Origin of the sequence: Streptomyces sp. NPDC088707, from assembly GCF_044752725.1 — a bacterium.
Taxonomy (GTDB): domain Bacteria; phylum Actinomycetota; class Actinomycetes; order Streptomycetales; family Streptomycetaceae; genus Streptomyces.
In genome coordinates this window covers 283,585-512,673 of record NZ_JBIVLV010000006.1, presented here as the reverse complement: position 1 = coordinate 512,673, position 229,089 = coordinate 283,585, and the positions used below count along the sequence as shown (strand labels likewise).

Here is a 229,089-nt window from a genome sequence, read left to right as displayed (position 1 = left end):
GCGCGCGGAAGGCCACCGGCGGGATCGCCGCCGACCAGGTCGAGCGGGCGGTCCCGGCGCTCTCGTGGCGTGGTGTCAGCCGTGCGTCGCGGGGGTCAGCGGGGCCACGGGCGTCGCCTCGACCGAGCGGGCGGCGCGGTCGAGGGCACTCGCGAGGAGGGCCAGGTCGGTCGGCCCGTTGCCCAGCTCGCGGACCGGACGGCGGGTCGGCGGATCGCCCATCCGCTCCCACTCCAACGGCACGACGGTGGGGCGGAGCGTCGCCGTCCGGGGGATCCGGCCGGTGACACGGCCCGCTTGGAAGGGCGTCACCCGGCCGTCCGGATGGCCGAGGCGCCCGCGCCCGGCCGCCGGTACGTCCGGTCCCGCCGTCACCGGGGGCGCGTCGAGCACGATCCGCAGCCGGGCCCCGTGGGCCAGCTCCGTGTCGGCGGTCCGGTCGGGACGCGCGGAGGTCGCGACGAGGTGCACGCCGAGCCGCTCACCGTTCCGCGCGACGGCCTCCAGGGCCCGCACGACGGACCCGGCGGCGGGGCGCCCGGAGGCACCGAGCGCGGGAGCGACGAGGGCGTCGAAGTCGTCGACGAGAACGATGAGCCGGGGGAGGTGGGCGGGTGCGCCCGAGGCGCGCCCGGACCCCTGCTCACCGTCGGCGGGCCGGGGGATCCGCCCGGCCGTCTCCTCGCCGGAGGGCCGGGGCACGCGGCCGCCGGAGCGGTCGGCGGGGTCGCCGTCGCCGGGTCGGGGCACGCGGCCGCTCGGGTAGCCGCCGAGGTCACCGTCTCCGGGCCGGGACACGCGCCCGCTGCCGTGGCCGACGAGGTCCTCCGCCCCGGTGCGGGACACGCGCCCGCTCGGGCGGTCCGGGAGGTCGCCGTCGCCGGTGCGGAGGGTCCGGCCGCCGGAGCGGTCGTCGCCGTCCCGGCGCGGCAGGCGCCCGCTGGGCGTGTCGGTCAGGAAGGCGTCGGCGCCGGGCCGCGTCCGGGCGCTGGGCCGTTCGTCGAGCGAACCGTCCCCGGGCCGGGGCACGCGCCCGCCGCCCGGTCCGCCCCGGTCGTCCACCCCGGGCCGGGGCACCCGTCCACTGCCGTGGCCGCCGAGGTCCTCGGCCCCGCCACGTGACACGCGCCCGCTGCCGCGGCCGCCCAGGTCCTCCGCGCTGGCGCGGGCCACGCGGCCGCTCGGGCGGTCGGTGAGGTCGTCGTCGCCCGTGCGCAGGGTGCGGCTGCTGGGGCGCCCGGCCGGGTCATCGGATCCGGGGTACGCGATCCGCCCGCTCGGCCGGCCGTCGAGGTCGCCCGTGTACGTGATCCGGCCGCTCGGTCGGCCGCCGAGGTCGTCCGACGCGGGGTACGGGCCGTCCGTGCGGCCGCTGCGCGCGCTCGGGAGGGCGCCGACCGTGCCGTCGCCCGTGCGCAGGGTGCGGCCGCTCGGGCGGTCCGCGAGCTCGCCCGTGTCCTGGAGGCGGACGGTCGCGCGGGCGCCCTGGGGCACGGCCTCCGCCGCGCTCGGGGCGCGCTGGCCGATCAGCCGGTCGGCGGCGGTCGTCCCGCGCGCCCCCCTGCGGTCGGCGAAGTGGCCGTCGCCGAGCAGCTCCGCCCGGCGCTTCAGCTCCGCGCCCAGGGCCTGCGCGAACTCCCGCATCCGCACCGGGTCGGAGGCGACCAGGTGCTCCGTGACGTGCGGCAGCTCCGTACAGACCGCGAGTCCTTCGCCGCGGTCGCCGCCCGCCCCGTCCACCAGGAGCAGGCCGAGCCGGTCGGGGCGGCCGCCGGCCGCGAGGGAGGCGGCGATCGAACGGAGCAGCTCCGTCCGTCCGCTTCCCGCGGGTCCCTCGATCAGGAGGTGCGGGCCCTCGCGGGTGAGGTCCACGGCCAGTGGGCCGCGCGGCCCGGTGCCCAGGACAGCCGTGCCGTCCCCGGCGGAGGCCCAGCGGGCCATCAGGGAGGCGGGCGTGGCACGGGCGAGCCCGAGCTCGTCGAGGAGGCGGGACGACGGGGGCAGCGCGGCGGCACGCGCGCCGGGCGCCGCCGTCGTGTCCGTACGCAGAGGGGCGAGCGCGCGGCCGAAGCGCTCGGCCCAGGCGACGGAGACCGCGTCGACCACACCGACCGTGCCGTGGCCGGCGACCCGTCCGCCGGAGGTCCTGAGCAGCCGCAGCGCCGTCGCCACGTCGCCGCTGAGGAGCGCGGCGGCCCCGCACTCACGGAACGCGAGGGACGCGGCGCACGCCGTCTCGTAGGTCGCGGCCACCGGGGAGACCGGGGACGCCGAGGGCGCCTCGGCGAGGCACAGGAGGTGGATCCCGGCCGCGGCTCCGGCTCCGGCCAGCCGCGCCACGGTCTCGCGCAGGGCCGCCGAACCGGGGTCGCCGTCGACGACCACGACCGTCGTCGGCCCCTCGTGGCGGGCCGCCGCCTCGGCGACGGACGCGCGGTCGGCGCTGGGCCAGCCGGGGCCGAGCGGACCGTCGTCGAGCCGCCGGGTCAGCTCCGCCGTACGGGCCTGGGCCTGCTCGCGGTCGTACGCCAGGAGCAGCCGGCAGTCCTGGCCGTGGGCCGGACGGACGTGCGGGAGCCAGCCGAGCCAGCCCCAGGACCGGCGCCGCTCGTCCAGCGAGCGGTTCCGGTCGGCGCTGATCAGCACGATCTCCAGGTCGGAGGGGGAGTGCAAGGCGGCGAGCTGGGCGACGACCGAGCGGGCGAGACCGGCGAGCCGGTCGGCGGGGCCGGCGAGGCCCAGCGAACCGGCCTCCCGCAGTCCCACGGTGACCGGGACGCCGGAGAGGTCGGCGCGGTCCGTGGTGCCGAGCCGGACCACCAGGGATTCGGGGTGGTCCTGGCCGCGCTCCCAGAGCCGCGGGCCGGGACCGAGGGCGGTGAGCAGGACGGTGGCCGGGTCGGGCCAGGTGTCGGCCATCGGCGCGGGCGCGGGGGAGCCGTCCCGGGCTCCGGAGCCGAGCCGGGGGCCCGCGTGGGTGTCCGGTGCCGTGCGGGGGTCGGCGGCGGACACCGGGAGTTCCTCGCGTCCGCCGGTCAGGCGCCTGGCCCAGGCGCCGAGGCCCCGCTTGCCGCTCCCCGCGCGGGGGGAGCCGCCCGGGGCGGTGTCGTCGCGGGACGGGCGGGTCCTGCTGTGGGCCTCGCCGCCGCCGTCGGGCCCGTCGTGGCCGGGGTGGTGGCCCGCGTGGGCGTGGCCCGCGCCGCCGGAGTCCGTACCGCGATCGTGGGCGCCGCCCCGGCCGTACGGGTCGTCGTACGCGCCCTGCGGGGACCCGCCGAGCGGGACGCCGCGCGTCCCGCCGTGGGTGGTGTCGTCCACGGGGCCGCCGACGGCCGTGCGGGGCACGCCCGCGTGGGCGGGCCGGTCGCCCGCGGCCGCAGCCCGTCCGTCGCCTCCGGTCGGTGCCACGCGCAGGTGGCCCTCCCCGTCCGGGGCCGTCGCGCTCGCCCCCGTACCCCCGAGGTCGTCGCCGGGGCCGGTCAGACGGAGGGCGGACTCGCCGAGGCGCAGCAGCGCGCCCGGCCGGAAGGCGACAGGGCGGTCGCCGACCGGCGCGCCGTCGAGGGTCGTGCCGTTCGTCGAGCCGCGGTCGGCGACCGTGACCCGGCCGTCCTCGCCGACGGTCACGGTGCAGTGCGCGCGGGAGACGTCCGGGTCGTCGAGCGGTACGTCGGCGTCCACGGAACGGCCGATTCTGATCGCTCCGCCGTGCAGCAGGTGCACTCCGCCCGCGTCCGGGCCCGCCACCACGTGCAGCCGGGCCGCGGCGGCCTCGCCGACGCGGTCGTCGGGGCCGGGGACCTGGAGGGAGAGGACCGCGCCGTCGACCAGCGGGGGTTCGCCGAGCACACAGCGGCGGCCGTCGAGCCGCTCCGCGCCCGCGTAGAGCACGGTGGTGCCCGAGGCGGAGGTGTCGGGGCCGGTGACGGCGGCGGCGAGGTTCGAGGCCACGGCGGCCAGGGCCGTCCCGGCGGGGGCCGTGACGAGCACGTCGCAGGTACGTCCGGCGCCATGGCCGGCGTACGGCGCGAGGACGGTCAGCCGGATCTGCATCGCCGTCAGCGGTCCCTTCTGCGTGATGCCCGGCAGGGGAACCGCCCTGTGACTCCCCCCACCCGGCACGGACGCGTCGCCCGGTACAGGTCGGCACGGCGCGGGGGCTCCCGACCCCACCGATGCGACGTGCTGGAGGCATCCTCGCACCTGCCACCGACAACCCGCCCCCGGGTCGGCCGGAAGTGATCTTGAATGGTCGGCTGTGGACGCAAAAGTGCCTGGTTGAGCATGCCTTCGGAACATGCCCGGCAACCGTCCCGCCTCCGGAAGCGTCTTCTTTCGGACAGACCGGACCCACCGGGGCCCGGCCCGGCGAAGGCGCCCGTCGACACCGGCGCCGGCACGCGACGGCCCGCCCATGGCAGGCCGTCGGCAGGCCGCAGGAATCGGAATCGGCCTGTGGACGACCGGTCGGTACCCCGTTCGGCGGCACTAAAGTGGGTCGGACACCCGGACGGGTCACAACAGAGAACAGTGACCCCGGGAGCATCACCGGATCACCCCAGGACCACGATCAGCAGGGAGCGCGTGACGTGCGGCCTATCGGCAGCAAGTACCTGCTCGAGGAGCCGCTCGGCCGCGGCGCCACGGGCACCGTCTGGCGAGCCCGCCAGCGGGAGACGGCGGGCGCCGAGGCGGCCGTGCCCGGCCAGCCCGGCGAGACCGTCGCGATCAAGGTCCTCAAGGAGGAGCTGGCCAACGACGCGGACATCGTGATGCGCTTCCTGCGCGAGCGGTCCGTGCTGCTCCGGCTCACCCACCCCAACATCGTGCGCACCCGCGACCTGGTCGTCGAGGGCGATGTCCTCGCGCTCGTCATGGACCTCGTCGAGGGCCCCGACCTGCACCGGTACATCCGGGACAGCGGCCCGCTCACCCCGGTCGCCGCCGCCCTCCTGACCGCCCAGATCGCCGACGCGCTCGCCGCCAGCCACGCCGACGGCGTCGTCCACCGCGACCTGAAGCCGGCCAACGTCCTGCTCGCCGAGCAGGGCGGCCAGATGCACCCGATGCTCACCGACTTCGGCATCGCGCGCCTCGCGGACTCCCCGGGCCTGACCCGCACCCACGAGTTCGTCGGCACGCCCGCGTACGTGGCGCCGGAGTCCGCCGAGGGCCGCCCGCAGACCTCCGCCGTCGACATCTACGGCGCCGGCATCCTGCTCTACGAGCTGGTCACCGGCCGGCCCCCGTTCGCCGGCGGCACCGCCCTCGAGGTCCTCCACCGGCACCTCAGCGAGGAGCCCCGCAGGCCCTCGACCGTGCCCGGGCCGCTGTGGACGGTCATAGAGCGCTGCCTCAGCAAGGACCCGGAGCGGCGGCCGAGCGCGGTGAACCTCGCGCGCGGTCTGCGCGCGGTCGCCGCCGGCATCGGCGTGCACTCCACGCCCGCCCAGATCGAAGCGGCCGAGGGCGTCGGCGCGCTCCTCGCCCCGGACCCGGCGCCCGCGCCGGTCCCGCAGACCCCCGCGGCGGGGGCCGCCGACCCCACCCAGGTGCTGCCCAGCGGCGCCGGGATGCCGCCGCGGTACGACCCCGCGGGCGCGACGAGCGTCATGCCGACCAGCGGCTCGGCGGGCGCCGCCGACCCGACGGCCGTCATGCCCCCCGTACCGCCGCAGCCGCCGCAGTCCGGGCAGGGCGCGCAGTCCGAGGAGCCGCACCCCTGGCAGAGTCAGCTCCGCGCGGCCCGTGACCGCAACGAGCAGACGCAGGTGCAGTACCTGGACCCGAGCCAGGACCCGCTGCGCCGCCGCCCGCAGCGCCAGCAGCCTCCGCAGGACCAGCGGCCCGGCCAGTACGGGCAGCAGGGCCAGCAGGGCCAGCAGGGGCAGTACGGGCAGCAGCCGCCGCAGCCGTATCAGCAGCAGCGTCCCGCGCAGCAGCGGCCGCAGCAGCCGTACCCGCCGCAGCATCAGCAGCAGCACCAGCCGCAGCAGTACGCGCCGCCGCCCGCGCCGCAGCAGTACGCCCAGCCCCAGCAGCAGTACACCCCGCCGCAGCCGCCGCCCCAGGCCCCGGCTCCGCGCGAGCCGCGTCCGCCGCGCCAGCGCAGCGCCAACCCGGTGCGGATCCCCGGCCTCGGCTGCCTCAAGGGCTGCCTGGTCATGATCGTGCTGTTCGTGGTCGCGGGCTGGCTCGTCTGGGAGCTGACCCCGCTGCAGGACTGGATCGCCGAGGGCAAGGGCTACTGGGAGGCCATCGGCGACGGCATCTCGAAGGTGACCGACTGGGTGTCCAAGATCGGCGAGGCCACCGACTCCACCGGTGCTACCGGCGGTACGACCGGTCAGTGACCCCGTAGGACGACGCAATACTGCCGATTTATCGACTTCCGAGGGGTGATTTCCCCTCGGAAGTGACGTCCGGCGGCTGCGGACGCGTAACTTTGCACGCGAACCGCAGCCGCTGAGGGAGCAGTCTTGGCACGGAACATCGGCAGCCGCTACACCACCCACCAGATCCTGGGGCGGGGCAGTGCAGGAACGGTGTGGCTCGGCGAGGGGCCCGAGGGGCCCGTCGCCGTCAAACTGCTGCGCGAGGACCTGGCGTCCGACCAGGAGCTCGTCGGCCGCTTCGTCCAGGAGCGGACCGCCCTGCTCGGTCTGGACCACCCCCGCGTGGTCAAGGTCCGCGACCTCGTCGTCGACGGCAACGATCTGGCCCTCGTCATGGACCTGGTGCGCGGTACCGACCTGCGCACCCGCCTCGACCGGGAACGCAGGCTCGCCCCCGAGGCCGCCGTCGCGATCGTCGCCGACGTCGCCGACGCCCTCGCGGCCGCGCACGCCGCCGGGATCGTCCACCGGGACGTCAAGCCGGAGAACATCCTGCTCGACATGGAGGGACCGCTCGGGCCCGGCGGCGCGCACCCCGCCCTGCTCACCGACTTCGGCGTCGCCAAGCTGATCGACACGCCGGGCCGCACCAAGGCCACCCGGATCATCGGCACCCCCGACTACCTCGCCCCCGAGATCGTCGAGGGCCTCCCGCCGCGCGCCGCCGTCGACATCTACGCCCTCGCGACCGTCCTGTACGAGCTGCTCGCCGGCTTCACCCCCTTCGGCGGCGGCCACCCCGGCGCCGTGCTGCGGCGCCACGTCACCGAGACCGTCGTCCCGCTGCCCGGCATCCCCGAGGAGTTGTGGCAGCTGGTCGTGCAGTGCCTGGCCAAGGCCCCGGCCTCCCGGCTGCGCGCCTCCGAGCTCGCCACCCGCCTCAGGGACGTCCTGCCGCTGCTCAAGGGCATCCCGCCGCTCGACGTGGACGAGCCGGACGCGGAGCCGGCGCCGGAGCCGTACGAGGAAGACGCCTACGCGCCGGGTACGGGTGCGGGGGAGCCCGGTCCGCGCCGGGCCGCCGTCCCGCTCGTCCCCGGCGCCTCCGCCGACTCCAACCGCGACACCCACACCTCCATGCGCGTCCCGGCCCCCGACGAGCTCTCCGGCGGCCCCCTGGGCACGGCCCGCGCCCCGCGCCCCTCGGGGGGCCGCAGACCCGGCTCGGCCCGGCACAAGGCCGAGGCGGTCCGCAAGCGCCGGATCACCCTCACCCTCGCGGCCGTGGTGGCCGCCGGCGCCCTCGGCGCGGGCGGCTACCTGGCGGCCTCGGGGGACGCCGACACCCCACCGCAGGACTCCAAGCAGTCCTCACTGCCGTAACAGCGGCGGCGAGCCGTTACGCTGGACGCGTGGCAGTCGTCGATGTATCCGAAGAGCTGAAGTCCCTCTCCTCGACCATGGGGTCGATCGAGGCCGTCCTGGACCTCGAGAAGCTGAGGGCCGACATCGCCGTGCTCGAAGAGCAGGCCGCGGCCCCGTCCCTGTGGGACGACCCGGAGGCGGCGCAGAAGATCACGAGCAAGCTTTCGCACCTGCAGGCCGAGGTCCGCAAGGCCGAGACCCTGCGCGGGCGCATCGACGACCTCGCGGTGCTCTTCGAGCTCGCCGAGGAGATGGACGACCCGGACACCCTCGCCGAGGCGGAGACGGAGCTCGGCTCCGTGCGCAAGGCCCTCGACGAGATGGAGGTCCGCACCCTCCTGTCCGGCGAGTACGACGAGCGCGAGGCCCTGGTCAACATCCGCGCCGAGGCCGGTGGCGTCGACGCCTCCGACTTCGCCGAGCGGCTCCAGCGCATGTACCTGCGCTGGGCGGAGCGCCACGGCTACTCGACCGAGATCTACGAGACCTCGTACGCGGAGGAGGCCGGCATCAAGTCGACCACCTTCGTGGTGAAGGCGCCGTACGCCTACGGCACGCTCTCCGTCGAGCAGGGCACCCACCGCCTGGTCCGCATCTCGCCCTTCGACAACCAGGGGCGTCGCCAGACCTCCTTCGCCGGTGTCGAGATCCTGCCGGTCGTCGAGTCCTCCGACCACGTCGAGATCGACGAGTCCGAGCTGCGCGTCGACGTCTACCGCGCCTCGGGCCCCGGCGGCCAGGGCGTCAACACGACCGACTCGGCCGTGCGCATCACGCACCTCCCGACCGGCATCGTCGTCTCCTGCCAGAACGAGCGCTCGCAGATCCAGAACAAGGCCAGCGCCATGAACGTCCTGCAGGCCAAGCTCCTGGAGCGCCAGCGCCAGGAGGAGCGGGCCAGGATGGACGCTCTGAAGGACAGCGGCAGTTCCTGGGGCAACCAGATGCGCTCGTACGTCCTGCACCCGTACCAGATGGTCAAGGACCTCCGTACGGAGTTCGAGGTCGGCAACCCGCAGTCCGTTCTGGACGGCGAGATCGACGGCTTCCTCGAGGCGGGCATCCGCTGGCGCAAGCAGCAGGACAAGTAACCCCGGAACACGGCACGTTCGGGCCCCGCACCGTCCTGGTGCGGGGCCCGTCGTCGTTCTGGTGCGGGGCCCGTCGTCGTTCTGGTGCGGGGCCACTCGTCGTTCTGGTGTGGGCCCTCGTCGTTCTGCGCGATGGCCTCCGTCCGGTCAGCGGATTCGCTGACGCAAGCGGAAACGGGGGCGTCGGGGAGCTTTGTCGACAAGGGAACTGGCGGCGCGGGACCCGGAGTTCTGGGTTTACGTCACAGTTGCATCGTCGCATGTGGGACACGTGGTGATCTTTCGGGCATCGCACGCGCAACGACCTTGACGCTTCATCGGAAACTCGGAAGGGTGGCGTACTGGCATGCGCATTTCTGGGGCGCGTGCGAACGGGGGCGAGCCCAGTAGTGAGCCGCCTCTGCCGCGTGCCCCGAGCGCTGCCCCATGACGAGATGAGCTACTGGGGGTAGCAGCCAGATGACCAAGCAGATGCGAGTCCGTATCGCGCGCATCGCCGCCGGTGCGGTGATCGCGGCCGGTGCGTCGCTGACGGCGGCGGGTGCGGCTCAGGCCGTGGGCGCCTTCGGCGAGCCGGACCCGACGCCCACGTGCATTCCCGGGACTGCCGGTTGCGAGGAGACGACGCCTCCGACCACCGAGCCGCCCACCACGGAGCCTCCGACCACGGAGCCCCCGACGACGGAGCCGCCCACCACCGAGCCTCCGACCACGGAGCCTCCGACCACCGAGCCGCCCACGACGGAGCCTCCGACCACGGAGCCCCCGACGACGGAGCCGCCCACCACCGAGCCTCCGGTCACCGAGCCTCCGGCGACGGAGCCGCCGGTCACCGAGCCGCCGACCGAGCCGGAGCCGGGTGACACGGACGGTCCGGGCGAGACGCAGCCGCCGACCGACGAGGACGGCGGCAACACCGACAACGGTGACGCCGGCACCTGCACCGTCGACCTCGACGGCGCCGAGTGCGTGGACAGCGGCAACAGCAACACCGACACCAACAACGCCGGCTCGCAGCCCGTGCAGCAGGGTCAGGCGAAGGAGGAGCTCGCCGAGACCGGTGCGGCCGAGACCTCGTTCCTGATCATCGGCGCCGCGACCATGATCGCCGGTGGCATCGGCTTCCGTATGCTGCCGCGTCTCGTCGGCGGAGGCCGCGCCGCCGTCTGATCCCGCCGTGAGCGCGGATCCGTACGGCGTATGACGTACCGAGCATGAGGAAGGGCCGGGGAGCATCTCCCCGGCCCTTTCCCATGTCCTCGTGGCTCCGGCTCGTGTGGACGCCGTGCGGTCCCGCTAGACCGTACGGACCGCCGCGAGCAGGGCGATCGCAGCCAGCAGGGCGATCGCCAGCGTCAGCAGCATCGCGGGCGAGAGACCGCCTTGCGGGGTCAGTCGCTCCCGGTTCGCGCGGCAGACGGGGCAGCGGCCCTCGGCGACCGGGGCCGCGCAGTTGGCGCACACCAGTCGGTCGTAGGTCATGCGCTCTCCTCCTCCCGCACTGGGTTTCACACCAGGACAACGTCCGACGGGGTCCGGACGTTCCCCCTACCACTGTGCCAGCTCGACGGCGTTTCGGCGCGCCCCACCGGATCGCGACCGTTTCGTCCGCGAGGGCGAAAAGGATAAACGTCGCAAGCCGGAACCGCGACTGCGCGGGTCTTCCCCGGTCGCGTAAGGTCACGCACACCTACTCCCGGCCGACCGTGGTGCATCCGTGATCCGATTCGACAACGTCTCCAAGTCCTATCCGAAGCAGAACCGCCCCGCGCTCCGGGATGTATCCCTGGAGATCGAGAAGGGGGAGTTCGTCTTCCTCGTCGGTTCGTCCGGCTCCGGAAAGTCGACTTTCCTGCGGCTGCTCCTCCGTGAGGAGCGCGCCAGCCAAGGCCAGGTGCACGTCCTCGGCAAGGACCTGGCCCGGCTCTCCAACTGGAAGGTGCCGCACATGCGGCGTCAGCTCGGCACCGTCTTCCAGGACTTCCGCCTCCTTCCCAACAAGACCGTCGCCGAGAACGTGGCCTTCGCCCAGGAGGTCATCGGCAAGCCGCGCGGCGAGATCCGCAAGGCCGTGCCGCAGGTGCTCGACCTGGTCGGGCTCGGCGGCAAGGAGGACCGGATGCCGGGTGAGCTCTCCGGTGGTGAGCAGCAGCGCGTCGCCATCGCCCGGGCCTTCGTCAACCGCCCGATGCTGCTGATCGCCGACGAGCCCACCGGCAACCTCGACCCGCAGACCTCGGTCGGCATCATGAAGCTGCTCGACCGCATCAACAGGACAGGGACCACCGTCGTCATGGCGACCCACGACCAGAACATCGTCGACCAGATGCGCAAGCGCGTCATCGAGCTGGAGAAGGGCCGCCTCGTCCGCGACCAGGCCCGCGGCGTCTACGGTTACCAGCACTGAGCAGGTAGGGGACTCAACACACCATGCGCGCTCAGTTCGTGCTCTCCGAGATCGGCGTCGGTCTCCGGCGCAATCTCACGATGACGTTCGCCGTCATCGTCTCCGTGGCCCTCTCGCTCGCCCTGTTCGGCGGTGCGCTGCTCATGCGCGAGCAGGTCAGCACGATGAAGGACTACTGGTACGACAAGGTCAACGTCTCCATCTTCCTCTGCAACAAGGCCGACGCGGCCTCGGCGGCCAAGTGCGCCAAGGGCGCGGTCACGGCGCAGCAGAAGGAACAGATCAAGGCCGATCTGGAGAAGATGGACATCGTCGACACCGTCCTGCACGAGACGGCCGACGAGGCGTTCAAGCGGTACAAGGAGCAGTACGGCGACACCGCCATCGCCTCCGTCGTGACGCCGGACCAGATGCAGGAGTCGTTCCGGGTCAAGCTCAAGGACCCGGAGAAGTACAAGGTGGTCGCCACCGCCTTCGCCGGCCGGGACGGCGTCGAGTCGGTCGCGGACCAGCGGGGCATCCTGCAGAACCTCTTCGACCTGATGAACGGCATGAACATCGCCGCCCTCGGTGTCATGGGGCTGATGCTGGTCATCGCGCTGATGCTGATCGTCAACACGGTCCGCGTCTCGGCCTTCAGCCGGCGCCGCGAGACCGGGATCATGCGGCTCGTCGGCGCGTCCAGCTTCTACATCCAGATGCCGTTCATCATGGAGGCGGCGTTCGCCGGTCTCCTCGGGGGTGCGGTCGCCTGTGTGCTGCTGCTCGTCGGCCGGTACTTCCTCATCGACCACGGCATCGCGCTCGCGGAGAAGATGCAGCTCGTCAACTTCATCGGCTGGGACGCCGTCCTCGCCAAGCTGCCGCTGGTGATCGCCATCGGGCTGCTGATGCCCGCCGTGGCCGCTTTCATCGCGCTGCGCAAGTACCTGAAGGTGTGAGAAGACACCGCGGACGGTGAAGGGCGTCGTACGGGCAAAGCCCGTGCGGCGCCCTTGCCTTGTCCTAGAGTGGGCGCCATGCCGGCCGGCACCGACCATCTCTGTATCCGGCCCCGCGGAGTGCTCCGTGGGGCCGCCCTGACGTTGGTGTTCACCGGGGTGCTTGCCACCGCCGCCGCCACCGGCTCGCTGCCCCGGCAGGAGTCCGCCGTCGGACGCACGGGGGCGACCCTGCGCGCGGGGGAGGGGTCCCGGGACTCCGAGACGGTCGACAGCGCCGCCCTGAACCGCGCCGCGGCCGACGCCATGGCGGACGGCAAGTCGGGCAAGCAGGCGGCCGAGGAGTTCGTCAGCCGCAGCGGAGACCGCTGGGGCGCGGTGTACGACAAGAAGGAGTACGCCGAGTTCGAGCAGGCCCTCGACGGCACCTACACCGGTGTGGGGCTCTCCGCCGGCCGGGCCGCCGACGGCAGGGTCCGGGTGACCCGGGTGCAGAGCGGCGGCCCCGCCGCGCGGGCCGGGCTGCGGGCCGACGACCGGCTCGTCTCCGTCGACGGCCGCCCGGTCGACGGGCTCTCGGTCTCCGAGGTCGTCGCCCTCCTGCGCGGCGACGGCGTCCCCGGCTCCACCGTCGCCCTCCGGGTCGAGCGCGGCCGCGCGGCCTGGACCCAGATGCTGCGCCGGGCCAGGCTCGCCACGGACCCCGTCACCGTCCGGCGCCTCGACGACGGGACCCTGCTGATCCGGGTCGCCGCCTTCACCAAGGGCGCGGGCACGCGCGTGCGGGACGCGGTACGGGCCGCCCCGGCCGGCGCCGGCGTCCTCCTGGACCTGCGGGGCAACGCCGGCGGCCTGGTCGCCGAGGCCGCCGTGGCCGCCTCCGCCTTCCTCGACGGCGGTCTGGTCGCCACGTACGACGTGGAGGGCGAGCAGCGCGCCGTGTACGCGGAGGGCGGCGGCGACACCGGCAGGCCCCTGGTGGCGCTGATCGACGGCGGCACCATGAGCGCGGCCGAGCTGCTCACCGGAGCCCTCCAGGACCGGGGCAGGGCCGTCACGGTCGGCTCCCGCACCTTCGGCAAGGGTTCGGTCCAGATGCCGAGCGCCCTGCCGGACGGCTCCGTCGCCGAGCTGACCGTCGGCCACTACCGCACCCCGGCCGGGCACGCCGTCGACGGCCGGGGCATCACCCCCGACCTGACCGCCGGGGAACGGGCGGAAGAACGGGCGAAGACGGTATTGAGTGGCCTCGGAGGGGGCTCGTAGTGCGAAAATGACCGCACTATGGCAAAGGGACTCGTGAACGTGCAGGGCAAGCCTGCGAAGAAGAACCAGGACAAGGCGCCCGAGCGCAAGATCATCGCGCAGAACAAGAAGGCGCGCCACGACTACCACATCGTCGACACCTATGAGTGCGGTCTGGTGCTCATGGGCACCGAGGTGAAGTCGCTGCGGATGGGCCGCGCCTCGCTGGTCGACGGCTTCGTGCAGATCGACCGGCACGAGGCGTGGCTGCACAACATCCATGTGCCCGAGTACATGCAGGGCAGCTGGACCAACCACTCGGCGAAGCGGAAGCGCAAGCTGCTGCTGCACCGCGAGGAGATCGACAAGCTGGAGGCGAAGTCGCAGGAGACGGGTCACACGATCGTGCCCCTCGCGCTGTACTTCCTGAACGGCCGGGTCAAGGTCGAGATCGCGCTCGCCAAGGGAAAGAAGGAGTTCGACAAGCGTCAGACCCTGCGCGAGAAGCAGGACACCCGCGAGACGAACCGGGCCATCGCGGCGGCCAAGCGCAAGCAGCGGGCGGCGCAGGCCGGCTAGCGGCGCGGTCGCGGGTAATACGCTGGCGACAGTGCCCGTCGGTCACGTACGATGGGTCGTGCCCACCTCGCAAGGGTGCGCACTTTGAAAAATCAACATGGGGATGATCGGTTTCGACAGCGGATACCGATGCAGGGGAAGCGTGCCGAGGAAGCGGCAATGATCTCGTTAACCATATGTCGCAACCAATAATCGCCAACTCCAAGAGCGATAACTCCCGCTTCGCCCTCGCTGCCTAATTTTAGGTAACGACAAGAAGCCTCTGTGAGGAGCGTCAGCCCGGGGGTGGTCCCGACCCGGATCCTGGCGTCATTTAGGGATCTAAACCTCTCGCCCCGGTCACGGGGGTGAGAGGGAAATCAAACAGTGACTGAGCCCGTCGGAGACTTGTCCGCGTGATCTCCGGGGCTGAGAAACTCGTAGCGGACTGCGCACGGAGAAGCCCTGTTTCCGTACCGTTGGACGCGGGTTCGATTCCCGCCATCTCCACCGAGCGTCCGGGAGGCCAGCCCCTCGGACACCTCATCCCATGTGGGCGAAGGCCCGGCAGTCACCAGACTGCCGGGCCTTCGTCATGCCCGGACGCCCACCCTGGTCGCCGCGCAGAGCGCCAGCGCCACGGCGGCCGCGGTGGCCGGGACCAGGAAGCCGAAGGAGGCGAACGGGGCGTGGTCGGCGGCCCAGCCGCCGGTGGCGGAGCCGGCCGCGATGCCGCCGAGCAGGGCGGTCACGGCCAGCGTCATGCCCTCGTTGAGCTGGGACGCCGGGGTCAGGCGCTGCACCAGGCCCATGCCCGTCACCATCGTCGGAGCCGTCGCCATGCCCGCCAGGAGGAGCCCGGCGGCGAGGGCGAGCAGTGAGCCGGTCGAGGCGGCGAGCAGCGGCATCGCCATCAGGACGGCCATCGCGGCCAGGCAGGTGCGGAGCCGGACGGTGCGCTGGGCGCGGCCGTAGAGGAGTCCCGCCGCGCAGGAGCCCGCGGCCTGGAGGGCCAGCACCGGGCCGGCGACGGGGCCGTCCACGTACGCCACGGTCACCACCTCCATGGAGCCGAAGACCGCGCCGGTGGCGAGGAAGACCGCCAGGAGCGGGGCCATGCCGGGGACGCGCAGCGGGGAGCCCGCGGCGGTACGGGGCGAGACCGGCGGCTCGGTGGAGCGCTGGGCGGCGAAGATCAGGACGCCGGTGAGGAACAGGGCGGCGCCGACGAGGGTGCCGGCCTCGGGGAAGAGCGTGGAGCAGAGGAGCGCGGCGACGACCGGGCCGAGCATGAAGCAGAGCTCGTCGGTGGCCTGTTCGAAGGCGTTGGCGGTGTGCAGGGCGCCGCGGTCGCCCTTGAGGAGATGGGCCCAGCGGGCCCGGGACATGCCACCCGTGTTGGGCGAGGTGGCGGTGAGGGCGGTGGTGGCGAACAGGGCCCAGGCGGGCGCCTTCTCGTGGACGCAGAGCAGCAGCACCAGATGGCCGAGGACGGCGTAGGCGGTGGCGGGGACCGCGATCCGCGCCTGTCCGTACCGGTCGACGAGCCGGGCGATCCAGGGGGCGGTGAGGGCCCCGGCGGCCATGCCGGAGGCGGTCACGCCGCCCGCGAGGGCGTACGAGTCGTAGGCCGCCGCGATCATGATCACGGCGCTGACGCCGAACATGCCCATGGGCAGCCGGGCGATCAGATTGCCGACGATGAAGCCGCGGGCGCCGGGGACGGTGAAGAGGCGGAGGTAGGAGTTGCGGGGGGTGTGGGCGGGAGCGGGGGGCGGAGTGCGGCTGGGGCGGCTGGGGACGGCGGTGGGCCGTTCGCCGTAGCGGGGGGCGAGGGCCGGGCCCGCCGGGGTGAGGGTGAGATCCGGTTGCGGCATGGATCAAGACTCGTGGGAGGGGGCCGGGCCGGTCCAACACCTGTTCGGTGGTCATTCACGCATCTGTGTTGTTGAATGCGGCGATGCCCTCCCCGCCGCCCGCCCCGGCACCTTCCCCCGTGCCGGCGTCCGCCGCGTCGGTGCCCGCCGCTTCGGCGGCCGTCGCGCCCCGTGACATCGACCCCCGTCTCCTGCGCGCCTTCGCCGCCGTCGCCGAGGAGCTGCACTTCACCCGGGCCGCCGCCCGCCGCTACGTCGCCCAGCAGGCCCTCAGCCGTGACATCCGTCGCCTGGAGCGCGAAGTGGGCGCCGAGCTCTTCGTACGGACCACCCGGCAGGTCTCCCTCACACCGGACGGTGAACGCCTCCTTCCGTACGCACTCCGGGTGTTGGCCGCGCACGACGAGCTGACCGAGGCCTTCCTGGCCGCGCCCCGGCCGCTCCTCGTCGACCTCAACAGTCCCGGTCTCGCCCCCGAGAACGTGCTGCGGCGCGCCCGTGAACTCGCCCCGGACCAGGAGCTGATGGCCCGCTACGAGAGCGGACTCACCGGGGCCGTACGGGAGATGCTCGCCGGGCGGCTCGACACCTCCTTCGGCCGGTACGGCGGGCTCGACGCCGGGCTGCGGGCCCGGCTCGACTCCCAGTTCGTGCGGTACGAGCGGATGGCCGTGATCCTCCCCGACGACCATCCGCTGGCCGACCTGACCGAGGTGCCGCTCGCCGCTCTCGCCGGGGAACGGATCTACGCGGGCGCGGGGAACGACCGCACGCCCGAGTGGACCGACCTCGCCGCCCGGCTCTTCGCCGGGCGCGGCATCGAGATCGCCCCGCCCGCGCCGCTCGCCGTCGGCAAGGAGGAGTTCCGCCGCATCATGGCCAAGCACCGCCACCCGGTGCTCGCCGTCGTCGACTTCCCGCCCATGCCGGGCTGTGTGCTGCGGCCGCTCGTCGACCCCGTACCTCTGTCGCCCGTGAGCCTGGTGTGGCGCAAGGGGCTGCGGCATCCCGGTCTGGACGCGCTGCGGACCGCCGCCGCCGAGATCGGCGCCAGGGAGGGCTGGCACGCCCGCCCGGCCGGGTCCTGGCTGCCGGACGGGGAGCCGGGGCTGCCGGGTGCCTGAGGGGGAGCCGGGGCTGCCGGGTGCCTGAGGGCGGCTGCCCCGGGGCGGCACGCATCGGGACCCGGTCACGTCCACCGGTAGGATCCGGCGAGCCGAGCCCGGAAAGGGGGGCGCTCACAGGGGCGCCGCGCTCCGGGTGAGAGCAAGGTTCCGCTGACGTCACCTCGCGGCACCGGGCCGAAACGCGGCCTGCCTAGCGTCGGGGGCAGGTGGACCGGGGCTGTGGACGCCCCAGGACCCGACACCCGCGGAGGTACGACATGGGCGGCCGGTGGATCGAGCAGTGGGAGCCGGAGGACGAGACGTTCTGGCGCGAGAAGGGGGAGCGGATCGCACGGCGGAACCTGCTCTACTCCGTCATCTCCGAGCACATCGGCTTCTCCGTCTGGAGCCTGTGGTCGGTCATGGTGCTCTTCATGGGACCGCAGTACGGCGTCGACCCGGCCGGCAAGTTCTTCCTGATCGCGACCGCGACCTTCGTCGGCGCGCTGATCCGCATCCCGTACACCTTCGCCGTCGCCCGCTTCGGCGGCCGCAACTGGACGGTCCTCAGCGCGCTGCTGCTCCTGCTGCCCACCGGCTTCGCCTTCGCGGTGATGGAGCCCGGGACCTCGTACACCACGTTCGTCCTGGTGGCAGCCCTCACCGGCGTCGGAGGCGGCAACTTCGCCTCCTCGATGACCAACATCAACGCCTTCTTCCCGCTGCGGAAGAAGGGCTGGGCACTCGGGCTCAACGCCGGCGGCGGCAACATCGGCGTCCCCGTCGTCCAGCTCGTCGGCCTCCTCGTCATCGGCACGGCGGGCGCGATGCACCCGAGGATCGTGCTCGGCGTCTACCTGCCGCTGATCGTCGTCGCCGCCGTCTGCGCCGCGCTCTTCATGGACAACCTCGCCCCCGTGAAGAACGACACCGGAGCCGCGAAGGAGGCCGTCCGGTCCCGCCACACCTGGATCATGGCCTTCCTGTACATCGGCACCTTCGGCTCCTTCATCGGCTACAGCTTCGCCTTCGGCCTGGTCCTCCAGACCCAGTTCGGCCGCACCCCGCTCCAGGCCGCCTCGCTCACCTTCATCGGCCCGCTGCTCGGCTCGCTCATCCGGCCGATCGGCGGCTCCCTCGCCGACCGGCACGGCGGCGCCCGCATCACCCTGGGGACCTTCGCCGCGATGGCCCTCGCGACCGCTGTGGTCATCTACGCCTCGGTGGTCGAGTCCCTCACCGTCTTCCTCGTCGGCTTCATCGGCCTCTTCGTCCTCAGCGGCCTCGGCAACGGCTCCACGTACAAGATGATCCCGGCGATCTTCCTCGCCCAGGGGCACGGCAGGGGCCTCGCCGGAGACACCGCCGAGGCCTACGGGCGGCGGCTCTCCGGCGCGGCGATGGGCCTCATCGGGGCGGTCGGCGCGCTCGGCGGCCTCGGCATCAACCTCGCCTTCCGCCAGTCCTTCCAGACCTCCGGCACCGGCACGGCGGCCTTCGTCGCCTTCCTGGCCTTCTACGGGGCCTGCATGGTCGTCACCTGGGCGGTATACCTTCGCGCTCCGGCCGCGGCCCCCTCCACGGTCCCGGAGAACGCCGGGGACGTCACCGAGCCGGAGCCCAAGCCCGGCTACGCGAAGGTGTGATGTCCGATGCCCGGCGCGGACCGTAACGATCAGGAAATACGGGCGAACCGAGACCGTCACGCGTCCCCGTCAGGCTCTGACCCCATGGACGAGCAGCAAGAACAGGGCCCCGCCGGGCCCCTCGCCGGCTTCACGGTCGGCGTCACCGCGGCGCGGCGCGCGGACGAACTCATCGCGCTGCTGCGCCGGCGGGGCGCGGCCGTCGTCCACGGACCCGCCCTGCGCATCGTGCCCCTCGCGGACGACACCGAACTCCTCGCCGCCACCAAGGAACTCATCGGCCACGCCCCGGACGTCGTCGTCGCGACGACGGCGATCGGCTTCCGGGGCTGGGTCGAGGCGGCGGAGGGCTGGGGATGCGGGGAGGAGCTCCTCGCCGTCCTGCGGGACGTCGAACTGCTCGCCCGGGGCCCCAAGGTCAAGGGAGCCGTACGGGCCGCCGGGCTCACCGAGTCCTGGTCGCCCGGCTCGGAGTCCATGGCCGAGGTCCTCGACCGGCTCCTCGGCGAGGGCGTGGCGGGCCGGCGGATCGCGCTCCAGCTGCACGGGGAGCCGCTGCCCGGTTTCGTGGAGGCGCTCACGGCCGGTGGCGCGGAGGTCGTCGGCGTCCCCGTCTACCGCTGGATGCCGCCGGAGGACATCGGGCCGCTCGACCGGCTCCTCGACGGGGTCCTGGCCAGGGGCCTGGACGCGGTCACCTTCACCAGCGCGCCCGCCGCGGTGTCGCTGCTGTCGCGGGCCGCGGAGAAGGGCGTACGGGCCGAACTCGTCGCCGCGCTCAGGCACGACGTCCTCGCGGTGTGCGTGGGGCCCGTGACGGCGCTCCCGCTCCAGGCGGAGGGCATCGACACGTACGCGCCGGAGCGGTTTCGGCTCGGGCCGCTCGTCCAGCTGCTCTGCAAGGAGCTGCCGGCCCGCTCACGGGTCCTGCCCGTGGCCGGGCACCGGGTGGAGGTCCGCGGGCACGCCGTCCTCGTCGACGGGCTCCTGCGGCCCGTCCCGCCCGCCGGAATGGCCCTCCTCGGTCTCCTCGCCCGCCGCCCCGGCTGGGTGGTCTCGCGCGCGGACCTGCTGCGCGCGCTGCCGGGCGCGGGGCGGGACGAGCACGCGGTGGAGACGGCGATGGCGCGGCTGCGGGCGGCGCTGGGGACGCCGAAGCTGATCCAGACGGTGGTGAAGCGGGGGTACCGGCTGGCACTGGACGCGGTGGCGGACGCCAAGTACGACGACTAGACGACTGGCGGCGGGACGGACGCCTGACCCGTAGCGCCGGCGCCCACCGCGCCCTCGGCCCCGCGCGGGGCCGGCGCCTTCACCGCGCCCCGCGCGCGACCAGGGTGTGCCGCCGCCCTCGCGCGGCCCGCGGCTGCGCCTTCGCCGCCGCCACTCCTTCGGGGACGACTGCCCACAACGGAGGGCGGCGGGGCACCGCATCGGCGGAGTGGAGGGCCCCGACGCGGTGGGGCTGACGCACACAACGGGGTCGTCGGGGCTCGTGTCGGGCGGCGTAGCGTGATCTCGCCTGACACGGTGCCTTCCGGTGGCGTACGCTCGACGGCTGCCCAGTGCACGTCAGAAGGGGGCCTTAGGTGGCCGCGCAGGAAGCCGTGGACACGGTCAGAGACCGTGAGATCGGTGTCGAGCAGGAACATCTGGATCACGTCTACCGCCGACTGGAGGAGAAGATCCACGAGGCGGAGTTCCTGATGAACGACGCCGCCCAGCGGGGCCAGGTCGGCACGCCCGGCGCGCTCGCCGAGCGCGACGCCCAGGTCTTCCGGGCCGGCATCCACCTCAACCGGCTCAACAACGAGTTCGAGGACTTCCTCTTCGGCCGGATCGATCTGCTGGAAGGGAAGGACGGGAAGAAGGGCCCGGACGGGGCCTACACCTCCGTCGAGCCCGCGGAGGACGCCGTACGGCCCGACAACACCGCCGATATCGGCGAGACCCTCCACATCGGCCGGATCGGCGTCCTGGACTCCGACTACGCGCCGCTGGTCATCGACTGGCGCGCGCCCGCCGCCGCGCCCTTCTACCGGTCCACGCCGGTCGATCCCGGCCGGGTCGTACGGCGCAGGGTCATCCGTTCCAAGGGCCGCAAGGTCCTCGGTGTCGAGGACGACCTGATGCGTCCGGAGCTCCGGGCCACCCTGGAGGGGCGCGAGCTGCCCGTCATCGGCGACGGCGCCCTGATGGCGGCCCTCGGACAGGCCCGCAGCCACACCATGCGGGACATCGTGTCCTCCATCCAGGCCGAGCAGGACCTCGTCATCCGCGCGCCCGCCGCCTCCGTCACGTACGTCGAGGGCGGCCCGGGCACCGGCAAGACCGCCGTGGCCCTGCACCGGGCCGCCTACCTGCTCTACCAGGACCGGCGGCGGTACGCGGGCGGCATCCTGATCGTCTCGCCGACCCCGCTGCTCGTCTCGTACACCGAGGGCGTCCTGCCCTCCCTGGGCGAGGAGGGGCAGGTCGCCATCCGCGCGGTCGGCAGCCTCGTGGACGGCGCCGAGGCCACCGCCTACGACGACCCGGCCGTCGCCCGGATCAAGGGCTCCTCCCGGATGCTGCACGTGCTCCGCAAGGCCGCCCGAGGGGCCCTGGAGACCCCGCCGCCCAGGACCCAGCCCGAGCTGGGGGAGGAGGACGCCCCCGTCCCGGCGGGCACGCCGACGCGGCTGCGGGTCGTCGCCTTCGGCCGCCGTCTGGAGCTGGAGGCCGACGAACTGCGGCGCATCCGGCACAACGTCCTCGGCGGCACCGCCCCCGTCAACCTGCTGCGCCCGCGCGCCCGCAAGCTGCTCCTGGACGCGCTGTACGCCAAGTCGGGCGCGGTCGGCCGGCACAGCGACCCCGAGCTCGCCGCCGAACTGCGCTCCTCCTTCGACGAGGACGTGTCGACGGAGGACTCCTTCCTCGCGTTCCTCGACGCCTGGTGGCCCGAACTCACCCCGCGCCGGGTCCTCGACGCGATGGCCGACGAGCGCCGGCTCGGCCGCTGGGCCCGCCGGATCCTCAACCAGGGGGAGGTGCGCCGGCTCGCCCGCTCGCTGCGCCGCACGGAGCTGTCCGTCCACGACGTGGCGCTCCTCGACGAGCTGTACACCCTGGTCGGGACCCCGGCCCGGCCCCGTAAGAAGCGCGAGTACGACCCGCTCGACCAGCTCACGGGCCTGGAGGAGCTCATGCCCGTACGGGAGGAGACCCAGCGCGAGCGGGCCGAGCGGCTCGCCGCGGAGCGCACCGAGTACGCGCACGTGATCGTCGACGAGGCGCAGGACCTCACGCCCATGCAGTGGCGGATGGTCGGGCGGCGCGGCCGGCACGCCACCTGGACGGTCGTCGGCGACCCGGCGCAGTCCTCCTGGTCGGACCCGGACGAGGCCGCGGCGGCCCGCGACGAGGCCCTCGGGTCCCGGCCGCGGCGCCGCTTCGAGCTGACCGTGAACTACCGGAACCCGGCCGAGATCGCCGAGCTCGCGGCGAAGGTCCTGGCCCTCGCCATGCCGGGCAAGGAGTCGCCGCGCGCGGTCCGCTCGACGGGTGTCGAGCCCCGTTTCGTACGGGTCGCGGAGACGGCGGGGAAGCCCGATCTGGCCGAAACTGTTCGGTCCGAGGCGCGGCTGCTCCTGGAGCGGGTCGAGGGCACCGTCGGTGTCGTCGTCGCCATGAACCGGCGCCAGGAGGCGGCCCGCTGGCTGGCCGAGCTGGGCGACCGGGTGGTGGCGCTCGGCTCCCTGGAGGCGAAGGGCCTGGAGTACGACGCCACGGTCGTCGTCTCGCCCGCGGAGATCGCGGACGAGTCCCCGGCCGGCCTGCGCGTTCTCTACGTGGCCCTCACCCGGGCGACGCAGCAGCTCACGGTGGTCGCGGCGGCGGCGGACATGCCGGACGGCGCGGGGGTCCCGGACCTGCTGAGGGACTGACGGGGGTGGACCCGGCGGGCCCGGTGGGCCCGCCGGGTGCGGCCGCATCCCGCAGGGCGGGAGACGCCGATTTCAGGTCAACCTGTGGCGCTGGAATCACTGACCAGGGTGGTTTGTTAGCCTTGTCGTGGCACCGGCTCGATCCAAGCCCCCGGGCCCAACCTTCGTCCCTCAGAGGGACCACTTGCCGCGAGGCGAGCATGGCGGGTCGGTGCCACTTAGACGTATGTACGAAGTCGAGGTCCTCGTCACCCCTGGTGACGGGGGCCTCTTCTGTTTCCCCGGCGCTTCTCGTATGGTGGAAACTACTTTCCGAAAACAAAATGACCGCATTACCTGCTACCGGCAGGTAGGTGCGACCATCGGAGGGCGCCGCCGGGCAACCAGCCGGGGCGGCGTAGCAACGAAGCTCAGGGAAAGCAGAGGAACTCGGCCATGGCAACGGCGCCCAGCGTCTCGTACTCGATGACGGTCCGGCTGGAGGTTCCCGCGAGCGGAACCGCGGTCTCCCAGCTCACCACGGCGGTGGAGTCCCACGGCGGATCCGTCACCGGCCTCGACGTGACCGCCTCCGGCCACGAGAAGCTCCGCATCGACGTCACCATCGCCGCTACCTCCACGGCGCACGCCGACGAGATCGTCGCCCAGCTGCGCACCATCGAGGGCGTCGTCCTGGGCAAGGTCTCCGACCGTACGTTCCTGATGCACCTCGGCGGCAAGATCGAGATGGCGTCCAAGCACCCCATCCGCAACCGTGACGACCTCTCCATGATCTACACCCCGGGCGTCGCCCGCGTGTGCATGGCGATCGCCGAGAACCCCGAGGACGCCCGCCGCCTCACCATCAAGCGCAACTCCGTCGCGGTCGTCACCGACGGCTCCGCCGTCCTCGGCCTCGGCAACATCGGCCCGATGGCCGCCCTGCCCGTCATGGAGGGCAAGGCCGCCCTCTTCAAGCGCTTCGCCGGCATCGACGCCTGGCCGATCTGCCTCGACACGCAGGACACCGACGAGATCGTCGCCATCGTCAAGGCCATCGCCCCCGGCTTCGCGGGCATCAACCTGGAGGACATCTCCGCGCCCCGCTGCTTCGAGATCGAGGCCCGGCTGCGCGAGGCCCTCGACATCCCCGTCTTCCACGACGACCAGCACGGCACCGCCATCGTCGTCCTGGCCGCCCTGACCAACGCGCTCCGCGTGGTCAACAAGGGCATCGGCGACGTACGGGTCGTCATGTCCGGTGCGGGCGCCGCCGGTACGGCCATCCTCAAGCTGCTCATCGCCGCGGGCGTCAAGCACGCCGTCGTCGCCGACATCCACGGCGTGGTGCACGCGGGCCGCGAGGACCTGGTCGACGCCGCCCCCGGCACGCCGCTGCGCTGGATCGCCGACAACACCAACCCCGAGGGCGTCACCGGCACCCTCAAGCAGGCCGTGGTCGGCGCGGACGTCTTCATCGGCGTCTCGGCCCCGAACCTGCTGGGCGCGGACGACGTCGCCGCGATGGCGGAGGGAGCGATCGTCTTCGCGCTCGCGAACCCCGACCCGGAGGTCGACCCGGCCGCCGCGCGCCAGACGGCCGCGGTCGTCGCCACCGGCCGCTCGGACTTCCCGAACCAGATCAACAACGTGCTGGTCTTCCCGGGTGTCTTCCGCGGTCTCCTCGACGCCCAGTCCCGTACCGTCAACACGGAGATGATGCTGGCGGCGGCCACGGCCCTCGCCGACGTCGTCACCGAGGACGAGCTGAACCCGAACTACATCATCCCGTCGGTCTTCAACGACAAGGTCGCGGGTGCGGTCGCCGGAGCCGTGCGCAACGCGGCCAAGGCGGCGACCGGAAGCCCTGCGGCGACCGGGCGCTGACGGCGCGTCGCGATTCGCGGAGTCGTAAACCCGCCTTTAGGGTGGCTTTTCGGCTCCGCATGGTTTTCGCGGAGTCGACAGAACGTCACCACCACGGGGCTCTGGCGCTTTTCGTGTGACCCCAGGGGGTGCCGGATTGGCGTTCCCGCCGCTGGTGGGGGCAGGATGCGTGTTTGGGCGCGAGGGTCTGTCATTAGACCCGGGTCCGGGGACTGTCCGAAGGCCCTGGCAGCATCGGCTTCGCTGTACCCAATCACGCGGCTTCCGCCGCGTGGCACGCCTCACAGGCAAGAAGAACACGGGAGTAACAACATGAACCGCAGTGAGCTGGTGGCCGCCCTGGCCGACCGCGCCGAGGTGACCCGCAAGGACGCCGACGCCGTGCTGGCCGCTCTCGCCGAGACCGTCGGTGAGGTCGTCGCCAAGGGCGACGAGAAGGTCACCATCCCCGGCTTCCTGACCTTCGAGCGCACCCACCGTGCCGCTCGCACCGCTCGTAACCCGCAGACCGGCGACCCGATCAACATCCCGGCCGGCTACAGCGTGAAGGTCTCCGCGGGCTCGAAGCTCAAGGAAGCCGCCAAGGGCAAGTAAGGCCGACAAGGCCGCGTAAGGCAGCCTGGAGGCACAGAAAGGGCGGCCACCCTGTCAGGGGGTGGCCGCCCTTTCGTTTGCCCTTCAGAGGCCCGTTGACGCGGTCGGAGACCGGTGCACGCGCGCGGGGAGCGGGTCCCCGCGCGCGTACGCCCGGTCAGGCGCGTACGCCCGGCCCGGCAGGCGCGTACGCCCGGCCCGGCAGACGCGTACGCCCGGTCAGACCAGCGCGCTGCCCGGGAGCTCGACCTTGGCGCCGAGCTCGACGAGCTTCTCCATGAAGTTCTCGTAGCCGCGGTTGATCAGCTCGATGCCGTGCACCCGGGAGGTGCCCTGCGCCGCGAGCGCCGCGATCAGGTACGAGAAGCCGCCGCGCAGGTCGGGGATGACCAGATCGGCGCCCTGGAGCTTCGTCGGGCCGGACACGACCGCCGAGTGGAGGAAGTTGCGCTGGCCGAAGCGGCAGTCGGAGCCGCCGAGGCACTCGCGGTACAGCTGGATGTGAGCGCCCATCTGGTTGAGCGCGGAGGTGAAGCCCAGCCGGGACTCGTAGACCGTCTCGTGGACGATGGAGAGGCCGGAGGCCTGCGTCAGGGCCACGACCAGCGGCTGCTGCCAGTCCGTCTGGAAGCCCGGGTGCACGTCGGTCTCCAGGTGGATCGCGTTGAGCGAGCCGCCCGGGTGCCAGAAGCGGATGCCCTCGTCGTCGATCTCGAAGGCGCCACCCACCTTCCGGTAGGTGTTGAGGAAGGTCATCATCGAGCGCTGCTGGGCGCCGCGCACGTAGATGTTGCCCTCGGTCGCGAGCGCCGCGGACGCCCAGGACGCCGCCTCCAGGCGGTCCGGGAGCGCCCGGTGGGTGTAGCCGTCGAGGCGGTCGACACCGGTGATCCGGATGGTCCGGTCGGTGTCCATGGAGATGATCGCGCCCATCTTCTGCAGCACGCAGATGAGGTCCTCGATCTCGGGCTCCACGGCGGCGTTCGACAGCTCGGTGACGCCCTCGGCGAGCACCGCCGTCAGGAGCACCTGCTCGGTCGAACCGACCGAGGGGTACGGCAGCCGGATCTTGCAACCGCGAAGACGCTGGGGGGCCTCCAGGTACTGCCCGTCCGCCCGCTTCTCGATGGTGGCACCGAACTGGCGCAGCACGTCGAAGTGGAAGTCGATGGGCCGGCCGCCGATGTCGCAGCCGCCCAGGCCCGGGATGAACGCGTGGCCGAGGCGGTGCAGCAGCGGGCCGCAGAAGAGGATCGGGATGCGGGACGAGCCGGCGTGGGCATCGATGTCGGCGACGTTCGCCGACTCGACGTGCGTCGGGTCGAGGACGAGCTCGCCGGGCTCCTCGCCCGGACGGACCGTCACACCGTGCAGCTGGAGCAGGCCGCGGACCACCCGGACGTCACGGATGTCGGGCACGTTGCGCAGCCTGCTGGGGCCGCTGCCGAGCAGGGCGGCGACCATCGCCTTGGGCACGAGGTTCTTCGCGCCGCGGACGCGGATCTCGCCCTCCAGCGGGGTTCCGCCGTGGACGAGCAGTACATCGTGGCTGTCTGTGCCGGTCATGAATCTCGCGTTCCGGTGGGGTCCCCCCCGCGCAGCTAGGGGGAGGATCGGTCGGGTGGCCAGTGAAAAGGGTAAGGGGCCATGAGACCTCTCCTGGGTGCCCCGGGGGGCATGTCAGATGTAATGAATTCGGCACAACACCCTCTGTTCTCGTGATCTTGCGGAGCGTTACCGTCCGCTTGTCCCGCCCGGGCGCCGTCACGGGCCCGCCCCGTCCCCTCTGAACTGCGACGGTCGGCGAGTTCCGGACATCGCCTCCCCCGTACGGTCCGAGAGCCCCCGCGAACGCCGAAGATGCGGGATCATGTGTCGCATGACCGAGGTGTCCTCGCTCACAGGACGGCTGCTCGTCGCCACCCCCGCCCTCGCGGACCCGAATTTCGACCGCGCGGTGGTGCTGTTGCTCGACCACGACGACGAGGGCTCGCTCGGTGTCGTCCTCAACCGGCCGACGCCGGTGACCGTCGGCGACATCCTCGCGCCCTGGGCCGGCCTCGCCGGCGAACCCGGGGTGGTCTTCCAGGGCGGCCCCGTCTCCCTCGACGCCGCGCTCGGCGTCGCCGTGATCCCGGGTGACGAGGGGCCGCTCGGCTGGCGGCGGGTGTACGGGGCGATCGGCCTGGTCGACCTGGAGACCCCGCCCGAGCTGCTCGGACCGGCCCTCGGCTCGCTGCGGATCTTCGCCGGGTACGCGGGCTGGGGCCCCGGCCAGCTGGAGACCGAGCTCGGCGACGGAGCCTGGTACGTGGTCGAGTCGGAGCCCGGCGACGTCTCCTCGCCGCAGCCCGAGACGCTCTGGCGGCAGGTGCTCCGGCGGCAGCGCGGCGAGCTCGCGATGATCGCGACGTACCCGGACGATCCCTCCCTCAACTGAGGGCCCCGGCTTTCAGTACCCTTGGCCCTTATGAGCACTCTCGAGCCCGAGCGCGGGGCAGGTACGGGAACCCTCGTCGAGCCGACGCCGCAGGTGTCCCACGGTGACGGCGACCACGAGCGCTACGCCCATTACGTCCAGAAGGACAAGATCATGGCGAGCGCCCTCGACGGCACCCCCGTCGTGGCGCTGTGCGGAAAGGTCTGGGTACCGGGGCGCGACCCCAAGAAGTACCCGGTCTGTCCGATGTGCAAGGAGATCTACGACTCCATGGGCGCCGGCGGTGGCGACAAGGACAAGGGCGGCAAGGACAAGTAGACGTGTCCTGACGTCCCGGAATGTCGGGGGCGGCCCCCGTCACGCGTACTTCGGTACGGGTGACGGGGGCCGTTTCGTTTCCCGGCGCGCGGCCCTTTCGTTTCCCGGGGCGAGGCCGTGTCGCGCTCCGGTGCGCGGCCGTGTCGCTTTCCGGCGCGCGGCCAGGGCGCTTCCGGTGCGCCGAGCCGTTGCGCAGGGTGCTTCCGCCGGTCACGGAGTGGTTGAGGTGGTCGAGACCTCTTGTCGGGTCACCGGAGGCGCGCCTAACCTCACGCGTGTTGTGCAGAACGAAACGCGCATTGCGCATGTTGCAACGCACGCACGCATCCGGAGGGGATCCGTCATGAAGCTTCCTCGCGTCGCCGCCCGCCTCACCGCCCCGGCCGCCGCACTCCTGCTGGCCGGCCTGACCGCCACGGCCTGCGCGCCCCAGACGTCCGACGGCAAGGCCACGACGGACGAGAAGACCGGCACCCTGCGGGTCTGGCTCTTCCAGGAGGTGAGCAACAAGCCCAAGGAACAGGTCGTCGCCCAGGCCGTCGCCGCGTTCGAGAAGCAGCACCAGGGCGCGAAGGTCGAGGTCGAGTACATACCCGTCGAGACCCGCGCCCAGCGCGTCAAGGCCGCCTTCAACGACCCCAAGTCGGCCCCCGACCTCATCGAGTACGGCAACACCGACACCGCCGGATACGTCAAGGACGGCGGACTCGCCGACATCAGCGCCGAGTTCGGCGCCTGGGACGAGGCCAAGGACACCGACCCCACCGCCAAGCAGTCCGTCACCGTCGGCGGAAAGGTCTACGGCGCACCGCTGTTCGTCGGCGTCCGCGCCCTCTACTACCGCACCGACGTGTTCGAGGAACTCGGCCTCACCGCCCCCAAGAGCCAGGCCGAACTCGTCTCCACCGCCAAGAAGATCCGCAAGGCCAGGCCCGAGCTGTACGGCATCGCCGTCGGCGGCGCGTACACCTACGGCGCCATGCCGTTCGTCTGGGCGGCCGGCGGCGAACTCGCCACCGCGAACGGCGACGCGTACAAGGCCGCCGTCAACAGCGAGGCCGCCCTCAAGGGCATCAGCACCTACACCTCGCTCTTCGGCGACGACAACTGCCCGGCCGCCAAGTGCGCCCAGATGGGCGGCAACGCCACCGTCACCGCCTTCGCCTCCGGCAAGGCCGCCATGGCCATCGGCGGCGACTTCAGCCACGCCGCCGTCGAAGCCGGCACCGTCAAGGGCAAGTACGCCGTCGTCCCGCTGCCCGGCACCACCCCCGGCTCCATCGCCCCGGCCTTCGCGGGCGGCAACAACATCGGCATCCTCAAGAGCACCTCCCACCGCAGTCTCGCCGTCGACCTCCTCAAGTCCCTCACCGGCAAGGAGACCCAGGGCAGGCTCTTCGACGCGATGGGCTTCCTCCCCACGTACACCGACGTCCGGACCGCCGCCGCCCAGCGGCAGCCCTTCGTGAAGCCCTTCATCGACACCCTCGGCGCGGGCACCAGGTTCGTCCCGGCGTCCCCCGGCTGGGGCCAGATCGACGCCTCCCTCGTCCTGCCCACGATGTTCCAGGAGGTCGTCAGCGGCCGTAAGGACGTCAAGGCGGCGGCGGACGACGCCGCGAAGAAGATGGACGCGGCCTTCGCGCCGGCGGGCTGAGCCGCATGACGACCCAGCTCACCGCCACCGAGAAGCGGCCGGGTGCGACCACGCCCCCGGCCGCCCCCCGGCCGGCCCGGCGCGGCGGCCCCAGGGGGCACCGCCCCTGGACCCCCTGGCTGTACCTGCTGCCCGCCCTCGCCGTCCTCGGCGGACTCCTCGTCTACCCCGTCTACCAGCTCGGCCTGATCTCCTTCCTGGAGTACACCCAGGCCCAGGTCAGCGGCGGCGAACCGACCTCCTTCAAGGGCTTCGGCAACTACACGACCCTCTTCGCCGACCCCCAGTTCTGGCAGGTCCTCCTCGCCACCGTCCTCTTCGCCGCCGCCTGCGTCGTCACCACGCTCGCCGTCGGCTGCGCCCTCGCCGTCCTCCTCACGCGCGTGCGTGCCCTGCCGCGGTTCGTCCTGATGATGGCCGCGCTCGGCGCCTGGGCCACGCCCGCGATCACCGGCTCCACGGTCTGGGTCTTCCTCTTCGACCCCGACTTCGGCCCCGTCAACAAGCTGCTCGGGCTCGGCGACTTCTCCTGGACGTACGGGCGGTACAGCGCCTTCGCCCTCGTCCTCCTCGAAGTCGTCTGGTGCTCCTTCCCGTTCGTGATGGTCACCGTCTACGCCGGCATCAAGGCCATCCCGTCCGAGGTCCTGGAGGCCGCCGCCCTCGACGGCGCCTCGCAGTGGCGGATCTGGCGCTCGGTCATGGCGCCGGTGCTCCGGCCGATCCTGGTCGTCGTCACGATCCAGTCGATCATCTGGGACTTCAAGGTCTTCACCCAGATCTACGTGATGACGAACGGCGGCGGCATCGCCGGCCAGAACCTCGTCCTCAACGTGTACGCCTACCAGAAGGCCTTCGCCTCGTCCCAGTACAGCCTGGGCTCGGCGATCGGCGTCGTCATGCTGCTGATCCTGCTGGCCGTGACGCTCGTCTACCTGCGCCTGCTGCGACGTCAGGGAGAAGAACTGTGAGCGCCCCGACCGCTTTCCGCGTCCGCCGCCCCGGCCGCCTCGCCGCCGAGGCCGTCACCCTGCTCGTCGCGGCCGCCGTCGCCTTCCCGCTGTACTGGATGGTCCTCTCGGCCTTCAAGCCGGCCGGTGAGGTCCAGTCCACCGAGCCCCGGCCGTGGACGCTCTCCCCGTCGCTCGACTCGTTCCGGCGCGTCTTCGAACAGCAGGAGTTCGGCCGCTACTTCCTCAACTCGCTGATCGTGGCGGGCACGGTCGTCCTCGCCTCCGCGCTGATCGCCTTCCTCGCGGCGACGGCCGTCACCCGGTTCCGCTTCAGGTTCCGGACGACGCTCCTGATCATGTTTCTGGTCGCCCAGATGGTGCCGGTCGAGGCCCTCACCATCCCGCTGTTCTTCCTCATGCGGGACGCCGGCCAGCTCAACACCCTCGGCTCGCTGATCCTGCCGCACATCGCCTTCTCGCTGCCGTTCGCGATCTGGATGCTGCGCGGCTTCGTCAAGGCGGTCCCCGAGGCGCTGGAGGAGCAGGCCCAGATCGACGGGGCGAGCCGCACCCGGTTCCTGTGGCAGATCCTCTTCCCGCTGGTCTTCCCCGGCCTCGTCGCCACCAGCGTGTTCTCGTTCATCTCCACCTGGAACGACTTCCTCTTCGCGAAGTCGTTCATCATCAGCGACACCTCGCAGTCGACCCTGCCCATGGCCCTGCTCGTCTTCTTCAAGCCCGACGAGAACGACTGGGGGGGAATCATGGCCGGCTCGACCGTGATGACCGTCCCGGTGCTCGTCTTCTTCGTACTCGTACAGCGCCGCCTGGTCTCGGGACTTGGCGGGGCGGTGAAGGACTGACGCGATGACCACCGACGCGACGACCACCGACCCGATGACGACTGACGCGATGACCACCGACGCGACGACCACCGACTCGATGACGACTGACGCGACGACCGCCGCCCCGTACCCCGGCACGGACCTGATCCCGGCGCCGCTCCTCCAGGAGGTGCGCGGGGACACCCCCGGCCGCTTCCCGCTCGACGAGCTGACCACCCTCGACGCCGGACCCGGCACCGGGTCCACCGCCCGCTGGCTCCGTACCGTCCTCGGCGCCGCCACCGGCCTGCCGTTCCCCGACGGCCCCGGCCCGCACGCGATCCGGCTCCGCGTCAGCGAGGACGTGGAGCGGGAGCACGGCCCCGAGGGCTACCGCCTCACCACGGAGCACCCCGAAGCCGCCGTCGTCATCGAGGGCGGCGGCCCCGCCGGGGTGTTCTGGGGCGCCCAGAGCCTCCGCCAGCTGCTCGGCCCCGAGGCCTACCGCAGGGCGCCCGTGGGCGGCGGCGCGCGGGAACTCCCGTACGTCACCGTCGAGGACCGGCCCCGCTTCGGCTGGCGCGGTCTCATGCTCGACGTCTCCCGGCACTTCATGCCCAAGGACGACGTCCTGCGCTACCTCGACCTGCTGGCCGCCCACAAGCTCAACGTCTTCCACTTCCACCTCACCGACGACCAGGGCTGGCGCATCGAGATCAAGCGCCACCCCCGGCTCACCGAGGTCGGCTCCTGGCGGGCCCGCAGCAAGTGGGGCCACCGCGCCTCGCCCCTCTGGGACGACACCCCGCACGGCGGCCACTACACCCAGGACGACATCCGCGAGATCGTCGCCTACGCCGCCGAGCGGCACATCACCGTCGTCCCCGAGATCGACCTCCCCGGCCACTCGCAGGCCGCGATCTGCGCGTACCCCGAGCTCGGCAACACCGACGTCGTCGACACCGCCGCCCTGACCGTCTGGGACACCTGGGGCGTCAACCCCAACGTCCTCGCCCCCACCGAAGCCGTCCTGCGCTTCTACGAGGGCGTCTTCGAGGAGGTCCTCGACCTCTTCCCGGCGGCCGTGTCGCCCTTCGTCCACGTCGGCGGCGACGAGTGCCCCAAGGACCAGTGGAAGGCCTCCCCGGCCGCCCAGGCACGCATCAAGGAACTCGGGCTCGCCGACGAGGACGAGCTCCAGTCCTGGTTCATCCGCCACTTCGACCGCTGGCTCGCCGCCCGCGGCCGGCGGCTCATCGGCTGGGACGAGATCCTGGAGGGCGGCCTCGCCGACGGCGCGGCCGTGTCGTCCTGGCGGGGCTACGGGGGCGGGGTCGCCGCCGCCGAGGCCGGCCACGACGTCGTCATGTGCCCCGAGCAGCACGTCTACCTGGACCACCGTCAGGCGCCGGGCGGGGACGAACCGATGCCGATCGGGTACGTCCGCACCCTGGAGGACGTCTACCGCTTCGAACCCGTCCCGCCGGGCCTCTCGCCGGAGGCCGCCGCCCACATCCTGGGAACCCAGGCCAACGTCTGGACCGAGGTGATGGAGAACCGGTCCCGCGTCGACTACCAGGTCTTCCCGCGCCTCGCCGCCTTCGCCGAGGTCGCCTGGTCCGCGCTGCCCGCGCCGGAGGCGCGTGACTACCCGGCCTTCGCACGCCGGATGCACACCCACTACGCGCGCCTGGACGCCCTCGGCGTGGACTACCGCCCGCCCGCCGGACCCCACCCCCGGCAGCAGCGCCCGGGAGTCCTGGGACGCCCTCGGGAAGGCACGCCCCCGAACGTGTGAGGGACCCGACACCCCCCTTCACCCAAGAGCGGCGAAACGGAAGTTACCGTCACTCGACGGGGCGTCCCGGACGGAACAGTCCTTCGCGGGCCCTCGCGTCGGACCGCTCGGAAGATGTGCCAGAGTTGCCACGTCCGGCCTGTGAGCACGTACGGTACGCCCACACGCAGGCGCGACCGCCGGGCACATTCGGGGACCACCGGGACACCGGGAAGGGGCAGCGGGTTGACCACGCACGCACCACAGACGGCGCAGTCCGTGACGCTGCCCGCCTCGCTCGACGAGGCCGTGGCGGCGCTCACGGCCATGCCGGCCGCCGTCCCCGTCGCCGGTGGCACCGACCTGATGGCAGCCGTCAACAAGGGGCAGCTCCGCCCCGCCGGACTGGTCGGTCTGAGCCGCATCAACGAGATCCGCGGCTGGCAGTACCAGGACGGCCACGCACTGCTCGGGGCGGGACTCACCCACGCGCGCATGGGCCGCCCCGACTTCGCCGCCCTCATCCCCGCCCTCGCCGCCGCCTCCCGCGCCGCGGGACCGCCCCAGATCCGCAACGCGGGCACCCTCGGCGGCAACGTCGTCACCGCCGCGCCCACCGGCGACTCGCTGCCCGTCCTCGCCGCCCTGGAGGCCGACCTGGTCGTCCTCGGGCCGCTCGGCAGCCGCGAGATCCCCGTCTCCCACCTGCTCGCCGGCCGCGACCTGCTGGCCCCCGGCGAACTCGTCGCCTTCGTCCGCGTCCCCCTGCTCCACGCCCCCCAGGTCTTCGTCAAGGCCACCGGCCGGACCGGCCCGGCCCGCGCCACCGCCTCCGTCGCCGTCGTCCTCGACCCGGCCCGGCGCGGGGTGCGCTGCGCGGTCGGCGCCGTGGCGCCGATGCCGCTGCGCCCCCTGGAGGCCGAGCGCTGGATCGCCTCGCTGGTCGACTGGGACAACGACCGGGGACTGGCCCCCGAGGCGCTCGCGGCCTTCGGCGAGTACGTCGCCGCCGCCTGCATCCCGGACCCGCCGGGCGACGAAGTGTTGCCCCCGGCCGTACTGCACCTGCGGCGCACCGTCGCCGCACTCGCCCGACGGGCACTGGGGAGGGCACTCTCGTGAGCAACGAACAGCAGCGTCAGCAGCAGAACTCCGGCGGCTGGGAGCCGATCCCGCAGAGCGAGGGGTACGACGGGGACGCCACCGCGTTCGTCCAGCTGCCGCCCGACTTCATGCTGGACGGCGTCCCCCTGGAGGCGCCCGGCCACGGCTACGTACCGCCGATGATCACTCCGCTGCAGCCGCTCGACCCGGCGGCGACCGACCCGTCGGCGACGGGCACGTGGAACGTCCACCTGCCGACGCAGGCGGAGCATACGCAGTACTTCGACGGGACGGAGTACGCGGAGCGGGGCGGGTACGGCGAGCAGGCCGGGCAGGGCGGGTACGCCGACGGGCAGCGCGGGTACGCCGACGGGCAGGGCGCGTACGCCGCCGACCGGGCCGGGCACGCGGCCGGGCACGCCGGGCACACGGCCGGGCACGCCGGGCATACGGCCGGGCAGGCCGGGCACGCCGGGCACGCCGGGCACACGGAGTACGCCGAGCACTTCGAGCAGGACCCGCACGCGACGTCCGAGTGGCGCTTCACGGAGATGACGGAGGCGACGGCACCCGTCGGCTCCGGCGCCACGGGTCAGTGGGAGATTCCGGGCGTACCGGGCATGCCCGAGGTGGCCGAAGAGGCGGGCTCCGCCGAGGAGTCGGGCGACTTCGCCGCCTCGGCCGTCCGGCCGTACGCGGAGGCCCCGGCGACCCTGCCGGGCGGCGCCCCGGCCCCGTGGGCCGTGCAGCGGGAGCCGGCGGCCGAGCGGGTCGCGGAGCCGGGCGCGGAAGCGGTCGCGGGACCGACGGCTGAGGGTGTGGCGGACACCGCCGTCGCCGACGCGGGCGCCGAAGCCGGGGAGGAGCAGGGCGCGAGCCCGGCGCCGAACGGGACGGCGGAGTCGGCCGGGAGGGTGGCGGAAGCGGAGGCGCGGGGTCAGGACGGCGGGCCGGACGCGACCGAAGCGCCCCCCATGTCCGACCCGACTGATCTGTCCGACCTGTCCGCCCCGTCCGACCTGTCCAGTGCCTCGGGCCAGTCCGATGCGTCCCACGTGTCCCACGTGTCCGGTGCGTCCGACCCGTCCGACACGTCCGGCCGGGCGCCGGAGGCGGACACCGCCCCCGAGTCCTCGAACGCGATCCCCGCCGCACCCGCCGCACCCGACGCGGGCCTCGCCGCCTCCACCGACAGCGACGAGCACCCCCACACCTCGTACACCCTCCGGGTCAACGGCGCCGACCGGCCCGTCACCGGCTCCTGGATCGGCGAGTCGCTGCTGTACGTCCTGCGTGAGCGCCTCGGCCTCGCCGGGGCGAAGGACGGCTGTTCGCAGGGCGAGTGCGGCGCGTGCAACGTGCAGGTCGACGGCCGGCTCGTCGCCTCCTGCCTGGTTCCCGCGGCGACCGCCGCCGGGAGCGAGGTGCGGACGGTCGAGGGCCTCGCGGTCGACGGGGAGCCCTCGGACGTGCAGCGGGCGCTGGCCCGGTGCGGCGCCGTCCAGTGCGGCTTCTGCATTCCCGGCATGTGCATGACCGTGCACGACCTCCTCGAGGGCAACCACGCCCCCACCGAACTCGAGACCCGCCAGGCGCTCGCGGGCAACCTGTGCCGCTGCTCCGGCTACCGGGGCGTCCTCGACGCCGTGAAGGACGTCGTGTCCGAGCGCGAGGCGAGCGCCGCGGCCGCCGCGTCCGACGCTGGCGAAGAGCCCCGGGTCCCGCACCAGATTCCCCACCCGCACGACGGAGGCATGGCGTGAGCGACGCGATCACCGCCGTTCCCACGATCCCGGTCCTCGACACCCCCGGGACTCTGGGCCAGGAGCCGGCCGCGCACGGCCTCGGCACCTCGCTTCCGCAGGCCGAGGCGAGGGCGAAGACCGAGGGCACTTTCCCGTACGCCTCCGACCTGTGGGCCGAGGGGCTGCTCTGGGCCGCGATCCTGCGCTCCCCGCACCCGCACGCGCGCATCGTCTCCGTCGACACGAGCGCCGCCACCGCCATGGCGGGCGTACGGGCCGTGGTGACGGCCGCGGACGTGCCCGGCGCCGCGACGTACGGCCGTCGGGTCGCCGACCGGCCGGTGTTCGCCTCCGACCTGGTCCGGCACCACGGCGAGGCGATCGCCGCCGTCGCCGCCGACCACCCCGACACGGCCCGGCTCGCGGCCGCCGCGATCGCCGTCGAGTACGAGGTGCTCGACCCGGTGACGGACCCGGAGAAGGCGTTCGCGGCCGAGGCGCTGCACCCCGACGGGAACCTGATCCGGCACATCCCGCTGCGCTTCGGCGACCCCGACGCGACGGGCGAGATCGTCGTCGAGGGCCTGTACCGGATCGGGCGGCAGGACCCGGCGCCGATCGGCGCCGAGGCGGGTCTGGCCGTACCGCGCCCGGACGGCGGCGTGGAGCTCTACACCGCCTCGACCGACCCGCACACCGACCGGGACCTGGCCGCCGCCTGCTTCGGCCTTCCGCCCGAGCAGGTCAAGCTGGTGGTGACCGGCGTGCCCGGCGCCACGGGCGACCGCGAGGACCCGGGCTTCCAGATCCCGCTGGGCCTGCTGGCGCTGCGGACCGGTTGCCCGGTCAAGCTCACCGCCACGCGCGAGGAGTCCTTCCTCGGCCACGCCCACCGGCACCCCACCCTGCTGCGCTACCGGCACCACGCGGACGCGGAGGGACGCCTGGTGAAGGTGGAGGCGCAGATCCTGCTCGACGCGGGCGCGTACGCCGACTCCTCGTCGGAGTCGCTCGCGGCGGCCGTGGCCTTCGCCTGCGGTCCGTACGTCGTGCCGCACGCCTTCGTCGAGGGCTGGGCGGTCCGTACGAACAACCCGCCGTCCGGCCATGTGCGGGGCGAGGGCGCGATGCAGGTGTGCGCGGCGTACGAGGCGCAGATGGACAAACTCGCGGTGAAACTGGGCGTGGACCCGGCGGAGCTGCGCATGCGGAACGTGATGTCCACCGGCGACATCCTGCCGACGGGCCAGACGGTGACCTGCCCGGCTCCGGTCGCCGAACTCCTCTCCGCCGTACGCGACTTCCCGCTCCCTCCGCTGCCCAAGGACACCCCCGAGGGTGAGTGGCTGCTGCCCGGCGGCCCCGAGGGCGCGGGCGAACCGGGCGCGGTGCGACGGGGCGTGGGCTACGCGCTGGGCATGGTGCACATGCTGGGCGCCGAGGGTACGGACGAGGTCTCGACGGCGACCGTGCGGGTCCAGGACGGGGTGGCGACGGTCATCTGCTCGGCCGTGGACACCGGTTCGGGCTTCTCGACGCTCGCCCGCCAGATCGTGCAGGACACGCTCGGCATCGACGAGGTCCACATGGCTCCGGTCGACACCGACCAGCCGCCGGCCGGGCCCGCGGCCCACGGCCGCCACACCTGGGTCTCCGGCGGGGCGGTGGAGCGGGCCGCGAAGATGGTCCGTACGCAGCTTCTCCAGCCGCTGGCCCACCAGTTCGGCATGTCGACGGAGCTCCTCCAGATCACCGACGGCAAGATCACCTCCTATGACGGGGTGCTGTCGACGACCGTCACGGAGGCGATGGACGGCAAGGAGCTCTGGGCCACCGCCCAGTGCCGCCCGCACCCGACGGAGCCGCTGGACGAGGCGGGCCAGGGCGACGCGTTCGTCGGCCTCGCGTTCTGCGCGATCCGCGCGGTGGTCGACGTGGACATCGAACTCGGCGCCGTACGCGTCGTGGAGATGGCCGTCGCCCAGGACGTCGGCCGCGTCCTGAACCCGGCCCAGCTCGCCACCCGTATCGAGGCGGGCGTCACCCAGGGCGTCGGCGCGGCCCTCACGGAGAACCTCCGCACCGCCCGGGGCCTGGTCCGGCACCCCGACCTCACCGGATACGCACTCCCGACATCCCTGGACGCCCCGGACATTCGCATCGTGAAACTCGTCGAAGAGCGCGACGTCGTGGCGCCGTTCGGCGCGAAGGCGGCGAGCGCGATCCCGGTCGTCACCTCACCCGCCGCAGTGGCCTCAGCGGTACGCGCGGCGACAGGCCGCCCGGTCAACCGCCTCCCGATCCGCCCCCAGGCAGCGGTGGCCGTGCCCAATTCGTAACCCTGTGATGTCCGTTGCTTGTGCAACCCGGAGGTGCGCACTGTCGTCGTTCCTGACTACAGTGGACTTCTGGACTTGGCAGTAACGGCGGACGGTTGTTCGACGGGGGAGGAGCGCGGGCATGGAAGCCTACGTGGACGGGGGCGGGTACGGGATGCAGGCGATGAGTGCCGATGCGGTGCGCTACAACACCGAGTCCATGTCGGAGTTCAAGACGAGCATCGACGGTCTGATCGAGATGCTCACCTCTTCGGAGGCCGGCACGGGCAAGATGAAGGCCGACCCGCTGGGGCGCCTGAAGTTCGGCGGCGGTGGTGCGGCCTGGGGCGAGGCGAGCAGCATCTACACCTCGTACGAGACCGTCCTCGGGCAGCTGACGGAGCTCTCCGGCCTGCTGCAGGACTGCCTGGAGGGCCTCGGCATCGCGGTCGTCGCGTCGAAGGACGGCTTCGAGCAGATGGACGACGACGTCAAGCAGAAGATGATCAACATTCACCAGCGGACCGACGAAGCCAAGACGAAGGCGGACCGCGAGGCCGGGCGCATCCCGGAGACCGGGAACGACCAGACGGGCGACGGAGCCGGCGCCTACCGCTAGAGCGGGCGCGGACGGAATGTCGGGGACACGGGGAAGAGGCGAAGGATGAGGCCAGCAGAGGGTGGCGGCGGAGGCGGCGGCACCGATTTCACCTCCATGACGCACCAGCAGATGCTGGATTGGCTGGACGAAGCCAGCGAATCCGGCGTGAGGATCGCGGGCGACCGCCTGAAGGCGGCGGCCGAGAAGCTGCTGGAGATCGCGGACCAGCTCAAGAACCGCTCGACCCGTGTGGAGTGGGAGGGCGAAGCCGAGAAGGCCTTCAACGTGTGGGCCGAAGGCGTGGTGAGCTCGACCAAGTCGCTCAGCGAATACAGCGCCAACGGGGCCCTGGAGATGCACAAGACGGCATCGGCCATCGCCAGTGCCAAGAGCGCCATGCCGCGCTACACCTCCCACGAGTCCGCCAAGGCGAACCTGGCCGCCGCGCAGAAGTACCACAACGACCCCGACGCGGCGGGCGTCGCCCGTGACGCGCAGAGGTCGATCTCCGCCAAGGAGGACCTCCAGGCCATTCTGGCCAAGGAGGCGGAGACCAAGCGGGCGGCGGAAGACGAGATGCGCAAGCTCTCGTCCGCGTACTTCTGGTCGGGCTTCCACATGACGAGCGTGCAGCCGCCGACGTTCCCGCCGCCGCCGGGCGACTTCGTGCCGGCGAGCGCCGGCGAGCGCGGATCGGGGTCCACCTCCAGCGGCTACGCCCCGCAGGGCGAGCGGCACACCGTGGGCACCGAGCGGACCACGGGGCCGTCCACCCCCCACACCCAGCCGGACACCCGGACGACGCCCGAGACGACCATCCCCCTCCCGCCGTCCTCCACCAAGGACCCGTCGGGACCGACCCACGTCGTCCGCCCCGACGTGCGGCCCGACGTGCCCGTGGACCTCGGCATCGACAGCGTCGACACCAAGACGCCGCCGACCACGCCGACCGGACCCACGACGCAGACCCCGGGCACGCCGCCGCCGATCACCAAGCCGGACGGTAGCGCGCCTCCGTTCGTGACGACGCCCGGCCTGCCCCCGCTCCCGTCCAAGGGCGGCCAGGGAAAGCTGCCTCCCACCGGTCCCGTCACCGGCGGCATGCGCAACCCGCTGAACACCACGACCGGCCCGCGCGGCCTGCCGACCGGCCCCGGCCCGCTGGGCGGTCCTCGCGAGGGCATCAGCGGCGGCAAGGCCGTGCCCAACATGAACGGACGTCCCCAGACCGGACTTCCGCGCAGCACCGTCATCGGCACCGAGCAGGGCCGCAACGGCACGGGCATGGGCCGCGCGCCCATGGGCGGCGGCATGGGCGGCCCGATGGGCAGCGGCATGGGCGGCGGCCAGAACGGCATCACCGGGGGGCGTCGTCTCGCCGGCGAGACCGGCGGCATCGTCGGCGGCAAGGCGCAGCGCGCCAGTGCCACCGGCGGCAGCGCGCGTCCCTTCACGCCCGGCGGCTCCGGCCTCGTGCGCGGAGGCTCCACGCAGCAGCCCGGTGAGCGCGAGGAGACGAACGGAGAGCGTCCCGACTACCTGGTCGAGGACGAGGAGACCTGGCAGCAGGGGCGCCGCGTGGCGCCGCCCGTCATCGACTGATCAGCGCGAGGAAGCAGATGCGTACCAGCAGTATTCGTCGGAGCCGTGCCCGAGTCACCGCCTCGGCCGCCTTGGGGATGCTGCTGGTGGGCATCGCTTCCGTTCCCGCCCACGCGGAGGGCGTCCGCGACCGGCAGTGGCATCTGACCGCGATGGGCGCGGAGGAGATCTGGCAGCTCAGCACGGGCAAGGGCGTGACCGTCGCGGTCATCGACTCCGGTGTGGAGAGGCAGAACCCGGACCTTCCGGGACAGGTGCTCAAGGGCAGCGACCTCGCACCGGGAGAGGCCGGAGACGAGTTCACCGACTACACCGGCCACGGCACGAACATGGCCGGCCTCATCGCGGGCACGGGCAAGGCCAACGGAGGACAGGGCGCTTACGGCCTCGCCCCCGGAGCCAAGATCCTTCCCGTGCGCGTGCCCGGATCGGAAGGCGGCAAGGGAAGCCAGGCCGCGGCCGACCGCGAGTTCAACGCCGTCATGCCCAAGGCCATCCGGTTCGCGGTCGACTCCGGCGCGAAGGTCGTCAACATCTCGCAGGGTTCACAGGTCGGATCGCAGCAGCTCACGGATGCCGTGAAGTACGCCCTGGACAAGGGCGCCCTGGTCTTCGCATCCGTCGGCAACACCGGCGACAAGTCCAACAAGCCGGAGTACCCGGGAGCGACCCCCGGTGTCGTCGGTGTCGGCGCCATCGACGAGAAGCTGAAGCGTCTTCCCCTCTCCCAGTCCGGTCCGCAGGTGGACATGGTGGCCGCCGGCAAGGACACCGTCGCCGCTTGTGGCGGCGGCCGTGTCTGTACCTCCAGCGGTACCAGTAACGCCACCGCCCTCGCGTCCGCGACCGCCGCGCTCATCTGGTCGAAGCACCCCGACTGGACCAACAACCAGGTCCTGAAGGTCATGCTCAACACCATCTCCCCGCCGACCGAGGGCCCCAAGCGCAGCGACTACATCGGCTACGGTGCGGTCCGCCCGCTCCGTGCGCTGAAGACGCCCGGTGACCCCGGTCCGGCCGACGTCCGTCCCATCGACGATCTCGGCGAGGCCGTGACGCCGTCCGCCTCCGCCTCGGCGGACCCGGCCCCGGCGGAGTCCTCCGTCGCGCCCGCCCCCGCACCGGCCGCGACCCAGGCCGCGAGCGAGGGCGGCGGAAACACCGGCCTGTGGATCGGCCTCGGCATCGGCGCGGCCGTGCTGATCGGTGCCGCGATCGCCGTACCCGTGCTCCGTTCGCGGCGGGGCTGAGCCCGACCCCCCGCTGCCGGACGTCCGTAACTCACTCATGGGGAACCAGATGTCGTTCGACGAGGAGTGGAGCCAAGTCCGCGGCGAGACCGCGGCGATGAGGCTCAACAGCGTGCCCGCCGAAGGCGGCGGTGGTGGTGGTCCCAGTGACTACAAGGTGACGTCCGCCGATCTCAAGGCCATCGGCAACGAGGCCCAGGAGCTCTTCCACTGGTTCGAGCGGGACGCCTTCCACGCGGGCGCCCAGACGGACGCGGCGGCCAAGAGCCTTGACGGCGACGGGTTCCGGACCGGATCGGCGATGTGGACCATGTGGGACACCTGGCGCGGTCAGGCCGAGACGCTCCTCAGTGCCTGCGCGCACATCCACAACCACCTTGAGGACACCGTCATCAGCCATGCCAACCATGAGGAAGTTCTGGTCACGAACTTCTCCATGTCCACGATCGACGAACACTTCAACTGAGCCGACGCGCCTGCCAGTGGCTGACGAGGGAAACAGATGCTGAAGTTCGACCAGGTCCTCCACGCCCACCTCGCGAGTCTCAAGGAGGCCGTGACGGGTTGGTCCGAGACGGTGACCAAGCTGGAGAAGGCCAAGGAGAAGGCGGAGACGGGGCTTCAGGGCAAGGCCGACAAGGCGGACTGGAAGGGCGAGAACGCCGGCGTGACGCAGGCGTTCGTCCGGAAGACGGCCAAGGAGTTCGGCGACGCCCTGACCGAGGCGACCAGCATCCGCAACATCCTGCGGGACGCGGAGACCGAGTTCCAGGCCGCGAAGAGCGAGCTGGAGAAGCTGGTCGCGGAGGCGCCCGGCAAGGGCATGCGGATCGACCAGGACGGCGTGGTGAGTCACCTGATCCGCCCCGACAGCCGGGCCAAGAACTACGACGGTCCCAAGCCCGAAGCGGCCGACTTCGAGGCGATGAACGCGGCGATCAAGGCTGCGATCGCCCGCGCCGACGACGCCGACGACGTCGCTTCCCGCGCCCTGCGTGGGCTCGTCGGCAATGACCAGAACAACTTCTCCGGCACGCGGTACGACTCCCTCAAGGCCGCCTCCAAGGCGCAGGACGCCGAGGACGCGCACGCCGCCTACGAGCTGTACAAGAAGGGCGACGAGGCCACCCCGGCGGAGATCGACAAGCTCAACGCCCTCTTCAGGGCCAACCAGAAGGACCCGTACTTCGCCGAGAAGTTCGCCCTGGAGGTCGGACCGAAGGGCAGCATGGAGTACTGGGCCGACATGGGCGACCCGAGCGACGGCTCGCGCCTCGGTGTCGACCACCGGGACAAGCTGAAGGAGCTCCAGACGAACTGGAGCATGACGCTCGCCACCGCCACGCATTCCACCAGCCCCGAGATGGAGCAGTGGAAGGCCGACGTCATCAAGGCCGGCGGCGAGCCCATCCAGACGCGCGGCACCAGCCCGTACGGCTTCCAGGTCATGAGCAACCTGATGCGGGTCGGCGACTACGACGACAAGTTCCTCAAGGACTACGGCAACGGACTCGTCATCACCGAGCGGAAGATGACACACGACGGCCGGCTGCCCGCCGACCGCGCCTGGCACGCCATGGGCGGCATGCCGAGCCACCTGAACTGGCAGGGCGGCGACCTCGGCAACGACCCCATGATCGGCTTCATGGAGGGGCTCGGGCACAACCCGAAGGCGTCGACGGACTTCTTCAGCGGCAGCATCGACCTCACGCCGGAGAACTCCAAGGACGACAAGAAGATCGACCCGTTCGACTACTTCACCAAGGACCGCGAGTGGCCCGAGGAGCTCAACGACAAGGGTGACAGGACCAGGGAGCCCGGCTACAACGCGCTCGGTCACGCCCTGGAGTCCGCGACCACCGGCCATCCGTACGACGCCGAGACCGAGGGTCTCAAGGACGTGCGGACCAAGGAGAACGCGGAGGTCATGCAGAAGGTCGTCGAGCGGTACGGCAACGATCCCAAGTACATGCACGAGCAGCCGGGCATCGACGACAGCCTCGGCAAGATGGGCGCCGCCTACATCGACGAGCTGAACCGCTCCCTGGAGACGGACAGCGACACGACGATGGAGGAGAAGAAGAACTCGCCCTTCGGCAACAACGACGACAAGGGCAAGTCCCGCTTCGGTGAGGAGTTCGACACCGGACTGCTCTGGAACCGCGGCGACGCCGTCAACTTCATGGGCATCGTGTCCCAGAGCGAGACCGGCCACGCCACTCTCTCGGCCGCCGAGACGCTCTACACGACGAGCGTCCTCGACGAGGTCGGCCCCAAGCCCGGGTCCACCTTCGACGAGCGCGACCTCACCGACGCGCGCACCACGCTCCGTATCGGGTCCGAGGCGCAGGGGATCATGGACGAGTCCCGCATGGCGCAGATCGACAAGGACTACGAGAAGGACTCCGAGGAGCACAAGAAGGCCGTCGGCCGGACGACCGAATGGGTCAAGTTCGGCATCGGCGCGGCCGCCGCGGGCGGTGTCGTCGCACTGACCGGCGGTGCCGGTGGCGTACTCGTACCGCTGGCCGCCGAGACGGTGGGAGGTGCCGTGACGACCTTCATCGGCATGGAAGCCGACGACATGGCCGAGAAGTACGAGAAGGACGAGCTGCTCAAGAAGAAGTCCGACGACCTCAAGAACGAGGCCCTCGCCATGGGCAAGGAGAACTCGCTCCGCCCCGGCATCGCCTACGCGAACGCGCCCGGCTGGAGCGAGCGTGACCGCAACTACCTGGATGAGATGCTGGTCGACCAGGTCCGCGACGCCCGCCTGCACGCCCGGGACAACGCGCTCCCCGACCCGTACGAGAAGAAGTGACGCACATGCGGTCCGCGCTGACGCGACTTGGGGCGGCTGCGGCCGTGGCCGCCCTCCTCACGAGCTGCTCCGGGGGGAACGACGACGGCGGCGCCGGTACGAAGGAACCCGGCGGCCTGTCGGCAGCCGAGGTGTGTCGGGGCGGCTTCGCCGAGGACGCTGCCGCCACAGCGGCCCTGAAGGACGTCATGGGCGATGGCCGCTTCGGCGACGGCCTTGCGGAGTCGGAACCGGACAAGGCCCTCGACGAACTGCGGAAGGCCTCCCCGGAGCAGTGGGCCGAGTCCTACCGGCCGGAGTCGCGGCGGTACTGCTGGTTCTGGCCCGCCGGGGACGGAGGCGGCGAGAAGGACCTTCAGATCCAACTGAGCCCGGCTCGGTCGGCCCCGGGACTGAATCCGGAACACGCCAAGAAGGTGACCTCCTACGCCTCGGGGCTGCAGGCCTACGCCTCCTCCGGTTTCAGCAGGGTCTACTTCACCTGCCGTGTGAAGGCGCCCGCTCGCGAGATCGTCGTCGAGACGGTGGTGCGGGGGCCGGCCGGCATCCCGGACACGGATCTGGACCGGCGGACCCGGCTGGTCACCCTAGCCAACGCGGCGGCCCGGAAGGTCTCCAAGGAGCTGGGCTGTGAGAAGGACGGGCTCGCGACGGGCGTGCCCTCGCCCACCGCGCATCCGACGTCCTGAGAAGACCCTTCACTCCCTGCGATCCGCCGTACACGGGCTCGCACCGGCGACGGCGCGAGCCTGAGGCGACCTACACCCCGAGCACCGGAAGCGCTCCGATCCGGCCGCCCCGGGCGACGAAGACGCGGTTGCCGCCGCTTGCCAGCTGGTAGGTGCCCTGGCGCTCCATCTCGATGACGAACAGGCGCACGTGGGTGGTCTTGTGGACGACCTGGATGTGGCTGTTGTCCGGGGAGTGGAGCCAGACCGTCGCCCCCTCGACGGCCGGCGGGTTGACGGTTCCGGGGCCCGTTCCGTCCATGACCTCGTACCAGTCGGAGACGGGGAAGCGGACGTCCCGCATGGTGGAGTACCGGTAGGCGTTGTACCTGTTCATCGCGAAGACGAGATCACCGGTGGCGGTCGGCGTGCCCCACACGCCCGCGGTGCTGCCGGCCTCCTCCTCCCAGAGGAAGTCGCCGCGGTCGAGTCGGCGGGCCGTCAGTTTGCGGCCGCCGAAGTAGGCGGCGTTGTTGGCGCCGAGTGCCGGGGCCTGGCCGTCGGTGCCCTGGTCCTTGATCTCCCAGTCCGTCTCGCCCGTCGCCGTGTACAGGGCGGCGCAGTGGCCGTCCCTGCCGTGGATCACCAGCCGCTTCTTTCCCACGGCCGCCTTCGCGGGGCCGTGCGGGGAGCGCGGGGACGTCATCGGGCGGGTCCAGGTGGTGGCCAGGGTCCAGGCGTCGACGGCCCGCAGCTCGTTGTCCTTCGTCACGAGGTAGACGTGCGTGTCGTCCGCGGCGAGGACGTCTTCGACGTCGGACTGCGTCTGCCAGACGGGGGCGCCGGTGGAGGCGACGAACGCGCTCAGGACGCCGTTCCTGTCGACCCCGACGACGAGCCGGTCGGCGACGGAGACGAAACCGGCGTCCGAGTCGATGTCCTTGGCACGCCAGCGTTCCTTGCCGTTCGTGACGGAGAGGGCGAGGAGGCCGCCCGTCTTCGCCTGCACGATCACCACATCCCGTACGGGAAGGGGCAGTTCGCCCTCGGCCGCCATCACGTCGAACGGTCCCCACAGTGCCTTCGGGGACTCGCCCGGCTTCATGTCGATGGCCGAGACGAAAGCGGCCTCCGGGGTCGCCACTGCCGGGGGCACATCGGCCGTCGGGGACTTCGTACCCTCCCGGTTCAGCCACCACGCGCCCGTCCCGCCACCCGCGCCCAGGACCGCCACGCCCACGGCGGCGCCGGTGAGGAAGCGGCGTCGGGACGGTGAGCCGGACGGTGCGACGGTGTCCGCGGGGGCGGTCAGGCGCTTCGTGGCCGTCTCGCGCCGCTTGATGTCGTCGGCGAGCGGACCCTTGCGCCAGGCCCGGTCCGCGCCCTTCGGCGGGGCGAAGGCCTCCGCCACCTGCGGGGGCTGCGGGCGGTACGCCGGGTCCTTCGCCAGGCACGGCTCGATCAACTCCCGCAGCTCCGGCGGGACCAGGCTCAGTTCGGGAGTCCCGTGCACGACCTCGTACTGGACCGCGGGCACGTGCGCGCCGTCGAAGGCGCGCCGCCCGCTCGCCGCGTACGCGAGGACCGCGCCGAGCGAGAAGACGTCGGACGCCGGGCCGACCCGCCGGCCGAGGACCTGCTCGGGAGCCCCGTATCCCGGGGTGACGGGGATCTGGCCCGTCGTCGTCAGCGTGAGGCCGTGCTCGGGGCGGGCGATGCCGAAGTCGATGATGCGCGGGCCCGTGGAGGTGAGCACGATGTTCGCGGGCTTCAGGTCGCGGTGGATCAGACCGGCCGCGTGGATGTCGTGCAGCGTACGGGCGAGGTGGCAGGCCAGGGCGCGGACGGTCGGCACGTCCATCGGGCCGTACGCGCGGACCGCCTCGTCGAGCGTCGGCCCGGCGAGGAACTCGGCGGCGATCCACGGCCGCCCGCCCTCGGTCTGCGCCCCGAGAACCCGGGCCACGCCCTTGCTGGTGACGGCCCGCGCCATGTCGGCCTCGCGGACGAAGCGCTGGGCGAGGTGCTGGTCGTGGGCGAGTTCGGGCCGCAGGACCTTGACGGCCGCGGGAGCGCCGTCGCCGTCCCGTCCGACGTACACCTTGCCCATGCCGCCCTCGCCGAGGACGCCGAGCAGGCGGTACGGGCCGAGCCGGAGCGGGTCGCCGGTGGCGAGGGGCAGCGTGGTCACGAGTGGTCTCCGGGTCGGTGGGGGGCGATGTCGGCCGGTGGAACGGGGGCGGGCGGGGGAACGCTGGTGTGGTCCGAGGCTCAGGCCAAGGGGAGGGCCACGACGGACGACGCTCCCGCCCCGACGATCCGCTTCCGCTGCGCGTCGACGACGTAGCGGGTGGCCTCCGTCGGGAACACCCACGCCGAGCGGCGGGTCGCCCGGTCGATCGCGCTCAGGCCGCCCCGGACGGGCGCGTACACGTACTTCTTTCCGATCACCGGGACCGAGTAGAGATCCGGGGTCAGACTGCGGCCCGAGAGCGCCTCCGCCCAGCGCTTGGCGCCCTTGTCGGCGCTGACGACCACGAGCCCGCGGCCGGCCTCGTTCGCGTGCACGAGGCCGCCCGAGACGGTGGGGACCCCGAAGAAGGAGCCCTTGCCGTACTCCCACGCGACACCGCCGTCGGTGAGGCGCAGCGCCCGGAGACGGTCACCGCCGACGTACAGGTGCCGGTCGTCGGTGGCCAGCTGGCCCGGGATGAAGGACACGGACTCCTTGAGCGGAATGCTCCGCCGCCACAGTTGCCGCCCGGTGCGGAGGTCGCGCGCCTGGACGATGAAGGACTCCATGTCACCGCTGTTCTTGCCGAGCACCAGCCGGTCGCCGACGATCCGGGACAGCCAGCGGCGGGCGTTGGTGTCCGTGTGCGGATGCCGCCATGACACCTTTCCCGTGCGCAGGTCGACGGCGATCAGATGCCAGCCCGTGTCGCTGTCCTCGTCGTCCCTGCCGCCCACCCGGGACGAGGCGTAGAGCATCCCGCCCGCGGCGGTGAGGAGTTCCGTGCCGAACTGGGAGCCCTCGAAGCCCTTGAGCACGACCGTCCGGGCGGTCTTTTCACCGGTGCGGGCGGCCAGCGAGCGGATCTCCAGGGCGGACGCCCCCTCGACGGGATAGCTGGACGCGTAGAAGTTCGTACCGTCCGTGGTGATCTGCTTGGGGTCCGTCACCATCGACTCCTCCCACCGGACCGACCCGCTCTGCGGATCCAGCGCGCGGAACGTCGCCGTCTCCGCGAGCCCCACCACACCCCCGGCGAGCATCGGCATGACGCTCTCCTCGCGGTCCAGGGCGTCCCCCCGCCACAGCGCGGCGGGCGCGCCGTCCGGGGCGGTGGTGGCGGGGATCGCGGTGGGCCCCGCGGTGGGGGCGGCCGCCTTGGCGCCGTCCTCACCGTCCCGCGAGCCGAGCCACGCCCATACGCCGCCCCCCGCTCCCGCCACGCCCAGCAGTGCCGCGCCGCCCATCGAGAACAGCCGCCGCCGCGACAGCGGAGTGCTCGCCACCGTCTCCGCCACCGCCGAGCCCGCCGGGGCCGGCAGGCGGTGGGGGGCGTGGAGCCAGACGTCCGTGGCGCGGCGGGCGATGTCGGTGAGCAGCAGGGGCGGCAGGTGGTCGGCGAACTCGCCGTGCCCGTCGTGGAACCGGTCGATCAGCGTGCCCGTGGTGGGGCGGGCCGACGGGTCCTTCGAGAGGCAGGCCGTGAGGATCGGGAGGAGTGCCTCCGGTACGCCGGTCAGGTCGGGATCGGCGTAGCGGACGCGGTAGAGGAGGTCGGCGGCGGAGCCCGTACCGAAGGGTCCGTGGCCGGTCGCGGCGAACACCAGGACGCCCGCGAGAGCGAACACGTCGCCGGCGGGCGGGTGTTCCTGCCCGCTCGCCTGTTCCGGCGACATGAACGCGGGCGTGCCGGCCGCCGCTCCCGTACGGGTCAGACGGTCGTCGCCGGCCGCCCGCGCGATGCCGAAGTCGATGATCTTCGGTCCGTACGCGGTGACGAGGACGTTCGAGGGCTTGAGGTCCCGGTGCACCACGTCCGAGGAGTGCAGCTGTGCCAGCGCCCCGGCGAGCGCCGCGCCGAGGGCGCGGACCGTCGGCTCGGGGAGCGGGCCGCCGAGCGCCACCGCGTCGTCGAGCGGCGGGCCGAGGACGTACTCGGTGGCCAGCCACGGCGTCTCGGCCAGCGGGTCCGCGTCGACGACGGCCGCGCCGTGGCGCGCGCCGATGATCCGCGCCGCGTCCGTCTCCAGCCGGAAACGGGCCCGGAACGCCGGGTCGGTGGCGAGCCGCGCGTGCACGGTCTTCAGGGCGACGGTACGACCGCCGGGGGTGCGCGCCAGATAGACCGTGCCCATGCCGCCGGAACCGAGGCGGGCGATGAGTCGGTACGTGGCGACCGCGGCCGGGTCGTCGTGGGTCAGGGGCGACAGCATGGATGAGGTCCGTCGGGTCCGAGGGGCGGGAAGAGGTGAGGGGCGTGCTCGGGCTTCAGGCCCGTGCCGGCGCCGGGAGTTCGGCGGCGAGGAGCTCCGAGGACTGGCGGGCGAGCGCCGCCACCACCCGGCCCGGCAGCCAGCCCGGGGCGAGGAGCGAGCCGGCCGAGTTCAGGACCGTCCCGTGGGTCGTCGGCGGGGCGAGCGCGGTCAGCAGGGCGGCCGCCGTCGGCCGGTCGGCAGGGTCGCGGGCCAGGCAGGAAGCGATCACCGGGCGTAGGGCGGGCGGGAGTTCGTCCCGTTCGGGCACGGTGTGGCCGGTGGCGGCGTACGCGAGGACCGCGCCGAGCGCGAAGACGTCACCGGGCGGGCGCGGGCGGCCTCCCGAGGCCTGTTCGGGGGCGAGCGCCCCCGGGTCGAGGCCGGGCAGGCCGGTGCGCGGCTCGCCGTCGGCCGAGGCGGCCCGCACCGCGCCGAAGCAGGTCAGCCGGGGCCCGTCCGCGGTGAGCAGGACGGCGGCGGGGGACACCCCGGCGTGGGTGAGGCCCTGGCCGTGGGCGGCGGCCAGCGCCTCGGCGAGGGTGGCGCCGACGGCGCGGACGGCGGTCTCGGGCAGCGGGCCGCCGTGGACGGCGAGCGCCACGGGCAGCGGGAGCGCCGGCACGTAGGGGCTCGCGTACCAGGGGACTTCGCCGGGGCCGGCCACGCTCGTCACCGGGGCGACCCAGGGGCCGAGGAGGCGTCGGGCGGCGTCGGCCTCCACGGCGAACCGGGCGGGGTCGGTGCCGGGCAGCGGGGTGCTGAGCAGCACGGTGTGCTCGCCGTCCTCGGTGCGGGCCACGAACCGGCGGCAGGGCAGGACGGTACGGGGCGGATCGAGGCGGGTGATCAGCCGGTACGGGCCGATGCGCCGCGCGGATTCCCGCGGCGCCGCTTCCCGCCCTGCGGATTCGTGCTGCCGCGCGGATTCGTGCTGCGCGCGCGATTGCTCCACCGTTCGTGCCCCCGTCGTCCGTGCGCCCGCGGTGACGGGCGGGGACGAGCCTATCGAGGCGCGGAGGGACGCCCGAGGCGAGGGGGAGGGGAGGGAGCGTGCGCGAGAGGCGCGGCGGGGGTGGACCGCGGAGGGCGGAGGTCCGGGAAGTCCGGGCTGTCCGGGTTGCGAACGTGAAGCGGGCATGCGGTCGCCGTGAGGAGACCGCGCGTGCGGCTGACGGCAGGGCGATCGCCGGTGATTGCCGGTGAGCGGTGCTCCGGCGCGGATCCGGAGGGCGGCGATCTGCGCTCTCCGCGGGTGCGGAACTTGCTGGGGCGAATCCCCGGCCCCTCGTCCTTCGCAACGTCCCTTGGAGACCGTGATCGGATTCGAACCGACGTAACCGGCTTTGCAGGCCGGCCCCTCAACCACTCGGGCACACGGTCGTGTGGTGCAACGAGTACGACCGTAGGCGGGGGCCGGGAGGGGCTCAAGGGGTTACGGGGTCGTGCCATGCGACTGCAACAGCGCTGCCATGCGGCGTTCACAGTCGGGCGCGCCGGGCGCCTGCCCTGCGCCCTCCGGGCGCCTGCCCTCCGCGCGCCGGGCGCCTGCCCTCCGCGCGCCGGGCGCCTGCCCTCCGCCCGCGGCGCGCCCGCCCTCCACGCGCCGTACGCGCCCTTCGCGGGACGTCCGGCGTACGTCCAAGGGCTGAGTCGCTCCGAGACTCCTGACAGGGGTCATTTACCTCTTCACCTCTTACTCTGGGGGAATGAGCGCCCTCGAACCCCGCGACGTCGAGGCGGACGCGGAGACAGCCGCCGACGTCGCCCGGATACCCGGATCCCTTGCCCCGCACGACGTCGGCACCGTCACCGCCGTCACCGCCGTCGACAGCGTCGACAGCGCCGGCACCCTCGTCACCAAGGGGTCCGTCCTCGATCCGGCCCACCGGGCGCTCAGCATCGGCATGGTCTCCGTCGTCCTGCTCATCGCCTTCGAGGCGACCGCCGTCGGCACGGCCATGCCCGTGGCCGCCCGCGAGCTGAACGGCATCCCCCTCTACGCCTTCGCCTTCTCCGCCTACTTCACCACCAGCCTCTTCGCCATGGTCCTGGCCGGGCAGTGGTCCGACCGCCTCGGGCCGCTCGCCCCGCTCACCGCCGGCATCAGCGCCTTCGCCGCCGGACTGCTGCTCTCCGGGACGGCCGGCGCCATGTGGCTGTTCATCCTCGGACGGGCCGTCCAGGGGCTCGGCGGGGGGCTCGTCATCGTCGCGTTGTACGTGGTCGTCGGCCGGGCCTACGCCGAGCACCTCAGACCCGCGATCATGGCCGCGTTCGCCGCGAGCTGGGTCGTCCCCTCCGTCGTGGGACCGCTCGCGGCCGGAACGATCACCGAGCACCTCGGCTGGCGCTGGGTCTTCGTCGGCATCCCCGTCCTCGTCGTCTTCCCGCTGGCCCTCGCGCTCCCCGCGATCCGCCGCACCGCCTCCGGACCCGCCGACCCGACCGCCCCCGTGGCGCCCTGGGACCGGCGCCGGATCAGGCTCGCGCTCGGCATCTCGGCGGGTGCGGCGCTCCTCCAGTACGCCGGCCAGGAGCTGCGCTGGCTCTCCCTGCTGCCGGCGGCGGCCGGTATCGCCTTCCTCGTGCCCGCGGTCCGCGGGCTCCTTCCGCAGGGCACCTACCGGGCCGCCCGCGGTCTGCCGTCCGTCGTCCTGCTCCGCGGCATCGCCGCGGGTGCCTTCATCGCGGCCGAGTCCTTCGTGCCGCTGATGCTGGTCACCCAGCGGGGCCTGAGCCCCACCCTGGCCGGGCTCTCCCTCGCCGCGGGCGGCCTCACCTGGGCCCTCGGCTCCTGGATCCAGGCCAGGCCGTGGACGGAGCCGTACCGGGAACGGCTCGTCGTCCTCGGCATGGTCCTGGTCGCGATCGCTATCGCGGCGGCGCCGAGCGTGCTGATCACGGCCGTGCCGGTGTGGGTGGTCGCGGCGGCCTGGGGGCTCGGCTGCCTCGGCATGGGGGCGGTGATCGCCTCGACGAGCGTGCTGCTCATGAAGCTCTCCGCGCCCGAGGAGGTCGGCGCGAACTCCGCCGCCCTCCAGATCTCCGACGGCCTCTCCAACGTCCTGCTGCTCGCCGCGGGCGGCGCGGCCTTCGCGGCGCTCGGCGGCGGCGCGGTCGGCCACGCGGTCACCTCCCACGCCTCCACGGGCTCCCACCCGGGGGCCTTCGCCGCGGTCTTCCTGCCGATGGCGGGGGTCGCGGCGGTGGGCGCGTGGGTCGCGACGCGGCTGCACGCGACGCCGGTGCGGGCTGCTGACCGCAGGCGGCCGAGTGGCATGAGCTGATGGAGCGGCTCACGTGAGCTGCGTCCACCTCTCCGCCGAGGACGTCCTGGCCGTCGCCGAGTACGCGGTGGACGACCAGGTCGTCGTCGTCCGCGCGCCACGGAGCGCCTGGTCATCGCCGCGGCGACGGGTGAGACCGACGAGGTGAAGGTGATCTCCCAGGGGCTGCGCGCACTGATCGCCGACGACGTGAGCTGAGTCGCAACCAGGCGCACCCGCCTCGTCGCGTACGACGTTCCGGCCGGGCCGCCGGTAAGGTGGCCCGGTTGTCATATCTGGACGAGCGTCGAACCCGGAGATCGTGACTACTACCACCACTTCCTCCCATCACCTTTCTCCCGCCTTCCCAGGACGGGCCCCGTGGGGTACCGCCGGCAAGCTGCGTGCCTGGCAGCAGGGCGCGATGGAGAGATACATCCAGGAGCAGCCCCGTGACTTCCTCGCGGTCGCCACACCTGGCGCCGGCAAGACCACCTTCGCCCTGACCCTCGCGTCGTGGCTGCTGCACCACCACGTCGTGCAGCAGATCACCGTCGTCGCGCCCACCGAGCACCTGAAGAAGCAGTGGGCCGCCGCCGCCGCGCGGATAGGGATCAAGCTGGACCCGGACTACAGCGCCGGGCCGCTCAGCAAGGAGTACGACGGGGTCGCCATCACCTACGCCGGCGTCGGTGTCCGCCCGATGCTGCACCGCAACCGGTCCGAGCAGCGCAAGACCCTCGTCATCCTCGACGAGATCCACCACGCCGGAGACTCCAAGTCCTGGGGCGAGGCCTGCCTGGAGGCCTTCGAGCCCGCCACGCGGCGCCTCGCGCTGACCGGCACCCCGTTCCGTTCCGACACCAACCCCATCCCCTTCGTCACGTACGAGGAGGGGAACGACGGCATCCGGCGGTCCTCCGCCGACTACACCTACGGCTACGGCAACGCCCTCGGCGACGGCGTCGTCCGGCCCGTCATCTTCCTCTCCTACAGCGGCAACATGCGCTGGCGCACCAAGGCCGGCGACGAGATCGCCGCCCGTCTCGGCGAGCCGATGACGAAGGACGCCGTCTCGCAGGCCTGGCGGACCGCCCTGGACGCGAAGGGCGACTGGATGCCGAACGTCCTGCGCGCCGCCGACCAGCGGCTCACCGAGGTCCGCAAATCCATCCCGGACGCGGGCGGCCTCGTCATCGCCTCCGACCAGGACTCGGCCCGCTCGTACGCCAAGCTGATCCGCGAGATCACCGGCACCAAGGCCACCGTCGTGCTTTCCGACGACACCGGCGCCTCGAACCGCATCGACGAGTTCAGCGAGAACAACGACCGCTGGATGGTCGCCGTCCGCATGGTGTCCGAGGGCGTCGACGTGCCCCGCCTCGCCGTCGGCGTGTACGCGACGACGATCTCGACCCCGCTCTTCTTCGCCCAGGCCGTCGGGCGTTTCGTGCGTTCGCGCAGGCGCGGCGAGACCGCCTCCGTGTTCCTTCCGACGATCCCCAGCCTCCTCGGCTTCGCCAACGAGATGGAGGTCGAGCGCGACCACGTCCTCGACAAGCCCAAGAAGCAGGGCGAGGAGGACCCGTACGCCGAGTCCGAGAAGGAACTCGCCGAGGCGGAGCGGCAGCAGGACGAGGACACCGGCGAGCAGGACATGCTGCCCTTCGAGGCGCTGGAGTCCGACGCCGTCTTCGACCGCGTCCTCTACAACAGCGCCGAGTTCGGCATGCAGGCCCACCCCGGCAGCGCCGAGGAGCAGGACTACCTCGGTATCCCCGGCCTCCTCGAACCCGACCAGGTCCAGCTGCTCCTCCAGAAGCGCCAGGCCCGGCAGATCGCGCACAGCCGCAAGAAGCCGGACGACGAGGCGGATCTGCTCGAACTCCCCGCCGAGCGACGCCCTGTCGTTTCCCACAAGGAGCTCCTCGAACTGCGCAAGCAGCTCAACACCATGGTCGGCGCGTACGTCCACCAGACCGGCAAGCCCCACGGTGTGATCCATACGGAGCTCCGCCGGGTCTGCGGCGGTCCGCCGAGCGCGGAGGCCACCGCCGGCCAGATCCGGGAACGGATCAAGAAGGTGCAGGAGTGGGCCACCCGGATGCGGTGACCCCCGTTCCCACCACCCCGCCCCTGAGTGCGGCTGAGGCCCGTACGACAGCGTTCGTACGGGCCTCACTCGTCCCGCGGCGGCGGAACCGGTGAAGGAGCCGCGCAGGACCGGCGTCGGAGACCGGCCCCCACGGTCGGCCTCCGGGCCCTTCCACGCTACGTGCACGACAAAGCCGATCTTGTCCGCCAAAGTCCCGCATGCGACCGACGAAGGTCCCGAACCGTCTCTATTCGCTCGCCGGCGCCCGGATTCTGGACGAGGTCTTCCGCTGAGCGGAGCGGGTCGCTACTGTCCCGGCTCAAAAGCAATCGCCCCGTGGCAGCGCCGCCGCGGAGCGCAGCCGGTGTACCCCTTCCTGCCGGCGGCCTCTGACGTGCGTCGCCGACGGGACCGGTGACGCGACCCCCGTGAGAGCCCGCCGCCACTCACTCCGAAGGAGAGGGCGTCGTGACCGCGGAGACCTCCCAGACGCTCGACCGGGGACTCAGAGTCCTCAAACTGCTCGCCGACACCGACCACGGCCTGACCGTCACCGAGTTGTCCAACAAACTCGGTGTCAACCGGACCGTCGTCTACCGACTGCTCGCCACCCTCGAGCAGCACGCCCTCGTCCGCCGCGACCTCGGCGGGCGCGCCCGCGTCGGCCTCGGCGTGCTCCGGCTCGGCCGCCAGGTCCACCCCCTCGTGCGGGAGGCCGCGCTCCCCGCGCTGCGCTCACTCGCCGAGGACATCGGGGCGACGGCCCATCTGACCCTGGTCGACGGTGCGGAGGCACTCGCGGTCGCGGTCGTCGAACCGACCTGGACCGACTACCACGTGGCCTACCGGGCCGGCTTCCGCCACCCGCTCGACCGGGGCGCCGCCGGGCGCGCCATCCTCGCCGCCCGGCAGGGCGGGCTGATCGAACCGGGCTTCACGCTCACCCACGGCGAGCTGGAGGCGGGTGCGAGCGGCGCGGCCGCCCCGCTCGTCGGCGTGACGGGTGTCGAGGGCAGCGTCGGCGTCGTGATGCTCGCGGACGCGGTGCCGGAGCGGGTCGGGCCGCGGGTGGTGGACGCGGCACGGGAGGTCGCGGACGCGCTGCGCTAGAGCGCGCGGCGGCCCGGGTGCGCGGCGCGGGCCCTTCCGTGGCCGGCGCCGTCCTCGGGGGCGTGCCCTGTGCCCACGACCAGGGTGCCCGGTGGAGTCCGTTCGTGGTGGACCGATCTGCCCGTTCTGGTCGTGGTGATCAGGCCCGCCGCTCGCAGGGCCGCCGCGTGGGCCGAGGCCGTCGCGTTGCTGATGCCCGTGCGGCGCCCGCCGGCAGCCACCACTGGGTCTTCACCGACCACGCCGCTCTGGTGCCGCAGCTCGCGGCCGTCGGCCTGACGACCGCCGCCGGGCGGGCCGCGGTGGTCGGCGCCGTCGACCCCCGGGTCTCGGTGCCCGCCGTACGGAAGCTCGTACGGTCCTTCTTCGCCCGCCGCCTGCCCGTGCCCGGGGCTGTGCCCGCGTCCGTGCCGGTGCCCGGGCCCGGGCCCGGGCACGCGCCCCGCTCCGCGCCCCCGGCCCGGTGGGGGTGGTCGCCCCAGTAGATTGGGGACGTGCTCTCCAGTCTCTCCCGTCCCAAGGTGCTCGCGGTCTGCGCGCTGCCCGTCGTCGCGCTCTTCGCCGTCGTCGGACTCGCGCCGCTGCCCTATGCCATCGCGCAGCCCGGTACGACCGCCGACGTGCTCGGCAAGGACAAGGGGCAGGAGGTCATCACGATCACCGGCGCCCCGGTCCGGCCCTCCGAGGGGCAGCTGCGGATGACGACGATCGTCGCGACCGGGCCGTCCACGGACGTGGACCTCGGGGACGTGACCGACGCCTGGTTCCGTGCGGACCGGGCCGTCCTGCCGCGTGACTCCGTCTACCCCCCGGGGAAGTCGGACGCCGAGGTCGAGAAGCACAACCTCGGTCAGATGAAGGAGTCCCAGGACGCGGCCACGCTCGCCGCCCTCGACTACCTCGACGAGGACCCCGAGAAGGTGAAGGTCGACCTGCACCTCGCCGACATCGGCGGGCCCAGCGCCGGGCTGCTCTTCTCCCTCGGCATCGTCGAGAAGCTCGACGGCGACGGCGCCGGCGGTGACCTGACCGGTGGCCGGATCATCGCCGGCACGGGGACGATCGACGCGGACGGCTCGGTCGGCGCCGTCGGCGGGGTCTCGCTGAAGACCCAGGCCGCCGCGCGGGACGGGGCCACCGTCTTCCTCGTCCCGAAGGCCGAGTGCTCGGACGCCCAGGCCGAGCTGCCGAAGGGGATGCGGCTCATCCCCGTCACCGCGCTCAGCGACGCGGTGGCGTCCCTGAAGGCCCTGGAACAGGGGCAGGAGTCGAAGGTCCCGACCTGCTGACCGGTTCGGCACCGGCATCGACACCGGGCTCGCCACCGGACGGCGTGCCGTCCCCGGGGGCACCGTCCCCGGGCGTCCGCCCCGGCGGGGCGTTCATGCCCCGCCACGCCGGGAAGAGAAGCGGCGAGAGCGTGGCGAGGAAGTAGAGCCCGCCGATCCCCAGCAGCGTCGCCGTCAGGCCGGCGCGCTCGACGAGGAAGCCCGCCGCCAGGCCGCCCAGCGGGGTCGTCAGCAGCACCCCCGCGGTGCTCGCGCCCATGACGCGGCTGCGCAGGGCGTCGGGTACCTGCTCGTACATCACCGTGGTCAGGATCGGGTTGAGGACGCCGACGCCGAATCCGGCCGCCGCGAGCGTCACGAGCAGGGGTGCGGTGGTGTCGGTGAGCGCGGCCACCACGTACGGCGGGGCGCCGCCGAGCAGGAAGCCCGCCGTGAAGACGGCCCGGCGCGGGAAGCGCTGCCCGACCGCCCCGTAGAGCAGGGCGCCGGCCAGGGCGCAGCCGCCGAAGACCGACACGAGCAGGCCCTGGGTGGCGGGGCCGCCCAGCTCCTGGCGCGCGTGGACCGGAAGCAGCACCGAACTCCAGCTCTGGTTCAGGCCGTTGGTGACCATCACCATGACCGTGATGCCGAGCAGCAGCCGCGCGCGGAACAGGAAGGCGTACCCCTCGCGCAGATCGGACCGGTAGCGGGCCGGGGAGAGACGGGGTCCGTCCCGCACCGGCTCCGCCGCGGGCACCCCGCGCAGGCCCGCGGCGACCAGCAGCGCGGAGACGCCGAAGGTCGCCGCGTCGACGACCAGGACCGTGTCGGCGCCGAGGAACGCCACGAGGAGTCCGGCGATCGCGGCGCCCGTCATACGGGCCCCGCGCGCCACGGCGTCGTACAGGCTGGCGACCCGGGGGAGTGAGGTCCCGGCACGCCGGGCGAGATCGGGCACCAGGACGTGCCGGGCCATCTCCCCGGGTGCGTGGAAGAGGCCGGTGACGGCCATCAGGGCGCACAGCATCCAGAACTCCAGGACGCCGGCGCGGTGCAGCAGCGGGATCGCGGCGAGCGCGAGCCCGCAGACCAGGTCGGAGGCGATGCCGACCCGGCGGCGGCCGATCCGGTCGATGACCGGGCCGCCGGCGATCGCGGAGACGAGGACGGGCAGGGCCGCGCAGAAGGCGACGACGCCGGCCTTGCCGGGGCTTCCCGTGGTGTCGAGGGCGAACCACGGGACGCCGATGAGCGTGAGTGAGTTCCCCGTGATGGATACGGCGTTGGCGGTGAGGACGGTCGCGAGGGGGACCCGGTCCCGCTTCGTCGCGCCCTTCCTCGTCGTGCTCGCGCTCGTGCTCGTGCCTGCGCCTATCCCCGTGCCTGTACCCGTGCCCGTGCTCGCGCTCTCCCCGTCCGGCTTCGGCGCGTCCGCGTCGTGTCCCCCCGGAGCGGTCATGCGGCCAGGGTGACCGGGTGGCGGTGTGCGGGCGTGGCCAGACGCAGGCCCAACTCGACCAGCCGCCAGCCGAGTTGCACGCGGAGGGCGGGGCCGGGGATCCGCCGGGCGGTGGTGGCGGCCGTGCGGTGGAGTTCGGCGGCGTGCAGCTGATGGAGCTGGAGGTGAATGTCGGCGTGCATGACTCTGTGGTTCCTTCCGTCAGTTCTCGTGCTGCGGGAACGCGTGCAGATGGATCCGTACGCGCTCTGCGTCCGGCGCGTCGGCCTCCTCGATGTCCTTGTAGCTCGCGATGAGCGCGTGCATCCGCTTGTCGAGCTCGCGGAGTTTCTCGGGGGGCAGGCGCAGGGTGAAGTCGCTCATGTCGGACACGCCGATCCAGGCGTCGCCCCAGTCGTGCCGGGTGCCGAGGTAGGTGCTCAGCTCCTGGGTGTGGATGGTCGCGATCTCGTGGACGTAGAGGTCGAGGGCGCCGCGGACCTCCGGGTCCGGGTTCCGGGAGAGCGTCTCGTCGACGACCACGCCCTGCTGGCCGGCCTTCCACCACCGCTCCCGTCCCTTGCCGCGCGTCGGGTCGTCCTCGACGAAGCCGTGGGCCGCGAGCTGGCGCAGGTGGTAGCTGGTCGCTCCGCTGGACTCGCCCAGGCGCTCCGCGAGTTGGGAGGCGGTGGCGGGTCCGTGGGTGCGCAGGGCGCGCAGCAGCTGGATGCGGAGGGGGTGGGCGAGCCCGCGCAGGGTGCGCGGGTCCAGGGCTCGGGTCGGGAAACCTTCGGGCTCGGGCATGGTCCGAGCGTAGAGTTGCAAAGAACTAGTTGCAAGGGTTTCTTTGCAACTAGTTCTTTGCAGGCCCCGCCTCGTGCCGCCGGCCGCCACCTCCTCCGTGACGGCCGGCCGCCCGCCCTACTCCTGCGCGGCCTACTCCTGCGCCGCCTGCTCCACCAGCGGGATGATCCGCAGCGGCACCGGGTTCTCCATCACGATCGCCGTCGACGCCCGCACGATCCCCTCGAACGCCACCACCTTGTCGATCACCCGCTGGAGATCCGCGTTCGAGCGGGCGACGAGCCGGCAGAGCATGTCGCCGTGACCCGTCGTCGTATGCAGCTCCAGGACCTCCGGCACCGTCGCCAGATGCCCGCGCACATCCGCTCCCTGCCCCTGCTTGATCTCCAGGGTCGCGAACGCCGTCACCGGATAGCCGAGCGCCGCCGGGTCCACCTGCGGCCCGAAGCCCCTGATCACCCCGCTCGCCTGGAGCCGGTCGAGCCGCGCCTGCACCGTCCCCCGCGCCACCCCGAGCCGCCGCGAGGCCTCCAGGACCCCGATGCGCGGCTCACGTGCGAGGAGCGTGATGAGCCGGCCGTCCAGATGATCGATCGCCACAGCGGTCTCCCCATGGTCAGGATGTACAAGTCGCACGGCCATACTCGTCCGTCGCTGTGCAACATGACCAGTGGATCAGCGAACTCTTGCGCACCTTGCAGAACGGCGGGACATTGCTGCCATGACTGAGACCATCGATCACACCCCCTCCACCGCGCGGCAGGCCGATCCCTTCCCCGTGAAGGGAATGGACGCGGTCGTCTTCGCCGTCGGCAACGCCAAGCAGGCCGCGCACTACTACTCCACGGCCTTCGGCATGAAGCTCGTCGCCTACTCCGGACCGGAGAACGGCAGCCGCGAGACGGCCAGCTACGTCCTCACCAACGGCGCCGCCCGGTTCGTGTTCACCTCCGTCATCAAGGTCGCCACCGACCGGGGCCGCTTCCTCGCCGACCACGTCGCCGAGCACGGCGACGGCGTCGTCGACCTGGCCATCGAGGTGCCGGACGCCCGCGCCGCGTACGCCTACGCCGTCGAGCACGGCGCCACCGGCCTCACCGAGCCGCACGAGGTGAAGGACGAGCACGGCACCGTCGTCCTCGCCGCCATCGCCACGTACGGCAAGACCCGCCACACCCTCGTCGAGCGCTCCGGCTACGACGGCCCGTACCTCCCCGGCTTCGTCGCCGCCAACCCGATCGTCGAGCCGCCGGCCAAGCGCACCTTCCAGGCCATCGACCACTGCGTCGGCAACGTCGAGCTCGGCAGGATGAACGACTGGGTCGGCTTCTACAACAAGGTCATGGGCTTCACGAACATGAAGGAGTTCGTGGGCGACGACATCGCCACCGAGTACTCCGCCCTCATGTCGAAGGTCGTCGCGGACGGCACCCTCAAGGTGAAGTTCCCGATCAACGAGCCCGCGATCGCGAAGAAGAAGTCGCAGATCGACGAGTACCTGGAGTTCTACGGCGGCGCCGGCGTCCAGCACATCGCCCTCGCCACCAACGACATCGTGGCCACCGTGCGCGCGATGCGGGCCGCGGGTGTCTCCTTCCTCGACACCCCCGACTCGTACTACGACACCCTCGGCGAGTGGGCCGGCGAGACGCGCGTGCCCGTCGAGACCCTGCGCGAACTGAAGATCCTCGTCGACCGCGACGAGGACGGCTACCTGCTGCAGATCTTCACCAAGCCGGTCCAGGACCGCCCGACCGTCTTCTTCGAGATGATCGAGCGGCATGGGTCGATGGGCTTCGGCAAGGGGAACTTCAAGGCGCTGTTCGAGGCGATCGAGCGCGAGCAGGAGAAGCGCGGCAACCTCTAGCCGCCACGTCGCACGGCCAGGGCCCGGGGTCACCCCCGGGCCCTCACCACGCGCGCCGCGGCGTGACGAGCACGCCCCCCGAGCCGCCGCCCACCCGCTTCCGCCGGCGCTTGCTTCCGCCGGCGCGACGCGCCCACCCGTGGGCCGCGAGGCCGGCTCGCACAGCGGGGGGCGCGCGGGCCGGTGGGACCGGCTCGCACGGCGAGGGCGCGCGGGCCGACGGGCCCCGGTCCCACGCGGTGGGTCTGCGGGCCCCGGCCACCCGATCCGGCGGGTTCCGGCCCACGCGGGGGGTGGGCCGGGGCGCCGCCCCCAAGAGCGCGCTACTCCCGCGGTGCCGTGGCCGCCCGTGCCCCCGCCACCGCTGCCGCCGCCCCCGTCGGTTTCGGCGCCGTGCCCGGACCCGCCTCTCGTCCCCTCACCGGAGTCGACTCCGGCTCCCGCTCCGGGCGGAGTTCCTCCGGGAGTTCCGTCGACGGCTCGCCGAGCGCCGCCAGTGCCTCCTCCGCCCTCGGCGCGAGCAGCGGCGAGAAGCGCGGGTTGATCCGCAGCGCCTCCGCCACGTGCCGCCGGGCCGGGCCGTGTTCCTTCAGGGCCCGTTCGATCTCGCCCCGGTGGTACGCGAAGAGGGCGCTCCGCAGGCCCTCCTCCGTGGCCCGTGTCGCGTACTCCAGCGCCTCCTTGGGCTGACCCGCCCGGTACAGCGCCCACCCCAGCGCGTCCGCCACCCGCACCGAGCGGTGCCCGCGCGCCCACTCCGCCCGCATCCGGGTGACCGCCGCCGCCGCGTCGCCGTGGTCCGCGTCGAGCAGGGCGAGGGCCACCTCCCCGCCCGCCCAGGTCCCGGCCCGCAGCCGCTCGTACAGCGCCCGCGCGTCTCCGTTCAGGCCCAGCGACTCGGACAGCTCCCCCGCCTCCAGGACGTATTCCGGCAGCGGCAGCCGGGCCAGTGCCGCCCGCCAGTCCCGCAGCGCCTCGTCGGTGCGGCCCAGCGCGGCGAGCGCCCGCGCCCGGCCCGCGAGCGCGGGCCCGTGGTCCCGTACCTGCGTCAGCGCCGCCCCGAACCGCGCGAGCGCCTCGTCGGGTTCGCCGCGCTCCCACGCCAGGTCCCCGAGCCGCGCCAGCGCGGCCGCCTTGTCCGGGGCCGTCTCGGCGAGCGCCACCGCGTCGAGGGCCGCCGCGTCGGCGTCCTCGCGCCAGCCCCGGTCGCGGTAGGTCTGCGCGGCCCGCGTCCGCACCATCGCGCCCGCGTGGAGCCCCGCCAGGCTCTCCATCGCCTTCTGGGCCGCCTTGTAGTCCCCGAGGCCGTTGTACGCGTCCATCAGGACCGGGTACGCGGGCCAGCGGCGCGGGTCCGCCTTCCGGACCTTCTCGCCCCACTCCTTGGCCGACTTCCAGTCGCCGCGAGCCCCGGCGAGCGCCGCCAGGCCCAGCTGCGCGGCCGTGTTGCCGCGTGCGGCGGGCCGTTCGGCCAGCGAGCGCCGCAGCGCCTGCTCGGCGCGCGGATAGTCCCGTACGTCGCCGAGGCGCGCGCCCCGCTCCGTGTACGCGGCGCCGAGCTCCGCCCAGGACGCGTCGTCGTCCGGGTGGTCGCGGAGCCACTCCTCCCGGTCGGTGATCAGCGCGGCCAGGTCGGGGAGCGCGGCCTGCGCGCCCGCGTGGGCCGCGAGCGTCGCCCGCTCCGCCGGTCCCGGCGGGGGCGGCGGCCCCTGGTCGAGGAGCTCGGGGACGTATAGGAGTGCCGTGGCCGCGAGCACCGCGCCCACTCCGGCCGCGAGGACCGTCCTCGACACGTTCTGCGTCTTCATGGCGCTCACTGTGCGCCCGTCCGCACCTGTACGAAGAGCACACGAAGCGCCCGCCCCGGCGGGTTCACACCGATGGCCCCGGGTGCCACGCTGGAGACATGGACGATCTTCTGACGCGGCTGCGCGCCGGGCTGCCCGCCGAGGCGCTGCTCACCGATCCGGACGTGACCACCTCGTACGCGAACGACATGGCGAGCTTCTGCGAGGCCGGCACCCCGGCGGTCGTGGTGCTGCCGCGCACCGTCGAGCAGGTGCGGCACGTCATGCGCACCGCGACCGAACTCCGCGTCCCCGTCGTCCCGCAGGGAGCCCGCACGGGCCTCTCCGGCGGCGCCAACGCCTCCGAGGGCTGCATCGTGCTCTCCCTGGTCAAGATGGACCGCATCCTGGAGATCAACCCGGTCGACCGGATCGCCGTCGTCGAGCCGGGTGTCGTCAACGCGGTGCTGTCACGGGCCGTCGCCGAGCACGGCCTGTACTACCCGCCGGACCCGTCCAGCTGGGAGACGTGCACCATCGGCGGGAACATCGGCACGGCCTCCGGCGGCCTGTGCTGTGTGAAGTACGGGGTGACGGCCGAGTACGTCCTCGGCCTCGACGTCGTCCTCGCCGACGGCCGGCTCCTGACCACCGGCCGCCGCACCGCGAAGGGCGTCGCCGGCTATGACCTGACCAGGCTCTTCGTCGGTTCGGAGGGCAGTCTCGGCATCGTCGTCCGTGCCGTGCTCCAGCTCAGGCCGCAGCCCCCGGCGCAGCTCGCGCTGGCCGCCGAGTTCCCCTCCGCGGCGGCCGCCTGCGCGGCCGTCTGCACGATCATGGAGCGCGGCCACACCCCGTCGCTGCTCGAACTCATGGACCGCACCACCGTCCAGGCCGTCAACAGGATGGCGCGCATGGGTCTGCCCGACACGACCGAGGCGCTGCTCCTGTGTGCCTTCGACACCCCCGACCCGGCCGCCGATCTGGCCGCCGTGGGGGAGCTGTGCGCGGCGGCGGGCGCCACCGAGGTCGTTCCGGCCGCCGACACGGCCGAGTCCGAACTCCTCCTCCAGGCACGCCGGCTCTCCCTCACGGCCCTGGAGACGATCAAGTCGGCGACGATGATCGACGACGTGTGCGTGCCGCGGACGCGACTCGCCGAGATGCTCGCCGGCACGGCGGCGGTCGCGGAGAAGTACGACCTGACCATCGGGGTCTGCGCGCACGCCGGCGACGGCAACACCCATCCCGTCGTCTGCTTCGACCACACCGACGAGGACGAGTCGCGGCGCGCCCGGGAGTCCTTCGACGAGATCATGGCGCTCGGGCTCGCGCTCGGCGGCACGATCACCGGCGAGCACGGCGTGGGCGTCCTCAAGAAGGAGTGGCTGGCACGGGAGCTGGGGCCGGTCGGACTGGAGCTCCAGCGCGGGATCAAGGCCACCTTCGACCCGTTGGGGCTGCTCAACCCCGGAAAGCTCTTCTGACCCGGGGGACCCGCGGGGTCGCAGGGGTACGGGGCTCACAGCTCGCCGTCCTGCGACTCGTCCGACGGCCACGGGTCGCGCAGCCACAGCTCGTCGGCGATCACGGTGGTCGCCAGGAGTTCGGCGAGTCCGTCGTCGATGCCGAGCCGCTCGGACTCGGTGCCCGGCGGCACCGCGCGCAGGGTCCGCTCCAGCCAGGCGGACACCTGCGCGGAGGGGGCTTCGAGGAGGGCGTCGCCGTCGGGGGAGGAGAGCGCCATCAGGACGACGCTGCGGCCGTCGACCTTCGTCGGCCAGATCCGCACGTCGCCGTGCCCGCAGGCCCGGAACACGCCCTCGACCAGGAGTTCGCGCGCGAACGTCCAGTTGACCGGGTGGTCGGTGCCGATGTGGAACGTGATGTGGACGGCGTACGGGTCGCCCGTGCGGTAGGCGAGCCGGGCGGGGACGGGGACGGCACGCTCGGGCGAGAGCACCAGCTTGAGTTCGAGTTCGCGCTCGACGGTGGTGTTGTCGGTGTTCTGCATGGTCGTACTCCCTCTGGTCGGACCGGCCCCGTGCGGGCCTTCACCGGGAGAGAGCGGGGTACCCGCGGCTCATTACGCGACTTCGGGAGGTTTTCTCGGGAAGTTTTTTCCTGGAGGTGCGTCCGGGCAGGGGAGCGGGCGCATGCCCCGGCCCGAACATCACCGGGAGTGATCGATTCCGGTACGTGTCCCTCTCGAAGGCCGGCTTTCTCCCGGGCTCTTTGTTCCCTCGGGGACGTTCTTCGTTACTGTCCTCCTTGGGCGCGGCACGCCCGGCACGCGGCCGCGCGGTTCAAGGGCGTTGTGACTGAACGGAGTCGGGGCAGTGGCTACTCCTCCTGGAGGCGGCGGAGAGGTACCGCAGGCGGGGTACTACCCGGACCCGTCCATTCCCGGATACATCCGGTACTGGAACGGGGGAGCCTGGGTTCCCGGTACGAGCAGGCCCGCGCCCACGGACGGTGAGGTTCCGCCGGGTCCGCCGGCCTCGGCGATCCCGGCCGGCCCGATCCTGGCCTCCGGCCCCGCGCCGGCACCGGCCGCCGCGCAGCCGGCCCGGACCGAACCGGAGCCGCTCCCGCCGCATCAGCCCGCGCAACACCAGCCGCAGCAGCGCCCGTCGCGGCAGAACCAGCCCCACCAGCTCCCCGAGCAGCAGCTCCCCGAGCAGTCGTACCAGCCGCGGTCCGCGCCCCCGCTCGAACCCGCACGCCCCGCCGCAGCCGTACCGGCGCAGGACCGGGCGACCGCGCAGGACCGGGCGCCGGCGCAGCTCCCCGCGCAGGACCGGGCGCCGGCGCAGCTCCCCGCGCAGGACCGGGCACCCGCCCCGGCCCCCGTACCCGCCGTGGAGGAGACCGGACCCGTCTTCTTCGACGAGGAGCCGGCCCCCGCGGAGCCCGCCTCGGCCTGGCAGGCGGACACCTCCCGCCAGACCGGCTTCGGCGGCGACCTCGACCAGAGGGTCTCCTGGGGCGCGCCCCGGACCCCCGACCCGCGCACCCCGGCGGACTGGCCGGTCGCCGGTGCGGGTGAACCCGAGCCCGAGAGCGCGGCGCGGTCCGCCGCCCCGGCGACGGACCCCCGGGCCACCGGGGGAGCGGCGCGCCTCGGTGGGATGCCGGTCACGCCGATCCCCACCCCCGCTCCCGCGCCCGCCGCGGCCCCTCAGCAGCCCCAGCCGGCCCCGCGGGCCCCCCGGCCCCAGCCGACTCCCCAGCCGGCCCCCGAGCCCGCCCCGGCGGCCGCCCCGGCACCCGCGCCCGGCCCCGTGCACCAGGCGCCCGCTCCGGCCCCGGCGCCCGCCACCCCCTCCTGGGCCCAGCAGGCCCAGCCGCAGGCACAACAGCCCCAGCCGCAGCCCCAGTCCCAGGACCCGCAGCAGCCCGTCGTCCCCTGGAAGCCGCCCGTCGACGACCTGTTCGTCCAGGCGGCCCGCGCGCAGGCCTCCGCGCGCCCCGCCGGTCTCGGCCGGAGGCTGATCGCCCGGCTGGTCGACACCCTCGTCCTGGGCGCGCTCGTCGGCGCCGCCGCCTTCCCGTTCGTGACCGCCGCCCTCGACCACATCGACGGCAAGATCGACGCGGCCAAGCAGTCCGGCGTCACCGTCCAGGTGTGGCTGGTCGACGGCACGACCTCCGTGCAGTTCGGCATCGCGCTGGCCGCGTTCTTCGTCATCGGCGTCCTGTACGAGGCGCTGCCCACCGCCAAGTGGGGGCGCACGCTCGGCAAGAAGCTGTGCGGGATCGAGGTGCGGGACATCGAGGCGCACCAGCCGCCGAGGTTCGGGGCGGCGCTGCGCCGCTGGCTCGTCTACAGCGTCCTGGGCCTCCTGGCCGTCGGCGTCCTCAACGTCCTGTGGTGCCTCTTCGACCGCCCCTGGCGGCAGTGCTGGCACGACAAGGCGGCCCGCACCTTCGTGGCGCGCTGACCCGCCGGCCGTCGGCCCCCGGCCTGACCGGGCGGTCCCCGGCGGCCGGGGGTCCCCCGAACGGGCGGTGATTCCTTGCGGGGGCGCCCGGCCCGGGATGCACTGCCCCCATGAGCACCGACCAGCCGCCGCCCGGCCAGCCGCCCGAGGAGGACCCGTTCCTCAAGAGGCCGCAGGAGCCTCCGCCGCCCTCCGCAGGCCAGCCGCCCCCGGCCGGACCGCCCCCGGAAGGGCCTCCGCCCGGGGGGCGTCCGCCGGGCGGTCCGCCGCCGGAAGGCACTCCGCCGGGAGGTCCGCCGCCGGGGAGCCCGTACGGACCCACGGGCGGTTCGCCGTACGGTCCCTCGGGCGGCTCCCCGTACGACAGCGCGCCGCCGCCCCCGTACGGCGGCTACGGCGCCGGGTACGGAGGGACCGATCCGCTCTCCGGGATGCCGCCGCTCGCCGAGTCCGGAAAGCGCATCATCGCCCGGATCATCGACTGGCTGATCATCGCGATCCCCCTGGCGATCATCGGCATCCCGTTCAAGATCTACTCGCGGGCGACCGAGGACGGCAACGACTTCGGCGACACGGTCAACAGCCTCAACGGCGGCAGCCAGCTGGTCTTCCAGCTGATCACGATCGTCGCGTTCGTCGCGTACGACACGGTGATGGTGGCGAAGAACGGCCAGACGCTCGGCAAGAAGTGGATGAAGCTGCGGGTCGCGATGCTCAACGACGGCTCGACGCCGCCGATGAGCCAGTCGCTGCTGCGCGCGATCGTCCTGTGGCTGCCCGCCCTGATCTGCTGCGCCTGCCTGTGGCCGCTGCTCCTGCTGATCCTGATCCTGGTCGACAAGCCCTACAAGCAGGGTCTGCACGACAAGGCGGCGAAGACGGTGGTGGTCTCCGTCCCGCAGTAGCCGAACCGGCGTCGTCCGCGCGGATCCGGCGGAGACGGCTTTTTACGGACGAGGTGTCACGAACCGGTCCGGGTGTCGACTCCCGCGCCCACGCGCGCGGTCGGTACCCGGGCCTCTTCGTGCGCGGCGGGTGCCGGAGTCGGTGCGGCGGTCTTGACGCCGGTCGTGCGCAGGGGCATCGTCACGGCCACGAGCAGTCCGAGCAGCAGGCCGGCGAGGCTGGTCACCGTGATGCCGAGCGTGGTCGTCGTACCGGAGAGCAGCAGCAGGGCGACGGTCGCGAGGACGACGGTGGCCGAACCACAGGTGAGTTGCGCGGCGTTCGGACGCTGCATGACACGTACCGCCCTCTCAGGACAACGGTTCGACTCTAAGGCCGTGGATGCCCGGGCGGAACCGAAGTAAGCGTGACCTCACCCACGATGCGGGGGCACGGGGGGCGCACGGAGTCACGGGTCATGTGAATTTTCCCCGTGAGGCGCCTGCTGATCGTCCGATAATCGGAATTCGGCTCCCGCATAGTGCAGTTGGTATGTGCAAGTCAAGATCTGTCTTTTCTTGTCTCCCTCCGGTCGAATGTCGTCACTTGTGACGCGCGACCCGCCGGACGGACACCCCACCTTCGGTCCGAAGCGCGGGCGCCGGGGAGGACATATCAAGTGACCAACAGACGACGGGCGATCAGAACGTCCGCAGTTGTTGTGGCGCTCGCGGCTACCGCCGCCACCGCCTCGACCTTCACCACCGCATGGGCCGACAATCACGCAGGCGTGAACCCGGCCGATGTCCGTCACGACCCGGCGCCCGGCGCCGGGATCGACAAGACGGCGGTCGACCACGACCTCGAGGGTCCCTTCAGCGAGCAGCAGGAGCAGCAGCGCAAGGCTGCCCTGGAGCAGGTGCTGAGCGGCGAGTCGAAGGTGGAGCGGCGAAACGGCTCCCAGGTCGTCAAGCTCGACGACAAGAAGTACGTCGAGCTCGGCCGTGAGAAGACCGACAAGATCTTCACGATCCTCGTCGAGTTCGGCGACAAGGTGGACAACACCACCCTCGTCGACCGTGCGGACGACGACACGACCGAGCCGAAGCCGAAGTTCGGCGGCACGCCCGGTCCCCTGCACAACCAGATAGCCAAGCCCGACCGGGAGCACGACAACTCCACGGAGTGGCAGGCGGACTACAACCAGAAGCACTTCCAGGACCTGTACTTCGGCACCGGCAAGGACGCCAAGGGACAGCCCAAGCAGTCGCTGAAGACCTACTACGAGAAGACCTCGTCCGGCCGTTACTCGGTCGACGGCGGCGTCTCCGACTGGGTCAAGGTCGAGTACAACGAGGCCCGTTACGGCTCGAACTACTGCGGCAACAGCAACTGCTCCAACGTCTGGGACGCCGTCCGCGACGGTGTCACGGCGTGGACCGCGGACCAGAAGGCCAAGGGCCGTACCGACGCCCAGATCAAGGCCGACCTGGCGCAGTACGACCTGTGGGACCGGTACGACTTCGACGGCGACGGCAACTTCAACGAGCCCGACGGGTACATCGACCACTTCCAGATCGTCCACGCGGGCGAGGACGAGTCGGCGGGCGGCGGCGCCCAGGGCGGCGACGCCCTGTGGGCCCACCGCTGGTACGCCTACGGCACCAACGCGGGCAAGACCGGCCCGGCCAACAACAAGGCCGGCGGCACGCAGATCGGTGACTCCGGCATCTGGGTCGGCGACTACACGATGCAGCCGGAGAACGGCGGCCTCGGCGTCTTCGCGCACGAGTACGGCCACGACCTCGGTCTGCCGGACCTGTACGACACGTCCGGCCTCAAGGGCGCCGAGAACTCGACCGGCTTCTGGTCGCTCATGTCCTCCGGCTCCTGGCTCGGCCGCGGCAAGGACGCCATCGGCGACCTGCCCGGCGACATGAACGCCTGGGACAAGCTGCAGCTCGGCTGGCTGAACTACACCAAGGTCGCCAACGAGGCCCGCAAGTGGAACTCCACCCACAAGCTGGGCGTGGCCGAGTACAACACCAAGAACCCCCAGGCGCTCGTCGTCGAGCTGCCGAAGAAGGCCGTCACCACCGATGTCGTCGCGCCCGCCGAGGGTGCCACGCAGTGGTGGAGCAACATGGGTGACGACCTCAAGAACACCCTGACCCGCTCCGTCGACCTGACGGGCAAGACGTCCGCCTCCCTGAAGCTCAAGGGCTGGTACGACATCGAGCTCGACTACGACTACCTCTACACCGAGGTGTCGACCGACGGCGGCGCCAACTGGACGGCCCTGGACGGCACCGCCGACGGCAAGCCGCTCCCGCGCGACGCCAGCGGCGCCCCGGCGCTGACCGACGTCTCGGGCACGCACAAAGAGCTCGTCTACGGCCTCAACGCCTACGCGGGCAAGAAGTTCGACCTCCGCTTCCGCTACCAGACGGACGGCGGCGCCGGCGGCAAGGGCTTCACGGCCGACGCCATCACGCTGACCGCCGACGGTGCCACCGTCTTCGCGGACGGCGCCGAGAACGGTGACAACGGCTGGGCGGCCAAGGGCTTCTCGCGGGTCGGCAAGGGCTTCACGAAGGAGTACGAGCAGTACTACATCGCGGAGAACCGCCAGTACGTCTCGTACGACGCCACCCTCAAGGTCGGCCCGTACAACTTCGGGTTCACCGGTGACAAGGCGAGCTGGGTCGAGCACTACCCGTACCAGAACGGCCTGCTCATCTGGAAGTGGGACCTCTCCCAGAAGGACAACAACACCGCGGTCCACCCGGGCCAGGGTCTGATCCTTCCGGTCGACTCCCACCCGACCCCGCTGAAGTTCAAGGACGGCAGCCTGATGCGCAACCGCGTCCAGGCCTACGACTCCACCTTCGGCACCTACCGGACCGACAGCCTCCTGCTCCACAAGGCCGACGTCGCGGCGTTCGTCCCGTCGCTGCCGGGCAACCCGGTCTTCGACGACCGCAAGGGCACGTACTGGCTCCAGGAGACGGCGCGCGCCGGTGTCCAGGTAACTGACACCAACACGAAGATCCAGGTCGTCAAGGAGCCGAAGAACGGCGAGACGATCACGGTCCGCGTGGGTCCGTCCACGAAGTAATCGGTAAAACCGCAGGTCAAAGCATGATCGGCCGTCGCCCCTCTAGCGGGCGGCGGCCGATCGTGTTTAGGTGCGTCTGACGCATCAGACCGATGTTCTTATTGACAGTCGATCCACGGGGGAGTGGTTCCGCATGCCCAACGGAGGGTTCTGCAAGTTGCCGGGAGGCAGCGTGGTCGTCGCGATAGGGCTGCCGAGCCCGGCCCGCGACGGCGCCAGCGTCCGCTTCCTGGTCCACGCCGCCAACCGTGCCCGCGCCCTGACCCGGCTGCGGAACCTCGGGCTGCGGGCGGTCTACCTCCGGGGCAACACCGAACCGCCCACCCCCGACGAGATCACGGCCGTCCTCCACCACCCCGACGGCCTGCTGTGGAGATCCGCGCCCGGCGCCGCCCAGGAGCTCTGGCACCCCGTACGGTCCCTCCCCAGGGAACCCGCGGCCTGAGGCCGCCCCGTCGTCCGGGCCCCCGCGGGACCGCTCAGGCCACCACGGGCTTGCCGGTCAGCTCCACGTCCGCCGTCCGCAGCTCCGCCAGGGCCCGGTCCGTCGTCTCCTTGGCGACGCCGGCCGTCAGGTCGAGCAGGACGCGGGTGCGGAAGCCCTCACGGGCCGCGTCCAGGGCCGTCGCCCGCACGCAGTGGTCGGTGGCGATGCCCACCACGTCGACCTCGGTGACGTCCCGCTCACGGAGCCACTCCGCGAGCGTCCGCCCGTTCTCGTCGTGCCCCTCGAAGCCGCTGTAGGCCGCGTCGTACGCGCCCTTGTCGAAGACGGCGTCGATCGCCCCGCTGGCGACGGCCGGCGCGAAGTTCGGGTGGAAGCCGACACCCTCCGTGCCGGCCACGCAGTGCACCGGCCAGGAGGTGACGTAGTCCGGCTCCTCACCGGCCGGCGCGAAGTGCGCGCCCGGGTCGACGTGGTGGTCGCGGGTGGCGATCACGTGCCGGTAGGAGCTGCCCGCCGTCTGGCCGACCAGGTCGGTGATGGCGGCGGCGACGTCCGCGCCGCCGGTCACCGCGAGGCTGCCGCCCTCGCAGAAGTCGTTCTGAACGTCCACAACGATCAATGCGCGGTGCATGGCGGGTGTCCTTAACGCGTCGGGGAGGGGTGGGACCGAGCCTAGAGAATCGGCCCGCCCACCGGGAGGGGGCGGGTCCGGTCTCCGTGGGGCTCTGGAGGTACCTCTAGAGGTACTCCGTCGGGAGCACCGGCTCGCCCCGGGAGAGCTGGATCGCCGACATCGGCAGCCCGGCGCGGGCCGCGATGTGCCGGGACCGCGCGGCCTCCAGGGGCTCCCGGGCCACCACGTCGCCGCCCTTGACCAGCTCGACCAGGAGCTGGTGGTCGGCGAGCTCCGGCGGTACCGGGCCGGTGCCCACGACCTCGGCCTCGGCGACGCCGTACGCGTCGGGGCGGCGCGCCGCCCACTTGCGTCCGCCGACCGAGGCCTTGCCTCCGAGGGACTTCTTGGCGACCGGGGTGAGGGGGGCCTTGAGGTCGGCCGAGGAGGCGCGGGCGACCAGCTTGTAGACCATGGAGCAGGTCGGGTGGCCGCTGCCGGTGACCAGCTGGGTGCCCACTCCGTAGGCGTCGACCGGGGCCGCCGCGAGGGAGGCGATGGCGTACTCGTCGAGGTCCGAGGTGACGACGATCCTCGTGTCCCGCGCACCCAGCTCGTCGAGCTGCTGCCGGACCCGGTGGGCGACGAGCAGCAGGTCGCCGGAGTCGATCCGGACGGCCCCGAGCTCGGGGCCCGCCACCTCGACGGCGGTGCGCACGGCCTCGGCCACGTCGTAGGTGTCGACGAGCAGGGTCGTACCGCGTCCGAGGCTCTCGACCTGGGCGCGGAAGGCGTCCCGCTCGCTGTCGTGGACGAGCGTGAAGGCGTGGGCGGAGGTGCCGACGGTCGGGATGCCGTAGCGGAAGCCGGCCGCGAGGTCGGAGGTGGAGTCGAAGCCGCCGACGTACGCGGCGCGGGCGGCGGCGACGGCCGCCAGCTCGTGGGTGCGCCGGGCGCCCATCTCGATGAGGCGGCGCCCGCCGGCCGCGGCCGACATGCGGGAGGCGGCGGCGGCGATGGCGGAGTCGTGGTTGAGGATGGAGAGGATCACCGTCTCCAGGAGCACGCACTCGGCGAAGGAGCCCTCGACGCGCAGCACGGGCGAGCCGGGGAAGTACACCTCGCCCTCGGGGTAGCCCCAGATGTCACCGGTGAAGCGGTAGCGGGCGAGCCATTCGAGGGTCGGCTCGTCGACGATGCCGTGCTCGCGCAGGAAGCCCAGGACGGCGGGGTCGAACCGGAAGTTCTCGACGGCGTCGAGGACCCGGCCGACGCCCGCGAGGACGCCGTAGCGCCGGCCCTCGGGCAGTCGCCGGGTGAAGACCTCGAAGACCGAGCGTCGGTCGGCGGTGCCGCCCCGGAGGGCGGCCTGGAGCATGGTCAGCTCGTACTGATCGGTGAAGAGCGCGGTCGACGGCACGTCCACCGGCAGCCCAAGGTCCGCAGCGTTCATGTCAGCGATGCTAGCGCAGAAATCGTCAGAGTGACGAATAGTGGCGCGAGCGGGTGACGGGCGGGTGACCCGTTTGTGCGACGGGCCCTCCGGGGTGGCAGCATGGGGTGAGTGAGCGTCGCGCCTATTGAGATCGAACGTACGGAATCGGCCGAGGAGGTCTCCGCGGTCGTCGAACCCGACGTGCCGTGGGTGACCCTCGTGCACAACGATCCGGTCAACCTGATGAGCTACGTGACCTACGTCTTCCAGGCGTACTTCGGCTACTCCAAGGACAAGGCGCACAAGCTGATGCTCGACGTGCACCACAAGGGCCGCGCGGTGGTCTCCAGCGGCACCCGCGAGGAGATGGAGCGCGACGTGCAGGCGATGCACGGCTACGGCCTCTGGGCGACCCTCACCCAGGACCGCGGCTGATGGCCGGCCGCTTCGAGAACCTGCCCGGCGGCGGCGCGGCCGTCGCCCTCGACGACGTCGAGATCTCCATCCTCCGCTCCCTCGCCGTCCAGCTCATGGAGCTGATCGGGCCGGGCGACGAGCCCGCCCAGGACGCCGACCCGCTGGCCGCGCTCTTCGCCGAGGGTCCCAGCAAGCCGCCGTCCGACCCCGCGCTCAAGCGCCTCTTCCCCGACGCGTACGGGGACGACAGCGAGGAGCTGCGGGCGGCCGCCTCCGACTTCCGCCGCTTCACCGAGAACGACCTGCGGGCCCGCAAGCGCGAGGACGCCCTCGTCGTCGTCCGCGCCCTCGACGCGCTCTCCGCCGACGCGGCGGGCGAGGGTGGCGCCGTCCTGAAGCTGACCCCGGACGAGGCCCGTGCCTGGCTCGGCGCGCTCAACGACCTCCGGCTGACCATCGGCACCCGCCTGGAGGTCACCGACGAGGAGGGGGAGCAGCTGTACCGGCTGCCGGACTCCGACCCGCGCAAGCCGATGGTGATGGCGTACCTCTGGCTGGGGGCTCTCCAGGAGTCCCTCGTCGAGACCCTGATGTCCTGACCGATCCCCCTCCGGACACCCCTCCGTGACGGGGTGTTCGCTCAGCGGACGCTCAAATCCGGATAACGAATGCGTTATCAGAGCGTCCGCTTTGGCATCTTGAATCCCTTTCGCCTGCCGGTTTCTGTGGCGTGCACCACACGCAACTCCCTCGATCACGCGTCAGCCCGTGATAAATCTTCACGACCGCTCGGGGACGCCACCCCTGTTCCCGAGGGCGCTTCGACCGGCTGACCGCCGGTGGCACTCCATCCACATCCGGGGGGATCAGGATCTGATCCGCGGCAGACGCACTCGCAGTCGCGCGGATCAGCATGGAGAAAGGCGCACCACCATGACCTCTGTGCAGGTCGACAAGCAGCACGACGGCACCGACGGGGCCGTGGACGGCGGCGAGGGCTACCAGCGTGGCCTCGGCGCCCGGCAGATCCAGATGATCGCGATCGGCGGTGCCATCGGTACCGGCCTCTTCCTCGGCGCCGGCAAGGCCATCGCCAAGGCGGGGCCCAGCCTGATCCTCGCGTACGCCATCGCGGGCCTGGTCATCTTCTTCATCATGCGCGCCCTCGGCGAGCTCCTCATGTACCGCCCCGTGTCCGGCTCCTTCGCGGAGTACGCACGGGAGTTCGTCGGCCCGTTCTGGGGCTTCGTGACCGGCTGGACGTACTGGCTCTTCTGGGTCGTCACCGGCATCACCGAAGTCACCGCCGCGGCCACCTATATGACGTACTGGTGGGACATCCCGCAGTGGATCTCCGCGCTGGTCTTCACGTTCGTCCTCTACGGCGCCAACCTGATCTCCGTGAAGCTCTTCGGTGAGCTGGAGTTCTGGTTCTCCATGGTCAAGGTCACCGCCATCATCGGCATGATCCTGATCTGCGCCGGCATCCTCACCATCGGCTTCTCCGACGCCGGCGACACCGCCTCCGTGACCCACCTGTGGGACCAGGGCGGCTTCTTCCCCACCGGCATCGGCAACACGCTGATGACCCTGCAGATCGTCATGTTCGCGTTCCTCGCGGTCGAGCTGGTCGGCGTCACCGCCGGCGAGTCCAAGGACCCGAAGACCGTCCTGCCCAAGGCCATCAACACCGTGCCGTGGCGCATCGCCGTCTTCTACGTCGGCGCGCTGATCATGATCCTGTCGGTCGTCCCGTGGACCGAGTTCCAGCCGGGCGTCTCCCCGTTCGTCGCCGCCTTCGAGAAGATGGGCCTCGGCGTCGGCGCCGCCATCGTCAACTTCGTGGTGCTGACCGCCGCCCTGTCCTCCTGCAACTCGGGCATGTACTCCACCGGCCGCATGCTGCGCGACCTCGCGCTCAACGGCCAGGGCCCGAAGGTCTTCACCAAGCTCACCAAGAGCGGCACCCCGCTGCTCGGCCTGACCTTCTCGGCCTCGCTGATGCTGGTCGGCGTCTGGATCAACTACGTCGCCCCGGGCAAGGCCTTCGAGTACGTCGTCTCCTTCGCCACCATCTCCGGCATGTGGGCCTGGATCATGATCCTGGTCTGCCAGATCCGCTACCGGGCCAAGGCCAACCGCGGCGAGCTCCCCGAGTCCACCTTCAAGGCCCCGGGAGCCCCGTACACCAGCTGGTTCGCGCTCCTCTTCATCGGCATGGTCATCGTGATGATGGGCATCGACGAGGGCGCCCGGGTCTCGCTGTACGCCGCCCCCGTCTGGGGCCTCATCCTCGGTGTCTCCTACCTGGTCCTGAAGTCCCGCAACCCCGAGGGCGCCGCCTTCGCCAAGCGGTCCTGACCGGACCCCACGGACGATCGCCCCGGGCCGTCCCCCAAGGGCCCTGACCACGATCGTCTCGGCATACGGGCCGTTCCGTACCACTCCCCGGTACGGAACGGCCCGTCGGCTTATCCTGTCGGCATGCTGACCATCACCCGGGCCCTGTACGACCAGATCGTGAAACACTCGCGCGCGGACCACCCCGACGAGGCCTGCGGCGTGGTCGCGGGCCCGGCCGGCACCGGCCGCCCCGAGCGGTTCATCCCGATGCTCAACGCGGCCCGCTCGCCCACCTTCTACGAGTTCGACTCCGCGGACCTGCTCAAGCTCTACCGCGAGATGGACGACCGGGACGAGGAGCCCGTCATCGTCTACCACTCGCACACCGCGACCGAGGCCTACCCGTCCCGCACGGACATCTCGTACGCCAACGAGCCCCAGGCCCACTACGTCCTCGTCTCCACCGCGGACAGCGACGGCGCCGGCCCCTTCCAGTTCCGCTCCTTCACCATCGTCGAGGGCGTCGTGACCGAGGAAGAGGTCAAGGTCGTCGAGGAGTACGACGCCTGAGACACTGACGGGGACCTACGGGCGGCAGGACCCAGGAAGCCGGTGCGAATCCGGCACGGTCCCGCCACTGTGACCGCCTCCTCCGGGAGACGGAAGCCAGGAACTGACCTGCCGCCTTCTCACCACCGATCGGGGACGTGGAAATCCCCGGAGGAGGCACGTTCCGTCATGTCCTGGCCCCGCCGCACCCGGCTGCCCCTGGCGCCCCTGCTGTCCGCCGCCGCACTGCTCCCGCTGCTCGCCGCCTGCTCGGCCCCCGCGACGGAGACCCCCGCCGCCAAGACCGCCCCGGGATTCCCGTACACCGTCTCCAACTGCGGCGTGAAGACGACCTTCAAGGCCCCGCCGAAGCGTGCGGTCACCATGAACCAGCACGTCACCGAGGTCATGCTCGCCCTCGGCCTGGAGAAGTCCCTCGTCGGCACCGCCTACCTCGACGACGCGATCCTCCCCGCCTACAAGAAGGCGTACGACTCCGTCCCCGTCCTCGCGAAGGAGTACCCCTCCAAGGAGGCCCTGCTCGCCGCGAACCCCGACTTCGTCTACGGCGGTTACTCCTCCGCCTTCGCGAGCAAGGACGGCCGCAGCCGCGACGACCTGAAGCGGGCCGGCATCGACACCCGGCTCAACACCGAGTACTGCCCGTCCGGTTCGCCCTCCGTCGACGACCTCTACCGCGAAGTCGACGAGATCGGCCGGACGTTCGGCGTCCCCGACCGGGCCGAGAAGTGGGTCCGGGAGGCGCGGACCACCGTCGCCGCCACCGAGAAGCGCCTCAAGGGCACCGCGCCCGTCTCCGTCTTCGTCTACGACAGCGGCGACAAGACCGCCTTCACCGCCGGCGGCAAGGGCATCGGCAACGAGCTCATCAGCCGCGCCGGAGGCCGGAACGTCTTCGCCGACCTCGACAAGGCCTTCGGCGACGCCACCTGGGAACAGGTCGTCGCCCGCAAGCCCGAGGTCGTCGTCATCTACGACTACGGCTCCACCACCGTCGAACAGAAGAAGAAGCGGCTGATCGACGACCCGGCCCTCAAGGACGTCCCCGCGATCAGGAACCGCCGGTTCGCCGTGATGCCGCTCTCCGACACCGTCCTCGGCGTCCGCGTCCCCGCGGCCGTCGACAAGCTGGCGGCCCAGCTCCACCCGGGCCGATGAGCCCGGAGACCCGCGCCGCGGGCTCCGCGCGGCCCGTGCCGCCCGCCCGGTCCGCCCCGTCGGCAGGGGCCGGCGCCGGGCGATCGGGTCCGCCCCCGCGGACGCGGGGCGGGCCGCTGCGGTACGCGGTCGTCGTCGCCGGACTCGTCGTCGCCCTCGCCGCCGCGGCCCTCGCCTCGCTCGCCCTCGGCTCCGTCCGCATCCCGCCCGGCCAGGTCCTCGACGCCCTCACCGGACGCGCCCCCGACCCCTCCCCGTACCGCACGATCGTCCTCGACGTACGGCTGCCCCGGGTGCTGCTCGGCGCGGTCGTCGGCGCCGGGCTCGCCGTCGTCGGCGCCGTCCTCCAGGCCCTCGTCCGCAACCGGCTCGCCGACCCCTTCCTCCTCGGGATCTCCTCCGGCGCCTCCGCCGGAGCCGTCCTCGTCCTGGTCGCCGGCGGGGGAGCGGGCCTCGTGGGCGGCATCACCACCACGCTCGCCCTGCCCGCCGGCGCCTTCGCGGGAGCCCTGCTCGCCCTCGTCCTCGTCTACGGGCTCGCCCGCCGCGGCGGCACCCTGACCAGCACCCGGCTCGTCCTCGCCGGTGTCGCCGTCTCCTACATCCTGTCCGCCCTCGCCACCCTGCTCCTGGTCGTCGCCGGACGCCCCGAGCAGTTCCAGGAGGCCATGTACTGGTCCCTCGGAGGCCTCGGCAGCGCCCGCTGGGACACCCTGGTCCTGCCCGCCGCCGTCCTCGCCGTCGGCGTCGCCGCCCTCCTCACCCTCGCCCGCCCGCTCGACCTGCTCCTCGTCGGCGAGGAGGGCGCCACCGTCCTCGGCCTGGACACCGCCCGCTTCCGCGCCGCCGTCTTCGTCCTCGCCTCCCTCGTCACCGCCGTCATGGTCGCCGCCAGCGGAGCCGTCGGCTTCGTCGGCCTGATGGCCCCGCACGCCGCCCGGCTCGCCGTCGGCGCCCCGCACCGCCGGCTCCTCCCGGTCGCCGCGCTCGGCGGAGCGCTCGCCCTGGTCCTCGCCGACCTCGGCGCCCGGACCGTCGCCGCCCCCCAGGACATCCCCGTCGGCATCCTCACCGCCCTCACCGGCGGCCCGTTCTTCCTCTGGCTGATGCGCCGCCGCCCGGAAGGAGCACAGCCGTGACCGAACTGAGCCTGCACGGCCTCTCGTACGAGGACCGGCTCCGCTCCGTCGACCTCACCGTCCGCCCGGGCGAGACCGTCGGCCTCATCGGCCCCAACGGCAGCGGCAAGACCACCCTCCTGCGCTGCGTCTACGGCACCCTCACCCCCACGGCGGGCCGCGCCCTCCTCGACGGCGACGACCTGCACGGCCTCGGCCCCAAGGCCCGCGCCCGCCGCGTCGCCACCGTCCCCCAGGACAGCGCCCTCGAGTTCGAACTCACCGTCGGCGAACTCGTCGCCCTCGGCCGCTCCCCGCACAAGCGGTTCTGGGAGGGCGACACCGGCGCCGACCGGGGGCGCGCCGAGGACGCCCTCGCCCGCGTCGGCCTCGCGGACCTCGCCGACCGCCCGTACCCCACCCTCTCCGGCGGCGAACGCCAACGCGCGCTGGTCGCCCGCGCCCTCGTCCAGGACCCGGCCCTCCTCGTCCTCGACGAACCCACCAACCACCTGGACATCCGCCACCAGCTCGACGTCCTGGCCCTCGTCCGTACCCTGGGCACCACCAACCTGCTCGCGCTCCACGACCTGAACCTGGCGGGGGCGTACTGCGACCGGATCTACGTCCTGGAGCGCGGAAGGCTCGTCACCGGCGGCACACCCACCGAGGTCCTCACCCCCGCCCTGCTCAAGGCGGTCTACGGGGTGGAGGCCGAGGTCATCCCGCATCCGAGGACGGGGAGCCCCACCGTCCTCTTCCAGCACCGTCCGGCAGTCGGGCAGGAATCATCCACCATGTGAGATCACATTCCGAAACCCGGACCGGGAATCGATACGATGAGCCCATGGTTTCCCACGACGTGAGCGAAGAGACTCCGGGCACACCGCTGCTCGTCGCGCGCCTGCACGTCGACCTGTGCCGCCTCGCCAGCGCGATCTGTCCGTCCCGCGCTGCGCTCTGAGCGACCGGCCGAGCGCACTTACGTACGACCCCCCTCCGCGCGGGGGCCCCAGCAGCGCGCCCATCACGCCACTTCCGACAGGAGCCCACGCCATGGCCATCGAGGTCCGCATCCCGACCATCCTCCGCACCTACACCGACGGCGAGAAGGCCGTCGAGGGCAGCGGTGGCACCCTCGCCGAGCTCTTCGCCGACCTGGAGTCCCGCCACGCCGGGATCGAGGCCCGCATCGTCGACGACGGCAAGCTCCGCCGCTTCGTCAACGTCTACCTCAACGACGAGGACGTCCGCTTCCTCGACGGCATCGACACCAAGCTGACCGACGGCGACAACGTCACGATCCTGCCGGCCGTCGCCGGTGGCATGGTCTGATCCACATGCGCTACGACTCCTCGCTGGCGGCGGTCGGCAACACGCCGCTCGTCCGCCTCCCCCGGCTCTCGCCCTCGGACGACGTCCGCATCTGGGCGAAGCTGGAGGACCGCAACCCGACCGGCTCGGTCAAGGACCGCCCCGCGCTCCACATGATCGAGCAGGCGGAGAAGGACGGCCGTCTCACCCCCGGCTGCACCATCCTGGAGCCGACCAGCGGCAACACCGGTATCTCCCTGGCCATGGCCGCCAAGCTCAAGGGCTACCGCATCGTCTGCGTCATGCCCGAGAACACCAGCGAAGAGCGTCGCCAGCTGCTCTCCATGTGGGGCGCGGAGATCATCTCGTCCCCCGCGGCAGGCGGATCGAACACGGCGGTACGCGTCGCCAAGGAGATCGCGGCGGAGAACCCGACCTGGGTGATGCTCTACCAGTACGGCAACCCGCACAACGCGGGCGCCCACTACGCCACCACCGGCCCCGAGATCCTCGCCGACCTGCCCTCCATCACCCACTTCGTGGCGGGGCTCGGCACCACCGGCACCCTCATGGGCGTCGGCCGCTACCTCCGCGAGCAGAAGCCCGACGTCAAGATCGTCGCCGCCGAGCCGCGCTACGACGACCTCGTCTACGGCCTCCGGAACCTCGACGAGGGCTTCGTGCCGGAGCTGTACGACGCCTCCGTCCTCACCACCCGCTTCTCCGTCGGCTCTGCCGACGCGGTCACCCGCACCCGCGAACTCCTCCAGCAGGAGGGCATCTTCGCGGGCGTCTCCACGGGCGCGGCCCTGCACGCGGCCATCGGCGTCGGCAACAAGGCGGTGAAGGCGGGCGAGAGCGCGGACATCGCGTTCGTCGTCGCGGACGGCGGCTGGAAGTACCTCTCGACGGGCCTCTACACGGCCAAGACGACAGAGGAAGCCATCGCAGCGGTCCAGGGTCAACTCTGGGCGTAAGGCCCCCGCGCCTGAACCCGCACCCGCAGGGCCCGCGCCCGCACAGCGCTCACGCGCTACCGCGCCAGATGGCGGACCCGGTCCCAGAGGACCGGGTCCGCCATCCCCGCTTTCCGCCGGAACTCCGAAACAGGCACCTCCCGGAGCTCGTCCGTCTCCAGGAAGCTCGGCCGCCCCTGCGCATCCCCGACCGCACCCGGCGGCAGCGCGATCACCCCGGGCCGCTCGTCGTGGTACCTGCTGGTGATCTTGGCGACGAGCGCGCTGTCCCCTCGTACCGACAGCACGAGACAGGGCCGGTCCTTCGACCCGGGCCCGTCCTCGAAGGGCACGTCCGCCCACCAGATCTCCGCGGCCCGCGGCGACCGCGACGGAGCCTTCCGCGGCCCGGTGGGCCGGGCAGGCGGCCGGGTCCGTCCCGCCGGGCGTCCCGCCGAACGTCCCGAGGGGCGGCGCGACGAACGCCGCCACCCGTCGGCGAGCGCCACCACCAGTGCGATCACCACGACCGCGACCAGCGCGGGCCACCACGACGTGTCCATACCTCAAGACGGTACCGGCGCACGACTCACTCCGCCGACGCGGCCCACCATCCATCCGAACCGGTGACAGAGCCCGTGAGTTCGCCCACAACGGGCCACCGCAAAGGAGCGACAGGCCCTGGCGCGCCTTACGCTCGACAGACCGCACAGCCTCCCCCTTCCTCAGCGCGCTTTCCGTATCCGTCCACGGAGGTTCACGCTCCATGAAGCTCACCGTCGTCGGCTGCTCCGGGTCGTTCCCGTCCGCGGATTCGGCCTGTTCGAGCTACCTCGTCGAGGCCGACGGCTTCCGGCTGCTCCTCGACATGGGCAACGGCGCCCTGGGCGAGCTGCAGCGACACATCGGTCTGTACGACCTCGACGCGATCTTCCTCAGTCATCTCCACGCGGACCACTGCATCGACATGTGCGGGTACTTCGTCGCCCGCTACTACCGGCACGAGGGCGGACGCTGCGACGCGATCCCCGTCTACGCCCCGGAGGGCGCCGAGCAGCGCCTGACCACGGCGTACGCGGACACCCCTTCGCCCAGTTCGATGAGCGAGGTCTTCGACTTCCGCACCCTGAAGTCGGAGGCGTTCGAGATCGGTCCGTTCTCCGTCCGTACGGAGAAGGTGTGCCATCCGGTGGAGGCGTACGGCATCCGGGTCGAGCACGGCGGCCGCTCGCTGACGTACTCCGGGGACACCGGGGTCTGCGAGTCGCTGCACAAGCTCGCCGAGGGCACCGACCTCTTCCTCTGCGAGGCCTCCTTCACCCACGGCAAGGAGGACATCCCGGCCCTCCACCTCAACGGCCGCGAGGCGGGCGCCGAGGCGACCCGCTCGTCGGTGGGCCGGCTCGTCCTGACCCACATCCCGCCGTGGACGGACGGCGAACAGAACCTGGCGGACGCCCGCCAGGTGTACTCGGGCCCGTCGGAGCTGGCGAGACCGGGCGCGGTCTACGAGATCTGAGCACACGGGAAGGGCCCCGGAACCGTACGGTTCCGGGGCCCTTCCCATGCTGCGGGGTGAGGCTCACGCCTTGGTGAGGTCCTCGATCTCCTCGTCGGACTCGCGGCCCGGCGTCGGGAGGTTGAACTTGGTGATCGCGAAGCGGAAGACCACGTAGTAGATCGCCGCGAAGACGAGACCGATCGGGATGATCAGCCACGGCTTGGTCGCGAGGTTCCAGTTCAGCAGGTAGTCGATGCCGCCGGCCGAGAAGGTGAAGCCCGCGTGGACACCGAAGGCCCAGGTGACGGCCATGGACACGGCGGTCAGGACGGCGTGGATCGCGTACAGGACCGGCGCGATGAACATGAAGGTGAACTCGATCGGCTCCGTGATGCCGGTGACGAAGGAGGTCAGCGCGAGGGAGACCATCATGCCCATCACGGCCTTGCGGCGCTCGGGGCGAGCGGCGTGGGCGATGGCGATGGCGGCGGCCGGGAGGCCGAACATCATGATCGGGAAGAAGCCCGACATGAAGATTCCGGCGCTCGGGTCACCGGCGAAGAAGCGGTTGAGGTCACCGTGGACGACCTCGCCGGCGGCGTTGGTGAAGTCACCGATCTGGAACCAGGAGACGGTGTTCACGAACTGGTGCATGCCGACGGGGATCAGCGCGCGGTTGATGAGGCCGAAGAGGCCGGCGCCACCGGCACCGAGGCCGGTCATCCACTCGCCGAAGTTGGAGATGCCCTCACCGATGGGCTCCCAGACCAGACCGAACACGACACCGACGAGGGTGCCGACGAAGGCCATGATGATCGGGACGAGGCGGCGGCCGTTGAAGAAGCCGAGCCAGTCGACGAGCTTGGTCCGGTGGAACTTCTGCCACAGGACGGCCGCGATGAGACCCATCAGGATGCCGCCGAGGACACCCGGGTTGTTGTACTTCGCGGCGACGTCGACGCCCTTGTTGGCGGTCGTGTTGATGACGGCGTCGGCGACGGGGAAGGCCTTCAGCACGTTGCTGTAGACCAGGAAGCCGACGAGCGCGGCGAGGGCGGTGGAGCCGTCCGCCTTCTTGGCGAAGCCGATGGCGACACCGATGCAGAAGAGCAGGGGCAGGTTGTCGAAGACCGCGCCGCCGGCGGTGGCGAAGACAGAGGCGACCTTGTCCCAGCCGAGACCGTCCGCGCCGAAGACGTCGGGCTGGCCGAGACGGAGCAAGATACCCGCGGCCGGCAGCACGGCGATCGGCAGCTGCAGGCTGCGACCGACCTTCTGCAGGCCCTGGAACAGGCCGGATCCGCGCTTCTTCGCGGGAGCGGCGGCCTGGGCGGTGGCCGTACTCATCAACTTCCTCCAGTAAGGCAAGGCGCCGCCAGAGGACAGTGGAAAGGGGGGACGGCGACGTCTCGTGGAACGCGGTGGTCTGGACCGCGTGGTCTACACCAATGAGTGGTGTAGACCAGTTGTAGCACGTGAGACTTAGATAAGGAACCTGCGAATTTTGTGTGCTCAGCCATAGCTGGAAATGCACGACATAAGGCCCCCGGACCGTCAGGTCCAGGGGCCTTCAGCGGGGCTTACGGCAGGGGCGAAAGCCCCGAAACGGTCAGGCTCTGCAGGGTGACCGCGGCGCTACCTGACGTTGTCGCACCGACTCACTTGACGTTGTCGCGCTCCATGGCGTCCCCCACCTCGTCCGGCTCGCGGCCGGGTGTCTGGAGGTCGAACTTGGTGATGGCGAACCTGAAGATCGCGTAGTACACGACCGCGAACGCGAGACCGATCGGAATGATCAGCCACGGCTTCGTCGCGAGGTTCCAGTTGATCACGTAGTCGATCAGGCCGGCCGAGAAGCTGAAGCCGTCCTTCACGCCGAACGCCCAGGTCACCGCCATCGACACACCCGTGAGCACGGCGTGGACCGCGTACAGCAGCGGGGCGATGAAGAGGAACGAGTACTCCAGCGGCTCGGTGATGCCGGTGACGAACGACGTCAGCGCCACCGACAGCATCAGACCGCCGACCTCCTTGCGGCGGTGCGGCTTCGCGCAGTGGGTGATCGCGAGCGCCGCCGCCGGCAGCGCGAACATCATGATCGGGAAGAAGCCCGTCAGGAACTGGCCGGCGTTCGGGTCGCCCGCGAGGAACATCGGGATGTCACCGTGGACCACCGTGCCGTCCGGCTTCTCGTACGTGCCGAACTGGAACCAGATGGGCACGTTGAGGAACTGGTGCAGGCCGATGACGAGCAGCGCCCGGTTCGCCACGCCGAAGATGCCCGAACCCCACGAGCCGAGACCGACCAGCCAGTCGCTGAAGCTCTCCAGCGCGTCACCGATCGGCGGCCAGATCCACAGGCAGATCGCGGCGAAGGCGATCGCCACGAACGTCATGATGATCGGGACGAGACGGCGGCCGTTGAAGAAGCCCAGCCAGTCGACCAGCTTCGTCCGGTGGTAGCGCTGCCACAGGTACGCGGTGAGCAGACCCATCACGATGCCGCCGAAGACACCGGGGTTCTGGTACGTGTAGCCCGCGAACGAGTCGTCGATCGCGAGGCAGCCGCCGCCGATGTCCTTCGAGCCCGACGGGCAGTCCTTCGGGAACTGGCGCAGCACGTTGTAGTAGACGAGGAAGCCCACGACTGCCGCGAGCGCGGTCGACCCGTCCGCCTTCTTCGCCATGCCGATCGCGACGCCGATGCAGAAGAGGAGCGGCAGACCGAGATTGCCGTCGAGCAGCGCGCCGCCCGCGCCCGCCATCACCTTGGCGACGTTGTCCCAGCCCAGCCCGTCCGCGCCGAACACGTCCGGCTGCCCGAGCCGGTTGATGATGCCCGCGGCCGGGAGGACGGCGATGGGGAGCTGGAGGCTGCGGCCCATCTTCTGGAGGCCCTGGAAGAGTCCGCCCCACACGGACTTCTTCGGCTGCGCCGCAGCGCTGTCGGTACTCATCGGCGTCCTCCCTGCCCGGAACAAGCCGGGTCCGCGTCACGTTGCACACTGGTGTAGACCAGTTGCGATAGGCTCCCCGGAGCCCACTGAGGACAGGCCGCCGGTGATCGTCATCATTCGGCAGAACGGTGGCACTCGCTCGCGAAGTTGGGCCAACCGTGGGTTACCGTGACAAAGCGGACCACAGGTGCGCCGAGATTCGCGTACGCGCGAACGGAACGGACAGGGAGAAACGCATGGCCAGCAAGGCTGAGAAGATCGTCGCCGGGCTCGGCGGCATCGAGAACATCGAAGAGGTCGAAGGCTGCATCACCCGCCTGCGCACCGAGGTCGTGGACCCGTCCAAGGTCGACGAGGCCGCCCTCAAGGCCGCCGGCGCCCACGGCGTCGTCAAGATGGGCACCGCGATCCAGGTCGTCATCGGCACCGACGCCGACCCGATCGCCGCCGACATCGAAGACATGATGTAAGCAGCCGCATCAGCCGAAGGGCCCGTTCCGGCAGGGGAACGGGCCCTTCGTCACGCCCGGCTCCGGCAGGGGAACGGGCCCTTCGTCATGCCCGGCTCCGGCAGGGGAACGGCCCCCTCCCCGCATCCCGCTAGGCTCGTCCCATGTCTCGTATCGACGGCCGTACCCCCGAACAGCTCCGCCCCGTCACCATCGAACGCGGATGGAGCAAGCACGCCGAGGGCTCCGTCCTCATCTCCTTCGGCGACACCAAGGTCTTCTGCACCGCCTCCGTCACCGAAGGCGTCCCGCGCTGGCGCAAGGGCAGCGGCGAAGGCTGGGTCACCGGCGAGTACTCCATGCTCCCGCGGGCCACCAACACCCGCGGCGACCGCGAATCCGTCCGCGGCAAGATCGGCGGCCGCACCCACGAGATCTCCCGCCTCATCGGCCGCTCGCTGCGCGCCGTCATCGACTACAAGGCGCTCGGCGAGAACACCATCGTCCTCGACTGCGACGTCCTCCAGGCCGACGGCGGCACCCGCACCGCCGCCATCACCGGTGCGTACGTCGCCCTCGCCGACGCCGTCACCTGGGCCCAGGGCAAGAAGCTCGTCAAGGCCGGCCGCAAGCCCCTCACCGGCACCGTCGGAGCCGTCTCCGTCGGCATCGTCGACGGCGTCCCCCTCCTCGACCTCTGCTACGAGGAGGACGTCCGCGCCGACACCGACATGAACGTCGTCTGCACCGGCGACGGCCGCTTCGTCGAGGTCCAGGGCACCGCCGAGGCCGAGCCCTTCGACCGCGACGAGCTCAACGCCCTCCTCGACCTCGCGTCCGGCGGCTGCGCCGAACTCGCCGAGATCCAGCGCAAGGCCCTCGAAGGAACCCTCTGACCCCTGACCGCGTCCTGACGGGCGGGCCCGTACGGATAAGCTCCGTGCGCCCGTCCGTCGTTCGCATGTACGCATCTGGGGGAGGACCCGCCTTGAAGCGCCGTCTCGCACTCGCCGTGGCCACGGCCGCCGCACTCACCACCGTCCTGAGCGGCTGCGGAGCCCTCGACAAAGCCATGGACTGCGTCAAGACCGCCGACGCCATAGCCACCTCGGTGAGCAACCTTCAGCAGGCGGTCTCCAACGCCTCGAACGACGCCACCCAGATCGAGGAGTCCCTCAACTCCATCTCCACGGAACTGGGCAACCTCAAGAACACCACGGACAACGCGGACCTCTCCAAGGCGGTCGACGACCTCACCAAGGGCGTCGACACCGTCCGCGCCGCCGTCAAGAACGGCGACACCACCCCGGACATCAGCCCCGTCACCGACGCGGCCACCGAGATCGGCAAGGTCTGCACCCCGGGATAATCGGTGGCATGACCCGTCTGATCCTCGCCACCCGCAACGCGGGCAAGATCACCGAACTCCACGCGATCCTCGCCGACGCAGGTCTCGACCTGGAACTCGTCGGCGCGGACGCGTACCCGGAGATCCCCGACGTCAGGGAGACCGGCGTCACCTTCGCCGAGAACGCCCTCCTCAAGGCCCACGCCCTCGCCCGGGCCACCGGCCTGCCGGCGGTCGCCGACGACTCCGGCCTGTGCGTCGACGTCCTGAACGGCGCCCCCGGCATCTTCTCCGCCCGCTGGTCGGGCACGCACGGCGACGACCGCGCGAACCTGGACCTCCTCCTGGCCCAACTCTCCGACATCGCGGACGAACACCGCGGCGCCCACTTCGCCTGCGCGGCGGCCCTGGCCCTGCCCGACGGCACGGAACGCGTCGTCGAGGGCACCATGCCGGGCACCCTCCGCCACACCCCCGTGGGCACGAACGGCTTCGGCTACGACCCGATCCTCCAGCCGCAGGGCCACGAGGTGACCTGCGCGGAACTGACCCCGGCGCAGAAGAACGCGATCAGCCACCGAGGCAAGGCGTTCCGCGCCCTGGTCCCGGTGGTGAAGGAACTACTGGGCTGAGGACCCGTACGCGAACGGCCTGCGAATCAACCTTCGATTCACAGGCCGTCTCTGTGCGGCGGAAGGGATTCGAACCCTCAAGCCCGATCAAGGGCCACAGATCCTAAGTCTGCTGCGTCAGCCGTTGCGCCACCGCCGCTCAGCCGCCTGTCATCGTACCGGGCGCCGCCCCGGCACCACGTCGTGGTGGTCGCATGGCAGTTGGGGCACCGCAGCCGAAGGTCGGCGTCGCTGGTCGTGCCTCGAAGGGGGAGCGGAAGCGGAACGGCCCGCGCCGGGGTGTCCGGTGCGGGCCGTTTCCGAGGCGGGGCGGCGGGGTCAGAACCTCGGTTCCGGGGCCTGGGACATCACCAGCTCCGCCGCTTCCTCCGGGGTCTCCACCGACGGCGGGGAGCCTTCCAGGGGCTGTCGGGCCGTCTCCTTCATGCAGGCGACCGCGATCACTCCGACGAGCGCCGCGCCCATCGCGTAGTACGCCGGCATCAGATTGCTGCCGGTCGCGCCGATCAGGGCCGTGATCACCAGCGGGGTCGTACCGCCGAACAGCGACGCCGACAGGTTGTAGCCCACCGACAGGGAGCCGTAGCGGACGTCCGTCGGGAAGAGCGCGGGGAGCGCCGCCGACATCGTGCCGAGCAGGCAGACCAGCGACAGACCGAGCATCAGCATGCCCGCCGTGATCGCCGGCACCCCGCCCTGGCCGATCAGCAGGAACGCGGGCAGCGACAGGACGAGGAAGCCCAACATGCCCGCCATCAGCACCGGCTTCCGTCCGAAGCGGTCGCTCAGCCGGCCGACCTGAGTGATGATCAGCATCAGCAGGACCATCACGAGCAGCAGGATCAGCAGGCCGTGCGTCTCGCTGTAGCCGAGCTCGTCGGAGAGGTACGTCGGCATGTACGACAGCAGCATGTAGTCGGTGATGTTGTACGCGCCGACCAGCGCGATGCAGAGGATCAGCGTCGGCCACTGCTGCCGGAAGATCTTCGCCAGGTCGCCCTTGGTGGAGGTCTCCACCGCGTCGGCCGCGTCGGAGGCGCGCGCGGAGTCGCTCTCCAGCTTCTGGAAGGCGGGCGTCTCGTCGAGCCGCAGCCGCAGGTAGAGGCCGACCAGGCCCAGCGGGCCCGCGACCAGGAACGGCACGCGCCAGCCCCATGCCTCCATGGTGTCGGAGCCGAGCCAGCCGGTGAGCGCGGTCACCAGGCCCGCCGCGGCGACGTAGCCCGCCAGGGTGCCGAACTCCAGGAAGCTGCCGAAGTAGCCCCGGCGGCGGTCGGGGGCGTACTCGGCGATGAAGGTGGAGGCGCCGCCGTACTCGCCGCCGGTGGAGAAGCCCTGGAGCATCCGGAAGAGGACCAGGAGGACCGGCGCCCAGAAGCCTATGGAGGCGTACGACGGGATCAGGCCGATCGCGAAGGTGCCGACGGCCATGAGGATCATCGTCAGGGCGAGGACCTTCTTACGGCCCAGCCGGTCACCCATCGGGCCGAACACCATGCCGCCGAGCGGGCGGACCAGGAACGCGACCGCGAACGTCGCGAAGGACGACAGCAGCTGGACGGTGTCGTTGCCCGACGGGAAGAAGACATGGCCGAGGGTGACGGCGAGGTAGGCGTAGATGCCGAAGTCGAACCACTCCATGGCATTGCCCAGCGAGGCCGCCTTCACGGCCCGCTTGACGGCCGCCTCGTCGGTGACCGTGATGTCGGTGCGCCGCAGCCTGGGCTGCCGCCGGCGGGTGACGGCCTTGAACAGCAGCGGGTGGCGCCTCTGGGCCTCGGGATCGGCGACGGGCCCGTCGCGGTCGGTGGCCGGCATGGCCGTACGTCCTCTCTCCGGGAAAAACTCCAGAGGACCTTCTGCACGGTCATGCCGTTCACAAACGGAACCGGTCCGGGATTGGGACGTCCGTCACGTCGCCGGAGCGGCGGTTCAGGCCTCGATGGAGAGGTCCCTGAGGATCTTGGCCACGTGGCCCGTCGCCTTCACGTTGTAGAAGGCGTGCTCCACCTTGCCGTCCTCGTCGACGACGACCGTCGAGCGGATCACGCCCGTCACCGTCTTGCCGTACAGCTTCTTCTCGCCGAAGGCGCCGTACGCCTCCAGGATCTCCTTGGACGGGTCGCCGACCAGCGTGACCTTCAGGTTCTCCTTCTCGCGGAACTTCGCCAGCTTCTCCGGCTTGTCCGGCGAGACGCCGATGACGTCGTAGCCGGCGGCCGCGAGCACGTCCAGGTTGTCCGTGAAGTCGCACGCCTGCTTCGTGCAGCCGGGCGTCAGCGCCGCCGGGTAGAAGTAGACGATGACCTTGCGGCCCTTGTGGTCCGCGAGGGAGACCTCGTTGCCGTCCGCGTCGGGCAGGGTGAAGGCGGGGGCGGTGTCGCCGGGCTGCAGTCGCTCGCTCATGGCTGGCTCTCCTCGAGATCGTTCGCGTACGCATTCAGAGCCTAATGGGGGTCGGGGACAGCCCGGCGGCGGCAGAGCTGACAGACTGTCCACAAGGACCGATCAACGACCGGATCACGACCCACCCGGATCACGACTACGGAGGCAGCGCGGTGTCGGAGGCCAGGACCCCTGCGCAGATCGAGGCGGACATCGTCCGCCGGCGCGAGCAGCTCGCCGTCACTCTCGACGAGATCGGCATTCGGATGCACCCGAAGACGATCATCGGGGACGCGAAGGCCAAGGTCGCCTCGACGGTCGACCAGACCGCCGGACGCGCCTTCGTCGCCGTCAACCGGGTCGTCTCGGACGTGAAGGCACGTTTCACCCATGAGGACGGCGCCCCCCGCCTGGAGCGCGTGGTGCCGGCGGCCCTCGTCGCCGTCGCGGTCATCGGGTTGCTCGCCGCCTCCTCCCGCAAGGGCAAGGGATGACCTTTCCGGGGATGACCCCTCCCCGCCTCGGGTGCCGTACCCGGGCAGGTAGGTTCACACCGTGAGCGAGAACACGCACGACAAGCTGCCCATCCGGATGCTCCACGACCGCGTCCTGGTGCGCACCGACTCCCCGGAGGGGGAGCGGCGCTCCGGCGGCGGCATCCTGATTCCGGCGACCGCCGCCGTCGGTCGTCGCCTCGCCTGGGCCGAGGTGGTCGCGGTGGGGCAGAACGTCCGTACCGTCGAGATCGGCGACCGGGTGCTGTACGACCCCGAGGACCGCGCCGAGGTCGAGGTGCGGGGCGTGGCGTACGTCCTGATGCGGGAGCGTGATCTGCACGCGGTGGCCGCGGACCGCTTCCAGGGGACGACGGACTCGACCGGGCTGTATCTCTGAGCCCATGTGCCGCGGAGGGCCTTGGTGACCATGGTCACCAAGGCCCTCCGCCGTTCTTTGCTAGCCTGGAGACACCCGACGAGACGCGCCGTACCGGGATTCCGACAAGACGACGCACCCCTGTTGTTCCGTCTCGCGGAGGTGTCGTCGTCATGGCCTGGGTTCTTCTTGTGGTCGCGGGTCTGCTGGAAGTCGGCTGGTCGATCGGGATGAAGTACACCGACGGCTTCACGCGACTGTGGCCCAGCGTGTTCACCGGTGCCGGGATCGTCGCCTCGATGGTGTTGCTCTCGCATGCCGCCAAGACCCTGCCGATCGGTACGGCGTACGGCGTGTGGGTGGGTATCGGCGCGGCCGGTGCGGCGGTGCTCGGCATGGTGGTGCTGGGTGAGCCGGCGACCGCCGCCCGGATCTTCTTCGTCTGTCTGCTGCTGGTCGCCGTCGTGGGTCTGAAGGCGACCTCGGGTCACTGACCGGGGGTGCCGCGAGGCGGCCGGGGGCCGCGTGACGCCGCTCCCGGCCCCGCCTCACCCAGCTCGTACGGCTCCTCAAGAGCCTCGCGCGCCTCACGAGCAGGGGCTGTTGAGGCCTCAGGAGCCCCTGAGGCCTCGGAGCCGTCGGGGGCGGCCGAGGTGTCAGGAGCGCGAGAGGCATCAGGGGCGGCAGCGGCGTCCGCGGCGTCGGGTGCCTGCGGGACCGGCGGCGGTTCCTCCGCGCCCGGCATCAGCTGGAGGTCGAAGTCCCGCGGGGTCGTCCCCGCCAGTGCCTCGCGGGTGAACTGGGCCCAGATCTCGGCGGGCGTCCCGCCCCCGTTGATCCGGGGCTGCCCGAGCGCGCCGTACAGCGGTTCCTGCCGGCCCGACTCGGGGTCCTGGCCCATCAGGGCGACGACCGCGGCGAGTTCCGGGGTGTAGCCGGCGAACCAGGCGGCCTTGTCGTCCTCCGCCGTGCCCGTCTTGCCGGCGGCGGGGCGTCCGACGGCCTGCGCGGCCGTTCCCGTACCCGTCTCGATGACGCTCCGCAGGATGGCCGTGGTGGTGTCGGCGGCCTCCCGGCTCACCGCCTGCCGGGACGCCGGGGCCGGTACGGCCATCTCCTGGCCGTCCCTGCTGAGGCCCTCGACGAGGGAGTACCCGCCGTGCCGCCCGTGCGCGGCGAGGGTCGCGTACGCGGTCGTCATGTCCAGGACGCTCGCCGTGGCCGCGCCGAGCGCGATGGAGGGGGAGGCGGTGAGGTCGGGGGTGGAGCCCGGCAGGCCGAGGTCGACGGCGGTGCGGCGGACGTGCCCGGGGCCGACGTCGACGGCCATCTGGGCGTACACGGCGTTCACCGACAGATCGGTGGCGGCGCCGACGGCGAGCTCGCCGTAGCTCTCGTCGTCCTCGTTGGCGGGGTCGTACGGGGCGCCGTTCCAGCCCTCGACCGGGCGCCGGTTGCTTCCGTCGTACACGGTGTACGGCGTGATCGGCTCGCCCTGCTGGGTCTGGGCGCCGCTCTGGACGGCGGCGGTGAAGACGAAGGGCTTGAAGGTGGAGCCGACCTGGTAGTCGCGGCGGGTGGCGTTGTTGACGTACTGCCGGGTGTAGTCGACGCCGCCGTACAGGGCGAGGACCTTGCCGCTGGCCGGGTCGATGGCGGCCGCGCCGACCCGTACGAACCGGTCGGTGGGGGCGTTGTCCGGGTCGAGCTTGGAGATGACCCGCTCCTCGACGGCCTGCACGAGCGCGTCCTGCGTGGCGGGTTCGAGGGTGGTGGTGATGCGGAAGCCGCCGCCGGCGAGGGTCTTCTCGTCGATGATGCCGTGCTCGGTCAGGTACTCCTCGACGGCCTGGACGAGATAGCCGCGCTGGCCGGAGAGGCCGGTCGCGGGGCGGGCGGTCTGGGGGGTGGGGAAGCGGGCGGCGGCGCGGTCGGCGCGGGTGAGCCAGCCTTCGGTGACCATGCCGTCGAGGACGTAGTTCCAGCGGGCGACGGCCTTGGCGCGGTTCTCGGGGTGGGTGGTGACGTCGTAGGCGCTGGGGGCCTTGAGGACGGAGGCGAGGTACGCGCCCTCGGCGGTGTCGAGGTCCTCGACGTCCTTGCCGTAGTAGGCGCGGGCGGCGGCCTGGAGGCCGTACGCGTTGCGTCCGAAGTAGCTGGTGTTCAGATAGCCCTGGAGGATGTCCTCCTTGCTCTTCTCGCGGCCGAGCTTGATCGCGATGAAGAACTCCTTCGCCTTGCGGGTGAGGGTCTGCTCCTGCCCCAGGTAGTAGTTCTTGACGTACTGCTGGGTGATGGTGGAGCCGGACTGGCGGCCCTTGCCGGTGACGGTGTTCCAGGCGGCGCGGACCATCGCCTTGGGGTCGACGGCGCGCGAGGTGTGGAAGTCGCGGTCCTCGGCGGCGAGGACGGCCTGGCGGACGGTCAGGGGGACGCGGTCGAGCCGGATGTTCTCGCGGTTGACCTCGCCGTCGCGGGCGAGGGCGGTGCCGTCCCGGTAGAGGTAGACGTTGGACTGGGCGAGGGCGGCGGAGTTGGCGGGCGGGATCTCCACCAGGAGGTAGCCGGCGGCGAAGGCGCCGGCGAGCAGCAGGGTGCCGAGGAGCAGGAGCCCGAAGAGGGTGCGCAGGGGGCGGCGGGGTCGGCGCTTCGGCGTGCGCGAGGGGGGAGTGGAGAGGGTGGGGTCCCTCGGCTCCCAGCCCGTGGGGCGGGCCGGCCGGGGGGCGTCGGAGTCGCTCGTACCGGAGGAAGGGGGCATGGCAAGTCATATTGCCCCTTAAGGGGCGAAAGTCCTGAATGCGACCCGAGGGTGCCGGGAAATCCGGTCGCGGGACGGCGGCGTCCTTGGCTAGGGTCGTGCGCTTCGGCGTTTTCCGGTGCTTGGCGGACTGCGTGCACGGAAAGGAGCGACATGCTGCGGCTGTACGCGACGGTCGCCGCGGGAGGCTTCCGGCGCCATGCCACCTACCGGGTGGCCACCGCGGCGGGGGTGTTCACCAACTCCGTCTTCGGCCTCGTCCTGTCGTACACGTACATCGCCCTCTGGGACGAGCGCCCGCACCTCGGCGGCTACTCGATGGACGACGCGCTCGCGTACGTGTGGATCGGGCAGGCGCTGCTCACGGTCTGCGGCCTGATGGGCGGCGGCTTCGAGGACGAGCTGATCGAGCGGATCAGGACCGGGGACATCGCGGTCGACCTCTACCGCCCGGCCGACCTCCAGGCCTGGTGGTTCTCCGCCGATCTGGGCAGGTCCGCCTACCAGTTGCTCGGCCGCGGGGTCGCCCCGATGGCGGTCGGCTGGCTGGCCTTCCGCTTCACCCTGCCGGCCGGGCCGGGCTCGTGGCTCGCCTTCCTGGGGGCGGTGGCGCTCGGCTCGACGGTCGGCTTCGCGCTCTGGTACCTGGTGGCCATGAGCGCGTTCTGGCTGCTCGACGGCCAGGGCGTGGTCCAGGTGGCCTGGCTGGGCGGCCTGTTCTTCTCGGGGATGCTGCTCCCGCTCAACGTCTTCCCGGGCGCGCTCGGCGAGGTCGCGCGGGCACTGCCGTGGGCCTCGCTGCTCCAGGTGCCGGCCGACGTGTACCTCGGGAGGTACGAGGGCCGGGGCCTCGCCGGGGCGTACGCCTTCCAGGGCGCCTGGGCGCTGGTCCTGCTGGGCGCCGGCCGCGCGGCGCAGGCTGCGGCGACGCGGAAGGTGGTGGTGCAGGGTGGCTGAGGCGACGCGTACGCCCGGGCGGACCGGAGCCGCGTACGAGCCGGCGCCCGCTCCGGGCCGCCTGGGTGACGCCTGGCGGACGTACCGGATGGTCGCCGGGATGTGGATCCGCTCGACGATGACGTACCGGGCGTCCTTCCTGATCACGCTCCTCACGAACTTCTGCGTCACGTTCTTCGACTTCGTCGTGATCCTGCTGATGTTCGGTCAGGTGAAGGGCCTGGGCGGCTTCACCTTCGCGGAGGTCGCCCTGCTGTACGGGACGGCGGGCACGGCGTTCGGGATCGCGGACCTCACGATGGGCTCGCTCCAGCGGATGGGGGCGCGGGTCAGGGACGGCTCGCTCGACACGTTCCTGATGCGCCCGGCGCCGCTGCTCGCGCAGCTCGCCGGGGACAAGTTCGCGCTGAAGCGGTTCGGCCGGGTCACGCAGGGCCTTGTCGTCCTGGTCTGGAGCCTGTGCCTGCTGGACGTGGCATGGACGCCGCTGAAGGTGCTGCTGCTGCCGGTGGCGGTGGTGAGCGGGGCGGTGATCTTCGGGGCGGTGATGGTCGTCGGCGCGTCGGTGCTGTTCTGGATGCAGGACGCGGCGGAGGTGACGAACTCGTTCACGTACGGCGGGAACACCCTCCTCCAGTACCCGCCGACGATCTTCGCGCAGGACCTGGTGCGGGGTGTGGTGTACGTCGTACCGCTGGCGTTCGTGAACTGGCTGCCGGCGCTGTACGTGCTGGACCGGCCGGCCCCGGCGGGGGTGCCGGGCTGGACGGCGTTCGCGTCGCCGCTGGTGGCGGCGGCGTGTTGCGGGGTGGCGGGGCTCGCGTGGCGGGCCGGGGTCCGCGCGTACCGATCGACGGGAAGCTGAGGGCAGCAGGTGGGACGGAAGGTGGGGCAGACGGTGGCGTCGCACACGACGACCGGCACGGCGACCGGCACGACGACCGATCCGTTCATCGAACTGGAGAACCTGGAGAAGGTCTTCACGGTCCGCAGAAAAGCGGGCCTCCTCCGCCGGGAGCGGAAGGATGTCCGGGCGGTCGACGGCATCAGCTTCACCGTCGAGCGCGGCGAGATGGTCGGCTACATCGGCCCGAACGGCGCGGGGAAGTCGACGACGATCAAGATGCTGACGGGCATCCTCACCCCCAGCGGCGGCCGGCTGCGGGTCGCGGGCATCGACCCCGCGCGCGAGCGCACCCGTCTGGCGCAACGGATCGGGGTGGTCTTCGGCCAGCGCACCACGCTCTGGTGGGACCTGCCGCTGAAGGACTCGTACCGGCTGATGCACCGGATGTACCGCATTCCCGACGCCCGCTTCCGGGAGAACCTGGACCGGTGCGTGGAGCTCCTGGAACTGGGGGAACTGCTCGACGTACCGGTACGGCAGCTCTCCCTCGGCCAGCGGATGCGCGGTGACATCGCCGCGGCCCTCCTCCACGACCCGGAGGTCCTCTACCTGGACGAGCCGACGATCGGCCTGGACGTGGTGTCGAAGGCGAGGGTGAGGGAGTTCCTGAGCCACCTCAACACCACCCAGGGCACGACCGTCCTCCTGACCACCCACGACCTCACGGACATCGAGCAGCTGTGCTCACGCGTGATGGTGATCGACCACGGGCGCCTGATGTACGACGGGAAGCTGTCGGGCCTGCACGCGGTGGGGGAGAGCGAGCGGCTCCTGGTGGTCGACCTGGAGCGGGAGCTGCCGCCGATCGACGTCCCGGGCGCCCGCTTCGTACGCTCGGAGGGCCCCCGCCAGTGGCTCGCCTTCCCGGCCACGGCATCGGCGGCCCCGCTGGTGGCGGAGGTGGCCGCGACGTATCCCCTGCTGGACCTCTCGGTGCGGGAGCCGGACATCGAGACAGTGATCGCGAAGATGTACGGGGGAACTCGGGACGAGCGCCGGGAGTCCCTGATGTAGGAGGTCAGGCCCATGGTGAGTTTTTCGTACACAGCGGCGGACGAGGAGAAGAGCAGAGGCGTCCGCCGCATGAAGACGCTGGCGACGGCGCTGCTGCTCACCGTGGCGGTGATCTACGCCCTGGCGACCTGGGCGGAGAACGCGGGCTGGGGGCCCTGGACGGGCTACGTCGCGGCGGCGGCGGAGGCCGGAATGGTCGGCGCGCTGGCCGACTGGTTCGCGGTGACGGCCCTCTTCAGGCGGCCCCTGGGCCTGCCGATCCCGCACACGGCGATCATCCCGACGAAGAAGGACCAGCTGGGAGCGTCACTGGGCCAGTTCGTGGGAGAGAACTTCCTCTCCGCAGACGTCGTACGGGGCAGGCTGGCGGCCCTCGGCATCGGGGGACGCCTCGGCGGGTGGCTGGCGGACCCGGCGCACGCGGACCGGGTCACGGCAGAGGCGTCGACGGCTCTCCGGGGCGCGCTCACCGTCCTCCGCGACTCGGACGTGCAGGCGGTCGTGGGCGAGGCGATCACCCGGCGGGCGGAGGCGGCGGAGATCGCACCGGGCCTCGGCAAGACACTGGAGAAGATCGTCTCGGACGGGGCGCACCACCGGGCCGTGGACCTCGTGTGCACCAGGGCCCACGACTGGCTGGTGACCCACGGCGACTCGGTGATGGACGCCGTGCAGGGCGGGGCACCGGGCTGGACACCGCGCTTCGTGGACAAGCGCATCGGCGAACGCGTCTACAAGGAACTCCTCCGCTTCGTGACCGAGATGCGCGACATGCCGGGCCACCCGGCGCGCGGCGCGATCGACCGCTTCCTGACCGACTTCGCGGCGGACCTCCAGGCGGACACGGACACCCGGGCCCGCGTCGAACGCCTGAAGTCGGACCTGCTGGCCCGCCCGGAGGTCCAGGACATCATCGCCTCGGCCTGGTCCTCCGTCCGCAACCTGATCATCGCGGCGGCGGAGGACGACCGCAGCCAACTCCGCCTCCGCGCCCGCGCGTCCCTGATCTCCCTGGGCAACCGCCTGGCGACGGACACCCGCCTCCAGGAGAAGGTGGAGGGCTGGGCGGAGGACGCGGCGGCCTACGTGGTCACGACGTACCGGTACGAGATCACGTCCCTGATCACGGACACGGTCGCGGGCTGGGACGCCACGCAGACCTCGAAGAAGATCGAGGCGAACATCGGCCGCGACCTCCAGTTCATCCGCATCAACGGCACGGTGGTGGGCGCACTGGCGGGCCTGCTGATCTACACGGTGAGCCACGCGGCGGGAGGCTGAGGGGGCGCGCCGGTCCGGCGCTTTCCGGTCGGCGGCCGCTACTTCCCGCGGGTGACGGCCCAGGAGGCGGCGGCCATGCCGCCGGCGACGGAGAACACCGCGGGCCAGGCACCGATCTTCTTGGCGAGCGGGTGGGACCCGGCGAACGCGGCGACGTAGGCGGCCCCGAGCCCGGCAGCCACCTTGCCGCCACCCACCTGCTGCCACTCCCGAGCGGCAACGGCCCCGGCCCCGGCCAGCACGACACCCCCGAGGGGCCGCTTCTTGGTCCACCGGGCAACGGCATAACCACCGACGAGCCCGGCGGCGGCTACGACGGGGGAGGGGATGCGGGGCATGACGGGGCCTTCCGGTCGGGGCGGTCTTCTACGGGTTCGAGCCTACGAGGGGGTGCGAGCGTCCTTCCTGGCGGGTGAGGGTGGCGCATTCGGCGCACAGGGTCTCGTCGGCGAGCGGCCGGAACAGCATGGGCTGGATGTGGTGGCCGGTGCACTCACGTGTGCCTTCGAGGCGGACGGAGAGCCGGACGCGGGTGGGGGCGGGCGGGGGCGGGGCCGGAAGGGTGCGGGGCGGGACGTCGCGGAGGAGATAGCGGACGAGGCCACCGGGTCGGTGAACGGGCGTCCCGGCGCCGGGCAGGCCACGGAGGACGTGCTCGTGGACGTCGGCGGACGAGTGCCCGGCGTCGAGCCAGCGGGCGGCGAGGCGGGCGAGTTCGTCGCGCATGCCGGGTGGGATGTGCCGCAGGGCGGGGGAGAGCAGGTGCAGCGCCCCGACGAGGGCGCGGGCGTCCTCGATGTGGGGGCTGGCGGGTGGGCCGTCGGCGGTCTGGGCGGTCTGGGGGGCCTGGGGGGTCTCGGCCGGTTCGGCCGGAGGGTGGGAGGTGTCTTTCCCCAGGTGTTCATCTGGATGACGGTCGGCGGGCGGGGTGGTCGGCCCACCGGCGGCCGGATTCCGGTGACTCGGTACGACCTGCGGGGTGACGCGGTCCGTACAGGCGGGGAGGGGTGTCCGGGCAAGGAGCTTGGCGGCCTCGCCGGAGGTCAACGGAGTGCTGGAGACGAGCTGTTGGGTGGCCCACCGCCCACCGGGTCCCTGAAGTCGCCGCTCGTGCACGAACCCCTCCTCCTTGAGCTGCCGCTTGGCGCGGGTGAAGGCGCATCCCCCGATCCGGGCACGCCGGGCGGTCGCGGAAAGGGACTCGCGCGCGTCCTGCGGGAGGGAGAGCTGCCAGGTCAGGAGTCGAACGGCATCGGAACTGAGCCGAGGATGCCGAATGATCTCGTGCGAGAACTGACTGAAGGCACGGGAGGGCGCGTTAAAGTGCCGGTAGATCACGGTGGAGGCCTTTTCCACTAGTGGTTCAGGCCCTCGCAGATGGGTGCAACCATCGGCGGGGGCCGTTTTGCGCGAACGTAGCGCACGGATCGCGCGCGGACGGGCGCGTTGATCGAAGAGCGCTCGTGTGGGTGAAGGCGAGGCCCAACAGGCCCGGCCGCCAGTCCCACCTCGGGCGCGGCCGCCCTCTTTCCGAGTGTGGCGCCCTCCACCACCGCGTCAAGGGCGCCTCCGGCGTCGCTACGCGATGGGCTGCGCCCACCCTTGACCCGGCGCCGGAGGCCGCCTTTACACACTCGGAGGGCGGCCGAGGGGCGTGGCCACGCGGGGCTTCGGGCAGTGGCCGCTCGCCGCTTGCGGCTGTCGGTGAGTGGGTGGGGGCTTGGTTCGCAGCGGGGCGGGGCGGGCCTCTGTCGGTCGGTTCTGGGTGGGCGGTCGTTGAATGGGGCGGCCCGGCTCGGCTTAGCGGCCGACCGCCGTCCTCGGGCTGGGCTTCAGGCCCCGCTGGTCACCCCCGGTGGGTGGTGAGGAGCGGTCGGCGTGAGTTTCGTGCAGATTCATCGCCCGAAAAGGGCGATTGGTCCCCAATGAGGCTTAAGCCGGGGGGTGTTACTCGGAGTAGCGCGCAGTTCCCCACGCCTACCACCCACCGGGAGTGACCAGCGGGGCCTGAAGCCCCACCACGTGCGACCGCGACTCGCTAAGCCGTGCCCGACCGCCCCATTCAACAACCGCGCACCCCGAACCCACCGACGGAAGCCCACCGGCCCCGGCCGCAAACCAAGCCCCCACCCACCGACCGGCACACGCAAGCCGACGCCGACTACTGCCCGAAGCCCGGCGTGGACCCGGCCCCCTGGACCGCCCTCCGAGAGTGTCTTCGCTCCTGGAGGTGGTGGGTCAAGGGTGGCCGAAGGCCATCGCGCAGCGACGCGACGAAGGAGCGCCCTTGACGCACCACCGGAAGGAGCGACTCTCGGAAAGAGGGCGGTCCCACCAGAAGCCCACACACCCGGCCCACCCCATGCGCCACCCCACCCGAAGCCAGGCGGCGCGCTGGACGGCGATGGTGTGGTGGACGAAGGTGCCGGTCGCCGGCCATGCCGGGTTGTCGCGAGGCTGCGTGCGTGAAGCGCGACATCGTCCGGTGATCCGGGGTTGCGGAACCACGTGACCTGAAGGTGCGAGAACTGGGTAGACCTACATCAGCCCTGCTTCGAGCCCCCGTGGCACTCCCCGTACTCCCGTTCCGAGCCGCACCAGCACGGGTCCGTCCAGACCGGCGGCCAGGCCGTCGCCTTTCCGCGGGCCGCCAGGGTCGTCGCGTACTGCGGGAGCAGGTCCGCGTTCGACGGGTGGGTGGATTCCGAGGCCGCGAAGGCTTCGTACGAGGGGACCGTGGCTCGGACGATGCCCAGGTTCTGGGTGCCCGCCTGGGCGAGTTCTCGGAGGGAGGCCTCGATGTCCGTCAGGTGGGCGCGGTACGTCGGGTACTCCGCCTCCAGTTCCGGGTACGCCGCGAGCAGCTCGTCCAGTTCCGGTTCCGGCCAGTGCAGGACCGCCACCGGGAACGGGCGGGAGAGGGCCGTGCGGTAGGTGCCCAGTTCCGAGCGGAGGCGGGCGATCTCCGCCTGGAGTTCCGCCGGGTCCTCCGAGCCCAGGGACCACAGGCGCTTCGGGTCGTGGAGTTCGTCCAGCGGGACGGCCGCCGTGTGCAGGCGGTCCGCCTGGTCGTCCCAGTCGTCGTGCGGCAGGGCGAGCATGCGGCGGACGCGGTGGCGGGTCATGAGGAGCGACTGCGTCGCGTGGGGGAGTTCCGCCGACGTGACCAGCAGCGTCGCCGCTTCCGTCAGCGTCTGCTCCGCCGCCTCCAGTTCGTCGTGGGCCTCCAGCGTCTCCGCCGCGATCTGCCACGGTGCCGCGTCCGTCGGCCGTGCGCTCCGGACGCCTTCGATGATCGCGCGGGCCTCCGCCTCGTGGCCGTACTCCCACAGGTTCGCCGCCTTCAGCGACCTGATCAGGAGCGGGTTCGCGGGGGAGGAGGAGAGCAGCGTGTCGTACAGGGCCGTCGCTGCCTGGCGGTCGCCCGCCAGTTCCAGGTGTGCCGCGGCCTGGAGATGCAGGGGTTCCCGGTCTCCCGGGTACTGCGCTGCCGTGCGCAGCAGGCGCTCGGCTTCGGTGGCGTGGGCGGCAGGCGTGTCGGGGCGCATGCTCTCCACCGTACTGCTGTACGGGCCTGGAGAGTTGGCGCCTCAGCGCTTATCGTGCCCCGCGTGCGGGCCAGGGTGGGGCAGCGGGTGCCGGTCGTCGTCCAGTCGCGGGGGCGGCGCCGTACCGGTGCGCGTGTGTTGTGGGTGGCTGCCGAGACGGTCGTCACCTGTGGCGTTGTCGTTCTGCTGCTCGTGGTGCATCAGCTCTGGTGGACCAACCGGCAGGCCCGCGTCGAGGCCCTTCAGCAGGTGCGTGTCCTTGAGCGCGAGTGGGACATCTCTCCCCCCGTCCCCGGCGCCACCCCTGGTGACGGTGGTTCCTCGCCCACCGGTGATCCCACCGGTGACCCCACCGTTGATCCCACCGGTGCTCCCTCCGGTGACACCGTCGTCCCCTCTGCGGCCCTCTCCGGCGATCCCGTCCCCGCCGGGCCCGGCGCCGCGCCCTCCTCCCCCTTCGCCGTCCTCCGTATCCCCCGGCTCGGCCTCACCGTCCCCGTCGCCCACGGCGTCTCCAAGCGGTCCGTCCTCGACAGGGGGTACGTCGGGCACTACCCCGGTACGGCCGCCCCCGGCCGTACCGGGAACTTCGCTCTCGCCGGGCATCGCAACACCCACGGCGAGCCCTTCCGGTACCTCGACCGGCTCGCCGAGGGCGATGTCATCTCCGTGCGGACCCGGGGCGCCACGTACACCTATCGCGTCGACCAGATCCTGCCCCGCACCGCTCCCCGTGACGTCGGGGTCGTGCGGGCCGTCCCGCGGTCGATCGTCAAGCCCTCGTACGGGTACGACGCCCCCGGCTCCTATCTCACCCTCACCACCTGCACCCCCGAGTTCAGCAGCGTCTATCGGCTGGTCGTCTGGGCCAGGCTGGTCGCGTAGTTAGGCTCGGCCGGGTGATCAGACGTCGGCCCCATCTGCTGTGGCTCCTCCTCCCGTACCTCCTGTTCGTCATCGCGCTGCCGTTCGTGAACCGGGTGCCGCTGTTCGTGCTCTGGCTGTTCGGGGCGACCCTCGTCACCCCCGTCGCCGTCGCCCTCGCCCGGCGGGGGGACCGGTCGTGAGTTCCGCCGCCGTCGCCGTGTCCGTCTTCGGCGCGTTCATGGTGCTCACCGTCGTTCTCGGGCTCCTCGCGGTGCGCCGGCATCAGACCGGTGGGCTCGACGCCTGGTCCGTCGGCGGGCGTTCGCTCGGGCCCGTCTTCATCTGGGTGCTCATGGCGGGGGAGGGGTACACCAGTTTCAGCTACCTCGGCGCCGCCGGCTGGGGCTACAACTACGGCGCCCCGGTGCTCTACGTCGTGGCCTACATGTCCTGCGGCTACGCCGTGGGTTACGTCGTCGGGCCCATGCTCTGGGGGTACGCCCGCAAGCACGGGCTCGTCGCCCTCAGCGACATGGCCGCCCACCGGTACCGCCGGCCCTGGCTCGGTGCGGCGGTGGCCGTCCTCGCGACCGTGTTCCTGCTGCCGTACATCCAGCTTCAGATCACCGGCATGGGCGTGGTCGTCTCCACGATCTCGTACGGGACCATCGGTCTCGATCTCGCCTACTTCCTCGCCTTCGCCGTCACCACGGCGTTCGTCGTGGTCAGCGGGCTGCGGGGGAGCGCCTGGGTGTCCGTGCTCAAGGACGCCCTCGTCGTGCTCACGCTGGCGTTCCTGTTCGTGTACGTGCCCCTGCACTACTTCGGCGGGTTCGGGGACTTCTTCGGGCGGCTCGTCGACGAGAAGGGCGAGTGGCTGACGCTGCCCGGGCACGGCGGCGAGGAGAGCGGGTACGGGGTCGGCTGGTTCGCCTCCACCACGGTGCTCAACTCCCTCACCGTCGTCATCTTCCCGACCACCGTGGCCGGCTACCTCGGCGCCCGCGACGCCGACACCCTCCGCCGCAACGCCGTCTGGCTGCCCGCGTACAACGTTCTGCTCTTCGTCCCCATGCTCCTCGGCACCGCCGCTCTCTTCGTCGTCCCCGGGCTCGTCGGCGCCGAGTCGAACCTCGCGCTGTTCAAGCTGGTCACCGACGCCCTGCCCGCCTGGGCCGTCGGGATCGTCGGTGTCGCGGCCGCGCTCTCCTCGATCGTGCCGATGGCCGTGTTCATGCTGGTCATCGGCACCATGTGGGGGCGGAGCGTGCTCAGTCTCGTGCCCCGGCTGCGGGCCCGTGAGAAGGGGCTGTCGCAGTTCGTCGTGGTCGTCGCGGGGGCGCTCGCGCTCCTCATGACGTACACCGCGCCGAACACCCTGGTCCGTCTCTCCCTCATCTCGTACGAGGGGATGGCCCAGCTCCTGCCCCTGTTGCTGCTGGGGCTCGTGTGGCGCCGGATGACGGTGGTGGGTGGGGTGTGCGGGCTCGTGGTCGGGGTGGTGATCGTCTGCGTGCTCGTGTTCTCCGGGAACGATCCGCTGTGGGGCGTCAACGCCGGGCTGCTCGCCCTCGTCGTCAACCTGCTGGTGAGCGCGGTCGTCAGTCTGTACGGGCCGCGCGAGCGCGATGACCGGCGCGCGGACGAGGACGTGCTCGCACGCGAGGAGTTCACGGACGCTGCCGTCGGCCGAGCGTCAGCGTGAGTCCCGCGCCCGTCAGGGCCAGTGCCGCCGCCGCCAGGACCGCCGTGTCCGGGCCCGCCGTCGCCAGCGCCAGCATCAGGGCCACGCCCGCCGAGGAGCCGATGTAGCGGGCGGTGTTGTTGGCGCCCGAGCCCATCGCGGCGCGTTCCGGCGGTACGGAGTCGACGGCGAGGCGCGGCAGGGCCGCGTTCAGGAGGCCGCTGCCCGCGCCCGCCACCAGGAGGCCCGGGAGGAGGCGGGGCCAGGAGTCGGCCGGGCCCTCCAGGCCGCCGAGCAGGGCCAGGACACCGGCCGCCGACAGGACGAAGCCCAGGGTCAGTTGGTAGGGGGCGGAGAGGCGGCCCGCGAGTCGGCGGGTCTGCAGGGCCACGACGAACGCCGTGCCCGACCAGAGCACGAACAGCCAGGCCGCGCCCAGCGGGGACATCCCGGCACCTGCCCCGCTCGCGGCCCCGCCACCGCTCTGGAGCAGCGCCGGCACCACGCTGAACAGGCCGATCACCGCCAGGCCCGTGAACAGCGCCCCCAGCGTCGACGCCAGGAACGCCGGCCGCCGCAGCAGCGCCAGATCCACCATGGGCGTACGGCTCCGGAGCTCGGCCAGCACGAACAGCGCCGTCAGGGCGACGGAGGCGAGCAGCAGGAGGCCCACCTGGGGGCGCAGCCAGCCGTCCCGGCCGAGGGTGAGCGCGGTGAGCAGGGCCGCCAGGGAGAGGCCGAGGGCGGTCGCGCCCGCGATGTCGGGGCGGGCGCCCGGACCGGCGGCCTTCTCCGCCGCCCCGTCGGTCGGGAGCAGCCGCGTCCCCGCCGCCGCGATCACCAGCGCCGCCGCGCCCAGGACCTCGTACGCGAGCCGCCAGTCCACCAGGCTCAGCGCGCCGGCGAGGAGCGGGCCGAGGGCGATGCCGGCGCTGACGGACGCGCCCCAGATCCCGGTCGCCCTGATCCGGTCCCGGCCGGCCGGGTACGCCTGGGCCAGCAGGCCGAGGCTGCCCGCGAGGACCGCCGCGCTCGCCGCGCCCTGGGCGATCCGGGCCGCGGTGAAGGTGGCGGTGGAGCCCGCGAAGGCGCCGGTGGCGGTGGTGAGGCCGAGGGCGAGGGTGCCGAGGAGGAAGACCCGGCGGCGGCCGTGCGCGTCGGCGAGGCTGCCGGCCACCAGGAGGAGGACGGCGAGGCCGAGCGGGGTGCCGTTGAGCAGCCAGGCACGGGCGGAGGCCGGGGTGCCGAACGCGGCGGCCATGTCGGGGAGGGTGAGCATCGGGGCCGTGTAGTTCATCAGCGCGACGGCGGTGGCCGCGGCGGTGACGGCGAGCGTGGCCCCGGGGCGGGTGCGGGGGCGGGCGCGGATGTCCTGGGGTGGGGCGGGGGTGTGGGCGGTGGATGCGGGCTGGGACATGGCGGGGACCTTTCCACCGGTCGGTTCGGTGAACGAACTCAGTGCGGGACGGCCAAGGTACCAGGAAGGTTCATTCATTGAACCTCGATTGGGTACGATGAATTCCATGGCTCTCGGCAAGGACTACGCCCACCAGCAGTGCTCCATCGCCCGCGCCCTCGAAGTCATCGGGGAGCGGTGGACCCTGCTCGTCGTGCGCGACGCCTTCTACGGCGTCCGCCGCTACAACGACTTCCTCGTGCACCTCGGCGCGCCCCGCGCCGTCCTCGCCGCCCGCCTCCAGGCCCTCGTCGAGGCCGGTGTCCTCGACAGGCGCCGGTACCAGGAGTCGCCCCCGCGCGACGAGTACGTGCTCACCGACCGCGGTCTCGCCCTCTGGCCCGTCCTGCGCTCGCTCGGCGCCTGGGGGCGGGCCGAGGTCCCCGGGGCCGTGGCGGTGCGCCACTTCCACCACGCCGACTGCGGCACCGAACTCGGCCCGTACGGCGAGTGCCCGGCCTGCCGGGTCCCCGTACCGCCCGCCGACGTCGAGATGCGACCCGGCGACGGGCTCGACCGGGACCCCGCGGACCCGGTCAGCCGCGCCCTGCTCGCGCCCCGCCGGCTCCTCGTCGCCCTGGATCACGCGCATCTCTGAAACGCGGCCCGCGTACGGGAACTCCTGCGCCGCTCCGTACGTCCTCTCGGTGAGAAACCGCGGGATGCGGTGCGACACGACGTGTCACGGGAGAGAGGGGGTGGCGGAATGACGACCAGGAGCCTTGTCCTGCGCGTCCTCGCGCCGCTGTTCTTCCTCCTCGCCCTCGCCGATCTGCTGCTCTCCGACGGTGGTGGCCTCTCCGCCGCCGTCGCGCTCGCCGCGACCACCGTCGTCTGCGCGCTCTTCGGAGCCCGTACGGCCCCGGCCGTGCCGCCCACCGCCGTGCGCACCGCCATCCGCGACCGCGAGCGGCGCACCGCCTTCCTGCCCCAGCGCGATCCCGACGCCGCAGGGCGTCGCAGACCCCGCGCTCCCGGCCGTCCCCTCCCGACGGCCGCGTAGGAGCACCCCCACACCGGACCTGCCTCACGCGGATCCGTCATGCCGAGACCGACATCTCCCCGGCACGACGAGACCCCACGGAGGGCTCCCCCATGTCCGACATCCTTTCCGCGTTCGGCTCCCTGGTGGAGCGGCTCGCCGCCCTGCTCGAACCGCTCTTCGCCACCACCGCCACGGCCGCCGCCATCGTCCTCTTCACCATGCTCGTACGGCTCGCGGTCCACCCGCTGTCCCGGGCCTCCGCCCGCGGTCAGAAGGCGCGTACCCGGATCGCGCCGGAGCTCGCCGCGCTCCGCAAGAAGCACGCCAAGAACCCCGAGCGGCTGCGGAAGGCGGTGACGGAGCTGCACGCACGGGAGAAGGTCTCGCCGTTCGCCGGGATCCTGCCCAGCCTGCTCCAGGCGCCCGCGTTCCTGCTGATGTACCACCTGTTCGCCGGCGACCGGATGGCCGGGCACACCCTGCTCGCCGCCCCGCTCGGCGACCACTGGGCCGACGCCCTCTCCCACGGCGGCCCCTTCGGCCCGGCCGGCCGGGTCTACCTGGTCCTCTTCGCGCTCGTCGCCGCCGTGGCCACGTACACGTACCGGCGTACGAAGGCGCAGCTCGCCGCCCAGCCCCTGGACCTGGGCCAGCCCACGCCGGGCGCGGGCGCCATCGCCAAGGTGATGCCGCTGCTCTCCTTCGCGACCCTGATCACGGTCGCCGTCGTCCCCCTCGCCGCCGCGCTGTACGTCGTCACCAGCACCACCTGGACCGCCGTCGAACGCACCCTTCTCTTCCGCGAGCGCCCCGCTGGGGGCGACAAGGAGGGCGGCAAGGAAGGCGACAGGGAGGGAGACAAGGAGGGCGTGGTGAAGGGTGTGACGACGGGCGCGGTGAAGGGCGCGGTGAAGGGCGCGACGAAGGGTGCGACGAAGGGTGTGACGACGGGCGCGGCGAAGGGCGCGGCGAAGGGGCGCAAAAAGGGCGCGAAGAAGGGGCGCGCGCCGCTTGCTACTCGCGCGTAAGGGTCCAGTGGCTGAACGGGGTCTTGCAGAGTGACCTGTTGTCTTGGAGGATCGACCAATCCTCCGATGGCCGCACTCCATCGGCCGGGGTACCTCAGGGCCCTTTCCCGGGCCCGCCTCGACCACAGGGAGAAGTCCATGAAGCTGCTGCGTGTCGGCCCGCCCGGAGCCGAGCGTCCCGCCCTGCTCGACCAGGACGGGACGCTTCGCGACCTGTCCGCGCTGGTCGACGACATCGACGGCAGTCTGCTCGCCGACGCCTCCGCCCTCGACCGGGTCCGGGCCGCCGCCGGTGCCGGTGTGCTGCCCGCGCTCGACGCCACCGGGCTGCGCCTCGGCCCGCCCGTCGGCCGGATCGGCAAGGTCGTGTGCATCGGGCTGAACTACCACGGCCACGCCGCAGAGACCGGTCAGGCCACCCCCGCGGAGCCCGTCGTCTTCCTCAAAGCCGCCGACACCGTCGTCGGCCCGGACGACACCGTGCTCGTACCGCGCGGCTCGGTGAAGACCGACTGGGAGGTGGAGCTCGCGATCGTCATCGGCCGCACCGCCCGCTACCTGGAGACCGACGAGGAGGCCCTCGCACACGTCGCCGGGTACGCCGTCGCCCACGACGTCTCCGAGCGCGAGTTCCAGATCGAGCGCGGCGGCACCTGGGACAAGGGCAAGAACTGCGAGACGTTCAACCCGCTCGGCCCCTGGCTCGTCACCGCCGACGAGGTGCCGGACCCGCAGGCGCTCGGCCTGCGCCTCTGGGTCAACGGCGAACTCAGGCAGGACGGCCACACCTCGGACCAGATCTTCCCCGTCGCCGAGGTCGTCCGGTACGTCAGCCGGTTCATGACCCTCTACCCGGGCGACATCATCAACACCGGCACCCCCGCCGGTGTCGCCATGGGGCAGCCGGATCCCAAGCCGTACCTGCGCCCCGGTGACGTCGTCGAGCTGGAGGTCGACGGCCTGGGCCGGCAGCGCCAGGAGCTCAAGAGCGCCTGACCCCCGATTGCATCCTTCCTCCGGGAAAACGGCGGCGCTCCGCGTGGGGCGTCGCCGTTTCCATATCCTTTTTTGCATATTGCCGGATATGGAACACCTGGAATCGTCGGAGTCCCCGGAATCCCCGGCAGCAGCGCGCTGCCCCGACCCGTCGGCACCCACCGCGCACCAGCGCGGACGCGACCGGCGCCGTCTCGCCGTCATCGCCGCCTCCACCGTCGCGGCCACCGCCCTCGTCGGCGCGCTCGCCGTCAACGGCTGGGCGGACCCGCTGCCGGGCGGGCTCGGCCCCTGCCTCCCGGGCACCTGTCCGACGGGCACCTATCCCGACATCGGCAGCGGCACCGTCACGCACCGCGACAACAACATCAACGTCTACGTCGGCGGCGACATGCTCGTCCGCGAGGCCGCCGCCGAGGCCGAGGGCAAGGTCGTGGTCCTGGGCGGCTTCGACATGAGGAAGCGCGCCGGCGCCTCCAGCGTCTACAACGTCGGCGTCGCGGGCGTCGGCTCACGCGTCCCGCCGGACAACGGCACCGACTTCCTCACCGTCGGCAAGGACCTGACGGTCGCCACCGGCCAGCGCCTGCTCGCCGAGGAGGGCTCGGTCAGCGGCGTCGTACGGTACGGGGGCGCGCTCTCGGGCACGGTCGCCCCGCCCGCCGTGCACACCGCCGGCGCCGCCGCCCCGTACGCCGCGCTCCGCGACCGGCTCGCCGACGCCAGCCACTGCTACGCGTACGTGAACGGCGCCTCCCGCGCCGCCACCGGAACCGCCGTCAACAACAACAGCGAGACCGTCTTCACAGGTGACGGCACGTCGAAGCTCCAGGTCTTCAACGTCGCGTTCGACCTGGAGACCATGGGCGGCCGCCAGCAGGGCATCCGCTTCGAAAGGATCCCGGCCGGCGCGACCGTCCTCGTCAACCTCCTGGGCGCCGACCGCACCGTCGACACGTACATCAACCAGCTGCCGGACGGGCTGCGCGAGCGGGTGCTCTGGAACTTCCCCGACGCCACCACCGTCACGTTCGAGGGCACGGCACAGTTCGCGGGCAGCGTCCTGGTCGGCAACCAGGCCAGCACGACGACGATCACGATGCCGGGCATGAACGGCCGCTTCTTCACCACCGGAAACCTGACGCACGCCTCGGAGCGGACCGGCGGCGGTGGCCAGGAGCTCCACGCCTATCCGTTCAACGGCGACCTGCCGTCCTGCGGGGGCAGCACGCCCACCCCCACGCCGACGCCGACGGATCCGACCCCCACTCCCACGGACCCGACGCCGACCCCCACGGAGCCCACCCCCACGCCCACGGACCCGACACCGACCCCGACGGAACCCACGCCGACTCCCACGGACCCGACACCGACCCCGACCGATCCCACGCCCACCCCCACGCACACGCACACCCACCCCACGACCGGCGGGTCGGCGAACGGCGGCAGTGACGGCGGCCACGGCGGCACCGGCGGCGACGGCGGGTACGGAGACTCCGGCGGCGGCCACCACGGCCCCGACGGCGAACTCTCCGAGACCGGCGCCGGCACCGGGAACCTCGTCATGGGCGCCACCGCCGTCGGTCTCGCCCTCGGCGGCGGCGCGCTCGTCCTCGTCAGCCGGCGGCGGAGGCGTACGAGCTGAGCAGGCGCTCCAGCGCCTCGACGACCATGGCGTGGTCCTCGGCCTGCGGCAGTCCCGAGACCGTGACCGAGCCGATCACCCCCGCGCCCTCGACCGCGACCGGGAACGCGCCGCCGTGCGCCGCGTACCGGTCGGGGTCGAGGCGCGAGGACGCCTCGAAGGTCGTCCCCTTGGCGCGGAACCGCGCGCCGACCAGGAACGAGCTCACGCCGTACCGCTCGACGACCCGCCGCTTGCGGTCGATCCAGGCGTCGTTGTCCGCGCTCGACCCCGGCAGCGCGCAGTGGAAGAGCTGCTGCGGCCCGCGCCGGATGTCGATCGCCACCGGCGCCCCGCGCTCGCGCGCCATGCCGACGAGCAGGCTCCCGAGCGCCCAGGCGTCCTCGTACGTGAAGCGGGGGAGGACCAGCCGGGCCTCCTGCGCCTCCAGATCGCTCACGTCCTGGGCGCTCACAGCGTCACCGTGATTCCCTCGCGGGCGGACCGCTTCGCCGCCTCCAGGACGTCGAGCGCGGCCGCGGCCTCGTGGGCCGTCACCGGGTTCTCGCCGGTGCCGCGCAGGGCGGCGGCGACGGCCGCGTAGTACGCCGGGTAGTCGCCCGGCAGCGACTCGACCGGGGTCCCGCCGCCGGTCAGCGGCGACTCGCCGGAGCCGAGCCGGCCCCACAGCTCCTCCGGCTCCACGCCCCACGCCGCGCCCGGCACCGGGCGCAGCCCCTCGCGGAGGGCCGCCTCCTGCGGATCGAGGCCGTACTTCACGAAGCCCGCGCGCTGCCCGAGTACCCGGAAGCGGGGGCCCAGCTGGGCGGTGGTGGCGCTCACGTACAGGTGCGAGCGGACGCCGTTCGCGTGGGTGAGCGCGAGGAAGGTGTCGTCGTCGGCCTCGGCGCCCGGCCGGCGGACGTCCGACTCGGCGTACACGGAGACCACCGGGCCGAAGAGGACCAGGGCCTGGTCGACGACATGGCTGCCCAGGTCGTAGAGCAGGCCGCCGATCTCCGACGGCGCGCCGGACTCACGCCAGCCGCCCTTGGGCAGCGGACGCCAGCGCTCGAAGCGGGACTCGAAGCGCTGGACCTCGCCGAGCGCCTTCTCGTCGACGAGCCGGCGGAGGGTCAGGAAGTCGTTGTCCCAGCGGCGGTTCTGGAAGACCGAGAGCAGCAGGCCCCGCTCCTCGGCGAGGGCCGCGAGGGCGCGCGCCTCGGCGGCGGTCCCGGCCAGCGGCTTGTCGACGACGACCGGCAGGCCCGCCTCGAGGGCGGCCGTGGCGATCGCGACGTGCGTCTTGTTGGGGGAGGCGACGACGACCAGGTCGAGCTCGTCCGCCGCCCCGTCCGCCCACAGCTCTTCGGGGGTGGCCACCACCCGGACGCCCGGGTGGGCGGCGCGGGCCTCGGCGGCGCGCTCGGGGTTGCCGGTGGTGACGGCGGCGAGGACGAGGTCGTCGGACGCGGCGATCAGCGGGGCGTGGAAGACGGAGCCCGCGAGGCCGTAGCCGACGAGGCCGACGCGGAGGGGGGTGCGGGGGGTGCCAGTCATGTACCTCACTTAAGCAACGGTGTTGCCAAAGTGCAAGCGGCAGCGACAATGGGCAGGTGGAGACGGACCTGATCGGAGTGGTGGAGTGAACCTGCCGGCCCTGCGCAGCCCCAACGCGGCGCTCGTGCTCGACCTGCTGCGCACTGCGGGCGAGACCGGCATCAGCCGCCTCGAGCTGGCCGAGCGGACCGGGCTCACCCCGCAGGCCGTCAGCAAGATCACCGCACGGCTCCGGTCCGAGGGCCTCGCCACCGAGGCCGGCCACCGCGCCTCGACCGGCGGCAAACCCCGCACGGTCCTGCGGCTCGTCCCCACCGCCGGATACGCCGTCGGGGTCCACCTCGACCGCGACGAGCTGACCACGCTCCTCACCGACCTCGCGGGCACGGTCGTCGCCCGGCGCACGCGCGCCCTGGACCTGGGGGCGGGCGCGGGGCCCGTCCTGGACGCGGTGACGGAGGAAGTGCGGGCCCTGGCGGCGACCGGGGCGACCGGGACGGCCGCCTGCGACACCGCCGCCGAACCCGACCCCGACACCGACCCCGTCGCCGACCCCGCCACCACCACCGCCGACACCGACCCCGTCGCCGACCCCGCCACCACCACCACCGCCGACCCCGGACCCGCCGCCGGACCCGTCCTCGCCCCCGTCCTGGGCGTCGGGGTCGCCATGCCCGGGCCGCTGGACCATCGCGCCGGAGTTCCGGGCCGGGTGACCGGTTTCCCCGAGTGGGAGGGCCATCCGGTCCGCGAGGAACTGGCCCGGCGCCTCGGACTGCCCGTCGTCCTCGACAAGGACACCAACGCCGCCGCCCTCGGGCTCGCCGTCCGCCCCGCCGCCCCCGGCTCCTTCGCGTACGTCCACCTCGGTACGGGGCTCGGTGCCGGCCTCGTCCTCGGCGGGGCGCCGCTCCGCGGGGACAGGACGGGCGCCGGCGAACTCGGGCACCAGACCGTGCAGCTCGACGGGCCCCCGTGCGGCTGCGGCGGGCGCGGCTGCCTGGAGGTCCTGTGCCTCGCGGCGGTCGGGCGCGGCGACGACGCCGGTGCCGCGCGCATCCTCGGCGCGGGCGCGGCCAACGTCGTACGGCTCCTCGACATCGACGAGGTCCTGCTCGGCGGCCGGCTGGTCCTCGCCGCGCCGGAGGTGTTCGCGGGCGGGGTGCGGGAGGTCCTCGCCGGGCTCGGCCTGACGGCCCCGGTGGGCGTGGCGGGGGAGCGGGACGCGGTGGCGGACGGGGCCGCGTGGCTGATCCTCGCCCCGATCTTCGGCAAGTAGGCAGAGCTGCAAAGACGAAGAAGCGAAAAGGCGCAAAGGCGAAAAGGCGCAAAGACGTACGTACGACAGTAGGCCGATCGGGCGGATCGGCCGGGCCGTCCGGGGGCGGACGCGGTGTCGCTGCCCGGCCCCCGCCCCCACGGCATGGCAGCGTCGCGGCCGACCCGTACGTCCGCGAGCAGCAAAGGCCCGTCCCCATGGCATCCGCCCCCCTCCGACCGCGCAGCCCCCGCGCCCTGACCGCGGCGGCCGCGCTGGCGGTCACCGCGACGGCCCACCTGGCCCTGGCGTCCCCCGCCCTGACCGCACCGCCGGCCCCCTCGGTGCCCCCCGCGACGGCCCCCGCCCCGGCGCAGGCCGCCCCCGACGTCCCCGCTCCCGATCCCCCCGCGCCCACCTGCGGCACCCCCTCCGGCTCCGCCTTCCCGCTCGACACCCGGATCCACGGCGGCCCGGTGGACTACGCCGCCGGAGGCCCCCTCCACGAGTGGAAGCTCGACCTCACCAACACCACCGACGCCACCTGCTCGGGCATCCACCCCGTGCTCGTCCTGACCGACGAGCGGCAGGTGCTGAAGCCCGCGCAGATCCGGTTCGAGTTCTACGACGCCGGGGCGGCGCGCTGGCGGCCCGTGACCTTCGAGGCGACCGAACAGGCCGAGAACATCGGAGTGTTCGCCGGATCCGAGGAATCCGGCGGTTCCGGTGCGTCCGAGGGCCCGGAGGGCTTCGAAGGCTTCATGGTGCCCGCGGGCGGGACCCTCACCGTCCCCGTACGGCTCGGCTTCCGCGCGGAGACCGCCCCCGACCAGGTCGTCGTGAACGCCGCGGTCGTCCAGCGCCGGGGCGTCGACGGCGACTGGGTCGGCGAGTCCGGCGACTACCGCCTGACCGTGGTGCCCGCCGACCCGGACCGCTCCACGGGAGCGGACGAGCCCGCACCTGACACATCCGGCACGCCCGCCCCGGTCGCCCCGTCGCGACCCCCCGGGTCGACGCCCCGCCCGCCGGGTTCCACCGCCGAGGCCCCGGGAGACCTCGTACTCGCCGGCCCGGACGACGAACTCGCCCGCACGGGAAGGGAGTCGGGCGAGCATGCCAAGCTCCTGGCGCCCCTCGCGGCCGGCCTCCTCCTCCTGGGCGCCGTCCTCTTCCGTGCCGCCCGCCGCTCCCGGCATCGGTGAGTCATGCCGCGTACACCTTCCCGTTCATCCCCGTCTGCGACCATCCCCCGGTGAACTACCAGAACGCCCCCGGCGCCCCGGGCGCCCCCGTGAACTCCGGCATCCCGGAGCACGGCCGCGTGCCCAAGTACTACGCCGTCAAGGCCAGACTCGCCCTGATGGTCGACGAGTTGGGGGAGGGCGGGCTGCTGCCCACCGAGCGCGACCTCGCCGTCCGGTACGAGGTGTCCCGCGAGACCGTCCGGCAGGCGCTGCGCGAACTCCTCCTGGAGGGGCGCCTTCGCCGCCAGGGCCGGGGCACGGTCGTCGCGGGCCCCAAGCTCGAACAGCCCCTCTCGCTCGCGAGCTACACGGAGGGCGTCCGCCGGCAGGGCCTCCGCCCCGGCCGCACCCTCGTCTCGCTCGACCGGTTCCCCTGCCCGGAGGCGCTCGCCCCCGAGGTGGGCGCCGACCGGGGCGAGCCCGTCTGGCACATGGAGCGCGTGCTCCTCGCCGACGACGAGCGGGTCGGTCTGGAGAGCACGTACGTCTCCGAGGCCCGCGCCCCGCGCCTGGACACCGAGTTCGACCCGGACTCCTCCTTCTACTCCTACCTCCACGACCGCCTCGGCATCTCCTTCGGCGACGCCGACGAGCGCATCGAGACGGTGCTCGCGACACCCCGCGAGGCACTCCTCGTCGGCACCCCGCCGGCACTGCCGATGCTGCTGCTCCACCGCATCTCCCGGGACACCGCCGGGCGGCCCCTGGAGCGGGTCCGCACCCTCTACCGGGGTGACCGGTTCAGCTTCACCGCGCATCTGGGACAGCGGGGCTGACCGAGGGGGCCGATCGGAGCCGATCGGGGTCCCGGCCGGCGGACCGATCGAGGGGCCTGGCGGCGGTCCTGACGCCGAGAACCCTCACACTCCACCCCCCACCTGCATCACGAGAAGGTAACGGGTCTGGTCCAAGCTTGTCGGGCCGTTCACCGTCCCGTCGCCCACCCGCCCCGTCCGGGTCACCCGTTCCCAGGACCGTCGACGGCATGAAGGTGATCGTCGTAGGAGCCGGCGTGGTGGGAACCATGCACGCCTGGCACGCAGTGGAACGCGGCCATGAGGTCGTACACGTCGAGCGCGAGGCCGAGGCGCGCGGAGCATCCCTCCGCAACTTCGGCCAGATCTGGGTGAGCGGACGGGCGGGCGGGGAGGAGCTGGACACCGCCCTGCGCGCCCGGGAACTCTGGGAGGGCATCGGCGCCCGGGTCCCCGGCCTCGGCTTCCGGGCCATCGGCTCGCTCACCCCCGTACGGAACGAGCTGGAGCTCGCCGTCGCCGAGGCCGCCGTGGCCCGCCCCGACGCCGCCGCCCGCGGCTACCAGCTGCTGACGCCCGACGAGGCACGCGCGGTCAACCCGGCCCTGCGCGGCGCGTTCGAGGCGGCGCTCTGGTGCGAGCGGGACGCGGCCGTCGAGCCCCGCCTCGCACAGCTCGCGCTCCGCGAGGCCCTCCTCGCCACCGGGAAGTACACCTTCCTGCCCCACCGCGAGGTCCGCGACGTCGTCGGCGAGAACGCCGTCCGCGACGACCGCGGCGAGGTCCACCGCGGCGACGCCGTCGTCCTGTGCACCGGCGCCTGGCTCTCCGGCCTCGTCCGCGAGGTCGCCGGCGAGATACCCGTCCGCCGCGTCCGGCTCCAGATGATGCAGACCGAACCCCTCGGCGAGGCGCTCACCACCTCCGTCGCCGACGCCGACTCCTTCCGCTACTACCCGGCCTACGCCTCCGAGGCCCTGGACTCCCTCCAGGCCGCGCAGCCGCAGGACCCGACCGCCGCCGCCCACAGGATGCAGCTCCTCATGGTGCAGCGCCTGGACGGCGGACTGACCATCGGCGACACCCACGAGTACGAGCACCCCTTCGCCTTCGACACCCTCGAAGACCCCTACGAGCACCTCACCCGCGTCGTCGAGTCCTTCCTCGGCCGCCCGCTGCCGAAGATCAGGCGGCGCTGGGCCGGGGTGTACGCGCAGTGCGTCGACACCGGACGGGTCGTCCACCGCCAGCGGGTCCGCGACGGAGTGTGGCTGGTGACCGGGCCCGGCGGCCGCGGCATGACCTGCTCGCCCGCCATCGCCGAGAAGACCGCAGACGAACTGGGCTGGTGAACCACATGAGCACCCCCGACAACCACGAGCACGAGCACAACCGCATCCGCAACCACGAGCACCACCACACCCGTAAGCACAACCACAACCACAACCACAGGCACGACCTCGTCGTCCTCGACATGGCCGGCACCACCGTCGCCGACGGCGGCCTCGTGGAGGAGGCCTTCACCGCCGCAGCCGAGCGTCTCGGCGAAGACCCGGCCGCGATGATCGGCCATGTCCGCGCCACGATGGGCGAGTCCAAGATCTCCGTCTTCCGCCACCTCTTCGGCGGCGACGAGACCCGCGCCCAGGAGGCCAACCTCGCCTTCGAGGCGGCCTACGGCGAACTGGTCTCCGGCGGCCGGATCGCCCCGATACCCGGCGCGGCCGAGGCGATCGCCGAACTGAAGGACCAGGGCCGGCGGGTGGTCCTCACCACCGGCTTCGCCCGGATCACCCAGGACGCCGTCCTCGACGCACTCGGCTGGCAGGACCTGGTCGAGCTGACCCTCTGCCCGGCGGACGCCGGCGGACGCGGACGCCCGTACCCGGACATGGTCCTCGCGGCCTTCCTCCGCACCGGCGCCGTGGACGACGTCCGGCAGCTCGTGGTCGCGGGCGACACCTCGTACGACATGCTCAGCGGGGTCCGTTCGGGCGCCGGAATCGTCGCGGGCGTCCTGACCGGCGCGCACGACGAGGCGGCGCTCAAGGAGCACGGCGCGACGCACGTCCTCGCCTCGATCGCCGGACTTCCCGCGCTGATCCGGGAGTCGGACGCATGACCAGCGGCATCCGCTTCGACGGCGTGTCCGTCGCGTACGGCGGCACCACCGTGCTCGACCGGCTCGACCTGACCGTCGAGCCCGGTGAGGTCATGGCCCTCCTCGGGCCCTCGGGCTCCGGCAAGACCACCGCATTGCGGGCCGTCGCCGGGTTCGTGCGGCCGGCCTCCGGGCGGGTGCTCATCGGCGACCGCGACGTCACCGGCCTTCCGCCGTACAAGCGGGGGATCGGCATGGTCGTCCAGCAGTACGCTCTCTTCCCGCACCTGCGGGTCGACGCCAACGTCGCCTTCGGTCTGAAGGCGCAGAAGGTGCCCAAGGGCGAGATCCCCGGCCGGGTCGCCGAGGCCCTGGAGATGACCGGCATGGCGTCCTACGCCCACCGGTACCCGCGGGAGCTCTCCGGTGGCCAGCAGCAGCGCGTCGCCATCGCCCGCGCGCTCGCCATCCGGCCCAAGGTCCTCCTCCTCGACGAGCCGCTCTCCGCGCTCGACGCGCGGCTGCGCTCCGGGATGCTGGCCGAACTGGCCCGCCTGCACCGCGAGTTGCCCGATGTGTCGATCCTGTACGTCACCCACGACCAGGTCGAGGCGCTGACCCTGGCGGACCGGATCGCCGTCATGGACCAGGCCCGGCTCCAGGACTGCGGCACCCCGCAGGACCTCTACCGCAGGCCGCGCACGGAGTTCACGGCCTCGTTCGTCGGAAACGCGAACCTGCTGCCGGTGACGGTGGGCGGGGACGGGGTCGTCTTCGACGGGACGGAGCTGAGGGTCGCGGTCTCCGGCGCGGCTCCCGGGTCGGCGGCCACGCTCTGCGTACGCCCGCACCTCGTCGGCCTCGGGGACGGCCCCAACCCGCTGCGGGGCCGGATCGGCGAGGTCCAGTGGCGGGGGTCCACACACCGGCTGTACGTGGAGGTGGGCGGGCACCGGGTGAAGGCGGACGTGCGGGAGCTGCCGGAGACGCCGCCGCTCGGGAGCGAGGTCACGCTGCACTTCGCGCCCGAGGACGCGGTGCTGCTGGCCGCGGGGGTGAACGATGGCCGATAGGGCTCCAGGTCTCGTCGAAGAGCACCCCGCGGAGGGCGTCGGGCCCGCTCTCCCGCGGCCTTCGTCAGGGAGGGCCCCCACCGCCCCCGCGGAACACGTGCCCACACCGAGGAGGACGGTCCCGCCCTGGGTCTGGGCGCTTCCCCCCGTCGCCGTGCTCGCCGTCGCCTTCCTCTATCCGCTCGGGCTCGTCGTCCAGGAGTCCCTGGCCCCCGGCGCGTACGGCGACGTCTTCGCCTCCGCGTCCTTCCGCGAGGCCCTCGTCACCACCGTGTGGCTCGCCGTCGCCTCCACCGTCGGGTGCCTCGTCCTCGGTCTCGTGCTCGCGGTCGTGATCGCGTTCGTGCCCTTCCCCGGCGGGAAGGCGGTGTCGAAGTTCATCGACGTCTTCCTCTCCTTCCCGTCCTTCCTGGTCACGCTCGCCCTGCTGTTCCTCTACGGCACGGTCGGCATGGCCAACGGCGTCTGGACGGACGTCACCGGGGACCCCTCGGGTCCGTTCCGGTTCCTGGCCACCCCGTGGGGCGTCCTCCTCGCCGAGATCACGTACTTCACCCCGTTCGTGATGCGGCCGCTGCTCGCCGCCTTCTCGCAGATGGAGACGGCCCAGCTGGAGGTCGCGTCCTCGCTCGGCGCCCGGCCGCTGCGGATCGTCCGGCAGGTGATCCTGCCGGAGGCGCTGCCCGCGCTCGCCGCCGGCGGCAGCCTCGTCCTCGTCATGTGCCTGAACGAGTTCGGGATCGTCCTCTTCACCGGGGCGAAGGGCGTCACGACCCTTCCGACGCTCGTCTACAGCAAGGCGATCCTCGAATCGGACTACGCGGCCGCCTGTGTCGTCGCCGTCGTCGACGTCGCCCTCTCCGTGGGCCTCTACGTCCTCTACCGGGGGGTGAGCCGCCGTGCTGGTGCATAGCCGTACGGGCAGGTGGACGGCCTGGGTCACGTTCGCCGTCCTGTTCGTCCCGCTCTTCGCCCTGCCGCTCCTGGTGATCGTCGCCGCCTCGTTCTCCACGAACTGGTCCGGCGCCTTCCCCTCCGGGCCGACCACCGAGCACTACGCGGCGGCCGTCCGCGGGGAGTCCCTCCAGGCCCTCACCACCAGCCTGGTCACGGCCCTCACCGCGAGCCTGGTCGCGCTGACCGTCGGCACCTGGGCCGCGCTCGCCGGGGCCGCGCTCGGCAGGAAGGGGAAGAGGGTCCTCGACGCCCTGTTCATGCTGCCGGTCGCCGTGCCGTCCGTGGTCGTCGGCCTGGCCGTCCTCGTCGCGTTCTCGCAGCCGCCGGTGCTCCTCAACGGCACACGCTGGATCGTGATCCTCGCGCACACCGTGCTCGTCACGGCGTTCGCCCACCAGTCGGTGTCTGCCGCGGTCCGGCGGCTCGACCCGATGTACGAGCAGGCGGCGGCCAGTCTCGGCGCCCGACCCTCGTACGTCCTGCTCCGGGTGAGGCTGCCGCTCCTGCTGCCGTCCCTGAACGCGGCCGCCGGACTCTGCTTCGCCCTGTCCATGGGCGAGTTGAGCGCCACGATGATGCTCTACCCGCCGGACTGGATGCCGCTCCCGGTGCTCATCTTCACGGCCACCGACCGCGGTTCCCTGTTCACCGGATCGGCGCTGGCCGTGGTCCTCATGGCCACGACCCTGCTGGCCCTGCTCGCCGTCTCCCGCATCCGCACCAAGGCCTCCTTCCGCTGAAGATCCTCAGGAGAGAACGACGTCATGCGTACATACGCCAAGCCGATCGCCGCCGTCACCGGCTCCCTCGTCCTCGCCGCGGGCCTCACCGCCTGCGGTGGTTCCACCGCCGCATCCGACGAGAAGATCGTCACCGTCTACAGCGCCGACGGCCTCAAGGGCGAGGCGGGCGACGGCTGGTACGACAAGGTCTTCGCCGACTTCGAGAAGAAGACCGGCGTCAAGGTCAGGTACGTGGAGGGCGGCTCCGGGGAGATGGTGCAGCGTGCCCTCCGCGAGAAGAGCAACACCCAGGCCGACGTCATCGTCACCCTGCCGCCCTTCATCCAGCAGGCCGGCTCCAAGGGCCTCCTCCAGAAGTACACGCCGCAGGGCGCCGACCAGGTCGGCGGCGGCGGCAAGGCGAGCGACGGCACCTGGACCTCGGTCGTCGACAACTACTTCGGCTTCATCCACAACAAGAAGGAGCTCCCCGCGGCCCCCACGTCCTGGGAGGAGCTGCTCGACGGCAGGTTCAAGAACAAGATCCAGTACTCCACCCCGGGCGTCGCGGGAGACGGCACCGCCGTCCTCATCAAGGCGATGCACGACTTCGGCGGCCAGGAGCCGGCCATGGAGTACCTGAAGAGGCTCCAGGCCAACAACGTCGGCCCGTCCTCCTCCACCTCCAAGCTCGCCCCCAAGGTGGACAAGGGCGAACTCCTCGTCGCCAACGGCGATGTGCAGATGAACTTCGCCCAGTCCAAGTCCATGCCGAACCTCGGCATATGGTTCCCCGCCAAGGGCGCGGGCAGGCCCACCACCTTCGCCCTGCCGTACGCGGCCGGCCTGGTGGACAAGGCCCCGCACACCGAGAACGGCAAGAAGCTCCTCGACTTCCTGCTGACCGAGGGCGCCCAGCGCGAGGTCAGCGCGGTCGGCGGCGGCTTCCCGGCCCGCAAGGACGTCAAGGCGACCGACGCCAATGCCATCGAACTGGCCAGGCTGATGGAGGGCGTCGAGGTGTTCGCGCCGGACTGGGCGGACATCGACAAGAACCTCAAGACGTACGTCGACGCGTGGAAGTCCGCGACCGGAAGCTGAGAGTCCACCGCACGCCCCTGGAAAGCCCCCGACGCACCGTGCTCGCCGCCGCCGGTGCCACCGAGGCCGTCGCCGGTGATCGCCGGGGTCAAGGTGACGGCTCCCGACACAGGCCCTGCGCGGGCGGGCAGGGCCTAGGCTGGGGGCGTCGCCACAGCGCTGTCGCGGCGCCCCCAGCACACCGCTCGTATGCACGGCAGGAGTCCCGCACCCATGGCAGAGCGCAAGCCGATCGAATCCTGGCTGACCGACATGGACGGCGTCCTCATCCACGAGGGCGTGCCGATCCCCGGCGCCGACGCGTTCATCAGGAAGCTGCGGGAGACCGGGAGGCCTTTCCTGGTCCTCACCAACAACTCGATCTACACGGCTCGCGACCTGCACGCCCGCCTCGCCCGGATGGGCCTGGAGGTCCCCGTCGAGAACATCTGGACCTCGGCCCTCGCCACCGCCAAGTTCCTCGACGACCAGCGGCCCGGCGGCACCGCGTACGTCATCGGGGAGGCCGGTCTGACCACCGCACTGCACGACATCGGCTACGTCCTCACCGACCACGACCCGGACTACGTGGTGCTCGGCGAGACCCGTACGTACTCCTTCGAGGCGATGACCAAGGCCGTCCGGCTCATCAACGCCGGCGCCCGCTTCATCTGCACCAACCCCGACGAGACCGGCCCCTCCCTCGAAGGACCGCTGCCGGCCACCGGCTCCGTCGCCGCGCTCATCACGAAGGCCACCGGCAAGGAGCCGTACTTCGCCGGCAAGCCGAACCCGCTCATGATGCGCACCGGCCTGAACGCCATCGGCGCCCACTCCGAGACGAGCGCCATGATCGGCGACCGGATGGACACCGACATCCTGGCGGGCCTGGAGGCGGGCATGCAGACCTTCCTGGTCCTCACGGGGCTGACCGGCGAGGCCGAGATCGACCGCTTCCCGTACCGGCCGTCCACGATCGTGAAGTCCATCGCGGACATCGTCGACCGGGTGTAGCGGCCGCCGCCGGCCCCCCTGCGGATGCGAGAAGCCCCGATCCGGGTGACCCTGCCAGTATCAGGAGGTCACGATGCGTTCAGGTTCCATTGCTCTCCGTGCCGCAGGGGCGGCCCTCGTACTCGTACTGGCACCCACGGCCGGCAGCGCGTACGCCCACGACGGGGTGAAGGTCACCGTCACCCCGTCCACCGCCTCGCCCGGCGCCGACGTCGACGTCCGCGTCCAGGGCTGCAAGGGCACGACGGGTGCGGCCAGGTCCCCGGCGTTCGTCGCCGAAGCCGCACTCACCGGCCGGGACGGCGGTCGCGCGCCGCTGTTCGGCGACACCACGATCAAGACCCGGCTCGAGAACGGCACGTACAAGGTCAGCGTGACCTGCGACGGCCACGATCACCCGGACGTCGGCACCGTGCGCGTCGAGCGCCAGAAGCCCACGCACGAGCCGACCCGCAAGCCGACCCACGAGCCGACCCACGAGCCGACTCACAGGCCGACCCACGAGCCGACCTACAGGCCGACCCACGAGCCGACCCACCACGCGAGCCCGGTCGCCCCGGTCCGCGCGGGTGGTGGCGGCACGGCCGCCTTCGCCGCCCCCGCCGCCCCCGGCGTCGCCCAGACCACCAGCGAGAGCGGCCTCGGCACCCCGTACACCCTGCTCGGACTCGGCCTCGCGGCCGTCGCCGCCGTGGCGGTCGCCTTCCGCAGCTCCCGCCGACGCGGTGCGGGTACGGGCTCGGGGTCGGGTACGGAGTGACCGCGCCGTCCGGCTCCCGCCCGGCGGGCACCGGGCGACTCGTCACCGGCGTGGCCTGGGCGCTGCTCCTGCTCGGGCTCTGGCTCTGGGGCCGCGAGGTCGCCGAGGGCCCCGGGGGCAGCTCCGCGCCGACCACCGGGGACATCGCCGCCGTCGGCCGGCCGCTCGGTGTCCCGCTGCCCCCGGCGCGGGACCCGCTCGCGCCCGTCGCGCCCCGGCGGGTCGAGATCCCGTCCCTCGGCATCGCCGCGCCCGTCGTGGCGCGAGGCCTGGACAGCACGGGGGCGATCGATCCACCGCCGTACGAGATGCCGCACACGGTCGGCTGGTTCGGCGCCGGCACCCGGCCGGGCGCCGCGGGCCCGGCCCTCCTCGTCGGCCACGTCGACACCGAGACCCGGCCGGCGGTCTTCTACGGCCTGAGCGCGGCCCGCCCCGGCGCGAAGGTCCGCATCACCCGTACGGACGGATCGGTCGCCGAATTCACGGTGGACGACGTTCAGGTCTACCCGCGGGAGTCCTTCGACGCGAGCAAGGTCTACGGGGCGCGGGACCCGCACCGGGCGGAGCTCCGCCTCATCACGTGCGGGGGCACCTTCGACCGCGGGGCGAACACGTACACGGCCAACGTGGTGGTCTCGGCCTACCTGACAGCAGCCACCACCCCCTGACCGCCCGCCGCCGCGGACACCCACCCGGCCCCGGCCGGGAAGGCGCGGCCCGTGTGGCGGGGCAGGCGCGCGCCCGCGCGGGGCAGGGGGTTGGGGGCCACGCCGAGGTGACGGGGGGCGGGGCCACGCAGAGGTGACGGGGGCGCACCGTACCGGCGGGCCCGGCTGCCCGCAGCGCGGGCGCAGCCCCGCCGCGCGGCCCCCGGACCTGGCCCCGGTCGGCGGCGATCGTCCCGCGGCCGCCGCCGACCGGGCCGGTCCTCCACCGCAGGGCTCTCGGACGCGGGAGGGGCCCGGTGCCGCCGCGGGAGGTCGAGGCTGCGGACACTGTAGAGGCCCTGCGCCGCCCGGCCCAGAGGGTCGTCGTGTCACGATGCTCACGACCGCGCGCCGCGAGTCGGCTCCACGCTCCCGGCCCGCCCGCCCCGCCCGCCGCCCCGCGTGGCACTCGCGCGGCAGGCCCTCCCCGTACCCCCGGGAACCGGCCCGCCACGCCCGGCAGTTCGCCGACCGGAGCATGGCCGAGAACGACCAAGACCCCCTCACCATCGGTGAGGGGGTCTTGACTCTGCGTGCGCCGCCAGGGACTCGAACCCCGGACCCGCTGATTAAGAGTCAGCTGCTCTAACCAACTGAGCTAGCGGCGCCTGCTGACAGAGAGAACTCTACCCGACGCCCGGGTGTGCTCCTGACCAATTACGGTCACCTCCGGCCTGTCGGATGGTCTTATCAGGCCTTCGATCCGTCAAAATGCGATTTGTCCAGACAGTTGAGACACTGACGCCCGAAACCAAGGGTCAAAAGATCTTGACGAGTGTGGAGGGGAATCGCATGAGCGTGCCGGTCTTCGAGGAGTTCGAACCCGCGGCCGACTGCGGCTGCCCGGGGTGTGCCCGGCAGCGGCGCGACCTCGCGCTTGGTCTGCCGGTCCGGGCGGGCGGGCATCCGGCGGCGCACGGCGCGCGCCGCGCCCTGGTCCTGGTGACGGCCGCGGGCGTGGCCCTCGGCGGCGGCGGGGCCGCCGTGGCGACCGCCCTCCCGCCGCCCTCCGTGCCGTTCACCCCGGCGGACCTCGCGGAGCCGGCCGTCGAGACCGACGCCGCCGCGTGGGCCGCCCGCCCCGCCTTTCCCGAGCCCGACACCCCTCAGGGCGGCCGGGGTCCGCTGCACGGAGCACCGGGCCCCGGCGGGCAGCCCTCCCCGAACGCGAACCCGACGTCCAGTCAGGTCTCGACCGGCACCCTCCGGAAGGCGAGCCGGACCGAGATCATCAACCGCGCGAAGCTGTGGGTGACCGCCCAGGTCCCGTACTCCATGGAGAAGTACTGGACGGACGGCTACCGCCAGGACTGCTCCGGCTACATCTCGATGGCCTGGAACCTCCGCAGCAACGAGTGGACCGGCAGCCTCGACCGCTTCGCCGACCGCGTCGACCGCACCGAACTCCAGCCCGGCGACATCCTGCTCTTCCACAACCCCGCCAACCCGACGCGCGGCTCGCACGTCACGATCTTCGGCGGCTGGACGGACTACACCCACACCTCCTACGTCGCGTACGAGCAGACCAAGCCGCGCACGCGGAAGCAGGCGACGCCGATGGCGTACTGGGAGAACTCCAACCGGTACGTGGCCTACCGCTACAAGGGCGTGATCAGCGGCGGCAGCACCGGCGGCGCCACGGGCGGGGCGACCTCGACGGCGACGCCCTACCCCGGCATCGCGATGTTCGGCACCGGCGCCGACAACGCCTACATCGCCCAGCTCGGCCGGCTCCTCGTCGACCGCGGCGGCAAGCGGTACTACAGCAAGGGGCCCGGCCCGAAGTGGGGCGAGGCGGACCGGCGCGCGACCCAGGCGTTCCAGCTGGCGCAGGGCTGGAAGGGCAAGGAGGCGGACGGCCTGCCCGGCCCGGAGACCTGGAAGCTCCTCGTGACCGGCGGGGGCAGGAGCATCGGCGGTTCGAGTGGTGCGAGCGGGTCGAGTTCGAATGCGACGGCATTTCCCGGGCGTGGCTCCTTCCGTCCGGGCCAATCCAACGCATATGTGGAGAAGCTGGGCAAACAACTGGTGAAGCGGGGCTTCGGCAAGCACTACCTGTCGGGACCCGGTCCGCGCTGGACGGAGGCGGACCGCCGCAACGTCGAGGCGTTCCAGCGGGCACAGGGCTGGCGCGGCGCAGCGGCCGACGGCTACCCGGGCCCGGAGACCTGGCGGCGCTTGTTCCGATGACCCCGAGAGCATGAGGTGGACCCGAATGACGGCATCGACCCCGAACCCCGCGGATTCCGGCGCGGCGGCCTCACGTGACGCGGCCCGCACGGCCCGCCGCCTGACGGACGGCACCCTCCCGCGTACGTCCCCTCCCCAGGGCGCACCCCCGGGCACCCCGCCGACCCGCCGGGAGACGCCGGGGGAGCCGGAGCAGTCGAGGGAGCCGGGTGAGCCGCGGGAGGGCGCACCGGCGGAGGGCGGCGCGCCGACGTCCGCCGCCCCGGACGTCGCGCCTGCGCGAGCAGGCGTCACGTCGGGCGTCGCGCCGGGGGGCACGCCGGGCGTCGCGCCGGGCGCGTCCTCGGAGGGAGCGCCCGGCGGGTCGCGTCCCGCGCCGGAGAACCCGGCGGCGGGCGAGCCCGCGCCGTCGGCCCCGGCCGACGGGGAACCGGGGACTTCGCGGGGCAGGGTTCCGGTGTGGCCCGAGCCGGGCGCGAGAGGCGGTGGCGCGACGGAGGCGGCGACGCGGCCGGAAGCCCCGCCGGGTCCGACCGCCGTCACCCCCGCTCCGACCGCTCCGACCGCCCTCGCCTCCGCTCCGACCGCCCCGGCCGCTCCGACCGGCCCGGACGGTACGGCGTCGGGCCACGGCACGGGGTCGGCCGGTGCGTCGCCGGGTGACGGCGCCAGGGCGTCCGGCCCCTTGCCGGTCCGCCCGGTCGGCTCCACGCCTCCGGTCGGGTCCGCGCCTCCGGTCGGGTCCGCGCCCCCGGTCGAGTCCGCGACCCCCGTCGGCTCCACGCCCCCGGGCACGTCCGCTTCCGGTACGGCGACGGGGGAGCCCGCCGCCCCGGGAGCCGCCCCGGTGATCACCCGGGTCCAACCCGTCCCGCCCGCCTACCCCGGCACCACGCCGTCCGGCGCGGGCAAGCACGCCCGCCCCGCCTCGACCTCCCCCTTCAAGCCCGCCGTCACCGTGCGTTCCGGTGGTCCTTCGCCGGTCCCGGCCGCGAACCCCGCCTTGGCCGCCGGGCCGACCGCCGCCTCCGGTGCCGAACCCAGGCCCGGCCGTCCCGCCGAGCGCGCCGCCACACCCGACTTCGGGCGGATCGCCGGGGCCGGTGTGGGTGCCGTCGCCGTGCCCGTCGCCGCCGTCGTGCGGGTCGCGCGGCGGAAGAACGTGATCGGGGCCGAGACCACCGGCTCGATCCCGGTGCACCTCCTCTTCCGCGACCAGCCGGGGGACGCCGTGCCCTTCGCGGCCGGCGAGGACGACGGCGGTCCCGACACCGTCGCCATGGCCGCGCCCACCCTGTCCAGGACGGGCACGGGTCCCGCCATCCCCGGCCCGTCGAAGCTCCAGACCCAGGACCCGGAGCATCCCCGGGCGGACGCCGCCGGGACCAGATCCGCGGGCCGGGCCGCGTCCCAGCAGAAGCCGAAGTCGCCGGCGAAGCCGAAGTCGCCGGCGAAGCCGAAGTCGCCGGCGAAGGCGGAACTCGACGCGCGGCTCGACGCGCGGCCCAAGGCGGAGCCCACGTCCCGCTCCAGGACGCAGGCCGGCAAGGCCCCCGCCGCCACCTCGGCCCACGCCACCGCCCACGCCACCGCCCAGGCCTCCGCCTCCCGGCCCGCCCCCACCGCCGACCCGGCTCTCGTCGAGCGCCCCGGACCGGTGCTGCCCGGGTGGGTCGGGGTGGTCGGCGGGGCGCTCGCGCTCGCCGCGTGCGCGGCGGTCGTGTGGTGGGCCGGGGCGGTGCCCGAGGAGGCGTCCCGGATGCTGCGGCTGCCGGAACGCCCGTACCACGGCATCCATCTCGGCCAGTGGGCGCTCCTCGCGCTCGGTGTGGTCCTCGCCCTGTTCGCGCTCGGCGGGCTCGGCCGGGGCCGGGTCGGCTACGCCTGGGTGCTGACCCTGTTCGGCGACTACCGCGGCACGGTCCGCCGGACCGGTCTGGTCTGGGTCAGCCCGCTCCTGCTGCGGCGCCGTGTCGACGTACGGCTCCGGCACTGGCGCAGTGAGCCGCTGTCGGCGGTGGACGCCAAGGGCACCGCGCTCGACGTCACCGTGCTCGTGGTGTGGCGGGTGCGGGACACCGTCCGGGCGGCGCTCGGCGTCGACGGGCACGAGGACTATCTGCGGGAGCAGGTGGAGGCGGCCATGGCCCGGGTGCTGTCGCAGCTTCCGGCGGACGCCTTCCATGAGGACGCCCCCACGCTCCGGGACGCGGAGGCCGTCGGCGAGGCGCTGACGCGGATGCTGTCGGCGGAGTGTGCGCCGGTCGGTGTGGACGTGTTCTCGGCGCAGCCCACGCGGATCGAGTACGCGCCGGACGTGGCGGCGGCGATGCGCCGGCGCCGGATCGCGGCGATCGACGCGAAGCACCGGGACAGCGTGCTGACCTCGGTGGTGGACGCGGTGGACGACGTGGTCCACCGGCTGACCAGTCGTGGTCTGGTGGAGCTCGACGACTACGAGCGCAAGGCGCTGGTCAAGGACCTGACGGTGGCGTTCTACACGGGTCGGACGGGTCCTGTAGAGGGGGCGTGAAGGGATGGACATGTTCAACTTCCGTCCATACCTTGGTACTTGGTCCAGACCAAAATCGGTACGACGTACCACCGCACGCGTGCGCGCACGGCCCAACGGAACTCCCCCACGTTCTCCTGGAGCGAAGCATGCGCAAAAAGTCAGTCGGGGCGGCGGTGGTGGCGCTCGGCGTCGCCGGCGTCACCCTCTTCGCCACCGGTAGCGCCGGCAGCCACGGCTACACCGACTCACCGATCAGCCGTCAGAAGCTCTGCGCCAACGGCACCGTGACCAACTGCGGCTCCATACAGTGGGAGCCCCAGTCGGTCGAGGGCCCCAAGGGCTTCCCCGCCGCCGGTCCCGCCGACGGCAAGATCTGTTCCGCCGGGCTCACGCAGTTCGCCCAGCTGGACGACCCGCGGGGCGGTGCGTGGCCCACGACGCAGCTCACGTCGGGGCAGAGCTACAGCTTCCGCTGGCAGTTCACGGCCCGGCACGCCACCACCGACTTCAAGTACTACATCACCAAGAACGGCTGGAACGGGACCCAGAAGCTCACCCGGGCCATGCTGGACCCCCAGCCGTTCCTGACCGTCCCCTACAACAACCAGCAGCCGCCGGCGACCCTCTCGCACTCCGGGACGATCCCGGCGGGCAAGACGGGCCGCCATCTGATCCTGGCGGTGTGGACGATCGCGGACACCTCGAACGCGTTCTACGCGTGCTCGGACGTCAGGTTCTGACGCCGGGGCGGCTCGGTGGCCGTTCCTGACGGTCACCGAGCGGCCGTTCCCGTCCGTTCAGTTCTGATGGATCGTCAGTTACAGTCCGGGCCATGAGGGGTGCGGACACCGTCGCGGAACTCGTACGGCGCCAGTGGGGCGACCACCGGATCGGGCTGAGGGACGAGCACCACACCCTCACCCACCACCAGGTCGCCGCCGGCGCCGCCGCGCGGGCCGCGCTCCTCGTGGACCTGATGCCACCCCTGCCGGGGGGCGAGCCGCACCTCGGCATCCTGCTCGACAACACGCCGGAGTACCCGCTCTGGCTCAGCGCGGCGGCCCTCGCGGGGGCCGCCGTCGCCGGGATCAACCCCACCCGGCGCGGCGCCGAACTCGCCCGGGACATCCGGCACACCGCGTGCCGGGTCCTGGTCACCCAGCGCGCCCATCTGCCGCTCCTCGACGGCCTCCCGCTGCCCGGCGTGCGGATCCTGGTCACGGACACCGCCGCGTACCGGGAACTCCTCGCCCCGTACGGGTCCGCCCGCCCGGGCGACGCGCGCCTCGGCCCCGTACGCCCCGACAGCCGCTTCCTGCTCTCCTTCACGTCCGGTTCGACGGGCGCGCCGAAGGCGGCGCTCTGCAGCCAGGGCCGGCTGGCGGCGGCCGGAGCCTCGCTCGGGGCGCACTTCTCCGTCGGCCGGGACGACGTCCACTACATCTGCATGCCGATGTTCCACGGGAACGCGGTGATCGCGGACTGGGCCCCGGCGCTGGTCGCCGGGGCGGGGGTGGCGCTACGGGCCCGCTTCTCGGCCAGCCGCTTCCTCTCGGACGTACGAGCCTTCGAGGCGACCTACTTCACCTATGTCGGCCGGGCGGTGCAGTACCTCCTGGCGACCCCGCCCACCCCCGAGGACCACGCGCACCGGCTCCGCCTCGGCTTCGGCACGGAGGCGGGAGCGGTGGACGCGGTGCGCTTCCGGGAGCGCTTCGGGGTGCCGCTCGTGGAGGGGTACGGCTCCTCGGAGGGAGGCGCGTCGATCCAGTGGACGCCGGACACGCCGGCGGGCGCGGTGGGCCGGGCGGCACCGACCGACGACCTGGTGGTGGTGGACGCGGAGACGGGCCGGGAGTGCGAGGCGGCCCGCTTCTCTCCCACGGGCCGGCTCCTCAACGCCGCCGAGGCGGTCGGGGAGCTCGTCAACCGGGGCCGCAGCACCTTCGAGGGGTACTGGCGCAATCCGGAGGCGGAGGCCGCTCGGCTGCGCCGGGGACACCACCGGGCCGAAGTCTCCGGGGGAGGCTGGTACTGGACGGGCGACCTCTTCTACCGGGACGCGGACGGCTACCTCTACTTCGCGGGCCGTACGGACGACCGGCTGCGGGTCGACAGCGAGAACCTGGCGGCGGCGATGATCGAACACATCCTGGCCCGCTGGGACCGGGCCGCGGGGGTCGCGGTCTACGCGATACCCGACCCGGTGGCGGGGGACCAGGTGATGGCGGCGCTGGCGCTGCGCGAGGGGGCGGTCTTCGACCCGGCGGAGTTCACGGGCTTCCTCGCGGCGCAGCAGGACCTGGGGACGAAGATGCCGCCCCGCTTCGTCCGGGTGATGTCCGAACTCCCCCTCACGGCCACGAACAAGGTCCACCGGGTGGTCCTCCGCCGTGAGTCCTTCCTCTGCGAGGACCCGGTCTGGTGGCGCCCGGCACCGGGCGCCCCGTACGAGCCCCTGACGCCCGTGGCCACGGCGGCGCTCCGGGCGGAGTACGCGCGCCAGGGCCGGGAGCCAAACTCCTAGGACCCTGCCACGGCCGGGACCCGCGAGGCGATCCGCCGTCGCCGTCGCCGTCGCCGTCGCCCTCGCCAGGTGTCAGGTGCCAGGTGCGGGCGGCGGGCGACAGGCGCCGGGGTGACGGCGGTCGCGGGGGTAGGCCCAGCCCCACCCCCGCCCCACCCCTCAGCCCCATCGCCCCGACCCGGCCGACGGGCCTAACGTGAGGCCGCATGGACCCCCGTACCCCTTGGCAGGCGCTCACCCGGCCCCGGTTCCCGCTCGGGCCCTGGCCCTGGCGATCCGTCGCGTACCTGGCGACCGGCGCGCTCCTCGGGGGCGTCGTCTGCGCCGTGTTCGTGCTGCTCGGGCTGTTCTCCGTCCTGCTCGTCGGACTGCCCCCGCTGCTCCTCTCCGGGCTCGCCCTCGGCGGCATCGAGCGCCGCCGCCTGCGCCTCGTCGACCTCGACCCCGCCCCCGATCCGCACCGCGTCCCCACCACCCCCGGCCTCGCCGCCTGGCTCCGGCTCCGGGCGGGGGAGCAGGCGACCTGGCGGGAGTTCGCGTACGCCCTGCTCCTCGCCACCGTCCTGTGGCCGCTCGACCTCCTCGCCGTCGCCGTCGGCGTCGGCCTGCCCGTCCTGCTCCTCGGCGCACCGGTCCAGCTGGCCGTGGACGGCCAGGAGGCCAAGGTCGTCAAGGCGTACCTGGTGACCTCCTACCCGGAGGCCTTCGCCGCCGCCCTCCTCGGTGCCCTGCTCCTCGTCGCCCTCGCCTACCCGCTCGCCGCCGTCGCCGGTGCCCGCGCCGCCCTCGTCCGCGCCCTGCTCACCCCCCGCGAATCCGCGCAGCCGGGCGCGATCGGCGAGGTCATCGCCTCCCGCGCCCGGCTCGTCGACGCCTTCGAGGCCGAGCGGCGCCGGATCGAGCGCGATCTGCACGACGGAGCCCAGCAGCGGCTCGTCGCCCTCACGATGACCCTCGGGCTCGCCCGGCTCGACGCCCCGCCGGGCGGCCCGCTCGCCGACCAGCTGGCGAAGGCGCACGCGGAGGCCGGGCAGGTCCTCACCGAGCTGCGCGAGCTGATCCACGGAATCCATCCGCAGGTCCTCGCCGACTACGGCCTCGGTGCGGCCCTCGCCGACGCCGCCGACCGGTCGGCCGTGCCCGTCGCCACGGACGTCGACCTGCCCCGGCTGCCGGAGTCCGTCGAGAGCGCCGGCTACTTCGCCGGCTGCGAGGCCCTCGCCAACCTCGGCAAGCACAGCGGGGCGAGCCGGGCCTCGATCACCGCCCGGCACACCGGCGGTGTCCTCCGGATCGACGTCGAGGACGACGGGCGCGGCGCCGCCGACCCGGCCGCGGGCACCGGTCTCACCGGCCTGGCCGACCGGATCGCCGTCCTCGATGGCACACTGACGATCATGAGCCCGCCGGGCGGGCCGACCCTCCTCCGAGTGGAGATCCCATGCCCCGCACTGAGCGAACGCTCCGCGTCGTCCTCGCCGAGGACAGCGTCCTCCTCCGGGAGGGACTGATCGGTCTCCTGGCCCGTTTCGGCCACGAGGTCGTCGCCGCCGTCGGGGACGCCGAGGCGCTGCGCGCGGCGGTCGCCGCCCATGACCCGGACATCGTGGTGACCGACGTCCGGATGCCGCCCGGTTTCCAGGACGAGGGGCTGCGCGCCGCCGTCGCGCTCCGCGCCGAGCGCCCCGCCCTGCCGGTCCTCGTCCTCAGCCAGTACGTGCAGCGCAGCTACGCCGCCGATCTGCTGGACGCGGGCGACGGCACCGGCGTCGGCTATCTGCTCAAGGACCGGGTCGGCCAGGTGGAGGAGTTCCTCGACGCGCTCGCCCGGGTCGCGGACGGCGGGACGGTCGTCGACCCCGAGGTCGTACGGCAGCTGCTCCGCCGGCACCGCGATCCGCTGGAGGCGCTGACCCCGCGTGAGCGCGAGGTCCTGGGTCTGGTCGCGGAGGGCCGTTCGAACGGTGCGATCGCCCGCCGCCTGGTGGTGACCGAGGCCGCCGTCGGCAAGCACATCGGCAACATCCTGGCGAAGCTGGATCTGCCGCCGGCCGAGGACACCCACCGCCGGGTCCTCGCCGTCCTCACCTACCTCAGGGCCTAGCCGAGCCGCACACGAGGAAGCCCCCTCGCACACGAAGAAGCCCCCCGCTTCCGCGAGGGGCTTCTTCCGTCTGTGCGCCGCCAGGGACTCGAACCCCGGACCCGCTGATTAAGAGTCAGCTGCTCTAACCAACTGAGCTAGCGGCGCCTGCTGACAGAGAAAATACTACCTGGTCCCGCGGGGTGCTCATGACCACCCCGCGGCACCGCGCCGCAGGGACCCCCGAATGCCCCGGATGCCGCGGATTCCTCGGCTCACCGGGGCCCGGGGTGTCTCAGATCGCCAGTGCCATGACCACCGGCGCCGCCCGCCGGTTCAGCGTGTCCGCCGCCGAGCGCAGCCGGTGGGCGTGCTCGATCGGCAGGGAGAGGGCCAGGCAGCCCACGGCGGAGCCGGCCGTCAGCGGAACGGCCGCGCAGACCGTGCCCACCGCGTACTCCTGGAGGTCGAGCACCGGGACGGTCGGCGGCTGGCTGTCCAGCTTGGAGAAGAGGATCCGCTCGCTGGTGATCGTCCGGGAGGTGAGCCGGGCGATCTTGTGCCGGGAGAGGTGGTCCCGGCGTCCGTTCTGGTCGAGCTGGGTGAGCAGGCACTTGCCGACCGCGCTGGCGTGCGCGGCCGAGCGGAAGTCGACCCACTCGTTGACCTTGGGTGTGCGCGGACCGTCGGCGAACTGGGTGATCTTCACCTCGCCGTCGATGTACCGGCTGATGTAGACCGCCGCGCCGACGGAGTCGCGCAGCTCGGTCAGGGTCTCCTGGAGCTTCGCCTCCAGGGCTTCGCGGCGGGTCATGCCGGAGCCGAGGAGGACGAGGGAGTCCCCGATCACGTAGGCACCGTCGGCGACCTGCTCGACGTACCCCTCACGCCGGAGCATGAGGAGCAGTGAGGTGAGGTGGGCCACGGGCAGGCCGGCTTCGCGCGCGATCTGGACGTCCGCCACTCCGCCACCGTGCCGTGAGATCGTCTCGAGGACGCGCAAGGCGTATTGCACCGAGTGGAACGGTGCGGTGGGCTCGGGCTTCAGTGCCACGGTTTCCCCCTACCAGGTTGTGACCGCAAGCTTTCGTACCACGATAGCCGCCAAGCGCCGTTTGCGGGGCGGCTGTTGGCGAGAATGATGCGGAGCATCCGGGCCCTGGTCTGGGGCGCGCCACTCTGGCATATGCCGCAGTCATGAGTGGCCCGGAGAGCCTCAGGTCAGGGCCGTGTGTGCGGGGGTTCGCGTGTGCGTTCGGCCCTGGGAGAACGCGAGATTTTTATGGGGAAACGGACGCGGTGGCGGACGTTCCGGTCGCCTTCCGGCCCCTCGCGGTGGCCGAGAACCATCGGAAGGCCCCCGCGGAGCCCCCGGAATAAACGGAGACACCCTCCTGTTGTCATCGAGTCCACGCCGATCCACGGGTCGTTCAGCCGGTCCGTGCGTCGTCCATGAGTCCGTACGTGTGCCGAGGAGGGTCCCGAAGGTGACCGACGCTATTCGAGGAGAGGCGCGGGGCTCCGCGCCCGTGCCGCTGTCCGTGCTGGACCTGGTGACCGTCGGCAGCGGCAGGACCGCGACCCAGGCCCTCGCCACCAGCGTCGAGCTGAGCAGGCTCGCCGAGCGGCGCGGCTTCCACCGGCACTGGGTGGCCGAACACCACTCCATGCCCGGCGTCGCCTCCTCGTCCCCGGCGGTGATCCTCGCCCACCTCGCCGCCCACACCACGCGCATCCGCCTCGGCTCGGGCGGCGTCATGCTGCCCAACCACGCGCCGCTGGTCATCGCCGAGCAGTTCGGCACCCTGGAGGCCTTCGCCCCGGGCCGGATCGACCTCGGTCTCGGGCGCGCGCCCGGCACCGACGGGGCCACGGCCGCCGCGCTGCGTCGCACCGCCACCCTGAACGAGGGGGCCGACGACTTCCCGGAGCAGCTCGCCGAGCTGACCCGCTTCCTGGACGACGACTTCCCGGACGGCCACCGGTACGCCCGGATCCACGCGGTGCCCGGCCCGGTGCAGGGGCCGAAGGGCCGGCCGCCGGTCTGGCTGCTCGGCTCGTCCGGCTTCAGCGCGCGCCTGGCCGGCCTGCTCGGGCTGCCCTTCGCGTTCGCCCACCACTTCTCGGCCAGGAACACGATCCCCGCGCTCGACCTCTACCGGGAGTCCTTCCGGCCCTCCGAGGTGCTCGACGCGCCCTACGCGATGATCGGCGTCTCGGCGCTGGCCGCCGACGAGGCGGCGCAGGCCCGTCGCCAGGTCCTCTCCGGCGCCCTCGCGATGCTGCGGCTGCGCACCGGCCGGCCCGGTCTGGTGCCGACGCCGGAGGAGGCGGAGGCGTACGACTTCAGCCCCGCCGAGCGGGAGTTCGTCAACGACTGGCTGGCGAACATCGTCCACGGCACCCCCGACGAGGTCCGTACCGGCCTGGACGACCTCAGGAAGCGGACGGGCGCGGACGAGCTGATGATCACGGCCAACGCGCACGGCGGGGAGGCGCGGCTGCGGAGCTACGAGCTCATCGCGGACGCGTACGAACTCCCCGAGCTCCCGGCGGAGTAGGGCGCGGCACCTGTTCCGGGCCGGGGGCGGCCGGGTAAAAACCCTGGTCCCCGGGGCCGGTTGGTTCCTGCACGGATCGGCCCCCGCTCCACCCCTAAGTGAACCTTAAACCGCTCGTCACCGATGGTGGCGGGCGGTTCCGTTTTGTGCTGCGCGCCTCTGACGAGGCCTTTCTTCTTCGAATTGGTCTAGTCCTCAATCTGGTTCAGACCATTGACGCACTGTTCACGTGCCGGTTATCACTGCTCCAGCTCCTGTACGGCACCACCCCCGCACTCCCCCCGATGGAGGCCGCACGTGCACCCCCGTAAGCCCTTGATCGCCGCGCTCCTCAGCACGGCTCTCGCCGCCGGCGCCCTCGCGGCGACCGTCGGCCTCGGCTCCGCCCAGGCGGCCGAATCGACGACCACTGCCGCTGCGGGCGGTGTGCGCATCGCGTACTACGACCAGTGGAGCGTCTACGGCAACGCGTTCTACCCCAAGCACCTCGACACCCGGGGCATCGCGGGTCAGCTGGACGTCATCAACTACTCGTTCGGCAACATCCACCCCACCAACCTCACCTGTTTCATGGCCAACAAGGCCGCGGGTGACGACAACAACCCCAACGCGGGTGACGGTGCGGGCGACTCGTACGCCGACTACCAGAAGTCCTTCAGCGCGGCGGACAGCGTCGACGGCGTCGCCGACAAGTGGGACCAGCCGATCGTGGGCGTCTTCAACCAGTTCAAGGAACTGAAGGCGAAATACCCCCACCTGAAGATCAACATCTCGCTCGGCGGCTGGACGTACTCCAAGTACTTCAGCGACGCGGCGAAGACGGACGCGAGCCGCAAGAAGCTCGTCTCCTCCTGCATCGACCAGTACATCAAGGGCAACCTGCCCGTCGAGGGCGGCTTCGGCGGCGCGGGCACGGCGGCCGGCATCTTCGACGGCATCGACATCGACTGGGAGTACCCCGGCTCCTCCGGCGGCCACCTGGGCAACCACTACGCCCCCGAGGACAAGCAGAACTTCACGCTGCTCCTCGCCGAGTTCCGCAAGCAGCTCGACGCGTACGGCGCCGCCAACGGCGGCAAGAAGTACCTGCTGACCTCGGCCCTCCCGGCCGGCCAGGACAAGATCAAGTACATCGAGACCGACAAGATCGGCCAGTACTTGGACTACGCCAACATCATGACGTACGACATGCACGGCGCCTGGGACGGCGACGGGCCGACGTACCACCAGTCCCCGCTGTACTCCGGCTCGAACGACCCGACCGACGTGATCGCGCCGGGCACCGAGAAGTACTCGATCGACAACGCCATCGACTCCTGGATCGACGGCAAGCCCGCCTACGGCATCGCAGGCGGCTTCCCCGCCAACAAGCTGACCCTGGGCTACGAGTTCTACTACCGCGGCTGGAAGGGCGTCCCGGCCGGCTCCGCCAACGGCCTCGCGGGCACCGCGACCGGTGGCTCCAACGCCCGCCCGCTCAGCCAGCAGGCCGGCATCGCGCACTACAAGGAGCTCGGCGGCATCGTCGACAACGCGGCGACGACCTTCTGGGACGACCAGGCGAAGTCCTCGTACTTCTACAAGGACGGCGAGTTCTTCACCGGCCTCAACCAGCGCTCCATCCAGGCCCGCGTGGACTACGCCAAGCAGCGCGGCCTGGCCGGCGCGATGATGTACTCGCTCCTCGGCCTGGACGAGAACGCCACCCTGCTGAAGCAGATCAACACGGCGCTCGGCTCCACCACGACCCCGCCGACCACCCCGCCGACCACCCCGCCGACGACGCCCCCGACCACCCCGCCCACCACGCCCCCGACCACCCCGCCCACGACCCCGCCGACCACCCCGCCCACGGGCTGCGGCTCGGTCCCGGCGTACGTGGCCGGCACGGTCTACACCGGCGGCACGGTCGTCTCCCACAACGGCCGCAAGTGGCTCGCCCAGTGGTGGACCCAGAACGAGGCCCCCGGCACCACCGGCGAGTGGGGTGTCTGGAAGGACCAGGGCGCCTGCTGAGGCCCTGACCCGACCCGGGACCCGGGAGAACTCACGTGACCCGCTGAACCCCGCATGAACCACTGCCCCCGCCCGGAATGTCCCTCCGGCCGGGGGCAGTTCCATGCCTCCGGTCCGCGGACCTCAGACCGGCAGCGGCTCCACACCGATCAGCTCGGCGATGCGATCCGGCGCCACCGCCCGCGAGTACAGCCAGCCCTGCCCCGTGTCGCAGCCGATCCTGCGCAGCCGGCTCGCCTGCCCCGAGGTCTCCACGCACTCGGCGGTGACCGTCAGCCCCAGCCGGTGCGCGAGCTGCACCAGCGCCTCGACGATCAGCTCGTCGGCCGGGTTGGCGTGCTCCTCGTCCTGGAAGCCGCGGACGAAGGAGCCGTCCAGCTTGAGCACGGAGACCGGCAGCCGGCTCAGATAGGCCAGGTTCGAGTAGCCGGTGCCGAAGTCGTCGATCGCGATCCGCACCCCCATGTCGCTCAGCGCCTGGAGCGCCTGGAGCGGCCGCCCGGCGGAGCCCATCACGGCCGACTCGGTGAGCTCCAGCTGGAGCAGGTGCGGGGCGAGCCCCGTCTCCGCGAGGATGCCGGCCACGTCGGCGACCAGGTCGGAGTCCCAGACCTGACGCACCGCCACGTTGACGCTGACGAAGATCGGACGCTCGCGCGGATGGTCCTTCTGCCACTGCCGGGCCTGCCTGCAGGCCGTGCGCAGCACCCAGCGGCCGAGCTCCACGATGGAGCCGTCCTCCTCGGCGATCGCGACGAACCGATTCGGCGGAAGGACACCGAACTGCGGGTGGTTCCAGCGCACCAGCGCCTCCACCCCGCGCACGGCACCGTCCGCCAGATCCACCAGCGGCTGGTACTCGAGGGCGAACTCCCCGCGCTCCACGGCCGGGCGCAGCGTGGAGGAGAGCGCCTGCCGGGTCATCCGGTGCGCGTTGCGCTCCGGGTCGAAGAGGGTCCAGCGGGCCTTGCCGTCCGCCTTCGCCCAGTACAGCGTGGTGTCGGCGTCCTGCATCAGGGCCGTCGCCGTCGTGCCGGAGCCGGAGCGCTCGACCACGCCGATCGAGGCGGAGACCGAGAGCCGCTGGCCGCCCAGGTCGAAGGGCCGCTGGAGCGCGCACAGCACCGACCGCGCCAGATCGGCGAGTTGCTCCGTGCCAGTGGAGTCCTCGACCAGGATCGCGAACTCGTCCCCGCCGAGCCGCGCCACGAGATGGCCGCCGCTGCGGGTGTAGCCGTCGCTGTCCGCGCACTCCGTGAGCCGGGAGGCGACGGCGGCGAGGAGCCGGTCGCCGACGCGGTGGCCGAGGGTGTCGTTGACGGCCTTGAAGCCGTCGAGATCGAGGTAGCAGAGACCGATCCGCCCTGTTCTGCCATACCCGTACGACTCGTACGACGAGCTGATCGTCTCGCCTGGGCCCGTCGCGGCGGCGGTGGCCGAGGCGCTCGCGGTGCCCGCGATGGCCGCGGCGCTCGCGAGGTCCGCCGCGTCCTGCGCCGAGGCCTCCAGGGCCGCCGAGAGGCGCTCGAAGAACAGGGCGCGGTTGGGCAGTCGGGTCACCGGGTCGTGCATCTGGAGGTGCCGCAGCCGTGCCTGGAGCTCGCGCCGGTCGCTGATGTCCGCGATCGACAGCAGGACCCGCCGGCTGTCGGGCACGGGGGCGACGGTGACCTCGGCCCACAGCGAGCGCCCGTCGGCGTGCTTGAGGCGGCGGGTGCAGCGGAAGCGGGAGCGCCGGCCGCGCAGCACCTCGCGGTACGCGTGCCAGGTGCGCCCGTCGGACGCGAGGTCGACGAGGTCGGCGGCGGCCTGTTCCCGGAGCGCCTCCGGCGCGGCGCCGATGAGGGTGCCGAAGGAGTCGTTGGCGGCGACGACGACGCCGTCCTGGTCGATGACGGCCATCGCGAGCTGGGCGACGCGGAACGCGGCGCGGTAGTCCCGGAGTTCGGAGGGGGAGCAGCCGACGCGCGGCTCGGCTCCGTACGGGGGGTGACGCTCCGTGAGTGCGGCTTCCGCCGCGCGCGTCTCCGGCGGCTCTGGGTGCACCGGTCCTTCGGGGGTTCCGCTCACCGCTCGCTCCCGTAGTGCAGTCGGGCCGGTCACATGTGGTCGGGACGGTCGGCCAAGGAAGAGTGTGCCGATCATAGAGCCCGTACGGGGGAGCCTTCCAGCTCCGAGGCCCCTCCGGACAGCGCCAGCCGCTGTGAGACCGCCCACCGCCACACCCCGCCCGATCGTTTCTGCGCGGGTCTGACATGGGTCGATGACGATGTGACCGAATGTGACTTTCCGTGAGCTGAAGCGCGCTCGTGTCGCGTCGACCGCGTGGCGCGCCCTCACCCGACCGGGGCAGCGGAAACGTGCGAAACGCCGCAAACCGTCACAAGGTGGGTGGAGTGTCCCGCATTCCCGATCCGGAGGTCCACGTGAGGGGTCAGCAGCCACCCGGGGGAGTGGACCGCTCGCGGCTCCGCGCCGGCGCGGCGGCCCTCACCTCGTTCGCCGCCCTGGCCGCCACCGGGCTCGTCGCCGGCCCCGCCGTCGGCGCCCCCTCGGCGAGTCCCTGCGCCCTGCCCCGCACGGCGGCCCATCACTCGCTCGGCCTCGACACCTGGAACAGGTCGTATCCGCGCCCCGACCGCACCCTCGACGCGGTCATGATCTTCCTGTCGTTCCCGGACTCCGAGCCGCTCACCGATCCGGCCGAACTCGCCGCCGACCACTTCCCCGCCACCAGCGAGTACTTCGCTCGCGCCTCCTACGGGCGCTTCCATCTGCGCCCGCACCCCGAGCGCGGCTGGACGCCGATGCCGAAGGAGTCGAGCGCGTACGACATACGGCGTGACTGGGACGCCGGACAGCGCTCCGCCTATCTCAGGGACGCGATCGGCGCCGCCGACGCGAGCGTCGACTTCTCCCGGTACGACATCGTCTACCTGGTCGCCGACCCGGACGCGCCCGGCGTGGACTCCGACGCGACCAAGGTCGTCAATCTGGAGAAGCCGATGGAGGTCGACGGCACCGAGATCAAGCGGGTCGTCACCGTCTTCGAGCGGCACCCGCCCGACCGGAACGTCCTGGCCCACGAGACCGGGCACGTCTTCGACCTGCCCGACCTCTACCACCGTCCGGCGGACGGCAAGGGCGACTGGGACACCCATGTGGGTGACTGGGACGTCATGGGCAGCCAGTTCGGGCTCTCCCCGGACCTCTTCGGCTGGCACAAGTGGAAGCTCGGCTGGCTCTCCACCGCCCAGATCGCCTGCGTGCAGGGGACGGGCCCCCGGATGGTGAGCCTGGAACCGACCGACGCCCAGCCCGCGCCCGGCGCCAGCCTCGGCACCCGGCTCGCCGTGGTCCGTACGGGCCCCGACAGCGTCCTCGCGGTCGAGGCCCGGGGCAGCGCCGGGAGCAACGCCGAGACCTGCACCGAGGGCGTCCTCGTCTACCGCGTCCGGGGCAGCGCGGCCTCCGGCGACGGCCCCGTCGAGGTCGTCGACGCGCACCCGCGCACCGAGGCCTGCTGGGACCGCTCCGTCTACCCGCCGCTCGCGGACGCCCCGCTGGAGGAGGGCGAGACGCTCACCGTGCCCGGAACGGGGGTACGGGTGGAGGTCGCCGAACGCACCGGGACGGGTGCCTGGACGGTCAGGATCACCCCGCCCGCCGTCGACTGAGCGGCCGGGACGGCGGCCGGGACCGGGACCGCACCCGGAACACGAAGAAGCCCCTCGCTTCCGCGAGGGGCTTCTTCTGTCTGTGCGCCGCCAGGGACTCGAACCCCGGACCCGCTGATTAAGAGTCAGCTGCTCTAACCAACTGAGCTAGCGGCGCCTGCTGACGTCGTAGACATTAGCACCCGGATCGGCGGGAGGAAAAATCGATACCCGCACGTCGGCGGCTGAAGCCGCCCGGACGGCCCGCACGCAGGCCCAGAGCACGACCTCGGGACCGGGCAGCCAGGGATTCCGGGTGTCGGGCGCCACCAGCCAGCGGGGCCCGGTGGGCCCGGACGGCACGAGCGGCGGCACGGTCACCGCGTCCCCGATCCCATGACAGAGCGGCCGGGGGACGGCGTCGCACCATTCCTCCCAGTCCAGCAGGGCCGGCAGCCGCTGGGCCGTGCCCGGCGCGGTGAACAGCATCATCCGGCCCCGGTGCACCGCCACGGGCCCCGAACCCGGGCCCTCCTCCCACAGCCGGTCCAGCACGCGGCGCCCGAACACCGGGTCCACGTTGACGACGTCGAAGACGGCCCCGCAGGGCAGCGCCGCCGGGGAGGCCGGCCGGGACTCCCAGCGGGTGAGCGCGGCCTCACGGTTCCCGGTGGCGGAGGCGAGCCAGGAGGCGCCGTCGGCGGTCACCCGGGCGGTCTGGTGACGCCCCTCGTCGCCCTCCCGGAGGAACCGGAAGATGTCGTGCTCGGTCTCGTCGCGCGTCCACGTCGTCATGCCTCCAGGTCTACCGGCTGTCACGGACCGGTCGCCGAGAGTTCACGGAATTCCGGACAGAGCGGGAGGGCGAGGAGTATCGTGCACCCCCGGCATATGCCAGGCGTGCTTTTTCGGCCACGCGCCGGAGCCCCCGGTCCCTGCGCACCGGAACCCCCGGTCTCCGCGTGACGGAGCCCCCCGGGCGCCTGCGGGGCCTCCGGGCGACCCGCGGGCGCCTCCAGGGGCTCGATAGATCGCCGCGTGCTCAGTCCTCCGCCGGCCGACCGTTCGTCCTGATCAGGTCGCGGCCGAACTCGATCATCTTCCGGGCGTAGTCCTCGGTCCACTGCGCCCGCTCGGCGACGTCCGCCGGCGTCAGACGGTCGAACCGGCGCGGATCGGCCAGCTGCGCCGCCGCGATCGCCTGGAACTCGGTCGCCCGGTCCGTCGCCGCGCGGAACGCCAGCGTCAGCTCCGTCGCGCGGGACAGCAGCTCCCGCGGATCCTCTATCGACTCCAGGTCGAAGAAATGCTCCGGGTCGGCGGTCGCCTCGGCAGGCTCGAAGACCAGCGGTGCCGGCCTGAGCCGCCGCTGTCCGCTCCGCTCCGCGGGTTCCGCCATCGTCGCTCTCCTCTTCACGCTCACGGTCACGCCGTACACCGGCACGTCGCGCACCGGCTCCCCGTGCACCGACTCCTCGCACACGGGCGGCCCGGAACCCCGGGCCGACTTCCATTGTCCCGCGCTCCGCAAGAGGGCGTCGGGGGGCGGGGTGTGATCAGTCGTCGAGGCCGCGCAGGAGCAGCCGCAGACCGCCGAAGAACTCCTGGTCGGGGCCGACCTCGCCGGCCGTCCGCGCGGTCCGCGTCAGATGGGGGAACCGGTCCTCGGGCAGCGTGGCGATGGCCGAGGTGCCGGCTCCCGCCAGCGGCCCGAGGTGTTCGAGACGGATGGCTCCGGTGACGTACGCGTGGAGCGCGCGCAGGGCGACGACCCGCCGCGTGCCGTCGATGCCGGCCTCGGTCAGGATGCCGAGCACGGTCTCCGACCAGAGCAGGCCGCCGGGTGCCCGGTGCCGGTGGGTGAGGGTCAGCTGGACGGCCTCCGGGTGGCGGACGACGGCGTCGCGCAGGCGCCCGGCCATGGTCTCGATCCGGTCCCGCCAGGGCGCGTCCGCGGCGGGAGGGGTGGTGTCGAGGTCGCCCAGGACGCGGTCGACGACGAGCGCCTCCAGCTCCTCGCGGTCGGCGACGTAGCGGTAGAGCCCCATGGGGCTCATGCCGAGTTCCTTGGCGACGGTGCGCATCGAGAGGGCGGCGAGTCCGTCGCGGTCGATGACGGCGAGGGCGGCGGCGGCCAGCCGGTCGGGGGTGAGGGAGCGGGGTCGTGGCATGACGGTTGACAGCGTACGCCCTACGCCTACCCTGTTAGGAGTACGACGTACGCCTACGAGGAAGGTGCCCCATGCGCATGCCCCGGACGGCCTCTTCGGCGACCTCGCCCACGAAGACCTCCGCGCCCCCGTCCCGCCCCCGGCCGGCCCCCGGCGACCTGGTGCCGAGCCGCGCCCTCACCCCGGTGATCGGCCCCGAGCTGACGCTGCCCGACCCCGGGCGGACCACTCACCTGCAGTTCCGGCGCTTCGCGGGCTGCCCCGTCTGCAATCTCCATCTGCGCTCGGTGGCCCGCCGCCACGACGAGATCGAGCGGGCCGGCATCCGGGAGGTCGTGTTCTTCCATTCACCTGCCGAGGAGCTCCGCGCACACGTGGCCCACCTGCCGTTCGCCGTCGTCGCGGACCCCGACAAGGTGGCGTACGCCGAGTTTGGCGTGGAGTCCCACCTCCGGGCCCTGCTCGACCCACGCGGCTGGCCCGCGATCGCCGGAGGCGTGCTCCGCGACACCTGGGAGCTGCTCCGGGGCAGGGGCCGGCTGCCGGCCGGCGAGCAGCCGGCCGGCCGTCTGGGCCTCCCCGCCGACTTCCTGATCACGCCCGACGGCCGGGTCGCCGCCGTGAAGTACGGCGAGCACATCGACGACCAGTGGTCGGTCGACGAACTCCTCACCCTGGCGGCGCAACCGGCCCCGTAGCACCGGGGTGTCCAGGAGGAAGCGGGGCGCCGAGGAGTGCCGGGAGCGGCCGCGGCACCCGGGGGCGAGACCTCACGGCGTCCAGGCGACCCGGTGTTCCGCCAGGTGGGAGAGGACCGCGTGGTTCGCCTCCCAGCCGTCCGGGAACGACACGGCGACACCCAGCTGCACCGGCTCGGTCGACGGGTGCGCGTCGAGGAGGTCCGTGACGCCCGCCCGGCAGACCACGACGCAGGCGTGCCGGTGCCGGGACGCGAGGACGCACAGCCGGCCCGTCTCCAGGTGGAAGGCGGTCGCGTCGGGGCGCCCGGACAGCGGATGGAGGACGACGGTCACGTCGTACTCACGCCCCTGGAGCCGGTTCGCCGTGTCCACCGTCACGCCCGTGACGCCCAGTTCGGCGAGGGCCGCCCGGATCGCCGCCGCCTGGTCGCGGTGGGCGGTGCCGACCGCGACCCGGTCGGGCGTCAGGGGGACGGGGGTCTCCGAGCGCTCCGAGACCGCGGCGCCGCCCCGGTCGAGGAGCCGGCGCACCACCACGGCGACCGCGCCGACCGCCTCCGGGTCGGTGCGAGGGGTGTGCCGGGCGGGCAGTTCGAGCAGGCCCCAGCCCGACTCGGCCGCCTCGTCGAGGACCCGGTCGGGGCCCGAACCGTCCGAAGCGACCGAGAAGGAGAGCTTCCGGTCCCCGTGCCCGGTGCCGCTGCGGAACGGCGTGAACGGGTAGAACGCGTCCGAGACCAGCGGCGCCGCCGAGGCGGGCAGCCGCCAGGACACCGGCAGCCGGTGCTGCGGCAGTTCCGGGTTGTGCGCGAGCAGGGTGGAGACCGCGCTCGCCGACGGGTCGTACGAGAGCCCCGCCCACTGCTCGGCGCCCACGACCGAGAACGGGTCCAACTGCCCGGGGTCGCCCACGAACAGCGCCCGCTCGAAGAGGCCCGCCACGGCGAGCAGCGCGTCCGAGCGCATCTGGTACGCCTCGTCGACGATCGCGTGCGCCCACGGTTCGACGTTCTTCACGTGCGCCCACTTGGCGGCCGTGGAGAGGACGACCGGCAGCCCGGTCAGCTCACCGGCCTTCGCCGACTTCCGTACGTTCTCCAGGTCGTCGAGCGCCTTGTCGTACGGGTCGCTGTCGTTCGAGTGCAGCCGGCCGACCTCCAGGTCGGGCTCCTTCTCGGCGAGCCGCAGGACCAGGTCGTCCACCTGCGCGTTCGTCTGGGCCACCACCATCAGGGGGCGGCCGGCCGCGGCCAGTTCGAGCGCGGCCCGCACCACGAGCGTCGACTTCCCCGCGCCCGGCGGGGAGTCCACGACGACACCGCGCGCGGTGCCCCGCAGAGTGGCCGCGAGGATGTCGGCCGTCGCCCGGCCCGCGGCGGCCGAGGGGTCGAAGGGCGCCGCGTCGCCGACCGGCGGCGTCGAGAGGTCGAACACGGTCACAGCACGTCCTCCGCGGTCACGGCGTCGGGCAGTTCCACGGCGTCGGTCCGGGGAGGCCCGCCGTGCGTCCAGGGCGTCTCCTCCGCCTCCGGCAGCTGAGGCCCGACCCGCTGGTCGTGCTCGAACAGCGTCCAGGCGAGCCGCTCACCCTTCTCCGGCACCGAGCCCTCCGCGGGCTCCTTCGAGCGACCCATCCGGTCGAGGAGGCGCAGCAGCAGCGCGCCGTCCTCCTCGTACCGCACGAACTCCGCCGACTGCGGCTTCCCGTCGAGCGAGCGGTACACCTTCACCTTCTCGCCCAGGTGCGGCCGGTCCTCGGTGCGGACCGTGAGCAGCGGGCGCGGCGCGGGCCGCCTGGACTCCGTCCACGCCATGGTCACCTCGACCACCTCGGCCGTGAACGCCTCGCCCGACAGGCGCCGTCCGGCGAGCACCAGTGGATCGTCGAGGGCCTCCTGCGCCTCCAGCTGGCCCTGGGCCTGCTCGCGCGCGGCGAGCTTGCGGGCCGCCGTCACGGCGTCGTCCCGGCGCGGCTGCGGCGGCTCACCCGCGGTGACCCGGTCCCGGTGGGCGGTGAACGACCAGCGGTCGCGGGTCCAGCGGTCCTCGACCCTGGCCCCCTCCGGCAGCTCCCGCAGCAGGTCGATCGCCCGCCAGACCGCGTCCCACGTGGGCTTCGTCTGCGAGGCGACCAGCCGGCGCAGCTCCCGCTCGGCCCGGTGCAGTGCGCCGAGCCCGCGCTCGGCCGCCTCGCCGTCCTCGGCGGCGCCGACGGCCTGCCGTGCCCGGTCGTACCGCTCGATCGCCGGCGCGAGGAGCCCGTTGTCGAAGGCGGGGTCGGTGGCGGGCCCGGCGGGCGGGCACAGCAACTGCCCCGCGGAGTCCCGCCCGGTCTCGGCCCGCAGCGCCGCCTCGGCGCCCGGCTCACCGCCGGAGGGATCGATCCACGCGAGCAGCGCGCCCAGGTGCTGGTCCTCCAGGGAGGACTGGCCGGTGGCCCAGTGCCGGTTGAGGAGATCGGTCGCCGACAGCAGCAGCGAGGAGCCGGGCACCCGGGCCCGGTCGCCGAGGTGCGTCAGCCAGCGCCCGAGGAGCGGGACGCGCGGCGGTGCGGGGAACGGTGTCTCCGGGTCCTGCTCGGCCGTACGCCGGAACCGTGTCGACCGCCCGAGCAGCCGTACGTACTCGATGCCCGCCCGGCTCGGCACGATCAGCTGCGGCGCGTCCGCGCACAGCTCGACCTCGACCTTCACCTTCTTGCCTGTCTCGGGATCGACCTCGCTCCTCTCCGCCGCCTCGACGGCCTCGGTGAAGGAGTCGATGTACGGCAGGACCTCCTCCGCCAGGTCGGCGAGGAACGCGAACCGCAGGTCACGGTCCCGGGGCTGGGCCACCACCAGGAGCCGCGGCTCCTCCGGGTCGGTGCCGACGAGCGCGCCCAGCGGGGCGCCCGCCTCACCGGCCGTGGTCAGCGGCACCAGGACCAGCGGTCGCTCGGAGAGCCGCCGGTGCCGGACGGTCGCCAGAGGCTGCGCCCGGCCGGACTCGACGGCCTCCATACGGGCGAGGGTGGAGATCAGCGACATGTCCGGGCCCCCGCTCCCGACAGCGCTTCCTCGCGCAGTGCCCGCGCCCTGCGCAGGGCCGCCACGGCCGGGTCCTCCGGGTCGCCCTCCTCGCCCCGCGCCGCCGCGAGGACCGCGCCGACCGTCGTCAGGCCGCCCAGCTCGCCCCGTACCGAACGGCCCAGGGTCTCCACCGCGTCCGCCTGCCGGGCCCGCGACCGGCAGTGGAAGGCCAGCTCGCAGGCGGCCAGGCACTCCGGCGCGTACTGGTGGGGCACGCATTCCACGGCCGCCGTCAGCTCCTCGGCCGAACGCTCCGCCACATCGAAGCTGACGCCCTCCGGCAGGGCCGCCGCGATCTCGTCGATCCGGGTCAGCCGGTCGAGCTGGCGCCGGGTGACGGACCGCTGCTTGCGGACGTCGACGACCGAGGCCGTCGGCAGGTTGGAGAAGTCCTTCGGGCAGACGAGGAGCACCGACTGGGCGACCGTCGCCCCCTCGGTCACCGCCGCCACCCGTTCGAGCGCGAGCACGTACACGGCGGCCTGCCGGGCCGCCGCGCCGACCTTGGACGCGTCCGCCGCACCGTCGACCATCGGGAAGGACTTGATCTCCACGACCGTCCACCCGCCGTCGGGGCGGACCACCACCGCGTCCGGCTCCAGGTACACCGGCGAACCGGCCACCTCCAGGGCCAGTAGCGGATGGTCGAGCAGCGTCCACGCACCCGCCGCGGTCGCCTCCCGCAGGGCGAGGGCCGTGCGCGCCACCCGCCCCTCGGGTCCGGCGGCCGCGAGCTCGGGCACGGACACCGTGCCCGGATCCTCGACGCCGATCAGGCGCAGCAGCTCCCGGCCGCCGTCCGCCTTGACCTTCGCCTCGAAGGAGTTGCCCCGGACGATCGCGAACTGGGACTGCCCGAACGGGGCAGGCGAGCCGAGCTTCGCGGCCAGCGCGGACTTGTCGACCCCCGCGCCGTCGAGCAGGGCCCGGCGCCGGCAGCCGGGGTTGGCGGCCAGCGCCGCGAGGGCCCGCGCGTCCAGCGGACGCGGCGGGGTGGCCGGTCCGCGCAGCTCAGCGAGCAGCTGTCGACGTGTCGTCTGCGGAGATCGGGACAGACCGCTGTCCAGGGATGCGCTCACCCGTGGAAGTCTCGCATCCGGCACTGACAACCGGGGGCGCTTCCGCCGTCCCGCGCAGTCGCCGGGCGAGCCGCAGCACGTGCGGGGTGAGGAGCAGACCCGCGCCCATCACGGCCGCGCCCGCGACCGCGTCGAGCAGATAGTGGTTGGCGGTCCCCATCACGACTACCGTCGTGACCAGGGGATACGCGACCCCGAGCGCCTTCGTGACGGGTGTCCGCCCGTACCGCCAGAGCATCACCCCGCACCACAGCGCCCAGCCGACGTGCAGGCTGGGCATCGCCGCGTACTGGTTCGTCAGACCGCCCAGCCCGCGCGGCGCGCTGGCCTCGCCGCCCCACCAGCCGTACGCGCTGAAGTACGCCATCGTGTCGGTGAAGCCGTACACCGGGTCGAGCAGCCGGGGCGGGCAGGTGGGCAGCAGGGTGAAGCCGACCAGACCCAGCAGGGTGGAGAGCATCAGCCAGGTGCGGGCCGCCCGGTAGTGGGCGGGGCGGCGGCGGAAGAGCCAGACCAGGACCGCCGGGGTGACGAGGTAGTGCAGCGAGGCGTACGCGAAGTCCGCGGGGATCCCGAGCGCGGGCACGTCCGTGAAGAGCCGGTTCAGGGGGTGCTCGGCGTCGATCCCGAAGAGGCGTTCCAGGCGCAGGATCGCGAGGCCGTGCTCGACGGCCGAGGCCTCGTCGCCCCGGACGAGCAGCCGCCCGCCCGAATAGGCCGCGTACACGACCCCGATCAGCGCCAGTTCGGCCCACCAGCGTGGCTTGCGCATACGAAAAGGTCCCCCCAACCGGTGATCGCCCCGGGGGAGGGGACGCCGGAGGCCGCCCGGGGGTTGCCCGGAGGCCACCCCGAATCCACGTGGGCGATGATGGACGGAGGCACGTCCGCACCGTGAACCCCTGGAGATCCTTCCCATGGCACCGCGCATCCTGCTCGCCCGGCACGGCCAGACCGAGTGGTCACTTCTCGGCCGGCACACCGGCAGGACCGACATCCCCCTGCTCGACGAGGGGCGGCGCGGCGCGAAGCTCCTGGGCGAGCGTCTCCACCGCGGCCCCTGGCAGGGACTGCCCGGCGTGGAGGTGCGCACGAGCCCCCTGGTCCGCGCGAGCGAGACCTGCGAGATCGCCGGTCTCGGCGAGCGGGCGGAGCCCTGGGACGCGCTGATGGAGTGGGACTACGGGGCGTACGAGGGGCTGACCCCGCCGCAGATCCAGGACATCCGGCCGGGCTGGTTCATCTGGCGCGACGGAGTGCCGGACGGCGAGACCCTGGCGCAGCTGTCGGACCGCGCCGACGAGATCGTGAACTGGGCCCGCTCGGCCGACCGCGACGTGCTGGTCTTCGCCCACGGCCACATCCTGCGGTCGATCGGCGCCCGCTGGCTCGGCGAGGACGTCTCCTTCGCCTCCCGCATCCGCCTCGACCCGACGAGCCTGTCCGTCCTGGGCTGGGCGTACGGCGCTCCCGCGATCGAGCGCTGGAACGACACCGGGCACCTGGAGCAGTAGCCGCCCGGCCGCCGGTCAGTACGCGGCGAGGGCCCGGCGGGTGTCGACGAGCATTCCGCGGATCCGGGCCGATGCGATGCCCTCCAGGGAGTCCACCACCCGCTTCGCCTCCGCCGCGGCCTCGTCCGGGCGGCCCGCGTGCGCCAGGTTCTTGGCGAGATGGGCGCGGTAGAGCGCCAGGTTCCGCGCGAAGTGCGGGTTCTGCAGGACCGTGGCCCGGTGGGAGTGCCGGGCGGCCCGGCCCCAGTCGCCCAGGGCCGACCAGCACTGGGCCTCCAGGGCCTCCCGCTCCGGCTCCCCGAAGAACGACATCCACTCGGGGTCGTCCTCCGCCGCGCCCCGGTCGAAGAAGCCGTGGGCGCGGCCGAGGGCCTGCTCGCAGGCCGACCGGTCGCCGAGGCCGGCCCACGCGGCGGCCTCCCGCAGGGAGAGCAGCGACAGCAGCCGGGCCGAGTCCAGCGGCTGCGCGGCCCGCAGGCCCGCCTGCGCCGCGCGCACCGCCTCGCGGAACCGTCCGGTGTCCCGGGCGAGGAAGGACGTGTTGCAGAAGGCGTGCGCCTCCAGGGCCGCGTTCCCCGACACGCGCGCGGTGGCGAGGGCCTCGGCGTAGTGCGAGCGGGCGTCGTCGTGCCGGCCCGAGTCGTGGGCCAGCCAGCCCACCGAGAGGGAGAGCTCGCCCGCGCCCGCGTGCAGCCGGTCCTCGGTGGAGCGGCGGGTCATGGTGCCCGTGTCGAGCAGGGCGTACGCGGCCCGCAGCGGGTGGGCGGCGACCTTGTAGAGCCCGTCGGCGCCGTGCCGGTCGTCGAGCAGACGGATCTGCCGTACGGCGTCCTCGACGGCCCGCACCTCGGCGTCGCCAATCCGGTGGGTGCCGCGGGGGGCGGGGATCGCGACGGCGGGGCCGCCGAGTCCCAGCGAGGCGGCCGCCAGGGTGGCGGAGCCGCTCGTCATGAATGCGCGACGCAGCACGTCGCTCTCCTCATCGTTCCGGGTCGGGAGTGCCGCGGGAGCCGGAGCCCCGGCCGCGACCGGCTGCCGCCGGCCGCGCACCGTCTCCCGCGCGGAGAAGCCCAGGTCGGAGAGACCCAGACCGGGGAACATGTGCAGGAAGACCCGCTCGTACGCGTAGTTGGGGCAACGGATCTCGCCCGCCTCCACGCGCCCGATGTAGCGGGCGTCGCACGCGACCTGTTCGCCGATCTCCCGCGCCGCCCGGCGGACCGCGGCGGCGAACTCCGCCGGCGAGTGCTGTCCGCGGAGCCGGCGGAAGGCGAGATTGGGAACTGCCCGTGACATCGCCATGGCCGAGCCCTCTCCTGTGCTGCCGGGTGGTCCGGCGGCAAGAACGTACCTGCTGTGACCGGATGCGTACGCAGAGTTTGGCTACAAATCGGATATCTCGCCTGCGATCTGCCATGAACTGCCATCCTTTGCGGCGGCATGGCGCCGTAGCCGTTGACGCGCACGGGCGTTGAACCGTAAAGGGAGAGACGGAACGTGTCTCCTCAGGAGCGAGGAGGGGTCCCATGTCGGAGATCGGTTCCCAGTCGGCCACGCGCCACGTGCCCGCCCCGGACGCCCGCGCGTCCCTGACCACCCCCCAGGACCGCGGTCCGGTTCCGGCCGCGGCCCAGCAGCCCGCCGAGCCGTGGGACCTGGTGACCGTGCCGGTCCGACAGGGTCTCGAGGCCGTCGACATCCTGCGGCGCGGGGCGGGCCCCGCCGTCGGCCCCGTCGTCCACGACGGCACCTGCGACACCCTCGGCTTCCTCGTCCCGCCCGGCACGGCCGCCGCCTGGGACATGCCCGGCAGCGCGTGCACCCGGACCTCGGGCCGCGGCCTGCGCCTTCCCGAGCTGCCGGAACTGCCCGAGCCCGCCGGGGACGCGCCCCGCCCCACCGGCTGGCTGCTGCCCCCCGGCGACACCGACCCCGTCACCGATCCCGTCGTCCTGCGCGAGGCGCTCGGCGAGGCGGCCCGGCTCATCGAGGCCGCGGACGGCTGTCACTGAGGGCGGCCACGGCCGGCGGCCACGGCCGGCGGTCGCGGAGGTCCCCCGCCACGCTTCCGGGGCCGTCGGGCGGGGCCGGGGCGAATGACCCGATAATGGGCCCGTGGCCAGGAACAAGCAGCGCGACCGGGCGGCGTCCGCCGCCTCCGTCGTCGAGACCGTCGACGGCGGGCTCGCCGAACTCATACCCGACCGGGAGCGCCCCCGCGCCTGGACCCTGCTCATCGACGGCGCCCCGCAGTCCCATGTGGACCTCGACGACCCGGCCCACCTCGGCTTCGAGTACCAGCGGCGCCTCGGCCACATCGCCGACCTCGTCGCCCCGCCCAACCGCCCGCTCCAGGTCGTCCACCTCGGCGGCGGCGCCTTCACCCTCGCCCGGTACGTCGCCGCGACCCGGCCCCGCTCCACGCAGCAGATCGTGGAACTCGACGGGCTCCTCGTGCAGCTCGTCCGCCGGGAGCTGCCGCTCGACGCGGGGGCCCGGATCCGGGTCCGCTCCACCGACGCCCGCGCCGGGCTCGCCAAGGTCCAGGACGGCTGGGCCGACCTCGTCATCGCCGACGTGTTCAGCGGGGCCCGCACCCCGGCGCATCTCACCAGCACCGAGTTCCTCGGCGAGGTACGGCGGGTGCTGCGACCCGGCGGCTGGTACGCCGCGAACCTGGCCGACGGCCCGCCGCTGACGCACCTCCGCGGGCAGATCGCCACCGCCGCGGCCGTCTTCCCCGAACTCGCCCTGGCCGCCGACCCGACGGTGCTGCGCGGCCGCCGCTTCGGCAACGCGGTGCTGCTCGCCTCCGACCGGGAGCTGCCGGTGGCGGAGCTGACGCGCCGGGTCGCCACCGACCCGCACCCGGGCCGGGTCGAACACGGGCGGGCCCTCGCCGACTTGGCCGGGGGAGCGGCGCCGGTCACCGACGCGAGCGCCAAGCCCTCGCCCGTACCGCCGGCGTCCGCCTTCCGCTGACCCGCCGGTCGTCCGGGGCGCCGGGTCAGACCGCGCGGTCGTCGATCTCCACGCGGGGCGCGGTGTCGTGCCAGACGCAGAAGACGGACAGTTCGCGGCCGTTCGCCGTGAACGTGACCCGGATCCAGGTCGGCTGCTTCCACACCTGCATCTGCCAGCCGGAGGCGGGGATCGCCGAGACCAGCTCGGCCGTGTTCTCGCCCAGGTCGAAGGTGACCCGGCCGCCGTCCACCGTGTAGGTCTTCACGTTCGAGTCGGCCGGCGGCGTGGTGGCGAGCGGTGCCTGCGTCGTCGGACTCGCCGTCCGCGAGGGCGTCGTGCGCGGGGTGGCCGGGGTCGAACGGCCGCCGCTCGGCGTCGGCTTCCTCGTGACGGCCGCGGTGGGCTCGACGGTCGCGGGCCGGTGGGTCGAGGAGGACAGCGGACCGCTCCCGGCCGTGTCCGGTTCGCCGGCGCTGCCGGCCGGGAGGGGCAGCGCGCGCGGGGGGTCGTACACCGTTCCGGACAGGACCGTGTGCACTCCCCACCAGGAGAGCGTGACCGCCGCGCCGGTGGCGAGCGACCAGGCCAGGGCGTGAACGAGTCCTCTTCGCATCCGGGCCATACTGCACCACACCGTCCCCGCTCTCACCGCAGGGTGCTCCTTGCCTCACATTCCCCCGAATGGCGTACGGTGCGGCCCATGGCAAGTGTGCTCGTGGTCGAGGACGACCAGTTCGTGCGCTCGGCCCTCATCCGCCGGCTCTCCGAGGCCTCCCACACGGTACGGAGCGTCGGTACGGCTCTGGAGGCGCTGCGCGAGGTCGCCCATTTCCGGTTCGACGTGGTCATCCTGGACCTCGGACTGCCCGATCTGGACGGGTCGGAGGCGCTCAAGATGCTGCGCGGGATCACCGACGTACCGGTGATCATCGCGACCGCCCGGGACGACGAGGCGGAGATCGTACGGCTCCTCCACGCGGGCGCCGACGACTACCTCGTGAAGCCGTTCTCGGTCGACCACCTCTCGGCCCGGATGGCCGCCGTCCTGCGCCGGGCCCGGTCCGCCGCGGGCGAGGCACCGCCGCCGCGGGCGATCCGGGTCGGCGGGCTCACCGTCGACCCGCTGCGCCGGCAGGCGGAACTCGACGGGGCGCCCCTGGATCTGACCCGGCGCGAGTTCGACCTGCTCGCCTTCCTCGCCGGGCGGCCCGGCGTCGTCGTCCCGCGCAAGGAACTCCTCGCCGAGGTGTGGCAGCAGTCGTACGGGGACGACCAGACCATCGACGTCCATCTGTCGTGGCTGCGCCGGAAACTGGGCGAAACCGCCGCCCGGCCCCGCTATCTGCACACCCTGCGCGGAGTCGGCGTGAAGCTGGAGCCGCCCCGGGAGCCGCAGCCGTGAGATGGGCGCTCGTCAAGGTGTCGCTCGCCGTCACCGCCATGGTCGTCGTCGCCTTCGCCGTACCCCTCGGGCTCGTCGTCAAGGAGATGGCTCGCGACCGGGCGTTCTCCAACGCCGAACGGCGGGCCGCCGGACTGGCCCCCGTGCTCGCCATCACCACCGACCGCGAGGAGCTCGACAAGGCCGTCGCCACCACCGAGGACGGCGCGGCCGGGCGGCTCGCCGTCCATGTGCCGGCCGTCGAACCCGGCGATCCGGGCCTGGAGATCGGCACCCGGCGGGCCGGCGAGGAGGAGCTGGCCGCCACCCGCCGGCTCGGCCGGGCGTCCATCGCCGAGGTGCCGGGCGGCTTCGCGCTGCTCCAGCCCACCGCGCTCAGCAGCGGCGAGGTCGCCGTCGTCGAACTCTTCGTCCCCGAGGGCGAGGTGTCCAACGGCGTCGCCACCGCCTGGCTGGTCCTCGCCGGGGTCGGCATCGCCCTCATCGTCGGCTCCGTCGCCGTCGCCGACCGGCTCGGCGTCCGGATGGTCCAGCCCGCCCAGCGGCTCGCGGGCGCCGCCCACGACCTCGGCGAGGGCAGGCTCGGCGCCCGCGTCCCCGAAGAGGGGCCGCCCGAACTCAAGTCGGCCGCCGTCGCGTTCAACTCGATGGCCGACCAGGTCGTCCAACTCCTCGCCAACGAGCGGGAACTGGCCGCCGACCTCTCCCACCGGCTGCGCACCCCGCTCACCGTGCTCCGGCTCAACGCGGCCTCGCTGGGCTCGGGTCCGGCCGCCGAGCAGACCCGCGCGGCCGTCGAGCAGCTGGAGCGCGAGGTCGACATCATCATCCGGACCGCCCGGGACGCGAAGCCGCAGACCCAGGCGACCGGGCCGGGTGCGGGCTGCGACGCCGCCGAAGTCGTGCGCGAGCGCATGGAGTTCTGGTCGGCGCTCGCCGAGGACGAGGGCCGGCGGGTCCGCGTCGCGGGCGTCGAGCGCCCGGTCCGCATCCCGGTCGCGCGCCCCGAACTCGTCGCCGCGCTCGACGCGTTGCTCGGCAACGTCTTCCGGCACACCCCCGAGGGCACGGCCTTCTCGATCGACGTCCACAACGGCGAGGACGCCGTCATCGTCCTCGTCTCCGACGCGGGCCCCGGCATCACCGACCCGGCGGCCGCGCTCGCCCGCGGCAACAGCGGTGCCAGGGACGGCTCCACGGGCCTCGGCCTGGACATCGTCCGGCGGATGGCGGAGACCACCGGCGGCGACGTCCGCATCGGGCACTCGGTGCTCGGCGGTACGGAGGTCCGGATCTGGATCGGCCTCGACGGGCGCCGCGCGGGCGGCGCGACCGGCCGCCGCGGTCACCGCCCGGCCCGCCGCCGGCGCGGGGGGACCGGCACCCGCAGGGCCGCCGAGGGCTGACGGCGCCGCCCGCGGCCCGCACCCCGGACGGGCGCCGCCCGCACCGGGCTGACGACGCCGCCCCACCGCCGGCGCCCCGAACGGGCGCCGCCCGCACCCCGGACCGGTCGCACACACCCCGGACCGGCGTCGGCCGCCTCCAACCTTTCCTGGTTCCGATGCCTTCCTTAAGCGGAGCCTAAGGATCCCCACCCGCGTCCCCGGACGCCGGTTTGTCCGTTTCCCGGTCGCTAGCGTGCTGCCGCACCCCCTCCCCACCCCCCAGCACGCAGAGGCAGGCACGCGATGGGCACCAGTTCGCACCGGCGCAGGGCGAGCACCAGGACCAAGGCCGTCGGAGCGCTCGTCGCCGCCGCGGTCGTCGGCGGCGCCGCGTTCGCGCTCACCGGTACGGCCCAGGCCGCCGCGGTCGGCGCCGCGTACACCAGGACCAGCTCGTGGACCGGTGGCTACACCGGGCAGTACGTCGTCACCAACGAGACCTCCGCCGCCCAGTCCGACTGGACCCTGGAGTTCGACCTGCCGGCCGGCACGACCATCGGTTCCCTCTGGAACGGCGAGCACACCGTCTCCGGCAGCCACGTCACCGTGAAGCCCGCCGGCTGGAACAAGCAGCTCGCGCCCGGCCAGTCCGTCACCGTCGGCTTCGTCACCTCCGCCGCCGGACAGGCCGGCGACCCCGCCAACTGCCTGATCAACAAAGCGGCCTGCTCCGCCGGAGGCACCGCCCCCACCCCCAGCGGCCGCCCCACCACGACCGCCCCCACCCCCACGGCGACCCCGAAGCCGACGGCAACCGCCACGGCCACCACGACCCCCAGGCCGACCGCCACCCCCACCACCGCGCCTCCGAAGCCCACTGCCACCCCCACGGCCACCCCCACCCCCACGCCCACGGCGACCGGCGGGCCCGTCACGGCCGCCAGGTACGCCCCCTACGTCGACACCTCGCTGTACCCGGCGTACGACCTCCTCGCGACCGCCGACGCCACCGGTGTGAAGGAGTTCAACCTCGCCTTCATCACCTCCGGCGGCTCCTGCGCCCCGCTGTGGGGCGGGGTCACCGACCTGGCGAACGACAGGGTCGCCGCGCAGATAGGCGCCCTGCGCGCCAAGGGCGGCGACGTCCGGGTCTCCTTCGGCGGCGCCGCCGGGCACGAGCTGGCCCTGAACTGCTCCTCGTCCTCGGCGCTGGCCGCCGCGTACGGCAAGGTCATCGACCACTACAAGCTGACCAAGGTCGACTTCGACGTCGAGGGCGCGGCCCTGCCCGACACCGCCGCCAACACCCGCCGCTCGCAGGCGATCGCCCAGCTCCAGAAGTCCCACCCCGGCCTGAACGTCTCCTTCACCCTGCCGGTCATGCCCGAGGGCCTGACCCAGCCGGGCGTCGACCTGCTCGCCGACGCCAAGCGCAACGGGGTCCGCACCGACGCCGTCAACATCATGGCGATGGACTACGGGCCTGCCTACAGCGCCGACATGGGCACGTACGCCATCCAGGCCGCGACGGCGACCCAGGCGCAGATCAAGGGCGTCCTCGGGCTCTCCGACGCGGCCGCCTGGAAGGCCGTCGCCGTCACCCCGATGATCGGCGTCAACGACGTCGTGAGCGAGGTCTTCAAGGTCGACGACGCCACCCAGCTCGTCGACTTCGCGAGGTCCAAGGGCATCGGCTGGCTCTCGATGTGGTCCTCGACCAGGGACAAGCAGTGCCCGGACGGCGCCGTGAACCGCGCCGACGCCACCTGCTCCTCGATCCTCCAGCAGCCGCTGGCGTTCACGAAGGCCTTCGCCGCCTACAAGTAGAGCCCCCGGACCCGTCGGTCCGCCCCAGAAGCCATCGCGCCCCCCACACCGCGCGCCCCGGCCGGAGCCACCCCACCTCCCGGCCGGGGCGCGCACCCCTGTGTCCGGGTCCGTCAGGCCCGCTGCCGGAAGGGTGAGGGGTGAACGGCGCGGTCAGCTCGCGAGCCGCGGCCTGCCGAACTCGTCCCGCAGGCCCGTGCCGCACCCGGCGAAGGCGACCAGCGCGAGCAGCACCATCACCCAGTTGAGCACGAGATCCGGTCCGCCCTCGCGTGCCAGGGCGTTGGACGCGGCCGCCCAGACGACGAACACCTGCAGGGCCGCCGCCCCGCCGAGCGCCACGACCCGACCCCCGCGGGGGCCCCGGTCCCTGAAGGTACCGAGCCCGAGCACCGCCGCGCCCCAGACCAGCAGCAGCGCGACCGCGGCATCGGCCGCGAGGAAGAGGAGGACGTCCCCGGAGCCACGCGGAGCGGTGTGGTCGATCTCGGCGGTGTCCGGCGTGAACACCACGACGGCCAGCTGTATGAGGAGGAGGTAGCCGAGCTCCAGAGCGAGAACGGACGCCCCGGCCTGCCTGAGGAATCGGGACGTCACCGGGGGCTCCTGAAGTTCACGACGGCCGGGACAACGACTCAGGCCCCGGTTCGAAACGAACCGGGGCCTGAACCGACAGGGTGAGTAACGGGACTCGAACCCGCGACATCCTGGACCACAACCAGGTGCTCTACCATCTGAGCTATACCCACCATGACCGGCGGTTTCCCGAAGGTTTCCCTGACCGGCCGAGAAGAAGTCTACAGGGTCCTGGAGGGTGCTCGCGCCCGCATTGATGTGCGGGCACGAGCGGCCCTGCGCGGAGGGGATTATTCGGCCGGTACGACGTGCCGGGCCGCGATCTGCTTCGCGGTCTCCGAGTCGGGGCCGGGCTGCGGGACGAAGACCGCCTCGCGGTAGTAGCGCAGCTCCGCGATGGACTCGCGGATGTCGGCGAGCGCCCGGTGGTTGCCGTTCTTCTCCGGACTGTTGAAGTACGCCCTCGGGTACCAGCGGCGGGCCAGCTCCTTGACCGAGGAGACATCGACGATCCGGTAGTGCAGGTGGCTCTCCAGGGCGGGCATGTCCCGGGCGAGGAAGCCGCGGTCCGTGGAGACCGAGTTCCCGCACAGGGGCGCCTTGCCGGGTTCCTTGACGTGCTCGCGGATGTACGCGAGGACCTGGGCCTCCGCGTCGGCCAGCGTGGTGCCGTCGGCGAGCGCGTCGAGCAGCCCCGAGGCCGTGTGCATCTGGCGCACGATCTCGGGCATGGTCTCCAGGGCGGTGTCCGGCGGGCGGATCACGATGTCCACCCCGTCGCCGAGCACGTTCAGTTCCGAGTCGGTGACCAGTGCGGCCACCTCGATGAGTGCGTCGTCCGTCAGCGAGAGCCCGGTCATCTCGCAGTCGATCCACACCATGCGATCGTTCATGCGTCCACCTTAGGGGCTCTTTCCCCTGCCGGAGCGGGCCGAGCCGCCCCGTGAGGAGGTCGATGCGGGAGCCGGCGTCGTTCTCCCCTTCCGTTCCCCTCCCGTTTCCCTCCCGCGTCCGGACGTCCGCCCCGCCCGGCGGCCCCGTGGACGCGACGCCGACGGGCCCCCGGGGGAGATGTCCCCGGGGGCCCGTCGTTCCTGCTGCGCGCCGCTCGTGGCGGCGGCTGTCTTCTCTTCTCCTACGGTGCGCTGCGCTGGCCCGGGAACGAGGGGCGCCCCGGAGCGTAGGCGTCGGACTGCGGCTTCCCCTGGTCCAGCGGGGACGCCGGGCGCCTGATTCCGGCCATGACCTGGGCGGGCACGACCGGGTCGAGCACCGCCGTGGCGGTGTCGCCCTGCGGCCGCCGCGCACGGTACGCCGCCCGGTAGGCGGCCGGCGAGGAGCCGAGCTGCCGCCGGAAGTGACCGCGCAGCGCCACCGGCGAGCGGAAGCCGCACCGGCCCGCGACCTCGTCGACCGAGTAGTCGGAGGTCTCGAGCAGCCGCTGAGCCTGCAGCACCCGCTGGGTGATCAGCCACTGGAGGGGGGCCGAACCGGTCAGCGAGCGGAACCGGCGGTCGAAGGTCCGCCGTGACATGTACGCGCGGGCGGCCAGGGTCTCCACGTCGAACTGCTCGTGGAGGTGCTCCAGCGCCCAGGCGACGACCTCGGCCAGCGGGTCGGCGCCGATCTCCTCAGGTAAAGACCTGTCGAGGTAGCGCTCCTGACCGCCGCTGCGCCGCGGCGGGACGACCAGCCGGCGCGCCAGGGCGCCCGCGGCCTCCGTGCCGTGGTCGGTCCGCACGATGTGCAGACACAGATCGATTCCGGCCGCCGTGCCCGCGGAGGTCAGCACGTCCCCGTCGTCGACGAAGAGCTCCCGGGGGTCCACATGGACCGACGGGTAGCGCTTGGCGAGCGTCGGCGCGTACATCCAGTGCGTGGTCGCCGGGCGGCCGTCGAGCAGGCCGGCCGCGGCGAGGACGAACGCCCCGGTGCACAGGCCGACGATCCGCGCGCCCTCCTCGTGGGCGCGGCGCAGCGCTTCGAGTGCCTCCGGCGGTGGCGGCGAGGTGATCGACCGCCAGGCCGGGACGACGACGGTGCCCGCCCGGCTGATCGCCTCCAGGCCGTACGGCGCGGTCAGTTCGAGTCCACCGGTGGTCCGCAGCGGTCCGTCCTCGCCCGCACAGACGAGCAGTCGGTAGCGGGGCACTCCGGCGTCCTGCCGGTCGATGCCGAACACGGAGAGCGGGATGGAGCTCTCGAAGATGGGGCCGCCGCTGAACAGCAGCACCGCGACGACTTCGCGACGGCGGCGCCCGGTCAGCTTCCGTGCGGCCTCCGGTGCGGTGGAGTCCTGGCTCATGACGCTAAGCCCCCCTCGGTGTTCGCGTCTCCCTGGTCGTGTCGCTCCTGCACGTTTCCCCTCGGTTTTGCACGAGACCCCAGTCTTCGGTACCCATGATCGAATCTACTGCGTCCTGTGGCGCCGGCGTGACAAGTTCTTCATCCGGTGGATTGTCGACAAGGCCACTTGGCGTGAAGCGATCGATCGCGAAGTCTTCCGCCGGGAGGCCCCCGGGGGAAGGGGCGGGGTGGCGAACGCCCCCGTACGCGGGGGGTGCGAGCCCTTGGGGCGGGGCGTTTCCGGGTGTCGGCGCCAGGGTTGGGCAACCGTTTTGCCAAGGACTCGCCGACGGATGGAAGTTGGCTGAAAACATATGGGTTCGCGTGTACGAACCTGTCAACTCCACGAGGGGCGGGGGCGATCGGCGTCCCGTTTAGGGCTGGTTTACACCCCCCGGAAACCTAGGGCCTGTCCTGGTCGCGCCGCCTGCCGCGGACGCCCTCGCTCCGCATGCCCCGTTCCGAGCGCCGCAGCAGTACCCGGCAGGCCGCCGTCACCGAGACGAGCCCGAGCGCGGTCCCGGCGGCGCCGCCGAGGGAGCTGCCGTAGGCGAGCAGGACCACCGGGACCAGGACGCAGCAGAAGACCGCCCAGCGGACGACGTCGCCGGCCTGGTCCGCGGCGGCCGCGCCGCCCCCCGTGCCCGACCCCGTGCCCGACCCCGCGCCCGCGCCCCCGCCGGCCGTCGCCCCCGCGCCGGCTCCCGCGCGCGGGGCCGTCCCCGCCGCTCCCCGCCCGCTGCCCGGATCCGGGTCCGCGGCGCCGGACGGGCCGAGGACGGGCGCCCGGCGCCGGCCGCGGGGTCCTCCGAGCGCGGTGGCGCGGACGGCGGTGGAGGCGGTGGAGGTCTGGCCGGCGGCGGTCGATGGTGCGGGCACGGGCGGTCTCCCTGCGACGGTGGGCTGGACCTGTGGCAACGAGAAGCGGAACCTTCCGGTCACTCTCGGCGACGTCCGTTTGGCCCCCGTACGGACACCTGTAGGGCACAACCGGCATTGCCAGATCCCGAGCCCCTCGTGCATGCTCCCTGGAACGCCGCGCGCGAGCGGGGCGCAGGCCGGGCAGTGGCGCGGCGGGCTCTGGGCAGGAGAGGAGTGTCGCCGTACCCTTGGGGGTATGGGCTTGGGAAGATGATTCCCGGACACAGCTCCCGCCGCCACCCGTTGCTCCGTCCCCTTCCGTTCCCCGTCCCTTCCCACGAGGACTCTCTTCGCCGAGACACCGATGGCCGGTCACGAATTCCCCGAACCCGCGGACCGCAAGCGCGTCGCCGATTCCACGGTCGACCCCCTCGCGGTAGAACAGCCACGTCACGCCTGCGACCCGGCCTTCCGGCACGGCGTCGTCGTCGGCTTCGACGGCTCCACGTCCAGTGAGCGCGCCCTCGCGTACGCCATCGGCATGGCCAGGCGCTCCGGCTCGGGCCTGATCATCGTGCACGTGGCCAACAGGCTGCCCACCACGGTGTGGGCCGGCTGCGAGCCCCCCGTCTTCGTCGACGTGCCCGACCACCGGACCGAGGTCCTCGGTCTGGAACTGGCCTGCGCCGAGCACCTCTCCGAGGTGCCCTGGATCCTCGTCGAGCGCGGTGGCGACATCTGCCACGAGCTGGAGGAGGTCGGCCGGGAGTACTCGGCCGACGCGATCGTGGTCGGCTCCACGCACGGGATCGTCGGCCGGATCTTCGGCTCGGTGGCCGGTCGCCTCGCGCGCCGTGCCCGGCGGCCCGTGATCGTCATCCCGTAGGGCGTACGAGGCCCCTCCCGTCCCGTGCGACCCGTCAGGTCTCTTCCTCAACTGACGTCATCGCGCCATAAATTCGGCCTTCCTCAGGTGAATTGTGTGCTTGTGAAGGGTACATAAGCGTCACCGGAACACAGCAGCTCACGCAGTACACCTGCGCACCTGAAGGGAGCCCGCCGTGAACAACGAAGTCGCCGCGGGAAACACCACTTCCACTCTCGGCCACCTCGCACTCGGACTGACCCTGCTGGCCTTCGGCCTGGGCGGCACCGGTGTCATCGACAACGTCGCGGCAGCGGATGCCGCGGGCCTCGCCACCTGGGTCGGCGGGGTGACGCTCTTCCTCGTCGGCCTGCTCGCCCTCCGTGCGGACGACAAGGGTGAGGGCACGGCGTTCACGGCGCTCGGCGCCTTCTGGTTCACCTGGGGCACCGCGGCGGGCGGCGGCGCGTCCGCCGACGCCGTGGGCGTCTTCCTGCTCCTGTGGGCGCTCCTCGCGCTCACGCTGACGCTGGCCGCCTCGGGCAGCGGACTGTTCGGACAGGGCGTGTACGGGCTGCTGTTCGTCTCGCTGCTGCTGCTCGGCATCGGGGCGCTCGCCGACAACGGCGGGCTGGCGAAGGCGGGCGGCTGGGTGGCGGCCGTCGCCGGTCTGGTCGCCTGGTACGGCGCGACGGCGGCGGTGGCCGGCTGGCCGACCGCGCTCGGCCGGGCGAACCGCAGCGCCGCCGCGGCGAGCTGACCGTACGAGCGGAGCGGAGAAAGCGGTCCCCCGTGCACCTGGGATGCACGGGGGACCGCTTCGTGTCCGGTCGAACCGCCGGGGGACAGGCCCGGCGGCGCGGCTCGGGGGGACAGGCCCCGAGGCCGCCGCTACTCGACCGTGACGGACTTGGCCAGGTTGCGCGGCTTGTCGATGTCGCGGCCCATGGCGAGCGCCGTGTGGTAGGCGAGGAGCTGGAGCGGGATGCCCATCAGGATCGGGTCCAGCTCGTCCTCGTTCTTCGGCACGACGATGGTGTGGTCGGCCTTCGCCTGCTCCTGGTGCGCGACCGCGAGGATGCGGCCGCTGCGGGCCTTGATCTCCTCCAGGGCGGCGCGGTTCTTCTCGAGCAGGTCGTCGTCGGGGACGATCGCGACCGTCGGCAGGGCCGGCTCGATGAGGGCGAGCGGGCCGTGCTTCAGCTCGGAGGCCGGGTAGGCCTCGGCGTGGATGTAGGAGATCTCCTTGAGCTTCAGGGAGGCCTCCAGGGCGACGGGGTAGCCCCGGACGCGGCCGATGAACATCATCGACTGGGCGCCGGCGTACTCCGCGGCGATCTTCTTGATCTCGTCCTCGGTCTCCAGGATCTCCTGGATCTGCGCGGGCAGCTTGCGCAGGCCCTCGATGATCCGCTTGCCGTCGGTGACGGACAGGTCGCGGATGCGGCCCAGGTGCAGGGCGAGCAGCGCGAACGCGGTGACCGTGTTGGTGAAGCACTTGGTGGAGACGACGCAGACCTCGGGGCCGGCGTGGACGTACACGCCGCCGTCGGCCTCACGGGCGATGGCGGAGCCGACCACGTTGACCACGCCGAGGACGCGGGCGCCCTTGCGCTTGAGCTCCTGGACGGCGGCGAGCACGTCGTAGGTCTCGCCGGACTGGGAGACGGCGATGTAGAGGGTGTCGGGGTCCACGACCGGGTTGCGGTAGCGGAACTCAGAGGCCGGCTCGGCGTCGGCGGGGATGCGGGCCATGGACTCGATGAGCCCGGCGCCGATGAGGCCGGCGTGGTAGGAGGTGCCGCAGCCGAGGATCTTGATCCGGCGGATGGTGCGGGCCTCGCGCGGGTCCAGGTTCAGGCCGCCCAGGTGCACGGTGGAGAAGCGGTCGTCGATCCGGCCGCGCAGCACGCGGTCGACCGCGTCGGGCTGCTCGGAGATCTCCTTGTGCATGAAGGTGTCGTGACCGCCCATGTCGTACGAGGCGGCCTCCCACTCCACGGTCTCCGGGGTGGCGGTGGTGGTCGCGCCCGAGGTCGTGTACGTGCGGAAGTCGTCGGCCTTGAGGGTGGCCATCTCGCCGTCGTCGAGGGTGACGACCTGGCGGGTGTGGGCGATCAGGGCGGCGACGTCGGAGGCGACGAGCATCTCCTTCTCGCCGATGCCGAGGATGACCGGCGAGCCGTTGCGGGCCACGACGATGCGGTCGTTGAAGTCGGCGTGCATCACGGCGATGCCGTAGGTGCCCTCGATGACCTTGAGCGCCTCGCGGACCTTCTCCTCGAGGGTGGTGGCCTGGGAGCGGGCGATGAGGTGGGTGATGACCTCGGTGTCCGTCTCGGAGGCGAAGACGACGCCGTCGGCCTCCAGCTTGGCGCGGAGCTCCTGGGCGTTGTCGACGATGCCGTTGTGGACGACCGCGACCTTGTTCTCGGGGTCCATGTGCGGGTGCGAGTTGATGTCGCTCGGCGCGCCGTGGGTGGCCCAGCGGGTGTGGGCGATGCCGGTGGTACCGGTGAAGCGCTTGGGGACACGGGCCTCCAGGTCACGGACGCGACCCTTGGCCTTGACCATCTTCAGACCGGAGGCCTTCGGGCTGGTGACGACCATGCCGGCCGAGTCGTATCCCCGGTACTCCAGACGCGCCAGGCCCTCAAGGAGCAGCGGGGCGACGTCACGCTTTCCGATGTAACCGACAATTCCGCACATAAAGGTGAAACCCCTCCAGGTTGGTGAGTGTGCCCGCCGTGTTCGTTCGTGACTCAGCCGTAGACGATGCGGCGCAGTTGCCGGAGCGAGAGCTCCGGCGGCGCCACGGCCCGGTGGGGCAGTTCCGCCGAGATCCGTTCGAAGATCTCGGCGTTCACGGCCCCGCCGGACTGCAGTTCGCGGTGTCGGCGGCGGACGAACTCCTCGGTCGTCTCGTCGAAGTACGCCAGCACGTCGAGCACCACTCGGGCGGCCTCACCGCGCTGGAGCGCGGTGCTGCGGACCAGGTGGTCGATGAGGTCGTCGTGCGACGGGCGGCGTTCGAGCACCCATGAATATTGGGGGGTACCTGTCGCCATTCGCAAGAATCCTGCCCGATATCGGGCAGGTGTGCCATGATCAACCCGCTGTCCGGGGTGGTTGGTCCAGACCTTGACGGGTGGATACCCCGGCGGTACGCATGGTGACGGTTCGGTTATAGAACTCGACAGACGCGTCCAACGCCTGATCCAACGCCCGAAGGGGACCAGCCTGTGACACAGCGCCGAAGGATTCCGCGCCTGATCGGATCCCTGCTCCTCGTCGCCGCCGCCGGTGTCGGCTGCGGCGAGGCCTCCGCCGACAGCACCGCGGACGGCAAGAACGCCGCGGCCGCCGAGCCCGAGGTCCGCCCGCTCGGCCGCATCGTGCCCGTACCCGCCTCCGTCACCCCCGCGGGCGAGCCCTACACCCTCACCCTGACCACCCGCATCGGCGTGGACGACACGAACCGCGAGATCCGGGACCTCGGCCGCTACCTCGCCGGACTGCTCCGCCCCGCCACCGGCTTCCCGCTGCCCGTCGTCGACGAGGCGGCCGCGGGCGGCGGCATCCGGCTCCGCCTCAGCCCCGGCGACACCGAGCTCGGCGCCGAGGGCTACCGGCTCCACTCGGCCCCCGACGGCGTCACCCTCACCGCGCGCGAACCCGCCGGGCTCTTCCGCGGCGTCCAGACCCTGCGCCAGCAGCTGCCCTCCGCCGTCGAGCGCAAGAGCGTCCAGAACGGGCCCTGGAAGATCGCCGGCGGCACGATCACCGACACCCCGCGGTACGCCTACCGGGGCGCCATGCTCGACGTCTCCCGCCACTTCTTCACCGTCGACGAGGTGAAGCGGTACATCGACCAGCTCGCGCTCTACAAGGTCAACACCCTTCATCTGCACCTCTCCGACGACCAGGGGTGGCGCATCGCCGTCGACTCCTGGCCCCGGCTCACCACGTACGGCGGCTCCACCGAGGTCGGCGGCGGCCCCGGCGGCTTCTACACCAAGGCGCAGTACCAGGAGATCGTCCGGTACGCCGCCTCCCGCTACCAGGAGGTGATCCCCGAGATCGACCTCCCCGGCCACACCAACGCCGCCCTCGCCTCCTACGCCGAGCTCAACTGCGACGGCGTCGCCCCGGAGCTCTACACCGGCACCAAGGTCGGCTTCAGCTCCCTGTGCGTGCCGAAGCCCGTCACGTACGACTTCGTCGACGACGTGATCCGCGAGATCGCCGAGCTCACCCCCGGCCGGTACATCCACATCGGCGGCGACGAGGCGCACTCCACCAGCCACGCGGACTACGTGACCTTCATGGACAAGGTGCAGCCCGTCGTCGCGAAGTACGGGAAGAAGGTCGTCGGCTGGCACCAGCTGACCGGCACCACCCCGGCGGACGGCGCCCTCGTCCAGTACTGGGGCCTCGACCGCACCCCCACGGAGGAGAAGGAGCGGGTCGCGGCCGCCGCCCGGAACGGCGCGGGCCTCGTCCTCTCCCCGGCCGACCGCACGTACCTCGACATGAAGTACACGAAGGACACCAAGCTCGGCCTCGCCTGGGCGGGCTACGTGGAGGTCCGCAGGTCGTACGACTGGAACCCGGCCGCCTACCTCGCGGGCGCCCCGGCGGACAGCGTCCGCGGCATCGAGGCCCCGCTCTGGACGGAGACCCTGGCCACCACGGACGACCTCGACGTCATGGCCTTCCCGCGGCTGCCGGGCCTGGCGGAACTGGGCTGGTCGCCGGCGGCGACCCACGACTGGGACACGTACAAGGTCCGCCTCGCGGAGCAGGCCCCGAGGTTCGACGCCCTGGGCATCGACTACTACCGCTCCCCGGAGGTCCCCTGGCCGGCGGAGTAGCCGGTACGCACAGATGTGAGCCCCGGCGGGGACCGTACTCCGCCGGGGCTCACATCGGTCTGGGGGTCACGCGAAGCGGGCGATCGGGTTGACCAGGTCGCCGACGAGCTGGAGGGCCGCCGACGGGTCGGACAGGTCCACCATCTGCCTGTTGTTGCGGAGCTGCAGGCGGTTCAGGGCCGACAGGGCGAAGGTCTCCGCGAACATGTCGTACTGGGCGAACCGGTCCGCCAGTTCCGGCTTCGACTGCTCGTAGCCGCGCACGCACTCCGCGACCGTCCGCCAGAAGTCGTCCTCGTCGAGGACGCCCTCCGTGGCGAGCGTCGCCGCAAGGAAGCGGAAGAAGCAGTCGAAGACGTCCGTGAAGACCGAGAGGAGCTTCATGTCCTCGGGGATCTCCGCACGGACCCGCTCCACCGCCGGCGGCAGGACCGCCGCCGGGTCCATGACGACGATCTCCTCGGCGATGTCCTTGAAGATCGCCCGCGACACCGCGCCACGCTCGTCGAGGACCAGGATCACGTTCTCGCCGTGCGGCATGAACGCCAGGTCGTACGCGTAGAAGCTGTGCAGGACCGGGAGCAGATAGGCGTCCAGGTACCGGCGGAGCCAGACCGAGGCCTCCAGGCCCGACTCCTTGATCAGCGCACCCGCGAACGACGCGCCCGTGTGGTCCACGTGGACGAGGGACGCCATCGTCGCGAGCCGCTCGCCCTCGGCGAGGGTCGGCACGGGGGACTCGCGCCAGAGCGCCGCCAGCATCTTGCGGTACGGCGAGTAGCGGTCGGTCGCGGCCTCGTACTCCAGGTGCCGGTAGCCGACGGCCGCCCGCTCGCGGATGATCGAGAAGCGGGCCGAGCGGAACGTCGCGTCCGACTCGATGAGGGTGTGCAGCCAGTCGTTGATGGCCGGGGTGGCCTCCATGTACGCGGCCGAAAGACCCCGCATGAAGCCCATGTTGAGGACCGACAGGGCCGTCTTCACGTAGTGCTTGGCCGGGTCCGAGGTGTTGAAGAAGGTACGGATCGACTGCTGCGCCAGATACGTGTCGTCGCCCTCGCCCAGGTACACCAGGCGCTGCTGCGCGACCTCGGCCGCGAAGGTGACGGACAGCTTGTTCCACCACTGCCAGGGGTGCGCCGGCATGAGGAGGTAGTCGGCCAGGTCCAGGCCGCGGGCCGCCAGGGTCGCCGCGAAGCCGTCCACCGCCGCGTCGCCCAGCTCCGCGCGGACGAAGGCCTCGTAGTCGATGCCCGCGCCGGCCGTGAAGGTGGTGCGGTCGCGCCGCGCCGCCAGCCAGATCAGGTGGATCCCGCTCGCCGCCTCGGGGGCGTACGCGCGGAACTCGTCGACACCGAAGCCGAGCCGTCCGTTGTTGGCGACGAAGCAGGGGTGGCCCTCGGTCATCCCCGTCTCGATCGCCTGGAAGCCGGCGTGGGCCAGCTCGGCGGAGGTGACCGGCTCCTTGGTCGCCTTGAACGCCGTACCGGCGAGCGTGGAGGAGATCTCCTCCAGGTAGACCGGCAGGACCTCGTCGCTCAGGCCGAGGGCGCCGCGCAGCTCGGTGATGAACTGGAGCGCGTCGAGCGGAAGCTGCTCGTCGCCGCGGTGGCGGCTGATCGACTCGGCGTAGACCTGCCAGTGGTCGAGGGCGTACCGGTCCGCGGTGAAGCGGTACTCGGTGGCGCCGTCGTCCGACAGGACCGCGTAGCGGCTCTCGCCGAGCTCGCGCGGGTCGAGGAGCCGCTCGTGGGCGAACTCCGCGAGGCCCTTGCGGATCAGCGCGCGGTTGGCGTCCGCCCACAGCTCGGGGGTGAGGTGCGCGACGGGGTTCGACAGATCGGCGGTGCTCATACGGCGACTCCCACGGCGGCCTCGAACTGCTCCCGGGTGCAGAAGCTCAGCAGCGCCTTCTTCTCCGGCTTCTGGATCTCCCGCTCCGGTACGAAGCCGACGGCCTCGTTGAGCGCGTGGACGGCCTTGTTGGACACGTCCGGCTCGACGACGACCCGGGCGGTCGCCGGGTCGGCGAACAGCTCCGTCATCACGGCGGTGATCACCTTGCGGGTGAAGCCGTGCACGGGGGTGTCGGTCGGGGCGACGAGGAAGTGCATGCCGACGTCGCCCGGCCGCGGGTCGTAGAGGCCGACCAGCTCCAGGTGGGCCGGGTCGTAGCGCTCCATGAGGATCGCGGGGACCTCGTCGACCAGGCCGATGAACGCCTCGTGGTGCGGGTGGGCGGCGAAGGCCGTGTACTCGCGCACGACGTCCTCGACGCTCGCGTCCTGCATCATCCAGAACGCGGCCTTGGGGTGGGTGACCCAGCCGTGGAGCAGCTCCGCGTCCTTGACGGGGTCGAGCGGGCGGAAACGGACGGTCATGCGGCGAACTCCTGGAAGGCGATGGTCTTCTCGACGGGGTAGTAGTCGTAGCCCAGCATCGCCCCGATGATGTACGCGTTGCGGTACGCCCCCATGCCGAGGTCGGGCGAGGTGATCGAGTGGGTGTGCACGGAGGCGTTCTGCAGGAACACCCCGCGGCCCGTCGTGTCGATCGCGTAGTTGCGGGCCACGTCGAAGCGGCCCTGGCCGTCCCAGTTGAGGCGGTCGCGGACCGGCTCCAGGAAGGCGGGGACGGCGTACTTGTACCCGGTGGCGAGGATCAGGCCCTCGGTGTCCAGGGTGAAGTCCTTCTCCTGCTCCTCCTGGCGGAAGCCCAGGGTGTACGTGCCCGTCGACTCCTCGTACGCGGCGGTGTGCAGCGCGGAGTTGGTGAGGAGGCGGGTGGGCACGGGGCCGGTGAGGTTCTTCTGGTAGAGCAGGTCGAAGATGGCGTCGATGAGCTCGCCGTCGATGCCCTTGAAGAGGCCCTTCTGCTCGGTCTCCAGGCGGTAGCGGGTCTGCTCGGGGAGCGCGTGGAAGTAGTCCACGTACTCCGGGGAGGTCATCTCCAGGGTGAGCTTGGTGTACTCCAGCGGGAAGAAGCGCGGGGAGCGGGTCACCCAGTTGAGCCGGTACCCGTGGACGTCGATCTCGCCGAGGAGGTCGTAGTAGATCTCGGCGGCGCTCTGGCCGCTGCCGACCAGGGTGATCGACTTCTTCTTCTGGAGCTCCTCCTTGTTCGGGAGGTAGCGCGAGTTGTGGATCAGGTCGCCGCCGAGGCCCCGGCAGGGCTCGGGGACGTACGCCGGGGTGCCGGTGCCGAGGACCAGACGGCGCGAGCGGAACGTTTCTCCGGCCTCGGTGGTCACCACGTACACCTCGGTGGTCTCGTCGAACGTCACGGTGGCGACGGTCGTCGAGAAGCGGACGGAGGAGAGGCGCCCGGCGGCCCAGCGGCAGTAGTCGTTGTACTCGGTCCGCAGCGGGTAGAAGTTCTCGCGGATGTAGAACGAGTACAGCCGGCCCCTGTCCTTCAGGTAGTTCAGGAAGGAGTACGGCGAGGTCGGGTCGGCCATCGTGACCAGGTCCGACATGAACGGGGTCTGGAGGTGGGCGCCCTCGAGGAACATCCCCGAGTGCCACTCGAAGTCGGGCTTCGACTCCAGGAAGAGGCCGTTCAGCTCGTCGATCGGCTCGGTCAGGCAGGCGAGTCCGAGGTTGAACGGACCGAGTCCGATGCCGATGAAGTCGTGGATCTCGGTCGTCTCAGGCGTGGACAAGGGTCTCTCCCAGGTACTGCTCGGCGTAGCCGGCGATCAGATCGAGGACGGCGGCGATGTCGGCCGCGGTGGTCTCGGGGTTGAGCAGGGTGAACTTGAGGTACTGGCGGCCGTCGACCTTGGTGCCGGCGACGACGGCCTCACCGGAGGCGAACAGGGCCTTGCGGGCGTGCAGGTTGGCCCGGTCGATCTCCTCGGGGGACGTGGCGTTCTCCGGGATGTAGCGGTAGACGAGGGTGGAGATCTGCGGCTCGACCACGACGTCGTAGCGCGGGTCGGCGGCGAGCAGCGCGAAGCCCTCGGCGGCCAGGTCGCAGACCTCGTCGAAGAGCCGGCCGACACCGTCGGCGCCCATCACGCGCAGGGTCATCCAGAGCTTGAGCGCGTCGAAGCGGCGGGTGGTCTGGAGGGACTTGTCGACCTGGTTGGGGATCCGCTCGGCGACGGTCCGAGCCGGGTTCAGGTAGTCCGCGTGGTAGGTCGCGTGGCGCAGGGTGGCTCCGTCGCGGACCAGGATCGCCGAGGAACTCACCGGCTGGAAGAAGGACTTGTGGAAGTCGACGGTGACCGAGTCGGCCCGCTCGATGCCGGCCAGGAGGTGGCGGCGGGTCGGGGAGGCGAGCAGTCCGCAGCCGTAGGCGGCGTCCACGTGCATCCAGGCGCCGTACTCGTCGGCCAGGGCGGCGATCTCGGGCAGCGGGTCGATGGAGCCGAAGTCGGTGGTGCCGGCGGTGGCGACGATCGCCATCGGGACGAGGCCCTCGGCGCGGCAGGCCTCCAGCTCGGCGGCGAGGACGACGGACTGCATCCGCTTGTTCCGGTCGACCGGGATCGAGATGACGGCGTCCTGGCCGAGGCCGAGGAGGCCGGCCGACTTCTGGACGCTGAAGTGGCTGCACTCGGAGGAGAAGATCCGGAGCTTCGACAGGTCTCGCCCGTCTGCGGGCTTCGCCTCCTCGCGGGCGAGGAGCAGCGCCTGGAGGTTGGACTGCGAGCCGCCGCTGGTGAACACGCCGTCGGCGCCCGGGCCGAAGCCGATGCGGCCGTTGGTCCAGTCGATCAGCTTGCGCTCGATGAGGGTGCCGCCCGCGCTCTGGTCCCAGGTGTCGAGCGAGGAGTTGACCGCCGAGAGGACGGCCTCGCCGAGGAGGGCGGGGATGACCACCGGGCAGTTGAGGTGGCCCAGGTAGCGGGGGTGGTGGAAGTAGACGGCGTCGCGGAGGTAGACGCTCTCCAGCTCGTCGAGCGCGGCGGAGGCGTCGCCGAGCGGACGGTCGAGGTCGACGGCGTCGATGACGGGGGCGAGCTCGGCGGCTGTCACTCCGGTGAACGGACGTCGCGTCGCGGCGAGTTTGTCCGCCACCCGCTCGACTCCTTCGGTGACGGAGCGCCGGTAGCTCTCCGCCGTGGTGTCGTTGAGCAGGTGAGAGCGCATGTGGGGGGCCTCCAGGTACGGGGCTCGGTCGCGCCCTCCGGACAGGGGAAAGGGGCGAGGGGCGACGCGGTGAAACAAGGTTAGCCTAACCTAACTTTCCATCGCAACGGCCCTCGCCCCTCACCTGCCACGGCAGTTGGCGGCCGTCATCGGCCGGACTGTCCGCTTTTGACGGCGTGTGTACCGGCTACGCGTCTTCCTGCGTCTCGTCCGGGACCTCGCGCAGCGCGTCCTCGGACAGGCCCTTGCGCCAGTAGCCGACGAACGTCACCCGGCGCCGGTCGAGTTCGCGGTCCCGCACGAAGTGCCGGCGCAGCGCCTTCACCGCGCCCGACTCACCCGCGATCCAGACGTACGGGGCCGCCCCGGGCAGCTCGACTCCGCGCACCGCGTCCACGGCGGACGGCGCCCCCTCCTCGCGTACGAGCCAGGTGACGGTCGCGTCCGCCCGCGTCGCGAGTTCCGTGCGGTCGCCGGAGTACGGCACCTCCAGGAACACCTGGGCGCGGGTCCCGGCCGGCAGCCACTCCAGGATCGCCGAGGCGGCCGGAAGGGCCGTCTCGTCGGCCCAGATCAGGACGGAGTCGGCGTCCTCGGGCAGGTGGAAGCGGACACCGGTGTTCGCGGCGATCGCCGGGCCGAGGACGACCACGCGGTCGCCGGGGGTGGCCCGCGAGGCCCAACGGCAGGCGGGGCCGCCGTCCTCGTGGATCGCGAAGTCGATGTCGACGGCGTTCTCGGCGTGCTCCGGCTCGGTGCGCTGCTCGCGGACGGTGTACGAACGCATCACGGCCCGCACGTCGTCGGGCATCGCACGCCAGGCGCCGAGGATCGCGTACATGTCCGGGTCGTCGAGCGGCGGCAGGACCGGCGCGTCCTGGCCGGGGTGCGGCAGGAAGAGGGAGAGCGACTGGTCGCGGCCGCCGGCGGCGAAGTTCTTCAGCTCGTCGCCGGTGAAGGTGACGCGGACCAGGGACGGGCCGAGCCGCCGGGTCCGGTCCACCCGCAGGTGGAAGAACTGGAAGGGGGCGGTCTCGGGGTGCGTCATGAGAACGTAGGTTAGCCTAACCTCACAAACTCCGGAACGGGGGGAGGGCCGCCACCCCCTCGGGGTGACGGACCCTCCGCGAGAGCCGTGCCGGGTGCCGTGCCGGGCCGGGACGGCCGACGTGGGCGCAGTCAGGCCTGGCCGGGCCGGGTCAGGCCTGGAGGCCCAACTCGCGGGCGATCAGCATCCGCTGGACCTCGCTCGTGCCCTCGCCGATCTCCAGGATCTTCGAGTCGCGCCACATCCGGGCCACCGGGTACTCGTTCATGAAGCCGTAGCCGCCGTGGATCTGGGTCGCCTCACGGGCGTTGTCCACGGCCACCGTCGAGGAGTACAGCTTCGCGATCGCCGCCTCCTTCTTGAACGTCTCGCCGCGGACCAGTCGCGAGGCCGCGTCCCGCCAGCCGATCCGGGCCATGTGCGCCCGCATCTCCATGTCGGCGATCTTGAACTGGATGGCCTGGTTGTCGCCGATCGGCCGGCCGAAGGCGTGACGCTCCTTCGCGTACTTCACCGACTCGTCGACACAGCCCTGCGCCAGACCCGTCGCCAGCGCCGCGATCGCGACCCGGCCCTCGTCCAGGATCCGCAGGAACTGCGCGTACCCGCGGCCCTCCTCGCCGAGCAGGTTCTCCACCGGGACGCGCACGTCGTCGAAGGACAGCTCACGGGTGTCCGAGGCGTTCCAGCCGACCTTCGAGTAGGGGGCGGCGACGGTGAAACCGGGGGTGCCGGAGGGGACGATGATCGAGGAGATCAGCGGCCGGCCGTCGGGCTTGCGGCCGGTGACCGCCGTGACCGTGACCAGACCCGTGATGTCCGTACCGGAGTTGGTGATGAAGCACTTCGAACCGTTGACGACCCAGTGGTCGCCGTCGCGCACGGCCGTCGTACGGGTGCCGCCCGCGTCCGAACCGGCGCCCGGCTCGGTCAGGCCGAAGGCACCGAGCAGCTCGCCGGCGCACAGCCTCGGCAGCCACTCGCGCTTCTGCTCGTCCGTACCGAAGAGGTACACGGGCATCGCGCCCAGCGAGACCCCCGCCTCCAGGGTGATCGCGACGGAGGAGTCGACCCGGGCCAGCTCCTCCAGGGCGATGCCGAGCGCCAGGTAGTCACCGCCCATGCCGCCGAACTCCTCGGGGAACGGCAGCCCGAACAGGCCCATGCGGCCCATCTCGCGGACGATCTCGTACGGGAACTCGTGCCGCTCGTAGTAGTCGCCGATCTTCGGCGCGACGACGTCGTGCGCGAACGCCTCGACGGTACGGCGGAGTTCCTCGTGCTCTGCGGAGAGCCGGTGGTCGAGAGACATGGGGGACGTCACTCCTTGTGGGAGAGGGCGCGGACGGTACGGGAGGGGCTGGGCCGGCCCAGCTGTTCGGCCATCCACACGCTTGTGGCGGTGAGGGCGGCCAGATCGACCCCGGTCTCGATGCCGAGACCGTCGAGCATCCACACGAGATCCTCGGTGGCGAGATTTCCGGTCGCGCTCTTCGCGTACGGGCAGCCGCCGAGGCCGCCGGCGGAGGCGTCGACCGTGGTCACTCCGTGGCGGAGGGCGGCGAGCGTGTTGGAGAGGGCCTGGCCGTAGGTGTCGTGGAAGTGCACGGCCAGGCGGGAGGTCGGGACGCCCGCGTCGTCGAGCGCCCGGAGCAGGTGCGTCACATGCCCGGGGGTGGCGACCCCGATCGTGTCGCCGAGGCTCAGCTCGTCGCAGCCCATCTCGGCGAGGGCCTTCGTCACGCGGACGACCTGCTCGACGGGGACGGCGCCCTCCCAGGGGTCGCCGAAGCACATCGACAGATAGCCGCGGACCTTGAGCCCCGCCTCTATGGCACGGGTGACCGTGGGGGCGAAGAGGGCGAGGGCCTCGTCGACGGTCCGGTTGAGGTTGGCCTTCGCGAAGGACTCCGTGGCGGAGGCGAAGACGGCGATCTCCCGGACGCCGAGGGCGAGGGCGCGGTCGAGGCCGCGCTCGTTCGGCACGAGCACCGGGAGCCGGACCGGCAGATCGCGGACCAGCGGGAACAGGTCCTCCGCGTCCGCCAGCTGGGGCACCCACCTGGGGTGCACGAAGCTGGTCGCCTCGACGGTGGACAGCCCGGCGGCGGCGAGCCGCCGGATGAACTCCGCCTTCACGTCCGTCGGGACGGCGCCCTTCTCGTTCTGCAGCCCGTCGCGCGCGCCGACCTCGTGGATCCGCACCCGCGCCGGCAGCGCCGGATCGGGCACGACCATGGGCAGTCCTGCGGCGGTCATGCGCCCTCCTCCTCGCGGGGCGCCACCACGGCCAGGACCTGGTCCATGGCGACGGTCGAACCGGGCGTGACGTCCAGCTCGGTGACGGTGCCGGCGTGCGGGGCGGAGATGACGTGCTCCATCTTCATCGCCTCGACGACCAGCAGGCTCTGCCCGGCCTCGACCTCGTCGCCGACGGCCACCTTGACGACGGTCACGGTCCCCGGCATGGGAGCGGCGAGCGTGTCGGCACCCCCGTGCCGGGCACCGGAGAGCGCGGCGGCGACGGGGTCGTGATCCATGACGTGCCAGGAGTCGCCGTCACGGCCCAGCCAGTCGCCGGCCCGGTGGAAGCGGTGGACGACGCCGTCCACCGTGACCGTCACGGAGGTCTCCGTGACCCGGGCGCCGGCCGGCGCCTCGGCCGTGACGGCTTCGAGGCCCGCCGCCCGCACGGGGAAGGGGAGCGGGGCCGGGCTGCCGCCCAGGCGCCAGCCGCTCGGCACCGAGAACGGGTCGGTCCAGCCTCCCCCGGCGGCCGGGGCCAGCTCCGCGAGCCGTACGGCCGCCGCCGCCGCGTACACCTCCTCCGGGACGCCCTCCGGGACCAGGCTCTCCGCGTCCCGCTCGACCAGGCCGGTGTCCAGGGCGCCGGAGACGACGTCCTGGTGGGCGAGGAGCCGGCGCAGGAAGCCCGCGTTCGTCGGGACGCCCAGGGTCACCGTGTCCGCCAGGGCCGCGCGCAGCCGGCGCAGGGCCGTCGGGCGGTCCTCGGCGTGGACGATGACCTTCGACAGCATCGGGTCGTAGAGGGACGAGACCTCCGTACCCTCCGACAGGCCCGAGTCCGTGCGGACCCCTTCGCCCGCCGGCTCGTTCAGGGCAAGCACCGTGCCGCCCGAGGGCAGGAAGCCCCGGGACGGGTCCTCCGCGCAGATCCGCGCCTCGACCGCCCAGCCCGTGAGGGTGATGTCCTCCTGGGCGAAGGGCAGCGGCTCGCCCGACGCCACGCGCAGCTGCCACTCCACCAGGTCCACGCCGGTGATCAGCTCGGTGACCGGGTGCTCGACCTGGAGACGGGTGTTCATCTCCATGAAGCAGTACGAGGACGGGTCGCCGCCCGGCACGATGAACTCGACCGTGCCCGCGCCCACATACCCGCAGGAGCGCGCCGCCTCGACCGCCGCCGCGCCCATCGACGCCCGGAGCTCCGGGGTCAGCAGGACGCTCGGCGCCTCCTCGATGATCTTCTGGTGGCGGCGCTGGAGCGAGCACTCGCGCTCGCCCAGGTGGATCACGTTCCCGTGGGCGTCCGCCAGGACCTGGATCTCGATGTGCCGGGGCCGGTCGATCCACCGCTCCACCAGCAGCGTGTCGTCACCGAAGGAGGCACGGGCCTCGCGGCGCGCGGACGCGATCTCCTCCGTCAGCGTCGACAGGTCGCGGACCAGCCGCATGCCCTTGCCGCCGCCGCCCGCGCTCGGCTTGAGCAGCACCGGCGCGCCCAACTCGCGCGCCGCGGCCTCAAGCTCGGGGTCGGCCGCGCCGGGGACGACGGGGACACCCGCCGCCTTCACCGTCTCCTTCGCCCTGATCTTGTCGCCCATCAGCGAGATCGCCGAGGCCGGCGGGCCGATGAAGACGAGCCCCGCGTCCGCGCAGGCCTGCGCGAACCCGGCGTTCTCCGCGAGGAAGCCGTACCCGGGGTGCACCGCCTGCGCGCCCGTCCGGCGGGCCGCGTCGAGGAGCGCCTCCACCGACAGGTACGACTCCGAGGCCGGCGGCGGTCCGATCCGTACCGCCGTGTCCGCCTCCCGTACGTGCCGGGCGTCGGCGTCCGCGTCGCTGTACACCGCGACCGAACGCACACCGAGCGCCCGCAGCGTGCGGATGACCCGGACCGCGATCTCGCCGCGATTCGCGACGAGCACTGTGTCGAACATGGACGTCCTCACACCCTCACATCCGGAAGACGCCGAACTGGGGGTCTCCCAGGGGCGCGTTGGCACAGGCGGTCAGGGCGAGTCCGAGGACCTGCCGGGTCTCCATCGGATCGATGACCCCGTCGTCCCAGAGCCGGGCGCTCGCGTAGTAGGCGCTGCCCTGGGTCTCGTACTGCTCGCGGATCGGGGCCTTGAAGGCCTCCTCGTCCTCCGCGCTCCACTCGTCGCCGAGCTGGTCGCGCTTGACGGTCGCGAGGACGGACGCGGCCTGCTCGCCGCCCATGACCGAGATCTTGGCGTTCGGCCACATCCACAGGAAGCGCGGCGAGTACGCCCGGCCGCACATCGAGTAGTTGCCCGCGCCGTACGAACCGCCGACGACCACCGTCAGCTTCGGGACCCGGGTGGTGGCCACGGCCGTCACCATCTTGGCGCCGTGCTTGGCGATGCCGCCGTGCTCGTACGCCTTGCCGACCATGAAGCCGGTGATGTTCTGCAGGAAGACCAGCGGGATGCCGCGCTGGTCGCACAGCTCGATGAAGTGCGCGCCCTTCTGGGCGGACTCGGCGAACAGGATGCCGTTGTTGGCGACGATGCCGACCGGGTGCCCGTGGATCCGGGCGAAGCCGGTGATCAGCGTCTGCCCGTACTCGGACTTGAACTCCTGGAAGCGGGAGCCGTCCACGACCCGGGCGATGACCTCGCGGACGTCGTACGGGGTGCGGGAGTCCACCGGCACCGCGCCGTACAGCCCGGCCGGATCCACCTTCGGCTCCTCGACCGGCTCGACCGACCACGGCAGCCGGCCGCGCCCGGGGAGCGTCGCCACGATGTTCCGTACGATCCGCAGCGCGTGGGCGTCGTCCTCGGCGAGGTGGTCGGTGACCCCTGAGATCCGCGAGTGGACCTCGCCGCCGCCCAGCTCCTCCGCCGTCACGACCTCACCGGTCGCCGCCTTCACCAGCGGCGGGCCGCCGAGGAAGATCGTGCCCTGGTTCCGTACGATCACGGCCTCGTCGCTCATCGCCGGCACGTACGCGCCGCCGGCCGTGCACGAACCGAGGACCGCCGCGATCTGCGGGATGCCCGCGCCGGACATCCGGGCCTGGTTGTAGAAGATCCGGCCGAAGTGCTCCCGGTCGGGGAAGACCTCGTCCTGCATCGGCAGGAACGCGCCGCCCGAGTCGACCAGGTAGAGGCAGGGGAGACGGTTCTCCAGCGCCACCTCCTGGGCCCTGAGGTGCTTCTTCACCGTCATCGGGTAGTACGTGCCGCCCTTGACCGTGGCGTCGTTCGCGACGATCACGCACTCGCGGCCCGAGACCCGGCCGATGCCCGCGATGACCCCGGCCGCCGGGGCCGCGTCGCCGTACATCCCGTTCGCCGCGAGCGGCGCCAGCTCCAGGAAGGGGGAGCCGGGGTCGAGGAGGGTGTCCACCCGGTCCCTCGGCAGCAGCTTCCCGCGCGCGGTGTGCCGGGCCCGGGACTTCTCACCGCCGCCCAGCGCCGCCTGCGCGAGCTTGGCGCGCAGGACGGCCGCCAGCTCGTGGTGCGCCGCCTCGTTCGCCTGCCAGGCCGGCGAGGCGGGATCCGCCGCACTCGCCAGCACAGGTGCCTGCTGCATCCCTCGAGCTCCCTTGCTCGGTTAATGAGCGTTAACGTATGCCGTTCAGGTTAACGACCGCTAACCGGGTTGTCTAGAATCGAATCCATGACCACGACCCCCGCCACGACCCGGACCGCCACCGGCAGGACCGACGCCCCGACACGGCGCCGGCAGATCCTCAAGGAGGCCGCCCGCCTCTTCGCCGAGCGCGGCTTCCACGGCGTGGGCGTGGACGAGATAGGAGCCGCCGTCGGCATCAGCGGCCCCGGCCTCTACCGCCACTTCCCCGGCAAGGACGCGATGCTCGCCGAGCTCCTCGTCGGCATCAGCGAGCGGCTCCTCGACGGCGGCCGGCTGCGGGTCGGCGAGACCACCGGCGACCCCGAGGCCCTGCTCGGCGCCCTCATCGACGGCCACATCGACTTCGCCCTCGACGACCGGCCGCTGATCACCCTCCACGACCGCGAGCTGGACCGCCTCAAGGACGAGGACCGCAAGCGGGTTCGGCAGCTCCAGCGGCAGTACGTGGAGCTGTGGGTCACGGTCGTGCGGGAGCTCTACCCGGACGCGGGGGAGTCGGAGTCGCGGACGGCGGTCCACGCGGTGTTCGGCCTGCTCAACTCGACGCCGCACCTCGACGCGGTGGGGCGCCGGCCGATGGAGGAGCTGCTCCGGCGCTTGGCCCACGGTGCCTTCGGAGCGCTCAAGGGCTGAGCGCCCGCCCGGCACCCGGCGGGTCCACGGGACGGAACGATTGCCCACAACGGCGGGCCGTCGGCCAGAATGAGCCCCATGCCGATACTCAGCCGCCCCGCCCTTGTCGAGCACCTCGTCCGCAGCCGGATCGCGGGAGACGTCGCCACCCCGCGCGACAACAACCTCTCCCACTACCGCAAGCTCGCCAACGGCGACCGGCACTACTGGCTCGGCCTGGAGCTCGGCGACCGCTGGACCGACGAGCAGGACGTGCTCGCCGTGATGGCCGAGCGCTGCGGTGTCATCGACGACCCGGCCCACCGGTCCGGCCAGGACACCATCGACCCCGAGCTCACCGTCGACGGCCTGGAGCGGATGGCCGCCCGGCTGCGCAAGGCCGCCGCCGGCAAGGAGCGGGTCCTCTTCGCGACCGGCCACCCCGGCGCGCTGATCGACGTGCACAGCCGTGTCGCGGCCGGGCTGCGCGCCCAGGGCTGCGACATCGTGAAGATCCCCGGCGGGCTCGTCGCCGACGAGGGGTACGTCGTGCAGTTCGCCGACGTCGCGGTCTTCGAGCGGGGCGCGAGCCTCTGGCACACCCACTCCCCGGAGCCGATGAACGCGATCCTCGACGCCCTCGGCGAGGACGGCCGGCCCGACCTGGTGATCGCGGACCACGGCTGGGCCGGGCGGGCGGGCCAGCGGGGGATCGACTCCGTGGGCTACGCCGACTGCAACGACCCCGCCCTCTTCATCGGCGAGGCCGAGGGCACGATGCAGGTCACGATCCCGCTGGACGACCACGTCCTCGACCCGCGCTTCTACGAGCCGATGACGGCCTACACCCTGAACGCGGCGGGCCTGCTCTGACGCGCTGACGGCCCGAGCGCCCCGGGCCGGGTCGCCGGGCCGGAGGACACGGACGCCCCGCGCCGAGGCGGCTCAGACCGGGCCCGGATCGGAGGGCCGCCGGTCCCGGCGCTGCTCCACCCCCGGCGTCGGGTCCAGGTAGACCCGGCGGATCGACGGGAAGCGTTCCCGGAGCTGGGACTCGGCGTCCTCGCACGCCCACTCGACCTGCGCCGCCGACGACACGTCCCGGAAGTCCACCTTCGCCGCGATCAGGACCTCGCCCGGCCCCTGGATGAGCGTCGTCAGGTCGAGGACGTCCACGATGTGCGGGACGGAGAGCAGCTCCTCGCGGACCTCGGCACGTACCCGTTTCGGGAGCGGCCGGCCGATGAGGAGTTCGGCGTTGGAGCGTCCCAGCACCCAGGCCACGTACACGAGCAGCGCGCCGATGAGGATCGAGGCGACGCCGTCCCAGACGCTGGAGCCGGTGATCTGGACGCCGAGGAGGCCGCCTGCCGCCAGCATCAGGCCGGCCAGGGCGGCGGAGTCCTCCATCACCACCGCCTTCACGGTGGTGTCGGGGGTGAGGCGGAGGTAGCGGGCGAAGGGGATCCGGGACCGTTCCGCCTCGGCCCGCATCTGCCGGACGCCGGTCCGGAGCGAGTAGCCCTCCAGGACGAAGGCGACGCCCAGCACGATGTAGGAGATCAGCGGGTCGCCCACCTCCTCGCCGTGGGTGAGGGTGTGGATGCCGTCGTAGACCGAGAAGACCGCGCCGCCCACGAAGGTCGCCACGGCCGCGAGCAGCGCCCAGACGTACCGCTCGCCCGCGTAGCCCACCGGGTGGTCCTCGTCCGCCGGCTTCTCGCTCCGCTTGAGCGCGGTCAGCAGCATGACCTCGGTGACGGTGTCGGCGACCGAGTGGGCGGCCTCCGACAGCATCGCGCTGGATCCGCTGATGACGCCGGCGACGGCCTTGGCGGCGGCGATCCCCAGATTCGCCACCGCCGCCACGATCACCGTGAACGTGCTCTCACCGCTGCCCGACTGCTCTGCCATGACATCGGACGGTATGTCCGGCCGTCAGCGCGGCACGCGAACGACACCCTCCTGGATGACCGAGATCGCGAGCCTGCCGTCCTGCGTGTAGATCCGGGCCTGGCCCAGGCCGCGTCCGCCGGACGCGGTCGGCGACTCCTGGTCGTACAGGAGCCATTCGTCGGCCCGGAAGGGACGGTGGAACCACATCGCGTGGTCCAGGGACGCCCCGACGACGTCCCCGACCGCCCAGCCGCCCCGCCCGTGCGCGAGCAGGACGGAGTCGAGCAGCGTCATGTCGGAGACGTACGTGGCGAGGACGACGTGGAGGAGGGGATCGTCGGCCAGCTTGCCGTTGGTGCGGAACCAGACCTGCGAGCGCGGCTCGCGCGGTTCCCCGACCGAGCCCCACGGCGGGACCTCGGCATAGCGGAGGTCGACGGCCGCCCTCGCGTCGATCAGCCGGTCCGCGACCTCGCGGGGGAGGTGGCGGGGCAGCATCTCGGCCGGCGTGGGCAGCGACTCCGGGTCCGGCGCGGCCGGCATGTCCGCCTGGTGGTCGAGCCCCTCCTCGTACGTCTGGAAGGACGCCGAGAGGTGGAAGATCGGCTGCCCGTGCTGGACGGCGACGACCCGGCGGGTGGTGAAGGAGCGTCCGTCGCGAATCCGGTCGACCGTGTAGACGATCGGCGCGCCCGGGTCCCCGGGACGCAGGAAGTACGCGTGGAGCGAGTGCGCCAGGCGGTCTTCGGGGACCGTCCGCCCGGCCGCCACCAGGGCCTGGGCGGCCACCTGGCCGCCGAAGACGCGGGGGACGAGCGCGGAGCGGGACTCGCCCCGGAAGATGTCCCGCTCGATCCGCTCCAGGTCGAGCAGATCGAGCAGGGCATCCAGGGCGCTGGGTGTGTCGGGCACGTGGACCTAGAGGCCCATCGACTTGGCGATGATCGACTTCATGATCTCGCTGGTGCCGCCGTAGATGCGGTTGACGCGGTTGTCGGCGTACAGACGCGCGATCGGGTACTCGTTCATGTAGCCGTAGCCGCCGTGCAGCTGGAGGCAGCGGTCGATGACGCGGTGCGCGACCTCGGTGCAGAAGAGCTTGGCGCTCGCGGCCTCGGCCGGGGACAGCTCGCCCGCGTCCAGGGCCTCCAGGGCGCGGTCGGCCACGGCCTCGGCGGCGTCGACCTCGGCCTGGCAGGCGGCCAGCTCGAACTTGGTGTTCTGGAAGTGCGCGACCGGCTTGCCGAAGACGGTGCGGTCCTGCACGTACTCCTTGGCGAAGCGCACGGCGGCCTTGGCCTGCGCGTACGCGCCGAAGGCGATGCCCCAGCGCTCGGAGGCCAGGTTGTGGCCGAGGTAGGAGAAGCCCTTGCCCTCCTCGCCGAGGAGGTCCTCGACGGGCACCTTGACGTCGACGAAGGCCAGCTCGGCCGTGTCGGAGGTGCGCAGGCCCAGCTTGTCCAGCTTGCGGCCGATGGAGTAGCCCTCGGACTTCGTGTCCACGGCGAAGAGGGAGATGCCGAAGCGGCGGTCCTCGGCCGTCGGGGCGGACGTACGGGCGCAGACGATCACGCGGTCGGCGTGGACGCCACCGGTGATGAAGGTCTTGGCGCCGTTGAGGACGTAGTGCGTGCCGTCCTCGGAGAGCTTGGCGGTGGTCTTCATGCCCGCGACGTCGGAGCCGGTGCCCGGCTCGGTCATCGCGAGGGCCCACATCTCCTCGCCGGTGACGAACTTCGGCAGGTAGCGCTTCTTCTGGTCGCCGGTGGCGAGCATCTTGATGTACGGCAGGGCGAGCAGCACGTGGACACCGGAGCCGCCGAACTGCACACCGGCGCGCGAGGTCTCCTCGTAGAGGACGGCCTCGAACTTGTGGGTGTCCAGGCCCGCGCCGCCGAACTCCTCGGGCACGTTGATGCCGAAGATGCCCAGCTCGCCGAGCTTGTCGTAGAACTCGCGCGGCGCCTGGCCGGCCGCGAACCACTCGTCGTAGACCGGGACGACCTCGGCCTCGATGAAGGCGCGGATGGTCTCCCGGAACGCCTCGTGGTCCTCGTTGAATACGGTACGGCGCACGGTGCGACTCCTCCGATGTGCGGGCCCTGTTGTCTAAGCGCTTGCTCAGTCTTTCGCCAACGAAGTTACCCAGCGGTCACCCGCCCTGTCCAGACTTATCGCCTGTGATCCAGGCCCGTCCTACGGAGTCGTACCCGTACACGGGCCGCCCCTTCGCCCCGCTCGTCCGGAAGGGCGCGCCGTCCTCGTCACCGATCCGGACCGTGCCCCGGCGCCCCTCCGAGCTCCACTCCAGCTCCAGGTACCACCGGCAGTCGCACCCGGCCGCCTCCGCCGAGACCAGCAGCTCCTCCGGCTCGGCGGCGCTGACCGCGTACGGGAAGGAGACCGCCGGGAGCGTCCGGCCCTCCTGCCCTGAGGCGTCGTACCCGTCCAGGGCCCGCGCCACCGGCCGCGGCCGGTCCAGGTCCACCTCGAAACGGCGCGGCGTCACCGCGCCGCCGCACCCGTCGTCCATCCGGTATCCCGCCCACGGCAGCGGCGCGCCCCGGTCCACCACCCGCACGTGCAGCGCCTGGAGCACCACCGCCGCCGTGCTCTTCCCCTGCACCGACACCCGCACCAGCGTCTCCCCGCCGTCCACGGCCCCCTGCGCGGCCGCCCAGCTCCGCGCGTCGGCCGCCTCCGGCGGGGGAGGGGGCGTCCGCTCCACGAGGTAGGTGTGCCCGCACCCGTTCTTCCAGAGGTCCGAGGCGACCGTCCACGTCAGCGGCGCCGGTGGTTCGGCGGCCCGCTCCCGGGTCTTCCCGGGCAGGAGTACGGCTCCGAGCGTCACCGTCCCCACGACCGCCAGCGCCCCGCAGACCACGCCCACCCACCCCCAACGGCGCCTCCGCCGCTCGGACGGGAGGCCCGGTACGAGCGCGTGCACGGGTTCCGGCCGGGGCGCCGCCTCCGGGGCCGGCGCCGCCTCCGTGCCCGGCGCGGGCTCCGGGCCGGGCTCGGGCTCCGGGCCGGGCCCGGGCGCCGGCTCCGCGCCGGGTTCCGGCGCCGGAGGGCGGCGGGCGCCGTCCGCGCGGGTCCAGGCCACCTCCAGCACCCGCCGCTCCTCCTCGTCCGACCCGCACAGCAGGGCGAGGCGGTCGACCACGGCGAACTCCTCCGGGACGGTCGCGCCGGAGCAGTAGCGGTGGAGGGTGGACGCGCTGACGCTCAGGCGCCGGCCCAGCGCCTCGTAACTCCTCCCGTCCCGCGCCTTCAGCGCGCGCACGAGCCGCGCGAACTCCTCGACGGCGGTGTCCTTCGGCATTCCATCCCCCTCGACCCTGCGTCCCACCCTTCACGTCCTTGCACGTCAGCGGGGGTGGAATGGTTCCGGGACGGAGGGCGGGCGCGTCACCGTTGCAGGCGGCGGGGGGTCGGCCCGACGCTGGTCGAGCACTGACCGAACGACCCGACGGGGGATCCACCACCATGAACAAGCTCCGTACCGCACTCGCCACCAGCGCCGCCGCAGCCCTGGGCCTCGCGGCCCTCGCCACGGGCCCGGCGCAGGCCGCTGCCCAGCCCGCCTTCCTCGCCGCCTCCCAGATGCCGCCGTCGTCGACCCCGTGGACCGCCACCCAGGTCTTCACCGGCGTCCCGGAGAACGGCGGCGCCCTCTGCGCCCCGTACAAGATCCCGGCGCAGAACTCCCGCTACCGCGAGTTCAGCACCGAGCTCGACACCAACGGCGTGCAGATCACCACCGTCGCCCGCACCGAGGCCGACGCCGTGAAGCTGGTCGACACCCTCCGCAAGGCCCTCGCCGGCTGCGGGCCCCTGCTTGAGCGGCAGAACCCGGGCCTGAAGGCCGTCAGCGCCGCGCACGGCAAGGTCGCCGTCGAGGAGGGCGCCTGGGTCTACAGCCTGGACACCGCCGACCCGCAGGTCGGCAACACCGACATCCACCTCTTCTCGGTGGGCCGTGACGGCAGGACCGTCACCTTCGTCCGGTGGGGCCAGATGGGCGACTTCAAGGACGCCCCGCTGACGGCCTTCAAGGCGACGACCAAGACCGCCGTGAACAAGCTCTGGTCCTGACGCAGCGTCATCCTGCCGGATGGCGGACTACTCAGAGTGACAGTCAAGTCGCAGAGTTCCGCCATCCGGGCGATACTGGGAGATGAGTTTGAGCTTCCGACGTCGGCATGCTCGTGGGTCGAGCCGAGCTGCCCGTCCGTCAACAGGCCGCTCCAGGCCGGGGGGACCGTTTCGTATGTGATGCGAAAGGACGCGTCATGGAACTCGAATCCCTCCCTCTCGAATCCCTGCCCGACGACGTCGTCGCCCAGATCGAGGTACGGGACCGCTGGCGGCGCGCAGCCGCCGCCGGCGGCCTGGAGTTCCTCGTCACCGACATCGGGAGATGGCCCCTGGGCAAGACGGTGCGGGTCGCGTTCCTCGACGGGAACGACCAGCTGCACGCGGACGTCGCCGGAGCGACCAAGCAGATCACCGACGCCTGCAACCTGACACTCGACTTCGGGCAGAACGGCGATGGAACGTTCCGGCGGTGGACCGAGGACGACACCGTCCTCGCCGCCGAGATCAGGGTCAGCTTCGACCTGCCGGGCTTCTTCTCCCTCGTGGGCACCGACAGCACGGACAGTGCCATCGGCGCGGGAGGAGGCCCGGTGGGCGGCAACCCCGGCCAGCGCAGCCTGAACCTCGGCCGGTTCGTGTCGAACAGGCCCGTCCAGTGGGAGGGCACCGTGCGGCACGAGTTCCTGCACGCACTGGGGTTCCACCACTCCCACCAGAACATGCGCGGCACCTGCGAGGGCGAGTTCCGCTGGGAGGACCCGCCCGGGTACCTCCCCATGCAGGACCCGACCGGTGCCTTCGTGGCGGACGCCCAGGGTCGGCAACCCGGCATCTACACGTTCCTCGCGGGCGCGCCGAACCGGTGGCCGCGCGCGAAGGTGGATCACAACCTGCGCACCGTGGACTCCCCGGACCTCGTCGCCGGGCCCTTCGACACGAAGTCCGTCATGCTGTACCGGTTCCCGGCGTTCTTCTACAAGTCCACCCCCAGCAGCTGCGCGCCGGCCGGTGACGGCCAGAACCTGTCGGACGGCGACAAGCGAGGGCTCGACCTGCTGTACCCGCGCACCATGGACGGCCTGGCGGACCGTCAGGCCCGTGCCGACGCGGTCCTGGAGTCCCTCGGGGCCGGTCCCGAGGGCGTTCCCGGTGCGAACGGCGGCGACCTGGCCGCGGCCTACCGCAGCCGGGTCGAGGAACTGGCGGCCGCCCAGGCCGCGGGAGTCCAGGCCGCGGGCGCCCGGTGATCCGCGCCCCGGCCGCGCCCCTCACCGCGACTTGAGCGCGAACCACAGCTCCATCCGCACGTCCGGGTCGTCCAGGTCCCGGTCCAGGAGGGCGGCGCAGCGGGCGATCCGCTGGCGGACGGTGTTGCGGTGGATGTCCATCGCGGCGGCCGTTCGGTCCCAGCCGCCGTGCAGCGAGAGCCAGACGCCCAGGGTCTCGGCGAGTGGTTCGCTCAGCGGGGCGAGGAGAGCGCGCGCGTGGGCGGTGGCCTCGTCCGGGTCCACCAGGGCGGCGATCCCGCCCGGGCGGTGCCGCACCAGATCCGCCCCGGTCGCCTCCGCCCGCCGCAGGGCCCGCGCCGCCTGCGCGTCGGCCGCCGCGAGCTCGCCCGCCTCGACGGGGGCGCTCACCCCCAGCGTCCAGCCGGACTGAGCGGTGACGGGGGAGGGGGCGGGCAGGAGCAGGCGTACGACTCCGAGCGACGCGGCCCTCGCAGCCGTACCTCCCGAGCCCGCCGCGCCGGGAGCCGTGCCCGCCGAGTCCGTCGGCCCCGCAGCCGTGCCGCCCGTGTCCATCAGCGGTGTGCCCAGGGCCGCCGCCAGGCCCGCCGCCGCGAACGGGGTGCCGTCGCCGCCCGAGGCGTGGACCACCGTCCACGGGCCCGGGCCCAGGGTGTCCGCGATCTCCGCCGGGGCCGTGCCGAGCAGGAGCCGGACCAGGGCCCCGTCCCGTACGGTCGCGTCCGCGCCCCGGTGCGGGGCCGTCAGCAGGGAGAGCAGGACGACCGCGACCCCCGCGATGGTGTGGTCCCCGGGGCCGCGCCGCTCCGTCGCCACCCCGAGCGTCAGCCCGTCCCCGCCGCCGAGCGCGTACGCGGCGAGCCGGAGCCCGCCGCCGTCCCCGCTCGCCGAGGCCGGGCCGCCCGGGCGCGGGCCGAGGACGCCCGCGAGGTCCCGCAGCGCCCGGGTCGCCTCCGCCGGTGCCTCCCGGCCGGCCGCCACCGACTCCGTACCGTCCGCGCCGAAGAGCACCGCCCGCCCCCCGAGCCGTGAGGCGAGCGCGCCGAGCACCGCCGGGACCGGGGCCGGCCGGGCCGCGGCGGCCGCCAGGGACTGCTGCGCCTCCGTCACCCGGCGGAGCTCGTGCAGCCGGGCCTCCGCCATCAGCCGCCACAGCGCCCGGGCCACCGCCGTGAACGGGGTCCTCGGCGGCACCTCGACCAGCGGCAGACCGTGCCGGGCGCAGGCCTCGACGAGCTCCGCGGGGACCGTGTCGTACACCGGCGTCACGCCGAAGGCGAGCGCCGCGGCCCCCGCCTCCACCACCCGCTCCACGTAGTGCGCCGGATCGGCGAGCAGCACGCCCGCCGTCATCAGCAGCTCACCGCCGAGGAGGTACGGGTACGGGTCGGCCATCTCCGAGGTGTGCACCCAGTGGACCGAGACGTCCTCGGGGCCGGCGAGCAGCCGCAGCCCGAGGTCGCGCCGGGCGAGCAGCGCGGCCAGCGAGACCGGCGGCGCGGGAGGGGTGGCGGCGGGCTCGGCGGAGGTCATGGTGATGGGCCCTTCGTACATCCCCCGCCCGGTCAGTGGAGGAAACGTACACTTCATCGTCGCTTTCCGGCCACCTACTGTCATGGCATCCAGAGGCCGCGGGTACGGGCGGATGTCCCCGCGATCAGCTTCTGGCCACTCCCCTGCACGACACGCCACCGAGGTGAACGAAGGAGGCCCCATGGCCGTCGACTACACAGTGATCGCCCTGTACCTGGCCGGCATGCTCGCGATGGGCTGGTGGGGCATGCGCCGCGCCAAGTCCAAGAGCGAGTTCCTGGTCGCCGGGCGCCGCCTCGGTCCCTGGATGTACTCCGGCACGATGGCCGCCATCGTCCTCGGCGGCGCCTCCACCATCGGTGGCGTGGGCCTCGGCTACAAGTACGGCCTCTCGGGCGCCTGGATGGTCTTCGCCATCGGCCTCGGCCTGCTCGCGCTGAGCGTCTTCTTCTCCGCCCGGATCGCCCGGCTGAAGGTCTACACCGTCTCCGAGATGCTCGACCTGCGCTACGGCGGCAGGGCCGGCGTCATCTCGGGCGTCGTCATGTGGGCGTACACGCTGATGCTCGCGGTCACCTCGACCATCGCGTACGCCACGATCTTCGACGTCCTCTTCGACCTGCCCCGGACCCTCGCGATCGTCCTCGGCGGCACCATCGTCGTCGCCTACTCGACGCTCGGCGGCATGTGGTCCATCACCATCACCGACATGGTGCAGTTCGTCGTGAAGACCATCGGCGTGCTGCTCCTGCTGCTGCCGATCGCCGTCGTCAAGGCGGGCGGCTTCGCCGAGATGAAGGCCGCGCTGCCCACCTCGTACTTCGAGCCCCTCGGCATCGGCGGCGAGACGATCTTCACGTACGTGCTGATCTACACCTTCGGCATGCTCATCGGCCAGGACATCTGGCAGCGGGTCTTCACCGCCCGCACCGACAAGGTCGCCAAGTGGGGCGGCACCGTCGCCGGCACGTACTGCCTCGCGTACGCCCTCGCCGGAGCCGTCATCGGCACCGCCGCGAAGGTGCTCTACCCGAACCTGCCCAGCGCCGACGACGCCTTCGCCACCATCGTCAAGGACGAGCTGCCGATGGGTGTCCGGGGCCTCGTCCTCGCCGCGGCCCTCGCCGCTGTCATGTCGACCTCCTCCGGCGCGCTGATCGCCTGCGCCACCGTCGCCAACAACGACATCTGGTCGCGGCTGCGCGGAACCGTGTCGGTGGACAAGGGCGACCACGACGAGGTGAAGGGCAACCGCGCCTTCATCCTGATCATGGGCGTCGCCGTCATCCTCATCGCCATCGCCCTCAACGACGTCGTCCAGGCCCTCACCGTGGCCTACAACCTGCTGGTCGGCGGGCTCCTCGTGCCGATCCTCGGCGGACTCCTCTGGCGCCGCGGCACGGTCCAGGGCGCGCTCGCCGCGGTCACCGTCGGCGGCCTGGCCGTCATTGGCCTGATGTGGACTTACGGAATCCTTGCGAATCAGCCTGTTTACTATGGTTTGTTGGCCTCGCTCGCCGCATATGTGATCGTTTCCCTGGCGACCCGCCCGACGGACGCCGCCGTGCTCGCGCACTGGCGCGCCCGCCTCGCGGGCCGGGAGAACCCCGAGGCCGACTCGGTGCCGGAGACCGCTCCGGCCCCCGCGACCGGCTGACCGCACCGAGACTCCCGGACGGGGCCCCGAGACCCGAGGCCCCGACCGGACCCCCACCGATACACCCCAGGAGGACCCGACCATGAGCAGCAGCGACCAGAACACCCCGCGCGGCCCGATCGACTCGTCCCGCATCCCGCGGTACGCCGGTCCCGCGACGTTCGCCCGGCTGCCGCGGCTCGACGAGGTCGGCACCGCCGACATCGCCGTGGTCGGCGTCCCCTTCGACAGCGGCGTCTCCTACCGCCCCGGCGCCCGCTTCGGCGGCAACGCCATCCGCGAGGCGTCCCGCCTGCTCCGCCCGTACAACCCGGCGCAGGACGCCTCCCCGTTCGCCCTCGCCCAGGTCGCGGACGCCGGTGACATCGCCGCCAACCCGTTCAACATCAACGAGGCCGTCGAGACCATCGAGGCCGCGGCGGACGACCTGCTGAACTCCGGCGCCCGCATGATGACGCTCGGCGGCGACCACACCATCGCGCTGCCGCTGCTCCGCTCCGTCGCCAAGAAGCACGGCCCCGTCGCCCTGCTCCACTTCGACGCGCACCTCGACACCTGGGACACGTACTTCGGTGCCGAGTACACCCACGGCACCCCGTTCCGCCGCGCCGTCGAGGAGGGCATCCTCGACACCGAGGCGCTCTCCCACGTCGGCACCCGCGGCCCGCTGTACGGCAAGCAGGACCTCACCGACGACGAGAAGATGGGCTTCGGCATCGTCACCTCGGCGGACATCTACCGCCGCGGCGCCGACGAGGTCGCCGACCAGCTGCGCCAGCGCATCGGCGACCGCCCGCTGTACATCTCCATCGACATCGACTGCCTCGACCCGGCCCACGCGCCGGGCACCGGCACCCCGGAGGCGGGCGGCATGACCTCCCGCGAGCTCCTGGAGATCCTCCGCGGCCTCTCCTCCTGCAACCTGGTGTCGGCGGACGTCGTCGAGGTCGCCCCGGCCTACGACCACGCCGAGATCACCGCGGTCGCCGCCTCCCACACCGCGTACGAACTCACGACGATCATGTCCCGCCAGATCGCCGAGAGCCGCACCGCGAAGTAGGACCCGTCGGGGGTGTGGGCATACGTTCCGCAGGGCGGGACGGGTGGGCACACCCCCGGCCACCGGGCCGCACCCGACTGACCGAGCCACGCCCAGAGGGACCCGATGACCCACGACCACGACCTGGTACTCCGGCCCACCGCCGCGCAGACGACCGCCGCGCTCAACCCGCCCGCAGGGCGGAACGGCGGCGACCTCGTCGTCGAGACCCTCACCGGCCTCGGCGCCACCACCGTCTTCGGCCTCCCCGGCCAGCACGCCCTGGGCATGTTCGACGCCCTGCGCCGCTCCTCCCTCCGGTACGTCGGCCTCCGCGTCGAGAACAACGCGGGCTTCGCCGCCGACGCGTACGGCCGGATCACCGGCGAGGCGGCCCCGCTGCTGCTCTCCACCGGCCCCGGCGCGCTCATGTCGCTCGCCGCGCTCCAGGAGGCGGCCGCCGCCTCCGCGCCCGTCCTCGCCATCGGCAGCCAGATCCCGGTGGCCGGCCTCGGCGGCGGTCGGCACGGCTACCTGCACGAGCTGCGCGACCAGCAGGCGTCCTTCCGGGACGTCGTGAAGTCGGTCCACACCGTCCGTACGCAGTCCCAGATCCCGTCGGCCATCGCCGCGGCCTGGGAGTCGGCGCTCACCGCCCCGCACGGGCCGGTCTGGGTGGAGATCCCGCAGGACGTGCTCCTCGCGGAGACCACCCTGCCGGTGGTGACGGCGATGGACGCGACCCCCGAGGACGTCGCCCCGCGCCCCGAGCTGACGGCGGTCGCCGCGCACCTCCTGGCGAACGCCGAGCGCCCGGCGATCATCGCGGGCGGCGGGGTCGTCCGCTCCGACGCCTCGGGCAAGCTGCTCGCGCTCGCGGAGCGGCTCGACGTCCCCGTGGTGACGACCTTCGGCGGCAAGGGCGCGTTCCCCTGGGAGCACCCGCTGTCGCTGCAGTCCTGGCTGGAGGACCGGCACACCACCGACTTCCTGGAGGACGCGGACGTCCTGCTCGTCGTCGGCTCGGGGCTCGGGGAGCTGTCCTCGAACTACCACACGTTCGCGCCGCGCGGCCGGGTGATCCAGATCGAGGCGGACGCCGGGAAGCTGGAGTCCAACCACCCGGCGCTCGGCATCCACGCGGACGCCCGGCTCGCGCTCCAGGCCCTGCTGGAGACGGTGCCGGAGCGCCGGGACGCGACCGCTCCCGAGCGCGTCTCGGCCGTCCTGACGAAGGTCCGGGACCGCATCGCGGCGCAGGACCTGGGCCTGGAGCAGCGGATCGTCGCGGCGGTGCGGGAGGCGCTCCCGGAGCGGTCCCCGAGCTTCTGGGACATGACGATCCTGGCGTACTGGGCGTGGTCGGCCTTCGACGCGAAGCACCCGAACACGATGCACTCCGCGCAGGGCGCGGGCGGCCTCGGCTACGGCTTCCCGGCGGCGCTCGGCGCGGCGGCGGCGGACCCGAGCCGGCCGGTGCTCGCGGTGTCCGGCGACGGCGGAGCGATGTACTCGATCGCGGAGCTGGCGACGGCGAAGCAGTACGGCCTGGACGTGACGTGGCTGATCGTGGACGACGGCGGCTACGGCATCCTGCGCGAGTACATGACGGGGGCGTTCGGCGAGGCCACGGGCACGGAGCTGTCCCGCCCGGACTTCGTGGCGCTGTCGGAGTCCTTCGGCGTGCCGGCGACCCTGACGACCCCGGAGTCCCTGACGGCGGACCTCGCGAAGTCGCTCGCGACCCCGGGCCCGTCGGTGGTCGTCCTGCCGGCCCTCCTCCGCATGTTCGAGCCGACGCACCTCTGACGGCGCCGCGCCGGCGGCCCGGACGCGCCGCGCCGGCGGCCCGCACCCGAAAGGGCCGGGCCACCGGCACCGCGTCACCCGGCCCGGCCGGGCCACCGGCGCCGCGTCACCCGACGAGCCCCTCCCACGCCTTCCGGTACTCGGCGAGCCGCGCCTCGTACCCCTGCCGGAACTCCTCGGCCTCGTCCTTGGTCAGCCCGTCCCGGGGCACCCGCCGTGCGGGTATCAGTCCGACCGCGTCGGCCATGACCACCACGGCCGCCTCGGCGACGGCCCCGCCCCGCTCCCGCGCGAGGAACGCCTGGTGCCCCGCCTCGCCCAGGAGCTGCCAGCAGATGTTGCGGGGATTCCCCGCGGTCCGCTCCAGCTGCTGATCCGACACCGGCCCGACCCGCCCGGCCTCGGCCAGCCCCTTGATCGCGAGCAGCGCCGCGTACAGCTGCCCCCACCCGTACGGCCTGCCGTCCTCGACCCGCGCCACGTAGACCCTCTTTCCCGCCCGCCCCGCGAGACCACCCCGCGACGGCTCCCCGACCCCCTACCCATCCCCGGGCCCCCTCGCGCGCCGTGTCCCCCGTGTGGTCCTAGGACCACGGTCCCGCCCCCCGGGGGACCTCCGGACGAATCCTCGTCCCGGTTTGTTGCGGCGGGATGAAATCGCAGCCCACCCGTGTTGGGGCTTCCGGTAGAGCAGGACGAACGGGAGGCCACTCGTGGCGGCGGTCGGGGAGAAACAGCAGGGCTGGGCGCGCAGGCTCGCCGGGTACGCGTGGCGGTACAAGGCGAACACGTTGCTCGCGCTCGGGTCCTCGCTGGCCGGCATGGCCGTGCTCGCCCTCGTGCCGCTGGTCACCAAGGTGATCATCGACGACGTCATCGGGACGAAGACCCGGGACCTCTCCGTCTGGACGGGCCTCCTCATCGGCGCCGCCGTCCTCGTCTACGCCCTCACCTACGTCCGCCGCTACTACGGCGGACGCCTCGCCCTCGACGTCCAGCACGACCTGCGGACCGACATGTACGCCACCATCACCCGGCTCGACGGGCGGCGGCAGGACGAGCTGTCGACCGGGCAGGTCATCGGGCGGGCCACCAGCGACCTGCAGCTCATCCAGGGTCTGCTCTTCATGCTCCCGATGACGATCGGGAACGTGCTGCTCTTCCTCATCTCCCTGGGCGTCATGGCCTGGCTGTCCCTCCCGCTCACCCTCGTCGCCCTCGCCGTCGCCCCCGCCCTCTGGTTCATCGCCAAGCGCAGCCGTACCCGCCTCCACCCCGCCACCTGGCACGCGCAGCAGCAGGCCGCGGTCGTCGCCGGGGTCGTCGACGGGGCCGTGACCGGCGTCCGGGTCGTGAAGGGCTTCGGCCAGGAGGACCAGGAGACCGGCAAGATCCGGGAGGCCGGGCGGAAGCTGTTCGCCGGCCGGCTCCGGACGATCCGGCTGAACTCGCGGTACACCCCGGCCCTCCAGGCCGTCCCCGCCCTGGGCCAGGTCGCCGTCCTCGCCCTCGGCGGCTGGCTCGCCTACCGCGGCCAGATCACCCTCGGCACCTTCGTCGCCTTCTCCGCCTACCTGGCCTCCCTCGTCGGCCCGGTCCGCATGCTCGCCATGGTCCTCACCGTCGGCCAGCAGGCCCGCGCCGGTGTCGAGCGCGTCCTCGACCTCGTCGACACCGAGCCGGTCATCAAGGACGGGACCAAGGAGCTGCCGGCCGACGCGCCCGCCACCGTCGAGTTCGACGACGTGGCGTTCGCCTACGAGGGCGCCGACGGCAGGACCAGCCCCGTCCTCGACGGGTTCTCGCTGGAGATCCGCGCCGGCGAGACCGTGGCCGTCGTCGGCGCCTCCGGTTCCGGCAAGTCGACCGTCTCCCTGCTCCTCCCGCGCTTCTACGACGTCACCCACGGCGCCGTCCTCGTCGGCGGCCACGACGTCCGCGAGCTCACCCTCGACTCGCTGCGCGCCGCGATCGGCCTGGTCCCCGAGGACTCCTTCCTCTTCTCCGACACCGTCCGCGCCAACATCGCGTACGGCCTCCCGGACGCCACCCAGGAGCAGATCGAGGCGGCCGCCCGCGCCGCCCAGGCGGACCGCTTCATCGCCGAGCTGCCCGCCGGGTACGACACCAAGGTCGGCGAGCACGGCCTCACCCTCTCCGGCGGCCAGCGCCAGCGCGTCGCCCTCGCCCGCGCGATCCTCACCGACCCCCGGCTGCTCCTCCTCGACGACGCCACCTCCGCCGTCGACGCCAAGGTCGAGCACGAGATCCACGAGGCCCTGAAGGCGGTGATGGCGGGCCGTACGACCCTGCTCATCGCACACCGCCGCTCCACCCTCGGCCTCGCCGACCGCATCGCGGTCCTCGAGGACGGCCGGCTCGCCGACATCGGCACCTACGCCGAGCTGGAGGAGCGCTCCCCGCTCTTCCGCCGCCTGCTCACCGACCCCGACGAGCTGGGCGCCGTGTCGCCCGGCCACCTCACCCCGGCCGAGCTCCCCGAGGACCGCACCCTGCGGGCCGAACTGGACGCCGAGTTCGACGCCGAGCGCGGCCTCACCCCCGCCCTGTGGGTCCGGGACGAGACCACCGGCCGGGAGAGCGACGCGCCCGGGGCCACCCCCGAGCTGCTGGCCGCCGTCGAGGCCCTGCCGCCCGCCACCGACACCCCCGGCATCGACGAGGGCCGCGCCGTCTCGCCCGAGGACAGCTACGGTCTGCGCCGACTGCTCCGCGGCTTCGGCGTCCCGCTGCTCATCAGCCTCGGCCTGGTCGCCCTCGACGCGGGCGCCGGCCTCCTGCTCCCGGTCCTGATCCGGCACGGCATCGACGAGGGCGTGAACCGGCTCGCGATCGGCGCCGTCTGGGCGGCCTCCGCGTTCGCCCTGGTCACCGTGCTCGTGCAGTGGGTCGCGCAGACCGCGGAGACCCGGATGACCGGCCGCACCGGCGAGCGGGTCCTCTACGCGCTGCGCCTGAAGATCTTCGCCCAGCTCCAGCGGCTCGGTCTCGACTACTACGAGCGCGAGCTCACCGGCCGCATCATGACCCGGATGACCACGGACGTGGACGCCCTGTCGACGTTCCTGCAGACAGGCCTGGTCACCGCCTTCGTCTCCGTCGTGACCTTCTTCGGGATCATGGTCGCGCTGCTCGTGCTCGACCTCCAGCTGGCCCTGGTGGTCTTCGCGACCCTGCCGGTCCTCGCGGTCGCCACGTACTACTTCCGCCGCTCCAGCGTGAAGGCGTACGAGCTGGCGCGCGAGCGGATCAGCGTCGTCAACGCCGACCTCCAGGAGTCCGTCTCGGGCCTCCGGATCGTGCAGGCCTTCCGCCGCGAGCAGGCGGGCGCGGCCCGGTTCGCCGAGCGCAGCGACCACTACCGCGAGGCGCGCGTCCGCGGTCAGTTCCTGATCTCCGTCTACTTCCCGTTCGTCACCCTGCTGTCCTCGGTGGCCGCCGCGGCCGTCATGATCGTCGGCGCGAACCGCATCGACGGCGGCACGCTCACCACCGGCGCGCTCGTCGCCTACCTCCTCTACATCGACCTGTTCTTCGCCCCCGTGCAGCAGCTCTCGCAGGTCTTCGACGGCTACCAGCAGGCCGCCGTCTCGCTGAAGCGGATGCAGGAGCTCCTGCAGGAGCCGACGTCGACGGCCGCCGCGCCCGCGCCCCTGGACGTGCTGTCGCTGCGCGGCGAGATCGCCTTCGAGGACGTCTACTTCGCGTACGGGGGCGAGAACGGCGCCCCGAAGGACGAGACCGCCCTCACCGGCATCGACCTGCGCATCCCGGCCGGTCAGACCGTCGCGTTCGTCGGCGAGACCGGCGCGGGCAAGTCCACCCTGGTCAAGCTGGTCGCCCGGTTCTACGACCCGACGGGCGGCCGGGTCACCGCCGACGGCACCGATCTGCGCGACCTCGACCTGACCGCGTACCGGCACCGGCTCGGTGTCGTCCCGCAGGAGGCGTACCTCTTCGCCGGGACGGTCCGCGACGCCATCGCCTACGGCCGTCCCGAGGCGACCGACGCCGAGGTGGAGGCGGCGGCCCGCGCGGTCGGCGCCCACGACATGATCGCGACCCTCGACGGCGGCTACCTCCACGAGGTCGCCGAGCGGGGCCGCAACCTCTCGGCCGGTCAGCGCCAGCTCATCGCCCTCGCCCGCGCCGAGCTCGTCGACCCGGACATCCTGCTCCTCGACGAGGCCACGGCGGCCCTCGACCTGGCCACCGAGGCCCAGGTCAACCAGGCCACCGACCGCCTCGCGGGCCGCCGGACGACGCTGGTCGTCGCCCACCGGCTGACCACCGCCGCCCGCGCCGACCGGGTGGTCCTCATGGACCACGGCAGGGTCGTGGAGGACGGCACCCACGAGGAGCTGCTCGCCCTGGACGGCCGGTACGCGACGCTGTGGCGGACGTTCATCGGCGAACCCGCCGACGAGGTCGACGAGGAGGAGCCGGAGCGGGTGTGAGTACCCGCCCGTCCGGCAGGTGAGTACGCGGGCGGATACGGGAGCACGGGCGGGCGGGGTGGGATGGGTGCATGAGCCGCGAGCCCCGTCTTCGCGCCGCCCCGCCCGTCCCGGTCGCTCCAGCTCGTCGCGGGCACCCGGAGCGGAGGCAACCATTCCGGCTCGGGCCGCGTCGTACGCCTGTACGCCGATCCACTCGGGAGGGGAACACATGCCCACGGACCCGCAGCACCCACGACGTGGCCCACGGCTGCTCGCCCGGGTCCTCGCGCCCCTCCTCGCCGCCCTCGTCCTCGTCCTGACCCCGGCCACCCTCGTCCCCGGCGCCGCCGCCGGCGCCGCCGAGGCCGTCTCCGTCTGCCAGGGCCGGCCCACCCGGACCATCACCTTCGCCACCGGCGAGCTCCGCCTCTACCGCACCCGCCACTACGCCTGCGCCGTCACCGTCGCCAAGCGCCCCGGCGCGCGCCGGCCGATGGTCGTCTCCCTCCAGCCGCGCGGCGGACGTCCCGCCGTCCGGGCCGGCCGGTTCGACCGGCAGGCCGGTCCCGTCACCGTCCACGCCCTCAACCGCTGCGTCCGGGCGAGCGGTTCGGTGGCCGGACGGGGTACGTCCACCGGCTGGATCCTGTGCTGATGCACAGTTATCTGCACCCCATTCTCCTCGTTGATCGCGGTGTTGGTCATCACGATCAAGGAGAGCGAAGTGGATCTACGTCACGAACTGATGGAGGGTCGGGCCCAGCTGCCCCGCGCTGGTGCCGTGGTGGAAACCGGTGAGGCCCACCCTCCCTTCATTGTTGTCAACGGCCTCGGGCACGAGGTGGAGCCGGTCACCGCGTACCTGCGCGACCTGGCGCTGAGTGACAGCAGCCCGCTGACTGCACGTAGCTACGCCTTCGGGATGCTGCGCTGGTTCCGACTGCTGTGGCTGCTCGATGTGGCCTGGGAACGGGCGACCGAGGCGGAGACCGCCGTCCTGACCGGCTGGCTACGTACGGCCCCGAACCCGCAGCGCCGACGGCGCAACCCGCAGTCGCCGCCTCCGGGAACGGTCAATCCGCGGACCGGGAAGCCGTACCTCAGCCCCGGGTACGCACCGACGACGATCAACCACGCCCTGTCGGTAGTAAGCGGCTTCTACACGTTCCATGCGCACTACGGACGCGGTCCGGTGGCGAACCCGGTGCCTGTCTCGTCGCAGCGGCGCCGGGCCTTGAGTCACCTGAGCCCGCTGGCGCCCAAGCCGGTGTTGGGCCGGGCCAGGCTGCGCCAGAAGGTTGCCAGCCGGCTGCCGCGCTCCATCCCGGATCCGCTGTGGGACGAGCTGTTCGCGGCCATGGGTTGCGAACGGGACCGAGCCCTGCTCGACTGCTACGTCTCCAGCGGCGCCCGGGCGGAGGAATTGCTCGGTGTCGGCACCGACGACATCCACTGGGCTAAGCCGGGCCTCTACGTCATCACCAAGGGCACCCGGGAACGCGAGCTCGTGCCGATCTCGCCGGAGGCATGCGTCCGGCTGGCCCGCTACCTGGACAGCGTCGGCACGCCGGAGGTCGGCCAGCCCGTCTGGCGCACGCGGCACGGTCAGGACCGGCCTCTGACCTACTGGGCGATGCGTCGGGTGGTGCAGCGGGCCCAGCAGAGCCTGCGTACGAACTGGACGCTTCACGACCTGCGCCACACCGCGGCCCACCGGATGGCCAACGGCGGCAAGCTCACGCTGCCCGAGGTCCAGGCGGTGCTGCGCCATGCGAACATCCAGACCACCAGCCGCTACCTGGCGGTGCGGGTCGAGGAGATCTTCGACGCCCTGCTGGAGCACTACAACCAGCCGCGCCCCCAGGTGAGTTACCCGACCGGCTACGCTGCCGACGACATCGCGGCGGTGTTCGGTGCCTAAGACCGCCGCGAGCCCTACCACCGGCGTCAGCCGCCGCCACGGCCCGATCGCCGAGGGCCTGGATTACCCCAGCCGGTTCGTCGGTGGCCCCATGACAGCCGAGCCGGCCACCACTGCCACGCCGCCCCGCCCGTTCGGCGACCTCTCCCGCACCAGTTCGCGATCGATCGCGAGGCTGGTCGTCGACACCTGGGACGGAGGTACGTCAACGCGCCAGCAGCGAGGCCAGGCCGCCCGGCTCTTGCTGGACTACCTGGCCGGTTACCCCGGTCTGACCTGGCAGGAGCGGTGGGACGCCAGCCCGGTCGGCAAGGGACTCGCCCACGTCAATGACCTGGAGTGCCGCCGCAGCCCCAGCGTCAAACTCACCACCGGCCTGCGAGCCCTGATCTGCCTGCGCGTCATCCAGCCGTCCCTGGTGGCCTTCCGGCGCCATCACATGACCGGCTTCGCAGCCCACTTCATCTCCGCCCAGAGCGACCCGCTGCTGGACGAGTTCGCCAAGCAGGTCGAGGTGCACCAGCACACCTACGCGCACCGCACCGAGGCCCTGTTCGACCTGTGCGTTCTGCTCGCCGTCCAGGGGGTCGCACTGAGCGACGTAACGGCGCCTGCGCTGCTGCACTTCGCACAGGAGAACCGGCGGGCCTGGTCGGTGCTGGACCCCGGGAACAAGGTCGGAAACCGCCTCCGCGGCCAAGGTGTGTGGCACGTGCTCCACGCCATGGGCCACCTTCCACCGGCCGTCCCGGCAACGATGCGCGCCGCTCTCATGCGGGGCCAGAAGAGCATCGAGGAGCTCATCGACCTCTACCCGATCCGCAACCAGGCCGTTCGCGGCCTGCTGATCGACTATTTCACCCGGCGCCGCGCGGACACCGACTACGCCACCTTGAAGAACCTGGTTCTGCACCTGGCCCACCACTTCTGGGAGAAGATCGAACGCCTCAACCCCGACCAGGGTGACCTGCGGATCTCCCCGGAGATCTACACCGCCTGGCGGCAGATGATCGCCGTCAAGGACAACGGTGCTCCGCGCGCCGGGGCGGACAGCCTGGTCATCTCCGTCCGCAGCTTCTATTACGACCTGCACACCTGGGCCGCCCAGGAACCCGAGCGGTGGGCTACGTGGGTCGCTCCTTGCCCGGTCCCGCCCTCCGACCTGCACGGGCTCGGCGCTCGCCGTCGGCGGATCAACGAGCGCAGTGCCGACCGCACTCGCCAGCGTCAGCCGCTGCTGCCGGTGCTCGTCGAGCACGTTGAGTCCCGCTACGACCACTTTCGCCAGCTTCTGCAACTCGCCGAGGAAGCGGTCGAGGGAGAGTCGTTCACCTTCGCCGGCACCAGCTACACACGCGTGCTGAGCGAAGCCGACCGCAAGCTCAGCCGTCACACCGCCCCCATCCCGCCGCGTCTGCGCAACAACGACAGCGGCGAGATGGTCCACATCGCCGCCGAGGAGGAGACCACCTTCTGGGACTGGGCAGCGGTCGAGACGCTGCGGCACTCCGGCGTCCGCGTCGAGGAGCTGTGTGAGCTCACCCACCTGAGCATCCGCCAGTATCAGCGACCCGGTGGCGAGGTCATCGCGCTGCTGGTGATCGCTCCTTCGAAAACCGACCGCGAGCGCGTGATCCCGATGTCCACCGAGCTCTTCCACGTGATCGCCTCGATCATCCGCCGGCACGCTCGCACCGGGCGGCCGATCCCGCTCGTGACTCGCTACGACCCGCACGACAAGGTCTGGAGTCCCCCGATGCCGTTCCTGTTCCAGCGGCAGAACGGCACGGTTCCCGCGATCTTCAACCCCAGCACGATCCAGAACATGATCGAGCGGCGCTGCCTCGCCCTCGCCGAAGTCCACCCCGGCTTCAAGGGGCTGAAGTTCACCCCGCACGACTTCCGCCGGATCTTCATCACCGAACTCGTCAACAGCGGCCTACCGATCCACATCGGTGCGGCTCTGCTCGGACACCTGAATGTCCAGACCACTCGCGGTTACGTCGCGGTGTTCGACGAAGACGTCATCCGCCACTACCAGGAGCACCTCGAACACCGGCGCCAGATCCGTCCCACCGACGAATACCGGGACACCACCTCTGACGAGTGGGACCAGTTCGAGGAGCACTTCGACCGCCGCAAGGTCGAGCTCGGCTCCTCCGGCCGGCCCTACGGCACCCCCTGCCAGCACGAACACGCATGCATCCGCTGCCCGATGCTCCATGTCAATCCCAAGATGCTCGCCCGGCTCTCCGAGCTCGAAGCCAACCTCCTGCAACGCAGGACGCAGGCCGAGTCCGAAGGCTGGATCGGTGAGATCGAGGGCATCGACCTCACCCTCACTTTCCTCCGCGCCAAGCGCGACGAAACACAACGCCGAGACCAGAGGCCGCCTGTCCACCTCGGCATTCCCAAGCCCCGCCCGACCCCCTAGCGACTGGAGCTGTCTCCATGATCGACATACCCGTAGGCCGTCCGCTTCCTGCCGAGTCCGTCACCAGATGAGGACCCCACCTCCCATCGCACCCGCGCGGCTGGCGGCTTCTTCGATGATCGCCAGTCGCTGCGAAATGGCGCCCCTGTGCTCCTCGAAGGTCCGCACGGGCTCCGTTTCCGAGACGATCCTCTCCAGGTTCTCGCGGAGCAGGAGGCATTCCCGCAGGAACTCAGGGACCTGCGAGGGATCGACCTGCAGGTCCGCATCAGCTAGGACCGGAAAGAAGCTGGCGCCCAGCGAACGCACGACTTCCGCGCCCCATACGCGCCAGCGCCAGCTCTCAGCGCCTGCGGAGTCCGAGCACCCGACCGGAACGTCCTGCACCTGCCTCTCGCCGTCTGCACCAACAACAAAGACATCTACCGACAAACTCATGAGCGCAGTGGATCACAGCCTCGACGGCGTGGTCCACGTGGTTCAGGACCATCGATGCTGCGGTCAGCGCGGCGGGATCATCACTCGAACCGGTGAAGTGCAGAGAAGTACAGGAAAGTCCAAGGGTAAGGATCAACTGGGTCTGGCGGTCCACACGTTGCCCCCGCTAGGTTCGCGACACCGTTGTGAACCAAGGGGAGGGTGAATGCGCAAGTCGCTGAGATGGGCGCTGTCGCTTTCGGTGCTCATAGGCACCGTGGCACCGACCGGCGTGGCTACCGCCGCGGACACGGACACGGGCAGCACGGCCGTCGTCGACTCGCAGAGCACGGACATCAAGGACCGCATCCTGGCGATCCCCGGGATGAGCCTGATCGAGGAGAAGCCGTACGCGGGCTACCGCTTCTTCGTCCTGAACTACAAGCAGCCGATCGACCACCGGCGCCCGTGGGCCGGCACGTTCGACCAGCGGATCTCCGTCCTCCACAAGGACACGAGCCGCCCGACCGTCTTCCGCACCAGCGGCTACTCGCTGAGCACGACCCCGAGTCGCGCGGAGCCGACGCGGATCATCGACGGCAACCAGGTCTCCATGGAGTACCGCTTCTTCACGCCGTCCCGTCCCCAGCCCGCCGACTGGTCGAAGCTCGACATCTGGCAGGCGGCCAGCGACCAGCACCGGATCTTCACCGCGCTGAAGAAGATCTACGGCCAGAAGTGGCTCTCCACCGGCGCCTCCAAGGGAGGCATGACCGCCACCTACTCCGAGCGCTTCTATCCGCGCGACATGGACGGTGTCGTCGCCTACGTCGCCCCGAACGACGTGGTCGACAAGGAGGACTCGGCCTACGACCGGTTCTTCGAGACCGTCGGCACCAAGGAGTGCCGCGACCGGCTGAACAACCTGCAGCGCGAGGCCCTCGTCCGCCGCGCGCCCCTGGAGGCCAAGTACAAGGCGTGGGCCGAGTCGGAGGGCCTCACCTTCAACACGGTCGGCACGCTCGACAAGGCCTTCGAGGCCGTCGTCCTCGACTTCGTGTGGGGCTTCTGGCAGTACTACGGCGAGGACGTCTGCGACCAGATCCCGGTCGCGAAGACCGCCACCGACGACGAGGTGTACGGCACGATCGACGCCTTCTCCGGCTGGGCCGCCTACACGGACCAGGGCCTGGAGCCGTACACGCCGTACTACTACCAGGCGGCGACCGAGCTCGGCTCGCCCACGATCAAGCAGCCGCACCTCAAGGGCCTGAGCCGCTACGGCTACCAGCCCGCGAGCAACTTCGTGCCGCGCGAGATCCCCATGAAGTTCAAGCCGCACGCCATGCGCGACGTGGACAACTGGGTCCGCAAGAACGCGAACAAGATGCTGTTCGTGTACGGCGGCAACGACCCGTGGGGCTCCGAGAAGTTCCACCTGGGCAAGAGCGCGCGCGACAGCTACGTGTACGTGGCACCGGGCGCCAACCACGGTGCGAACGTCGCCGGGCTCGTCGAGGCCGAGCGGAACAACGCCACCGCCCGCATCCTCGCCTGGGCCGGCGTCCCCGCCCCCGCCGTCCAGGCGGCGCAGCCCCTGGCCCGCTTCGACGCACGCCTCGACCGGCAGGTCGACGAGGACGCGACGAAGGAGCACGGCCTGCGGCCGTAACCGCTTCGAGGGGGGTGGGGTGCGCCGGACGGCGCGCCCCACCCCCCTCGTCGTGTCAGCCGTGTCCGTGTCGCGGCCGCGAGAGCCGGATCGGCGGTGTCAGCGGCGTCAGCGGTACGACAGGCCGTGTCCGACCGGGTAGAGCACCTTCGCCGGGTCGTCGGCGCTCTGCACCGGGACCGGCAGTCGGCCCCTGGGCCTGGCCCTGCCCGCCAGGACCCGTGCGGCGGCCCGCAGTTCGACATCGGTCCAGGAGTAGGCGGCGAGCGTCGCCCGCTGGCCGGCGATCCGGGCGATGTCGTACGGGTTGCGGATCGCGATCGTCACGACGGGCACCCCGGTCGCGACGAGCCGTGCCACGAGCGTGCGCTGCGAGCTGGTCGCGGTGACGTTGTACGTGCCCACCACGACGACGTCCCTGCCCGCGGCGGCCGCCACCGCCTCCTCGATCTTCGCGGCCGTCGGGGTGATCCCGGTGGAGAGCGCGGTCGCGGTGAACCCCAGCTCCGTCAGCGCGGTCGCGAGCGTCGTCGTCGGAGGGCCCGTCGTACCGGACGGGGAGGCCGGATCGGCGCCGACGACGAGGACCGAGCCGTGGCGGGCCGGGCTCAGCGGCAGGAGACCGCCCTCGTTGGTGAGCAGGGTCGTGGTGGCCTCGGCGATCCGGTCGGCCTGGGCGAGATGGGCGGCGGTGCCGACCACCCGATCGACGCCGGCCCGGGTGACGTACGCGTTCCGGAACAGACCGAGCTTCGCCTTGAGCCGCAGGATCCGCAGGATCGATTCGTCGAGCCGGGCCTCCGTCAGTTCGCCGTCCCCGACGGCCTTCAGGACCGCGTTCCAGGCCACGTCCAGCTTCGGCGGGTTGAGCAGCTGGTCCACCCCGGCCTTCAGGGCGAGGACCGGGACGCGCGCGTCGCCGTACTTGGTGCGCACCCCCTCCATGCCGAGCGCGTCGGTGACCACCACCCCGTCGTAGCCGAGCTCCTCGCGGAGGATGCCGGTGAGGATCGGCCGGGACAGCGTCGCCGGGTCCTCGCTCGGGTCGAGTGCCGGGACCACGATGTGCGCGGTCATGATCGAGTCGATCCCGGCGGCGATCGCGGACCGGAACGGCGGGGCGTCGAGCGCGTTCCACTGCGCCCGCGTGTGGGTGATCGTCGGCAGCCCGTAGTGGCTGTCGACGGCGGTGTCGCCGTGCCCGGGGAAGTGCTTGGACGTGGCCGCGACCCCGGCCCGCTGGTAGCCCTTGACCTGCGCGGCGACCATACGGGCGACCGCCGCCGGGTCGGAGCCGAAGGAGCGGACGCCGATGACCGGGTTGGCCGGGTTGACGTTGACGTCGGCGACCGGGGCGTAGTTCTGCCGGATGCCGACCGCCGCCAGCTCCGCGCCCGCGATCTGCGCCGCCCTGCGGGAGTCCGCGAGCGAACCGCCGGCGCCGAGGGCCATCGCGCCGGGCACCAGGGTGGCGGGCTCGCCCACCCGGCAGACGATGCCGTGCTCCTGATCGGTGGAGATGAGCGCGGGGATCGGCGTGTGCTGCGCGAGCGCCGCCTGCTGGATGCCGTTGGACAGCGCGGCGATCTGCTGCGGGTCGCGGGTGTTGTGGGCCCAGGAGAAGTAGATGACACCGCCCACGTGGTAGCGCTCGACGAGCTCGGCGGCCGTACGGACACCGATCTCCGCGAGGTTGGCGTCGATGTCGGCCTGGTCGGGTGCCGTGGCGGAGTGGCCGTACACCCGCATCACGAAGAGCTGGCCGACCTTCTCCTCGATCGACATGCGGTCGATGATCCGCCGGAGCTTCCGGTCGTCGTGCCGGCCCTGTCCGGCGAGGGCGGGGGTGCTGACCCCGGTGACGGCGGCCGCTGCCGCGGCGGCGGTCACCGTGAGGAGGGTGCGTCGGGAGGGGGCGGGGGCGCGGTGGTGCACTGATGCTCCTTCCGGCCGTGCGAGGTTGAAGGAATCCATGCGCGAGATCCTCGGAAGCCGCCTTTGAAGGAAACTTCCAAGGAGTCACGGATAGCCCGAAAGTAACTGCCAGGTCAAGGACCCGCGCACGAATCGCCCACGGCGGCGATCCCGGGCCAGAGCTCCTGGAGCGTACGGACCGTCTCCCGGATCGCCGGGCGCCGCGCCGCCCCGGTCCGCCACATGGCGTGCAGGCGGCGCGTCGGCATCGGGTCCAGCCGCACCGGCGCCACCTCCGGCGGCAGGGCCCCGCGCCCCAGGCGCGGCACCAGCGCGATGCCCAGACCGGCGGCGACCAGGGCGACCTGTGTGTGGTTCTCCTCCGCCTGATGGACGATCAGCGGCTCGAAGCCCGTCTCCCGCAGCGTCCGCGTCAGCCAGTCGTGGCAGACCGTCCCCGGCGGCTGCGAGATCCACCGCTCCGCCGCCAGCTCCTCCCGGCGCACCGAGTCCCGCGCGGCCAGCGGATGGTCCCGGTGGACGAGGATGTCGCACAGGTCGTCGCCGACGACCGCCTGCTCGACCCCCGGCGGCACGGGAAGCGGGGCGATGTCCCAGTCGTGCGCGACCGCCAGGTCGATGACCCCGCGCGCCACCAGGTCGATCGACACGTGCGGGTCCACCTCCGAGAGCCGGGCGTCGACCTCGGGATGGACCCGGCCCAGCTCCGCGAGCACCCGGGGCATCAGCCCGCGCGCCGCGCTCGCGAAGCAGCCGATGTCGAGGCGCCCGGCGGGCCGGCCGCGCCGCTCCTCGATCCGTACCTCCGCCTCCTCCACGAGGGCGAGCAACTGGCGGGCGGTGGCGGCGAGGTGGTGGGCGTCGTCGGTGAGGCGGATGCCGCGGCCGCTGCGTTCGAGCAGGGTCGTACGGGTCTCCCGCTCCAGCTTCGCGATCTGCTGGGAGACCGCGGACGGCGTGTAGCCGAGGGCGGTGGCGGCGGCGCCGACGCTGCCGTGGACGGCGACGGCGTGCAGGGCGCGCAGACGGCCGAGATCCAGCACGGGCGTTCCTCCTCTTCGACGGGCGGGGGCGCACGGGCGAGGCGTCACCGCATCCCCGTCGTACGTCATGGATGAAGCGTTGCTACATCCCACCATGAAGAAGCCCGTGCTGGTGCTACACGGTCGTGGCGGCCATGCTCGATCGCATGCGCCCCGCCCACCTCGCCCTCGCCGCCCTGGTCGCCGCCGTCTGGGGAGTCAACTTCGTCGTCATCGAGATCGGCCTCGACCACTTCCCGCCGCTGCTCTTCTCCGCCCTCCGCTTCCTCGCCGCCGCCCTGCCCGCCGTGTTCCTGGTGGGCCGGCCCACCGTGGCCTGGAAGTGGATCCTGGCGGTGGGACTCGTCCTCGGCGTCGCCAAGTTCGGGCTCCTCTTCACCGGCATGGACCTCGGCGCCCCCGCCGGGCTCTCCTCCCTCGTCCTCCAGGTCCAGGCCGTCTTCACCGCCCTCTTCGCCTTCGCCGCCCTCGGCGAACGCCCCGGGCGCCTCAAGCTCGCGGGCATGGGGGTCGCCCTGGTGGGCATCAGTGTGGCGGCGGCCGACGAGGGCGGGGCCGGATCCCTCCTCGGCTTCGCCCTGGTGATCGCCGCGGCGGCCTGCTGGGGCGTCTCCAACGTCCTGACCCGCAAGGCCTCCCCGCCGGACGCGCTCAACTTCATGGTCTGGGTCAGCGCCGTGCCCGTCCTGCCGCTGCTCGGCCTCTCCCTGCTCCTGGAAGGACCGGACCGCGACCTCGCGGCCCTGCGCGGGCTCGACTGGACCGGCGTCGGCGTCATCGTCTACGTCGCCTGGATCACGACCGTCTTCGGCTTCGGCGCCTGGGGCCGGCTGCTCCGCCGCTACCCGGCCTCCTCCGTCGCCCCCTTCTCCCTCCTCGTGCCCGTCTTCGGGATGTCCTCGGCGGCGCTCGTCCTGGGCGAGGGGGTGAGCCCGGCCCGCTGGTGCGCGGCGGCGCTGCTCGTCGGGGGAGTGGCCCTGACGTCGTTCGCACCCGGCAGGCGGGCCACCGGCGGGGTCGGTGGGGCTGGTGGTGCCGGTGGGGCCGGTAATCCCGTGGCACCGCCCGAGCCCGTGGCCGTATCGTCGACCGGCCGCCCGCTCGGCGAGGATCGGCGTACGACCCGCGAGGAAAGGCCCGCATGACCTTCGAGAACATCACCGTGGACGCCCCCGGACCCGTCCCCGGGGCCGTGCTGCTCGCCGGCATCCCCGGCAGCGGGAAGTCCACCGTCGCGGCCGCCCTCGCGGCCCGCTTCGCCCGGGCGGCGCACATCGAGGTCGACGAGCTCCAGTCCCTCATCGTGAGCGGCTGCCACTGGCCGAGCCCGGACGGCGACCCCGAGGCGGACCGCCAGATCCTGCTGCGCGCCCGCAACGCCTGCCTCCTCGCCGGCAGCTTCGCCGCGGCCGGCTTCCTCCCGGTCCTCGACGACGTGGTCGTACGCCGCTCCCACCTGGACTACTACCGCGCCCATACGACGGCGGACGCGCTCCAGGTGGTGATCCTGGCCCCCGGCCCCGACAAGGCCTGGGAGCGCAACAACGCCCGCGACAAGCGCCTGACGACCAGCTGGGCCTTCCTGGACGAGGCGATGCGCGCGGAGCTGTCGGACGAGGGCGTCTGGATCGACAACGCGGACCTGACGGTGGCGGAGACGGTGGACGCGGTCCTCGCGGCGACGGGCCTGACCCCGCCGAAGTAGCCCGTCGGATCCCCACGGGGGTGGGATCCGACGGGCTCGTCGTCGCGTCCGCGGCGTCGTGGTCAGGCGAACATGTCGGCCAGCAGCTCGGGGCCGATCACGATCGGCGCCGGGCGGTAGGCGGGCGGCTGCGTGCCCATCAGCTCGCGGACCAGGAAGTCCCAGCAGCGGGTGCGGACATGGGCCAGACAGTCGATGAAGGCGTGCTCGGCGCCCGGCACGACGTGCACTTCGACGTCCTTGCCGGCGGCGAGGAGCCGGTCGGCGAACCGCAGGGTCTGGTGCGGGTGGACCTGGTCGTCCATGTCGCCGTGCACGAGCAGAAGCTTGCCGGCCAGCCGGTCGGCGAGGTCCAGGTTGGACGTCCGGGCCCAGACCTCCGGGGCGTCCGCGCCGTCGTAGGACTCGACGAAGCCGGCGTTGAAGGTGCAGGCGTCGTGCGAGCCGGAGAGGGCGGCCCCGGCCTTGAACGTCGCGGGGAAGTCCAGCATCGCGCGGGCGGCGGCGAACCCGCCCCCGGAGTGACCGAGGACGCCGACCCGCGCCAGGTCCATCCACGGCCGGGTCTCGGCCAGCTGCCCCAGGGCCGCGACATGGTCGGCCAGGGAGCCGGCGTCGGCCAGGCGGCCGAAGGAGGCGTCGTGGAAGGCCTTGCTCCGGCCCGGGGTGCCCCGGCCGTCGAGCGCGACGACCACGAAGCCGAGCGCCGCCAGAGGTTCGGCGTCCATGCCCATGCCGCCGGGGTCGAAGCACGGGGCGACCCGGTTGACCTGCGGACCCGGGTAGAGGTTGTCCACCACCGGGTAGGACCGGGCGGGGTCGAAGTCCCGCGGCCGGTACAGCACTCCGTAGACATCGGTCTCGCCGTCGGCCGCCTTGACGCGGAAGCGCTCCGGCGCGGTCCACCCGGTGGCGGCGAGCTTGGTGATGTCGGCCCGCTCCAGCTCGACGAGCACGCGCCCGGTCCAGTCGCGGACCGTGGTGACGGGGGCGGTGGCGACGGTGGACGCGGAGTCGATGAAGTACTCCTGGTCGTACGGGGTTTCCGGCAGGACGGCGATGTGGTCGAGCGTGTCGTCGGTGACCCGGGCGAAACCGGAGCCGTCCAGGCCGACCCGGCACACCGTGCGCCGGTACGGGTCCTCGTCGACGAGCCCGGATGCCGTGAAGTACACGACGCGGGCGGCCTCGTCGACGCGCAGGATCTGCCGCACCAGCCACGGCCCTGAGGTGACCCGGCCGAGCAGCTCGCCGGTGTGCAGGTCGTAACGGTAGAGGTGGCCCCAGCCGTCGCGCTGCGAGAACCACAGCACCTCGTCGGCGAGCACCCGCACGAGCGGCGGCTCGGTCATCCACTGGTTGGGCTCCACCCGGGTCTCCCCGGACTCGCGGATCACGGTGGTGACCTCGCCGGTGACCGGGTCGAGCCGGTTCAGGGTGAGGGAGTGCTGGTCCCGGGGCCGGGCGAGGAAGTAGACGGCGGAGCCGTCCGCCGCCCACCACGCCCACTTCACGGTGATCGGCGAGACATGGGTCATGATCAGCGGTTCCGCGCCGGCACGGACCACCGTGCCCTCGGCGACGTCGAGGACGACCAGCTCGGCCAGCGGCAGGTGCTCGTCCCCGGGGTACGCGTACGGCTGGGTGTGCAGGCGGGGCGCGCCTCCGTCGGCGGGCATCGCCTCCACGAGGTGGGTCCTGCGGACCTCGCGCTCGTCGGTCCGGTGGGCGAGCACCTTCGTCGAGTCCGGCGACCAGGCGACCGCGGGCGGCAGGTACGGCACGCCGAGCTTGCGCAGCAGGGTGGGGTTGCCGGTCGCGGCGGGACCGGGACCGTAGGCGTGACCGGGTGCGCCGTCGGTGGTCAGGGGCCACTCGCGGCCGTCGGACAGCGAGCGGGCCCACAGGTCGTGCCCCCGCTGGGACACCGCGGTCTTCCCGTCGGGCGCCGTCACGTCCAGCGGGTTGCCCGGGGCGGTGAACTCGGCCGGCTCGCAGACGTAACTGACCAGGTCACAGCGCCAGTACGCGCCGAACGCCACGAACCTGACCTCGTCCTCGCCCGGTTCGATGCCGGGGAACGGCAGGGCCTCGGGGTCGACCCGCTCCCCGGAGGCGGCGGCCAGCGAGGCGGCAAGCCGGGCGTGGTCGAAGACCGGCTCACGCGTGCCCGCCGCCGGGTCGACCAGCATGAACCGCCTGCCGGCCCCGTTGCTCACCGCGTACCAGAACCGGGCGCCCCCGTCGATCCACTGCGGCCTGACCTTGTCACCGACGACGAGCTCGCCCGGGCGGGCGGGACGACGGAGAAGCTGCTCGGCGGCCTGGTAGTTCTGAGTGGTGCTCATTCTGTCTTTCCGTCCTCGGAGTTCGTCGTGCGGGATCTGGGGGCATCGGGGGAGCGGGGGCGCGCCGCCGGGGTGGTTCAGAGGCTGCGGGCGGTGATGTCGCCGTACGAGGTGGTGGCGTGGATGTTCAGGCCGGCGGCGGCGCCGTCGGTGTTGGTGAGGGCGTTGTGGACGCGGCCGTAGGCGGTGCCGGCGTTCAGGGTGGCGGAGACGCCGCGGGCGGCGCCGACCGCGATCTCGCCGGACTCCGTGCGCAGCACGACCGTGCCCTCCGTGGCCTCGGCGATGCGGAGGTCGCCCTTCCTGGTGCTGATCTCGGCGGGGCCGCCGAGGTGGCCGACCGTGATGTCGCCGGCGAGCAGGGCGATGCGGGCGCCCGCGGTCTCGTCGAGCTTGACCGTGCCCTGTGCCCCCTCGACGGTGACGTCGCCGAGCCGTCCCACGCCGCGGAGTTCGGCGGCGGCGGTCTTCGCCTCGACGCGGGAGCCGGCGGGGAGCTGGACGGTCACCTCGACGGAGCCGGGGTCGCCGAGGATCTTGTTCTTGGCGGGAGCGGCGACGATCCGTAGGACGCCGTCGGCGAACGCGACGGTGATGTCTTCGGCGGCCTTCACGTCGTTGCCCTTGGCGGCGTTCGTGGGGCGGATGTCGACGGTGGCGTCGGCGCGGTCGGAGGCGATGAGCTGGATGCGGCCGGCCGGGAGGTCGAGGACGGCGGCGATGGCGGCGGTGGTGGCGAACTTCTGCACGGTTCTTCTCCTTCTTGGGGCGGGCCCGCTCTTGGGCCGCGCTCTTTCCGATGAGGGAAAAGCTACGTTGCGTTCACGAGACTGGCAATGCGTTCGTTGCGTTGAATCGGTATCTCTGCAGGTAGATTGAAGGATTTCGTTGCAACGGTTTCAAGGCTAATGCAACGTCAGAAGTGCGTTGCGTTGCAATGGAATGGAGGTGAACGCACTGTGGGGGTGCGCCGGGCGCTCAGGGCGCCGTCCGGGCGCTTCCGGCGTCCGCGCGGGGCGCGTGTCGACGGTGTCTCGGCGCCAGGAGCCGGTGTCGGCAGCGGTAGTCGGCGAGGCGGACGCGCGCCCTGGGCCTGGCCCGTAGCGCCCGGCCGAGGGTCCGCGGCCGGGGCTCCGCGGCCGGGGGGTCCGGCCGTGGGGTCCGGCCGGGGGTCCGAGGAGGCGCCGCGTACGCCGGAGCCGGCTCTCGTGGCCGCGCGGCGGGCCGGCTGTTCGTTCTCGCCGGCGCCTTCTGCTCGGTCGGCGCTCCCGCCGGCGCTTTCGCGCCCTCGGCGGCTCTCGCGTCCTCGGTGGAGCCGGACACGGTCCGGCGTCGACTCCCGCGCCCGTCCGGCCGCTTCACCCTCGCGGCTCCCGGCCTCCGCCGCCCCCCCGCGGCCGTCCGGCCGCGTACCTCCCCGCGCCCCGTCCCCCCCCGTACCTGCGCAGCTCTCGGCCGCGCGCCCCGAGCCCTCGTCCCCCCTTAAGCCTGAGGCCTCAGGCCTCCCGCCTCAGGCCTCCCACCTCAGGCTTCCGGAGGTCGCCCCTCTACCCCCGAGGCCGCCCCGTGGACCCCCGTACCACCAGCTCCGCCGGGACGCGGGCCAGGCCGCCCGCCGGGGGGTCCTCCGTGCCCATCGCCAGGCGGCCCGCTCGTGTCCCCGCCTCGTGCAGCGGCAGGTGGACCGTCGTCAGGGACGGGACCGCGTCGACCGAGAACGGGAGGTCGTCGAAGCCCGCCACCGACACGTCGCCCGGGATCGACAGGCCGCGTTCCCGCAGGGCCGCGCAGACGCCGAGGGCGACCGTGTCGTTGGCGGCGACGACCGCGGTGAGGTCCGGGTCGCGGGCCAGGAGTTCGGCCGTGGCCTCGTAGCCCGCCCGGCGGTCGTACGCGCCGTGGACCGTCGGCCCCTCCGCGACGCCCGCCGCCGTGAGCGCCGCCCGGTGGCCCTCCAGGCGGTGCCGGGTCGTCGTCCGGTCGGCCGGGCCGGCCGCGTAACCGATGCGCCGGTGGCCGAGTTCGAGCAGGTGCTCGGTGAGGCGACGCGCGCCGCCCCGGTTGTCGAAGACGAGCGCGGCCGCGTTCGCGTCGCCGGTGACCGGAGGGCGCCCGCAGAGCACGACCCGGGTTCCCGCCTCCGCGAGCTTGGCCAGCTTGCCGGTCACCGCCGCCAGGTGTTCGGGGTCCTCGATGGAGCCGCCCATGAGGATCACGGCCGCGGCCCGCTGCCGCTGGAGCAGGGTGAGGTAGGTCAGCTCGCGCTCGGGGGAGCCGCCGGTGTTGCAGACGACGGCGAGCTTCTCGCCGCCGCCGCGCCCGGATCCGCCCTCGCCGATGGAGCTCTGCGCCGCGCTCGCCATGACGCCGAAGAACGGGTCGGCGATGTCGTGGACGAGGACGCCGACGAGGTCGGAGGTGGCGGCGGCGAGTGAGCTGGCGGGCCCGTTGAGGACGTAGTCCAGCTCGTCCACGGCCCGCAGGACCCGCTCGCGGGTCGACTCGGCGACCGGGTAGTTGCCGTTGAGGACGCGGGAGACGGTGGCGGGCGAGACCCGTGCGCGAGCGGCCACGTCCGCCAGGGTGACGGTCATCGTGTGCGTACCTCCGGGGCCTTGTCGACGGCGATGTCGGCAGGCTAGCGTCATCGCCGATGGAAAGCGCTTTCTATCGAGGCGCGGAACACCGGGGAGAGGAACCTTTCGTGACACGCAGGACAGTCCGCATCGCCATGAACGGCGTCACCGGACGCATGGGACACCGCCAGCACCTGGTCCGTTCGATCCTCGCCCTGCGCGAACAGGGCGGCCTCGACCTCGGCAACGGCGAGACCCTCTGGCCCGAGCCGGTCCTCGTCGGCCGCCGCGAGCCCGCCCTGCGCGCACTCGCCGAGCGCCACGGCCTCACCGAGTGGTCCACCGACCTCGACGCCGTCCTCGCCGACGACACGATCGACATCTACTTCGACGCCCAGGTCACCTCCGCCCGCGCCGATGCGATCACCAAGGCCGTCCTCGCCGGCAAGCACGTCTACACCGAGAAGCCCACGGCCGCCGACCTCGCCGGGGCCCTGGAGCTCGCCCGGCTCGCCACCGGGAAGGGCGTCAAGCACGGAGTCGTCCAGGACAAGCTGTTCCTGCCGGGCCTGCTCAAGCTCAAGCGCCTCATCGACGGCGGCTTCTTCGGCGAGATCCTGTCCGTGCGCGGCGAGTTCGGCTACTGGGTCTTCGAGGGCGACTGGCAGGACGCCCAGCGCCCCAGCTGGAACTACCGCTCCCAGGACGGCGGCGGCATCGTCGTCGACATGTTCCCGCACTGGGAGTACGTGCTCCACGAGCTGTTCGGCCGCGTCACCTCCGTCACCGCCCAGGTCGCCACCCACGTCCCGCGCCGCTGGGACGAACAGGGCAAGCCCTACGAGGCCACCGCCGACGACGCCGCCTACGGCATCTTCCAGCTGGAGGGCGGCGCCATCGCCCAGATCAACTCCTCGTGGACCGTCCGCGTCAACCGCGACGAACTGGTCGAGTTCCAGGTCGACGGCACCCACGGCTCCGCCGTCGCCGGACTGCGCAACTGCCGTGTCCAGCACCGCTCGGCCACCCCCAAGCCCGTCTGGAACCCGGACATCCCGGCGACCGAGCCCTTCCGCGAGCAGTGGCAGGAGGTCCCCGACAACGCCGAGTTCGACAACGGCTTCAAGGCCCAGTGGGAGCTGTTCCTGCGGCACGTCGTCCTCGACGAGCCGTACCACTGGGACCTCCTCGCGGGCGCCCGCGGCGTCCAGCTCGCCGAACTCGGCCTGAGGTCCGCCGCCGAGGGCCGCCGCCTCGACGTCCCGGAGGTGACCCTGTGATCCGCCTGCCCCAGGTCGGCGGCGGCGTACGGGAGTACACGCCGCGCACCGGGCCGCTGACCCTCGGCGGGGGCGGCCCCCTGACCTCCCGTACGGTCTTCTCCGCCGCCCACGTGGTCGCCGACCCGTACGCCGACACCACCCCCGACTCGCCCGCGGCGGTCGACTGGGACGCCACCCTCGCCTTCCGCCGCCACCTCTGGTCGCACGGCCTCGGGGTCGCGGAGGCCATGGACACCGCGCAGCGGGGGATGGGCCTCGACTGGCCGGGAGCGGCCGAGCTGATCCGCCGCAGCGCGGCCGAGGCGAAGGCGGTGGGCGGCCGGATCGCCTGCGGCGTCGGCACCGACCAGCTCACCGGACCGGAACCGCTCACCGGCCCCGCAGGCCTCGCGGCGGTCCGCAAGGCGTACGAGGAGCAGCTCGCGCTCGTGGAGGAGACCGGCTCCCAGGCGGTCCTGATGGCCTCCCGCGCCCTGGCCGCGGCGGCGTCGGACCCCGAGGACTACCTCGACCTGTACGGACACCTCCTCCGTCAGGCGAGCGAGCCGGTGGTCCTGCACTGGCTCGGCCCGATGTTCGACCCCGCGCTCGACGGGTACTGGGGCTCGGCCGACCTGGACACCGCGACCGAGACGTTCCTGGAGGTCATCGCCGCGCACCCGGACAAGGTCGACGGCATCAAGGTCTCCCTCCTGGACGCCCGGCGCGAGGTCGCACTGCGTCGCCGTCTCCCGGCGGGCGTGCGCTGCTACACGGGCGACGACTTCCACTACCCGGAGCTGATCGCGGGCGACGAACAGGGCTTCAGCCACGCCCTGCTGGGCATCTTCGACCCGCTGGCGCCGCTCGCGGCGGAGGCGGTAAGGACGCTCGACACAGGTGATGTGAACGCTTTCCGTTCCCTCCTCGACCCGACGGTCGCCCTGTCCCGGCACCTCTTCCGGGCGCCGACCCGCTTCTACAAGACGGGAGTCGTCCTGCTCGCCTGGCTCGCCGGCCACCAGGACCACTTCACGATGGTCGGCGGTCTGCAGTCCGCCCGCTCGCTGCCGCACCTCGCGACGGCGTACGAACTGGCCGACGGCCTGGGCCTGTTCCCCGACCCGGCGCTCGCGGAGTCGCGCATGCGCTCCCTCCTGACGGTCCAGGGGGGCCTGTGATGGACCTCGACCGCTTCAGCGTCAACCAGATGACGGTCAAGCAGCTGTCCCTCCCCGACCTGGTCGCCCACTGCGTCCGGCTCGGCGTCCCGGCCGTGGGACTGTGGCGCGAGCCGGTCCAGGAGTACGGCGTCGAGGCGGCGGCCGACCTCGTGCGGGACGCGGGCCTGAAGGTCACCACCCTCTGCCGCGGCGGGTTCTTCACCTCGGACGGCTGGGAGGCGGAGAACCGGGCGGCGATCGACGAGGCGGTCGCGCTCGGCACGGACACCGTCGTGCTGGTCTCCGGCGGCCTCACCCCCGCCTTCCCCGACCTGCCCTCGGCCCGCGCCCGGATCACCGAGGCGATCGGCGTGCTGGCCCCCTACGCGGGCGAACGGGGAATCCGCCTGGCCGTCGAACCCCTGCACCCCATGTACGCCGCCGACCGCTGCGCGGTCTCCACCCTGGACCAGGCGCTGGCCGTCGCCGAGCACTTCCCGCCCGAGCAGGTGGGCGTGGTGGTCGACACGTACCACCTCTGGTGGGACGACCGGGCCCCGGCGGCGGTGGAACGCGCGGGCGCGTCGGGCCGCATCCACTCCTTCCAGCTCGCCGACTGGACCACCCCCCTCCCGGCCGGCGTCCTGACCGGCCGGGGCCGGCTGGGCACCGGCGCGATCGACCTCCGGGCCTGGGCGGACCTGACGGAGAAGGCGGGCTGGACGGGCCCGGTGGAGGTGGAGATCTTCAACGACGACCTGTGGTCGAGGGACGGCGTGGAGGTCCTGGAGGAGACGCTGGAGGACTTCCTGACGGTGTGAGGGCCCGCGGCGGCCGGCCGGTCACCCGCCCGCGTGGCGCACGTCCTGCTGTTCGACCTCCTTGAGCACACGGGCGACCGTGGCGAAGTCGTCGTCCCGGTGCAGCACGGTCGACCCGTGGTGGACCGCCGTGGCGCAGACAAGGAGTTCGATGACGCCCGCCGCGCGGTGCTGCCCCGACGCCGTATGACCTCTACCAGGGCCGTCTTGATCGTGTCCTTCTTCGTGGTCGTACCGAGCAGTTTCGCCGCCTCGGCGAGCACGTCGTCGTCCAGGTCCACGTTGGTCACACCCATGGACACCCCTCGTGGGTCATGTGGCAGGTTCGCCCACGTTTCCCACGTGGTACCGCGCGGGCGAGCCCCCGCCCTGCCACGGGCCGGCCCCCGCTGTCCGACCGGTTCGCTACCGTCAGGTCATGTCCAACGAAGGTCGCGGGCCGGGGTCGGCCGTGCTCGAAGGGGTCCTGGAGCGGATCACCTACGCCAACGAGGAGAGCGGGTACACGGTCGCCCGGGTCGACACCGGGCGCGGGGCCGGGGACCTGCTCACCGTGGTCGGCGCGCTGCTCGGCGCGCAGCCGGGCGAGTCGCTGCGGATGGAGGGCCGTTGGGGCTCGCACCCGCAGTACGGCAAGCAGTTCACCGTCGAGAACTACACGACCCTGCTGCCCGCCACGATCCAGGGCATCCGCCGCTATCTCGGCTCGGGTCTGGTCAAGGGCATCGGGCCGGTCTTCGCCGATCGCATCACCCAGCACTTCGGCCTGGACACCCTCCAGATCCTGGAGGAGGCTCCGGGCCGGCTGATCGAGGTCCCCGGCCTGGGGCCCAAGCGCACGAAGAAGATCAGCGCGGCCTGGGAGGAGCAGAAGGCGATCAAGGAGGTGATGGTCTTCCTCCAGGGCGTCGGCGTCTCCACCTCCATCGCGGTCCGGATCTACAAGAAGTACGGGGACGCCTCGATCTCCGTCGTGCGGAACCAGCCCTACCGGCTCGCCGCCGACGTCTGGGGCATCGGCTTCCTCACCGCCGACAAGATCGCCCAGGCCGTGGGCATACCCCACGACAGCCCCGACCGGGTGAAGGCCGGCCTGCAGTACGCCCTCTCGCAGTCCAGCGACCAGGGGCACTGCTTCCTCCCCGAGGAGCGGTTGATCTCCGAGGCGGTGAAGCTCCTCCAGGTCGACACCGGACTCGTCATCGAGTGCCTCGCCGAGCTGGCCGAGGACCCCGAGGGGGTCGTGCGGGAGACGGTGCCGGGCCCGGAGGGGACGCCCGTCACCGCCGTGTACCTGATCCCCTTCCACCGGGCCGAGCTGTCCCTCGCCGGACAGCTCCGGCGGCTGCTGCGGGCCGAGGAGGACCGGATGCCGGGCTTCCGGGACGTGGCCTGGGACAAGGCCCTCGCCTGGCTCGCGGACCGGACGGGGACCTCGCTCGCGCCCGAGCAGGAGGAGGCCGTCCGGCTCGCGCTGACCCGGAAGGTCGCCGTGCTCACCGGCGGCCCCGGCTGCGGCAAGTCGTTCACGGTCCGCTCCGTCGTGGAGCTGGCCCGCGCCAAGAAGGCCAAGGTCGTCCTCGCCGCCCCCACCGGCCGGGCGGCCAAGCGGCTCGCCGAGCTGACCGGCGCGGAGGCCTCCACCGTCCACCGGCTCCTGGAGCTGAAGCCGGGCGGCGACGCGGCCTATGACCGGGACCGGCCGCTCGACGCGGACCTGGTCGTGGTCGACGAGGCCTCCATGCTGGACCTGCTGTTGGCGAACAAGCTGGTGAAGGCGGTGGCGCCGGGGGCCCATCTGCTCCTCGTGGGTGATGTGGACCAGCTGCCGTCGGTCGGCGCGGGCGAGGTCCTCGGTGATCTGCTGGCCCCGGGAAGCCCCGTACCGGCGGTCCGGCTGACCCGGATCTTCCGCCAGGCGCAGGAGTCCGGCGTCGTCACCAACGCGCACCGGATCAACGCCGGCACCCCGCCGAAGACCGAGGGCCTGCCGGACTTCTTCCTCTTCGTCGAGGAGGAGACCGAGGACGCCGCCCGGGTGGCGGTGGACGTCGCGGCCCGGCGGATCCCGGCCAAGTTCGGTCTCGACCCCCGCCGTGACGTGCAGGTCCTCGCTCCCATGCACCGCGGTCCGGCCGGCGCGGGCTCGCTCAACGGACTGCTGCAGCAGGTCATCACCCCGGGCCGCCCGGATCTGCCGGAGAAGCGGTTCGGCGGCCGGGTCTTCCGCGTGGGTGACAAGGTCACCCAGATCAGGAACAACTACGACAAAGGGGTCAACGGGGTCTTCAACGGCACGGTCGGTGTCGTGACCCAGCTGGACCTCGTCGAGCAGAAGCTGACGGTGCGGACGGACGAGGACGAGGAGGTGCCGTACGACTTCGACGAACTGGACGAGCTCGCCCACGCGTACGCGGTCACCATCCACCGTTCGCAGGGCAGCGAGTATCCGGCCGTGGTGATCCCGGTCACCATGAGTGCCTGGATGATGCTTCAGCGGAACCTGCTCTACACGGCCGTGACCCGGGCGAAGAAGCTCGTGGTCCTCGTCGGCTCCCGGCGGGCGATCGCCCAGGCGGTCCGTACGGTCTCCGCGGGCAGACGCTTTACCGCACTGGCGTTTCGGCTCACAGGGAGCGCCCCCGTGTGAAAGATCACTGAGGGCTACCGGAACCGGGGCGAAGGGGGCAGGATATGAAGGTTGGCGGCACTGAGTGCCGCCGATTGGCCCAATGGTCGACCCCGAGTGCACTCTCCTGAGCCAAATGGGGGATGGTAGAGACAGTCAGGGCACCTCGAAGAAGAGGCACTACGTCGGTGAGGGATGACGTGAGCGACAACTCTGTAGTACTGCGGTACGCGGACGGTGAATACACCTACCCGGTGGTCGAGAGCACCGTCGGCGACAAGGGCTTCGACATCGGGAAACTCCGAGCCCAGACCGGTCTGGTCACCCTGGACAGCGGATACGGCAACACCGCCGCCTATAAATCCGCGATCACCTACCTGGACGGTGAGCAGGGGATTCTGCGGTACCGCGGTTATCCCATCGAGCAGCTGGCCGAGCGCTCCACCTTCCTTGAGGTGGCGTACCTGCTGATCAACGGTGAGCTGCCCAAGGTCGACGAGCTGGCGACCTTCAAGAACGAGATCACGCAGCACACGCTCGTCCACGAGGACGTCAAGAACTTCTTCCGCGGTTTCCCGCGGGACGCCCACCCGATGGCGATGCTGTCCTCGGTGGTCTCCGCGCTGTCCACCTTCTACCAGGACAGCCACAACCCGTTCGACGAGGAGCAGCGCCACCTCTCCACGATCCGGCTGCTCGCGAAGCTCCCGACGATCGCGGCGTACGCGTACAAGAAGTCGATCGGCCACCCGTTCGTCTACCCGCGCAACGACCTCGGGTACGTCGAGAACTTCCTGCGCATGACCTTCTCGGTCCCGGCGCAGGAGTACGACCTGGACCCGGTCGTCGTCAACGCGCTCGACAAGCTGCTGATCCTGCACGCGGACCACGAGCAGAACTGCTCGACCTCCACCGTGCGTCTGGTCGGCTCCTCGCAGGCGAACATGTTCGCCTCGATCTCCGCCGGCATCTCGGCCCTGTGGGGCCCGCTGCACGGTGGCGCCAACCAGTCGGTCCTGGAGATGCTCGAGGGCATCAAGGCCAACGGCGGCGATGTCGACTCCTTCATCCGCAAGGTGAAGAACAAGGAGGACGGCGTCCGCCTGATGGGCTTCGGCCACCGGGTGTACAAGTCCTTCGACCCGCGCGCCAAGATCATCAAGGCGGCGGCGCACGACGTCCTCTCGGCCCTCGGCAAGTCCGACGAGCTGCTGGACATCGCGCTCAAGCTGGAGGAGCACGCGCTCTCCGACGAGTACTTCGTCTCGCGCAACCTCTACCCCAACGTGGACTTCTACACGGGCCTCATCTACCGCGCGATGGGCTTCCCGACCGAGATGTTCACCGTGCTCTTCGCGCTCGGCCGGCTGCCCGGCTGGATCGCCCAGTGGCACGAGATGATCAAGGAGCCCGGCTCCCGCATCGGCCGCCCGCGCCAGATCTACACCGGCGAGGTCCTGCGCGACTTCGTCCCGGTCGAGGCGCGCTAGTCCTCCGACCCGGACGCCCCTCGCGAAAAGAGGAAGCGCCCCGTCGTCGATCCCCCCACGGGTCGACGAGCGGGGCGCTTCCCATGTCCCGGTGCGGATTCCCCCCACGGGATCCGGGCCGGGCGTCTGCGGGTGTCGCAGAGGCTATGCGGGTCGGCGCGACGCGGTCTGCCGGGGTACGTACGGGAGGGCCGCTCAAAGCTCCCCGGTGCACGTGCCCCGGCCAACGCTTGCCTGGAACGTCCCCCAAGACATTCCATGAACGTCCCCCAAGACGTTCTCGGCATCGCCCACTTAGACTCGCGAACAGCCCAGATGGTTACCCCCCAATATCTGTGATCTAGGTCTCTTTGTGAAGGTCCTGTGCGTCACACGTGGGTGAATTCACGTGAAGCGGCGCAGACGAAGACTGTTGGATACGACGAAGACGGACGAAAAGGCCATCGCCAGGCCCGCGATCATCGGGTTCAGGAGTCCGGCCGCGGCGAGCGGCAGCGCCGCCACGTTGTAGCCGAAGGCCCAGCCGAGGTTGCCCCTGATCGTCGCCAGGGTGCGGCGGGCGAGCCGGATCGCGTCGGCCGCGACCCGCAGGTCGCCCCGTACCAGGGTGAGATCGCTCGCCTCGATCGCCGCGTCCGTGCCCGTCCCCATCGCCAGTCCCAGGTCCGCCGTGGCGAGGGCCGCCGCGTCGTTCACCCCGTCGCCGACCATCGCGACCGTCCGGCCCTCCGCCTGGAGCCGCCGGACCACCGCGGCCTTCTCCTCCGGCAGCACCTCGGCGATCACCTCGTCGATGCCCACCTCCGCCGCCACGGCCTCGGCCACCGCCCTGTGGTCCCCGGTGAGGAGGACCGGCCGCAGCCCGAGGCCGCGCAGCCGGGCCACGGCCTCCGCGCTGGTGTCCTTGACGGTGTCCGCCACGGTCAGGGTGCCGCGGGCGACCCCGTCCCAGGCGACGTGGACGGCCCCGGGCTCCGCCCCCGCCGGCACGTCGACGCCCTCCGCCGCCAGCAGCGCGGCGCGGCCGACGAGGACCAGACGGCCGTCGACCGAGCCGCGTACGCCGAGCCCGGGGACGTTCTCGAAGGTCTTCGGTACGGGGAGCTCCCCGCAGCGCTCGACGGCGCCGGCCGCGACCGCGCGGGCCACCGGATGCTCGGAGGAGTGCTCCAGGGCCCCGGCCAGCCGCAGCAGTTCGGTCTCGTCGGTGGCGTCGGTGCCGTACTTCCCGCCGTACACGCGCACACCGGCCAGCCGCATCCGGCCCGTGGTGACCGTCCCGGTCTTGTCGAGGACGATCGTGTCGACGCGGCGGGTGGACTCCAGCACCTCGGGGCCCTTGATCAGGATGCCGAGCTGCGCGCCGCGGCCGGTGCCGACCATGAGCGCGGTCGGGGTCGCGAGGCCCAGGGCGCACGGGCAGGCGATGATCAGGACGGCGACGGCGGCCGTGAAGGAGGCCGTCGGGTCGTCGGTCAGCAGCAGCCAGGTGACGAGGGTGCCGAGCGCGAGGAGCAGGACGACCGGCACGAAGACGGCGGAGATCCGGTCGGCGAGCCGCTGCACCTCGGCCTTGCCGTTCTGGGCGTCCTCGACGAGCTTGGCCATGCGGGCGAGCTGGGTGTCGGCGCCGACGCGGGTGGCCCGGACGACGAGCCGTCCCGAGACGTTGACGCAGCCGCCGGTGACGCCGTCGCCCGTGGTGACGTCCAGCGGCAGCGACTCGCCGGTGAGCAGGGAGGTGTCGACGGCCGACGCGCCCTCGGTGACGGTGCCGTCGGTGGCGATCTTCTCCCCGGGCCGTACGACGAAGAGGTCGCCGGTCCGCAGCGCGGCGACCGGCACCCGTACCTCCGTTCCCCGGCGCAGGACGGCCACGTCCTTGGCGCCGAGTTCCATCAGGGCCCGGAGCGCCGCGCCCGCCTTCCGCTTGGCGCGGGCCTCCAGGTAGCGGCCGAGGAGGATGAAGGTGACGACCCCGGCCGCGACCTCCAGGTAGATCGCGGACGAGGCCGCGGAGCGGTCGACGGTCAGGTCGAAGCCGTGCCGCATGCCGGGCATGCCCGCGTCACCGAGGAAGAGGGCCCAGAGCGACCAGCCGAAGGCGGCGAGGGTGCCGACCGAGACGAGGGTGTCCATGGTGGCGGCGCCGTGCCGGAGGTTGGTCCAGGCGGCCCGGTGGAAGGGCAGCCCGCCCCAGACGACGACGGGGGCGGCGAGGGTGAGGGAGAGCCACTGCCAGTTGTCGAACTGGAGGCCCGGGACCATGGCGAGCAGGACGACGGGCGCGGAGAGCAGCGCGGAGACGGTGAGCCGCTGCCGGAGCGAGGCGAGCTCGGGGTCCCGGGCGGGCTCCCGCTCCTCCGGTACGGCGGCCGGTTCGGGCTCCGGCGGCGGCGGTTCCTCCGCCGTGTAGCCGGTCTTGACGACGGTGGCGATCAGCGCGTCGACCCCGACCTCCGGCGGGTGCTCGATCCGCGCCTTCTCCGTGGCGTAGTTGACGGTCGCGGTCACCCCGTCGATGCGGTTGAGCTTCCTCTCGACGCGGGCCGCGCACGAGGCGCAGGTCATCCCGCCGATCGTCAGCTCGGTGACCGCGACGACCGTGCTGTCGGCGGGGTGTGCGGTGGTGCTGGAGGTCATGTGCGGTTCCAAAGGGGAGCAGGGCCGTACCCGGTAACGGTACGGCCCTGCGGGGTGTTGACGGGGGGAGCGGTCAGACCAGCTCGTAGCCGGCCTCGTCGACGGCGGCGCGGACGGCCTCCTCGTCGAGCGGGGCGGCGGAGACGACGGTCACCTGGCCGGTGGAGGCGACGGCCGTCACCGACGAGACGCCGGGAATCCCGGAGATCTCGCTCGACACCGCGCCCTCGCAGTGGCCGCAGGTCATGCCCTTGACCTGGTAGACGGTGGTGAGGTCGGTCTTCGTCTCTGCGGTCATCGCGCTCTCCTCGTGGGTTCAGGACCGTACGCCGGTAGTTTATACCCCTAGGGGGTATGAAATCCAGTCGGATCCGGGCGCGCCGCGCCTCGGGGACGAAAGGCTCCCGGCCGAACGGATCAGCGGCTCGGAGCCGGGGTGACCTGCCCCTCGGCCACGGGCTCGGCCACGGGCTCGACCAGAGGGGAGAGGTAGCGCAGCAGGAGCGTCTTCAGCTCCGTGATCGTGGCGTCCCGCTCGGCCCCCTCCGGCGCGGCGAGGACGAGGTCCAGACCCCCCTTGAAGGCGGCGAAGGCCATGCCCGCCGTCCGGAGGCGGTCCTCCGCGGGCAGCGCGGGCGCGTAGTGGGCGATGACCTCCTGTACGCGGGTGAGCAGGGTCGCGTGCAGTTCGTCGTGCTCCTCCGCGATCCGGCCGGGGACCTCGGAGCCGTGCATCAGGGCGAGGAAGGCCGGGTTGGCGCAGTTGAACTCGATCAGCGGGTCGACGACGGCGTCCAGCAGGTCGGGCAGCGGCAGGGCGAGGTTCTCCGGGGTGAACGCCTGGCCGTGGGCCTCGCGCATCTGGTGCAGCAGGCGCTCGCCCAACTCGATCGCGATGGCTTCCTTGTTGGGGAAGTACTGGTAGAGCGTGCCGGGCGAGACGTGGGCCTCGCGGGCGATCGCGTTGGTGCTGGACGCCGTGTAGCCGTTCGCGCAGAAGACGTTCGCGGCGGCCTGGAGCAGCTGCGCGATACGGCGCTCTCCCCGCGCCTGGCGGCGGCGCGGCTTCGGTTCTTCGGACATGGCTGTCCCCAGCTCTCCTCAACACGTTTGACAAACACGAGAGGTCGCTCGCATTCTTGTGAAACGCGAGTGATCGCTCGTGTTTGCCAGTCTATGGCAATGGGCGACCCATGTGACCTGCCGGGAAGCGAGCACAGGGGTCAGGTGAAGGGGACACCTCGTCATGGCCGAAGTCAAGAAATCAGCGCCCGGCGGGGCCGGATCCAGTGGGGCCCCCATGGAGGGCGGCGGATCCAGCGGGCCCCCCGCGGACAGCGGCGGATCCGGCAGGCCCCCGGCGGACGGCGGCGCATCGCCGAAGCGGGACGGGGCGGGCGGCTGGACGCGGTTCGTGACCGTCCGGCCGCGCCTGACCCTGCTCGTCGCCCTCGTCCTCACCGCCCTCGCCGTCCTGGCCGGCGGCGGGGTCGCCGACCGGATGGGCAGCGGCGGCTGGGAGGACCCGGCCGCCGAGTCCACGTACGCGACCGAGGCCCTCGGGCGCCAGTTCCCCGGCTCCCAGCCCAATCTGCTCCTGCTCGTCGACGCCGGAGCGGCCGGCGCCGACGCGCCCGCCGTCGCCGCCGAGGCCCGCCGGCTCGCCGAGCGGCTCGACGCCGAGCCGGGCGTCGACGGGGTCGGCTCGTACTGGTCCACCGGCTCGCCCGCCCTCCGCTCCGAGGACGGCCGCAAGGCGGTGATAGCCGCCCGGATCGCCGGCGAGGAGAAGGACGCGGCCGCCGTCCTCGACCGGATCGCCCCCGAGTACCGGGGCACCCACGGCCCCGTCGAGGTCACCCTCGGCGGCGGACTCGCCGTCCGCCACGAGATGCAGACGGTCATCCAGGAAGACCTGCTGCGGGCCGAGCTCATCGCCCTGCCCCTCACCCTCGTCCTGCTCGTCATGGTCTTCGGCAGCGCCGTCGCCGCCCTGCTGCCGCTCGGCGTCGGCATCGTCGCCATCCTCGGCACCAACGCCGTCCTGCGCGGCCTCACCGAGTTCACCGACGTCTCCGTCTTCGCGCAGAACCTGACGACGGCCCTCGGCCTCGGACTCGCCATCGACTACGCCCTGTTCGTCGTCCGCCGCTACCGCGAGGAGCTCGCCGCCGGGGCCGACACGTACACCGCCGTCCGCACCACCCTGCGCACCGCCGGGCGGACCGTGCTCTTCTCCGCCCTGACCGTCGCCGTCTCGCTCGCCGCGATGCTGGTCTTCCCGCAGTACTTCCTGCGCTCCTTCGCGTACGCGGGCATAGCCGTGGTCCTGCTCGCCGCGACCGCCGCGCTCACCCTGCTCCCGGCGGCCCTCGTGCTGCTCGGCGACCGGGTCAACGCGCTCGACCTGCGGCGCCTCCTCCGGCGCGGCCGGGCGCCCGGTGCGCAGCGCGCCGGGGGCGGCGACGCCACGGGCTGGGGGCGGGCCGCCGCGCTCGTGATGCGCAGGGCGCCGGTCTTCGCCGTCCTCACCACCGCCGGACTCGTCCTCCTCGGACTGCCCTTCCTCGGCGTGAAGTTCGGCACCGCGGACGACCGCCAGCTCCCCGTCACCGCCTCCTCCCGGGTCGTCCAGGACGAACTGCGGCACGGCTTCCCCGGCGACCCCGGCGGCACCCTCACCGTCCTCGCCGAGGGCGAGGCCACCCCCGCGCAGTACGCGGCCTTCCGCGAGCGGATCGGCGCCCTCGACGGCGTGGTCCGGGCCGACGGACCGGTGACCGCCGCCGGCGGCCACGCGTACTTCACCGTCGTCGCCGAGGGCGAGACCGTCGGCGCCCAGGCCCAGCGGACCGTGGCCGAACTGCGCGCCCAGCCCGCCCCGTTCGAGACCTCCGTCACCGGACAGGCCGCCGTCCTCGTCGACTCGAAGGACGCCCTCGCCGAGCGGCTGCCCTGGGCCGCGGCGATCATCGTGATCGTCACGCTGCTCCTGGTCTTCCTGCTCACCGGCAGCGTCCTCATACCCGTCCAGGCCGTGGTCCTCAACGCCCTCAGCCTCACGGCGATGTTCGGCGCCGTGGTCTGGGTCTTCCAGGACGGGCACCTCGCCGGGCTCCTCGGCTTCACCCCCACCGGGGACATCGAGACCACCCTGCCGGTGCTCATGTTCTGCGTGGCCTTCGGACTCTCCATGGACTACGGGGTGTTCCTGCTCTCCCGCATCAAGGAGGAGTACGACCGCACCGGCGACCACGAGCCCTCCGTCCGCTTCGGGCTGCGCCGCACCGGCGGCCTCATCACCGCGGCGGCCGTGATCCTCGCCGTCGTCATGGTCGCCATCGGCACCTCCCGCGTCACCAACACCAAGATGCTCGGCCTCGGCGTCGCCCTCGCCGTCCTCATGGACGCCATGGTGGTCCGCAGCCTCCTCGTCCCCTCCGTGATGAAGCTGACCGGCCGCCTCACCTGGTGGGCCCCCGGCCCGCTGCGGCGCTTCCACGACCGGTTCGGCATCAGCGAGTCGGACACGCCCGCGCCCGGGACCGGGAGCACGCCGGCCGGGAGCGACCCGGCCGGAAGCGCGCCGGCCGAGGCGCCTAAGGAGATGGCCCCGCTCCACCGGTGACACGCCCGCGTGACACGTCGCGACACTCCGAGGGCCGGACCCGGGTGCGGCGGGTCCGGCCCTGCGGGGCGGCGGGGGAGGGAGAAGGGGTACGCCAGGTCAGTCGCGGCGGCCCCGGTTGCCGGGGCGGCTCGCGACCCAGGCGCGGATCGTGTCCGCGTACCAGTAGGGCTTGCCCGACTCCACGTGGTCGGGGGCCGGCAGCAGTCCGTGCTTCCGGTAGGAGCGGACCGTGTCGGGCTGCACCCGGATGTGTGCGGCGATGTCCTTGTACGACCAGAGCCTTCTGTCCGTCATGCCTGGTACCTCCCTGCGCGCCGCGCAGCGGCGGCGGGGGTGCCGTTCGGGGGCGCTGCGGGCATGCGATGGCGATCACTGAGCCATTGCCCCCTGCAACGACCCCGTCAGACAGGAGGAGAGCGCCTGTCGAGCGGCTGTGACGGAAAGCCCGCGTAACGGAGATATGCGTGACGCCCAAGGGACGTGTGTGACGAAAACGCGGCATCAGGACATCGGTGTGTCCGCGTGCCTCGCCCCTGGTCAAAGAGGTATACGCCGGTCGCGCGCCGGTCACACGCCGCAGGAGCGGAGATAGCGCCGGGTACGGAGCGCGATCGGGTACGGAACGTCCGGCTCGCAGGGGTACATGTCCTGCTCGACGATCGCGAACAGGTCCACGTCCAGGGCCGACGCGGCCGCGAGCACCGGTGCCAGGGCGGGCACCCCGGACGGCGGCTCGCACATCACCCCGCGCGCCACCGCCGGCCCGAACGGCACCCCCTCGGCCACCACCCCCGCCAGGATCTCCGGGTCGACCTGCTTGAGATGCAGGTAGCCGATCCGCTCGCCGTACGTCTCGATCAGCTTGACGCTGTCCCCGCCGGCGTACGCGTAGTGCCCGGTGTCCAGGCAGAGCGAGACCGCCTCCGGGTCCGTCGCGTCCAGGAACCGCGTCACGCTCTCCTCGTCGTCCAGATGGGTGTCGGCGTGCGGATGGACGACGATCCGCAGCCCGTACCGCTCGCGCACCTCCCGGCCGAGCCGCTCGGTGAGCCCCGTCAGGTCCCGCCACTGCGCGGCCGTGAGCGTCCGGTCCTCCAGGACCTCACCCGTCCGGTCGTCCCGCCAGAACGACGGGATGACGACCAGATGGCCCGCGCCCACCGCCTGGGCCAGGGCCGCGTTCTCGGCGACGTGCGCCCAGGTCCGGTCCCAGACGTCCGCGCCGTGGTGCAGGCCGGTGAAGACCGTCCCCGCCGAGACCCGCAGCCCGCGCCGCGCGGTCTCCTCCGTCAGGACGGACGGATCGGTGGGCAGATAGCCGTACGGGCCCAGCTCGATCCACTCGTAGCCCGCGCCGGACACCTCGTCCAGGAAGCGCTGCCACGGCACCTGCCGGGGATCGTCGGGGAACCACACCCCCCAGGAGTCCGGGGCGGAGCCGATCCGGATCCGGGACGGGGACGGGGACGGCGGAGAGGCCGGGGAAGGGGAAGGGGAAGGGGACGCGGGCGAGGGCGGCTGCGGTGACGGCGTCGTCATGCCTGCCACCTTGACCGGGGCCCGCGAGCAGCGTCAAGGAGGCCGCTCCGGCCCGCACGGGCCGCTCCTCGCCGGCCGCCCGGTCGTCAGAATGTCCGGACATATCGTTGACACGCCTCCGGGCGGACGGCTAGACCTGGGTGCGGAAGCCGGACGCGAGAGGTGGCGCGGGTGGAGTCGGAGCCGTACGACCTGATCACCATGGGGCGCCTCGGCGTGGACCTGTACCCGCTCCAGACCGGAGTCGGGCTCGACCGGGTCGACACCTTCGCCAAGTTCC

General features: G+C 72.4%; 191 protein-coding genes, 6 tRNA genes, 1 other RNA gene, 5 pseudogenes and 2 riboswitches (1 of these 205 only partly in view). Of the genes and pseudogenes, 124 read left to right on the top strand and 79 right to left on the bottom strand.

Annotated elements, in window-relative coordinates:
- Nucleotides 1–75: 75 nt before the first annotated feature.
- Nucleotides 76–4,053, bottom strand: a pseudogene (locus tag ACIP84_RS21285) (FtsK/SpoIIIE domain-containing protein).
- Nucleotides 4,054–4,589: 536 nt separating this feature from the next.
- On the opposite strand from ACIP84_RS21285, the gene ACIP84_RS21280 reads away from it, so the two are divergent.
- The 4 genes from ACIP84_RS21280 (at nt 4,590) to ACIP84_RS21265 (ending at nt 10,021) form a co-directional block, all read left to right on the top strand.
- A complete protein-coding gene (locus tag ACIP84_RS21280) occupies nt 4,590–6,353 on the top strand; it encodes a serine/threonine-protein kinase (protein ID WP_401799332.1) in 1,764 nt (587 codons plus the stop codon).
- A gap of 126 nt (nt 6,354–6,479) precedes the next feature.
- A complete protein-coding gene (locus ACIP84_RS21275) occupies nt 6,480–7,718 on the top strand; it encodes a protein kinase (RefSeq protein ID WP_401799330.1) in 1,239 nt (412 codons plus the stop codon).
- Between the two features lie 29 nt (nt 7,719–7,747).
- The gene (gene prfB / locus ACIP84_RS21270; RefSeq protein WP_355958187.1) at nt 7,748–8,851 is read left to right on the top strand and encodes a peptide chain release factor 2; all 1,104 of its coding nucleotides are present in this window, start codon (nt 7,748–7,750) and stop codon (nt 8,849–8,851) included.
- A gap of 459 nt (nt 8,852–9,310) precedes the next feature.
- Nucleotides 9,311–10,021, top strand: a complete 711-nt coding sequence (locus ACIP84_RS21265; RefSeq protein WP_401799327.1) for an LPXTG cell wall anchor domain-containing protein — start codon at nt 9,311–9,313, stop codon at nt 10,019–10,021.
- 126 nt (nt 10,022–10,147) lie between these two features.
- Here ACIP84_RS21265 and ACIP84_RS21260 read toward each other — a convergent pair whose 3' ends face one another.
- Complete coding sequence (locus ACIP84_RS21260; RefSeq protein ID WP_030324454.1) at nt 10,148–10,333, bottom strand: hypothetical protein; 186 nt, start codon at nt 10,331–10,333, stop codon at nt 10,148–10,150.
- Between the two features lie 235 nt (nt 10,334–10,568).
- Between ACIP84_RS21260 and ftsE the strand changes: the two genes are divergently transcribed.
- The 5 genes from ftsE (at nt 10,569) to ssrA (ending at nt 14,515) form a co-directional block, all read left to right on the top strand.
- Nucleotides 10,569–11,258, top strand: a complete 690-nt coding sequence (ftsE, locus tag ACIP84_RS21255; protein ID WP_030223113.1) for a cell division ATP-binding protein FtsE — start codon at nt 10,569–10,571, stop codon at nt 11,256–11,258.
- A gap of 23 nt (nt 11,259–11,281) precedes the next feature.
- The gene (gene ftsX / locus ACIP84_RS21250) at nt 11,282–12,199 is read left to right on the top strand and encodes a permease-like cell division protein FtsX (protein WP_355958185.1); all 918 of its coding nucleotides are present in this window, start codon (nt 11,282–11,284) and stop codon (nt 12,197–12,199) included.
- A gap of 78 nt (nt 12,200–12,277) precedes the next feature.
- Nucleotides 12,278–13,465 (top strand): S41 family peptidase, encoded by a 1,188-nt coding sequence (locus ACIP84_RS21245; protein ID WP_401799324.1) that lies wholly within the window; start codon nt 12,278–12,280, stop codon nt 13,463–13,465.
- An 18-nt stretch (nt 13,466–13,483) separates the two neighbouring features.
- Complete coding sequence (gene smpB, locus ACIP84_RS21240; protein WP_051820739.1) at nt 13,484–14,023, top strand: SsrA-binding protein SmpB; 540 nt, start codon at nt 13,484–13,486, stop codon at nt 14,021–14,023.
- 99 nt (nt 14,024–14,122) lie between these two features.
- Nucleotides 14,123–14,515, top strand: a transfer-messenger RNA (tmRNA) gene (gene ssrA, locus ACIP84_RS21235).
- A gap of 80 nt (nt 14,516–14,595) precedes the next feature.
- On the opposite strand, the gene ACIP84_RS21230 is transcribed toward ssrA, so the two are convergent.
- Complete coding sequence (locus ACIP84_RS21230) at nt 14,596–15,879, bottom strand: MFS transporter (protein ID WP_401799322.1); 1,284 nt, start codon at nt 15,877–15,879, stop codon at nt 14,596–14,598.
- An 83-nt stretch (nt 15,880–15,962) separates the two neighbouring features.
- On the opposite strand from ACIP84_RS21230, the gene ACIP84_RS21225 reads away from it, so the two are divergent.
- The 6 genes from ACIP84_RS21225 to ACIP84_RS21200 all read left to right on the top strand — a co-directional run bounded on the left by ACIP84_RS21225 (nt 15,963) and on the right by ACIP84_RS21200 (nt 25,020).
- Complete coding sequence (locus tag ACIP84_RS21225; RefSeq protein ID WP_401799320.1) at nt 15,963–17,003, top strand: LysR family transcriptional regulator; 1,041 nt, start codon at nt 15,963–15,965, stop codon at nt 17,001–17,003.
- A 260-nt stretch (nt 17,004–17,263) separates the two neighbouring features.
- Nucleotides 17,264–18,631 (top strand): nitrate/nitrite transporter, encoded by a 1,368-nt coding sequence (locus ACIP84_RS21220; protein WP_401799319.1) that lies wholly within the window; start codon nt 17,264–17,266, stop codon nt 18,629–18,631.
- Nucleotides 18,632–18,715: 84 nt separating this feature from the next.
- Nucleotides 18,716–19,864, top strand: coding sequence for a uroporphyrinogen-III synthase (locus ACIP84_RS21215; protein ID WP_401799318.1), 1,149 nt, complete (start codon nt 18,716–18,718; stop codon nt 19,862–19,864).
- Nucleotides 19,865–20,220: 356 nt separating this feature from the next.
- Nucleotides 20,221–22,560 (top strand): HelD family protein, encoded by a 2,340-nt coding sequence (locus ACIP84_RS21210; protein ID WP_401799316.1) that lies wholly within the window; start codon nt 20,221–20,223, stop codon nt 22,558–22,560.
- A gap of 435 nt (nt 22,561–22,995) precedes the next feature.
- Nucleotides 22,996–24,426, top strand: coding sequence for an NAD-dependent malic enzyme (locus ACIP84_RS21205; protein ID WP_355958176.1), 1,431 nt, complete (start codon nt 22,996–22,998; stop codon nt 24,424–24,426).
- Between the two features lie 312 nt (nt 24,427–24,738).
- Nucleotides 24,739–25,020 (top strand): HU family DNA-binding protein, encoded by a 282-nt coding sequence (locus ACIP84_RS21200; protein ID WP_017237029.1) that lies wholly within the window; start codon nt 24,739–24,741, stop codon nt 25,018–25,020.
- 219 nt (nt 25,021–25,239) lie between these two features.
- On the opposite strand, the gene murA is transcribed toward ACIP84_RS21200, so the two are convergent.
- Complete coding sequence (gene murA / locus ACIP84_RS21195; protein ID WP_318210058.1) at nt 25,240–26,586, bottom strand: UDP-N-acetylglucosamine 1-carboxyvinyltransferase; 1,347 nt, start codon at nt 26,584–26,586, stop codon at nt 25,240–25,242.
- A gap of 313 nt (nt 26,587–26,899) precedes the next feature.
- Here murA and ACIP84_RS21190 point away from each other — a divergent pair, with 313 nt between their 5' ends.
- The 15 genes from ACIP84_RS21190 to ACIP84_RS21120 all read left to right on the top strand — a co-directional run bounded on the left by ACIP84_RS21190 (nt 26,900) and on the right by ACIP84_RS21120 (nt 45,119).
- Nucleotides 26,900–27,460: a YqgE/AlgH family protein gene (locus tag ACIP84_RS21190; protein WP_030324470.1), complete on the top strand. Its 561-nt coding sequence runs from the start codon at nt 26,900–26,902 to the stop codon at nt 27,458–27,460.
- 30 nt (nt 27,461–27,490) lie between these two features.
- Entirely contained in the window at nt 27,491–27,778 is a 288-nt protein-coding gene (locus ACIP84_RS21185; RefSeq protein WP_015033918.1) for a DUF3039 domain-containing protein, read from the top strand.
- A 343-nt stretch (nt 27,779–28,121) separates the two neighbouring features.
- A complete protein-coding gene (locus tag ACIP84_RS21180; protein WP_401799313.1) occupies nt 28,122–29,435 on the top strand; it encodes an extracellular solute-binding protein in 1,314 nt (437 codons plus the stop codon).
- Nucleotides 29,436–29,440: 5 nt separating this feature from the next.
- Nucleotides 29,441–30,406, top strand: coding sequence for a sugar ABC transporter permease (locus ACIP84_RS21175; RefSeq protein ID WP_355958174.1), 966 nt, complete (start codon nt 29,441–29,443; stop codon nt 30,404–30,406).
- Nucleotides 30,403–31,251 carry a carbohydrate ABC transporter permease gene (locus ACIP84_RS21170; RefSeq protein ID WP_401799310.1) on the top strand — a complete coding sequence of 283 codons (849 nt, stop codon included), beginning with the start codon at nt 30,403–30,405 and terminating at the stop codon, nt 31,249–31,251. The genes ACIP84_RS21175 and ACIP84_RS21170 overlap by 4 nt, the downstream gene beginning before the upstream one ends.
- Before the next feature lie 79 nt (nt 31,252–31,330).
- Nucleotides 31,331–33,010: a beta-N-acetylhexosaminidase gene (locus ACIP84_RS21165; RefSeq protein ID WP_401799410.1), complete on the top strand. Its 1,680-nt coding sequence runs from the start codon at nt 31,331–31,333 to the stop codon at nt 33,008–33,010.
- Nucleotides 33,011–33,235: 225 nt separating this feature from the next.
- Entirely contained in the window at nt 33,236–34,111 is an 876-nt protein-coding gene (locus ACIP84_RS21160; protein WP_030324484.1) for a xanthine dehydrogenase family protein subunit M, read from the top strand.
- Complete coding sequence (locus ACIP84_RS21155) at nt 34,108–35,856, top strand: 2Fe-2S iron-sulfur cluster-binding protein (protein WP_401799308.1); 1,749 nt, start codon at nt 34,108–34,110, stop codon at nt 35,854–35,856. The genes ACIP84_RS21160 and ACIP84_RS21155 overlap by 4 nt, the downstream gene beginning before the upstream one ends.
- A complete protein-coding gene (locus tag ACIP84_RS21150; protein WP_401799307.1) occupies nt 35,853–38,177 on the top strand; it encodes a xanthine dehydrogenase family protein molybdopterin-binding subunit in 2,325 nt (774 codons plus the stop codon). The genes ACIP84_RS21155 and ACIP84_RS21150 overlap by 4 nt, the downstream gene beginning before the upstream one ends.
- Nucleotides 38,178–38,298: 121 nt before the next feature.
- Nucleotides 38,299–38,775, top strand: coding sequence for a hypothetical protein (locus ACIP84_RS21145; RefSeq protein WP_401799305.1), 477 nt, complete (start codon nt 38,299–38,301; stop codon nt 38,773–38,775).
- A gap of 45 nt (nt 38,776–38,820) precedes the next feature.
- The gene (locus ACIP84_RS21140) at nt 38,821–40,359 is read left to right on the top strand and encodes a hypothetical protein (RefSeq protein WP_401799303.1); all 1,539 of its coding nucleotides are present in this window, start codon (nt 38,821–38,823) and stop codon (nt 40,357–40,359) included.
- Nucleotides 40,360–40,376: 17 nt separating this feature from the next.
- Nucleotides 40,377–41,609: a type VII secretion-associated serine protease mycosin gene (gene mycP, locus ACIP84_RS21135; RefSeq protein WP_401799301.1), complete on the top strand. Its 1,233-nt coding sequence runs from the start codon at nt 40,377–40,379 to the stop codon at nt 41,607–41,609.
- Between the two features lie 49 nt (nt 41,610–41,658).
- Nucleotides 41,659–42,075 (top strand): hypothetical protein, encoded by a 417-nt coding sequence (locus ACIP84_RS21130; RefSeq protein ID WP_401799300.1) that lies wholly within the window; start codon nt 41,659–41,661, stop codon nt 42,073–42,075.
- A 36-nt stretch (nt 42,076–42,111) separates the two neighbouring features.
- Entirely contained in the window at nt 42,112–44,430 is a 2,319-nt protein-coding gene (locus ACIP84_RS21125; protein WP_401799298.1) for a hypothetical protein, read from the top strand.
- Between the two features lie 5 nt (nt 44,431–44,435).
- Nucleotides 44,436–45,119 carry a hypothetical protein gene (locus tag ACIP84_RS21120; protein ID WP_401799296.1) on the top strand — a complete coding sequence of 228 codons (684 nt, stop codon included), beginning with the start codon at nt 44,436–44,438 and terminating at the stop codon, nt 45,117–45,119.
- A gap of 70 nt (nt 45,120–45,189) precedes the next feature.
- Here the strand turns inward: ACIP84_RS21120 and ACIP84_RS21115 are convergent, their stop codons facing one another.
- The 4 genes from ACIP84_RS21115 to ACIP84_RS21100 all read right to left on the bottom strand — a co-directional run bounded on the left by ACIP84_RS21115 (nt 45,190) and on the right by ACIP84_RS21100 (nt 50,966).
- Nucleotides 45,190–47,289 (bottom strand): serine/threonine-protein kinase, encoded by a 2,100-nt coding sequence (locus ACIP84_RS21115; protein ID WP_401799294.1) that lies wholly within the window; start codon nt 47,287–47,289, stop codon nt 45,190–45,192.
- 80 nt (nt 47,290–47,369) lie between these two features.
- Complete coding sequence (locus ACIP84_RS21110) at nt 47,370–49,544, bottom strand: PQQ-binding-like beta-propeller repeat protein (RefSeq protein WP_401799292.1); 2,175 nt, start codon at nt 49,542–49,544, stop codon at nt 47,370–47,372.
- A gap of 55 nt (nt 49,545–49,599) precedes the next feature.
- Complete coding sequence (locus ACIP84_RS21105) at nt 49,600–50,451, bottom strand: serine/threonine protein kinase (protein WP_355958202.1); 852 nt, start codon at nt 50,449–50,451, stop codon at nt 49,600–49,602.
- Nucleotides 50,452–50,891: 440 nt separating this feature from the next.
- A tRNA-Cys gene (locus ACIP84_RS21100) sits at nt 50,892–50,966 on the bottom strand.
- Nucleotides 50,967–51,292: 326 nt separating this feature from the next.
- On the opposite strand from ACIP84_RS21100, the gene ACIP84_RS21095 reads away from it, so the two are divergent.
- The 6 genes from ACIP84_RS21095 to ACIP84_RS21070 all read left to right on the top strand — a co-directional run bounded on the left by ACIP84_RS21095 (nt 51,293) and on the right by ACIP84_RS21070 (nt 57,346).
- A complete protein-coding gene (locus ACIP84_RS21095; RefSeq protein WP_401799290.1) occupies nt 51,293–52,873 on the top strand; it encodes an MFS transporter in 1,581 nt (526 codons plus the stop codon).
- Between the two features lie 13 nt (nt 52,874–52,886).
- Nucleotides 52,887–53,021, top strand: coding sequence for a hypothetical protein (locus ACIP84_RS21090; RefSeq protein WP_401799288.1), 135 nt, complete (start codon nt 52,887–52,889; stop codon nt 53,019–53,021).
- A gap of 150 nt (nt 53,022–53,171) precedes the next feature.
- A complete protein-coding gene (locus tag ACIP84_RS21085) occupies nt 53,172–54,965 on the top strand; it encodes a DEAD/DEAH box helicase (RefSeq protein WP_030324967.1) in 1,794 nt (597 codons plus the stop codon).
- Between the two features lie 450 nt (nt 54,966–55,415).
- On the top strand, nt 55,416–56,057 hold the full coding sequence (locus tag ACIP84_RS21080) for an IclR family transcriptional regulator (protein ID WP_015033894.1): 642 nt from the start codon (nt 55,416–55,418) through the stop codon (nt 56,055–56,057).
- A 167-nt stretch (nt 56,058–56,224) separates the two neighbouring features.
- Nucleotides 56,225–56,542 carry a hypothetical protein gene (locus ACIP84_RS21075; RefSeq protein WP_401799286.1) on the top strand — a complete coding sequence of 106 codons (318 nt, stop codon included), beginning with the start codon at nt 56,225–56,227 and terminating at the stop codon, nt 56,540–56,542.
- A 9-nt stretch (nt 56,543–56,551) separates the two neighbouring features.
- A complete protein-coding gene (locus ACIP84_RS21070; RefSeq protein WP_355958163.1) occupies nt 56,552–57,346 on the top strand; it encodes a S16 family serine protease in 795 nt (264 codons plus the stop codon).
- Here the strand turns inward: ACIP84_RS21070 and ACIP84_RS21065 are convergent.
- From ACIP84_RS21065 to ACIP84_RS21050, 4 genes are all read right to left on the bottom strand, one after another.
- Nucleotides 57,279–58,787 (bottom strand): MFS transporter, encoded by a 1,509-nt coding sequence (locus tag ACIP84_RS21065; protein WP_401799284.1) that lies wholly within the window; start codon nt 58,785–58,787, stop codon nt 57,279–57,281. The two genes, ACIP84_RS21070 and ACIP84_RS21065, sit on opposite strands and share 68 nt — an antisense overlap.
- Nucleotides 58,784–58,969 (bottom strand): hypothetical protein, encoded by a 186-nt coding sequence (locus ACIP84_RS21060; protein ID WP_401799283.1) that lies wholly within the window; start codon nt 58,967–58,969, stop codon nt 58,784–58,786. Before ACIP84_RS21060 ends, ACIP84_RS21065 begins: the two co-directional genes overlap by 4 nt.
- A 19-nt stretch (nt 58,970–58,988) precedes the next feature.
- Complete coding sequence (locus ACIP84_RS21055) at nt 58,989–59,570, bottom strand: helix-turn-helix domain-containing protein (protein WP_355958160.1); 582 nt, start codon at nt 59,568–59,570, stop codon at nt 58,989–58,991.
- Between the two features lie 132 nt (nt 59,571–59,702).
- Nucleotides 59,703–60,170: an Lrp/AsnC family transcriptional regulator gene (locus ACIP84_RS21050; protein WP_041662431.1), complete on the bottom strand. Its 468-nt coding sequence runs from the start codon at nt 60,168–60,170 to the stop codon at nt 59,703–59,705.
- Nucleotides 60,171–60,291: 121 nt separating this feature from the next.
- Between ACIP84_RS21050 and hppD the strand changes: the two genes are divergently transcribed.
- Nucleotides 60,292–61,437: a 4-hydroxyphenylpyruvate dioxygenase gene (gene hppD / locus ACIP84_RS21045; RefSeq protein WP_355958158.1), complete on the top strand. Its 1,146-nt coding sequence runs from the start codon at nt 60,292–60,294 to the stop codon at nt 61,435–61,437.
- Between the two features lie 323 nt (nt 61,438–61,760).
- Here hppD and ACIP84_RS21040 read toward each other — a convergent pair whose 3' ends face one another.
- Complete coding sequence (locus ACIP84_RS21040) at nt 61,761–63,245, bottom strand: tetratricopeptide repeat protein (RefSeq protein ID WP_401799280.1); 1,485 nt, start codon at nt 63,243–63,245, stop codon at nt 61,761–61,763.
- A 98-nt stretch (nt 63,246–63,343) separates the two neighbouring features.
- Here ACIP84_RS21040 and ACIP84_RS21035 point away from each other — a divergent pair, with 98 nt between their 5' ends.
- Nucleotides 63,344–64,711, top strand: a complete 1,368-nt coding sequence (locus ACIP84_RS21035) for an FAD-binding oxidoreductase (RefSeq protein WP_401799278.1) — start codon at nt 63,344–63,346, stop codon at nt 64,709–64,711.
- Between the two features lie 35 nt (nt 64,712–64,746).
- Here ACIP84_RS21035 and ACIP84_RS21030 read toward each other — a convergent pair whose 3' ends face one another.
- A complete protein-coding gene (locus tag ACIP84_RS21030; protein ID WP_355958155.1) occupies nt 64,747–65,238 on the bottom strand; it encodes an SsgA family sporulation/cell division regulator in 492 nt (163 codons plus the stop codon).
- Between the two features lie 325 nt (nt 65,239–65,563).
- On the opposite strand from ACIP84_RS21030, the gene ACIP84_RS21025 reads away from it, so the two are divergent.
- Both ACIP84_RS21025 and ACIP84_RS21020 read left to right on the top strand, forming a co-directional pair.
- Entirely contained in the window at nt 65,564–67,168 is a 1,605-nt protein-coding gene (locus ACIP84_RS21025) for an RDD family protein (RefSeq protein ID WP_401799277.1), read from the top strand.
- Nucleotides 67,169–67,278: 110 nt separating this feature from the next.
- The gene (locus tag ACIP84_RS21020) at nt 67,279–68,073 is read left to right on the top strand and encodes an RDD family protein (protein WP_401799276.1); all 795 of its coding nucleotides are present in this window, start codon (nt 67,279–67,281) and stop codon (nt 68,071–68,073) included.
- 56 nt (nt 68,074–68,129) lie between these two features.
- Here ACIP84_RS21020 and ACIP84_RS21015 read toward each other — a convergent pair whose 3' ends face one another.
- On the bottom strand, nt 68,130–68,408 hold the full coding sequence (locus ACIP84_RS21015; protein WP_355958151.1) for a hypothetical protein: 279 nt from the start codon (nt 68,406–68,408) through the stop codon (nt 68,130–68,132).
- A 324-nt stretch (nt 68,409–68,732) separates the two neighbouring features.
- On the opposite strand from ACIP84_RS21015, the gene ACIP84_RS21010 reads away from it, so the two are divergent.
- Together ACIP84_RS21010 and ACIP84_RS21005 are read left to right on the top strand one after the other, a co-directional pair.
- Nucleotides 68,733–71,171 (top strand): immune inhibitor A domain-containing protein, encoded by a 2,439-nt coding sequence (locus tag ACIP84_RS21010; RefSeq protein WP_355958149.1) that lies wholly within the window; start codon nt 68,733–68,735, stop codon nt 71,169–71,171.
- Nucleotides 71,172–71,304: 133 nt separating this feature from the next.
- Entirely contained in the window at nt 71,305–71,616 is a 312-nt protein-coding gene (locus ACIP84_RS21005) for a hypothetical protein (protein WP_209495058.1), read from the top strand.
- Between the two features lie 34 nt (nt 71,617–71,650).
- On the opposite strand, the gene ACIP84_RS21000 is transcribed toward ACIP84_RS21005, so the two are convergent.
- Both ACIP84_RS21000 and ACIP84_RS20995 read right to left on the bottom strand, forming a co-directional pair.
- The gene (locus ACIP84_RS21000; RefSeq protein WP_401799273.1) at nt 71,651–72,250 is read right to left on the bottom strand and encodes a nicotinamidase; all 600 of its coding nucleotides are present in this window, start codon (nt 72,248–72,250) and stop codon (nt 71,651–71,653) included.
- Nucleotides 72,251–72,356: 106 nt separating this feature from the next.
- Nucleotides 72,357–73,685 carry a nicotinate phosphoribosyltransferase gene (locus ACIP84_RS20995; RefSeq protein WP_355958145.1) on the bottom strand — a complete coding sequence of 443 codons (1,329 nt, stop codon included), beginning with the start codon at nt 73,683–73,685 and terminating at the stop codon, nt 72,357–72,359.
- Between the two features lie 111 nt (nt 73,686–73,796).
- Here ACIP84_RS20995 and clpS point away from each other — a divergent pair, with 111 nt between their 5' ends.
- The 10 genes from clpS (at nt 73,797) to ACIP84_RS20945 (ending at nt 81,564) form a co-directional block, all read left to right on the top strand.
- The gene (gene clpS / locus ACIP84_RS20990) at nt 73,797–74,102 is read left to right on the top strand and encodes an ATP-dependent Clp protease adapter ClpS (protein ID WP_030222252.1); all 306 of its coding nucleotides are present in this window, start codon (nt 73,797–73,799) and stop codon (nt 74,100–74,102) included.
- On the top strand, nt 74,102–74,683 hold the full coding sequence (locus ACIP84_RS20985; protein WP_401799272.1) for a DUF2017 domain-containing protein: 582 nt from the start codon (nt 74,102–74,104) through the stop codon (nt 74,681–74,683). The genes clpS and ACIP84_RS20985 overlap by 1 nt, the downstream gene beginning before the upstream one ends.
- A gap of 334 nt (nt 74,684–75,017) precedes the next feature.
- A complete protein-coding gene (locus ACIP84_RS20980) occupies nt 75,018–76,445 on the top strand; it encodes an amino acid permease (RefSeq protein WP_319309590.1) in 1,428 nt (475 codons plus the stop codon).
- 123 nt (nt 76,446–76,568) lie between these two features.
- Complete coding sequence (locus ACIP84_RS20975; RefSeq protein WP_355958142.1) at nt 76,569–76,997, top strand: M67 family metallopeptidase; 429 nt, start codon at nt 76,569–76,571, stop codon at nt 76,995–76,997.
- Nucleotides 76,990–77,124: riboswitch (cobalamin riboswitch) on the top strand. Its footprint overlaps the gene before it by 8 nt.
- 41 nt (nt 77,125–77,165) lie before the next feature.
- Nucleotides 77,166–78,155: an ABC transporter substrate-binding protein gene (locus ACIP84_RS20970; protein WP_355958140.1), complete on the top strand. Its 990-nt coding sequence runs from the start codon at nt 77,166–77,168 to the stop codon at nt 78,153–78,155.
- Nucleotides 78,152–79,294, top strand: a complete 1,143-nt coding sequence (locus ACIP84_RS20965; RefSeq protein ID WP_401799269.1) for a FecCD family ABC transporter permease — start codon at nt 78,152–78,154, stop codon at nt 79,292–79,294. Before ACIP84_RS20970 ends, ACIP84_RS20965 begins: the two co-directional genes overlap by 4 nt.
- Nucleotides 79,291–80,076 (top strand): ABC transporter ATP-binding protein, encoded by a 786-nt coding sequence (locus tag ACIP84_RS20960; RefSeq protein WP_401799267.1) that lies wholly within the window; start codon nt 79,291–79,293, stop codon nt 80,074–80,076. Before ACIP84_RS20965 ends, ACIP84_RS20960 begins: the two co-directional genes overlap by 4 nt.
- Nucleotides 80,077–80,120: 44 nt before the next feature.
- Nucleotides 80,121–80,237 carry a putative leader peptide gene (locus ACIP84_RS20955; protein WP_355958135.1) on the top strand — a complete coding sequence of 39 codons (117 nt, stop codon included), beginning with the start codon at nt 80,121–80,123 and terminating at the stop codon, nt 80,235–80,237.
- Between the two features lie 92 nt (nt 80,238–80,329).
- Nucleotides 80,330–80,608 (top strand): MoaD/ThiS family protein, encoded by a 279-nt coding sequence (locus tag ACIP84_RS20950; protein ID WP_073913441.1) that lies wholly within the window; start codon nt 80,330–80,332, stop codon nt 80,606–80,608.
- Between the two features lie 5 nt (nt 80,609–80,613).
- Complete coding sequence (locus tag ACIP84_RS20945) at nt 80,614–81,564, top strand: cysteine synthase (protein WP_319309584.1); 951 nt, start codon at nt 80,614–80,616, stop codon at nt 81,562–81,564.
- 56 nt (nt 81,565–81,620) lie between these two features.
- Here the strand turns inward: ACIP84_RS20945 and ACIP84_RS20940 are convergent, their stop codons facing one another.
- Nucleotides 81,621–82,106 (bottom strand): type II toxin-antitoxin system PemK/MazF family toxin, encoded by a 486-nt coding sequence (locus ACIP84_RS20940; RefSeq protein ID WP_401799264.1) that lies wholly within the window; start codon nt 82,104–82,106, stop codon nt 81,621–81,623.
- A gap of 203 nt (nt 82,107–82,309) precedes the next feature.
- On the opposite strand from ACIP84_RS20940, the gene ACIP84_RS20935 reads away from it, so the two are divergent.
- Complete coding sequence (locus ACIP84_RS20935) at nt 82,310–83,062, top strand: MBL fold metallo-hydrolase (RefSeq protein WP_401799262.1); 753 nt, start codon at nt 82,310–82,312, stop codon at nt 83,060–83,062.
- Nucleotides 83,063–83,125: 63 nt separating this feature from the next.
- Here ACIP84_RS20935 and ACIP84_RS20930 read toward each other — a convergent pair whose 3' ends face one another.
- Together ACIP84_RS20930 and ACIP84_RS20925 are read right to left on the bottom strand one after the other, a co-directional pair.
- On the bottom strand, nt 83,126–84,391 hold the full coding sequence (locus ACIP84_RS20930; RefSeq protein ID WP_355958131.1) for a PTS transporter subunit EIIC: 1,266 nt from the start codon (nt 84,389–84,391) through the stop codon (nt 83,126–83,128).
- Between the two features lie 311 nt (nt 84,392–84,702).
- Nucleotides 84,703–86,001 (bottom strand): PTS transporter subunit EIIC, encoded by a 1,299-nt coding sequence (locus ACIP84_RS20925; RefSeq protein ID WP_355958129.1) that lies wholly within the window; start codon nt 85,999–86,001, stop codon nt 84,703–84,705.
- 197 nt (nt 86,002–86,198) lie between these two features.
- Here ACIP84_RS20925 and ACIP84_RS20920 point away from each other — a divergent pair, with 197 nt between their 5' ends.
- The 4 genes from ACIP84_RS20920 to rdgB all read left to right on the top strand — a co-directional run bounded on the left by ACIP84_RS20920 (nt 86,199) and on the right by rdgB (nt 88,430).
- Nucleotides 86,199–86,471: a PTS glucose/sucrose transporter subunit IIB gene (locus tag ACIP84_RS20920; protein ID WP_355958199.1), complete on the top strand. Its 273-nt coding sequence runs from the start codon at nt 86,199–86,201 to the stop codon at nt 86,469–86,471.
- Between the two features lie 143 nt (nt 86,472–86,614).
- Nucleotides 86,615–87,346 carry a ribonuclease PH gene (gene rph, locus ACIP84_RS20915; RefSeq protein WP_266966328.1) on the top strand — a complete coding sequence of 244 codons (732 nt, stop codon included), beginning with the start codon at nt 86,615–86,617 and terminating at the stop codon, nt 87,344–87,346.
- 65 nt (nt 87,347–87,411) lie between these two features.
- Nucleotides 87,412–87,819: a hypothetical protein gene (locus ACIP84_RS20910; protein WP_401799259.1), complete on the top strand. Its 408-nt coding sequence runs from the start codon at nt 87,412–87,414 to the stop codon at nt 87,817–87,819.
- Between the two features lie 8 nt (nt 87,820–87,827).
- Nucleotides 87,828–88,430, top strand: a complete 603-nt coding sequence (rdgB, locus tag ACIP84_RS20905; protein ID WP_401799257.1) for an RdgB/HAM1 family non-canonical purine NTP pyrophosphatase — start codon at nt 87,828–87,830, stop codon at nt 88,428–88,430.
- 54 nt (nt 88,431–88,484) lie between these two features.
- Here rdgB and ACIP84_RS20900 read toward each other — a convergent pair.
- The 3 genes from ACIP84_RS20900 to bcp form a co-directional block, all read right to left on the bottom strand.
- Nucleotides 88,485–88,569, bottom strand: a tRNA-Leu gene (locus ACIP84_RS20900).
- Nucleotides 88,570–88,748: 179 nt separating this feature from the next.
- Nucleotides 88,749–90,248: a glycine betaine/L-proline transporter ProP gene (proP, locus tag ACIP84_RS20895; RefSeq protein ID WP_401799256.1), complete on the bottom strand. Its 1,500-nt coding sequence runs from the start codon at nt 90,246–90,248 to the stop codon at nt 88,749–88,751.
- A gap of 114 nt (nt 90,249–90,362) precedes the next feature.
- Nucleotides 90,363–90,836, bottom strand: coding sequence for a thioredoxin-dependent thiol peroxidase (gene bcp / locus ACIP84_RS20890; protein ID WP_073913466.1), 474 nt, complete (start codon nt 90,834–90,836; stop codon nt 90,363–90,365).
- 152 nt (nt 90,837–90,988) lie between these two features.
- On the opposite strand from bcp, the gene ACIP84_RS20885 reads away from it, so the two are divergent.
- From ACIP84_RS20885 to ACIP84_RS20875, 3 genes are all read left to right on the top strand, one after another.
- Nucleotides 90,989–91,309 carry a DUF3618 domain-containing protein gene (locus ACIP84_RS20885; RefSeq protein ID WP_073913470.1) on the top strand — a complete coding sequence of 107 codons (321 nt, stop codon included), beginning with the start codon at nt 90,989–90,991 and terminating at the stop codon, nt 91,307–91,309.
- 61 nt (nt 91,310–91,370) lie between these two features.
- Nucleotides 91,371–91,709, top strand: coding sequence for a co-chaperone GroES (locus ACIP84_RS20880; RefSeq protein ID WP_015033852.1), 339 nt, complete (start codon nt 91,371–91,373; stop codon nt 91,707–91,709).
- 49 nt (nt 91,710–91,758) lie between these two features.
- A riboswitch (guanidine-III (ykkC-III) riboswitch) is annotated at nt 91,759–91,828 on the top strand.
- Between the two features lie 33 nt (nt 91,829–91,861).
- Nucleotides 91,862–92,182, top strand: a complete 321-nt coding sequence (locus ACIP84_RS20875) for a multidrug efflux SMR transporter (RefSeq protein WP_093800677.1) — start codon at nt 91,862–91,864, stop codon at nt 92,180–92,182.
- On the opposite strand, the gene ACIP84_RS20870 is transcribed toward ACIP84_RS20875, so the two are convergent.
- Nucleotides 92,176–94,446 carry a transglycosylase domain-containing protein gene (locus tag ACIP84_RS20870; RefSeq protein ID WP_401799253.1) on the bottom strand — a complete coding sequence of 757 codons (2,271 nt, stop codon included), beginning with the start codon at nt 94,444–94,446 and terminating at the stop codon, nt 92,176–92,178. The two genes, ACIP84_RS20875 and ACIP84_RS20870, sit on opposite strands and share 7 nt — an antisense overlap.
- A 156-nt stretch (nt 94,447–94,602) precedes the next feature.
- On the opposite strand from ACIP84_RS20870, the gene ACIP84_RS20865 reads away from it, so the two are divergent.
- The 4 genes and pseudogenes from ACIP84_RS20865 to ACIP84_RS20850 form a co-directional block, all read left to right on the top strand.
- Nucleotides 94,603–95,403, top strand: a complete 801-nt coding sequence (locus ACIP84_RS20865; RefSeq protein ID WP_355958197.1) for an ABC-2 family transporter protein — start codon at nt 94,603–94,605, stop codon at nt 95,401–95,403.
- 88 nt (nt 95,404–95,491) lie between these two features.
- Nucleotides 95,492–96,268, top strand: a complete 777-nt coding sequence (locus tag ACIP84_RS20860; RefSeq protein WP_401799407.1) for an ABC transporter permease — start codon at nt 95,492–95,494, stop codon at nt 96,266–96,268.
- A 33-nt stretch (nt 96,269–96,301) separates the two neighbouring features.
- Nucleotides 96,302–97,324: an ATP-binding cassette domain-containing protein gene (locus ACIP84_RS20855; RefSeq protein WP_401799251.1), complete on the top strand. Its 1,023-nt coding sequence runs from the start codon at nt 96,302–96,304 to the stop codon at nt 97,322–97,324.
- A 9-nt stretch (nt 97,325–97,333) separates the two neighbouring features.
- A pseudogene (locus tag ACIP84_RS20850) lies at nt 97,334–98,605 on the top strand (DUF445 domain-containing protein); the annotation flags it as partial.
- Nucleotides 98,606–98,643: 38 nt separating this feature from the next.
- On the opposite strand, the gene ACIP84_RS20845 reads toward ACIP84_RS20850, so the two are convergent.
- From ACIP84_RS20845 to ACIP84_RS20835, 3 genes are all read right to left on the bottom strand, one after another.
- Entirely contained in the window at nt 98,644–98,943 is a 300-nt protein-coding gene (locus ACIP84_RS20845; protein ID WP_355958113.1) for a hypothetical protein, read from the bottom strand.
- Between the two features lie 28 nt (nt 98,944–98,971).
- Entirely contained in the window at nt 98,972–99,721 is a 750-nt protein-coding gene (locus tag ACIP84_RS20840; RefSeq protein ID WP_401799250.1) for a hypothetical protein, read from the bottom strand.
- Between the two features lie 1,427 nt (nt 99,722–101,148).
- Nucleotides 101,149–102,153 carry an SEC-C metal-binding domain-containing protein gene (locus ACIP84_RS20835; RefSeq protein WP_401799249.1) on the bottom strand — a complete coding sequence of 335 codons (1,005 nt, stop codon included), beginning with the start codon at nt 102,151–102,153 and terminating at the stop codon, nt 101,149–101,151.
- 63 nt (nt 102,154–102,216) lie between these two features.
- Between ACIP84_RS20835 and ACIP84_RS20830 the strand changes: the two genes are divergently transcribed.
- From ACIP84_RS20830 to ACIP84_RS20820, 3 genes are read left to right on the top strand one after another with little or no spacing between them, the layout of a single operon-like run.
- Nucleotides 102,217–103,038: a class E sortase gene (locus ACIP84_RS20830; protein WP_401799247.1), complete on the top strand. Its 822-nt coding sequence runs from the start codon at nt 102,217–102,219 to the stop codon at nt 103,036–103,038.
- 14 nt (nt 103,039–103,052) lie between these two features.
- Nucleotides 103,053–103,220 (top strand): hypothetical protein, encoded by a 168-nt coding sequence (locus ACIP84_RS20825; RefSeq protein ID WP_401799245.1) that lies wholly within the window; start codon nt 103,053–103,055, stop codon nt 103,218–103,220.
- Between the two features lie 38 nt (nt 103,221–103,258).
- On the top strand, nt 103,259–104,725 hold the full coding sequence (locus ACIP84_RS20820; protein WP_401799404.1) for a sodium:solute symporter: 1,467 nt from the start codon (nt 103,259–103,261) through the stop codon (nt 104,723–104,725).
- Here ACIP84_RS20820 and ACIP84_RS20815 read toward each other — a convergent pair.
- The gene (locus ACIP84_RS20815; RefSeq protein WP_401799244.1) at nt 104,691–106,121 is read right to left on the bottom strand and encodes an MFS transporter; all 1,431 of its coding nucleotides are present in this window, start codon (nt 106,119–106,121) and stop codon (nt 104,691–104,693) included. The genes ACIP84_RS20820 and ACIP84_RS20815 overlap by 35 nt on opposite strands.
- Before the next feature lie 97 nt (nt 106,122–106,218).
- Here ACIP84_RS20815 and ACIP84_RS20810 point away from each other — a divergent pair, with 97 nt between their 5' ends.
- The 5 genes and pseudogenes from ACIP84_RS20810 to ACIP84_RS20790 all read left to right on the top strand — a co-directional run bounded on the left by ACIP84_RS20810 (nt 106,219) and on the right by ACIP84_RS20790 (nt 110,814).
- Entirely contained in the window at nt 106,219–106,758 is a 540-nt protein-coding gene (locus tag ACIP84_RS20810) for a winged helix-turn-helix transcriptional regulator (protein ID WP_401799242.1), read from the top strand.
- Between the two features lie 108 nt (nt 106,759–106,866).
- Nucleotides 106,867–107,163, top strand: a complete 297-nt coding sequence (locus ACIP84_RS20805) for a DUF6412 domain-containing protein (RefSeq protein ID WP_355958087.1) — start codon at nt 106,867–106,869, stop codon at nt 107,161–107,163.
- A 92-nt stretch (nt 107,164–107,255) separates the two neighbouring features.
- Nucleotides 107,256–107,966, top strand: a pseudogene (locus ACIP84_RS20800) (YidC/Oxa1 family membrane protein insertase); the annotation flags it as partial.
- Nucleotides 107,967–108,311: 345 nt separating this feature from the next.
- Nucleotides 108,312–109,169: a fumarylacetoacetate hydrolase family protein gene (locus ACIP84_RS20795; protein ID WP_401799240.1), complete on the top strand. Its 858-nt coding sequence runs from the start codon at nt 108,312–108,314 to the stop codon at nt 109,167–109,169.
- An 88-nt stretch (nt 109,170–109,257) separates the two neighbouring features.
- Nucleotides 109,258–110,814, top strand: coding sequence for a choice-of-anchor A family protein (locus ACIP84_RS20790; RefSeq protein ID WP_401799238.1), 1,557 nt, complete (start codon nt 109,258–109,260; stop codon nt 110,812–110,814).
- Here ACIP84_RS20790 and ACIP84_RS20785 read toward each other — a convergent pair.
- Nucleotides 110,786–111,268 carry a heme-degrading domain-containing protein gene (locus ACIP84_RS20785; RefSeq protein ID WP_401799236.1) on the bottom strand — a complete coding sequence of 161 codons (483 nt, stop codon included), beginning with the start codon at nt 111,266–111,268 and terminating at the stop codon, nt 110,786–110,788. The two genes, ACIP84_RS20790 and ACIP84_RS20785, sit on opposite strands and share 29 nt — an antisense overlap.
- Nucleotides 111,265–112,353 (bottom strand): Gfo/Idh/MocA family oxidoreductase, encoded by a 1,089-nt coding sequence (locus ACIP84_RS20780; RefSeq protein WP_355958079.1) that lies wholly within the window; start codon nt 112,351–112,353, stop codon nt 111,265–111,267. Before ACIP84_RS20780 ends, ACIP84_RS20785 begins: the two co-directional genes overlap by 4 nt.
- A gap of 85 nt (nt 112,354–112,438) precedes the next feature.
- Between ACIP84_RS20780 and ACIP84_RS20775 the strand changes: the two genes are divergently transcribed.
- The 12 genes from ACIP84_RS20775 (at nt 112,439) to ACIP84_RS20720 (ending at nt 123,991) form a co-directional block, all read left to right on the top strand.
- Nucleotides 112,439–113,632 (top strand): ROK family protein, encoded by a 1,194-nt coding sequence (locus ACIP84_RS20775; RefSeq protein ID WP_401799235.1) that lies wholly within the window; start codon nt 112,439–112,441, stop codon nt 113,630–113,632.
- A gap of 197 nt (nt 113,633–113,829) precedes the next feature.
- On the top strand, nt 113,830–114,816 hold the full coding sequence (locus ACIP84_RS20770; RefSeq protein ID WP_401799234.1) for a hypothetical protein: 987 nt from the start codon (nt 113,830–113,832) through the stop codon (nt 114,814–114,816).
- Between the two features lie 50 nt (nt 114,817–114,866).
- Nucleotides 114,867–115,634 carry a GntR family transcriptional regulator gene (locus tag ACIP84_RS20765; RefSeq protein ID WP_401799233.1) on the top strand — a complete coding sequence of 256 codons (768 nt, stop codon included), beginning with the start codon at nt 114,867–114,869 and terminating at the stop codon, nt 115,632–115,634.
- Between the two features lie 209 nt (nt 115,635–115,843).
- Nucleotides 115,844–116,965, top strand: coding sequence for a TIGR03364 family FAD-dependent oxidoreductase (locus tag ACIP84_RS20760; protein WP_401799231.1), 1,122 nt, complete (start codon nt 115,844–115,846; stop codon nt 116,963–116,965).
- Nucleotides 116,966–117,087: 122 nt separating this feature from the next.
- A complete protein-coding gene (locus ACIP84_RS20755; protein ID WP_401799402.1) occupies nt 117,088–117,735 on the top strand; it encodes an HAD family hydrolase in 648 nt (215 codons plus the stop codon).
- Entirely contained in the window at nt 117,732–118,787 is a 1,056-nt protein-coding gene (locus tag ACIP84_RS20750; RefSeq protein WP_401799229.1) for an ABC transporter ATP-binding protein, read from the top strand. Before ACIP84_RS20755 ends, ACIP84_RS20750 begins: the two co-directional genes overlap by 4 nt.
- Nucleotides 118,777–119,700, top strand: a complete 924-nt coding sequence (locus tag ACIP84_RS20745; RefSeq protein ID WP_401799227.1) for a 2-aminoethylphosphonate ABC transporter permease subunit — start codon at nt 118,777–118,779, stop codon at nt 119,698–119,700. The genes ACIP84_RS20750 and ACIP84_RS20745 overlap by 11 nt, the downstream gene beginning before the upstream one ends.
- Nucleotides 119,687–120,484, top strand: coding sequence for an ABC transporter permease (locus ACIP84_RS20740; RefSeq protein ID WP_401799226.1), 798 nt, complete (start codon nt 119,687–119,689; stop codon nt 120,482–120,484). The genes ACIP84_RS20745 and ACIP84_RS20740 overlap by 14 nt, the downstream gene beginning before the upstream one ends.
- Before the next feature lie 24 nt (nt 120,485–120,508).
- Nucleotides 120,509–121,567: a 2-aminoethylphosphonate ABC transporter substrate-binding protein gene (locus ACIP84_RS20735; protein ID WP_401799224.1), complete on the top strand. Its 1,059-nt coding sequence runs from the start codon at nt 120,509–120,511 to the stop codon at nt 121,565–121,567.
- A 213-nt stretch (nt 121,568–121,780) separates the two neighbouring features.
- Nucleotides 121,781–122,560 carry an HAD-IIA family hydrolase gene (locus tag ACIP84_RS20730; RefSeq protein ID WP_355958063.1) on the top strand — a complete coding sequence of 260 codons (780 nt, stop codon included), beginning with the start codon at nt 121,781–121,783 and terminating at the stop codon, nt 122,558–122,560.
- Between the two features lie 73 nt (nt 122,561–122,633).
- Nucleotides 122,634–123,320 carry a PT domain-containing protein gene (locus ACIP84_RS20725; protein ID WP_401799222.1) on the top strand — a complete coding sequence of 229 codons (687 nt, stop codon included), beginning with the start codon at nt 122,634–122,636 and terminating at the stop codon, nt 123,318–123,320.
- Nucleotides 123,317–123,991 carry a class F sortase gene (locus ACIP84_RS20720; protein WP_401799220.1) on the top strand — a complete coding sequence of 225 codons (675 nt, stop codon included), beginning with the start codon at nt 123,317–123,319 and terminating at the stop codon, nt 123,989–123,991. Before ACIP84_RS20725 ends, ACIP84_RS20720 begins: the two co-directional genes overlap by 4 nt.
- A 573-nt stretch (nt 123,992–124,564) precedes the next feature.
- On the opposite strand, the gene ACIP84_RS20715 is transcribed toward ACIP84_RS20720, so the two are convergent.
- Nucleotides 124,565–124,638: transfer RNA gene (locus ACIP84_RS20715), tRNA-Lys, on the bottom strand.
- Nucleotides 124,639–124,822: 184 nt separating this feature from the next.
- Here ACIP84_RS20715 and ACIP84_RS20710 point away from each other — a divergent pair.
- The 6 genes from ACIP84_RS20710 to ACIP84_RS20685 all read left to right on the top strand — a co-directional run bounded on the left by ACIP84_RS20710 (nt 124,823) and on the right by ACIP84_RS20685 (nt 133,366).
- Nucleotides 124,823–126,220, top strand: a complete 1,398-nt coding sequence (locus tag ACIP84_RS20710) for a peptidoglycan-binding protein (RefSeq protein ID WP_401799218.1) — start codon at nt 124,823–124,825, stop codon at nt 126,218–126,220.
- A gap of 847 nt (nt 126,221–127,067) precedes the next feature.
- Nucleotides 127,068–128,753 carry an SPFH domain-containing protein gene (locus tag ACIP84_RS20705; protein WP_401799216.1) on the top strand — a complete coding sequence of 562 codons (1,686 nt, stop codon included), beginning with the start codon at nt 127,068–127,070 and terminating at the stop codon, nt 128,751–128,753.
- A gap of 128 nt (nt 128,754–128,881) precedes the next feature.
- Complete coding sequence (locus ACIP84_RS20700) at nt 128,882–129,475, top strand: lytic polysaccharide monooxygenase (RefSeq protein ID WP_319309538.1); 594 nt, start codon at nt 128,882–128,884, stop codon at nt 129,473–129,475.
- Between the two features lie 92 nt (nt 129,476–129,567).
- A complete protein-coding gene (locus tag ACIP84_RS20695; protein ID WP_401799214.1) occupies nt 129,568–131,262 on the top strand; it encodes an AMP-binding protein in 1,695 nt (564 codons plus the stop codon).
- A gap of 206 nt (nt 131,263–131,468) precedes the next feature.
- Entirely contained in the window at nt 131,469–132,773 is a 1,305-nt protein-coding gene (locus ACIP84_RS20690) for a sensor domain-containing protein (protein WP_401799212.1), read from the top strand.
- Entirely contained in the window at nt 132,704–133,366 is a 663-nt protein-coding gene (locus ACIP84_RS20685) for a response regulator transcription factor (RefSeq protein ID WP_355958051.1), read from the top strand. The genes ACIP84_RS20690 and ACIP84_RS20685 overlap by 70 nt, the downstream gene beginning before the upstream one ends.
- Nucleotides 133,367–133,439: 73 nt before the next feature.
- On the opposite strand, the gene ACIP84_RS20680 is transcribed toward ACIP84_RS20685, so the two are convergent.
- Nucleotides 133,440–133,513, bottom strand: a tRNA-Lys gene (locus ACIP84_RS20680).
- A 127-nt stretch (nt 133,514–133,640) separates the two neighbouring features.
- Nucleotides 133,641–134,399: an IclR family transcriptional regulator C-terminal domain-containing protein gene (locus ACIP84_RS20675; RefSeq protein WP_355958050.1), complete on the bottom strand. Its 759-nt coding sequence runs from the start codon at nt 134,397–134,399 to the stop codon at nt 133,641–133,643.
- A 433-nt stretch (nt 134,400–134,832) separates the two neighbouring features.
- On the opposite strand from ACIP84_RS20675, the gene ACIP84_RS20670 reads away from it, so the two are divergent.
- Complete coding sequence (locus tag ACIP84_RS20670) at nt 134,833–135,906, top strand: LLM class flavin-dependent oxidoreductase (protein WP_401799210.1); 1,074 nt, start codon at nt 134,833–134,835, stop codon at nt 135,904–135,906.
- A gap of 297 nt (nt 135,907–136,203) precedes the next feature.
- Nucleotides 136,204–137,922: a glycosyl hydrolase family 18 protein gene (locus tag ACIP84_RS20665; protein WP_401799208.1), complete on the top strand. Its 1,719-nt coding sequence runs from the start codon at nt 136,204–136,206 to the stop codon at nt 137,920–137,922.
- A 123-nt stretch (nt 137,923–138,045) separates the two neighbouring features.
- Here the strand turns inward: ACIP84_RS20665 and ACIP84_RS20660 are convergent, their stop codons facing one another.
- On the bottom strand, nt 138,046–139,992 hold the full coding sequence (locus tag ACIP84_RS20660; RefSeq protein WP_401799206.1) for a putative bifunctional diguanylate cyclase/phosphodiesterase: 1,947 nt from the start codon (nt 139,990–139,992) through the stop codon (nt 138,046–138,048).
- 326 nt (nt 139,993–140,318) lie between these two features.
- On the opposite strand from ACIP84_RS20660, the gene ACIP84_RS20655 reads away from it, so the two are divergent.
- On the top strand, nt 140,319–141,599 hold the full coding sequence (locus tag ACIP84_RS20655) for a M6 family metalloprotease domain-containing protein (protein WP_401799204.1): 1,281 nt from the start codon (nt 140,319–140,321) through the stop codon (nt 141,597–141,599).
- Between the two features lie 83 nt (nt 141,600–141,682).
- On the opposite strand, the gene ACIP84_RS20650 is transcribed toward ACIP84_RS20655, so the two are convergent.
- From ACIP84_RS20650 to ACIP84_RS20635, 4 genes are all read right to left on the bottom strand, one after another.
- Nucleotides 141,683–141,756, bottom strand: a tRNA-Lys gene (locus ACIP84_RS20650).
- Nucleotides 141,747–142,373: a bifunctional DNA primase/polymerase gene (locus ACIP84_RS20645; RefSeq protein WP_355958044.1), complete on the bottom strand. Its 627-nt coding sequence runs from the start codon at nt 142,371–142,373 to the stop codon at nt 141,747–141,749. The genes ACIP84_RS20650 and ACIP84_RS20645 overlap by 10 nt, the downstream gene beginning before the upstream one ends.
- Before the next feature lie 247 nt (nt 142,374–142,620).
- On the bottom strand, nt 142,621–142,977 hold the full coding sequence (locus ACIP84_RS20640) for a hypothetical protein (protein WP_030324811.1): 357 nt from the start codon (nt 142,975–142,977) through the stop codon (nt 142,621–142,623).
- A 157-nt stretch (nt 142,978–143,134) separates the two neighbouring features.
- Nucleotides 143,135–143,749, bottom strand: a complete 615-nt coding sequence (locus tag ACIP84_RS20635) for a TetR/AcrR family transcriptional regulator (protein ID WP_355958041.1) — start codon at nt 143,747–143,749, stop codon at nt 143,135–143,137.
- 71 nt (nt 143,750–143,820) lie between these two features.
- Between ACIP84_RS20635 and ACIP84_RS20630 the strand changes: the two genes are divergently transcribed.
- Nucleotides 143,821–144,447, top strand: a complete 627-nt coding sequence (locus ACIP84_RS20630; protein ID WP_401799201.1) for a peroxiredoxin-like family protein — start codon at nt 143,821–143,823, stop codon at nt 144,445–144,447.
- A 72-nt stretch (nt 144,448–144,519) separates the two neighbouring features.
- On the opposite strand, the gene ACIP84_RS20625 is transcribed toward ACIP84_RS20630, so the two are convergent.
- Genes ACIP84_RS20625 through ACIP84_RS20610 form a run of 4 tightly spaced genes read right to left on the bottom strand, consistent with a single transcriptional unit; the run spans nt 144,520 to nt 149,369 of the window.
- The gene (locus tag ACIP84_RS20625; RefSeq protein ID WP_355958038.1) at nt 144,520–145,890 is read right to left on the bottom strand and encodes an AAA domain-containing protein; all 1,371 of its coding nucleotides are present in this window, start codon (nt 145,888–145,890) and stop codon (nt 144,520–144,522) included.
- Nucleotides 145,887–147,476 (bottom strand): hypothetical protein, encoded by a 1,590-nt coding sequence (locus ACIP84_RS20620; RefSeq protein ID WP_401799199.1) that lies wholly within the window; start codon nt 147,474–147,476, stop codon nt 145,887–145,889. Before ACIP84_RS20620 ends, ACIP84_RS20625 begins: the two co-directional genes overlap by 4 nt.
- Nucleotides 147,467–148,597: a hypothetical protein gene (locus ACIP84_RS20615; RefSeq protein ID WP_401799197.1), complete on the bottom strand. Its 1,131-nt coding sequence runs from the start codon at nt 148,595–148,597 to the stop codon at nt 147,467–147,469. Before ACIP84_RS20615 ends, ACIP84_RS20620 begins: the two co-directional genes overlap by 10 nt.
- Nucleotides 148,530–149,369, bottom strand: a complete 840-nt coding sequence (locus ACIP84_RS20610) for a phosphatase PAP2 family protein (RefSeq protein ID WP_401799195.1) — start codon at nt 149,367–149,369, stop codon at nt 148,530–148,532. Before ACIP84_RS20610 ends, ACIP84_RS20615 begins: the two co-directional genes overlap by 68 nt.
- Nucleotides 149,370–149,514: 145 nt before the next feature.
- Between ACIP84_RS20610 and ACIP84_RS20605 the strand changes: the two genes are divergently transcribed.
- Entirely contained in the window at nt 149,515–150,111 is a 597-nt protein-coding gene (locus ACIP84_RS20605) for a histidine phosphatase family protein (protein WP_355958032.1), read from the top strand.
- Nucleotides 150,112–150,126: 15 nt separating this feature from the next.
- Here ACIP84_RS20605 and ACIP84_RS20600 read toward each other — a convergent pair whose 3' ends face one another.
- On the bottom strand, nt 150,127–151,413 hold the full coding sequence (locus ACIP84_RS20600) for a tetratricopeptide repeat protein (RefSeq protein WP_401799194.1): 1,287 nt from the start codon (nt 151,411–151,413) through the stop codon (nt 150,127–150,129).
- Nucleotides 151,414–151,637: 224 nt separating this feature from the next.
- Here ACIP84_RS20600 and ACIP84_RS20595 point away from each other — a divergent pair, with 224 nt between their 5' ends.
- On the top strand, nt 151,638–152,123 hold the full coding sequence (locus tag ACIP84_RS20595; RefSeq protein ID WP_355958029.1) for a hypothetical protein: 486 nt from the start codon (nt 151,638–151,640) through the stop codon (nt 152,121–152,123).
- 103 nt (nt 152,124–152,226) lie between these two features.
- On the top strand, nt 152,227–153,093 hold the full coding sequence (locus ACIP84_RS20590; RefSeq protein ID WP_401799192.1) for a spermidine synthase: 867 nt from the start codon (nt 152,227–152,229) through the stop codon (nt 153,091–153,093).
- Nucleotides 153,094–153,118: 25 nt separating this feature from the next.
- Here the strand turns inward: ACIP84_RS20590 and ACIP84_RS20585 are convergent, their stop codons facing one another.
- A complete protein-coding gene (locus ACIP84_RS20585; protein ID WP_401799190.1) occupies nt 153,119–153,697 on the bottom strand; it encodes a hypothetical protein in 579 nt (192 codons plus the stop codon).
- A 78-nt stretch (nt 153,698–153,775) separates the two neighbouring features.
- Here ACIP84_RS20585 and ACIP84_RS20580 point away from each other — a divergent pair, with 78 nt between their 5' ends.
- The 3 genes from ACIP84_RS20580 (at nt 153,776) to ACIP84_RS20570 (ending at nt 157,692) form a co-directional block, all read left to right on the top strand.
- Nucleotides 153,776–154,477 carry a response regulator transcription factor gene (locus tag ACIP84_RS20580; protein WP_355958026.1) on the top strand — a complete coding sequence of 234 codons (702 nt, stop codon included), beginning with the start codon at nt 153,776–153,778 and terminating at the stop codon, nt 154,475–154,477.
- Entirely contained in the window at nt 154,474–155,883 is a 1,410-nt protein-coding gene (locus ACIP84_RS20575) for an ATP-binding protein (RefSeq protein WP_401799188.1), read from the top strand. The genes ACIP84_RS20580 and ACIP84_RS20575 overlap by 4 nt, the downstream gene beginning before the upstream one ends.
- Nucleotides 155,884–156,168: 285 nt before the next feature.
- Complete coding sequence (locus ACIP84_RS20570; protein WP_355958023.1) at nt 156,169–157,692, top strand: cellulose binding domain-containing protein; 1,524 nt, start codon at nt 156,169–156,171, stop codon at nt 157,690–157,692.
- Nucleotides 157,693–157,845: 153 nt separating this feature from the next.
- On the opposite strand, the gene ACIP84_RS20565 is transcribed toward ACIP84_RS20570, so the two are convergent.
- The 5 genes from ACIP84_RS20565 to ACIP84_RS20545 all read right to left on the bottom strand — a co-directional run bounded on the left by ACIP84_RS20565 (nt 157,846) and on the right by ACIP84_RS20545 (nt 161,493).
- Nucleotides 157,846–158,289 (bottom strand): hypothetical protein, encoded by a 444-nt coding sequence (locus tag ACIP84_RS20565; protein ID WP_401799186.1) that lies wholly within the window; start codon nt 158,287–158,289, stop codon nt 157,846–157,848.
- Between the two features lie 79 nt (nt 158,290–158,368).
- Nucleotides 158,369–158,441, bottom strand: a tRNA-His gene (locus tag ACIP84_RS20560).
- 117 nt (nt 158,442–158,558) lie between these two features.
- Complete coding sequence (gene orn, locus ACIP84_RS20555) at nt 158,559–159,161, bottom strand: oligoribonuclease (RefSeq protein ID WP_055603480.1); 603 nt, start codon at nt 159,159–159,161, stop codon at nt 158,559–158,561.
- A 242-nt stretch (nt 159,162–159,403) separates the two neighbouring features.
- Nucleotides 159,404–160,573 carry a helix-turn-helix domain-containing protein gene (locus tag ACIP84_RS20550; RefSeq protein WP_355958021.1) on the bottom strand — a complete coding sequence of 390 codons (1,170 nt, stop codon included), beginning with the start codon at nt 160,571–160,573 and terminating at the stop codon, nt 159,404–159,406.
- Nucleotides 160,574–161,016: 443 nt separating this feature from the next.
- The gene (locus ACIP84_RS20545) at nt 161,017–161,493 is read right to left on the bottom strand and encodes a hypothetical protein (protein ID WP_401799183.1); all 477 of its coding nucleotides are present in this window, start codon (nt 161,491–161,493) and stop codon (nt 161,017–161,019) included.
- Between the two features lie 346 nt (nt 161,494–161,839).
- Here ACIP84_RS20545 and ACIP84_RS20540 point away from each other — a divergent pair, with 346 nt between their 5' ends.
- Both ACIP84_RS20540 and ACIP84_RS20535 read left to right on the top strand, forming a co-directional pair.
- A complete protein-coding gene (locus tag ACIP84_RS20540) occupies nt 161,840–162,361 on the top strand; it encodes a universal stress protein (RefSeq protein ID WP_355958018.1) in 522 nt (173 codons plus the stop codon).
- Between the two features lie 175 nt (nt 162,362–162,536).
- Complete coding sequence (locus ACIP84_RS20535) at nt 162,537–163,100, top strand: GPR1/FUN34/YaaH family transporter (RefSeq protein WP_401799181.1); 564 nt, start codon at nt 162,537–162,539, stop codon at nt 163,098–163,100.
- 131 nt (nt 163,101–163,231) lie between these two features.
- Here the strand turns inward: ACIP84_RS20535 and glmS are convergent, their stop codons facing one another.
- Nucleotides 163,232–165,049 carry a glutamine--fructose-6-phosphate transaminase (isomerizing) gene (glmS, locus tag ACIP84_RS20530; RefSeq protein WP_073913624.1) on the bottom strand — a complete coding sequence of 606 codons (1,818 nt, stop codon included), beginning with the start codon at nt 165,047–165,049 and terminating at the stop codon, nt 163,232–163,234.
- A gap of 53 nt (nt 165,050–165,102) precedes the next feature.
- Nucleotides 165,103–165,378, bottom strand: a complete 276-nt coding sequence (locus tag ACIP84_RS20525; RefSeq protein ID WP_030324756.1) for a hypothetical protein — start codon at nt 165,376–165,378, stop codon at nt 165,103–165,105.
- 204 nt (nt 165,379–165,582) lie between these two features.
- Here ACIP84_RS20525 and ACIP84_RS20520 point away from each other — a divergent pair, with 204 nt between their 5' ends.
- Nucleotides 165,583–167,214, top strand: a complete 1,632-nt coding sequence (locus tag ACIP84_RS20520; RefSeq protein WP_355958014.1) for a beta-N-acetylhexosaminidase — start codon at nt 165,583–165,585, stop codon at nt 167,212–167,214.
- Nucleotides 167,215–167,280: 66 nt separating this feature from the next.
- Here the strand turns inward: ACIP84_RS20520 and ACIP84_RS20515 are convergent, their stop codons facing one another.
- The 9 genes from ACIP84_RS20515 to ACIP84_RS20475 all read right to left on the bottom strand — a co-directional run bounded on the left by ACIP84_RS20515 (nt 167,281) and on the right by ACIP84_RS20475 (nt 179,163).
- On the bottom strand, nt 167,281–169,068 hold the full coding sequence (locus tag ACIP84_RS20515; RefSeq protein WP_355958012.1) for an IucA/IucC family siderophore biosynthesis protein: 1,788 nt from the start codon (nt 169,066–169,068) through the stop codon (nt 167,281–167,283).
- Nucleotides 169,065–169,595 carry a GNAT family N-acetyltransferase gene (locus ACIP84_RS20510; RefSeq protein ID WP_355958010.1) on the bottom strand — a complete coding sequence of 177 codons (531 nt, stop codon included), beginning with the start codon at nt 169,593–169,595 and terminating at the stop codon, nt 169,065–169,067. The genes ACIP84_RS20515 and ACIP84_RS20510 overlap by 4 nt, the downstream gene beginning before the upstream one ends.
- A complete protein-coding gene (locus tag ACIP84_RS20505; protein ID WP_401799177.1) occupies nt 169,592–170,875 on the bottom strand; it encodes a lysine N(6)-hydroxylase/L-ornithine N(5)-oxygenase family protein in 1,284 nt (427 codons plus the stop codon). The genes ACIP84_RS20510 and ACIP84_RS20505 overlap by 4 nt, the downstream gene beginning before the upstream one ends.
- On the bottom strand, nt 170,862–172,310 hold the full coding sequence (locus ACIP84_RS20500) for a pyridoxal phosphate-dependent decarboxylase family protein (protein ID WP_401799176.1): 1,449 nt from the start codon (nt 172,308–172,310) through the stop codon (nt 170,862–170,864). The genes ACIP84_RS20505 and ACIP84_RS20500 overlap by 14 nt, the downstream gene beginning before the upstream one ends.
- A gap of 187 nt (nt 172,311–172,497) precedes the next feature.
- The gene (locus tag ACIP84_RS20495; protein WP_355958007.1) at nt 172,498–173,358 is read right to left on the bottom strand and encodes a siderophore-interacting protein; all 861 of its coding nucleotides are present in this window, start codon (nt 173,356–173,358) and stop codon (nt 172,498–172,500) included.
- A gap of 151 nt (nt 173,359–173,509) precedes the next feature.
- Entirely contained in the window at nt 173,510–174,670 is a 1,161-nt protein-coding gene (locus tag ACIP84_RS20490) for an acyl-CoA dehydrogenase family protein (protein WP_355958005.1), read from the bottom strand.
- An 8-nt stretch (nt 174,671–174,678) separates the two neighbouring features.
- The gene (locus ACIP84_RS20485; RefSeq protein WP_401799174.1) at nt 174,679–175,617 is read right to left on the bottom strand and encodes a hydroxymethylglutaryl-CoA lyase; all 939 of its coding nucleotides are present in this window, start codon (nt 175,615–175,617) and stop codon (nt 174,679–174,681) included.
- Nucleotides 175,614–177,539 carry an acetyl/propionyl/methylcrotonyl-CoA carboxylase subunit alpha gene (locus ACIP84_RS20480; protein ID WP_401799173.1) on the bottom strand — a complete coding sequence of 642 codons (1,926 nt, stop codon included), beginning with the start codon at nt 177,537–177,539 and terminating at the stop codon, nt 175,614–175,616. Before ACIP84_RS20480 ends, ACIP84_RS20485 begins: the two co-directional genes overlap by 4 nt.
- A 16-nt stretch (nt 177,540–177,555) precedes the next feature.
- Entirely contained in the window at nt 177,556–179,163 is a 1,608-nt protein-coding gene (locus ACIP84_RS20475) for a carboxyl transferase domain-containing protein (protein WP_401799171.1), read from the bottom strand.
- Nucleotides 179,164–179,250: 87 nt separating this feature from the next.
- On the opposite strand from ACIP84_RS20475, the gene ACIP84_RS20470 reads away from it, so the two are divergent.
- On the top strand, nt 179,251–179,859 hold the full coding sequence (locus ACIP84_RS20470) for a TetR/AcrR family transcriptional regulator (protein WP_355957997.1): 609 nt from the start codon (nt 179,251–179,253) through the stop codon (nt 179,857–179,859).
- A gap of 78 nt (nt 179,860–179,937) precedes the next feature.
- Nucleotides 179,938–180,711: a phosphatase gene (locus ACIP84_RS20465; RefSeq protein WP_401799169.1), complete on the top strand. Its 774-nt coding sequence runs from the start codon at nt 179,938–179,940 to the stop codon at nt 180,709–180,711.
- 72 nt (nt 180,712–180,783) lie between these two features.
- Here ACIP84_RS20465 and ACIP84_RS20460 read toward each other — a convergent pair whose 3' ends face one another.
- From ACIP84_RS20460 to ACIP84_RS20445, 4 genes are all read right to left on the bottom strand, one after another.
- A complete protein-coding gene (locus tag ACIP84_RS20460) occupies nt 180,784–181,752 on the bottom strand; it encodes a cation diffusion facilitator family transporter (RefSeq protein WP_401799168.1) in 969 nt (322 codons plus the stop codon).
- Nucleotides 181,753–181,776: 24 nt separating this feature from the next.
- Nucleotides 181,777–182,646 (bottom strand): acyl-CoA thioesterase II, encoded by an 870-nt coding sequence (locus ACIP84_RS20455; protein WP_355957992.1) that lies wholly within the window; start codon nt 182,644–182,646, stop codon nt 181,777–181,779.
- A gap of 6 nt (nt 182,647–182,652) precedes the next feature.
- The gene (locus ACIP84_RS20450; RefSeq protein ID WP_355957990.1) at nt 182,653–183,810 is read right to left on the bottom strand and encodes an acyl-CoA dehydrogenase family protein; all 1,158 of its coding nucleotides are present in this window, start codon (nt 183,808–183,810) and stop codon (nt 182,653–182,655) included.
- A gap of 76 nt (nt 183,811–183,886) precedes the next feature.
- Nucleotides 183,887–185,059, bottom strand: coding sequence for a helix-turn-helix domain-containing protein (locus tag ACIP84_RS20445; protein ID WP_401799166.1), 1,173 nt, complete (start codon nt 185,057–185,059; stop codon nt 183,887–183,889).
- A gap of 164 nt (nt 185,060–185,223) precedes the next feature.
- Between ACIP84_RS20445 and ACIP84_RS20440 the strand changes: the two genes are divergently transcribed.
- Nucleotides 185,224–185,832, top strand: coding sequence for a hypothetical protein (locus ACIP84_RS20440; protein WP_401799165.1), 609 nt, complete (start codon nt 185,224–185,226; stop codon nt 185,830–185,832).
- 197 nt (nt 185,833–186,029) lie between these two features.
- On the top strand, nt 186,030–187,082 hold the full coding sequence (locus ACIP84_RS20435; RefSeq protein ID WP_401799163.1) for a hypothetical protein: 1,053 nt from the start codon (nt 186,030–186,032) through the stop codon (nt 187,080–187,082).
- A gap of 21 nt (nt 187,083–187,103) precedes the next feature.
- Here ACIP84_RS20435 and ACIP84_RS20430 read toward each other — a convergent pair whose 3' ends face one another.
- A complete protein-coding gene (locus ACIP84_RS20430; RefSeq protein WP_401799161.1) occupies nt 187,104–188,615 on the bottom strand; it encodes a PucR family transcriptional regulator in 1,512 nt (503 codons plus the stop codon).
- Between the two features lie 181 nt (nt 188,616–188,796).
- Between ACIP84_RS20430 and ACIP84_RS20425 the strand changes: the two genes are divergently transcribed.
- The 3 genes from ACIP84_RS20425 to ACIP84_RS20415 all read left to right on the top strand — a co-directional run bounded on the left by ACIP84_RS20425 (nt 188,797) and on the right by ACIP84_RS20415 (nt 193,120).
- A complete protein-coding gene (locus ACIP84_RS20425; RefSeq protein WP_401799159.1) occupies nt 188,797–190,272 on the top strand; it encodes a sodium:solute symporter in 1,476 nt (491 codons plus the stop codon).
- Nucleotides 190,273–190,354: 82 nt separating this feature from the next.
- Entirely contained in the window at nt 190,355–191,332 is a 978-nt protein-coding gene (gene speB, locus ACIP84_RS20420) for an agmatinase (protein ID WP_266966155.1), read from the top strand.
- A 105-nt stretch (nt 191,333–191,437) separates the two neighbouring features.
- A complete protein-coding gene (locus ACIP84_RS20415) occupies nt 191,438–193,120 on the top strand; it encodes a thiamine pyrophosphate-binding protein (RefSeq protein WP_401799157.1) in 1,683 nt (560 codons plus the stop codon).
- A gap of 106 nt (nt 193,121–193,226) precedes the next feature.
- Here ACIP84_RS20415 and ACIP84_RS20410 read toward each other — a convergent pair whose 3' ends face one another.
- The gene (locus ACIP84_RS20410; protein WP_355957947.1) at nt 193,227–193,601 is read right to left on the bottom strand and encodes a hypothetical protein; all 375 of its coding nucleotides are present in this window, start codon (nt 193,599–193,601) and stop codon (nt 193,227–193,229) included.
- 232 nt (nt 193,602–193,833) lie between these two features.
- Here ACIP84_RS20410 and ACIP84_RS20405 point away from each other — a divergent pair, with 232 nt between their 5' ends.
- From ACIP84_RS20405 to ACIP84_RS20390, 4 genes are all read left to right on the top strand, one after another.
- Complete coding sequence (locus ACIP84_RS20405) at nt 193,834–197,598, top strand: ABC transporter ATP-binding protein (protein ID WP_401799155.1); 3,765 nt, start codon at nt 193,834–193,836, stop codon at nt 197,596–197,598.
- Nucleotides 197,599–197,809: 211 nt separating this feature from the next.
- Nucleotides 197,810–198,235: a hypothetical protein gene (locus ACIP84_RS20400; protein WP_355957943.1), complete on the top strand. Its 426-nt coding sequence runs from the start codon at nt 197,810–197,812 to the stop codon at nt 198,233–198,235.
- 39 nt (nt 198,236–198,274) lie between these two features.
- The gene (locus ACIP84_RS20395; RefSeq protein WP_401799152.1) at nt 198,275–199,501 is read left to right on the top strand and encodes a tyrosine-type recombinase/integrase; all 1,227 of its coding nucleotides are present in this window, start codon (nt 198,275–198,277) and stop codon (nt 199,499–199,501) included.
- Nucleotides 199,502–199,592: 91 nt separating this feature from the next.
- On the top strand, nt 199,593–201,935 hold the full coding sequence (locus ACIP84_RS20390; RefSeq protein ID WP_401799151.1) for a tyrosine-type recombinase/integrase: 2,343 nt from the start codon (nt 199,593–199,595) through the stop codon (nt 201,933–201,935).
- Between the two features lie 60 nt (nt 201,936–201,995).
- Here ACIP84_RS20390 and ACIP84_RS20385 read toward each other — a convergent pair whose 3' ends face one another.
- On the bottom strand, nt 201,996–202,373 hold the full coding sequence (locus tag ACIP84_RS20385) for a hypothetical protein (protein WP_401799150.1): 378 nt from the start codon (nt 202,371–202,373) through the stop codon (nt 201,996–201,998).
- A 205-nt stretch (nt 202,374–202,578) separates the two neighbouring features.
- Between ACIP84_RS20385 and ACIP84_RS20380 the strand changes: the two genes are divergently transcribed.
- Nucleotides 202,579–204,024, top strand: a complete 1,446-nt coding sequence (locus ACIP84_RS20380) for an aminopeptidase (protein ID WP_401799148.1) — start codon at nt 202,579–202,581, stop codon at nt 204,022–204,024.
- Between the two features lie 108 nt (nt 204,025–204,132).
- Here ACIP84_RS20380 and ACIP84_RS20375 read toward each other — a convergent pair whose 3' ends face one another.
- Nucleotides 204,133–205,959 carry a glycoside hydrolase family 3 protein gene (locus ACIP84_RS20375; RefSeq protein WP_401799400.1) on the bottom strand — a complete coding sequence of 609 codons (1,827 nt, stop codon included), beginning with the start codon at nt 205,957–205,959 and terminating at the stop codon, nt 204,133–204,135.
- A 113-nt stretch (nt 205,960–206,072) separates the two neighbouring features.
- Complete coding sequence (locus tag ACIP84_RS20370; protein ID WP_401799146.1) at nt 206,073–207,002, bottom strand: LysR family transcriptional regulator; 930 nt, start codon at nt 207,000–207,002, stop codon at nt 206,073–206,075.
- Nucleotides 207,003–207,148: 146 nt separating this feature from the next.
- Between ACIP84_RS20370 and ACIP84_RS20365 the strand changes: the two genes are divergently transcribed.
- Complete coding sequence (locus ACIP84_RS20365) at nt 207,149–208,147, top strand: EamA family transporter (RefSeq protein WP_401799144.1); 999 nt, start codon at nt 207,149–207,151, stop codon at nt 208,145–208,147.
- Nucleotides 208,144–208,707 carry an AAA family ATPase gene (locus ACIP84_RS20360; RefSeq protein ID WP_401799142.1) on the top strand — a complete coding sequence of 188 codons (564 nt, stop codon included), beginning with the start codon at nt 208,144–208,146 and terminating at the stop codon, nt 208,705–208,707. Before ACIP84_RS20365 ends, ACIP84_RS20360 begins: the two co-directional genes overlap by 4 nt.
- A gap of 62 nt (nt 208,708–208,769) precedes the next feature.
- Here ACIP84_RS20360 and ACIP84_RS20355 read toward each other — a convergent pair whose 3' ends face one another.
- From ACIP84_RS20355 to ACIP84_RS20345, 3 genes are all read right to left on the bottom strand, one after another.
- The gene (locus tag ACIP84_RS20355; protein ID WP_401799140.1) at nt 208,770–211,055 is read right to left on the bottom strand and encodes a DPP IV N-terminal domain-containing protein; all 2,286 of its coding nucleotides are present in this window, start codon (nt 211,053–211,055) and stop codon (nt 208,770–208,772) included.
- Between the two features lie 77 nt (nt 211,056–211,132).
- The gene (locus tag ACIP84_RS20350) at nt 211,133–211,804 is read right to left on the bottom strand and encodes a DUF4097 family beta strand repeat-containing protein (RefSeq protein WP_401799139.1); all 672 of its coding nucleotides are present in this window, start codon (nt 211,802–211,804) and stop codon (nt 211,133–211,135) included.
- A gap of 798 nt (nt 211,805–212,602) precedes the next feature.
- A complete protein-coding gene (locus ACIP84_RS20345; protein ID WP_401799137.1) occupies nt 212,603–213,649 on the bottom strand; it encodes a LacI family DNA-binding transcriptional regulator in 1,047 nt (348 codons plus the stop codon).
- Between the two features lie 110 nt (nt 213,650–213,759).
- On the opposite strand from ACIP84_RS20345, the gene ACIP84_RS20340 reads away from it, so the two are divergent.
- Genes ACIP84_RS20340 through ACIP84_RS20330 form a run of 3 tightly spaced genes read left to right on the top strand, consistent with a single transcriptional unit; the run spans nt 213,760 to nt 216,877 of the window.
- Nucleotides 213,760–214,911: a Gfo/Idh/MocA family protein gene (locus ACIP84_RS20340; RefSeq protein WP_401799135.1), complete on the top strand. Its 1,152-nt coding sequence runs from the start codon at nt 213,760–213,762 to the stop codon at nt 214,909–214,911.
- The gene (locus ACIP84_RS20335; protein ID WP_401799134.1) at nt 214,908–216,074 is read left to right on the top strand and encodes a dihydrodipicolinate synthase family protein; all 1,167 of its coding nucleotides are present in this window, start codon (nt 214,908–214,910) and stop codon (nt 216,072–216,074) included. The genes ACIP84_RS20340 and ACIP84_RS20335 overlap by 4 nt, the downstream gene beginning before the upstream one ends.
- On the top strand, nt 216,074–216,877 hold the full coding sequence (locus ACIP84_RS20330; protein WP_401799133.1) for a sugar phosphate isomerase/epimerase family protein: 804 nt from the start codon (nt 216,074–216,076) through the stop codon (nt 216,875–216,877). Before ACIP84_RS20335 ends, ACIP84_RS20330 begins: the two co-directional genes overlap by 1 nt.
- Before the next feature lie 21 nt (nt 216,878–216,898).
- Here the strand turns inward: ACIP84_RS20330 and ACIP84_RS20325 are convergent.
- Together ACIP84_RS20325 and ACIP84_RS20320 are read right to left on the bottom strand one after the other, a co-directional pair.
- Nucleotides 216,899–217,063 (bottom strand): annotated as a pseudogene (locus tag ACIP84_RS20325) (VapC toxin family PIN domain ribonuclease); the annotation flags it as partial.
- 38 nt (nt 217,064–217,101) lie between these two features.
- Nucleotides 217,102–217,173, bottom strand: a pseudogene (locus ACIP84_RS20320) (type II toxin-antitoxin system VapB family antitoxin); the annotation flags it as partial.
- Between the two features lie 122 nt (nt 217,174–217,295).
- Between ACIP84_RS20320 and ACIP84_RS20315 the strand changes: the two are divergent.
- Together ACIP84_RS20315 and ACIP84_RS20310 are read left to right on the top strand one after the other, a co-directional pair.
- A complete protein-coding gene (locus ACIP84_RS20315) occupies nt 217,296–219,527 on the top strand; it encodes an ATP-dependent RecD-like DNA helicase (protein ID WP_355957914.1) in 2,232 nt (743 codons plus the stop codon).
- Between the two features lie 179 nt (nt 219,528–219,706).
- Nucleotides 219,707–220,996: a citrate synthase gene (locus ACIP84_RS20310; protein WP_026057844.1), complete on the top strand. Its 1,290-nt coding sequence runs from the start codon at nt 219,707–219,709 to the stop codon at nt 220,994–220,996.
- Nucleotides 220,997–221,380: 384 nt separating this feature from the next.
- Here ACIP84_RS20310 and ACIP84_RS20305 read toward each other — a convergent pair whose 3' ends face one another.
- From ACIP84_RS20305 to ACIP84_RS20295, 3 genes are all read right to left on the bottom strand, one after another.
- The gene (locus tag ACIP84_RS20305) at nt 221,381–223,639 is read right to left on the bottom strand and encodes a heavy metal translocating P-type ATPase (protein WP_401799131.1); all 2,259 of its coding nucleotides are present in this window, start codon (nt 223,637–223,639) and stop codon (nt 221,381–221,383) included.
- A gap of 73 nt (nt 223,640–223,712) precedes the next feature.
- Nucleotides 223,713–223,937 carry a heavy-metal-associated domain-containing protein gene (locus ACIP84_RS20300; protein WP_401799129.1) on the bottom strand — a complete coding sequence of 75 codons (225 nt, stop codon included), beginning with the start codon at nt 223,935–223,937 and terminating at the stop codon, nt 223,713–223,715.
- Nucleotides 223,938–224,056: 119 nt separating this feature from the next.
- Complete coding sequence (locus ACIP84_RS20295; RefSeq protein WP_401799128.1) at nt 224,057–224,722, bottom strand: TetR family transcriptional regulator; 666 nt, start codon at nt 224,720–224,722, stop codon at nt 224,057–224,059.
- A gap of 163 nt (nt 224,723–224,885) precedes the next feature.
- On the opposite strand from ACIP84_RS20295, the gene ACIP84_RS20290 reads away from it, so the two are divergent.
- The gene (locus ACIP84_RS20290; protein WP_401799127.1) at nt 224,886–227,267 is read left to right on the top strand and encodes an MMPL family transporter; all 2,382 of its coding nucleotides are present in this window, start codon (nt 224,886–224,888) and stop codon (nt 227,265–227,267) included.
- Between the two features lie 99 nt (nt 227,268–227,366).
- Here the strand turns inward: ACIP84_RS20290 and ACIP84_RS20285 are convergent, their stop codons facing one another.
- Together ACIP84_RS20285 and ACIP84_RS20280 are read right to left on the bottom strand one after the other, a co-directional pair.
- Nucleotides 227,367–227,564, bottom strand: a complete 198-nt coding sequence (locus ACIP84_RS20285) for an AlpA family transcriptional regulator (RefSeq protein ID WP_015033732.1) — start codon at nt 227,562–227,564, stop codon at nt 227,367–227,369.
- A 273-nt stretch (nt 227,565–227,837) separates the two neighbouring features.
- On the bottom strand, nt 227,838–228,809 hold the full coding sequence (locus ACIP84_RS20280) for a sugar phosphate isomerase/epimerase family protein (protein WP_401799125.1): 972 nt from the start codon (nt 228,807–228,809) through the stop codon (nt 227,838–227,840).
- Between the two features lie 201 nt (nt 228,810–229,010).
- Here ACIP84_RS20280 and iolC point away from each other — a divergent pair, with 201 nt between their 5' ends.
- Nucleotides 229,011–229,089, top strand: partial view of a 5-dehydro-2-deoxygluconokinase gene (gene iolC / locus ACIP84_RS20275; RefSeq protein ID WP_401799397.1) — the 5' end (the start) only. It continues 878 nt past the right edge of the window; 79 of the gene's 957 nt are visible here — the first part of the coding sequence; its start codon is at nt 229,011–229,013; its stop codon lies off the right edge, out of view.

Excerpts from the sequence above, each read along its gene's own strand:
- ACIP84_RS21265 (WP_401799327.1), top strand. The coding sequence starts at position 9,311 with ATGACCAAGCAGATGCGAGTCCGTATCGCGCGCATCGCCGCCGGTGCG.
- ACIP84_RS21260 (WP_030324454.1), bottom strand. The coding sequence starts at position 10,333 with ATGACCTACGACCGACTGGTGTGCGCCAACTGCGCGGCCCCGGTCGCC.
- ftsX (WP_355958185.1), top strand. The coding sequence starts at position 11,282 with ATGCGCGCTCAGTTCGTGCTCTCCGAGATCGGCGTCGGTCTCCGGCGC.
- ACIP84_RS21245 (WP_401799324.1), top strand. The coding sequence starts at position 12,278 with ATGCCGGCCGGCACCGACCATCTCTGTATCCGGCCCCGCGGAGTGCTC.
- smpB (WP_051820739.1), top strand. The coding sequence starts at position 13,484 with ATGGCAAAGGGACTCGTGAACGTGCAGGGCAAGCCTGCGAAGAAGAAC.
- ACIP84_RS21230 (WP_401799322.1), bottom strand. The coding sequence starts at position 15,879 with ATGCCGCAACCGGATCTCACCCTCACCCCGGCGGGCCCGGCCCTCGCC.
- ACIP84_RS21225 (WP_401799320.1), top strand. The coding sequence starts at position 15,963 with ATGCCCTCCCCGCCGCCCGCCCCGGCACCTTCCCCCGTGCCGGCGTCC.
- ACIP84_RS21220 (WP_401799319.1), top strand. The coding sequence starts at position 17,264 with ATGGGCGGCCGGTGGATCGAGCAGTGGGAGCCGGAGGACGAGACGTTC.
- ACIP84_RS21215 (WP_401799318.1), top strand. The coding sequence starts at position 18,716 with ATGGACGAGCAGCAAGAACAGGGCCCCGCCGGGCCCCTCGCCGGCTTC.
- ACIP84_RS21205 (WP_355958176.1), top strand. The coding sequence starts at position 22,996 with ATGGCAACGGCGCCCAGCGTCTCGTACTCGATGACGGTCCGGCTGGAG.
- ACIP84_RS21200 (WP_017237029.1), top strand. The coding sequence starts at position 24,739 with ATGAACCGCAGTGAGCTGGTGGCCGCCCTGGCCGACCGCGCCGAGGTG.
- murA (WP_318210058.1), bottom strand. The coding sequence starts at position 26,586 with ATGACCGGCACAGACAGCCACGATGTACTGCTCGTCCACGGCGGAACC.
- ACIP84_RS21190 (WP_030324470.1), top strand. The coding sequence starts at position 26,900 with ATGACCGAGGTGTCCTCGCTCACAGGACGGCTGCTCGTCGCCACCCCC.
- ACIP84_RS21185 (WP_015033918.1), top strand. The coding sequence starts at position 27,491 with ATGAGCACTCTCGAGCCCGAGCGCGGGGCAGGTACGGGAACCCTCGTC.
- ACIP84_RS21180 (WP_401799313.1), top strand. The coding sequence starts at position 28,122 with ATGAAGCTTCCTCGCGTCGCCGCCCGCCTCACCGCCCCGGCCGCCGCA.
- ACIP84_RS21175 (WP_355958174.1), top strand. The coding sequence starts at position 29,441 with ATGACGACCCAGCTCACCGCCACCGAGAAGCGGCCGGGTGCGACCACG.
- ACIP84_RS21165 (WP_401799410.1), top strand. The coding sequence starts at position 31,331 with ATGACGACTGACGCGACGACCGCCGCCCCGTACCCCGGCACGGACCTG.
- ACIP84_RS21145 (WP_401799305.1), top strand. The coding sequence starts at position 38,299 with ATGGAAGCCTACGTGGACGGGGGCGGGTACGGGATGCAGGCGATGAGT.
- ACIP84_RS21140 (WP_401799303.1), top strand. The coding sequence starts at position 38,821 with ATGAGGCCAGCAGAGGGTGGCGGCGGAGGCGGCGGCACCGATTTCACC.
- mycP (WP_401799301.1), top strand. The coding sequence starts at position 40,377 with ATGCGTACCAGCAGTATTCGTCGGAGCCGTGCCCGAGTCACCGCCTCG.
- ACIP84_RS21130 (WP_401799300.1), top strand. The coding sequence starts at position 41,659 with ATGTCGTTCGACGAGGAGTGGAGCCAAGTCCGCGGCGAGACCGCGGCG.
- ACIP84_RS21125 (WP_401799298.1), top strand. The coding sequence starts at position 42,112 with ATGCTGAAGTTCGACCAGGTCCTCCACGCCCACCTCGCGAGTCTCAAG.
- ACIP84_RS21120 (WP_401799296.1), top strand. The coding sequence starts at position 44,436 with ATGCGGTCCGCGCTGACGCGACTTGGGGCGGCTGCGGCCGTGGCCGCC.
- ACIP84_RS21110 (WP_401799292.1), bottom strand. The coding sequence starts at position 49,544 with ATGCTGTCGCCCCTGACCCACGACGACCCGGCCGCGGTCGCCACGTAC.
- ACIP84_RS21095 (WP_401799290.1), top strand. The coding sequence starts at position 51,293 with ATGAGCGCCCTCGAACCCCGCGACGTCGAGGCGGACGCGGAGACAGCC.
- ACIP84_RS21065 (WP_401799284.1), bottom strand. The coding sequence starts at position 58,787 with ATGACCGCTCCGGGGGGACACGACGCGGACGCGCCGAAGCCGGACGGG.
- ACIP84_RS21060 (WP_401799283.1), bottom strand. The coding sequence starts at position 58,969 with ATGCACGCCGACATTCACCTCCAGCTCCATCAGCTGCACGCCGCCGAA.
- ACIP84_RS21055 (WP_355958160.1), bottom strand. The coding sequence starts at position 59,570 with ATGCCCGAGCCCGAAGGTTTCCCGACCCGAGCCCTGGACCCGCGCACC.
- hppD (WP_355958158.1), top strand. The coding sequence starts at position 60,292 with ATGACTGAGACCATCGATCACACCCCCTCCACCGCGCGGCAGGCCGAT.
- ACIP84_RS21040 (WP_401799280.1), bottom strand. The coding sequence starts at position 63,245 with ATGAAGACGCAGAACGTGTCGAGGACGGTCCTCGCGGCCGGAGTGGGC.
- ACIP84_RS21035 (WP_401799278.1), top strand. The coding sequence starts at position 63,344 with ATGGACGATCTTCTGACGCGGCTGCGCGCCGGGCTGCCCGCCGAGGCG.
- ACIP84_RS21030 (WP_355958155.1), bottom strand. The coding sequence starts at position 65,238 with ATGCAGAACACCGACAACACCACCGTCGAGCGCGAACTCGAACTCAAG.
- ACIP84_RS21020 (WP_401799276.1), top strand. The coding sequence starts at position 67,279 with ATGAGCACCGACCAGCCGCCGCCCGGCCAGCCGCCCGAGGAGGACCCG.
- ACIP84_RS21015 (WP_355958151.1), bottom strand. The coding sequence starts at position 68,408 with ATGCAGCGTCCGAACGCCGCGCAACTCACCTGTGGTTCGGCCACCGTC.
- ACIP84_RS21005 (WP_209495058.1), top strand. The coding sequence starts at position 71,305 with ATGCCCAACGGAGGGTTCTGCAAGTTGCCGGGAGGCAGCGTGGTCGTC.
- ACIP84_RS21000 (WP_401799273.1), bottom strand. The coding sequence starts at position 72,250 with ATGCACCGCGCATTGATCGTTGTGGACGTTCAGAACGACTTCTGCGAG.
- ACIP84_RS20995 (WP_355958145.1), bottom strand. The coding sequence starts at position 73,685 with ATGAACGCTGCGGACCTTGGGCTGCCGGTGGACGTGCCGTCGACCGCG.
- ACIP84_RS20985 (WP_401799272.1), top strand. The coding sequence starts at position 74,102 with ATGGCCGGCCGCTTCGAGAACCTGCCCGGCGGCGGCGCGGCCGTCGCC.
- ACIP84_RS20980 (WP_319309590.1), top strand. The coding sequence starts at position 75,018 with ATGACCTCTGTGCAGGTCGACAAGCAGCACGACGGCACCGACGGGGCC.
- ACIP84_RS20975 (WP_355958142.1), top strand. The coding sequence starts at position 76,569 with ATGCTGACCATCACCCGGGCCCTGTACGACCAGATCGTGAAACACTCG.
- ACIP84_RS20970 (WP_355958140.1), top strand. The coding sequence starts at position 77,166 with ATGTCCTGGCCCCGCCGCACCCGGCTGCCCCTGGCGCCCCTGCTGTCC.
- ACIP84_RS20965 (WP_401799269.1), top strand. The coding sequence starts at position 78,152 with ATGAGCCCGGAGACCCGCGCCGCGGGCTCCGCGCGGCCCGTGCCGCCC.
- ACIP84_RS20955 (WP_355958135.1), top strand. The coding sequence starts at position 80,121 with ATGGTTTCCCACGACGTGAGCGAAGAGACTCCGGGCACACCGCTGCTC.
- ACIP84_RS20950 (WP_073913441.1), top strand. The coding sequence starts at position 80,330 with ATGGCCATCGAGGTCCGCATCCCGACCATCCTCCGCACCTACACCGAC.
- ACIP84_RS20945 (WP_319309584.1), top strand. The coding sequence starts at position 80,614 with ATGCGCTACGACTCCTCGCTGGCGGCGGTCGGCAACACGCCGCTCGTC.
- ACIP84_RS20940 (WP_401799264.1), bottom strand. The coding sequence starts at position 82,106 with ATGGACACGTCGTGGTGGCCCGCGCTGGTCGCGGTCGTGGTGATCGCA.
- ACIP84_RS20935 (WP_401799262.1), top strand. The coding sequence starts at position 82,310 with ATGAAGCTCACCGTCGTCGGCTGCTCCGGGTCGTTCCCGTCCGCGGAT.
- ACIP84_RS20930 (WP_355958131.1), bottom strand. The coding sequence starts at position 84,391 with ATGAGTACGGCCACCGCCCAGGCCGCCGCTCCCGCGAAGAAGCGCGGA.
- ACIP84_RS20925 (WP_355958129.1), bottom strand. The coding sequence starts at position 86,001 with ATGAGTACCGACAGCGCTGCGGCGCAGCCGAAGAAGTCCGTGTGGGGC.
- rph (WP_266966328.1), top strand. The coding sequence starts at position 86,615 with ATGTCTCGTATCGACGGCCGTACCCCCGAACAGCTCCGCCCCGTCACC.
- ACIP84_RS20910 (WP_401799259.1), top strand. The coding sequence starts at position 87,412 with ATGTACGCATCTGGGGGAGGACCCGCCTTGAAGCGCCGTCTCGCACTC.
- rdgB (WP_401799257.1), top strand. The coding sequence starts at position 87,828 with ATGACCCGTCTGATCCTCGCCACCCGCAACGCGGGCAAGATCACCGAA.
- proP (WP_401799256.1), bottom strand. The coding sequence starts at position 90,248 with ATGCCGGCCACCGACCGCGACGGGCCCGTCGCCGATCCCGAGGCCCAG.
- bcp (WP_073913466.1), bottom strand. The coding sequence starts at position 90,836 with ATGAGCGAGCGACTGCAGCCCGGCGACACCGCCCCCGCCTTCACCCTG.
- ACIP84_RS20875 (WP_093800677.1), top strand. The coding sequence starts at position 91,862 with ATGGCCTGGGTTCTTCTTGTGGTCGCGGGTCTGCTGGAAGTCGGCTGG.
- ACIP84_RS20870 (WP_401799253.1), bottom strand. The coding sequence starts at position 94,446 with ATGCCCCCTTCCTCCGGTACGAGCGACTCCGACGCCCCCCGGCCGGCC.
- ACIP84_RS20860 (WP_401799407.1), top strand. The coding sequence starts at position 95,492 with ATGGTCGCCGGGATGTGGATCCGCTCGACGATGACGTACCGGGCGTCC.
- ACIP84_RS20845 (WP_355958113.1), bottom strand. The coding sequence starts at position 98,943 with ATGCCCCGCATCCCCTCCCCCGTCGTAGCCGCCGCCGGGCTCGTCGGT.
- ACIP84_RS20835 (WP_401799249.1), bottom strand. The coding sequence starts at position 102,153 with ATGCGCCCCGACACGCCTGCCGCCCACGCCACCGAAGCCGAGCGCCTG.
- ACIP84_RS20820 (WP_401799404.1), top strand. The coding sequence starts at position 103,259 with ATGGTGCTCACCGTCGTTCTCGGGCTCCTCGCGGTGCGCCGGCATCAG.
- ACIP84_RS20815 (WP_401799244.1), bottom strand. The coding sequence starts at position 106,121 with ATGTCCCAGCCCGCATCCACCGCCCACACCCCCGCCCCACCCCAGGAC.
- ACIP84_RS20810 (WP_401799242.1), top strand. The coding sequence starts at position 106,219 with ATGAATTCCATGGCTCTCGGCAAGGACTACGCCCACCAGCAGTGCTCC.
- ACIP84_RS20805 (WP_355958087.1), top strand. The coding sequence starts at position 106,867 with ATGACGACCAGGAGCCTTGTCCTGCGCGTCCTCGCGCCGCTGTTCTTC.
- ACIP84_RS20795 (WP_401799240.1), top strand. The coding sequence starts at position 108,312 with ATGAAGCTGCTGCGTGTCGGCCCGCCCGGAGCCGAGCGTCCCGCCCTG.
- ACIP84_RS20790 (WP_401799238.1), top strand. The coding sequence starts at position 109,258 with ATGGAACACCTGGAATCGTCGGAGTCCCCGGAATCCCCGGCAGCAGCG.
- ACIP84_RS20780 (WP_355958079.1), bottom strand. The coding sequence starts at position 112,353 with ATGACTGGCACCCCCCGCACCCCCCTCCGCGTCGGCCTCGTCGGCTAC.
- ACIP84_RS20770 (WP_401799234.1), top strand. The coding sequence starts at position 113,830 with ATGGCATCCGCCCCCCTCCGACCGCGCAGCCCCCGCGCCCTGACCGCG.
- ACIP84_RS20760 (WP_401799231.1), top strand. The coding sequence starts at position 115,844 with ATGAAGGTGATCGTCGTAGGAGCCGGCGTGGTGGGAACCATGCACGCC.
- ACIP84_RS20755 (WP_401799402.1), top strand. The coding sequence starts at position 117,088 with ATGGCCGGCACCACCGTCGCCGACGGCGGCCTCGTGGAGGAGGCCTTC.
- ACIP84_RS20750 (WP_401799229.1), top strand. The coding sequence starts at position 117,732 with ATGACCAGCGGCATCCGCTTCGACGGCGTGTCCGTCGCGTACGGCGGC.
- ACIP84_RS20745 (WP_401799227.1), top strand. The coding sequence starts at position 118,777 with ATGGCCGATAGGGCTCCAGGTCTCGTCGAAGAGCACCCCGCGGAGGGC.
- ACIP84_RS20735 (WP_401799224.1), top strand. The coding sequence starts at position 120,509 with ATGCGTACATACGCCAAGCCGATCGCCGCCGTCACCGGCTCCCTCGTC.
- ACIP84_RS20730 (WP_355958063.1), top strand. The coding sequence starts at position 121,781 with ATGGCAGAGCGCAAGCCGATCGAATCCTGGCTGACCGACATGGACGGC.
- ACIP84_RS20725 (WP_401799222.1), top strand. The coding sequence starts at position 122,634 with ATGCGTTCAGGTTCCATTGCTCTCCGTGCCGCAGGGGCGGCCCTCGTA.
- ACIP84_RS20710 (WP_401799218.1), top strand. The coding sequence starts at position 124,823 with ATGAGCGTGCCGGTCTTCGAGGAGTTCGAACCCGCGGCCGACTGCGGC.
- ACIP84_RS20700 (WP_319309538.1), top strand. The coding sequence starts at position 128,882 with ATGCGCAAAAAGTCAGTCGGGGCGGCGGTGGTGGCGCTCGGCGTCGCC.
- ACIP84_RS20695 (WP_401799214.1), top strand. The coding sequence starts at position 129,568 with ATGAGGGGTGCGGACACCGTCGCGGAACTCGTACGGCGCCAGTGGGGC.
- ACIP84_RS20690 (WP_401799212.1), top strand. The coding sequence starts at position 131,469 with ATGGACCCCCGTACCCCTTGGCAGGCGCTCACCCGGCCCCGGTTCCCG.
- ACIP84_RS20685 (WP_355958051.1), top strand. The coding sequence starts at position 132,704 with ATGCCCCGCACTGAGCGAACGCTCCGCGTCGTCCTCGCCGAGGACAGC.
- ACIP84_RS20645 (WP_355958044.1), bottom strand. The coding sequence starts at position 142,373 with ATGACGACGTGGACGCGCGACGAGACCGAGCACGACATCTTCCGGTTC.
- ACIP84_RS20640 (WP_030324811.1), bottom strand. The coding sequence starts at position 142,977 with ATGGCGGAACCCGCGGAGCGGAGCGGACAGCGGCGGCTCAGGCCGGCA.
- ACIP84_RS20635 (WP_355958041.1), bottom strand. The coding sequence starts at position 143,749 with ATGCCACGACCCCGCTCCCTCACCCCCGACCGGCTGGCCGCCGCCGCC.
- ACIP84_RS20630 (WP_401799201.1), top strand. The coding sequence starts at position 143,821 with ATGCGCATGCCCCGGACGGCCTCTTCGGCGACCTCGCCCACGAAGACC.
- ACIP84_RS20620 (WP_401799199.1), bottom strand. The coding sequence starts at position 147,476 with ATGTCGCTGATCTCCACCCTCGCCCGTATGGAGGCCGTCGAGTCCGGC.
- ACIP84_RS20610 (WP_401799195.1), bottom strand. The coding sequence starts at position 149,369 with ATGCGCAAGCCACGCTGGTGGGCCGAACTGGCGCTGATCGGGGTCGTG.
- ACIP84_RS20605 (WP_355958032.1), top strand. The coding sequence starts at position 149,515 with ATGGCACCGCGCATCCTGCTCGCCCGGCACGGCCAGACCGAGTGGTCA.
- ACIP84_RS20600 (WP_401799194.1), bottom strand. The coding sequence starts at position 151,413 with ATGGCGATGTCACGGGCAGTTCCCAATCTCGCCTTCCGCCGGCTCCGC.
- ACIP84_RS20595 (WP_355958029.1), top strand. The coding sequence starts at position 151,638 with ATGTCGGAGATCGGTTCCCAGTCGGCCACGCGCCACGTGCCCGCCCCG.
- ACIP84_RS20585 (WP_401799190.1), bottom strand. The coding sequence starts at position 153,697 with ATGGCCCGGATGCGAAGAGGACTCGTTCACGCCCTGGCCTGGTCGCTC.
- ACIP84_RS20580 (WP_355958026.1), top strand. The coding sequence starts at position 153,776 with ATGGCAAGTGTGCTCGTGGTCGAGGACGACCAGTTCGTGCGCTCGGCC.
- ACIP84_RS20570 (WP_355958023.1), top strand. The coding sequence starts at position 156,169 with ATGGGCACCAGTTCGCACCGGCGCAGGGCGAGCACCAGGACCAAGGCC.
- orn (WP_055603480.1), bottom strand. The coding sequence starts at position 159,161 with ATGAACGATCGCATGGTGTGGATCGACTGCGAGATGACCGGGCTCTCG.
- ACIP84_RS20550 (WP_355958021.1), bottom strand. The coding sequence starts at position 160,573 with ATGAGCCAGGACTCCACCGCACCGGAGGCCGCACGGAAGCTGACCGGG.
- ACIP84_RS20540 (WP_355958018.1), top strand. The coding sequence starts at position 161,840 with ATGGCCGGTCACGAATTCCCCGAACCCGCGGACCGCAAGCGCGTCGCC.
- glmS (WP_073913624.1), bottom strand. The coding sequence starts at position 165,049 with ATGTGCGGAATTGTCGGTTACATCGGAAAGCGTGACGTCGCCCCGCTG.
- ACIP84_RS20515 (WP_355958012.1), bottom strand. The coding sequence starts at position 169,068 with ATGAGCACCGCCGATCTGTCGAACCCCGTCGCGCACCTCACCCCCGAG.
- ACIP84_RS20510 (WP_355958010.1), bottom strand. The coding sequence starts at position 169,595 with ATGACCGTCCGTTTCCGCCCGCTCGACCCCGTCAAGGACGCGGAGCTG.
- ACIP84_RS20500 (WP_401799176.1), bottom strand. The coding sequence starts at position 172,310 with ATGCGCTCTCACCTGCTCAACGACACCACGGCGGAGAGCTACCGGCGC.
- ACIP84_RS20495 (WP_355958007.1), bottom strand. The coding sequence starts at position 173,358 with ATGACGCACCCCGAGACCGCCCCCTTCCAGTTCTTCCACCTGCGGGTG.
- ACIP84_RS20490 (WP_355958005.1), bottom strand. The coding sequence starts at position 174,670 with ATGTCTCTCGACCACCGGCTCTCCGCAGAGCACGAGGAACTCCGCCGT.
- ACIP84_RS20485 (WP_401799174.1), bottom strand. The coding sequence starts at position 175,617 with ATGACCGCCGCAGGACTGCCCATGGTCGTGCCCGATCCGGCGCTGCCG.
- ACIP84_RS20480 (WP_401799173.1), bottom strand. The coding sequence starts at position 177,539 with ATGTTCGACACAGTGCTCGTCGCGAATCGCGGCGAGATCGCGGTCCGG.
- ACIP84_RS20475 (WP_401799171.1), bottom strand. The coding sequence starts at position 179,163 with ATGCAGCAGGCACCTGTGCTGGCGAGTGCGGCGGATCCCGCCTCGCCG.
- ACIP84_RS20470 (WP_355957997.1), top strand. The coding sequence starts at position 179,251 with ATGACCACGACCCCCGCCACGACCCGGACCGCCACCGGCAGGACCGAC.
- ACIP84_RS20465 (WP_401799169.1), top strand. The coding sequence starts at position 179,938 with ATGCCGATACTCAGCCGCCCCGCCCTTGTCGAGCACCTCGTCCGCAGC.
- ACIP84_RS20460 (WP_401799168.1), bottom strand. The coding sequence starts at position 181,752 with ATGGCAGAGCAGTCGGGCAGCGGTGAGAGCACGTTCACGGTGATCGTG.
- ACIP84_RS20445 (WP_401799166.1), bottom strand. The coding sequence starts at position 185,059 with ATGCCGAAGGACACCGCCGTCGAGGAGTTCGCGCGGCTCGTGCGCGCG.
- ACIP84_RS20440 (WP_401799165.1), top strand. The coding sequence starts at position 185,224 with ATGAACAAGCTCCGTACCGCACTCGCCACCAGCGCCGCCGCAGCCCTG.
- ACIP84_RS20435 (WP_401799163.1), top strand. The coding sequence starts at position 186,030 with ATGGAACTCGAATCCCTCCCTCTCGAATCCCTGCCCGACGACGTCGTC.
- ACIP84_RS20430 (WP_401799161.1), bottom strand. The coding sequence starts at position 188,615 with ATGACCTCCGCCGAGCCCGCCGCCACCCCTCCCGCGCCGCCGGTCTCG.
- ACIP84_RS20425 (WP_401799159.1), top strand. The coding sequence starts at position 188,797 with ATGGCCGTCGACTACACAGTGATCGCCCTGTACCTGGCCGGCATGCTC.
- speB (WP_266966155.1), top strand. The coding sequence starts at position 190,355 with ATGAGCAGCAGCGACCAGAACACCCCGCGCGGCCCGATCGACTCGTCC.
- ACIP84_RS20415 (WP_401799157.1), top strand. The coding sequence starts at position 191,438 with ATGACCCACGACCACGACCTGGTACTCCGGCCCACCGCCGCGCAGACG.
- ACIP84_RS20400 (WP_355957943.1), top strand. The coding sequence starts at position 197,810 with ATGCCCACGGACCCGCAGCACCCACGACGTGGCCCACGGCTGCTCGCC.
- ACIP84_RS20390 (WP_401799151.1), top strand. The coding sequence starts at position 199,593 with ATGACAGCCGAGCCGGCCACCACTGCCACGCCGCCCCGCCCGTTCGGC.
- ACIP84_RS20385 (WP_401799150.1), bottom strand. The coding sequence starts at position 202,373 with ATGAGTTTGTCGGTAGATGTCTTTGTTGTTGGTGCAGACGGCGAGAGG.
- ACIP84_RS20380 (WP_401799148.1), top strand. The coding sequence starts at position 202,579 with ATGCGCAAGTCGCTGAGATGGGCGCTGTCGCTTTCGGTGCTCATAGGC.
- ACIP84_RS20365 (WP_401799144.1), top strand. The coding sequence starts at position 207,149 with ATGCGCCCCGCCCACCTCGCCCTCGCCGCCCTGGTCGCCGCCGTCTGG.
- ACIP84_RS20360 (WP_401799142.1), top strand. The coding sequence starts at position 208,144 with ATGACCTTCGAGAACATCACCGTGGACGCCCCCGGACCCGTCCCCGGG.
- ACIP84_RS20355 (WP_401799140.1), bottom strand. The coding sequence starts at position 211,055 with ATGAGCACCACTCAGAACTACCAGGCCGCCGAGCAGCTTCTCCGTCGT.
- ACIP84_RS20345 (WP_401799137.1), bottom strand. The coding sequence starts at position 213,649 with ATGACCGTCACCCTGGCGGACGTGGCCGCTCGCGCACGGGTCTCGCCC.
- ACIP84_RS20330 (WP_401799133.1), top strand. The coding sequence starts at position 216,074 with ATGGACCTCGACCGCTTCAGCGTCAACCAGATGACGGTCAAGCAGCTG.
- ACIP84_RS20315 (WP_355957914.1), top strand. The coding sequence starts at position 217,296 with ATGTCCAACGAAGGTCGCGGGCCGGGGTCGGCCGTGCTCGAAGGGGTC.
- ACIP84_RS20305 (WP_401799131.1), bottom strand. The coding sequence starts at position 223,639 with ATGACCTCCAGCACCACCGCACACCCCGCCGACAGCACGGTCGTCGCG.
- ACIP84_RS20300 (WP_401799129.1), bottom strand. The coding sequence starts at position 223,937 with ATGACCGCAGAGACGAAGACCGACCTCACCACCGTCTACCAGGTCAAG.
- ACIP84_RS20295 (WP_401799128.1), bottom strand. The coding sequence starts at position 224,722 with ATGTCCGAAGAACCGAAGCCGCGCCGCCGCCAGGCGCGGGGAGAGCGC.
- ACIP84_RS20290 (WP_401799127.1), top strand. The coding sequence starts at position 224,886 with ATGGCCGAAGTCAAGAAATCAGCGCCCGGCGGGGCCGGATCCAGTGGG.
- ACIP84_RS20285 (WP_015033732.1), bottom strand. The coding sequence starts at position 227,564 with ATGACGGACAGAAGGCTCTGGTCGTACAAGGACATCGCCGCACACATC.
- ACIP84_RS20280 (WP_401799125.1), bottom strand. The coding sequence starts at position 228,809 with ATGACGACGCCGTCACCGCAGCCGCCCTCGCCCGCGTCCCCTTCCCCT.